Raw genomic sequence first — 223,909 nt, forward strand, 5'->3', positions numbered from 1 at the left:
GTCGCGGCCGCGATCGCGCTGGGCACGGGCGAAGCATCGGCATGGCGCGTCGCGCTGATCGTGCCGGGCATCGCCATGCCGGTGATGGCGTACTTCTACTGGCGCTATACGCAGGACTGCCCGCAAGGCGACTTCGCGACGCTGCGCCGCGCGGGCATTGCCATCGACGGCGGCAAGAAGGGCGGCTGGCAGAGCTTCGTGACCGCATGCTCGAACTATCGCGTGTGGATGCTCTTCGTGACCTACGGCGCGTGCTTCGGCGTGGAAGTGTTCATCCACAACATGGCGGCGGTGTACTACGTCGATCACTTCAATCTCACGCTCGGCCAGGCGGGCATGGCGGCGGGCAGCTTCGGTCTGCTCGCGCTCTTCGCACGCGCGCTCGGCGGCTGGCTCTCCGATAAAGCCGCGGCGAAGAAAGGCCTCGATATCCGCGCGACGCTGCTCTTCGTGCTGATCGCGGGCGAAGGCATCGGCCTCTATGCGTTTGCCCATGCGGGAAGCGTCGTGCTCGCCATCGTCGCGATGCTCGTATTCGGTCTCTTCACCCACATGGCATGCGGCGCGACCTACGCGCTCGTACCGTTCATCGATCGCCGCGCGCTCGGCGGCGTGGCGGGCGTGATCGGGGCGGGCGGCAACGTCGGCGCGGTCACGGCGGGCTTCCTGATGAAGGGCCTCGGCAACGCGCAGGCGACGCTCTCGATGCTCGGCGTGATCGTCGCAGGCACGGCGCTGTGCGCGCTCGCGGTGCGCTTCTCCCCCGAACACAAGGCACGCGAAGCCGCACTGCGCGAAAGCGCGCTTGCCGCCAATAACGTCATTGCAAACTGAGAAGGTCCCGACATGAAAATCGTCGTCATCGGCCACGGCATGGTCGGCCACAAGTTCCTCGAATGTCTCGCCGAGAGCGGCAACGAAGCGCTGCACGTGACGGTGCTGTGCGAAGAACCGCGCGCCGCGTATGACCGCGTGCATCTGACCGAATTCTTCACGGGCAAGAGCGCGGACGATCTTTCGCTCGTCGAAGAAGGCTTCTTCGAGCGTTCGGGCTATGCGCTGAAGCTGAATGCGCGCGCGGTCGCGATCGATCGCGCGGCGCGCACCGTCACGGCTTCGAACGGCGAAGTGCTCGCATACGACAAGCTCGTGCTCGCGACGGGTTCCTATCCGTTCGTGCCGCCGGTCGAGGGCAAGGACCGCGACGGCTGCTTCGTGTATCGCACCATCGAAGATCTCGAAGCGATGCAGGCGTGCGGCGCGCGCTCGAAGACGGGCACGGTGGTCGGCGGCGGCCTGCTCGGTCTCGAAGCGGCGAAGGCGCTGCGCGACCTGGGCCTCGAAACGCATGTGGTCGAGTTCGCGCCGCGCCTGATGGCCGTGCAGGTCGATGACGGCGGCGGCCGCGTGTTGCGCGGCAAGATCGAGGAACTCGGCGTGACGGTGCACACGGGCAAGAACACGCTCGCGATCGTCGACGGCGAGGGCGCCGTCAACCGCATGAACTTCGCCGACGACACGCATCTCGACACCGACATGATCGTGTTCTCCGCGGGCATCCGTCCGCGCGACGACATCGCGCGCGCCGCGGGTCTCACTATCGGCCCGCGTGGCGGCATCGTGATCGACGACGCCTGCCGCACGAGCGATGAAGCCATCTATGCGATCGGCGAATGCGCGTTGTGGCAGGGCCAGTTGTTCGGCCTCGTCGCGCCGGGTTACGACATGGCGCGCATCGTCGCGAAGCAGATCATCGGCGAGGAAGCCGCGTTCGCGGGCGCGGACATGAGCACGAAGCTCAAGCTGATGGGCGTGGATGTCGCGAGCATCGGCGATGCGCACGCGAAGACGCCCGGCAGCCGCACGTATCAGTACAGCGACGAGCGCAAGCAGGTCTACAAGAAGATCGTCGTGTCCGATTGCGGCAAGTTCCTGCTCGGCGGCGTGATGGTTGGCGATGCGACCGAGTACGGCACGCTCCTGCAGATGATGCTGAACAAGATCGAGCTGCCCGAAGCGCCGGAATTCCTGATCCTTCCGCAAAGCGACGGCAAAGCCAAGCCCGCGCTCGGCGTCGAAGCCTTGCCCGATGGCGCGCAGATCTGCTCGTGCAACAACGTGAGCAAGGCGGAAATCTGCGCGGCGGTGTGCGCGGGCGCGACGAGCATCGGCGCGATCAAGTCGTCGTGCAAGGCGGGCGCCTCGTGCGGCGGCTGCGTGCCGCTCGTCACGCAGGTGATGAAGTCGGAGATGAAGCGGCAAGGTCTCGCGGTGAACAATCATCTCTGCGAGCACTTCCCGTATTCGCGTCAGGAGTTGTATCACATCGCGCGCGTGGAAGGGCATCGCACGTTCGGCTCGCTGCTCGCGAAGCACGGCAAGGGACGCGGCTGCGACATCTGCAAGCCTGCTGTCGCCAGCATTCTCGCATCGTGCTGGAACGAGTTCGTGCTGAAGAAGGAACACGCGAGCCTGCAGGACTCGAACGATTACTACCTCGCCAACATTCAACGCGATGGCACCTATAGCGTCGTGCCGCGCATGCCCGGCGGCGAAGTGACGCCCGATGGTTTGATCGCCGTCGGCCAGGTCGCGAAGAAGTACGGCCTCTATACGAAGATCACGGGCGGCCAGCGCGTCGACATGTTCGGCGCGCGCGTCGAGCAATTGCCGTTCATCTGGGAAGAGCTGATCGAAGCGGGCTTCGAATCGGGTCATGCCTACGGCAAGGCGCTGCGCACGGTGAAGTCGTGCGTCGGCTCGACATGGTGCCGCTATGGCGTCGGCGATTCGGTCGGTCTCGCGATCGAACTGGAGAACCGCTACAAGGGCCTGCGCACGCCGCACAAGATCAAGTTCGGGGTGTCGGGCTGCACGCGCGAATGCGCCGAAGCGCAAGGCAAGGATGTCGGCGTGATCGCGACGGAAAAGGGCTGGAATCTCTACGTCTGCGGCAACGGCGGCATGAAGCCGCGCCATGCGGAACTCATCGCGTCCGATCTCGATCACGACACGCTCGTGCGCTATATCGACCGCTTCCTGATGTTCTACGTGCGCACGGCGGACCGCCTGCAACGCACGAGCGTATGGCGCGACAACCTGGAAGGCGGGCTCGACTATCTGATCGACGTGGTCATCAACGACAAGCTCGATATCGCAGCCGAACTCGAAGCCGAGATGCAGCTCGTCGTCGATACGTACGAGGACGAGTGGAAGAAGGCCGTCACCGATCCGCACACGCGCAAGCGCTTCCGTCACTTCGTCAACAGCGATGCAGGCGATGCGAACGTGGCCTTCGTGGAAGAGCGCGGCCAGATCCGCCCCGCGACGCTCGAAGAGCGCAAGTCGAAGCTGAACGATATCCCCGTTGTCGTCGAAACCGTCTGACTCATCGCACACTCAAGGAGCACATCATGAACGACCGCATCGAACAGGACTGGACCGCCGTTTGTGAACTCGACGACATCGTGCCGGACACGGGCGTATGCGCGCTCGTGAAGGGGGCGCAGGTCGCGGTGTTTCATCTCGCGGGCGAAGACGCGGCCGTGTACGCGATCGACAACTACGATCCGCATTCGCAGGCGGCGGTGCTGTCGCGCGGCATCGTCGGGAGTCTCGGTGAGCGCGTCGTCGTCGCGTCGCCAATCTACAAGCAGCACTTCGATCTGCGCACCGGCGAATGCCTCGAAACGCCCGAGCTTTCGGTGAGCGCGTATCGCGTGAAGGTCGCGGGCGGCAAGGTCTGGGTCGCGGCATGAAGACCGAATATGCGGTTGCGGGCATGGCGTCGCTTCAGGACGCCGCGCCGCGCCAGCGACTCGTCGTGATCGGAAACGGCATGGCCGGCATGCGCACGGTCGAAGAGCTGCTCAAGATCGCGCCCGGGCTCTACGACATCACCGTGTTCGGCGCGGAGCCGTACGGCAACTACAACCGCATTTTGCTGTCGCCGGTGCTCGCGGGCGAGAAGAGCGTCGACGACATCATCCTCAATACGCGCGAGTGGTACGACGCGAACGGCATCACGCTGCATGCGGGCGATGCCGTGGCAGAGATCGATCGCGCGCGGCGCATCGTGCGTTCGGAGAAGGGCGTCGAGGCGCGTTACGACCGCCTGCTGATCGCGACCGGTTCGAAGCCTTTCATCATTCCCGTGCCCGGTTGCGATCTTCCCGGCGTGATCGCGTTTCGCGACATTCAGGATGTCGAGGCGATGCTCGAAGCGGCGCGCGATCATCGGCATGCGGTGATCATCGGCGGCGGCCTGCTCGGGCTCGAAGCGGCGAATGGATTGCAGCGGCAAGGCATGTCGGTGACGGTCGTGCATGCGACCGACAGCCTGATGGACCGTCAACTCGATGCGAGCGCGGCCGCATTGCTCAAGCGCTCGCTCGAAGCGAAAGGCCTGCGCTTCGCGATGGCCGCGCAGACGACGGAGATCATCGGCGAGGACCGCGTGCGCGCCGTGCGTTTCGCGGACGGCACGCAGATCGACGCGGACCTCGTCGTGATGACGGCGGGCGTGCGGCCGAACATCGCGCTGGCGCAGGCGTCGGGCTTGCATTGCGAGCGCGCGATCGTCGTCGACGATACGTTGCAGACCTTCGATCCGCGCGTCTACGCGGTGGGCGAATGCGTGCAGCATCGCTCGGCGACGTTCGGCCTCGTCGCGCCTATCTGGGATCAGGCGCGCGTGGCAGGGGCGCATCTCGCGGGCGCGGGGCATCGGCGCTATGTGCAGAGTGCGACCGCGACCAAGCTGAAGGTGACGGGCGTCGATCTGTATTCGGCGGGCGATTTCATCGGCGGCGACGGCAGCGAGGATCTCGTGCTGCGCGATCCGCGCCGCGGCGTGTACAAGCGGCTCGTGCTGCAGGCCGGACGCCTGATCGGCGCCGTGCTGTATGGTGACGTGAAAGACGGCGGCTGGTACTTCGATCTGATTCAGAGCCGCACGGATGTTTCGCATCTGCGCGGCAAGCTTCTGTTCGGCAAGACGCTTTGCGAAGCCTGAAGCAAGGCAAGGAAATTCAAACGTGAGCATCCCCATCATTCCGGTTCATACGCCTTCCGTCAAAACCACGTGCCCGTACTGCGGTGTCGGCTGCGGCGTCGAGGCGACGCCCAAGAGCGCGACCGAAGTCACGATCGCGGGCGATGAAGCGCATCCATCGAACTTCGGGCGTCTGTGCGTGAAGGGCTCGGCGCTCGGCGATACGGTCGGACTCGAAGGCCGCCTGCTCGAACCGAAACTGCGCGACCCGCGCACGGGCGCGCTCACCGATGCATCATGGGACGACGCGCTCGGCACGGTCGCGAGCGGCTTCTCGCGCATCATCGCCGAGCATGGTCCGGATGCGGTCGCGCTGTACGTGTCGGGCCAGTTGCTCACCGAAGACTATTACGTCGCCAACAAGCTGATGAAGGGCTATATCGGCAGCGCGAACATCGATACGAACTCGCGGCTTTGCATGTCGTCGTCGGTGGCGGGGCACAAGCGCGCGTTCGGCGAAGACCTCGTGCCAATGAGTTATGAGGATCTCGAGCTCGCGGACCTCATCGTGCTGGTCGGATCGAACACGGCGTGGTGTCATCCGATTCTCTTTCAGCGCATCGTGAAGATGAAGGAGCAGCGGCCGGAAGTGAAGATCGTCGTGATCGACCCGCGGCATACCGCGACGTGCGAAATGGCGGACCTGCATCTGCCGCTCAAGTCCGGCAGCGACGTGCGCCTCTTCAATGGCCTGCTCGCATTCCTCGCGGAACACGGCGCAACGGATGCTTCGTTCGTCGATTCCCACACCAATGGATTCGATGCGGCGCTCGCCGCTGCCGGGCCTTCGGACCTCGCGCAAACCGCGAAAGACTGCAAGCTCGATCAACACGACCTGATGGCGTTCTATCGGCTGTTCGCGCGCACCGAGCGCGTCGTGACCGTGTATTCGCAAGGCGTGAACCAGTCGAGCGCGGGCACGGACAAGGTCAACAGCATCATCAACTGTCATCTGTCGACGGGACGCATCGGCAAGCCGGGCATGGGGCCGTTCTCGTTCACCGGCCAGCCGAACGCGATGGGCGGCCGCGAAGTCGGCGGTCTCTCGAACACGCTTGCCGCGCATCTGGAATTCGGCGATCCGCTGCACGGCGAGATCGTGCAGACATTCTGGAACTCGCCGGTCGTGGCTCAGCGCGCGGGCCTGAAGGCCGTCGAACTGTTCGATGCGATCGAAGCGGGCCGCGTGAAGGCCGTGTGGATCATGGGCACGAATCCGGTGGTGAGCCTGCCCGACGGCGATCGCGTGAAGCGCGCGCTCGCGAAGTGCGAGCTCGTGGTGGCATCGGACATCATCGAGAAGACGGATACCAACGCATTTGCCGATGTGCTCCTGCCCGCGCTCGGCTGGGGCGAAAAGGACGGCACGGTGACGAACTCGGAGCGGCGCATCTCGCGTCAGCGCGCGTTCATTCCGGCGCCGGGCAACGCGCGCGCGGACTGGCGCATCATCTGCGATGTCGCGCAACGCATGGGCTTCGACGGCTTCGATTTCGCGGGCCCGCACGAGATCTTCGACGAGCACGCGCGCCTGAGCGCCTGGCGTAACGATGGCAACGATGTGTCGGGCGGCGTGCATCGCGCGTTCGACATCGGTGGCCTGAGCGGTCTCGATCGCGCCGCGTACGATGCGTTGCAGCCGACGCAATGGCCGCTGCGCAACGCTGAGGAAGGCAGCACCGCGAGGCTCTTCGAAGCGCGCCGCTTCAGTCATGCGGATGGCCGCGCACGCTTTGTCGCGACACCGCCGCGCGCGCCCGTCAACGCGCCGGACGAAGACTATCCGCTCGTGCTCAACACGGGCCGCGTGCGCGATCAATGGCACACGATGACGCGCACGGGGCGTTCCGCGAAGCTCGCGGGGCACATCGGCGAATCGTTCATCGACATGCATCCGCAAGACGCGCTCGCATGCGGCGTGCGTGAAGGCGAGCTGGCGCGCGTATCGAGCCGCTGGGGCTCGATGATCGCGCGCGTGCAGCATGGCGGCGGCATGCCGCGCGGCAGCGTGTTCGTGCCGATTCACTGGAACGATCAGGTGGCCTCCGATGCGCGCGTCGGCGCAGTGGTGAACCCCGTCGTCGATCCCGTGTCGGGTGAGCCGGAGTTCAAGCACACGCCTGTCGCCGTGGAGAAATTCCACGTCACGTGGCATGGATTTTCGCTCTCGCGCGCCGTGCCCGATCTCGACATGGTCACGCACTGGACACGGGTGCATGGCGCGCGCTTCGTGCGCTACGAGATGGCCGGGCGTAATCGCTTCGATGCATCGCATGACGATCACCACGACTGGGCGCGAGCGCTCTTTCGCATTGACGATCATCATGCGGACTGGATCGAATACGAGGACAAGAGCGCGGGCGTGTATCGCGCGGCGCATGTAGTCGACGATCGCATCGAGAGTTGCGTGTTCATCTCGGAGCGTCCTGATCTGCCCGCGCGCGCCTGGCTCGCGACGCTCTTCGAGAAAGACCGTCTCGACGACGAAGACCGCGCGAGCCTCCTGCTCGGTCAGCCTGCCGCGAAGGGCGAGGACACCGGGCCGACGGTGTGCTCGTGCTTCGGTGTCGGGCGCAACACGATATGCAACGCGATCCTCGACAAGGGGCTGAAGACGGCCGCGGAAATCACGTCTTGCCTGAAGGCGGGCGGCAATTGCGGATCGTGCGTGCCGGAGCTGAAGAAGCTCATCGTCGAAACGGAGATGGCGCGTCTCAGCACGGTCTGACGTCAGCGTGGCCTATTGCACGAACGCGGGCGCAATGTCGCCCGCGTTTTTGTTTTGATGCGCTCGCGCCATGCGCGCGTGTCCGTGAAAACCCGCGAAAACAGAGGCCTTCGGCCCTCCCGTCCTGGGATATGAGCGCTTCCCAACCAAATTTCTTACGATTTGTTATCACGTGAAGTCTAGTGTGGGTTCTCCCACGCTTCGCCCCGCTCATCTTCCGTAAAGTCACTTCAAAACAACAGGCATTAAGTAAAGACCACATGCCTGAAAACATCATAAGAAGTGATACGGGGATTGCAATGAAGAACAACGCAAAGCAAATCGACAGAGCGGAAGGCCAGCGCGCCGTGATCCGCTCGACGGACACAGACCTTCCGTCACAACCCAGTCTCGACCTCATGCACGAACGGCGACTTCGCCTGATCGAAGTCCGCGGCGTTCGCGCTTCTTACCGCCTCTGATCTCGTTGGCCCGCGCCTGACGCGCATCCTGTTTCGCACGCCCGCTGATTTTCGCTCAGGTTCACCAAAGCGAATTTCGATCAGGCAGTTGAAATAGGATTGCTAACGAAAACGGTTTCTTGCTGTGCCTGCTACGTCCCGGCGCGATGTAGCTGGAATCGACTGTGCGCCTACTTTTGGAGACTTCACCATGCAACGCAAACTGATCGCAGCCGCCGCCGCTCTCTCGCTCGTTTCCGCCGCTGCTTTCGCAACGGGAACGAACTCCAGCTCGAGCTCGTCCTCGGGCGGCACGACTGCAGCGGCCGTGTACGGCTTCGGCTCGTTCACCGCGACCGACGCCGGCATCGCCAACGGCCACGCATCGGCGACGGCTGGCAAGGGCTACAACGTGACGGGCAACACGACCAACGCCACGACCAGCCATATCAACACGTCGTCGGTTGGCGGCAAGGGCTTCGGCGGTTCGACGGCAACGGGCGTCTCGGGCGCCGACGCTGCGGCGAACGCCTGGAGCAAGCTCGGCGGCGGCTGGCGCTAAGCAGCCGGCGACGGACGGCGGACTTCGCCCGCAACGGGGTTCGCTCTCCGAAATCGGTATAGCCGTGGTTCGAAGAGAAAACAACGAAATCCAATCTTACTGATTCGATAAGGAATGCAAATCATGAAACGCACTCTGATCGCTGCTGCACTGCTCTCGTTCGTCTCCGTCGGCGCAATGGCCACGACCACGAACTCCAGCTCGAGCTCGACCTCGGGCGGCACGACCTCCGCTTCGGTCTCGGGCTTCGGGCATTTCACCGCCACCAACTACGGCACGGCCAACGGCAACGCGCAATCGGTCGCCGGCAACCTGTTCGGCGCGACGGGCAACGCCACCAACGCCACGACGAGCCACAGCAACACGTCGAACGTGAGCGGCTTCGGTCACGGCAACGCGCAAGCGGGCGGTGTCTCGGGCGCGGATGCAGCGGCCAATGCATGGAGCAAGCTCGGCGGCGGCTGGCGTTAAGCCGGCCCGCGAGCCACGGCGGAGGCGGCGTCATGATGAGGCATGTGCTTCTCGGACACCGCCTTTGCCGAAACCCATAAAAAAACTCTAAGTCGTCCGGGACCGTCATGCGCTGTGGCGTTCCCCTTTCTTTCCGGAGAACCATAATGAAGAAGACCACTTTGCAACTGGCATGCGCGGTCCTGTTTTGCGCCGCGCAACTTGCCCACGCTGACACAACGTCCAATTCCACGTCGGGTTCGATCTCGGGCTCGACTTCGACGGGCATCGGCCAGGGCGGCGGCTCCAGCCTGAACAATATCGGCACGTCGGCGAACTCGACGGCCAACACCAGTTCCAATTCTTCTTCGGTGGGCGGCCTCGGTGTCGCGAACGCGAACGGCGGCCGTTCGTCGGCGCAGGGCGGCTCGTCGAACGTCAACATCTCGCTGACGATGCCGGCCCTCGCGAACTCGAGCACGGGCGCGAGCGGCACCGGCGCAAGCAGCGGCACGGATGCGACCGGCAAGGCGGCCACCAGCGGCCCCGGCACGAGCGCGTTCGATACGCGCACCACGGTCGATTACAACCAGAGCTCGTACTCGGTGCGCACGACGCCGGCGATCGCCGCCCCCGCATTGACGACGACGCTTTCCGATACCTGCATGGGCTCGGCGAGCTTCGGCCTGTCGATCACGGGCTTCGGCGCGACCGGCGGCACGACGCTCGTCGATCAGGCTTGCGTGCGCCGCCTCGATGCACGCGAATTCCGCGCGATGGGCCTGACGGATGTCGCGCTCGCGCTGCTGTGCCAGAGCGAAGCGAACCGCCGCGCGGTCGAATCCACGGGCCATCTGTGCCCGGGCACGACCGCGCCGCTCGCGAAGTCGGGCGCGGACGCGGTGCTGTCGGATGACGAGAAGTTTCGCGATCCGCTGATCCGCGCGCGCCTCGGCCTGCCGGTGACGGCCGCGAACAATCCGGAGGTCAACCTGAAGAGCCAGGACGCGCCCAAGCAGGCACAACCGGCACCCGCGAAGCAGGTGGCGCAACCCACGCCGGTCGCGGCCCGGATGTACGATCAGGCTGCGGACACGGCTGGCGTCGAAGTGGCGAGCGCGCCCATCGGCGAAAAGATCGAAGTCTCGCTGGTGCAGTGAGGAAGCTGCACGTCCACTGGCAGAGTGGCGCGGTGGAGCAGAAGAGACGCGTCTGAGCAATCAGGGCGTCTCTCCCTTTGAAGGGTTGGCTCTGAAAGACTGGTCCCGGAGAGTCAACCCTCGTTTTCCCGCTGAGGCATGCGATGAAGAGTCAGATGAAAACGGCGGCCATCGCGCTCGCGGCGAGTGCGATGGTCTCGATGATGCCGATGAGCGCGCGCGCCGATGTGAGCGCCGGCGTGATCTGGGCCGCGAACCCGGTCGGCGTGCAGTCGATGCCTGATGCGCAGGCGCTCGCGCTCTTGCCGTCAAGCGGCTATGTACCGCTGCAGACATCGGGCGGCAAGTGCCTGCTCGTGGCGCGGCGCGGCACGCAGATCGTCGCGGTGGAACTGTCGCCGCTCGCGATCGGCCCGAAGGTGATCGGCTGGAAGCCGCAGGTAATCGACATGAGCACGCTCACGTCGAAGTGGGGTTATGAGCCGCCGAAATCGTCGATCGATACGAAGGGCTTCGGCAATCCCGTGACGAACGCGATCTCGACGGAAAGCAAGACCGATACGTCGAAGGGCGGATCATTCGCGCGCGCGAGCAGCTGGAGCAACGGCAATGTGCAGGCGCACAGCAGTGCGATCGCATCGAGCTCGGGCGAGACGGAAGCGGCGGAGTCCGTGACGGTGAACGGCAAGACGTACCGCAAATACAGTCATTTCAAGCCGGCGACGGCAGAGGCGCCGGTCGCGGCATCGGACGAATATTTCTGTCAGTGACGAACGCCTTCACGTCGCGGCGGACTTCGTCTCGACGACCGGCGGCACCGGCAACGCCACGTCCTCCGCGCGCCGCGGCTCGTTGCCGAAACGCGCGACCGAGAACGAGAACGTGTTGATGCCGTTCTCGCTCGTCGCCGACACCGTGCCGCGATGCATCTCCGCCACCGCCTTCACGATGGCGAGGCCGAGGCCGTGATTCTCGCGGCTGTTCGTGCGCGAGCTTTCCGCGCGATAGAAGCGGTCGAAGAGATGCGCCATCACATGCGGCTGAATGGGCTCGCCGGGATTCGCCACCGCGATGCGGATGCGCCCGTGCTCGCGCGTGATCGATACGGAGATGGTCGCATTCGGCGGGCAGTGCTGGATCGCGTTCATCACGAGATTGGACAGCGCGCGCCCGAACAGCGACGTGTTGACGAAGGCGCGCGCATCGCCGCTCGCCACTGCGCTGACCCGCGCTTCTTCCAGCGGAATCTCCAGAAACTCCAGCGTGCGGCTGACCTCCGCCGCGAGCGATACTTCGACGAGCCCCGTCGCGCGCTCACCCTGATCGGCACGCGCGAGGAACAGCATGTCGTTGATGATCGCGCGCACGCGCTCGAACTCTTCGAGATTCGATTGCAACGTATGACGCAATTCTTCGATGGAACGATCGCGCGTCAACGCCACTTCCGTCTGGCCGATAAGTATCGTGACCGGCGTGCGCAGTTCGTGCGCGACATCGGCATTGAAGGATTCGAGCCTTCCGTAGGCGTGATCGAGCCGTTCGAGCGCGCCGTTGAAGGACTTCGCGAGATCTTCCAGCTCCATCGGCAGCGCGCGCGTGTTGAGGCGCTGCGAGCGGTTGTTCGGGCTCAGCTTCGATGCATCGCGCGTGAGCCGCGTGAGCGGCGCGAGACCGAGGCGCGCGACCGAATAGCTCAGCACCAGCACGGCGACGGTTGCGAGCGCCATCAACGCCGCGAGCGCGAGGCCGAACGCGCGCATCGTGTGGACATTCGGCGAACAGTCGATCGCGACGAACAGCTGCAAGGGCGGACGGTCCGCATTCGGCGGGATCGTCAGCGTGGTCATGAGCATGTCGTACGCGTGGTCCGCGGGGCGGAAGCGCGCATAGCCGCCCATCACGCGCTTGACGACGCGGCCTGCGGGCGGCGCGCCGTATTCATAGCGCGGATCGTTGCTCGATACGGCGAAGAGCGTGGAGCCGTCGCGCGGCGTGATGTCCGCGAGCTTCTCTTTCGCGATCTTCCATTTGTCCGGATTCGATACGTGGGTGACGATGAGCCGTGCGATCTCCGCGCGATTGTCGAGCGAATCGCGCAAGTGCTGCTCGAGTTGCACGCGCAGCACGAGAAACAAGCCCGAGCCGACGAGCGAAAACACGAACAGCGCGACGAGCGCGAACATCACGGCAAGGCGCCGTGAAATGGAGCGCTGCGTGCGCGGCTCGCGCGCCTCATGCTGCGGCAACGACGCCCACTTCGTGTTCATGATGGTCTCGCGTCTTCCCTTGCTTCGCGCGTATCGCGGGCTTCGCGCACTTCGAGCACATAGCCCATGCCGCGCACGGTATGCAGCAGTTTCGTGCGGAACGGTCCGTCGAGTTTCGCGCGCAGGCGCTTGATCGCCGTTTCGACGACATTCGTATGGCTTTCGAAATCGACTTCCCAGACGAGCTCGGTGATCGCGGTCTTCGAGAGAATGTCGCCGTGACGGCGCGCGAGCACCGAAAGCAGCTGGAACTCCTTCGCGGTGAGATCGAGCCGCACGCCGTCGCGCGTTGCGCGGCGTCCGATCAGATCGACATACAGATCGCCGACGGAAATGAGCGTCGATTCCTGCGCGCGCGTGCGGCGCGCGAGCGCATGCAATCGCTCGACGAGCTCGAGGAAGGAGAACGGCTTGGTCAGATAGTCGTCCGCGCCTTCGCGCAAGCCGCGCACGCGATCATTGATGTGATCGCGCGCGGTGAGCATGATGACCGGCGTCGACTTCTGCATGCGCAACGCCTTCAGCACCGCGAAGCCGTCGCGTCTTGGCAGCATCACGTCGAGCACGATCACGTCGTAGTCGTATTCAATGGCGAGATGCGTGCCTTCCTCGCCGTCCATCGCGACATCGACGACCCAGCCCTGCTCGGTCAGGCCCGAGCGCAGGTAGTCCACCACTTTGTGTTCGTCTTCGACTATCAGGACTTTCATGCCTGGCACCTGTGCGCGTTCAGTGTGTGTTTACCGTGTTGTTCAACTGCTTACTATACGAGCCTCGCAGCCTTCCTGCTTGATTTCGTTCCGTGTCAGCGCGGCGTCGGCCTATCGGTTGCATTCGCAACTTCTTCGCCATCGTGCGTCGCGTCATGCACGTCCCAGCCGCCGCCCAATGCTTTCACGAGCGCGACCGACACCGTGCGCTGCTGCCCGCGAATCTGCACGTCCTGACGCTCGCTCGTGAGCAATTGCTGCTGCGCGGTGATGACGTCGAGATAGGCGACGAGGCCGCCCGAATAACGATCGTTCGCGAGCGACAGCAGGCGTTGCGCATCTTCGACCGCCGCGTGTGATTGCTTCGCCGCGCCATCGAGCACCGACAGTCCGACGATGCCGTCCTGCATTTGCTGAAACGCGCCGAGCACCGTTTGCCGATAGTTCGCGACCGCCGCGACATAGCCTTCGTTCGCGAAATCGACGGCGGCGGCGCGCCGTCCGCCATCGAACACGACCTGGCTCGCCATCGTGCCGATGGTCCATAACAGGCTCGGCGCCGAAATGAGGCTGGAAAGCGCGGTGCTTTCCCAACCGATGGTGCCGTTCAGCGTGAGGCTCGGAAAGAACGCCGCTTTCGCAACGCCGATCTGCGCATTGGCCGCGGCCATCGCGCGTTCGGCCGATGCGACATCGGGCCTGCGCTGCAGCACATCGCTCGGCACGCCGAGCGGTATCGGCGGAAGCGGGCGCTCGTTCAGTTCGCGCGCGATGGAGAATTGCGGCGCGGGCGTGCCCACGAGCGCGGCGATCGCATGTTCGAATTGCGCGCGCTGATTCAAAAGCAATTGCGCCTGCACGCGTGTCTGGTCGAGCAGCGCCTGTTGCTGCAGCACATCGAGACCGGACACCGCGCCCAGATCATGCTGCGCCTTCACGTAGTCGAGCGCTTTCATCTGCAGATCGACAGAGCGGTTCAGCACGTCGATTTCGGCATCGAACTCGCGCATCGAAAAGTAATCGCTGGCGAGATCGGTCGTGAGCACGAGCCGCGCGTTCGCCAGATCGTCGCGCGATTGATCCGCCGATGCGCGCGCGCCTTCCACTTCGCGCCGGATGCGGCCGAAGAGATCGATGTCGTAATTGACGGTCGGCGCGAGCTTCAGATCGTTCTGCACGGTCGAGCTGTTCGGCGTCGCGTAGTTGTTGACCGGGCGATTCCTCGAAATGCGCGAACGCGATGCGTTCGCGCCGAGATCGACTTCGGGCAGCGCGAGCGCGGAAGTCTGCGCGAGGGTCGCGCGCGCCTGCGCGTAATGCGCGCTCGCAGCGGCGAGCGTCTGGTTTTGCGCGAGCGCCTGCGTTTCGAGCGTATTCAGCGTGGCGTCGTCGAAGCCTTGCCACCAATCGAGCGCGAGCGGCGCATGCGAAGGCTCGCCGACGCGCCAGTATGAATCGGTCTTCCATGTCGGCGGTGTCTCCGCGACGGGCCGACGATAGTCGGGCCCGACGGTGCAGGCCGCGAGCATCGGCACGAGCATGATGCAAAGCGCGGCTTTCATGATGCGGCCTTGTTGCCCGGCGCGGGCTGTTGCGGCCCGTGCGGCGCGATGACGACATGATCGCCGTCCGCGATCGAATCGCTCGGGTTGATGATGATTTTGTCGCTCGCCTCGATGCCGCTCTCGATTTCGAGCGATTGACCGAGATCCTGCGCGATCACGATCTTGTGGAGATGCACGTGTCCACTCGTATCGACGACGGCGAGACGCGGTCCTTCCGAGCGAAACAGCAGCGCATTGCCCGGCACGAGCAGGCGCGCATGCGCCGTTGCGGACAGCGCGACTTGCACATACGCGCCGGGGCGCAGTCGGCCATCGGGATTGGGCAGCGTCACTTCGATCTGCAGCGAGCGCGTGGGCACGTCGATCGCGCCGGAGATATGCGTGATCTTGCCGTGAAACTGCTCGCCCGGCAGTTCGGCTTGCGAGACGGCGACATCCTGTCCGACCGCCACGTTCTGCGCATACGCCTGCGGCATCTGCACGAACACGCGCAACGGATCCGACTGGGCGAGCGCGAAGAGCGCGCGGCTCGTGCCGCTGCCCGCATCGATGAGATCGCCCACATCGACATTGCGCTGCGTGACGACGCCAGCGAACGGCGCGACGATGCGCTTGAACGATTCGAGCTGACGCAGACGCTTCACGTTGGCATCGGCGGCGGCGAGGTTCGCGACGTCCTGGTTGAATGTGCTTTGACGTTCGTCGAGTTCCTGCTGAGACACGGCATCGCGTTGACGCAGTTGTTGCCAGCGTTCCAGCGAACTCTTCGCAAGGCCGAGGCTCGACGCGGTCTGGTCGCGCTGCGCGACCGCTTGTGCGAGTTCCTGATCGATCTCGGGCGTATCGAGATCGGCGAGCAATTGGCCTTGCTTCACGCGCGTGCCGATATCGACATACCAGTGCAGTAGATAACCCGTTGCGCGCGCATAGATCGGCGATTCGACGAAGCCGCGCAGCGTGCCGGGCAGCGTCGTTTCGCCGCCGCCGTCCGTTTGCGCCGGCTGCACGACATTCACATATTGCTGCGCGTTCTGCTGCGTGCGCGCCGCCATCGAGCGGTTATGCAGCGCGTCGGTGACGACAGTGCGCGCCGCGCCGATAGCAAGCAGCGCGAGCACGATGACGAGCGCGATCTTCGCGCGCTTCCATTCGGCATTGCGCGGCGGCAGCGCGGGCCCTTCGTTCGGGTCGCGTGCGGGAATCGCAAGCGATGCGTGGTTCTTTTCGGTCATGTTCGTCGAAATGCTGTGAAGTCAGTGTTGGCCGCTGTCGTGTTCATGCGCCGCGCACGTTCTTGCGCGCGGCGCGCCGCGCGAGACGCGCGTGAATGCCCGCGAAGACGAGCGGCACGAAAAAGAGCGTGGAAACCGTCGCGAACAGAAGGCCGCCGATGACCGCGCGGCCGAGCGGCGCATTCTGCTCGGCGCCTTCGCCGAGACCGAGCGCCATCGGCACCATGCCGATGATCATCGCGAACGCGGTCATCAGCACGGGACGGATGCGGCTCGCGCCGGCTTCGAGCGCGGCGGTGAGCGGCGGCATGCCCGCGTTCAGCCGTTGCCGCGCGAACGACACCATCAGGATGCTGTTCGCCGTGGCGACGCCCATTGTCATGATGGCGCCGGTGAGCGCGGGCACGCTCAAATGCGTGCCGGTGAGAAAGAGCATCCAGATGATGCCCGCGAGCGCCGCGGGCAATGCGCTCACGATGATGAGCGGATCGATCCACGACTGGAAGTTCACGACGATCAGCAGATACACGAGCACGATCGCCATCGCGACGCCTAAGCCAAGGCCGAGGAAGGACGTGCGCATCGTTTCGACCTGTCCGCGCACGACGATCTGGGTGCCGCGGGGAAGCGTCTTGCGCGCTTCATCGACGAGATGATTCACCTGCCGCGCGACGCCGCCGAGATCGCGCCCTTCCACACTCACGAAGAGATCGATCACGGGCCGGATGTTGTAGTGCGTGACCACCGCGAACTGCGTCTGCGGCGAGAGGCGCACGAGATTGCCGAGCAGTTGCGTGGGCCCGTTGAGCGATGCGGACACGGGCGTGCGCAGCAGCTCGTCGATCGACGAGACCTGATACTGCGGCGTCTGCACAGCGAGGTTGTACTCGACGCCGTTGCGCGGATTGAACCAGAATCCCGGCGCGGTTTGCGAGCTGCCCGACAGCGAGACGAGCACGTTCTGCGCGACATTGCTCGCGGAGAGATTGAGTTGCTGCAGGCGCGTGCGGTCCATTTGCAGGTCGATCGCGGGCTCGTCGAGCTTCTGCTGGATGTGGGTGTCGACATTGCCGGGAATCATGCGAATCTGCTTCATCAGCCTGCTCGCGACCTCGAAGTTCGCTTGCCCGTTCTGCCCTTGAATCTGCACGTCGATGGCGGCGGGCAGACCGAAGTTCAAAATCTGCGTGACGATATCGGCGGGCTGAAAGAAGAACTCGACGCCGGGAAAGCGGCGCGGGAGAAGCGCGCGCAATTCGTCGATGTAGTTTTGAGTCGGCGCGTGATCGGGTTTCAACGCGACCTGAATCTCGCCGTCGAGCGTGCCGATCGTGCCTGCGTTGCTGTACGACAGATTGATGCCGCTATAAGGCAGGCCGAGGTTATCGAGTATCGTCGCGAGCTCGTCTTGCGGCACGACCTGGCGCACGACCTTTTCGACTTCATCGGCGAGGCGCGCGGTTTCCTCGATGCGCGTGCCAGTCGGGGCGCGCATGTGCATGCGGATATCGCCCGCGTCGACGCTCGGAAAGAAGTCCTCGCCAAGCACGAACACGAGGCCGGCCGATAACACGCAGAAGCCCAGAAAGAGCGCAGCGAAAAGACGCCTGCGCACGAGCAGGCTCGACAGAATCACGATATACGCGCCGCGCATGCGCTCGAAGCCGCGATCGAAACGGCGGTGCAGCCGCATGAAAGGATTCGGCTTCGCCTTCGCATCGGGCGCGTGCGCGTGCGCGTGGCCCATCAGGAGCATCGCGAGCGTCGGCACGAGCGTGCGCGACAGAATGTACGACGCGAGCATCGCGAAGACGACCGCTTCGGCAAGCGGCACGAAGAGATAGCGCGCGACGCCTGTGAGAAAGAACATCGGCACGAACACGATGCAAATGCATAACGTCGACACGAGCGCAGGCACCGCGATTTCTCCTGCGCCTTCGAGAATCGCATCGTGCAGATTGGTGCCCATGTGCAGATGCCGCTCGATGTTCTCGATCGTCACGGTCGCATCGTCGACGAGAATGCCGACCGCGAGCGCGAGGCCGCCGAGCGTCATGATGTTGATGGTCTGACCGAGCGCGTGCAGCACGATCAGCGACGAGAGAATCGAGAGCGGTATCGAGATCGCGATGATGCAGGTGCTGCGCCAGTTGCCGAGAAAGAGCAGGATCATTGCGGCGGTGAGCGCCGCGGCGATCAGCGCCTCGCGCACCACGCCCTGCACGGCGGCCTTCACGAACACCGATTGATCGAAGAGCGCGCTGATCTTGAGATCGGGCGGCAGCGAGGCGCGCGCTTGCGGCAGGAGATCCTTCAGCGTGTTGACGATGGACAGCGTCGACGCATTGCCGTTCTTCAGCACCGAGATCAGTACGCCGCGATGCCCGTCCTGCCGCACGATGTTGGTCTGCGGCGAGAAGCCGTCGCGCACGTGAGCGACCTCGCGCAGGTAAGTCGTCGCGCCGTTGATCGTGCGCACGGGAATATCGTTCAGGCCCGCGACCGTCGTGGGCGAGCCGTTCATGTTGATCGTGTATTCCTTCGGGCCGATTTTCGCGGTGCCAGTCGGCAGGATCAGGTTCTGCGCGTTGACGGCCTGCACGACGTCCGTCGGCGTGAGTCCTTTGGCGAGCAGCGCGCGCGTGTCGAGATCGACGGAGATGAGCCGCGTCTTGCCGCCATAAGGGTAGGGCACGGCCGCGCCGGGAATCGTCACGAGTTGCGGGCGCAGGAAGTTGAGCGCGGTGTCGTTGAGGTCCTGCTCCGACTGCCTTGGACTAGAAAGTCCGAGCTGGATCACGGGAATGCTCGACGCCGAATAGCTGATGACGAGCGGCGGCGTCGCGCCCGGCGGCATCTGCTTGAGTTGCGCCTGCTCGACGGCGACCGTCTGCGCGATCGCGGTTTGAATATTGGCCGTCGGTTGCAGAAAGAGCTTGATGATCGCAATGCCTTGCAGCGATTGCGACTCGATATGCTCGATGTTGTTCACCGTGGTCGTGAGGCTGCGCTCGTTGACCGACGTGATGCGATTGGCCATGTCCTGCGCGGAAAGGCCCGTGTAATTCCAGATGATGCTGACGACGGGAATATCGATTTCGGGAAGCACGTCCACTGGCGTCGTCACGAGGACGAAGGGTGTTGCCAGCAGAATCATGATGGCCATCACGATGAACGTGTAAGGCCGCTTGAGCGCAACGTTGACTATCCACATTGAGTCGTTCGGAAGATGCTGGGGAAGGGCGCTGCGAGTGAGACGAATGCGGCGCGCGGGACGCAATGACGGAGCGAGGCGTGCGGTTCGCCATCAGTGTCGCTATGGTAGTGGCCGGGCACCAACGACAATATGGCGTGAATATGGCGCTTTCGTCAGATTAGGCGTTTTGAAAGCAAGCATACGAAAGCGCGCGGTCAGGGCCGCGCGCATCTTTCGAACATGACGGGAATAGTTACGCTTCAGCGCAGATAACTTTCAGCATTGGGAGCGAGGTTCGGATAACCCGGCTGCATGCGATAGACGCTCGCGCCTGTGTAGATGCCTTCCTTGATGTCGAGGAAGGTGCCGGGATATCGGCCGTCGTTTTCTCCGGGACGGTAGCCGGCCTTCTCGGCCTGCACCAGATCTTCGCGGACTTGCTGGCGCGTGGGTCCGCCCGATTGAGCGAGCGCGGCGAGAGGCGCGGCGGAGAGAGGGAAGAGAGCGAAGAGAGCAATGCGCGTGACAAGCTTCATGGCGGACTCCTCATGCGAATGATGGGATGAACGCGGCTCTACGCGGGCGTGCTGTGCGAGCAGCCGCTTCGCGATTGTAGGTTGTCGGTATGAGCGCGCTTCGCCTGGAGCAGGGATGAATGGAACGATCGCGCGAAACGGAACGAAGAGAGAGGGCAATGGAGACGGCGCGGGATCGTTCGCGGGCGGCGGGAGCCGCGCGTGTCTCATTGGCAGGACCGATGAAGCGCTATTGCGAGTTCTGCTGCATCGCGGGTTGCCCTGACGCGGACGAACCATCGGATGATGAACCGTAGGCCGTTGAGGATTGCACCTTTTGTTCCGCGGCCTGGATGTTGTCCGGATAGAACGCGTCGCGCTCGGACGGGTTGTAGCCGGCTTGCTCGACGCGCTGCAGGTCCTGCTTGACTTGGGCGCGGGTGAGGCCCTCGCTTTGCGCGAGCGCGGCGAGCGGCGCGGCGGCGAGCGCGATAACGGCGATGCGTGTGACCAGTTTCATGGCGTACTCCTCATGCGAGTGAAGGATGAACGCGGCGTGCGGTTGCGCGATTTGCAGCGTCGGCACGGCCACCACAGCCACCCCTCGATTCTATTTGTCGTACGGTGACGACATGCTGGCGATCAGATGACCCTTTGGTCAGATTGGTGCGTGCGCCGAACGTGCTGCGAAGCCGTCGCGGGGGCGTCTGTGATCGCGCACGGCCGGTGATAGACTCGCCCGCGTGAGGTGTTTTGTAAGTTGCCTGGAAGAACATTGCGCAAGGTTCGTTGCGCGCGTCATGGGCTGTCCCGATACCGCATCAGGAACCGATAAATTGCCGTTCAATCTGCCGACCACGGCCACCGCGCCGTTCTGCCCATCCGAAGTCAAAGGCTCCGTCGCTGTTGCGCAGGGCGCGCCGCTCTGGAAGAAGCTATTGCAGTTCGCGGGGCCGGGCCTGCTCATTTCCATCGGCTATATGGACCCCGGCAACTGGGCGACGGATATCGAAGCCGGATCGCGCTATGGCTATAGCCTGCTCTTCGTCGTCCTGCTGTCGAGTCTCGCGGCGATGGTGCTGCAATGTCTCTCGATGCGTCTTGGCATCGTCACGGGGAAAGACCTCGCGCAGCTATCGCGCGAGCGCTATGCGAAGCCGGTCGCGAATGTGCAATGGATGCTCGCGGAGTTGTCGATCATCGCGTGCGATCTGGCGGAAGTGCTCGGCGGCGCGCTCGCGTTTCACTTGCTGTTCGGCGTCTCGCTGATGTGGGGCGTCGTGCTCACCGCGTTCGACACGCTCATCGTGCTGGGCCTGAAGGGCAAGAACTTTCGCGATCTCGAAGCGATCATGCTCGGGCTCATCGCGACGATCGGCGTGGGCTATGTCGTCGAGCTCGCGCTCGTGAAGCCGCATTGGCCTTCGGTCGCGGCGGGGCTCGTGCCGTCGATCCATGCGTTGAGCGATCGCGAGCCGCTTTATCTCGCGATCGGGATTCTCGGCGCGACCGTGATGCCGCATAACCTGTATCTGCATTCGTCGATCGTGCAGACGCGGGTGGTCGATCGCGATGCGAAGAGCCTCGCGTCGGCGATCAATCTTTCGCGGCTCGATACCATCGTGTCGCTCGCGCTTGCGTTGCTGATCAATGCGGCTATCCTGATTCTTGCCGCGTCGGCGTTTCATGCGACGGGGCATACGCAAGTCACCGAAATCGAGGACGCTTATAAGCTGCTTGCGCCTATCGTCGGGACGGGGCTCGCGGCGATTCTCTTCGCGGTGACGCTGTTCGCTTCAGGGCAGAGTTCGACCTTTACCGGAACGATCGCGGGGCAGGTCATCATGGAAGGGTTCCTGCGGCTGAAGATTCCGTGTTATCAGCGGCGCTTCATCACGCGGGCGCTCGCGCTCGTGCCGGCGTTGATCGGCGTGTATGTGATGGGCAATGGCGCGGTCGGGAAGCTGCTCGTGGCGAGCCAGGTCGTGTTGAGTCTGCAGTTGCCGTTCGCGCTATATCCGCTGATCCGGATGACGAGCGATCGCGCTCTGATGGGCGCGTTCGCGAACAGGCCGCACATGAAGCTCGTCGCGTGGGCGCTGTTTGCGGTGATCAGCGCGGCGAATGTCTGGCTCGTGGTGCAGACGGTTGGAGAGTGGGTGCGGTGAGAGGGTCATGACGGCGCGCGCGCCGGTGAAGCGACAGTTCACGTGAGGTCGAGCCATGCAACTTCAAACGGGTAACCTGTTCAGCTTCGAAGCGAAGGGCGGCGGCGAAGAGCGGATCGACATGATCGTCACGGGGCAGCGCCTGAACGTGGAGCGTATCGTGTCGATGGGGCACGCGAGCCCCGAAGGCTTCTGGTACGACGACTCACGCGCCGAATGGGTCGTGCTGCTTTCGGGTGCGGCCGCGATCGAGTTCGAAGAGGACTCGACGCTGCACGACATGCGTCCGGGCGACTACGTGCTGATCGAGCCGCATTGCCGGCATCGGGTCGCGTGGACGCATGGCGAAGAGCCGACCGTCTGGCTTGCGATCTATTACGCGCGTTGAATGGCGGCTCGCCTCCCGCGTTTCAACCCCGCAGTTCGCCGGGCCCCTTGCCCGTCCAGCGCTTCAGCGCGCGCCGGAAATTGGCCGTATCGCTGAAGCCGAGAAGCATCGCGACATCGTCCGTGCTCATCTTGGTCGTCTTCAGATACTCGAGCGCGAGCGAGCGCCGCACGTCGTCGACAATGGCGAGAAACGAAGTGCTTTCGGCTTCGAGCCGCCGCCGCAACGTGCGCGTCGTCATGTGCATGGTCTCCGCGACCGCCTCCATGCCGGGAAAGACGCCTGGCGTGCTCATCAGAATCTGGTAGACCTCGCCCGATACCCCACTGGATGTCTTCGCCTGTCCGATCAGCCGGTCGCATGTTTCCTGCAGCAATGTGGAAGTGAGCTGATGCGCGAGTTGCGGCTTGCGGTCGAGTATCGCGCTGTCGTAGATGAGCTCGCATTGCTCCTGATCGAAGTAGCACGGACAGCCCAGATAGTCCGGATAGATATTCGCATGCGCGGGCGCCGGATACGAGAAGCACGCCTTGAGCGGCGGACACACGCCGCCCGCGACATCCTGAAGATGCGTGACATGCTGCGTGTACTGCTGCTCGATGACGAATTCGCGCAACTCGCGCGACGGGCTCGACATGAAAGCATCGGGAAACGTCCAGACCATCCGGTCCGGATATTCGGTCCATTCGATCGCGACCATCGGCGTGGCCAGCCGATGGTACTTGACGCCCAGTTTGAAGTAATCGCGCAGGGAAAGACACGACATCAGCGCGTATCCGTACATGCCGTAAGCCGACAAGTGCAGCTTTCCGCCGACCTTGAACGGCGTGGCCGGATCGCGCGACAGCGACACGGCGTTCTTGCACACGGTCGCGTATTGGCCGATGGACGTGAGCACCGACGCGTCCTGCAACGCCTCCACGCTGACGCCGCTGCCGCGCAGGCTGTCCTCCGGCGCGATGCCCTGCGCGGCCAGCACCTCCACCAGCGCGGCGATCTTGTACGGCGCATACATGCGCTCGTTGAGCGGTGGCCGGTTGACCGACATGACTGTCCTCCCAAGACTCACAATGTCCTCGCGGGACTCCCGCGTGTCCGAAAATGACCTTACGAAAGGGATGCTAGCTCAATAATATGACCGTCACAAGCCGCCGTCCGTCATCGGGACGGTCCAGTGCAGGCATGGAGACGAGGACAGCAAAGATGAGCAAGGCAGACCGCAAGGTCATCATTTCATGCGCCGTGACCGGCGCGACGCACGTTCCCACGATGTCGGAGCATTTGCCGATCACGCCGGCGCAAATCCGCGATCAGGCGATCGAAGCGGCCGAGGCGGGCGCGGCGATCATCCATCTGCATGCGCGCGATCCCGCCGATGGCCGTCCGACGCCGAGCCCCGATGTATTCCGGCAGTTCGTGCCCGCCATCGCCGAAGCGACGGATGCGGTCATCAACATCACGACGGGCGGCAGCACGCGCATGACGCTCGAAGAGCGGCTCGCCTATCCGCTCCACGCGGCGCCTGAGATGTGCTCGCTCAACATGGGCTCGATGAACTTCTCGATTCATCCGCTCGCGTCGAAGGTTTCGTCGTGGCGGCATGGCTGGGAGAAGGACTACGTGGAAGGCATGGAAGACATGATCTTCCGCAACACCTTCAAGGACATCAGGCACATCCTGCTCGAACTCGGCGGCAAAGGCACGCGCTTCGAGTTCGAATGCTACGACCTCGGCCATCTCTACAATCTCGCGCATTTCGTCGATCAGGGGCTCGTGAAGCCGCCGTTCTTCATCCAGTCGGTGTTCGGGATTCTCGGCGGCATGGGCGCGGACCCGGAGAACATGACCGTCATGCGCGCGACGGCGGATCGCCTGTTCGGGCGCGACAACTACCACTTCTCGGTGCTGGGCGCCGGGCGTCATCAGATGCCGCTCGTCACCATGAGCGCCATCCTCGGCGGCAACGTGCGCGTCGGTCTCGAGGACAGCGTGTATATCGCCAGGGGCGTGAAGGCGGAATCGAACGCGCAACAGGTGCGCAAGATCCGCCGCATTCTCGAAGCGCTTTCGTTCGACATCGCAACGCCCGACGATGCGCGCGCGATGCTCGGTCTCAAGGGGCGCGACAAGGTCACGCTCTGACGCTTTCTCAATCAATCGACCCACGCTGCCATCGCACGACAAGAGCAGCCGATCCAAACGGAGACAACATGGATACCGTCAAATCAAGTATCGACGCATTGCATCGCGCCGCGACGCGCACGGCAATGCTGCGGCTCATCCCGCTCATGTGCGCGATCTACTTCATGTCCTTCCTCGACCGCACCAATGTGGCGCTGGCGAAGATGCAGCTCGCCGCCGATGTGGGCATCAGCGCGGCGGCATACGGCCTCGGCTCGGGCATCTTCTTCATCGGCTACGCGCTGCTCGAAGTGCCGAGCAATCTCGCGGCGCATCGCGTGGGACCGAGGCGCTGGATCGCGCGCATCGCGGTGAGCTGGGGCATCCTCTCCACCGCCATGATGTTCGTGCAGGGCGAGTGGTCGTTCTATGCGCTGCGCGTACTGCTCGGCATCGCCGAAGCGGGGCTCTTTCCCGCGCTCATGTACATGGTGACGCTGTGGTTCGCGCCGGAGGACCGGCCGATCGCGGTGGGCTGGATCTATACCGCGCCGGCGCTCGCGCTCGTGCTCGGCAATCCGATCGGCGGCGCGCTGATGCAGCTCGGCGGCATCGGCGGACTGCATGGCTGGCAATGGATGTTCATGATCGAAGGGATTCCGAGCGTGCTCGCCGGCGTGCTGCTGTACTTCAAGCTGCCGGAGCGTCCGCGCGATGCGCGCTGGCTCACGCCCGAAGAAGCGCAGGCGCTCGAAGCGCGCGCCGTGATCGATACGCACGGGCACCCGGAACTCACGTCGGCGGACTGGCTGGCCGCGCTGAAGCGGCCGACGACCGTGCTCATCGGCCTGATTTATTTCCTGAATCAGGTGGCCTTCGTCGGTCTGTACTTCTTCACGCCCGCGATCATCCAGCAGATGCATATCCAGACGCCGTTCATCGTGGGGCTCTTGTCGGCGAGCGTCGGCGTCGGTTTTCTGCTGGGCGTGCTGATTCTGCCGCGCCTGCATCGCCGTCATGGCAACGACTGCGTGTATCTCGGCATCCTGACTGCGGGGCTCGTCGCGGGCGCTTGCGCGTTCATCGCGACGGCGAACCCGGCGGGGCGCATGGTGCTGCTGGCCGTCACGGCATTCTTCGGCGGCGGCGTGCTGCCCTCGTACTGGGCCATCGCGATGAAGCGCCTTCAGGGCATTCAGGCGGCGGCGGGGCTTGCGTTCATCAATACGATCGGCCTGATCGGGGGCTTCGTCGGGCCGTATCTCTTCGGCATGACCGAAACCTTCACGGGCCGCAGCGATTCGGGCTTTCTGGTGATCGTCGCGGCATCGGTGCTCGGCCTTGCGCTCGTGCCGGTGTTCGCGAAAGCGATTCGGCGCGAAGCGGGCGCATCGACTCCGATGGACAACGGCAATGCGGCGGGCATGCGCTCGTGACTGACACAATCAACGAGAACGGAACCATGAGACTGGGAAACAAGGTGGCGGTCGTCACCGGAGCGGGGCAAGGTATCGGTGCGGCGACTGCACTGAAGTTCGCGCAAGAAGGCGCAACGGTCGTGGCATGCGACATGAACCAGGCATCGGTGAGCGATGTCGTCGCGCAATGCCGCGAGACGGGCGGCGAGGCGAGCGCCTTTTGCATCGACATGTCCGACCGCCGCAGTGTCGACGAGATGGTCACGGCGGTGCGCGAACGGCACGGACGCATCGACGTGCTGGTGAACAACGCGGGCATCACGCGCGATGCACGGCTGCAAAAGATGACGCTCGATCAGTTCGATGCCGTGATCGACGTGAATCTTCGCGCTGTCTTTCATGCGAGCCAGGCGGTCGTCGACAGCATGATCGCGCAGGGCTCGGGCGTGATTCTCAACGCGAGCTCGGTCGTCGGCATTTACGGCAACTACGGGCAGACCAACTACGCGGCGGCGAAGTTCGGCGTGATCGGCTTCACGAAGACATGGAGCCGCGAGCTCGGCCCGAAAGGCATACGCGTGAACGCGGTCGCGCCGGGCTTCGTCGATACGCCGATCCTGTCCACCGTCCCCGGCGATGTGCTCGACAAAATGCGTGCGCAAGTGCCGCTCGCGCGCCTCGGCAAGCCGGAAGAGATCGCCAACGTCTACGCGTTCCTCGCGAGCGACGAAGCCAGCTATATCAACGGCGCGGTGATCGAAGTATCGGGCGGCATGACGCTCTGACAGGCATCGGACACGACGAACATGAATGCAATCGAGCTTTTGAAACCTCGACCCGGATTGCGCGTGCTGATCACCGGCGCGGCTTCGGGCATCGGCGCGGGCATTGCGGAAGCCTTTCTGCAAGCAGACGCGCAGGTCTTCGTCTGCGATGTCGATAGTGCCGCCATCGACGATTTCACCGGCAAGCACGTCTCCCTCCACGGCTGCGTCGCGGATGTCGGTGATCCGCATCAGGTCGATGTCGTCATCGAGCGAACCCGGCAAGCAATGGGCGGGCTCGATGTGCTCGTGAACAATGCGGGCATCTCCGGCCCCACGGGGCCGGTCGAAGCACTCGATCCCGTGCAATGGGAGCGCACCGTCACCACCAATCTGAACAGTCATTTCTATTTTCTGCGCAGAGCCGTGCCCTTGCTCAAGGACACGTCCGAGCGTGCGAGCATCATCACGATGTCGTCGGTCGCGGGGCGGCTCGGCTATGCGTTTCGCACGCCGTATGCGGCCACGAAGTGGGCGCTCGTCGGGCTGGCCAAGTCGCTTGCGATCGAGCTTGGCCCGAGCAATATTCGCGTGAATGCGATCCTGCCCGGCGTGGTCCAGGGCGAGCGCATGGATCGCGTGATCGCCGCGCGCGCAGAGGCGCTGGGCATCACATTCGAAGCCATGCGCGACGAATATCTCAAGAAGATATCGCTGCGGCGCATGGTCACCATCGACGACATTGCCGCGATGACGCTCTTCCTGACCTCGCCCGCGGCCGGCAACATCACCGGACAGGCGATCAGCGTCGACGGCAACGTCGAGTATCTTTGAACGCGCGGCGGTCGTAAAAAAAGCGCCATGCCCTCTCGAGCATGGCGCTTGCATCCCACGTGGGCAGGGCGCGCTTACTTCACCACCGCCACCGGCGCATTCGACTTGACCGCCACCGCTGCCGGAATCGCCGCATCGACGGTCTGCGTCTGATCCACCGTCGTGCGCCCGCCATCGCGGAAGAACGCCTGCTCGGCCGCCTTGTTCAGCACGAGAATACTGATGCGCCGATTGGTAGGCTCATCGACGACGTCCTTGTTGAGCGGCAGGACATCGGCGAGACCTCGCACCTGCAGCACCTTGCTCTCCTTCATCCCGCCCGCGACGAGCGCGCGCCGTGCCGCATTGGCGCGTTCGCTCGACAGTTCCCAGTTCGAATAGCCCGTCTGACTGCCGGAATAGGGCACGGCATCCGTATGCCCCGCGATCGACACGCGGTTATCGACATCGTTCAGCGATGCGCCGATGTTCGTCAGAATCGTCGTCACATAAGCTTCGAGCTTGAAACTGCCGGAAGCGAACATCGGCCGATTGAGCGAATCGACGATCTCGATGCGCAGTCCTTCACTCGTGATCGCGATCCGGATCTGATCCTTGAACGCGCGCAACGCAGGCATCTGCTCGATGAGCGCCATGAGCTTCTGCTTGAGTTGCTGCAACTTCTGCAGGTCATCCGTTGCGACGGCCGCGCGCGCGATCGATTGCGGCACCGGCTGCGTCTGGCTCTTGTTGCCTTCACCGGGACGCGAGCTCGACAAATCCTTGCCGCCGCCCGTGATGACGCTCGTATGCGCCGAAGCGCCGCCGTCATTGCCGAACAATGCGGAAAGCGGCGTATTGAAGTATTGCTCGATGCCTTCCTTGTCGTACTTCGATGTCGATCCGAGCAGCCACATCAACAGAAAGAACGCCATCATCGCGGTGACGAAGTCGGCGTACGCGATCTTCCATGCGCCGCCGTGATGGCCGTGACCGTGCGCCTTCTTCTTGCGTTTCACGACGACGGTAGGCGCGAGCACCGACTGCAGCGGATCGCGTGATGGTTTCTCAGCCATGAGCGGAACTCCCTTGCGTGCGCTTATCGGTTAGGACGCCGACTTCGGCATCTTGGTGGCGCGCACGGCGTCGTCCAGCTCCTTGAAGCTCGGACGGTCGGCGGTGAAGAGCACCTTGCGGCCGAACTCGACGGCGACCGTCGGCGCGTAGCCGTTCATCGACGCGAGCAGCACGGACTTCACGCACTGGAACGGCTTCGCCTCGGCGGCGCCCTTCGCGTTGAGCAGATCCGCGAGCGGGCCGATGAAGCCATACGCCAGCAGAATGCCGAGGAAGGTGCCGACGAGCGCGCCCGCGATCATCTCGCCGAGCACGGCGGGCGCCGCGCCGACCGAGCCCATCGTGTGCACGACGCCCATCACCGCCGCGACGATACCGAACGCGGGCAAGCCGTCCGCCATCTTCTGAATCGCGTTCGCGGCCACCGAGCTTTCGGCGTGATGCGTTTCGAGCTCTTCGTCCATCAGGTCCTGCATTTCGAGCGCGTTGACATTGCCCGCCGACATCATGCGCAGATAATCGACGATGAAATCCAGCAGATGATGATCGGCCATCACGTGCTCGTACTTCTGGAAGAGCGGGCTGGATTCGGGCGCGTCGACATCGGCTTCGAGCGCCATCATCCCTTCCTTGCGCGCCTTTTGCAGCAGTTCATACAGCAGCGCGATCAGCGCGAGGTATTTCTCTTTCGTGTAGCCGCCGCCCTTGAATACCTTCGGAATGGCCTGCAAGGTTTTCTTGAGCGTGGGCGTCGGATTCGACACGACGAACGCGCCGATCGCCGCACCGAAAATACACAGCAGCTCGAAGGGTTGCACGAGCGCGGCGAGGTGGCCGCCGACGCCGATGAAGCTTCCGATCACCGAGCCGATGACCACCACCCATCCGATGATGACAAACATGTTTTCTCCGCAAATATCCGCGCGCCGCGGGCCGTGCGTGCTCGGGCTTGAGACGCGCACGGCTCGCGACGCATTGTTCGCTTGTTGTGGGGCTTATCGGCTCGAAACGACCGGACATTTAGGGTGACGCGCGCAAGTTTTTCTGCGCAAAGGTTTGCGCTGTAAATCTTACGTTCGTTCGATCTGCTGCCGAATGCCGTGCGCGCCGCCGCTTACGTCGCAGGTAATGGATCGCGCCCTTAGGCTTCGTCTAACATCGCTCGCATGAACTCGACCCTCGCACTCCCCGTTGCGCATTCCACCGTCGGTGCGCTGCTGCGCGAATGGCGCCAGCGGCGTCGCATGAGCCAGCTCGATCTCGCTGGCGAGGCGGACGTGTCCACGCGCCATCTGAGCTTCGTCGAATCGGGCCGCTCGCTGCCGAGCCGCGAGATGCTGATGCGCCTCGCGGAGCGGCTGGACGTGCCGCTGCGCGAGCGCAACACGCTGCTCGTCGCGGCAGGTTACGCGCCGCTGTATCGCGAGCGCGCGCTCGCCGATCCGCAACTCGCGGCAGCGCGGCGCGCGGTCGATCTCGTGCTGAAAGGGCACGAGCCGTATCCGGCGCTCGCGGTCGATCGTCACTGGACGATGATCGCGGCCAACGCGGCTATCGCGCCGCTCGTCGCTTCGGCGCATGCGGAGCTGCTCGCGCCGCCGGCGAACGTGCTGCGCCTGTCGATGCACCCGCAAGGTCTCGCCGATGCCATCGATAACTGGCACGAATGGCGCGCGCATCTGCTCGCGCGGCTGCGCCGGCAGATCGAGGTCTCGGGCGATGCGACGCTCGTCGCGCTGCTCGCCGAGCTCGAGGCGTACCCCGCGCCCGCGCATGCCGGGCATGCATCGCGCGGCGAGACCGATCCGGTCGTCGTGCCTTTGCGCATGCGCACGCCGCACGGCATCTTGTCGTTCTTCAGCACGACGACGGTTTTCGGCACGCCGGTCGATATCACCTTGTCGGAGCTCGCGATCGAAGCGTTCTTTCCCGCCGACGACACGACTGCCGATATCCTTCGCAATCTCGCCGACGCACGACGATGAACTTGCATCGCTGCCCGCGTGCTTACAAAATTGAACCTGGCGCACGTGCGCGAATCAATCGATAAGCAGGCTGCGCGGCGAACGGCGCGCAGCCTTTGTCAGCTTTTGTCCAACCAACGCGGAAGGCAGCGATGATTCAAACATTCGAGCAAGTGATCGGCGGGCAAAAGATGCAGTTCTGCGCGAGCATCGCGGAAGGCGGCGGCCCGGTGCGCGTCATCATCAGCCGCGCGGATTCGGCGGAATCGCTCGTGATCGTCGAAGCCGACGGCATTATCGGCACGATCAAGGCGGAGGTCGAAGCGCCCGATACCCTCGTCGCCGATGCCGTGCGCAAGGCGCAGCAGGAAGCGCTGATCGAGCGCGCGCTGGAAACCGGCGCCGTGCAGACGACCAGCCTGTAGTCTTTCTCGTGGCACACTACGCAAAAATGCCCGCGCGGTTGGAAGGCCGCGCGGGCATTTTTGCGTGACGGAGCACAGCCTTTACATGCGCGGCTCGCCGTTCTTCGGATCGGCGGGAACGATCGGCGTGGCGGAATCCGGACCGTCCGGCATGTCGGGATCTTCGGGATTCGGCGGGGCGTCCGGGTCGAGCAGCTTGTCCGGGTCCGGCTCGCGCGGCTCCTCGGGGGAGCGGGGCATCGTCGACATGGTTTTCTCCTCATAGAGTCGATGGCGTGCGCGCCGGCTCGGTTTTCAGCGCGCTTCGCCTGAGCGATGCAACGGCCGTTCCCGCTGCATCTCGTTCGCCGGATTGCGCACATGACGGGCGATCAGCGCGGCGCACAACAGCAGCGCGACGGAGATGCCCGCCGACCACCGCACCGCATCGACGATATGGCTCGCGCCCGCGGCGGCTTCGCCATGACCCGCGAGCGCGCCGAACATCGCAACGCCGATCGCGCCCGCCGCCTGCCGCGCGGTGTTGAGCACCGCCGAGGCCGTGCCCGCGCGCTGCTGGCCGACGGTGCCGAGCAGCGCGGTCGTCATCGCGGGCACCGCGAGCCCCATGCCCGAAGGAATCAGCAGGAAGGGCACGAGCAGCGCGGCGGTGGGAGTCGTCGCATCGACGAAGGCGAGCGCGGCGAAACCGGCGGCATCGATGAGCGCGCCGGCGATCATCGGGCCGCGCGAGCCGAAGCGCGCCACGACGGGACCGCTCGCCAGGTTCGAGATGAGAAAGCCGCCCGTCAGCGGCAGGAACGCAAGGCCGGTCTGCAAGGGCGTGTGTCCGAGCACGCGCTGCAGATACAGGCTCAGGACGAACACCATTCCATAGTAGGTGAGATTCACGCCGACGCCGAAGACCACGGCCGCGCTGAACGTGCGCTCGCCGAAGAGCGAAAGGGGCAGCATCGGCGCGCGGCTTCGGCGCTCGATCGCGATGAACGCGCCGCCCGCCGCGAGCGCCAGCGCGAGGCCGCCCGCGACGAGCGGGTGCGCCGGCCCGAGCGGACGCAGTTCGATCACCGCGCCGACGAGCGCAGCCAGCGCGACGATCGCGAGCGTCTGGCCGGGCAAGTCGATGCCGCGCGCGCGATGCGCGTCCTGCGCGCGCATCTTCCCGACCCACGCGAGCGTCGCGAGCACGCCCGCCGCGCAGATCGGCAGGTTGACCCAGAAGATGCTGCGCCAGCCGAACGCCGCGATCAGCACGCCGCCGACGATCGGCCCCGCCGCGATCGACACCGCGCCCGCCGCCGTCCACAGGCCGACCGCACGCGCGCGCAGGCGCCGGTCGTGGCCGCACGCGGCGTTGAGCAGCGCGAGCGAGTTCGGCAGCATCGCGGCGGCGCCGACGCCTTGCAGGGCGCGCGCGGCGATCAGTTGCGGCGCATCGCGCGAAAAGGCGCACGCGAGCGATGCCAGCGCGAAGAGCGCGAGCCCGCCGAGAAACAGGCGCCGCGCGCCGAAGCGGTCGCCGAGCGCGCCCGCGGAGAGCATGAGCGACGCGAAGGCGAGCGCGTAGCTGTCGACGGTCCATTGCAGGCTCGCGACGCCCGCGCCCAGATCGTGCCCGATGCTCGCGAGCGCGACATTCACGATCGACACATCGAGCTGGGAGACGACGAAGCCGACGCTGGTCGCGGCGACGACGAGCATCTGCCGCGCGGACAGATGCGTTTCTGAGGAGGAAAGGTTCGGGTTCATGCCGCCCATCGTAGGCGCGTCGCGCGTGCGACGTTTCGGCGTGACCTGAAACGTGAAAGCGGGGCGAAAAAAAAAGCGCGCCGAGCAAACGGCGCGCCATTTTCAGGAAAGCGCTAAAAATGGATCAGCGCGCTTCCTTGATGAACAGCGTCGTCAGCGCGCCGACCACGCAGAGCGCGCCGACGTACATCGCGGGCGCCATCGGGCTGGATTTCATCATCAGCGAGACGACGATCGGCGTGAGCCCGCCGAACACCGCATACGCGACGTTGTACGAAAACGAGATGCCCGAGAAGCGCACGGCGGGCGGGAAGGCTTTCACCATCACGAACGGAATCGCGCCGATCACACCGACGGTGAAGCCCGCGAACGCGTACCACGGCAACAGCACGGAGGCATCGAGCGCGACTTGCTGGAACATCAGCCAGTACGACACGGCGAGCGCAATCCCGCCGATGAAGATCGTCTTGCCCGCGCCGATCCGGCCCGCGATCGCGCCCGCGAGCACGCAGCCGATCGTGAGACACAACGTGGCCGCGCAATTCGCGACGAGCACCGTCGCCGGCGCGATGTGGAACTGCTTCTGCAGGAGCGTCGGCGTCATGAGGATCACGACGACGATCGCCGCCGACAGCATCCACGTGAGCAGCATCGAAATGACGACGGCGCGGCCGTGGTCGCGCAGCACGGCCTTGAGCGGAATCTCCGCCGCGAGCGACTTGCGCTTCTGCAACTCGGCGAACACCGGCGTTTCGTGCAGCCAGCGGCGCAGATACACCGAGCACAGGCCGAACAGGCCGCCGAGCAGGAAGGGCAGGCGCCACGCGAAATCGGCGACTTCGGCGGGCGCGAACGCCTTGTTGATCGCCGTGGCGATCAGCGAGCCGAGCAGGATGCCCGCCGTCAGGCCGGCCGTCAGCGTGCCGCACGCATAGCCGATATGGCGGCCCGGCACATGTTCCGAGACGAACACCCACGCGCCCGGCACCTCGCCGCCCACCGCCGCGCCCTGCATCACGCGGAACAGAAGCAGCAGCACGGGCGCCATCAGGCCGATCGACGCGTACGTGGGAAGCATGCCCATCAGCAGCGTCGGGATGGACATCAGCAGCACGGAGAGTGTGAACATGCGCTTGCGGCCGAGCAGGTCGCCGAAGTGCGCCATGATGATCCCGCCGAGCGGACGCGCGAGATAGCCCGCCGCGAAGATGCCGAAGGTCTGCAATTGACGCAGCCAGTCAGGAATCGACGGCGGGAAAAACAGTTGGCCGATGACCGGCGCGAAGAACACGAAGATGATGAAGTCGTAGAACTCGAGCGCGCCGCCGAGCGCGGCGAGCGTGAGCGTCTTGTAATCGCCGCGCGTGAGCGCACGGCCCGCCGCGCGCGGAGCGTCGGACAGAGGTGTTGCCTGCATCGAAAAAAGAACCCGTGAGTGGAAAAGCCACGCGTGGCGCGCGGTGGAACGAGGCTTTGCCCTGCGGGAGTGACTAGACGCGCCGGGTGGACGCGAAGCGAAGGACCGGGCGAGGCGCGCCAGGCGCCAGGCAAGGACCCAGCGGGCGCGGATTCGGAAGCCGCCGCCCGTCGTCCGCGCTGCGGGATGCGACGGACAGTCGCGGCGCAGCTTGCTACACGACGTCTCGGTAAAACGGCGGAAGCGGGAGTTTTTGAGCCAAACGCGGCATGTTACAGGATGAAAGGGGCGCCAAAAGAGAAAAGTCGTTCTATTTTCGAGATGGTTGCGCGCATGAGACGCCGCGCCGTGGCGCGCCTGCGCCGTCACATGCGTTGACAATTCGGATGAGTCCGATGGGAAAGGTTCAAGCCGCTGGCCAGAATGCGCAGCTTGAATCCCGTCTCATCCCGCGACGAGACGCCCGGCGGCCGCCTGAAGCACGGCGCCGCCCCATGTCCCTTGGACTCATCAGGTAAGACACCATGCGCGTCGCCGTTTTGCAAACCGACCCAAGCTATCGAAATCTCATCAGCGATGTCGTCAAACGACTCGGCCACACATGCGTCACGTTCGGCGACGGCCTCGTGCTGTCGAAAGCGCTGTCCCGCTCGACGGTCGATCTGCTGATTCTCGACTGGAATTCCACGGGCCTGTGCGGCCTGGACCTGCTGAAATCCGTGCGCTCGAGCTTTGGCGAGCGCGTGCCGGTCATGTTCGCGACGCCGGACGGCGCCGAGCACAACGTGGTCTGCGCACTCACCGCCGGCGCGGACGATTACGTCGTCTATCCGATTCGTCCGGGCGAATTCGGCGCGCGCATCGAAGCGCTCCTGCGCCGCGCGTACCCCGCGACGTCGAGCGCGTGCCTCGAAGTCGGCCCGTACCGTTTCGACGCCCGCCAGCAGACCGTGACCGTGCGCGGCAAGCCGGTGCAGCTGAGCGGCACGCAATTCCGCCTCGCGCAGCTTTTCTTCTCGAATATCGGCCGCGTTCTGTCGCGCGATCACATATTCGCGATGGTGTGGGGCCGCGAGTTCCGCGAAACCACACGCACCATCGACAGCCACGTGTCGCGTCTGCGGCTTGCGCTCGAGATCGAGCCGGTCAACAACTTCCGCCTGCAGCCGGTGTACAAGAGCGGTTATCGCCTGCTGCACCTCTACGATGAAGGCGAAGGACTCGATGGCGGCCTCGCCGAACCTGCGCCTGCGCAGATCGCAGCCTGAATCAGTTAGCTGACAACGAAAAAAATGCCGTCGCGATGACGGCATTTTCATTTGCGCCGGACCTCAGACCGCCGGCAGTTCCGGACGCGTCTCGATACTTCGGCGGATCAGCGCTTCGACCTCCTTGCGCTCCTCACCCGCGAGCGGCAGGCGCGGCGGGCGCACCGGCTCCGTGCCGAGACCCACGATCGCCTCGGCGAGCTTGATGTTCTGCACGAGCTTGTGCGACACATCGAGCGCGAGCAGCGGGGCGAACCAGCGGTAGATCGTGCGCGCTTCCTCCACGCGCCCCGCGCGGATCAGCTTGTAGATCGCTACCGTTTCGCGCGGGAACGCGCAGACGAGGCCGGCCACCCAGCCGTTCGCGCCCATCAGAATGGCTTCCATCGCGAGGTTGTCGACGCCGCAGAAGAGCGCGTAGCGGTCACCCGTTTCGTTGATGAGATCGGTGATGCGGCGCACGTCGCCGCTCGATTCCTTGATCGCCGCGAACTTCCTGTCTTCGGCCAGTTCCGCGAACATCTTCGGCGTTACATCGACGCCATACGCGAGCGGATTGTTGTAGACCATCAGCGGCAGCGGGCTCGCGTCCGCGACCATGCGGAAATGGTTGAGCGTCTCGCGCCGGTCCGACAGATAGCGCAGGCCCGGCAGCACCATGTAACCCGCCGCGCCGTGCCGCGCGCCGCGCTCGGCCTGGCGGCAGCCGTCGAGCGTGCTGTTCTCCGCGATCGTCAGCAGCACCGGCACGCGGCCGCGCGATGCGTCCACGGCGATGTCGAGCACTTCGAGCTTTTCGTCGAGCGAGAGCGTCGATGCTTCGCCGAGCGACCCACACACGATAATGCCGTCGACGCCGGCTTCGATCTGCGCGTCGATGTTCTTCGCGGTCCACGCGCGGTCTATGCTGAAATCGGCGTTGAACTTGGTGGTCACGGCGGGCATCACGCCTTCCCAGATATGCGTCACGGCGGGTCTCCGAAATTGATTGGACGGATTGCAGTGTAAGCACCGAAAAATCGGGCGTCTTGCGCGTTTCGCGCGCGCCGCGTGCCGATTTCGGCATAGCCGTTTCGCGGTGAACGCACGGCCCGCGGCACGTGTCGGGAACATGCCGCGTTATGCCGATTTCGTCATCAAAACGATCCAGCCGCGTCAAGACGGCCACCGCGTGCATTTCTACGATAGGCGGCATGAAAACCATCGACATCATCGACTCGCACACGGGCGGCGAACCGACGCGCCTCGTGATCGCGGGCGGCCCGGATCTGGGCAACGGCACGCTCGCGCAGCGTCTCGACACCTTCCGCGCGCGCTTCGACGACTGGCGCCGCGCGATCGTCACCGAGCCGCGCGGCTCCGACGTGATGGTGGGCGCGCTGCTGTGCGAGCCAGACGATCCGGCCGCGGCGGCGGGCGTCATCTTCTTCAACAACGTCGGCTATCTCGGCATGTGCGGGCACGGCACGATCGGGCTCGTCGCGTCGCTTGCCTACGCGGGCAGGATTGCGCCGGGGCGGCATCGCATCGACACACCCGTCGGTCCCGTCGACGCCACGCTCAACGCCAATGGCAGCGTCAGCGTGCGCAACGTGCCGGCGTACCGGCATCGGCGTGCGGTAACGGTCGATGTTCCAGGTCACGGTCCGCTCACGGGCGATGTCGCGTGGGGCGGCAACTGGTTCTTCCTCGTCGCGGACCACGGCCACGAACTCGGGCCCGCGCGCATTCCGGCGCTGACCGCGTTCACCGACGCGATCCGCGATGCGTTGCACGCGCAAGGCATCACCGGCGCCGATGGCGCTTTCATCGACCATATCGAGCTCTTCGCGGATTCACCCGTCGCGGGCGTCGACAGCCGCAATTTCGTGCTGTGTCCCGGCAGCGCGTACGACCGCTCGCCGTGCGGCACCGGCACCAGCGCGAAGCTCGCCTGCCTCGCGGCGGACGGCGTGCTCGCGCCGGGCGGCGTGTGGCGTCAGGAGAGCATCATCGGCAGCGTGTTCGAGGGCAGCTACGCGACCGACGGCGACGCGCTCGTCCCGACGATCACAGGCTACGCGCACGTCATGGGCGAAGGGCGGCTCGTGTTCGACGAGCGCGATCCGTTCATGCGAGGCATCGAGCCCGGCGCGCGGGCATGAAGGCCGATGTGATCGTCGTCGGCGCGGGCATCGTCGGCGCGGCGTGCGCGGCGGAGCTTGCCGCGCGCGGCCTGACGGTCGATGTGCTCGACGCGCGCGGCATCGGCGGCGGCGCGACGGCGGCGGGCATGGGCCATATCGTCGTGATGAACGATTCGCCCGCCGAATTTGCGCTGGCGCGTGCGTCGCGCGAACTGTGGCTCGCGCTCGCGCCGCGACTGCGCGAGCGCGATGCGTTCTCGCGCTGCGGCACGCTCTGGATCGCCGAAGACGAAGAGGAACTCGACGCCGCCCGCATCATGCGCGACGGTTTCGCGACAGCCGGCGTGCGCGCGCACATGCTCGACGCGGCCGCGCTGCGTGAGGCGGAGCCGGCGGTCAGTCACGCGATGCAAGGCGGCCTGCTGATCGACGGCGACGCCATCGTGTACGCGCCCGCCGCGGCGCAGTGGCTTGTGACGAGTTCGGCGCGCATACGCGTATCGACGGGCTGCGCGGTCCGCGCCGTCGACGCGGATGGCACGCACGCGAGCGTCACGCTTGCGAACGGCGAGCGGCGCACGGCTTCGCATATCGTCGTCGCCAACGGGCTCGCGGTGCCGGATCTGATCGCGGGCGTGCCGGTCGAAGCGAAGAAGGGACATCTGCTCATCACCGACCGGTATCCCGGCACGATCCGCCATCAGGTGCTGGAGCTCGGCTACATCAAGAGCGCGCATCACGCGCGCGGCACATCGGTGGCGTTCAATGCGCAGCCGCGTCCGACGGGGCAGGTTTTGATCGGCTCGTCGCGGCAGTTCGGCACGCTCGATCCCGCTGTCGAGACCAACGTCCTCGCCGCGATGCTCGCCCGCGCGGCGCGCTATCTGCCGGGCATCGGCGCGCTCAACGCGATCCGCGCGTGGACGGGCTTTCGCGCGGCCACGCCCGACGGCCTGCCGCTGATCGGCCCCGCGCGTCACGCGGGCGACCGGCTGTGGCTCGCGGCGGGTCACGAAGGGCTCGGCGTGACGACCTCGCTCGGCACCGCGAAGGTCATCGCCGCGCAGATGCTCGGCGAGCCGATGCCATTCGACATGCCCGATCCGAACGCCTTCTCCCCGCAACGTTTCGCCACGGAGCACGCCGATGGATGAGCCAGTACGCGTATTCATCGACGGTGAAGCGTTCACCGTGCCGCCGTTCACGACGGTCGCGGCGGCGCTCGCGCTGCGCGGCGTCGGCGCGACGCGGCGCTCCGTCACGAGCGAGCCGCGCGCCGCGCTGTGCGGCATGGGCGTGTGCCAAGAGTGCCGCGTGACCGTCGATGGCCGCGCGCATGTGCTCGGCTGTCAGACGCTTTGCCGCGACGGCCTTTCGATCAGGACGACGCGATGAAGATCGAGCACGCGGATATCGCGATCGTCGGCGCGGGACCGGCGGGGCTGCGGGCGGCGCACGTCGCCGCGCGTGCCGGCGCGCGGGTCGCGCTCGTCGACGACAATCCGCGCCCGGGCGGGCAAATCTGGCGGCAAGGCCCGGCGCTCGCGCCCGTCGCGCCCTTGAGCCGATGGCTCGACGACACGCGCGCATACGCGAACCTCGTCGTCATGAACGTGACGAAAGTCGCCGCCGCGGCGGGCGCGAAACGGCTCCTGCTCGAACGCGACGGCGCGCCCGTCGCGCTCGAATATTCGAAGCTGATTCTGGCAACCGGCGCCCGCGAGCGGCTCTTGCCGTTCGAAGGCTGGACCCTGCCCGGCGTGACGGGCGCGGGCGGCCTGCAGGCGCTCGTCAAGGGCGGGATGCCGGTGCGTGGCGAGCGCATCGTCGTCGCGGGGAGCGGGCCGCTGCTGCTCGCCGCCGCCGATACCGCGCGCCGTCACGGAGCGCATGTCGTCGCGGTCGTCGAACAGGCGCCGCTCGCGCGCGTCGCGCGGTTCGTCGCGTCGCTTGCGCTCACGCCGGGCAAGCTCGCGCAGGCCATCGGGCTCGGCGTCGCGGGTTATCGGATGGGCAGCGTCATCGTGAAGGCGCATGGCGGCGCACGCGTGGAGGCGGTCACGATTCGCGCGCGTGAGCGAGAGACAGCGATCGATGTGGACCGCATCGCGTGCGGCTACGGGCTCGTGCCGAACGCGACGCTGGCGCTCGCGCTCGGCTGTTCGATCGACGAGCGCGATGGCGCGATTCGCGCCGATGATGCGCAGCGCACGTCGCTCGAAGACGTCTACGCGGCGGGCGAATGCACCGGCATCGGCGGCATGGAACTGGCGAGCGTCGAGGGCGCGCTCGCGGCGCATGCGGCGCTCGGCCTGCCCGCCGACGCCCGATTCGCGCGTCTCGTGCGCGAGCGCGATCGCTGGCGCGCATTCGCCCGGCGCGTCGCGCGCGCATTCGAACTCGGCGCCGATGCGCGCGCAATGCCGGCATCGGACACCTTGCTGTGCCGCTGCGAGGACGTGTCGATCGGCGAAGTCGCAGCGCATGCGGACTGGCGCGACGCCAAGCTGCAGACGCGGTGCGGCATGGGACCGTGCCAGGGGCGCATCTGCGGCGAGGCGGCGTCGGTCTACTTCGGCTGGCCGCGCGCGGTGGCGCGTCCGCCGTTCGTGCCGGTGCGTATCGACACGCTGATCGCCGCGCGCGATGACGCCGGATCGCCCGTTTCATAGTGGGGCCAGCGCCAATTTTGTCCGCGCGGGCGCGCTCCTATAATCGGTCGCCTGATTTCTTCCAGCGCAACCGACACCATCACGCATGACGAGCACGACAGGCCTCACGACGAACCCGGCGCCGATCGCGCACCCTCCGGCATCGACGCTTTCCGACATGCTCGCGCATTTCGCGCTGCTCGCGCCGGTGTTCGACGCGATGCCCGACATCGTCTTCTTCGTGAAAGACCGCGACGCGCGCTACGCGATGGTCAACCGCACGCTCGCGCGACGCTGCGGTCACAAGGACGACAAATCGGCGCTCCTCGGCAAGACCGCGGAGGACGTGTTCCCCCGGCGCTTCGGGCGCGTCTACACGGCGCAGGACCAGGCGATCATCGCGCAGGGACATCAGCTGATCGATCAGCTCGAACTGCATCTCTATCCGGGGCGCGAGCCGGGCTGGTGCATGACCTGCAAGCAGCCGCTGCACGATGATCACGGAAATATCGTGGGGCTCGCGGGCATATCGCGCGACTTGCAGGCGGCCGAAGGCACGCATCCGGCATACAGCCGGCTTGCGGCGGTCGTGCAGCATATCCAGGAAAACTACGTGCAGCCGCTCAACATGCGGCAGCTCGCGCAGATGGCGAACATGTCGATCGCGCAACTGGAGCGCTACTTTCACAAGGTCTTTCATCTTACGCCGCGTCAGGTTCTGCTGAAGACGAGGCTCGACGCCGCCACCGCGCTGCTCATGTCGGATGAGAAAGTCACCGATGTCGCCGCGCTCTGCGGCTACACCGATCACAGCGCCTTCACGCGCCAGTTCAAGGCCACGGTGGGCATCACGCCGAGCGAGTATCGGTTGCTCCTGCAGACGGGAACATCGGGCGCATCGCGCGCCGATTCTGCTCGTGAGGCAAACGTCTGACGGGAAATCGGGGTACGGCTCGTCCCGGAATTACACGGCCGTGCGCACGTGGGGCGGGTTTTCGCGGGATGCGCTGGCCGCAATGTCCGCGCGACGTGGCGTTCATGGCCATGCGTTCGAGCTCGGTCCGATTTTTGCTCCAACACGCACACTGCGACCGGGCAGACTTTGCGCGCCGGCGCTGCCAAAACCGCGAGGCGTTCCGCACCGGCGCACACGCGGCATAAATAACGGTGCGTTCGGAATTCCCGCCGCGTTTTCGTGTCAATCAATGCGCGCATCAGCGCGCGCGGCGGCGAGAGGTGGAGACCGCCGCGAGAATTCCGTTTTTGGCAGTAGAAAAGAACATCATGAACGAAGTGGCAAGACTGGGGCATATGCGGATCGTGCTGATCGAAGACGATCCGGAGAGCAGGGCATCACTGCAGATGTTGCTGGAAGAAGAAGGTGCGGAAGTCATCGCCGTGGCCGATGCCGAAGACGGCGCGCAAGCGGCGATCGAACACCTTCCCGATGCGGTGATCTGCGATCTCGACCTACCCGAGATGGACGGTTTTTATCTCATCCAACGTTTGCGCGATCACGAAATACGTGGAAACCTGCCGCCTTCCGTGGCGATCGCGCTGACGGGACACGACGGCGACGAGTACCGATTACGCAGCATCGGCGAGGGTTTCCAGCATTTCATGACGAAGCCGGTTCATCCCGACGAACTCGTCACGCTGATCAAGGATGCGGCCGGCGCACGTGTGGTGACCTGAAGCGGCGCGAGGGTTTCGGGGCCGCCGCTGAAGGCGGCCCGCGGCTTACGACCTACGACCGGTCGCGGTTGCGCGCCCGCGTGGCCCCCGTGATGACGGCGATCCCCAGCAGGATCACGGCGACGATGAGGATCGTATGCTGCGCGACGTGCAGCGCGACGAGCGCCCACGACACGCCCCCGATAAGAATCAGCCAGCCGACGAGATAAATGATCAGCGTCATCGATTTCTCCTTTTACGTTGTGTGCTGGTAATGGTTGTGCGGCCTTCGTGAAAGGGGCGGATCCTTTCGGCGTCGGGGCGCGCACACATTCGCCATGCAAGCGGCATACCGCGGGCAGCATCGGCCTTGTGCCGTGCTGCCTGCTAATGAGAAATCAGTCGGAGATCGACTTTCCGGCAACCTTACGGGTCAAAACGATGCTGATGGCATGCCGGAAAGAGGCTGTCATTGCGAATGCAGCGACGTTCCCTGTGATTGTGGATCTGAAGCGCTAGCCGGGCCTTCGATGTGAGTTACGAAGAGGGTAGCGTTGCGCTGCTTTACGGTCACATGGACGACGTCCGCCGACGAGCATTTCGGGTCGGTGTAATAAAGGAATTGACGTGCGTAGGTGTCGCCAAAGTCGACGAGCCAGAACGCGCGTCCAGCCTCCAGAAATGTCCAGAACGAAGCCGGACCAGGATTCGCCGTCGGAGTATCAGGGGCGAAGCAAAACGTGGTGTCCCTTGATATGCGGACGTCTCGAATCGCAGCTTGCATTTCCCTGATTCCTGACCCGAACGGCGACGACATGAAGCTATTGCGTTGTGTCGTGCCATTCTCCAGCGAGTAGAACACGAAGCAAAAGGACAGTGCCAGCAGGGCCCAGGATCGTCTTTCGCGCGGTCGGAAAGTGCTCGCCGAAAAGTTGCTGAATAAGAGCAGCGCGAACAGGATGTACGGAACGGCCATATAGCCAAGCACCCGCTTGTCGCTCAGGAAAAAAAGCATTCCGAAAGCCGACGCAAAGGCGCCGGCCAGTGGCAGAACCAGCAAATAATTACGCCTCAGGTTGATGATGGTCAGGCCGATCATCGCGGCGAACAGCAAGCGATACGACCAACCCAGCATTCCCTCTCTGAGAAAGCCGTCGTAGTATTTCGCTCCCAGAAGAGCATGCTCGGCTGATAGGTCCACTCTGTATTTGACGGGAGCGCTATGCGAGATCGCGAGCGACCACGCCACGGTGACAACGGCAAGCACAGCAAGAAATGCAATCAACGGGAAGAAGCGCTTCACCGGCGCTTCACGATGGCGGAGACTCAGATATATGCCAACAAACACTACGGCGAAAAGCGAGAGAACATTCGAGAAAACGGCCAGCAGATAAATGATCGTTGGACCGATCATCGCTGATTTTCCCGCATTGATTTTTCTCACCATCGATAGAATGAACCAGAACGCGAACAGGTGAGCAAACGTGTGTTGCGAATTAGAAATCCATGCCGCGTGCGGAACGGTTGGCGTCATGTAGAAGTAGACGGCGGCAGCAGCGCCAGCGATGTACGGGCCGACTCCAAATTCTCGGAGCAACCAGTAAATGACTGCGCAAACTCCCGCGATGACCGCCAGATTAACGTAAAAGAAATTGCTGCTATCCGCTCCCAAGACGTGCGAAATCACGTAGAAGTAAAGGTCGCGCGTAACCGGGCGCCCGAAGTTGGTTGCGGGATCAAAAAGCGCTGAAAAATCGAGCGACGAATACTGCGGCCAGAACAGGAAATCGTCCTGAAAGAAGTACGAGCGGCTGATGATCGTCACGTACGCGGCAAGCACCAATGCGGAGATTGCCGCGCTCACATAAAAGAGCACTTTTTCAACAGGTTCGGTCTTGCAAACACTACCCAACTTCTTCTCCTTTCGTTCCGCTCAGGACGGTGCGGCCTATTATTGCTGCTCCGGTACGTCTCAGGAACCAATTTCCGAGACCGCTCGTTTTTGTGTATTCCGATTGCGATTCGGTGTTCGCAATGACCATTCGACGTAGCGATAGGACATGGTGCGAGACGCTCGTCATGATCGGAGTCGATATGGACAGCGCGCGGGCTTTTCTAAGTCGACCTCTGAGAGATAGGATTTGAGGGCGACAGCAGACGGATTGCAGGCCTCTCTATGAACCTATAGCTAAGGTCCGCCGCGATTATCGTCAATGCAACGTAGCAGACCGATGCAATGACGAAGAGTTGCGATGACGATGGATTCGTGAAGCCTGTTTCTACAAGCAATGCTTTGCGCAGCGCATAGATTACTGAAAGATGGCATAGATAGATCGAATAGGATCGCGCGCCGATCCATTGGAGCGCCATGGATAAAAATGATGGATATGTAGCTCCGTATCCCAATGCCGACAATAGTGAGACGGCGGCGCCAACGCTCACTAAGGGGATAACGAACGGCTCACGCGCTGCCACTGGCGCAACAACGACAATAGTTACTCCGGCTGCAAGAGTGATACGCTTCATCGAGGTGACACTCATTAAGCCAACCAACCTGCCGCCTCGATGACTTCTTAATGCGATGTGTATCAGGCTTCCAAGAACAAATGCCTGTGGCCGCAGGGACCAAACCCAAGAACCGTTTGGAGCAGGAAAGCATGATGCAACAACAGCACAAACCGACATTAGGCAAATCGCTATTCTTATATTGAAGAGCGTAACGGAAGCGGCAAGTAGCCCATATAGCTGCCACTCGAGGGCTAGGGACCAGAAGTGACTGTTGTAATCGTGGTGCACACATGTGAAGCCGTGCTGTGCGCACAATGTCCAATAGATGTTGGCGATTCCAATCAGACCAACGATTGCTCCTTTCAATGAATCGATCAGTCCTTGTATCGGAACATCGGAGATAACTGATGCCACGCATATAGAGACGGCCGCCCAGAACACAAACGCGGGCAACAAACGGGCTGCGCGACGCCTCCAGAAATTCGGCAATGCGATGGCGATCGGTTCACGCTTCAAATGTTCGAGAAGTGTCTTACAGACGAGATAGCCGGAGATTGCAAGAAAAAGATCGACGCCTGTCCATGGCTGGATATGGTCGAACATCCGGTAGTAGAAGAGTGGCGTCGGCAGCCGATTCCGATAGTGTTGCATCATGACCAGGATGATCGCGATCGCGCGCAAGCACTCTATGTCGGTGTTCTTGCTTTTTTCATTCGCTTTCATGTCAATCCTCGTCGGCCGTCTTTGATGCTAGCAGTAAAATTTCGTGCGATTTTACCAGCAGCCTTTGGGCGGTTTTTATTGCCCGTAGTTTGAACGGCAAGGGAAAAACTCTCGCCCTACTCCGGTGGTAGCGGCGCGAACATGCTCTCGTGGGCGGACCATGCAGCCCTCTTAGCACTCAAGGGCGGCTTCAGCGCGGGCGTCGCGCAATCGCCATAAGTTTATGGAAACGGCCTATTTGCAGATGAGAGCGGCCTTTTTCACGGAGGCGTCAACCCGGACGCGTAAGGGCTCCGCGCCACAAACGCGAAACGCGCCATGCTGACCGTCCATCAGAATTGTTGACCGTGCTGCAACGGTTGATGGATAAGGACGACAGAAAGTCGATTCCTAACTAATTGCTCAATAAACGCGCAGCACAGCACAAGGCTTTGCGAGAAGCGGTCACCGATTTAATAGGAGTGGCTTAGGCTGACTTCGGCATTTTCAGGTGAACGTGGCTCACCGGAATCTCGCGCTGTTTGACGTAGATGTGCGTCGTCTGCTCTCGGGTGTGAGCGGCGGCGACCATCAGGTCCTTGATGTCGTAGCCGGCGCGTTTCGCGTCGGTCAGCGCCTTCGCACGGATGTCCTTGATCGTGTACGGCATGTCTCCCATGCCGATGCGCTTCATTGCGCGATCCCATGCGGGGAGAAATGCCGTTGGGCTGTACGGCTCGAACTTGCGGTTGTGAATGACGTTCGCGTCGCCGATGCGCGGGCGTCCGTCGATCTCGCGGATGCGCACGAGCACGGCATCGATTTCGGGCGTGATGGCGAAATCGACGGCCGCGCCGCTGCTGTCTTCTGTCTTGCTGGGTAGGAAGTGGATGACGCCGGCAGCGCGGTCGATCTGCGACCACTTGAGCGTGCGGATCTCGGTCGAGCGCTGCGCCGTGAGGTAGCAGAGGTCGACGAAGCACTGCATCATCGCGCCCGCCGAGTTGCGCCCGACGACCGTCTTCCCATCTGCGCGCTCGTAGGTGAAGCTCGCGAGCGCCGCACGGATGGCGACGAAGTGCGCGTCCGTGATATAGACCTTCCGCCGCTTCGGCGACTTGATCTTGACGTCACGCACTGGGTTCGCCTTCGTGAAGCGCTTCTTGACGCACCAGTAGAAGAAGCCGGACAGGAACGACCGGATGTGGTGTTGCATCGTCGGCTTTCCGTCCCACAGGTCGAGAACATCGCTGATGTCGCCTGGCTCGACGTCGGCGACGTTGGCGTCACGCAGAACGTTGCGGGCGTATCGCCCGGTCTTCGACCAACTCTTCTCCGACTTGAGCTCGGGGCCCTTCTCCGCGATGTAGCGATCGATGAGCGGGCCAGCGTCGCCCACGCCGGCCGGCGCTTCATACTTCCTCCGCTCCACGACGAGTCGCTCGAGCATGGCCGATACGCACGAGCTCGCGGCATACACGCTGCGCTTTCTCGGCGACCGGGCAAAGGTCAATGACGCGCGCACGGCGACGATGCTCAAGCAGACGCGCGCGGCCGCCGCGGCAGCGGTAGAAGCAGCGAAGAAAACCGAAGTGGTAGAGCAGAAGGTAGCCGTCGCCACTGCAAGCGCTGCGGAAGCGGCGAACACGGCGAAGGCCACCGAGAAGAAACTCGACACCGCAACGCACCCGACGGCTGTCGTGCCATCGGCTCCATGGGCCGGCAGCAGACGATGACCCGATCGTTATCGACATATCGATAACGGAAACAGTTTCCCGACACGACCCGGCCGCGCGCCGGGTTTTTCTTTTCAGAGGCGCTATGAACCTCAAGCTTCGCCTGGTCGATGACGCGGCCAAGGTGCACACGTACTCGTCGACCATCATCGCGGCCGCGCTTGGCGCTATTTGCGCCGCCTCTCCTTTCATTGAAGCAAGCGGCATGGACCGGTATGCCCGACGAAGTGAAGTCGCTTCTGCCTGATAGCTGGCGACTCGCGATCGCGATTGCCGTCGGCTGTCTTGCCATCATCGCCGCGCGCTACACGACGACGGCACCGAAAACGACAACGACTGAGGCGGCCGATGGCAACGCAAGCGCAGCTGCCGAGTAAGCGGCCCGGGAAGAAGACACTCGCGGCAACGGTGGGAGCAGCTGCGGCCGCCGCGCTCGTCGCGCTCACCGCGTCGCAGGAGGGCGTCTCGCTCAAGCCATATAACGATCGCCTGGCAAACAACATCCAGACGGTCTGCTTCGGCGAGACGAACGTCGAAATGCGCGCGTACACGTTGCCCGAGTGCAAATCGATGCTCGGAGGCAGTCTCGCGGGCTATGCATCGGCCGTGCGTGACATCACACCCGGCTTCGACTCTCTGACGGACGGGCAGAAGGTCGCCGTCGTGGATCTCGCTGACAACATCGGCGTGCCGAACTACAAGGGCTCGACGCTGAGTCGACGCTACATTGCGCGGGACTTTCCCGGCGCGTGTTCGGAGTTCATCAAGTGGCGGTTCGTCGCCGGTAAGGACTGTGCGGTAGCGGCGAATCGGTGCGCTGGCATTGTGACGCGTCGCCGCCTCGAGATGAATGCCTGCATCGGAAACTGAAATGTCTCCATATCTCATCACTGGAATCATCGCGGGTGCAATCGGCATCGCGATCGGCGGCGCTGCTCTGCACACCGTCGACAGCACGAAGCTCGAGACCGAGCAGGCCGCCCACGCTCGCGACAACGAAACCAATGCTTTGAAGCTGAAGGCGGTTTCGGATGCTGCGGCGAGCGCCGCACGCGCGGCGATCTCGAAGCAAAACGAGGCGGCCGAGCAGCTTGCCGCGCTCGACACTCAGATCAATCAGGAGAGGGCCTCCCATGAAGCCGACAATGCGAAGAATTGCGCTGCTATCGCTGACGGTGCTCGCCGGCTGCGCGTCGCAGTTACCGCCTACACCCCCGCAAGCGGTGGCAACGCCACAGGTTCAAGCGCAAGCGCCAGCAGCGTGGGCGATGGTGCCGGTGGCTACGCCGAGCTATCACCAGCGTTTGGATCAGCTCTTTTCGGGATCCTCGACGATGCCGACGGCGACGCCCGCGCAAAAGCCGACTACCTCCAGCACTACGTCTGCATCCTCCAGCAGCAGGGAGTGATCGCGGGCGCCTGTAGCCTCACGACCACCGCGAAGGAGTAACAAAGACGCATTACATGCGGGCTGCTCCGAAATTGGGAAGCCAGAGCCGCTGGGCCGGGACGAGTCCAACTAAACATAGCTACGGCGAAGCCGCCTCCAAAATATATGCTCGACATTTTGCTATGCGGCAGACACCATCGTCTTACGAAGCCGCTATTTCCTTTTCTTTCAAGCTGTTACAATCATGTTCACTTATGATGGCAGCCGTGTTGTGCGGCGTTTGCGGCGATGAAAGAACCGAATAATAATTGGATTGATGGACTCGACGGGCTTCGCGCGCTTTCTGTTCTGGCTGTGTTCATAGGTCACACAGGCCTGACTGACATCAATGGCGGGTTTGTCGGTGTCGATTTGTTTTTCGTACTGAGCGGATTTCTGATCACTCGTCTTCTTACCGCAGAATACGCTCGAAACGGGAAAATCTGCTTTCGAAAGTTTTATTGGCGTCGCGCACGTCGCTTGTATCCAGCTCTGTTCGGGTTGCTCGCAGCGGTTGCTATATATACATCGTCGTTTGAGCCAGCGCTGCGCGGCTCGCTTGAGGTGTTGCCGGCGCTTTTATATGTGATGAATTGGGTGAGGGCGTTCAACACATATGACGCCGTCCTTACAGGCCACACATGGTCCCTCGCCATCGAGGAGCAGTTTTATCTGGTGTGGCCATGCCTGCTCGTCTTTCTGCTCGGCTTTGGGTATCGTCGATCCGTCATCGTCATGGGTATGCTCGCCGCGTCTATATTCGCATGGCGAGAATGGCTCACGCTTCACCATATTCCATTTGCGCGAATCTATTGTGGCTTTGACACGCACGCTGACGGCATGATGTACGGCGCAATACTCGCGTCTCTGAACCGCGAGCATGTCCGACGCATTGGCTATCTGTGGCCGATCGGTGCGGCGTATCTCGGAATTACGCTTGTCGACAAGGGCTTTATGAAATTAGCGGCAAGCCCGATTGGATTTGTTGCTACCTCAATCGCCGCCGGTGTCGTTATAGCCCGTGTCGTTTCTGCGCAGAAATCCGTACTGGCGCGCATGCTTGATGCGTGGCCGCTTGCGAAACTCGGCCGGGTCTCATACGGCTTCTATCTCTGGCACTACCCAGTCATTCACGTAATGTTGTATGGCAGCCATGATCCGATTCTCGGATTCTTCGGCGGCCTCGCATACCCGAAGCTGGCGATGATCTCTGGAACCTTCATCATTTCACTTGCATTCACGCTAGCGTCATGGTTCTTAATCGAGAGGCCCATAATGCGTCTGCGCCTTCCTTCACGGCCCCGTTCCGTGACGAAAGAGGTGACAAGCTAACGAAGCTCGTGGAGTCGTGGCTGTTGCTGTCGCGGTGACGGGGTCGACGCCGTAGCCGCTGTCAGGCGCTGAATCTAGAACGATGAGGCGTTCGCCAATAACTAGCGGCGCCGCCTATCGTGCTTGGTGCGCCGTTTGCGGCCGGCGCTAATGCATACTTAGGCCTCGCTGAAGCCGCCGCATTCGCTGATTAGCGCGACGATCGCACCGTCGCCTGCCACGGGCCGCCCGGCGCGCCCTGAATCAAATACGAGTTGTCCGGCCCAGCGGTAATCTGTGAAGGCATCGTCGGGGCATGAAACCTCGTCGCACCATTGGTTATCAAAAGTGCTAGAAGACCCAGACAGACGTACCGCGCTGCTGAGAACGGGCTTTTTACGGAAGCGATTGTCAGCGCCCACATGCACAGAATGATCGGCATGAATGTGTAGCGGGCCACGCCGTCCAGATACCAGACGACGTCCACGCTGGGCGCGTCCGTTCTCACCACGCCCAGCATCCACAGGCCAACGGCTACTGCCAGAAAAACCATGTTGGCTGCTCGCCACCGCCCAGGTACCGATAGCACGCAAAGCAACGTAACCACCGTGATGGCCAGCGCCGCATACATGAAATGGCCCATCGCAACCATGATCTGCCCGCTTATGAGCGATTCCATCACGAAATTTTTGAGGAAAGCGCTGATCCACGGATAGTGCATATATTCGCTAATCGAATGCTGAGCGTGCCGATCGTTGGCAAATTTGTACATAGCCAACTGTAGTAGCCCAGCGATGACAACGATGGCGAATGGCACAATACGTCGGAAATGATCAGCACGCGCGCGAACGAGAAACAAACCAATAAACGCTATCGGCAGGAACAGCGCGCTGAATGGGCCAGTAAGCGCCAGAAGCGCGACGACAAGGCAGCGGCCGGCAAGCTGATCGCTGTCTTCGCGGGCTACGTTGTCCAAAAGCATCGCCAAGAGCAGAGGCCCAAGCGTCCATTGAAGGTTCGTGAGGTTGAGCCAGCTTTCTCCCGTGTGAGGCAGCAGCACGGGGGCAAGCGCGATTGCGAAGGAAGCCGCCCGAGGCAAGTATCGAACTGCGACTAGATACAAATAGGAACAGGCGACCCCGGTCAGAAATGCGCAAGACCAAGCGAACGCGACCGGGATATTTGGAACGTCGCCTAGCAACCCGCGGTACACAAAGACGACTAGCCTTGGAATAACGTGAAGGTATCCGGCATATGGCAGGAAGATCGCGTGGGCGCCGATTTGGTATCCCTGTCTGATAAAGACGGTCACGTCTTCCGCCCAGAGGTAGCCTCCCAGTAACCTTTCCGGCATTCGAAAGAGCAATACAAGAACTGCAACGAAGAACGCTAGACCGGCGTCACGACGCACCGAAAGATCCGCAGGTTTATGTTCCTCGACCGCGTTGCATCGGGTTGCACTTAAGTTTTTGTCCATTACAGCGAAAAAGTCGAAGTTCGGGGTTACGAGAAGCGGAGCAGTGTATACGAACAACGCGAGAAGTTGCGGCGTAAGCCATCGCGTATTGCGAAAAACCAGCGCCTTGCGGTCAGACCACTTCTAACGCGGGCTCCATGCACAGCCTCCGCTGCAGTAACGGTTCGACGCATTTGGCCGTTAGCAACATGCGGTACTTTGTTGCGGTGGCGCGTTCTGATCCGCGCCGCTCACGCGTACATAGAACGCGCACCGTCCGTCGGCATCGGCGTTGACTTACTTTCTCTCTGCCGCCGGATGAAGCTTCTGATCCGTCGTGGCGTGTGCCGGGCGACAGCTGCCGCGGCGCGTCGTCTATCGTGCCGACGCGCCGGATCTCGGCGAGCACGAGTGCGTCGGCCTTCCAAAAGGCGGAGTGTCGATCGCGAGGTTATCGAAGCGTAACCCGCGCAACTTCCAATCGTGCTCTTCCATCAGGGCGGCGATCTGCAAAAGATGCAGGCGGACGTGCTGAATTTTATGAATCAATCGTCGCACCGTCGCGAGCTCGCGCGGCCGCTGCACCCAAAACGCACGCAACTCGCCGAAGGACGGCGGTCGGGCGTGAGCGGTTTCACGATGGCTCGGCCGCATCGGCCCAGTCGGGCCGCCCATACTTGTCGTCATACTCGTTGACGATGCAATCGCAATCGCAATCGCAATCGCAATCGCAATCGCCGACGTCCATCGTCCGGCGTGTCGCCGACAGCCGGCTGAAACTCATCTCGCTCAAGTCGGCGCGCGCAGACCGGGCACCACATTCGCCGTCATTGTAATTTTCTCTTCGCTTGCGACTCCGCATCGTCGGCGCCGATCGCTCGCACCCACAACACACATCCGTTCCCAGGCATCTCGCCACGCCGCTCACGAGGGACTTGCCCAGAAAAAGCCCGCCGTGCGGACGGGCGACGTAACAGCAGGGGCGGTCGCCATGCATCACGACCGGAAATCAGTATGGAAAACGCTTGCGAAATTGCAAGTTGAGATTAGCCCGTCAAGTGGGCGTCCGAACCGTGACCTTCGAATTCATGCGCGCCGATCGCGCGTACCCAGAACGCGCATCCATTCTCCGGCATGGCCGTCACTTGCTGATGGCCGCCGCGCACGCATAGCGCGAGATTCCCATTCGCCACATCGCCGCCCCAGTGCTCGCACCGGCGGCAGTTGTGCGCTCCTTCCTCGATCTGGAACAAGTCCCATCGTTGCATCCGTGATACTGTATGTTTGGACAGTATATGCAGAGATGCGCATCGCGGCGCGGAAAATATTAGGAGTCGGCCTCTCGGGATATTAGGAGCGGCCTTTTTCCGTTCGTCCGCACCCTTGCTGCATAAGGCATCCGAGCCAAAAACATGAGAGTCGCCATGCTGACCGTCCATCACCTCAACAACTCCCGCTCCCAGCGCGTGCTGTGGATGCTCGAGGAACTCGGCATCGACTACGAGCTGAAGCACTATCAGCGCGACCCACGCACGATGCTCGCTCCGCCCGAGTTGCGCGCGGTGCATCCGCTCGGCAAGTCGCCGGTCATCACCGATGGCGCGCTGACCCTCGCGGAGTCGGGCGCGATCATCGAATATCTCGTCGACCGCTACGGCGAAGGGCGCTTCGCGCCGCCGCCGGGCGCTTCGCCGGCGCGCGTGCGCTACAACTACTGGATGCATTACGCGGAAGGATCCGCAATGCCGCCGCTCTTGCTGAAGCTCGTCGCGCGGCGCCTGGAAAGCGCGAAGATGCCGTTCTTCGCAAAGCCGATCGCGCGGCGCATCGCGCAGACGATGCAAAGCAGCTTCATCGATCCGCAACTGCGGCTGCACTTCGGCTATATCGATGCCGAGCTCGCGAAGTCGCCGTGGTTCGCGGGCGACACGTTCAGCGCCGCCGACGTGCAGATGAGCTTTCCGCTCGAAACCGGCAGCCATCGCGCGGGCGCGAAATCCTTGCCGCATATCCGCGCGTTTCTCGAGCGCATCCATGCGCGGCCCGCTTACCAGCGCGCGCTGGAGCGCGGCGGACGGTACGACTACGCCACCTAGCCGTTCGGCCGACTGCGGGCAAGCCGGGCGCGTTGCGTACAATGAGTCGCACGCAACCACTGGCGAAAGGCGACGCATGGCCCGAATCGTTCCCGACGACTGGAAGAACCTCGAAGCGACCGGCGCCGCGGCGCGCGAACTCGAGACGCTCGCGCTCCTCGAAAAGCTGCCCGACGACTACACGGTCTATCACGGCGTGCACTGGACGCGCATCAACGAAGGCTTCTCCGTGTTCGGCGAAGCGGACTTCGTCGTGGTCGCGCCGTCGGGCCGCGTGCTGATGATCGAGATGAAGGCCGGGTTTCTGCGCGAAACGGGCGCGGGGCTCGTGAAGGTGTATCTGCAAAAGGAGCGCAACGTCGCCATCCAGCTCGCGCACACGCTGGAGAATCTGCATCGGCGCTTCACGGCGGCGTTCGGCGCGGGCACGTACCGGATCGAGGAACTGCTGTATTGCCCCGACTACACGGTGAAGAATGCCGCGATCGCCGGCGTCTCGCCCGCGCGCATCGTCGACGCGAGCCGCAAGTCGCAGCTCGCGCGCGTCGTGCTCGACATCCTGCCGCCCGATGAGCCGCGCTTCGAATCGGCGGCGCGCATCCATCACTTTCTTGCGGATGAACTCTCGCTCACGCCCGATACCAACGCGCTCGTCGGCGCGGCGAACACGCTCGTCACGCGTCTGTCGGGCGGACTCGCGGCCTGGGCGCGCCGGCTCGAATTCGCGCCGTTCCGCCTGCGCGTGATCGCGACCGCCGGCGCGGGCAAGACGCAACTCGCCGTGCGCGTGATGCGCGACGCACTGGCTCAAGGCAAGAGCGTGCTCTACGTGTGCTTCAACCGGCCGCTCGCCGATCATATCCGCGCGATTGCGCCGAAAGAGGCGAAGATCGCGAACTATCATCAACTGAGCGCGGCCGTCGCGCGCGATGCGGGCAGCCCGCCCGATTTCAGCCAGCCCAACGTCTTCACGACGCTCGAAGAGCGCTTCGCCGCGGTGCCCGTGCCCGAGCACTGGAAGACCGATGTGCTGATCGTCGACGAAGGCCAGGATTTTCAGGCCGCGTGGGTCGACGCGCTCGAACGCCTGCTGAACCCCGGTGGCGCGTGGTGGTGGCTCGAAGACCCGATGCAGAACCTCTATCTGCGCGAGCCGGTGCCGCTGCCGGGATGGACCATCCTGCGCGAAACGACGAACTATCGCAGCCCGCGCGATCTGCTCGGCTTCATTCGCAAGATCGTCGGGCCCGAGGTGCGGCTCGACGCGGGCAGCCCGTTCGACGGCTCCGACGTCAGCATCTCGACCTACGACGACGGGCATCCCGACGAAATCATCGAGGCGACCAAGCGCGCGATCACGCACGCGCTGTCGCTCGGCTTTCGCAAGCAGGACATCGCGTTGCTGTCGTTCCGGGGCCGCGAGGGCTCGGCGCTCACCGCGGTCGATCAGCTTGGACCGCACCGGCTGCGCGCCTTCACCGGCACCTACGATCTCTTCGGCAACCCCGAGTATCGCGAGGGCGATGTGCTGCTCGAATCGATCTATCGCTTCAAGGGGCAGTCGGCGCCGTGCGTCGTCCTCACGGAAGTCGATTTCGACGCGCTCGACGAGCAGGCCGCCCGCAAGATCTTCGTAGGCGCGACACGGGCGACGATGAAGCTGATCGTGGTCGCATCCGGACGCGCGGCCCGGGCCATCGAGGCGCGGCAGTAGCGGATGGCTGTCACGAGTACCGAACCGTCGCTGCGCGCGCACGCCGCGCGCCCCCTGCGCCGCCTCTGGTATGCGGCGCTGATCGCGCTCGCGGTGGCGCCGCCGATCGGCGCGGTCGGCTACATGCTGTATTCGGGGCTGCTGGCGCGCGAGACGCACAGGCTCGTCGTGCCCTATGACGTCTACTGGGATGCCGCCCAGCTTCAGATAGCCTACGAGCGTTTTCAGAATCAGGTGCTGCTCTACCGCAACGGCATCGACGAGGACGCCGATGCCGTGCGTGCGAGCTACCGCCTGCTGCGCGCCCGGCTCACGCAGGTGTCGGAATCTTCAGGGCTTTCGCACGGCAACGAAGCGCTCCTGAACCGGCAGCGCGAAATCATGCGGCAACTGCAGACCGCGCTCGATTCCCTCCAGTTCCACGTCGAGCAGCTACAGGGCGAGCGCCAGCACACACTGCGCGTGATCGGCGTGCTGCGCCAGAACGCGCCGGCCGTAGCCGAACTGGCGAGCGGGCGGCGGCTCATGGATGTCGCCGAGCGCGAGGCGATCGTGCGGGACTTCGAGGCAAAGCGCCGCTATCTGATCTACGGCGGTATTCTGCTCGGGCTGCTCTCCGCGGCGGCGACCGCCTTGCTGCTGTTGAACGGCTACCGGCGCACGCGGCTCATCGAGCAGCAGCGGGCCGCGCTCGCGGCCGAGCATCAGGCGACGCGCGTGGCGCGCGAGGCGGGCGTCGCGAAAGACACCTTCCTCGGCATGATCAGCCATGAATTGCGCACGCCGCTGCACGCGATCGTCTCTTCGGTCGAGCTGCTCGGCCTGAACACACGGGGCGAAGCGGACCGCCGGATCATGCAGCGTCTCGAAACCGGCGCGCGTCATCTGGAAGCGCAGATGCGCGATCTGACCGACTACGCGCGTCTCGGCGCGGGCAAGCTCGAACTGCGCATGGCCGTGTTCGATCCGCGGGAGCTGCTGGAATCCATCGTCGATGCGAACGCGCCCGCCGCGTGCGGAAAGGGGCTGGAATTGCGCGGCGACTACGCGGGCGAGCCCGGTCCGATCGAGTCCGATCCGCATCGCGTGCGGCAGATCGTGACGAATCTCGTGACCAACGCGATCAAGTACACCGAAGCCGGTTCCATCGACGTGCATTTCGCCCGCACCGAAAAGCGCCTCGACATTTCGGTGATCGACACCGGCCCGGGCATTTCGCGCGAGCAATTGCCGCTCATCTTTCAGGAATTCACCCAGCTCGATTCGTCGAGCACGCGGCGTTTCGATGGTGCGGGCATGGGTCTCGCGGTCGTGCGCGGGCTCGTCGATCTGCTCGGAGGGAGGATCGAGGTGTCGAGCGAAGTGGGACAGGGCGCGGCGTTTCGCGTGAGCCTGCCGGCGGTTGCAGCGGCGCGGGTGCCCGAGCGCGGCGAGCAGGAAGCCAGCGCACCGGACCTGCGCAAATCGCGGGTGCTCGTGATCGACGACCACGAGTCGATCCGCGATTCGCTGAGCGAGATGCTCACGCACCTGGGCTATTCCGCCGTCGCCTTGCCAGATGTCGATAGCGCGCTCGCGTGGCTGCGCGCCAACGACGCCGACGTGATCCTCGCCGACCTGCACATGCCCGGCAAGGACGGCTACTCGTTCGCGAACGAGTACCGCGCGCGCAGTGCGCCGGGGGCGAGCGTGCCGATCATCGCGGTGAGCGCGTATGCGCCCGAGCTGGTTGATCCGAGCGCGGTGGTTTTGTTCTTCGACTACCTGCTGAAGCCGGTGCGCTACGAGGTGCTGAAAGGCGCCGTGCACCGCGCGGTGACGGCGCGCCGGCGTGTGACATGACGAACGGCCCAGCGCCGGCGGCTAGCTGCGCATCAGCCGTTTCGAAAGATCCGCGACGAGTATGCCGAGCCGCGCCGGCTTCTCGAAACACGCCACGTTGTAGTCGCGGATGACCTGGCTGATCTCCGATTCGCTCGCCTTGCCCGTGGTGAGTTCGCCCGTGAGAACGAAGACCGGCGCGTCCGGATTGTCCGACTCGCGCACCGCGCGGATCGCGTCCGCCGAGGTATGCATGCCGAACAGCCAGTCGATCACGACGGCATCGAAAACCTGCGTCTGCAGCGCTTCGCGAAACGCGTCGAGACCGTAGAAGGCCATCGCCGCAAAACCGGTGGCTTCGAGATAGTCGTGCAGGTTGTCGGCGGAGGCGTGATCGTCGTCGACCACGGCGATGATCGGCTTGTCGGTGTCGGGGCGGCGCGGCTGGATCTCGATCTTGTGGACGTCGCTGGCTTCCTGCAGCAGCACGCCCTCATGCTTGGTGACGATCCAGCGGTTGTTGAGCTTCTGCGCGATGAAATCCGGCCGGCTGCCCGCCTCGAGCGCGTTGCCCACCCACGCCATGCAAGGAATCTCCACCGAGCCGAGCTTGAGCACGGCGTCGTGCGCGGTGCCTTCGGTTTCGTCGGGGCGCGTGTTGATCGAATCGAAGAGCTGGAGCGCGGGCTCGTCGAAGGCATCGGCCACGCGGCGGATCTGTGCGAGCGTCCACGGACTGTTGCCGCGCAGCTTGCGATGGCCCTGCGAAAAACTCAGGTCGAGAATGCGGCACAGCTCGGCGGTCTGCTGCCGCTTGCCGATGCCGTGTCGGCTCATGAGTTCGCGCACGCGTTCCGCGACGGCGAGTGATTCCGAAGATGACGTTTCAGTGACCATTCAGCCAGTGGGATGCGTAAGAGTGGAACTGCGGAAGGCGCGGCCCGGCGCGGGCCGGGCGGCCCATGCGCAGTGGTTTCGATATTGTAAATGGCGCAGCCCGGCGCACTCAAAATGCACCGCTGATATCAGCGCAAAGCCTTGATGTCATTGTCGAAATGCGCCGGGCGGCCGTTCGCCGGCGCGCGCGGAGCTCACATGTTGTCGATCACGGCGTCGACCAGATCGCGCGGCGTGCGGAAGGTGCCCGGCGCGGCGGCGAGCGCGTTGAGCCGGTTGTCGATCAGCAGCGACGCGAGCCCGTGCACGTGCGCCCAGGCCGATGCCATCGCGATGGTCTGCTCCTGCGTCATCGTGCCGAATGCGCTCTTGCTGCCCGGCGCGATGTCGGGCACGGAATCGAACACGTCGGCGAGTCCGGCCGCCGACATGCGCCGCGCTTCGACGAGCGAAGGCCGATCCGTGTCGAGCAGCTCGTTGCGCGACATCAGCCGGAAGAGGTCGGGATTCGCGGTTGCGAAGTCGATGTAGCCGTGCGCGATCGCCCGGCCGCGTTCGGCGCCGGGCTTCACGCCGGCGGCGCGCTTTTTCATCGATTGCGCGAGCCGCCGGTGTCCGCTTGCCGCGAGCTCGGCCAGCACGCCCGCCGTGTCGCCGAAATGGTGTTGGGGAGCCGTGTGCGACACGCCCGCCTCACGCGCGATGGCGCGCAGCGTGAGTCCGCGCAGCCCGTCGCGGCGCAGCACGGCTTCGGCAGCATGTAACAGCGCCTCCGGAAGCGAGCCGTGATGATAGGGATGAGGCGCGGCCTCCGCCGCTTTCGCGGGGCGGCCGCGTTTTTTTGCTGCCGTGTCGTTCTGCATAGGAATGGAGACTCGCTGGTCGATCAATCTTTACAATGGAAAATTATGTTGACGCAAAAGCGCTTGAAAGTCAAAATCTTTCCATCGTAAAGATTAACGGCGCGAAGCGCCTCATCGATCACAGGAGAACGTCATGTCCTTCCAAGATATCTTGCTGGGTACGCCCACGTGGGTTTGGATCCTGCTCGCCGTGCTGGTCTCGCGCGGCATGAAGGCGATGAAGAGCGGCACCGCGCCGCTTTCGAAGCTCGGCGTCGTGCCGGCCATCTTCGCGGGCTGGGGCCTTCTGCATGTGCTGTCCGATCCGGCGACCGGCTGGGACACGGCGCTGATGTGGGTCGCGGGCGGCGCGCTGGGCATCGGAGTCGGCGCAACGATCGCGAAGAAGAGCGGCCTGACGGTGGATCGCATTGCCCGAACGGTCACGCTGCCGGGCTCGGCGGTGCCGCTCGCGCTGATTCTTTTGACCTTCGCGATGAAATTCTGGATCGGCTTCGAACTCGCGACGGCGACGCATATCGGCGTGGATTCGACCTTCATCGTGCTGAATGGCCTTGTCTCCGGCATTGTGGCGGGGATCTTCGCCGGGCGCTTCCTGATCTACTGGCTGGCGCTGCGGCCGACGGTGGCACCCGTTCTGGAGCGCGTGTAACCGTGGAAGTGGCCGTGAAGCCGTTGCCAGGTTTCACGGCCACGGAAGTTACTGCGGCTGAATGTCGGCAGCTTGGAAGCCCTTCGGTCCCTGTCGCACTTCGAACGACACGCGCTGGTTTTCCTGCAAGGACTTGAAGCCGTCGGCGCGGATCTCCGAAAAATGCGCGAACAGGTCCGGCGCGCCGTCATCGGGTTTGATGAAGCCAAAGCCCTTTGGATCGTTGAACCATTTCACAGTGCCAGTTGCCATCGTTTCCTTTTCTTCTGCAGCGTTGGGCGAGGATTGTCTTCGCGTAGGTGGATCGGTTAGACAATGCGGGCGCGTCAAGCCAGCGCTGAAACGCGTTCGCGCGCGGGCGGCTGCGCGGCGGGAATTTCGTCGAGCAGCATCGAAAGCTCGTCTTGCGATTCGCGTCGGCCAAACTCGCGCAATGTCGCGAGGAGCGTCCGCCACGGCGCCGGCCAGCGGGTTTCTCGCACGCAGCGGCCATTGGCGTCGGTGATGCGCAGCAGGGTGGTGTCGGGATGGTAAGTCAGGGTGACGGGCATTCCGTCGAGTACGCAGGTCGCCGTGCAGGCTTTCGGAGTGAACATGCTTTGATTGGTCGAGTGATCGTCTGATTAAATGGCCGAAGCTTTAAGCAACCACTGTGCCTGATGGCTGATCCGTTCCGCGTTCCGCGCCCTCGTGGACGTTGGCACGAAGGAAAGTTCGCGATTGTTGAACGGAGTATTGTCTTTTTTCGCGACAATTGGCGTCTTTATGCGCGATACACTGCGATGCATCATTGATGGAGGTCGCCGTGCTGGTCGCTGTTCTTCTACTTTGCCCGATTGGGGTCGCCGCGCTTTTTGGCTTCGCGCTTGTCGCAGACAGGCATTTCAAAGACTCGCTTTCCGTTCCCGATGGCCGTTTCACAAGGGCGAAAGCGCCGCACATGACACGCAGGAACACGTTCGACGAGCCATCGTCGTGAGCGCGCGCCGGATCGAAATTTCTTAACGTTTATCGAGAAATTTTAATTTTTCGCGCGATTTTCGCGCTTACCTCGAAAAAACCTAATTTCCTGATGCCGCCGCGTGGTTCGTGAACGCGTCGCGCACGACTTCCTCGATGCGATCGAGCACCGGACGAGGAATGTGCTGATACTGCTTTCGGCGATGCACCGACAGCACGCCCTTGTTAGACTGCACCATGCGGATGAGGGCCGACAAGTCCTTGCGCGGCAGATCGAATTCGTCGTTCAGGCGCGCGAACGCGGCGTCGTAGCCCTGCAGCCAGGCGATCTCGCGAGGAATTTCCTCGCGCACGGCCTCCTTGATCATCGCGTGGAGAAACGCCACCTCCCGGTCGGCGTTGAAGAAGCGATACGCGCGGCTCGAAGGCGCGCTCAGCACGAGCGGCTCGGTATCGACGCGCCGGTAGTTCCACAGCCGCGTCACCGGACGGGAAAAGGCCGTCAGCACGGCGTGATACGCCGGAATATTGCGCTCCATCACCGCCGAGACCGGGATCACGGTATCCGCCGCGAGCAGCCCCGAGCGCGCGAGCACATGCTGGATGAGAAAGCGATGCAGGCGGCCGTTGCCGTCGAAGAACGGATGCAGATAGACGAAGCCGAAAGCGGCGCACGCGGCCTTCACGAGCACGTCCGGGCAACGTTTCGGATCGTTCATGAAGTGTTCCCAGTCGGTCATCACGCGCCGCAGTTCACCAATCGGCACGGGAAAGAAGTCGACGCGTCCTGCCGCGTCTTCCAGCCAGTTCTGCTTGGTCCGGTACGACGCTTCCTGGCTGTAGACATCGCGCACGATCACGTTCTGCAGCTGCACGAGCCATTCTTCGTCGACGATCGCCTGCTCGCCCGCGCGCCGCAGAAGCTGAACGAAGCGCTCCTGCTTGTCCGAGCTGGGCGTCTCCGATTCGATCGCGTAGCTGCCCCGCGTTTCCGACAGATACAGGAACGCGAGCGCACGCCGATACAACTCCGGGTCCTGCATCGCATCGAGCGTGTTTTGCGCTTCGAGAAGCAGGTCGGCCAGGGGCGGATCGTCGGGGATGGCCGAGCGATGCACGGTCGGACAGAACCCCGGTGTGCCGAGCGCGTTGTTGCGCACGCGATAACGCGGCGCGCGCGCCGGCTGCGGCGCCGTGTAGTAGACGTCGGCCGGAAAGAGGTCGACATAGCCGCCCCTGACGCTCACGCCCGCATCCAGCTCCTTGCCCGTCAGCCATTCCCAGAGAAAGCATGCGCGGCGAATCTGCTCGCCGGTCGGCGTCTCGCGCAAACGGGCGATGAGTTCGCCGGGTTCCATGTGCTCGAACGCGGCATCGATGACTTCGAGATTCACGCCTTCGTGACGCAGCGCGAACTCCAGATGCCCGACGGGCGTATCGTCGAAGGCGACGCTGTTCGGAAAGAGAATCTGGCTCTCGCCGTCGATGCGCCGGTTCACCGACGAACTGGCGTACGCGAGCCGCTGCGGCGGCGTCACGCGCAGTTCGCCGATGGCAATGAGACGGGCATAACCGATCGGCGTCATCGAGATTTCTTAACGGTTATCGAGAAATCGTAACTTTACGCCGATTTCTGGCGGAGTTATCGAGAAATCTTAACCGTCGTCCATTTGGTCCGGCAAGCCGATCCGGTTTTGCTATCGAACGATCGCCCTTTCGAATTGTTGCGCTATTGGCGTGGGACTATAGTGCCTCTCACGGCATGACAACCCAAAGCAACCAAAACGAAAAGGAGACGAACCCATGAACCGTATCGACCTGGCGAACCGCGTGGTGATCATCACGGGCGGCGCGCGCGGCATCGGGCTGGCGGTGGCCGAGCGCGCGCTGGAATCGGGCGCCGATGTATCGCTGTGGGATGTCGACGGCGAGCGCCTCGCGCGCACGAGCGCCGAGCTCTCGGCGAAGTTCAGGGAGCGCAAGATCAGCGACGCGGTCGTCGAGCTCACCGACGAAGCGTCCGTCGACGCCGCGACGAAGAAGGCGCTCGCGGCGCACGGCCGGATCGACGTGCTCGTCAACAATGCGGGCATCACCGGCGGCAACGGCACGACCTGGGAGCTCGCACCCGACGTGTGGCGCCGCGTGATCGACGTCAACCTGATCGGCCCGTATCTGACCTGCCGCGCCGTGGTGCCGCACATGCTGAAGGCGGGCTATGGGCGCATCGTCAATATCGCGTCGATCGCGGGCAAGGAAGGCAATCCGAACGCGTCGCACTACAGCGCGTCGAAGGCCGGGCTGATCGGGCTCACGAAATCGCTCGGCAAGGAGCTGGCGGGCAAGAACATTCTCGTGAACGCCGTCACGCCCGCCGCCGCGAAAACCGAAATCTTCGATTCGATGTCGCAGCAGCACATCGACTACATGCTCTCCAAGATTCCCATGAACCGGTTCCTGATGCCGCAGGAAGCCGCTTCGCTGATTCTCTGGCTGTCGTCCGAGGACTGCGCGTTCAGCACCGGCGCGGTGTTCGATCTGTCGGGCGGGCGCGCGACCTACTGAGCCGCGTCATCGGGAGACTCACATGAACGATTCCGCACAGTCGGAAGGCGCTGTCACGTCCCGCGTGATGCGCCGTCTTCTGCCGTTCCTCCTGCTCATGTACGTGCTCGCGTTTCTGGACCGCGCGAATATCGGCTTTGCGCAGAAGGCGCTGCAGCAGGACACCGGCCTGACGAATGCCGCGTTCGCGTTCGGCGCGGGCGTGTTTTTCGTCGGCTATGCAATCTTCGAAGTGCCGAGCAATCTGTTGCTGCATCGCGTCGGCGCGAGGCTGTGGATGTGCCGCATCATGGTGACGTGGGGTTTCGTCTCGGCGGCCATGGCCTTCGCGCATAGCGCCACGACGTTCTATGCGCTGCGCTTTCTGCTCGGTGTGGCCGAGGCGGGCTTCTTTCCCGGCATCGTCTATTACCTGACGCGCTGGTTTCCGCAATCGTCGCGGGCGCGCGCGCTCGGCGTGTTTTACTTCGGCGCGCCGCTCGCGTTCATCTTCGGCGCGCCGCTCTCCGGCTTGCTGCTGGATCTGCACGGCGCGCTCGGCCTGAAGGGCTGGCAATGGCTCTTTCTCGTCGAAGGCCTGCTTGCGTCGATCGTCGGCGTGTGGGCTTTCTGGTATCTCGACGACGAACCGGCGAAAGCCCGCTGGCTCACGCACGAACAGCGCACGCTGCTCGTCCGGCGGCTGGACGACGATGCGCGCTTCGCGTCGTCGCACGGGCCGCGCAGCGTGCTCGCGTCGCTCGTGGATGCGCGCGTGCTCGTGTTGTGCTGCGTCTACTTCCTGATCCAGGCGGCGGTGTACGGCGTCGTGTTCTATCTGCCGCAACAGGTCGCGGCGCTGCTCGGCACGAAAGTGGGCTTTCGCGTCGGGCTCGTCACGGCGCTGCCGTGGATCGCGGCCGTGATCGTCACGTGGATCGTGCCGCGCCACGCCGATCGCACGGGCACGCATCGCTTATGCGCGGTGGCGCTGCTCTTGATGTCGGGCATCGCGATCGCGGTATCGGGGCTCGCGGGATCGCCGGCCGTCTCGCTCATCGCGCTGTGCTGCGCGGCGAGCGGCTTCATCGCCGCACAGCCGCTCTTCTGGACCTTCCCGACGCGTTATCTGACGGGCGCGGCCGCCGCGGCCGGGATCGCGCTCATCAACTCGCTCGGCGGGCTCGGCGGCTTCTTCGCGCCAATGGCCCGCACCGCCGCCGAAGCCGCGTTCCACTCGACGGGCGCCGGGCTCATGGTGCTCGGCGGCGCGAGCGTGCTCGCGGCGATCGTCATCGTCGCGCTGGTGCGCACGCGTGAAGGCAGCACGATCACCGATACGCGCGGCAAGCCCGCGAAAGCGTCCTAAATAACCAGGAGACTGACCCATGTCCATGCCCACGATTCGCCAGGTGCGCGCCTTCACGGTCCGCGGCGGCGGCGCCGACTATCACGACCAGGGCGCCGATCACTGGATCGACGATCACATCGCCACGCCGATGGCGCGCTATCCCGAGTACCGCAAGAGCCGCCAGTCGTTCGGGCTGAACGTGCTTGGCTCGCTCGTCGTCGAGATCGAGGCGAGCGACGGCACCGTCGGCTTCGCGGTGACGACGGGCGGCGAGATCGGCGCGTTCATCGTCGAGAAGCATCTCGCGCGTTTTCTCGAAGGGCAGCGCGTGACCGACATCGAAAAGATGTGGGACCAGATGTACAACGCGACGCTTTACTATGGACGCAAGGGCATTGTGCTCAACGCGATTTCGGGCGTCGATCTGGCGTTGTGGGATCTGCTCGCGAAGGTGCGCAAGGAGCCGGTGTTTCATCTGCTCGGCGGACCCGTGCGCGATGAACTGCAGTTCTATGCGACGGGCGCGCGCCCGGACCTCGCGAAGCAGATGGGTTTCATCGGCGGCAAGATGCCCTTGCAGCATGGCCCGGCGGAAGGCGAGGAAGGGCTCGCGAAGAACATCGCGAAGCTTGCGGACATGCGCGCGAAAGTCGGCGACGATTTCTGGCTCATGTTCGATTGCTGGATGAGCCTCGACCTCAACTACGCGAAACGTCTCGCCAACGCGGCGCGCGAATACGGGCTGAAGTGGATCGAGGAAGCACTGCCGCCCGACGACTACTGGGGCTACGCCGAACTGCGCCGCTCGGTGCCGGGCGGCATGATGGTGACGACCGGCGAGCACGAAGCGACGCGCTGGGGCTTTCGCATGCTGTTCGAGATGGGCTGCGCGGATCTCGTGCAGCCTGACGTGGGCTGGTGCGGCGGCATCACGGAGCTCATCAAGATATCGGCGCTCGCCGACGCGCATAACGTGCTGGTCGTGCCGCACGGCTCGTCGGTGTACAGCTATCACTTCGTCGTGACGCGTCACAACTCGCCGTTCGCGGAGTTCCTGATGATGGCGCCCAAGGCCGATCAGGTCGTGCCGATGTTCACGCCCTTGCTGCTCGACGAGCCCGTGCCGGTGAACGGTCGCATGAAGGTGCCGGAGACGCCGGGCTTCGGCGTGCGGCTGAATCCCGAGTGCGCGTTGACGCGGCCTTATACGCATTGACCAATGCCGGGCGGCGACACGTTTGAACAACAATCTCGATCAGATGCGGCAGGCGCGCAGCACCGGCGATCAGCGTTTCGACAACCGGTTCGGCGGTAGTTTCCACGGAGGAGAATTCCGTCGCCAGGCGCACCGGCGCGCAACCAGGCGCGGGTGACGGTGCGAGCCGCCATCCGCCCGACACGGAGGAGACAGACATGCTGTTGCAAGACAAGGTCGTCGTGGTGACGGGCGGCTCGCGCGGCATCGGCCGGGCGATCGCGCTCGCGAGCGCGCGCGAGGGCGCGGATGTCGCCATCAACTACTGGGGCGACAACGACAAGTCGTATGGCAAGGCCTCGGCGGTCGAATCGATCGTCGGCGAGATCGAAGCGCTCGGGCGGCGCGTGATCGCCGTCGAGGGCAATGTGGCCGAACGCGAGACGGGCATCGAGCTGATCCGGCGTACGGTCGATGCGTTCGGCCGCGTCGATGTGCTGTCGAGCAACGCGGGCATCTGTCCGTTCCACGCGTTTCTCGACATGCCGGCGGCCGTCTACGAATCCACGGTCGCGGTGAATCTCAATGGCGCGTTCTACGTGACGCAGGCCGCCGCGAATCAGATGAAGGCGCAGGGCACGGGCGGTGCGATCGTGGCGACGAGCTCGATCAGCGCGCTCGTTGGCGGCGGCATGCAGACGCACTACACGCCGACCAAGGCGGGCGTGCATTCGCTGATGCAATCCTGCGCCATCGCGCTCGGGCCTTACGGCATCCGCTGCAACTCGGTGATGCCGGGCACCATCGCCACCGATCTGAACGCCGAAGATCTTTCCGACAAGGACAAGCGCGCGTATATGGAAAAGCGCATTCCTCTGGGGCGCTTGGGCGATCCGGACGACGTCGCGCAATGCGTCGTGTTCCTCGCCTCGGACCGCGCGCGCTATGTGACGGGCGCGTCGCTGCTGGTGGACGGCGGGCTCTTCGTGAATCTTCAGTAACGCCGGATCAAGGTGAAACCGCCGAGTACTTGCGCAGCAGCGCGATGAAGTACTCGGCAGGCTCGCTCAAGGTCTCGAACTTGCGCCGCAACAGCCCGAAACCCGACAGGCTCTTGCCGATCTCGATCGGCAATTCGATCAGCAACTGCGCGCGCAGATAATCCCGCACGACCGACTCCGGCAGCATCGCCACGGCTTCGCTGTTCTGCAGCAATTGCAGCGTCGCGAAGATCGACGCGCATTCGACGATATCCGCGGGCGTCGTCAGACCGGCGCGCGCAAGCTCGTCTTCGAAAAGGCCGCGCGCGGGGCTCGCGATCGGCTGCAGAATCCACGGCCATCCCACGAGCATGTCCAGCGTGATTTCCGTTTTCCCGGCGAGCGGATGCCCCGCGCGCACGACGAGGCGCATGGCTTCGCGCGCGAGCGGCTCGAAGTCGAAATCGTTGTGCTGCAAGGGTGTCGTCAGACGTCCGAGCGCGAGATCGACCTCGCGGCGATGCAGCAATTGCACGACCTGATCGCTCGTCTCGCCGAGAATGCGCACGTTCAGGAGCGGCCGCTCGGATTTCAGCTCCGCAACGGCCATCGCGAGCACGTCGGGCGCGGCGCCCATGATCGCGCCGACCGTCAGTTGCCCGTGGCCGCCGCGGCGCTTCGCATCGAGATCGTCGGCGAAACGCGTGAGATCGGCGAGCGAGCGGCGCGCGTAGGCGAGGGCGGCGGTGCCGAGCGGCGTCGGCCGCATGCCACGCGCGTTGCGCTCGAAGAGCTGAAAGCCGAACGCTTCCTCGATATCCGCGAGCATGCGGCTTGCGCTCGGCTGCGCGACGTTGATCGTCTCGGCGGCCTGATGCAGATTGCGCGCATCATCGAGCGCGACCAAGAGCGCCAGATGCTTGAACTTCAGCCGATTGACCAGCGCATTCGGCGACACACTTTGGGACACGTTCTGGTTCATTCGACAGTCCGCGTTGAACCGCGCGATCATACGGCGCAGCGATACGTTTTTGCGATCGGCCAATCCTGCTTTCGGATTGTCGTGTTATCGGCCGGCGAATTATAGTCGCAGCACAACGAGTCCCGAGCACAGGGATTCACCAATCAAAACAAGGCGGGCCGCCATGGAGACAGTGGCATTTCGCATGACCCTGAAGCCAGGCATGCGCGAGGAATACGAAAAGCGCCATCGCGAGATCTGGCCGGTACTGGTCGATGCACTGCGCGCCGCGGGCATCCGCGACTACCGGATCTTTCTCGACGAACCCACAGGGCATCTCTTCGCCATCTATCAGCGCACGGACACGCATACGACGGATGCGCTGCCCGCGCTGCCGATCATGCGCAAGTGGTGGGACTACATGGCCGAGCTGATGGAGACGCACGCGGACAATGCGCCCGTGACCGTGCCGCTCGTGCCCGTCTTTCATCTTCCCTGAAACGTTCGCCTCTTTCGCGAGGAACGCCCCATGCAGGTCGTCGATCCGCATATCCATCTGTGGGATCTGTCCACGCATCATTACCCTTGGCTCGCGAATCCGCGCACGTCGTTCGTCGGGGATGCGCGTGACTTGCAGCACGACTATCTGCTCGCGGATCTGCTGCGCGATGCACAAGACATCGAGGTGCTGAAGCTCGTGCATGTCGATGCGAATCATGATCCCGCCGATCCCGTCGAGGAAACGCGCTGGCTGCAAGGCATCGCTGATGGAGACGGGCGCGGCATGCCGAACGGCATCGTCGCGGGCGCGGATTTATCGGCGGATAACGCACAAGCCGTGCTCGAAGCGCACGCGGCGTTCGCCAATACGCGCGGCATCCGCCAGATTCTCAACGTGCATGACAGCGAGCTCTACGACTACGTCGGACGCCATTACATGCGCGAGACGCAATGGCGCAGGCACTTCGCGTTGCTGAAGCGCTTCGGCCTGTCGTTCGATCTGCAGCTTTATCCGTCGCAGATGGAAGAGGCCGCGCAACTTGCGCGCGAACATGCGGATACGCAGTTCATCGTCAATCACGCGGGCATGTTCGTGGACCGCAACGCGACGCGGGGCTATCGCGCGTGGCGCGAAGGCATGCGCGCGCTTGCCGCATGCCCGAATGTGGCCGTGAAGATCAGCGGTCTTGCGATGTTCGATCACGCGTGGACCATCGAAAGCCTGCGTCCATACGTGCACGAAGTGATCGACACGTTCGGCTGCGACCGCGCGATGTTCGCGTCGAACTTTCCGGTGGACCGGCTGTTCGGCACGTATACGGCCTTGTGGAACGCGTATGCGCGGATCGTGAGCGATGCGAGCGACAGCGAGAAACAGGCGTTCTTCGTGCGCAACGCGGAACGCATCTATCGCATTTGAGAGGTGAAGACATGACGATGCCCCGTCTTGAACTCAGACACGCGAGCAAATCGTTCGGCCGCGTGCGCGCGCTCGGCGACGGCAGCCTCCAGCTCTTTCCCGGGGAAGTCCACGCATTGCTCGGCGAGAACGGCGCGGGCAAGTCGACGCTCGTGAAGCTGCTCGCCGGCGTGTATCGGCCCGATGCGGGCGAGTTGCTCGTCGAAGGCATCGCGCGCCGCTTCGCGAATCCCGCCGAAGCGCGCGATGCGGGCATCGCCGTGATCTATCAGGAGCCGACGCTCTTCGCGGATCTTTCGATCGCCGAGAACATCTATATGGGCCGGCAGCCGCGCGATCGCTTCGGGCGCATTCGTTATGACGAGATGCATCGCGAGGTGGATGCGCTGTTGTCGTCGCTCGGCGTGAACTTGCGGGCGCAGCGGCTCGTGCGCGGATTGTCGATCGCGGATCAGCAGGTGGTCGAGATCGCGAAGGCTTTGTCGCTCGATGCGAACGTGCTCATCATGGACGAGCCGACCGCCGCGCTTTCGCTGCCCGAAGTGGAGCGTCTGTTCGCCATCGTGCGCGGGTTGAAAGAGCGCGACGTCGCGATTCTTTTCATCACGCATCGTCTCGACGAAGTGTTCGCGCTGACACAGCGCATGACGATCATGCGCGACGGCATGAAGGTCTGCGACGCCCTCACGCAGGACATGAATATCGATGCGATCGTGAGCAGGATGGTGGGCCGCGATCTCGACACGTTCTATCCGAAAGCCGATGTGACGCCCGGCGACGTGCGTCTCTCGGTGCGCAATCTCACGCGCGAAGGCGTGTTCAGGAACGTGTCCTTCGATGTGCGCGCGGGCGAGATCGTCGCGCTTGCCGGTTTGGTTGGGGCGGGACGCAGCGAAGTCGCGCGCGCGATCTTCGGCATCGATCCTGTCGATGGCGGCGAAGTGAAGATCGCAGGCAGAACGCTCGCATTGGGCCGTCCTGCCGCCGCGGTGCGCGCGGGACTCGCGCTCGTGCCGGAAGATCGCCGCGCGCAAGGCCTCGCGCTCGAGTTGAGCATCGCGCGCAATGCGTCGCTGACCGTGCTCGGCCGATTGATGCGACACGGGCTCATCACGTCGCGAAGCGAATCGACGCTCGCGGCCGACTGGGGCAAGCGGCTTCGTCTCAAAGCCAGCGATCTCGATGCGCCCGTCGGCACGCTATCGGGCGGCAACCAGCAGAAGGTCGTGCTCGGCAAATGGCTCGCGACGAACCCGAAGGTGCTCATCATCGACGAACCGACGCGCGGCATCGATGTGGGCGCGAAAGCGGAGGTGTATCGCACGCTCGCCGAACTCGTGAAGGACGGCATGGCCGTGCTGATGATATCGAGCGAGCTGCCGGAAGTGCTCGGCATGGCCGACCGCGTGCTCGTGATGCACGAAGGCCGCATCAGCGCGGATATCGCCCGCGCCGATGCGAATGAAGAACGGGTGATGAGCGCCGCTTTGGGCGCTTCAACGCAAGCTCTAGGACGCGCGGCATGATGACACGACACTCTCCAACGCTACCCGCGATGCCGCCGGCCGAAACCAGACGCGAGAGCCTCGCGGTCTCGATCGCGAAGAGCCGCGAGCTGACGCTTTTCATCGTGCTGCTCGTGCTGATCGGCGCGACGGCCGCGGTCAAGCCCGACTTCCTCAATCTGCAAAACCTGCGCGACGTGCTGCTCAATGTATCGATCATCGGCCTGCTGACGGCGGGCATGACGATCGTGATGCTGATGCGGCATATTGATCTGTCGGTGGCGTCGATCGTCGGCGTGAGCGCGTATGCGCTCGGGAGCCTCTTCGTCATGTTCCCGCACATGCCCGTGATCGTCGCGATGATCGCGGGCATGGGCATCGGCCTTGTCATAGGCGCGGTGAACGGCGCGCTCGTCACGTTCGGGCGCGTGCCTTCGCTCGTCGCCACGTTGTCGACGCTGTATATCGTGCGCGGCGCCGATTACGCGTGGGTGCACGGCGGACAGATCAACGCGACGAGCCTGCCCGATGCGTTCGCGTCCATCGCCACGGGCTCGCTTCTCGGCGTGCCGAATCTCGTGCTGATCGCGCTGGTCGTGCTGATCGCGTTGTCGGTGTATCTGAAGCAGTATCGCGGCGGGCGCGAGCATTATGCGATCGGCTCGAATCCCGAAGCCGCGCGTCTCGCGGGCATACGCGTGGACCGGCGCGTGATGATCGGCTTTCTCTTGTCGGGCGCGATCGCGGGTCTCGCGGGCGTGCTGTGGCTCGCGCGCTTCGGCACCGTCGATGCCAGCACCGCGAAGGGCATCGAGTTGCAGGTGGTCGCGGCGGCGGTGGTCGGCAGCGTCGCGATCACGGGCGGCGTGGGCACGATCGCGGGCGCGACGCTCGGCGCGCTCGTGCTCGGCGTCATCAACATCGCACTGGTGGTGCTGCGCGTGTCGCCGTTCTGGCAGCAGGCGATTCAAGGCGCGCTGATCGTTGCGGCGATCGCGCTCGATACCTTGCTCGCGCGTTCCGTCGCGCGCCGCATGATGAGGAAACGCGATCATGGCTAAGGCCGATTCCGCTCTCGCAACGACCAGACGCCGCCACCTCCAATGGGAAGCGATGCTCGCGATCGTGCTCGCCGTCGCGCTCGTCGCGGGGCGCGTGCTGTCGCCGCTGTTTCTATCGGCGGCGAATATCTCGAACATGCTCGCGGACTTCACCGAGATCGCGCTGATCGCGCTGCCGATGACGCTCATTATCGTCGCGGCGGAGATCGATCTGTCGGTGGCGTCGGTGCTCGGCGCATCGAGCGCGCTGATGGGCGTGCTCTGGCACATGGGCCTGCCGATGCCGCTCGTGATCGTCCTCGTGCTGCTCTTCGGGACGCTTGCGGGCCTGTTGAACGGCCTCGTGATCGTGCGCTTCGAACTGCCGTCGCTGGCCGTGACTATCGGCACGCTGGCGCTGTTTCGCGGTCTCGCGTATGTGCTGCTCGGCGATCAGGCTATCGCGGATTTTCCCGCGTCGTACACGGCCTTCGGCATCGACACCATCGGCAACAGCTTCCTGCCGATGCCGTTCATTCTCGTGATTGCGGGCGCCATCGTCTTCACGGTGCTGCTGCAGGCGACGCCCTTCGGCCGCAGTCTCTTTGCAATCGGCGCGAACCCGACGGCCGCGCGCTTCTCCGGCATCGACGTCGCGAAGACGAAGCTTACGCTCTTCATGATGTCGGGCGCGATGGCGGCGCTCGCGGGCGTCGTCTATACGCTGCGCTTCACGAGCGCGCGCGGCGATAACGGCGAAGGCTTCGAGCTGTCCGTGATCGCGGCGGTGCTGTTCGGCGGCGTGAGCATCTTTGGCGGCCGCGGCTCGATGATCGGCGTGCTGCTGTCGCTCGTCATCATCGGCGTGTTGCGCAATGCGTTGACGCTCGCGGATGTATCGAGCGAAACGCTCACGATCGTGACGGGCGCGCTGCTGCTCTCGTCGGTGCTGATCCCGAACCTCGTCGCGCGCTGGCGGGCGGCGCGCGAAAAGCGTCTCATGGCGCAGGCGCTTTGACGCAGTGAGATGTCCGTTGCGGGTATTCGTTGCAAACCAGCGCAATCATGCGCAATGACAGGAGACTTGACGACATGAAGAAGCCCATTCGATTCCCGCGCGGCCCGGCGCTGGCGGCGGCCTTTCTCGCTGCGACCGTCGCGCTGAGCGCGAGCGCCGCCGACATCAAGAGCGGCCTGAAGATCGCCTTTCTGCCGAAGCAGATCAACAACCCGTACGAGGTCATCGCCGACGATGGCGGCATGGCCGCGATCAAGGAGATGAAGGGCGACGGCAAGGTGGTGGGGCCGTCGGATGCGGGCGCGTCGTCGCAGGTGAGCTATATCAACACGCTCATCACGCAGCGTCAGAACGCGATTGTGATCGCGGCGAACGATGCCAACGCGGTCGTGCCGTATCTGAAGAAGGCGATGTCGCAGGGTATCAAGGTCGTGACCTTCGATTCGGATACCGCGCCTGAAGGCCGGCAGATCTTCGTCAATCAGGCCGATTCGGAGGCGATCGGGCGCGGGCAGATTCAGTTGCTGTCGAAGCTGATCGGCGGCGAGGGCGAGTTCGCGATTCTCTCCGCGACGCCCAACGCGACGAATCAGAACACCTGGATCAAGTGGATGCAGGAGGAGCTGAAGAAGCCTGAATATTCGAAGATGAAGCTCGTGAAGATCGCCTACGGCAACGACGACGATCAGAAGTCTTTCGTCGAGACGCAGGGCTTGTTGCAGGCGTATCCGAATCTGAAGGGGATCGTCGCGCCGACGTCCGTCGGGATCGCGGCGGCGGCGCGCTATATCTCGAGCTCGCCGGCAAAGGGCAAGGTCGTGGTGACGGGCCTCGGCACGCCGAACCAGATGCGCGCGTTCGTGAAGAACGGCACGGTCAAGGCGTTCCAGTTGTGGGACCCGGGCCAGTTGGGATATCTCGCGGCCTTTGCGGCGGCCAATCTCGCGTCGGGGACGATCACCGGCAAGGAAGGCGATTCGTTCGATGCGGGCAAGCTGGGCAAACGGACGGTGGGCAAGAGCGGGGAAGTGATTCTCGGGCCGCCGACCACCTTCGATGCGGCGAATATCGATAACTTCAATTTTTGAAGCGAAGGGGCGTTGCTAGCCTGAGAGACGACGAAACGCCCTTCGGGGCGTTTCGTTTTTTTCAGCGGTTGCCGCGTTGGCGATGCGGGTTGGAAAAGCCTTTTTCGATCAATGAGTTGAGGTGGTGCTCCTACTGCTATCCACAAGGCTCTCCACAGAAACTGTGGAAATCTTTTGGGTTGCGGCGCATCACCTTCCTACCTTCAGGTAGAACGCTTAAGTTGTTGAAGTAAAGGGGTTTTAGATAGATTGCTGTTCGCCTACGGGCAGGCCGTGACGGATTGCCCCTTATCGGGGGCAGTTCGATTCGTCGTTTGGTAGCCGAGACTCCTAAGCCCGTCATTTGGGCACCCGCCCGCCTCTATCCGAGAGACAGAAGGTGAGATAGACGAACAGGAAATCGGTATGTTGTAAGAACTCGAACAGCAAGCCTCAGGGGTCGCTCGGCCCCCCCCGACACAGCGCACCGGGCAATATAGCCAGATGCGTGCTGGAATCCAGCGCGTCGCCAACGGAATGTCAACGACACTGCGCCAGTACCGGGGTATGGTTCGACACCTGCTTGCACCCTTTGCAGGATGCCCTGGTGAAGGCAACGAAGGGTTACGAAAAAAAGCGCCCCTTCTGCACGTCCAATTTAATATGGATTGCATACAACGCTTACCGGCGATTCCCGACGTCGCTCGCGCAGCAAGTTAATATATCGAACATCAGCAACCCCTTTGCCCCGCTTCACGCGGGTTTTTTCGGGATAACGAAATCATGAGAGATGCTCAAGGGCTCTATGTAGCAGTCCTGAATAGAAAGACCGATCACGGTGGAACCATTATCGAAGCCGCCGAAACGTTCACAGTGAAAGGCGCGCGCGTCGCGCTCGATGGGCATTTGACAGAGTGCCCAAAATGCAGCGGCACATTCCCGATCCTCGCGAGCGGCAGCATGACTCATCGGGGCAGGCGTGTCGCCCACCTGGGAGACAAGACCGCGTGTGGTGCAACGCTGATCGCGGGGTAATGCATGGCAGAAGAGGTACAGATGCACGTACTTGGATTGCGCTGCGACGCGCTGCCCGAACCTGATTATTTCGGCACGCCGTTCCTCACGCCAACGCGCATTCGCGGCACCGAAGGGCTGAGTGAACTCTTCGAATATGTCGTCACCGCACGTATATCGGACGGGCGCCACAACTTGCGCACGACCGACCAGCACTTCGACATTGCGGCGATTGTCGGGGCCGAAGCCACGGTATCGATCGAAGTCACCGGCAACCTCGGCGCACACACGCGCGAGATCACCGGCCTTGTCAGTGCGGCGCGCATCGTCGGCCCCGATGGAAGCTCGATGATCTACGAGTTGACCCTGCGCCCGTGGCTGCACCTTGCCACGCTGAACCAGACGAGCCGGGTGTTCCTCGGCATGAACGTCGTCGAGGTCACACGCGAGGTGCTGAACAACTACGCGTACCGGGTCGATTACCGCATCAGCGCGTGGGAATTCTCGAATGGCATGTTTCCCAAACGGGACTACCAGCGCCAAGCCTTCGAAAGTGATTACCACTTCCTGTGCCGCTTATGGGAAGAATGGGGTATCTGGTTCTGGTTTGAGCACACCGAGGGCTTTCATCGTCTGGTGCTGTCGGATTCGATGGACGCTCATCGGCGTCATGACCTTGCCTACGAGACACTGCGCTTTCACGCTGCGTCGGACAGGCACGCAACCGCTCGTCTGCGATGCGGAGTTCGAACTGCAACCGATGTCGGTCTACTTCCGCGCGCCGCAGAAGACCCCCAAACCGCGCATCAGCGGCCCTGAACATGCCGTCGTCGTCACCGCGGACGACCAGTATGAACACTGGCTCGACGCGATGAACCGGGTACGCGTGCAGTTCGCATGGGACCGCACCGGTCAGTTCGACGGTAATGGTTCGGCGTGGCTGCGCGTGTCGATGCCGTGGCAGGGGGCGACACGGGGGATGGCATTGCCATACCGCGTTGGCGATGAGGTCATCGTGGACCACTTCAATGGCGACCCCGATCTGCCCATCGTGGTTGGCAGTGTGACTAACAAATGGAATCCGCCCGCGTGGGATCTGCCGCATAACCAGAGCCTGTCAGGCATTCGCAGCAAGAGCCTGGGTGCAAGCTCCGCCTCGAATCACCTCGCGCTCGATGACACCAAGGACGGGTTACAGGCCCAGCTCGCGAGCGATCACCAGACATCGATTCTGAGCCTCGGACGGATCAGGCGCATCGTCGGGCGCAAGGGACTAAAGGAGGCGGCAGGCGACGGATTCGAGCTGCGTTCGGACGGCCACGGCGTGCTGCGGGCTGGGAATGGCATGCTGATTACCACCGAAGCCCGAGCCGACGCGTGCGGCCATGCCAAGGACATGAGTGAGACCGTTGCACGGCTCACGCAGGCGCGCGACATTCACGAAAATCTGGCCGAGTCCGCGAAGCACCACGGTGCGCAGACCGCCCTGCACAATCAAGCTGAAGTCGCCCAATCGATCAAGGCCGCAAACCATGATCTGCGCGGAACCGGCAAGGCAGACGCGGCCACGGGCGAGTTTCCCGAGATCGATGCCCCCCACCTGACACTGGCCAGTCCGGCAGGCATTCAGACGACCACGGCAGGCAGCACGCATCAAGCGAGCGAGAAGGACCACGCCATCACGGCCGGGCGCCATATGAGCTTTGCGGCGGCGCGCTCGATATTCGCGAGCGCCGTGAACTCGTTCGCGGTGTTCGTGCAGAAAGCCGGTGTCAAACTCGTCGCAGCGGCGGGCAAAGTTCACCTCGAAGCACAGACCGATACCGTAGAGGTGATCGGCAAGAAGGGCGTGCAAGTCGTCAGCGCGGACGGCTGGATCAACCTCACCTCGATCAAGGGCATCCGCCTGAACGGCGGCGGCACGGTGCTGGAGATCAGCCCCAAAGGGCTGGTCGGCCTGACCAATGGTGCATTCCTCGTCCACGCCGCGAGTCATGCAACCGATGACCCGCAGGCCAAGCCGGTACAAATGCCGCTGGCCGACATCGAGGATGCGAAGGTAGCCGAGCCGTTCGTGCTGGTTGACCCCCTCTCGGGGTTCGGTCTGCCCGAACAACCCTACCGCATCACGCTCGATGACGGGCGCGTGGTCACGGGCACGACCAACAGCAAGGGCGAGACGGCGCTCGTGCTGGCCGACGCCATCCAGCCCGCCACGGTCGAGATCCTGCACAACGATGGCACGGATAACCCGTCCTCCATTCTCTCGGCGCTGCTCATACAGTCCACGAATGCGCACATGCCGGAGGTCGTCTCGCAGAAGAAGCCGGTCAAGACCAGGCTCAACAATCGCGAGCTGGAGTCGTATGAGAATGCGACATCGAGTTCGGGTCACAGTATCTACTTCGCGGTGTGCCAGTCGTATAACTGGGGCATGCGCTACAGCGTGAAGGACAAGCAAAACTCGCAGCGGCTCTCTTCAATCTTCAGCACTTCCTAGCCATTAAGTGGTATCCCACCTACGCCAACGACCAACAATCACTTCAAGACGAATTCGCACGTGCAAAAAGGCAAGCAACGTTGCTACTCGGTCACGCCGGTGCCGGGGGCTCGGCTATCGACATCGATGACATGCTTCATGGGACAAGTACCGAAGGCTATTCGTCGCGGCCTTGGGAAGACGACGCGTTCTATTGTGGGGAGATCGCGGGTTCGTACTGGAGCCATCGCGCGCCTGATGATGTGGCTGACAATCAGTGCAGCCGTCAGTACGCCGCTGCCTACAACAGCCGCCAGCGCCGCGCCGCCGCAGGCGCTGGAACCGCAACCGTTTCAGCTACCAACAACAAGTACGGAGGGTGAACGAATGCGAGTTGCACCAAAGCGAGACCCACAAACCCCCGTCACGCCGGCACAGATCGCGGACATTCTCAGAGTGTCCGAGATTGGCGCACGATGGGTGGCCGGTGCAATTACGATTGAAGATGTGCAAACGAACCTCCACAAACTTAAACCTTCTATCAATAGCGGCGAGGTGATCTCCTACTACTACGATGGCAACGAATTCGCTGCTCGCTTTCGATTGAACCTCGAGACGGAAGCTGAAAAGGATTCAATGGGGAGAAAATTCTCGATTAATCTAGCGGAATCGAAGTCCGCCAGCATCCCCCGTGAAACTTTTGAACAGCGACTCGGGCTGCATCGAGATGTCCCCGGTGAGGTCATCGATGGCATTCGCACCAACTATCCACGATACTTTGCAACCCCTCGTTTTGATTTTGATTCGGTAGCCCCCGACGAAGTGGGCCTCAACCTGCACGTGCCCGTACCCGAGAATTCAATCTTCGAGGTCAGTGCGGAATTCGAATACCGAATCGTCCCCGAGAACCCCGCCGAAGCCACGTTCGAAACCACCACGAGCTTCCGTTCACTTGAGATCACCCGCTGGTATCTCACCCCTGAACAACTGGAAGAACGGAACCATACCAAGCGCCTGAAATACGGCGCGATGAACCTGCGCTCGGGCATGCTGTGTCCCGAGACAGGATGGTGGCAGGTGTGGCTCGACAAGGACGCGGGCGAGGATGCCACCTTTTGGAATGCCACAGGATATGAGTGGTCGGGTGCCGTAGACCTTCGCTTTGCGGGAGACCCATTTCCAATCAAGCGTCTGCTAAATGGCGGGCAGTCCAATGCGAGCTACACGTGGGTTAAACCTTACCCGCAGAGATAAGTAGAGGGACACCCCGCCGCAGGGCGGGGCCAAAGTCACCCAATGACTTCTGCACGCTCGACATTCACGAAGTCCATACGCGTTCATTCGGGCTAAAAGCCCTGCCGCCATGGCGGGGCAACATGTCCTCCAAGATAGAGTCCAAAATGAACTATGTCCGGCCGTTCATAACGACTGGATTCACGGGAAAATCTCGCGGAACCGCAAACAAACTGCGGCGCGCGTGATCGAGCCTACCGTGAAGTTACTGAATAAACTGGCGGCTACGGGCGGCATACGCAAAAGTGAGTGCACAGAAACTGTGGACAACCACGCACTCACTTCACCGTCTGCCCGGCCCTCAACACCTGCACCGCCGTCGCGGATTCGAATTGCGCGTGCACCGAATCCCCAGCCTTCAATCCGGCCAGCGAGACATCCGGCGCAGCCTGGAGCGTCACCGTGCGGTTCGGTCCGCGCAAGGTCACGAGCCGCTTTTTCGCATCGATGCGCTCGATCGTCCCGATCACCTCGACGATGCGCGACTGCGCCATCACGCCGCCCGACGCCGGAATTGCGGCCTCGGTGTCGATGCGCTGACGGATGCCATCCGACTTCACTTTCGTCGCGCGCACGAGCAGCGCGGCGCGATAGTCGATGTTCACGATATCGCCGAGTTGCAGCTTCTTGACATCGCCGATTTCGGGATTGACCGCCACTTCGACCACGCCTCCGCGCGGCCCTTGCAACGACACGCTGTTGGTCACCGGATCGATGCCGACCACGCGCGCCTGCACTTGCGCGACGGCCGCCGCGCCGCGCGCCGTCGTGGCGGACGCCGCGTCCTGCGCCGACGCATTGCCGATCGCGGCGAGCGCGAGCGCCACGCCTGCCACGAGTGCCTTGAATGGGCGATCCGACCGTTGAGATGTCCAGCGAATCATGCGTTATCTCCTTGTCTTGATGAATGGCGTTTCGATCAGTGTGACCGCCGTGCCCTCAGCGGCGCGACTTCGACAGCAAATGGCCGAGTCCGAGATTGGTGGCGATCTGCCAGATATAGACGCGCGAGTAACGCACGCCGTAGCGCCGCTCGATCAACTCGCGCAGGCGCCCATTGGTCCATGTGTCGCTCTCGAAGCCGTGTTCGCGCGCCGATCCCCGCAATGCGGCTGCGATCCAGTCGAGCGCCTCGCGATCGAGCACCGACGCCCGCCCGCCGACGCCCATCTTCGCGAGCGCATCGAGGCCGCCCTCGGAGACGATCGCCTTGTAGCGCCGCACGGTCTGCGTCGACAGATGCAACTGCTCGGCCACCGTCTCGACCGACGCGCCTTCGAGCAGCATGCGGCCGGCTGTCATGCGCCGCACGACGCTCGGCAGTGTGTCGGGACGGGAGAGCATGGCGCGCGCCGCTCGATGGTTCGGATTACGTGCTATTGCCTGCGAAGTCAGGCGCCGCTCCGCGGACTGGCGTCGGCATCCGGCGCTCGTCCCTGTGCGGGGCGATGTGCGCGGGAGGCGGGTGCAACGTTGCGGCGTCCGTATGCGTTCATGCGTGCCTCCTCGTCGAGTGGAGACGGCGGGACTTGATCGGGCGTGCTTGACGTCTGGTCAATGCGCGGCTTTCTGTGCGAGCCGACTTACAGAGAGCTACCAATAAACGTTTTCAGGCTCGATGGGCAACCATCTGCGAAAATTTTTTGGGCTTGATAATTCTCGGCGAATTGCCTATGAGCAGCAAACATGGCAGCCGAGAACACGGCGCGCGCAACGCGACGCGCGTTTGTATCAACGCGTATTCGATGCGATGCACGAACTCATACCGCACGCCGATGCCCCGCGAATGACGCCATGTCGAATGACGCCATGTCTTTCGTATGCGCCGCGCGTGCGCAAGATACCGCGCGCCGTTTGCCGGCTGGCCGGGCGAACGGCCGCGACGCGTCACACGCGATAGAACTCGATGTCCTGTCCCGCGTGCACCGCGCGCTTGAGCCACTCGGGCATGTCGCCGAGTCCGTCCCACGTGTCGCCATTTGCGTTGCGGAATATCGGCCCCGCGCCACTCGCCGAGTGCGGCAGCGTCGGCAGTTGCGGCATCGGCCGCCTTGCCTTGGGCGCGCCATGAGCCCCGTTGGTCTTGGTGAAGGAGGGCGGTGGGGTCACCACCGGCGCTTCGGCCAATGCTTCGGCCAACGCTCTTTCCGTAATGCCGAACTCAGCCATTCGGCTGCGCAAATACGCAATGATGCTGTCTCGCTTTCTTTCGTCCACGGCTTTCCTGATTCAGCTTTTTGATTTTCAAAGGACGAACCGATACCCCGCGCGGACCGGGGCGGTTCGATGACTTGAATATATGTGTTTTATGAAGCGTGGCGCAGCGCTCGCCTCACGTCAATTAGTGTATTTACCGCACGTCTATTAATTCGCTCGGCGACTTTGCCTTTAATGCGGACATTGCCCCGAATGCGAACGTTCGCCCGCCCGAACATCGTCGTGACGGACGCGCGCAAGGGATGCACGCGGAAAGTCACGCCGGGAGCCACGAACCGGAGGCGAAGCCCAGCGCCGCCGATACGGCTGGCGGCCGGAAACCTCGCTAACTCTATTGTATGCTGCTTATCGCAACTGTTAAATCGTTTTAACGACTGTGTTGTTCTCCCGGTAATTCGGCACCATGCGCGCGAATGGCGGCAATCAGTTCCGCCGGGGTAATTTCATAACGCACTTGGCGGTGAATGCCGGGTTTGCGCTCGTCGATTTCAATCAGCAGTACGGCTTTGCCGTCCGCCGCGGGCTCGAGGCGCAGCGAACGCACTTCCTGTCCGCTGGCTTCGTCGTATTCCGTCAGGAGCGTCATGGCGCCGGTGACGGCGCTTCTCGGCATCGACATTCTTCCTCCCGTCTTGCGACGTCGTTGTTGTTGTGTCGCCGCGCTGGCCACCGGCGTGCACGAAATTCGGGCGCGCTGCGTGGGATTTCGGCTTGGCGAATGAGGCGGACGCGAAGGACGCCGCGGCCCGCGCCGCCCTCCGGTTGTCCCATTATTGCCTGTCGAAAGCGCGCGCGTCCAGCGTGGGGATAGTCGGGGTCTTGCGACCCCGTTATTTTCCGCGGATTGCCTGCCGTCAGGTGTTCCGGCCGATCGCGTCCCGAGCCTGGCTCGCGATTTCGAAGGACCGCAAACGCGCGGCGTGATCGAAGATCTGCGCCGTGATGATCAGCTCGTCGGCCTGGGTCTGGGCGATGACCGAGCGCAGGCCGGCTTCGACATCGGCCTGATCGCCGACGACTGAGCACGCGAGCGAGTGCTCGACACCCGCGCGCTCGGCATCGGTCCACGCGATCGATGCGCTCGGCGGCGGCAACTGGCCGGGCGTGCCGCGGCGCAGATTGATGAACTGCTGCTGCAGCGACGTGAAGAGAAATTGCGCCTCGTCGGCGGTGTCGGCGGCGAAGACGTTGACGCCGACCATCGCGTAGGGCTTTTTCAGCGCCGCGGACGGGCGAAACTGCGTGCGATAAACCTCCAGCGCCGTCAGCAGGTAGTCCGGCGCGAAATGCGACGCGAACGCGAACGGCAGCCCGAGCGCGGCGGCGAGCTGCGCGGAAAAGAGCGACGAGCCGAGCAGCCAGATCGGCACGTGCAGACCGGCGCCCGGCACCGCGCGCACGCGCTGGCCTTCGACCGGATCGGCGAAATAGCGTTGCAACTCGACGACGTCGTCGGGGAACGATTCGGCGCTGCCCTGAAGATCGCGGCGCAGCGCCCGCGCGGTGGTCTGATCCGTGCCGGGCGCGCGTCCGAGCCCGAGATCGATGCGCCCCGGAAACAGCGAGGCAAGCGTGCCGAACTGCTCGGCGATCACGAGCGGCGCGTGATTCGGCAGCATGATGCCGCCCGAGCCGACGCGGATCGTCTTCGTGCCGGCCGCGATATGGCCGATCACGACAGCCGTCGCCGCGCTGGCGATGCCCGTCATGTTGTGATGCTCGGCGAGCCAGTAGCGCAGATAACCCCAACGCTCGGCGTGCTGGGCGAGATCGAGCGAATGGGCGAAGGCATCGGCGGGCGTCGAGCCGACCGGAACCGGAGAAAGGTCGAGTAGCGAGAAGGGGATCATTGCGGCTTTCCGAAAGCGTGGAAGCGCGTGGTGCGTGCGCGCCGCGGGCCACGCGCTGAAAAAACCGATTGTGCCGAAACTCCGGGAAATCTGCCGGAACGGACCGGCGCGCCTTGCCGGGATTCGCTCAGGAAAGGCGCGGATAGCCTCGCGCGACGGCTTCGCGCTCGTAGCCGAGAATCGGTTCGTAGTCCGTCGGCGTGCGTCGCACGAAGCCCTTGAGCCGGAGGCGCCGGGCAAGTGCGGCATCCTGGGCGAGCGTATCCGCGAGCGCCTGAAAGAGCGTGTCGACGGCGTCGTGCGGCACCCGCGTCGACGCGATGAATGGCAGCGCGCTCGCATAGGCCGTCGTGCCGATCACGCGCACGGCGTCGGCCAGTTCCGGCAGATGCGCCTGCGCATAGGCGAACGTGACGCAATCGATCGCCGCGATATCGGCGCTCGAGTCGGCGAGCGCGCGTAGCGACGCGAGGTGCGCGCCGGTTTTCGTCACCGACGCGAAGAACCGTCCGTCATGCGCGAACGGCGCCACGGCGTGCCGGAAGAGGTTCATGCCGCTGTTGGAATCGTCGTCGTTGTAGACGGCGCGCAGTCCCCGGCAGGCCTCGATCGATGGTGCCGCGACGTGCGCCCCCGCCACGATCACGCTGCGATACGTGCCGCTTTCGCAGCCGGGCACATCGAAGGCGGGCGCCGCGACGAGCCGCACGCGGTTGGCGAGCGCGTGCACGAGCGGATAGCCGCAGGTCTGCGAAAGCAGCACGTCGTCGCGCAGCCAGAATGCGGCGAGATCCGGGCCCGCATCGACGATGTCGAGCGTATCGCCGCGCGCGCCCAGCCAGTCCGCGAGATGCTCACGGACGCGCTCGAGCAGCGTGCGCCAGTCCGCGGCGAGCGCGGGCGCGACGTTGTACATCGGCAGGGCGGCGATCCAGTGCATCGTGAAAACGCGGCGAGCGAGCGGGAAGTCGATGCCGAATCGTACAGGGCCGCGCGTCAGCCCGCGAGACGGGCGGCATCGGCGCTGCGCGCGTTTCGGGCTGGAACGGCCGGCGCGCGCGATTCGCCCGGAGCGGCGAACGGATGCACCGGCTCCGCAGCTTGTGCGAAGGCATGGCGGCTCGCCCATTCGCCGTATCCGCGCACGACGAAGCCGCCGTTATTCGCGCGATAAGCGTCGCGACGTCGCGCATAAATTTCGCCGAGCGCGAACCACGGCACGCCGGGCAGGTCGTGATGCACCGCATGGTAGTTGTTGTTGAGAAAGAGCAGCCGCCACGGCCACGCGGCTTCGTTGATGACCGTGCGTTCGCTTTCGCGCTCCGCCGCGCGATGCTCCTGAAACGAGCGCACCGATGCCAGCGCGAGCGACGCATACCCGACGCCGAACACGAATGCGCGCCACGGAATGCCGCAGCGCGTGTCGAGCCAGCCCGCGAGCAGCGCCAGCGAGGCGAGATGCACGGCCCAGCTCGCGACGATCCGCCATTTCCGCTCGACGACGGCCTGCGCCGCCTCACGCCACGACGCCGCGATCGAGAACCACGGTCCGATGAGCACGCGCCCGACGAACGTATTGCGCGCGGCGAGCGCGGCCCGCAGCACGACGCCCGCATTCGCCCACTGGGCGGGCGTCACGTAATAGCTTTCGGGATCGCGGCCGGGCTCGGTGAGATGCGCGTCGTCGTGATGACGCAGATGCGAGTCGCGATAGACCTCGTACGGAAACCACACCGCGAGCGGGGCCAGCCCGAGCAGCATGTTGACGGCTGGAAAGCGCGTCGGATGCCCGTGCATCAGTTCGTGCTGCAGCGACATATACCAGCACGACAGCACCGCCAGCAGCGCGATGGCCGGCGCCAGGCCGAGCGTGCGCGCGTTGAGCGCGACGCCGAACCAGCCGCCGTAGATCGCGACGATGACCGCCCAGGTCGGCCATTCGCTGCGCCAGCGCCGGGTTTCGCGCTGATAGTGGAGTTCCTGGCGTTGAGCGTCGTCGAGATAGCGGGGCATGGCGGACTTCGCGCTGTTCCGTTGATGGGCGAAGCGCCATCGTAGCGGCGCGTCCGGCGCGTCCCAACCAAGGAATCCGGCTAAGGTTTCCGCGATCGGCGCAATAAGCATTCGCCGGGCGGCCGATTATTGGCGGCCACGTTCCGCACGGTATTCTTGGTTTCTCCATCCTCGCCGCGCGCTTACATGACCGAACCGATCCAGCCCGCTTCCGCGCCGCATCCGGCGCATCGCGCACTGCCGCGCAAATCGGCGCGGCTCGTTGCCGGGCTGATCGCGTTCAACATGCTGGCGTGGCTCTGGGCGCTCGTCGCGTTCCGTCACTATCCGCTCTTGCTCGGCACGTCGCTGCTCGCGTATTCGCTCGGGCTGCGCCACGCGGTCGACGCCGACCACATCGCCGCCATCGACAACGTCACGCGCAAGCTGATGCAGGAAGGCAAGCGCCCGCTCTTCGCTGGCTTCTTCTTTTCGCTCGGCCATTCGACGATCGTCGTCGCGGCCAGCGCGCTGATCGCCGCGACCGCGATGGCCGTGCAGGGGCGCTTTGCGGAGTTTCGCGAGATAGGCGGGATCATCGGCACGTCGGTGTCGTCGCTCTTCCTGTTCGCCATCGCGGCGATGAACCTCTTCGTGCTGCGCGGCGTCTGGCGCGCGTTCAGGCGCGTGCGCCGCGGCGAGGCGTGCCGCGACGAGGACATCGACATGCTCGCCGTCGGCGGCGGCCCGCTCGCGCGCATCGCGCGGCCGCTCTTCCGGCTGATCGGCAAGAGCTGGCACATGTATCCGCTCGGCTTTCTCTTCGGGCTCGGCTTCGATACGGCGACCGAAATCGGCCTGTTGGGCATCGCGGCGGCCGAAGCCGCGCGCGGCGTGCCGGTGTGGTCGATCCTCGTGTTTCCGGCGCTCTTCACGGCGGGCATGTCGCTCATCGACACAGCCGACAGTCTGCTGATGACGGGCGCCTACGGCTGGGCGTTCATGAAGCCGGTCCGCAAGCTCTATTACAACCTCACGGTCACGCTGGTGTCGGTGCTGATCGCCGTGCTGGTCGGCGGCATCGAGGCGCTCGGGCTCGTCGCGGACCGGATGCAGCTGAAAGGCGGGTTGTGGGATGCGGCGTCGTCGCTGTCGGAGCACTTCGGAATGCTCGGCTACGGGATCGTCGCGCTGTTCGCCGCGTGCTGGCTCGTCTCCGCGCTGATTTACAAATGGCGCGGCTACGACGGCCTCGATGGCCGTGCCGTGCGCTAGACGCGCGGGCATTCTTCCTGCTTCGTGGATGCGCCAGCCGCTCATCCCTTTTTCGTATCGAGCGGCGTTCAGGGAGACCGATCATGAACGATCCGCAAGCTGGAGCGGATTCTCCACACCTCGACAGCGCCGAGCAGGAGCAGGCGGCCGAGCACTCCGCGCCGCATCCGCTCGTCATTCATGAGATCGTGCGGGAAGAGGGCGAAGTCGCGATGGAGCGCACCTTCTTCGCGCTGATGTGGTCGGCGCTCGCCGCCGGCCTTTCGATGGGCTTCTCGTTTCTGGTCCAGTCGATTCTGGAAAGCGCATTGCCGAAGGCGCACTGGAGCGGATTGATATCGAGCTTCGGCTACACGATCGGCTTCGTGTTCGTCATCCTCGGGCGTCAGCAGCTCTTCACCGAGAGCACGCTGACGGCGGTGCTGCCCGTGCTCACGCGGCGCGACTCGGCGACCCTGTTCAAGGCGCTGCGTCTCTGGGCGATCGTGCTGTTCTTCAACCTGGTCGGCACCGCGATCTTCGCGGGCATCCTGCAGATTCGCGGCGTGTTCTCGCCCGAAGTGACCGAAGCGCTCGCCAAGGTCGCGATGACGCCGCTCTCCGCCGAATTCGGCGTGACTGTCGTGCGCGGCGTGTTCTCGGGATGGCTCATCGCGCTGATGGTATGGCTGCTGCCGAGCGCGCGTTCGGGCCGTCTGCTGACGATCCTGCTCGTGACCTACACGGTCGCCGTGAGCAAGCTCACGCATGCGATCGCCGGATCGGTGGAAGCGGCGTATGCGGTGATGATCGGCGCGGCCAGCCTCTCCGATTATTTCCTCGTGTTCCTCGTGCCGACGTTCATCGGCAACGTGATCGGCGGCGTGTCGCTCGTCGCGATCATCAATCACGCCGCCATCGCGCCGGAAATCACGAGCGTGCCCAAGCGGCGCCCGGACTGAGCGTGCGCCGCATCACTTGTTGTTGCCCGCGCCCGTGCCATACAGGCCATTGCTGAAGCCGGTATTGCCCTCCGACTTCTGGTTCTTGTCGGCCGTCGCCTTGCGTCCCTGGGCCGCGTCCTTCGATTGCGGTTTCTGCGATTCGTGCATCGGGCTGCCGGATGGATCGGCGCGCTGGCTCGAATCGGACTGGCGGCCCTCCTGGCGCTCGGACCCGCCGCCGCTCGTGATCTGCGCGACGCCGTAGCTGCTGAACGCCGCGATGACGCTGGCGAGGATCGCGCCGACGAGCACGGAGGGGCGTCGGCGCGGGCCGTGCGTGGGTTCGTGTCGATGGACGGACATGGCGGCTCCCTGCGAAATCGAAAGACTTGCTTTCGAGCAGGAACGGTGCCTGACGGGCCCGGCGCACACGTTCGGAACGCGCGTGGGGCGGAGCGTGAATCGTCGTCGGTTCGAATGGCCGTCGCGCCCGGCTCGATGCGAGACGCGGGCGCGAACGCGGGAATCGCGCCGAGGCGCGAGTGGCGAAAGCGGTTTTTCAGGCCGCTTTCGCCCAAAGCCTGTTGGTCGACCTCCTGCGGCCGCCGGAGCCGTCGCGCGGGCCGCTGTCGACGGCATCGAGCGCGATGCGCAACGCCTCGATGCGCTGCTTTTGCGCCGGGACGAGCGCATAGCCCTTCGTCACGGCCGTGAGACGCTCGCGCCAGTACTCGACGTTGAGCGTGCCGGAAGACTGTTTGTTCATCGTGCGAAGCTGCGCGACCGCGCGCTCGATGTGTTGAAGCTCGATATCGGCCAATGCCGAGGGCAAAAGGCTGCCCTTGGCCTCACTTTTTTTCTTTTTCATCTGTGGTCTTCCTCTCGGCCGTGCGGCGCGTGATCCCGACATCGGACACGCACGCCGTCCAGGCACCCCGTTCACCCGCGCAATATTTTTGAACCGTCGCGGGCGGCCCTTGCTCTTTTCTTCGGATGACCGATCGTTGCCCGTCTCGGCGGACTCGATCGTTAGCAAAAATGTACGCAAGGGGGGCCTCGCGGCACCGTCTGTCATCGCACATTCATGTGGGGGAGGATCCGGCTTTCGATGTTGCGCTGCGAATCGAGGGGCAGCGCTTGCGCGCGGCTGCCGATGCCGCGCTTACGCTTCGCCCTCGGGCGCTTTCGCGGTGCGCTTGCCGCTGCGGCCGATCTGCTCTTCCATCGCGAGATCGAGCTTGCTGACCTTGCGCGGCTTGCCCGGCTCGCGCGCGTTGACGAAGGCGACGAAGTCGTCCATCGGCATCGGCTCGGAGAGTTTTTTCGTGCCTTCGGCCGAGCGCTCGGCGAGATAGAAGTAGCCGCCCGGCATTGAGACTGCGGCGTAGCTGGTGTTGCCGCTGCGTGTCTTGAGCCGTTCGACGGCGCTGATGGCTTTGGTCGAGCGCATGATTCGCGTGATTATTTCTGGGGTGAGTCGTGGCTGGTCGGGTCCGCCGGCGCGCATTTCTTGCCCGCGCCCTCGATCCACAGGTTCGACGGATGACGCTGGCCCGGATAGTAGCGATACGTGGTCTCGCCATTGTCGTAGCGGACCTTGATCACGTTGGAATCGCCGAATTCGAGCATCACGCCTTGCGGAATCGCCGTCTGCTGATACTTGGCGTCGTGCTTCTTCGCTTCGTCGGTGATGCATTGCACGATGCTGTTCACCCTGTTCTCGGTCGCCGATTTTTCGACTTCGGGTTGTCCCGCATCTTCGTTGTGGAACTGGCCGCAGGCGGCCAGGAGCACAGGCAGCGCGAGCGCCGCGGCGAGTCTGTTCATGGTCTTTCCCGTTGGATCTCTTGGTGCCGGACACGACATTAGAGCACAAGCCCTTTACAGTCCCGTCGGGCCCGCGCTTCAGACGTTCCGGTCGATGCAGCAAGGCCCGCGCCCGCGCCCGCGGCGCTTCACGCGTCGGGCGGCACGCCGAGCAGCGGCAGCGTCGCGCCGACGATGCCCGAGAACACCGGCCCCGCCACCGTGCCGCCGTAGTAGGTGCCGCCGGTGGGCTCGTCGATCATCACGGCGACGATCACGCGCGGATCGCTCATCGGCGCGATGCCGACAAACGACGCACGATACTTGTTCGCCGCGTAGGAGCGCCCGATCTGCTTGCGCGCGGTGCCGGTCTTGCCGCCGACGCGATAGCCCTCGACCGCCGCCGCGCGCCCGGTGCCGTGATCGCCGATCGCCATTTCGAGCATCTCGCGCACGGCCTTCGCGGTGGCGGGCTTCGTGACCTGCAGCGGCTCGCGGCGCGTCTCGCGGTGAATCAGCGTGGCCGCGTGGAAGCGCCCGTCGCCGGCATAGGCGGTGTAGATCTGCGCGATCTGCACGAGCGACAGCGACAGCCCGTAGCCATAGGCCATCGTCGCCTGCTCGATCGGCTTCCAGCGCTCGGGCGCGCGCAGGCGTCCCGTCGCCGCGCCCGGAAAGGTCAGTTCGGGCGCGCGGCCGATGCCGTATTCGCGATACTTGTCCCAGATCGTCTGCGCGGGCAGTTGCAACGCGAGCTTCGTGAGCGCGATGTTGCTCGACATCTGCACCGCCTGCGCCACGGTGATGACGCCGTGGTTCGACGTATCGTGAATGACGTTGGGCCCGAGCTTGAAGCTTCCCGGCCCCGTGTCGATGCGTGTGTCCGGCCGAACCTTGCCGAGATCGATCGCGAGCGCCGCGACGAGCGGCTTGATCGTGGAGCCGGGTTCGAAGGTGTCGGTGAGCGCGCGGTTGCGCAGCTGCTCGCCGGTGAGACGCGCGCGATCGTTCGGATCGAAGCTCGGATAGTTGGCGAGCGCGAGCACTTCGCCGTTTTTCGCATCGAGCACGACGACACTGCCCGCGCGCGCCTTGTGCTTCGCGATCGCCGCTTTCAGTTGCGCGTGCGCGAGCTGCTGGATGCGCCGGTCGATCGTCAGTTGAATGGTTTCGCCGTTTTGCGGCAGGTCCGTCTCGCCGATCTGCGACACGATGCGCCCCAGCCGGTCGCGGATCACCTCGCGCTGGCCCGCCGCGCCGGTGAGACGCGCATCGGCGGCGAGTTCTACGCCTTCCTGACCGTGATCCTCGTTGTTCGTGAAGCCGACCACGTGCGCCGCCGATTCGCCCTCGGGATAGAAGCGCTTCGTGTCCGGCACGAGCGTGATGCCCGCGCGCCCGATCGTCGCGATGCGCTCGGCCGTTTCCGCTTCCACCTGACGTTTCAGCAGCACAAACCCGCGGTTCGCGTCGATGCGCCGCTGCAGGTCCTTCGGCGGCATGTCGAGCAGACGCGCGATCTCGTTGCCGTGGTCGCCGTCGAAGAGCTTCGGCGTCGCCCACACTTCGTAGGTCGCGAGGCTCACGGCGAGCATCGCGCCGTTGCGATCGACGATGCGCCCGCGCGTCGCCGAGAGCGCCAGCGTGCGCTGATAGCGCTTCTGGCCTTCGCCGATATAGAACTTGTGGTCGATGACCTGCACCCAGAGCGCGCGCGCGGCGAGCGCCATGAAGGCCGCCGTCACGCCGATGATGACGAGGCGCGAGCGCCACGCGGGCAACTGGGTCGCGAGCACCGTGCTGCGATGATGCGTATGGAAATCGCTGCCGCCGCGCGTCTTCTTCTTGAACATCGTGGTCTTGTGATTAAGCTTGGTTGTGCCGGTGGGCGCGCCGGGGGGCGCGTCGAGGTGGGCGTTTACGGCAGGCGTGCGAGCGCGGCGTCGAGATCGGCGCCATCCGGCAGACGAATGCCGAGCTCGTTTTCGAGCACGCGGCGCAGGTCGGACACGTCCGCGAGTTCGCGGTGGACCGTGCCTTCGTGTTCGTCGTGCGCCGAGAAACGCCGGTTGAAAAGGCCATAGCGCTTGCCCGGCGCGAGGCGCGCGGCAAGCAGGTTGTGCACGAATATCGACTGCGGGTACGTGGACACGAAATGGTTGGCCATCTCGTAGTCGGCGTCATACTGCGGGTCGAGGTCGAAGCGGTAGACGCTCGTCCATGCGCCGTTCACGAGCGCCTGCAGGATGGTGCTGCGCGGCTCGCCGCCGGCATCCTCGAGACGGAACGCGCCGTGGGGCGTGATCTGCTCGAGGCCCGTTTCGAACGTGAGCGGCGCGGAAAGCGTCATGCCGCCGAAGCCGACATCGGCGAGGAAGGGACCCTCGTCGAGATCGACGACGAGCAGCATGTGCGTGCGCCCCGGCATGCTCGAGGCGTCGCGGCCCCACAGGACGCGGGCCGCGTAGCTGCGCACGCGAAAGCCCAGCGTCTGCAGTACGCTGCGAAACAGCAGGTTGTGTTCGTAGCAGTAGCCGCCGCGCCGTTCGGCCACGAGCTTGCGCTGGATGGATTCGGGATCGAGCAGGACGGGACGGCCGAGCAGCGCGTCGAGATTTTCGAAGGGAATGGTCTGGGGATGCAGCAGATGCAGCGCGCGCAGCGTATCGAGCGTGGGCTCGGGGCGCGAGCGGCCCCCGAAGCCGATGCGCTCGAAGTACGCGTTGAGGTCGATGAAAGTGTCGTGTGCGTTCATGTGGAATCCCGGCCGTAGTCGTTCGATGTCGCAAGGTCCGCGAGCACTGTCGCAAGCGCGCATATTTTACGACACGAAAGGTTAAAAATTACAAAAAGCATACGTTTTTATCGCGCGGGCTTGCGGCGCGGTGTCCGAATGAACTGTGCCGCATCGAAGAAGGTCTTTCCAGGTTCAGCGCAACTGACGAGAGGCGACACGCCATGCCGAAAGAATCGAACGAAGCGAATCAATCGAATGAAGCGGATCAGGCGAAACCGGCAAGCGCGACATGCGCCGGCAAGCATCCCGCGCCGCCTTGCACGCTCGTGATCTTCGGGGCGGGCGGCGATCTGACCAAGCGGCTTCTGATGCCCTCGCTCTACAACCTTTCCGCCGACAAGCTGCTCGACGGCGACATGGAAATCATCGGCGTGAATCACGGCGAGCGCGAGACGTCCGACTGGCGCGAGGAACTCACGCAGTCGCTGCGCAAGTTCGCCGCGGACAAGGCCGCGACCTTCCATACGTCGCAACTGAACGAGGAGACGTGGAACTGGGTCGCCGGGCGGCTCGAATATTTTCCGGGCGAGTTCGAGGAAGACGAGACCTTCGCGCGGCTCAAGGCGCGGCTCGAGAAGGCGAAGTCCGGCAACGCCGTGTTCTATCTCGCGGTGGGCGCGCGCTTTTTCACGCCGATCGTCGAGCATCTCGGCGCCGCGGGCCTGCTCGAGGAGAAGGACGGCCACTTCAGGCGGCTCGTCATCGAAAAGCCGTTCGGCAGCGATCTGGCGTCGGCGCAGGCGCTCAACGCGTGCATCCTCAGGTATGCGGACGAATCGCAGGTGTATCGCATCGATCACTTTCTCGGCAAGGACACGGTGCAGAGCATTCTTGCCGTGCGCTTCGCCAACGCGATGTTCGAGCCCGTGTGGCGGCGCGAGTACATCGACAATGTGCAGATCACGGCCGCCGAGACGATCGGCGTGGAAGGGCGCGGCCCGTTCTACGAGCAGACGGGCGCGTTCCGCGACATGCTGCCGAACCATCTGTTCCAGCTGCTCGGCATGGTGGCGATGGAGCCCCCCAATTCGTTCGACGCCGAATCCGTGCGCGACAGGAAAGCCGAAGTCTTCGATGCATTCCGTCCGCTCACGCCGAGCGATGTCGTGCTCGGCCAGTACGAGGCCGGACCTGCCGGGGCGGGTTACAAGGATGAGCCCGGCGTCGATAAGGACAGCCGCACCGAGACCTATGCGGCGGCGCGCGTGTATGTCGAGAACTGGCGCTGGGCGGGCGTGCCGTTCTATCTGCGCACGGGCAAGCGGCTGACCGAGCGGCGCACGGAAATTTCGGTGCAACTGAAAGCCGTGCCGTTTCTGCTGTTCCGCGACACACCCGTCGATGCGCTCACGCCGAACGTGTTCACCTTGCGCATCGATCCGGCGCACGGCACGGGCTTCGACTTCAACGTGAAGGTGCCCGGCCCGCTGATGCAGATCGGCAAGGTGCGCTCGGCCTTCAACTATGCGGATTTTTTCGCCGAGCGCGCCAACGTCGGCTATGAAACGCTGCTCTACGACTGCATGCTGGGCGACGCGACGCTCTTCCAGCGCGCGGACAGCATCGAGACGGCGTGGGCCGCGGTCGATCGCGTGCTGCATCCGGACAGCCCGCTTCCCGTGCACGGCTACGCGGCGGGCAGCGCGGGACCGGCCGAAGCGGACCGCTTGCTGGCGCAGGACGGCCGCGCGTGGCGCTCGCTGACCGATACGCGCAAGAAGGACTGAAGGCATTCAAAGACAAGCAAAATCAGAGGACAACGAGCGTGAGCACAGAATCGAGAACCAGACAGAAGACCCACGTCACGGCGGACAAACTCGCGATCAAGGCCGAGCGCATTCTCGCGATCGATATCGGCGGAACGGGGCTGAAGGCGGCCATCATTTCGGAGGACGGCGAGATGAAGAGCGACCGCGTGCGCGTAGCGACGCCACATCCGGCGAAGCCCGACGTGGTCGTCGAGACGCTCATCGGGCTCGTCGCGCCGATCGTCGCCGAGCCGCCGACGCATATCTCCATCGGCTTTCCGGGCGTCGTGCGCGAGAACGTCGTGCTGACCGCGCCGAATCTCGGCACGCCGGCCTGGCGCGGCGTGCCGCTCGCGCAACTGATCTCCGACCGCCTCGGCGGCATGCCCGCGCGCATGATCAACGACGCCGAGATGCAGGGGCTCGCGGCGATCGAAGGGCGCGGCATCGAGATGGTGCTGACGCTCGGCACCGGCGCGGGCACCGCGCTCTTTCGCGACGGCGAGCTGATGCCGCATCTGGAGCTCGCGCATCATCCGGTCGCGAAGGACAAGACCTACGACGAATACATCGGCAACGCGGCGCGCGAGAAGGCGGGCAAGAAGCGCTGGAGCCGGCGCGTGGAGAAGATCATCGGCATCCTTGCGACGCTCGTGAACTACGACCGGCTCTGGATCGGCGGCGGCAACGCGGCGCACGTCAAGTTCAAGCTGCCGGACAACGTGGCGATCGTGTCGAACGCGGCGGGCATCGAAGGCGGCGCGCGGCTGTGGCATCCGCGCTCGGTGCGCGAGACGCGGCAGTTGCCGCATTTCACTCGGCATGAAGGGGCGCTCCGATGAACGCCATCGGCAAATACGGCCTGCACAGCGCAACCGGCGACGGCGCCGCGGCCTTCGAAGCGCTCGCGAAAGCGGAACTCGTCGTCACCGATTGCGACGGCACGCTGCTCTACACCGACAAGGCGCTGGGCGATCCCGCGAAGGACGCCGTGCGCCGCCTGCGAGCGGCGGGCGTGCGCTTCACGGTCGCGAGCAGCCGGCCGGGCAAGGGCATGCGGCACATCGTCGAGGCGCTTTCGGTCGACATGCCGTACGCGTCGTACAACGGCGGCAGCCTCGTCAGGCCGCGCACGTGGGAAGTGCTGTCGTCGCACAAGCTGCCGCGCGAGGTCGTGCAGACTTCGCTCGAAGGGCTCGCCGCCGCGAACGTCGACGCGTGGGTGTTCATCGACGATGCCTGGTATCTGACGAATCCCGAAGGCACCTACGTGCCGCTCGAGACGCGCACGGTCGGCTATGAAGGCGTGCTCGTCACGCGCTTCGACGACGTCGATCTCGATGCGGTCGATAAAATCGTCGGCTCCACGGCCGATACGGCGCTGCTCGCGCGCGTCGAAAGCGGCTTGCAGAAGCAGCTCGAAGGGCGCGGCCATGCGGCGCGATCGCAGACTTATTACCTCGATATCACGAGTCTCGAAGCGAACAAGGGCACCGCCGTGCGCGAACTCGCGCAGATCGCGAACGTGCCGCTCGAGCGCGTGGCCGTGCTCGGCGACATGGGCAACGATGTGGCGATGTTCGAGATCGCGGGCGTGTCGATCGCGATGGGGCAGGCGTCGGACAGCGTGCAGCGTCGCGCGAGCCTGGTCTCGAAGCGCAACGACGAAGATGGCTTCGCGATCGGCATCGACGCGCTGCTCGCGGCGCGCGCTGAAGGCTGAAGCAGGAAGGAGGGCATCGACGCGTGGCGCAGCCGGTGCGGCGATGCGCGAGGCATGCGGCCGCGTCGAAGTTGGGGTGATCCGCGAGGTGGTTCAGAGGCGTGCGCTGCGGATCGGGCTCACGCTCATGACGGATACGACGTGGAGAAACGCGGCGTTCAGCGACGGCGCATCGGTGCACGCGGGGCGCCGCCGCCTGCGCGCTCGTCCTTGTGACGGAAGTTGATCCGGCCCTTGGTCAGGTCGTACACCGACAGCTCCAGCGTCACGCGGTCGCCGGCCAGAATACGGATGTGGTTCTTGCGCATGCGGCCCGAGGCGTACGCGCCCACGACGACGCCGTTGTCCAGCGTCACGCGATAGCGGCTGTCGGGAAGCACTTCGTCAACGATACCGTCGAGTTCGATGAGTTCTTCTTTCGCCATATGGGGCTCCTGTGTTGAGTAGTAGTGGGTGCTGCCGCGCATCGTGCAGAGTATGCAGAATGCGCGTTTAACGCCAATGAACGATCCTGCAACGCTGCCTGGAAGCAACGTCGCGCCAGTTCGTGAAAGGCGATGCAAAAGCGTGGCCAGGCACGTCCGGCACGTTGAAAACGTGCGATCGGAGCGCGCCGCGTCTCTATTCAGGCTCGTCGTGAGCTTGACGGCATAGGCCGGACGACAGGGCGAACCGCGCATGCGGCACGCCGTGGCCGGCATGACCGGGACGGCGACATCGGCGAACAGCAAGGCCGACGTGCGGTTTGAATCGGAAAAGCGACGTGTGCTGCGATGAAGCTGCGGAAGTGAGCGCGTCTGCCGTGCGCTTACGTCATATAAGGTCGATGGCCGATTTTACAAGCCAAACCGGTATTCTCGCGCAAATCGGTTGATTAGACAACGAATTTCGCCTGAAGGTTCCCGAAAGGGACTTTTACGCTACAGCCAGCCGGCCTTCTTGAAGCGCCAGTAGAGCACGACGTCTACGACCAGCATGACGGCGAGACAGGTCGGATAGCCGTACACCCAGTCGAGCTCCGGAATCGACTTGAAGTTCATGCCGTAGATGCCGGCGATCATCGTCGGCACGGCGAAGAGGGCGGCGAACGAGCCGAGACGCTTGGTCACCTCGCTTTCCGCCAGCGCGATGAGACCGAGATTCACCTGGATCGCCGTGACGATCATTTCGCGCCGACCCTCGATTGTCTTCACGATGCGCAGCAAATGGTCGTACACGTCGCGGAAGTATTCCTGCATGCCCGAACAGACGCCCGGCGAACGCCCGCCATACAGTTTGCTGACGGCTTCGAGCAGCGGCGCCGTGTGATGCTGCAGGATCGTCATGCGGCGCTTCAGCGAATACAGATCCTCGATGATCTCGCGCGATTCCACCGAGCCCTTCTGCTCGAAGATGCGCTCCTCCACTTCGTCGACTTCCGCGCCGAGCGTTTCGAGCACGGGAAAGTATCGATCGACGACGGCATCGAGCAGCGCGTACATCACGAAGGCCGGCCCGTGCTTGAGCAGATGCGGCTCGCGCTCGCAGCGCTTCCTCACTTCCTGAAAGCCCTGCGTCGTGCGGTTGCGCACCGAGAGCACGTAGTTCCTGCCAACGAACACGTTCATCTCGCCGACGAGCACTTCGCCTTCTTCATCGAACTCGACCGTATGAAAGACCGCGAACAGCGAATCGCCGTACTCCTCGATCTTCGGCCGCTGATGACCGTGCTGCGCATCCTCGACCGCCAGTTCGTGGAGGCCGAACTGCTGCGTCATGTGCGCGAGCTCGCCCGGACCGGGCTCCTTCAATGCAACCCAAATGAAAGAGTCGGGCAGATCGCGATATGAGTTGATATCGTCGATATGCACGTCCGCGAGCTTTCGGCCGTTCTGATAAGCCGCGCAATTGACCAGCATGGGGCGCCCTTTTTATTTATTTCGATGTCACCGGCCACGCGTCGATGGGCGCTCGAAATCGCGTGATTCGCGGGGCGCGAGCGCGTGGCCTCCATCCTTCGAATCTTAGCTGGACATAAGCAGTGTTGCCAACGAGCGCCGGTCGAGCGGCACTCGTTGCCAGAAGTCAGCTCGTGGCGAAATCGACGCCGTATTCCGACGGCGCCGGCAGCGAGGGAGCATGCGCGGACTGCGAATCGATCTTGGTGAGCTTGCCCTCGACCGTCGCGCCAATATCCATGCGCAGTTGCTGATAGTAGATGTTGCCCATCACGCGCGCGTTGGACTGAAGCTCGACGAAATGCGCGACGGTGACATCGCCGGTGACGCAGCCATTGATGATGACGTCGTAGGCGCTCACGTTGCCGCGAATCGCGCCCTGGTCGCTCACGACGAGGAGGGTCTCTTCGCCGGGGCGGCCTGTCACGTTGCCTGTTACCTGGCCGTCCATGCGCAGGCCTTCGCTGAACTCGAGATCGCCCGAGATGTGAACGTTATGCGCGACGAGCGTTGCGAGCTTGGCGAGCTTGACGCTATTGGGGTCTTTCTTCGATGAGAACATGTCGGGTCCTTGCGATGCGGTGAAGGGTTGCGCGAAGCGAGAGCGTGAAGCACACGCTGCTCATTCGGGTTTGTGCTGTTTTTTTAGAAAGGCGAGATCGGTTTGCAGACGCTGTATTTCGGCGGCGCTGTCGGTGACGCGCTGCGTGAGCGCCGCGCGGCTGGCCGCTTCCTGTTCGAGCGCGAGCTGCGCGTGAGCGAGCTGCTCGCGCAGCTTCTGCTCGGAGACGGGCGGCGCGCAGAGCGTGTCGAGCTTGCGCACGTCTTCATGCGAGCGCTTGAGCGCGAAGCCCGCGGCGCCGAGCGCGGCGATGGCGCACACGGCCGCGATCGAGCCGAGCCAGATGCTCGCGCCGCGCTTGGGCGTGAGCGAATAGGACTGGCGAGTGAGTTGCAGCGACCGCCGCTTCGAATCAGCTTTGCGCATTCGGCTTGCGCTTGAAGAGCGCGAGATAAGGAGTGGGATTGAGCTGCGCGCCGTCGACGATCACTTCGAAGTGCAGATGCGGGCCGGTGGAGCGTCCGGTCGAGCCGACCTCCGCGATCTCCTGCCCGGGCATCACGTAGTCGCCGGTCTGCACGAGAATGCGCGACGCATGTCCGTAGCGCGTCACCATGCCGTTGCTGTGGCGGATGTCGACCGCATTGCCGTAGCCGTTGCGCTCCCCTGCCTGCACGACGCGTCCGCCCGCGCTGGCGAGGATCGGCGTGCCGGTGGGCGCCACGAGATCGAGCCCGGGATGAAAGCTCAGATGACCGGTGAACGGATCGTAACGGTTGCCGTAAGGCGAGCCGCTGCGCGCGTCGGGCGCCGGATTGCGGCCGGGGAACGCCATGTACGACGCGTAGTGGGCGAGCGTCCGTGTCTGTAATTGCGACACCTGCTCGTTCAGGCAATCGATGATGCGCTGCGTGCTTTTCAGGCGCTGGCGCGGCGAGCCGCTGTTGGCGCGCTCGATATCGCACAAGCGGGGCGGCAGCGCCGGGCCGCCGGCGCCGTCGAGCGGCGCGGCGGGCTCTTCGCTGTCGGGCAGCGGCGGCACTTCGTGCACGCCGGAGGGCCCGTTGGTGCCGTGCGCGGCCTTCAGATGCTCGTCGAAGTCGTGCAGCTCGTTGACTTTCGCGGACAGCCCCTCGACGCGCGGTGTGAGCTCGATCAGCGAGGCGTTGATACGGCCGAGTTCTTCGATTTCGTAGGAGCGGCGCGACATCAGCGCCTGCTCCTCGCCGAGATGGCTGCGCGCGAACACGGTGCCGATCGCGATGCCGAGCGCGAGCGCGGCGATCAGCAGCGCGATCGCGCCGACGATAGCGATCGTGCGCGCCGTGCGCGCCTCGACGAAGCGGATGCGCTGGCGGGACATGGTCCGCCGTGACCAGATGACGAAAGCCATTAGCGCGACGGAGCGGCCCGATAGGCCGACGAGGAAAAAACTAAGAAAAATCACGGGGATGGAGTGCGCCGCGCTCTCCACGGCAATGCAAGGAAACTGGCCGGCGATTATGCCGTACCCTTTGCGCGCCGTTCGTGTTTTCAGCAGGATATCGAAGCAAAATTACATGATTTCATCGAGTCAAATTTTGTCGTGGGGTGCGGGCGGGATTCGCTACCACGTTTGCCGCGTCTTCACTGTCAAATTCTATCGATCGATCAGGATTGCTTGACGTCGACCCATGTCATGTGGGTGCCGTCTCCCATCAGAAAGGCGCGGTTCGCCTCGGCCGCCGCGCGCAGATAGTCCCACACGGCCGTGATGCGCTTCAGCTTGCGCAGATCCTCGCGGCAGGACAGATAGAAGGCGCGCGTCACGACGATATCGTCGGGCAGCACCGGCACGAAGCGCGGATCGGGCGAGGTCATGAAGCACGGCAGGATCGCGAGCGCGCGGCCCTGCAGCGCCGCGAAGTATTGCGCGATCGCGCTCGTGCTGCGCCAGCGCGATTCGGCGCCCGGCACCGCGCGTTCGAGATACAGCAGCTCGTAGCTGAACGCGAGGTCGTCGATATAGCTCGCGAAGCGATGACGACGCAGGTCGTCGGTCGTGCGGATCGGCTCGTGCGTTGCCAGATAGTCGGCGGTCGCGTAGAGCTTCAGCCGGTAATCGCAGAGCTTCGTGTAGACGTACTGGCCCTGTTCGGGCCGCTCGAGCGTCACCGCGATATCCGCCTCGCGCTTCGAGAGGCTCACGAAGTGCGGCACCGGCAGCAAGTCGATGGAGATGTTCGGATGCGCGTCCTGAAAGCGCGCGAGCTGCGGCGCGAGAAAGAAGCAGCCGAAGCCTTCCGTCGAGCCGACGCGCACGTGCCCCGAGAGCGCGTGTCCCGTGTTGGCGATCTGCTCGGTCGCGGACTGCACCGTCGTCTCGATCGAATCGACATAACCGAGCAGGCGCTGGCCCTCGGCGGTCAGAATGAATCCGCCGCTGCGCGACTTGTCGAACAGCAGGGTGCCGAGCGCGTCCTCGAGCGCGCGCACGCGCCGCGCGACCGTCGTGTAATCGACGCCGAGACGCTTGGCCGCGCCGCTCGCGCGCTGCGTCCGGGCGACTTCGAGGAAGAAGCGCAGATCGTCCCAGTTGAGCCGGGCGAGGTCGAGCTTGCCGGTGTTTTGCATGGCCTGTTTTTGCATATCGATCGGGTATTTTTATAGTGCCATGATGGACTTTTGCATAACTATACTCAAGGAAACGAGCCTGCCAAGCCACAGGCCGATTTCTTATAAACGGAGACGACATGCCTTTCCCTTCGGCGCCGCATCGGGCGCTCGCCAGCGCGTCTTCGCTTCCCAGCCCTTTCGCACGTTGCAATTTCCAATCAAGGAGTGACTCGTGAATATCGCTGCTGAACATCCGGCGCAGAGTGCGTCCGTCCGTACGGCCAAGCTGCTGATCGACGGCCAGTTCGTCGACTCGAAGACGACGGAGTGGCGCGACATCGTCAATCCGGCGACGCAGGAAGTGGTCGGCCGCGTGCCCTTCGCGACGACGGATGAAGTCAACGCCGCCGTTGCCGCGGCGCACAAGGCGTTTCAGACCTGGCGCACGACGCCGCTCGGCACGCGCATGCGCCTGATGCTCAAGTTTCAGGATCTCGTGCGCCAGAATCAGAAGCGCATCGCGCAGACCTTGACCGCCGAGCAGGGCAAGACGCTCGCCGATGCCGAGGGCGATATCTTCCGCGGCCTCGAAGTGGTCGAGCACGCGTGCTCGATCAGCACCCTGCAGCAAGGCGAATTCTCCGAGAACGTCGCGGGCGGTGTGGATACGTACACGCTGCGTCAGCCGATCGGCGTCTGCGCGGGCATCACGCCGTTCAACTTCCCCGCGATGATCCCGCTGTGGATGTTCCCGATGGCGATCGTCTGCGGCAATACGTTTGTGCTCAAGCCATCGGAACAGGATCCGCTTTCGACGATGGAGCTCGTCGAGCTCGCGCTCGAAGCGGGCATACCGGCGGGCGTGCTGAATGTCGTGCACGGCGGCAAGGAAGTCGTCGATGCGATCTGCACGCATCCCGATATCAAGGCGATTTCGTTCGTCGGCTCGACGGCCGTCGGCACGCACGTCTACAACCTCGCGAGCCAGCACGGCAAGCGCGTGCAATCGATGATGGGCGCGAAGAATCACGCCGTCGTGCTCCCCGACGCCAACAAGGAGCAGACGCTCAATGCGCTCGCGGGCGCGGGCTTCGGCGCGGCGGGCCAGCGCTGCATGGCGACGTCGGTGGCGGTGTTCGTCGGGGCGTCGAAGGACTGGGTGCCTGAACTGGTCGAGAAGGCCAGGACGCTCAAGGTCAACGGCGGCACGGAGCCGAATACGGATGTGGGGCCGGTCGTGTCGAAGGCGGCGAAGGAACGCATCCTCGGGCTGATCGGCAAGGGCGTGGAAGAGGGCGCGACACTCGCGCTCGACGGCCGCGATATCGACGTGAAGGGCTACGAAAGCGGCAACTTCATCGGCCCGACGATCTTCACGAACGTCGATACCGACATGTCGATCTACAAGACCGAGATCTTCGGCCCGGTGCTGTGCGTGGTCGAGGCGGACACGCTCGACGATGCCATCGCGCTCGTCAACCGCAATCCGATGGGCAACGGCGTCGGCCTCTTCACGCAAAGCGGCGCTGCGGCGCGCAAGTTCCAGAGCGAGATCGATATCGGCCAGGTGGGCATCAACATTCCGATTCCGGTGCCGGTGCCCGCGTTCAGCTTCACGGGCTCGCGCGGCTCGAAGCTCGGCGATCTCGGGCCGTACGGCAAGCAGGTCGTGCAGTTCTACACGCAGACGAAGACCGTCACAGCGCGCTGGTTCGACGACGCCACCGTGAACGACGGCGTCAACACGACCATCGCGCTGCGCTGAAAAGGAGAACGAGATGCGTATCGGCTTTATTGGTCTCGGCCACATGGGCGGTCCGATGGCCGCGAACCTGCTCAAAGCGGGGCACGCGGTCACCGCGTTCGATCTCGTGCCCGCCGCGCTCGAAGCCGCGAAAGCGGCGGGCGCGTCGCTCGCCGCCTCGCCGCGCGCGGCGGCTGAAGGCGCGGAAGTCGTCATCACGATGCTTCCCGCGGCGCAGCATGTGAAGGCGGTCTATTTGAACGATGACGGCGTGCTCGCCGGTGTGGCGAAAGGCGTGCCGCTCGTCGACAGCAGCACGATCGATCCGGCGACGGCGAAACTCATCGGCGAAGCGGCGGCGAAGCAGGGCAATCCGTTCGCGGATGCGCCGGTGTCGGGCGGTGTCGTCGGTGCGCAGGCGGGCACACTGACCTTCATGGTCGGCGCCGACGAAGCGCTCTTCGAGACGCTGCGCCCGGTGTTGTCCGGCATGGGCAAGAACATGGTGCGCTGCGGCGAAACCGGCACGGGCCAGATCGCGAAGATCTGCAATAACCTGCTGCTCGGGATTTCCATGATCGGCGTCGCGGAGGCGATGAAGTTGGGAGAAACCCTCGGCATCGATCCGACGAAACTCGCGAGCATCGTCAATACATCGACGGGACGTTGCTGGAGCTCGGATACGTGTAATCCCTATCCGGGCATCGTCGAAACCGCGCCTGCTTCGCGCGGGTATTCGGGCGGCTTTGGTGCGGATCTGATGCTGAAAGATCTCGGCCTCGCCGTCGATGCGGCGCGCGGCGCGAAGCAGCCGGTTTTCATGGGCGCGCTGGCACAACAGTTGTATCAGTCGATGAGCCAGCAGGGATTCGGCGGACTCGATTTCTCAGGCATCATCAAGCTGTACGCGAAGAACTGAAGCTCGCAAAATAAATCAAATAAGAGATTAATTCGGCACGCGCGCGCGTGCCGAATTCAAGGGTCGGATATAACTGCTTTATTCAGTTGCGCTGCACAATGCCGTGCGTGTACTCCATCGCTGATAAAGACTATCGGGAATACGATGATTCGCTTTCCCGAAAATTGTCCTATTCTGAAAGCACGACGCCCGTCTGCCGTTCATACAGAACGCTCCGGTTGCGCCACGGTGCAGGTAGAACGCCCGTCGTTTTCGGGCAATCAGATGAGGAGTACGCGATGCAAGTAACACGTCACTTAAATATGGAATTGCGGCACGCCACGGTGCCGACTTATGTAGCCAGCTATTTCTTCCCGTTGCTCCTTTTGGCATACGAAGCTTGGCGAGTGGGTTCCTGGGTCGCGGTGAACGGCTTCAACTTCCTGAACTTCAACTCGATGGGTTATGAGTTCGCGTTGATGATTGCCGTGTTTTGCATGCAGATCATCGTGGAAGTCGCGTTCCTCGCGGGTGCCGTTCTGACGAGGCATAAGGACGTCGGCCATCGGCTGGCCAATCTTTTGCTCGGGCTTTTCTGCTCGATGGTGGTGCTGGGCTTCGACCTCGCGCTGCAATATGGCTTGAGCGGGAGCTGATTCGTAGCGTTTTTTAATTGATTCGGAAGACGAAACGCCGGTTGCCTGCAACCGGCGTTTTGTTTTGGCAGCTTTAACAGCCCGCCGCGCTCGGCAGCGCGGGCGGCGTTTCGGACCGTTCCTCGTAGCACTTTCTATCCGCATCCTTCAGCGCGCTTCGCAAGCCTTCTTCCACCACCGGATGATAGAAGGGCAGCTTGAGCGCTTCGTCCAGCGTGAGCTCGAGTTGCAATGCCCAGGCGAGCAGATGCCCGATGTGCTCCATCGCCGGGCCGCAGCCTTGCGCGCCGCGCAGCTTGCCGGTTTTCGCATCGGCGTAGACATGCAGCAGGCCGCGATTCTGCCGCATCACGCGGCTTCGGCCCTGGTTCTCGAAACACACTTCGCCGGTCACCGTCATCTGCTTGTCGAGATCGTCGTACGATGCGCCGACGCTCACCACCTGCGGTTCGCTGAACACGATGGAAAAGGGCACCTTGCGCCTGATCGTCTGCACGTTGGGGAAGCGCGCGGCGTTGTCGCCGGCGAGCTTGCCTTCGTCGGCCGCGTCGTGAAGCCACGGGCGCGTGCCGTCGCAATCGCCCGCGATGAAAATCGCGCTTTTGCCGCACTGCATCGTGGTTTCGTCGAATAGCGGAACGCCCTTTTTGTTCAGCTCGATCCCCGCCTTATCGAGCGCGAGCGGCTTCAGATTCGGCGCGCGGCCCGTCGCGGCGAGCACGAGATCGAAGCGCTCGACATGCGCGCACCCGTCCGGCGAGGTGAAACGCAGCGTGGGTTGGCCATCCTCCAGCGCCATCGCTTCGAACTTCGCGTCGGGATCGAAGTAGAACTCGTCGGCGAGCGCGGCGGTGAGCGTGTCGCGCACGGGTGTGTCGGTGAGCGCCGCGACGCGGCCGCCCTTGCCGAACATGAAGATGTCGACACCGAGCCGCGCGAGCGCCTGTCCGAGTTCCAGCGCGATCGGCCCCGCGCCGAACACCGCGACGCGCTTCGGCAGCGTGCGCAGTTCGAACAGATCGTCGCTCGTGATGAGCTTGTCGCCGAACACCTTCAGCTCGCCGGGCACGACGGGCGCCGCGCCCGCCGCGATCACGATGCTTTTCGCCTCGACGCGCGTATCGTCGCCGACGACGAGCCGCGTCGGCGCTTCGAAGCGCGCTTGTCCGCAGAGCAGCATGCCGCCGGGAAGCGCTCCCACTTCGTCGAGCACGCCCTTGACGAAGTAGTCGCGTTCGCGCCGCACATAGTCGAGCACGCGCGCGTAGTCCGCTTCGAGCGCATGCGTACCTTCGATGCCGCGTGGTGCGAGCGCCTGGGCATCGTGCAAGCCATTGGCCGCCGCGAGCAGCAGCTTCGAGGGCATGCAGCCGACGCGCGCGCAGGTCGTGCCGAGCTCGCCGCTTTCGATCAGCACCGCGCTCACGCCCGCGACCCGCGCCGCGCGAAACGCGGCCATGCCCGCGGTGCCCGCGCCGATCACGGCGACGTCCACCTTGATTTCGTTCATCCCGTTCACCGTTCGATTCGTGTTGCGCGCGAGATCAGCCGTTGTCCGCGAATCCCGGATAGAGCGTCATGCCGCCGTCGACGAAAAGCGTCGTGCCGACGACGTAATCGCTATCGTCCGACGCGAGCCACACCGCCGCGCGGCCAATGTCCTCGACCTCGCCGACGCGCCCGTAGGGAACCAGCGTCAACAACTTGTCGAGCTTCTCCTGCGTGTCCCACGTTTCCCTGTTGATCGGCGTGCGGATCGCGCCGGGCGCGATGCCGTTCACGCGGATGCGCAGCGGCGCGACTTCCTGCGCAATGGTCTTCATCATCATCTGAATGCCGCCCTTCGACGCCGCGTAGTTCACGTGTCCCGCCCACGGAATGACTTCGTGGACCGAACTCATGCAGATGATCTTGCCGAGCGCCTTCGACACGTCGCGCATGCCGCGCCGCTCGAACTCGCGCACCGCGCGCTGCGCCGTGAGAAATTGCCCGGTGAGATTCGTTTCGATGACGGTCTTCCAGTCCGCGAGCGTGAGCGCGGTGAGCTTCGCGTCCTTCTGCAAGCCCGAGTTCGCGACGACAATATCGACGGTCCCGTAGCGCTTCACGACGGCATCGAACATCGCGTCGACCTGCGTTTCATCGGACACGTCCGCGCCGACGGCGAACGCGTCGCCGCCTTTCGCGGTGATCGCGGCGGCGAGCTTTTCGGCGGGTTCCGCGTGCGAGTGATAGTTGATGGCGACGTGCGCGCCCGCATCGGCCAGCGCGCTCGCGACGCCCGTGCCGATGCCCGAGCTCGCGCCCGTCACGAGCGCGATCTGCCCTGCGAGGGGGTTGTGCATGTCCGTTCTCGTGTGAGGGTTCCCGTGCGCGCCGCAAGATGCGCGCCCGGCGGAGCTCACGCGCCGGGCAGCCCCTGATACACCTCCGCGTACTTGAGCGCCGCCGCTTCCCAGCCGAAGTTCTGGCCCATCGCGCGCTTGACGACGGTCTTCCATTCCGTGCGCCGCGCCTTGAGCGCGAAGGCCCGACGGATCGCGCCGACAATGCCCGCGCGATCGAAGGTATCGAAGACGAAGCCGGTCGCGAGGTCGTCGGCGAGATTTTCGAGCGACGAGTCGACGACGGTGTCGGCCAGACCGCCCACGCGATGCACGAGCGGCGGCGAGCCGTATGCGAGCGCGTAGAGCTGCGTCAGGCCGCACGGCTCGAAGCGCGACGGCACCATCACGACATCGCTGCCCGCGATGATCGAATGCGACAGCGCCTCGTCGAAACCGAGCTCGACCGCGACCGCGCCCGGATGCGCCGCCGCTGCGTTCTTCATGCCGGTTTCGAGCGCCGGGTCGCCGGTGCCGAGCACGACGAGCTGCCCGCCGCGCTGCACGATATCCGGCACGGCCGAGAGCAGCAGATCGAGCCCCTTCTGCTCGGTCAGCCGGCTGACTACGCCGAAGAGCAGCGCGTCGTCCTCGCGCGCGAGGCCCATGCGCTCCTGCAGCGCCGCCTTGCATTTGGACTTGCCCGACACTTTCGAGGCGGTGTATTTCGCCGCGATGGTTTCATCGGCCGAAGGACTCCAGATCGAGTAATCGACGCCGTTCAGAATGCCCGTGATGTCGTACGTGCGCGTCTGCAGGAGGCCGTGCAAGCCGGCGCCGTGCGCCTGCGTCTGGATTTCGCGCGCGTAGGTCGGGCTCACCGTCGTGATGCGGTCGGCGTAATAGAGGCCCGCCTTCAGGAACGAGACGTGACCGTAGAACTCCACGCCTTCCACCGCGTAGAAATCGGCGGGCAGCTGCAGCGCGCCGAACTCCGACGCGGCAAACGTGCCCTGATACGCGAGGTTGTGCACGGTCATCACGCTGCCGACCTTCGCCGCGCCACCGCGCTGGAACGCGCGCAAGTACGCCGGCGCGAGCCCCGCGTGCCAGTCGTGCGCGTGCACGATATTCGGCTTCCACGATGGATCCGCGCCCGTCGCGATGCGCGCCGCGGCCCAGCCGAGCAGCGCGAAGCGGCGGTCGTTGTCGGCGTAAGGGCGATGCCCGCTATCGAGATATGGATTGCCCGGACGGTCGTAGAACCGGTCCGCGCGCACCACATACACGACGACGCCGTGCGGTTGCAAGACGCCGCGCTCGAGCTTCACGTTGCCCGCGCCGAACGCGCCGCCGAGATCGGCGACGGGCTCGAGGTCCGCGAGGCCCGCGAGCACGGCGGGAAAGCCCGGCAGCACGACGCGCGCGTCCGTGCCCAGTTGCGATTGCGCGGGCGGCAGCGCGCCGACCACATCGGCGAGGCCGCCGGTTTTCAACAGCGGAAACATTTCTGCTGCGGCATGCAGCACGCATACGGTCATCGGCGCTCCCGTCGATTGATTTTGGTGTCGATGTCTACCGCTGCGACAGACGCGCCAGCGCGTCGCGCGTAATGAGCGTCACGCCGGATTCCGTGCGGAAGAAACGCTCGGCGTCGTCGTCCGGATCCTCGCCGACCACGAGCCCCTCGGGCACCGTGCACCCGCGGTCGATCACGACGCGCTGCAGCCTGCAACTCGGCCCGATGGTCACCTGCGGCAGCACGACCGCCTCATTGATGTTGCAGAACGAATGCACCCGCACCGCCGACGAAAACACGGACTTCGACACCTGCGACCCCGAAATCACGCAGCCGCCGCACACGAGCAGATTCGTGATCGCGCCTTGCTGGCCGTTCAGGTCGCGCACGAACTTGCCGGGCGGCAGTTGTTCCTGGTTGGTCCAGATCGGCCATTTGCGGTCATACAAATCGAGCTCCGGAATCGTCGATGCGAGATCGAGATTCGCGGCCCAGTACGCATCCACGGTGCCGACGTCGCGCCAGTACGCGGGCGCGTCGGGATCGCTGCTCGACGTCACGCACGACATGCCGAACGGATGCGCGATGGCTTTGCCCGTCGTCACGACGCGCGGAATGATGTCTTTGCCGAAGTCGTGGTCCGTGTTCGATGTCTCGATGTTCTCCTGCAGCATGTCGTAGAGATACTTCGCGCTGAACACGTAAATGCCCATGCTCGCGAGCGCGATGTCGGGCTTGCCGGGCATCGCGGGCGGATCGGCGGGCTTTTCGAGGAAGTCGGTGACGCGGCGGTTTTCATCGACGTGCATCACGCCGAACGCGACCGCATCCATGCGCGGCACCTCGATGCAGCCGACTGTGCAGTCCGCGCCGCTCTCCACATGGTCGAGCACCATGCGGGTGTAATCCATCTTGTAGATGTGATCGCCCGCCAGCACGATGACGAACTCCGGCCCGATCGAGCGGACGATGTCCAGGTTCTGGTAGACGGCGTCGGCGGTGCCGCGATACCAGCTCGAATCCACTCGCTGCTGCGCCGGCCAGATATCGATGAACTCGTTGAACTCGCCGCGCAGGAAACCCCAGCCGCGCTGCAGATGGCGGATGAGCGAGTGCGCCTTGTATTGCGTGACGACGGCGATGCGGCGGATGCCGGAATTGAGGCAGTTGGACAGCGCGAAGTCGACGATGCGGTACTTGCCGCCGAAGTGGACGGCCGGCTTCACGCGCTTGTCGGTGAGCGGGCCGAGGCGGGTGCCGCGCCCGCCGGCGAGGACGATTGCGAGGGTCGACTTCTGCAAATCGGTGCGATTCTTGGACAGCGTCTCCATGCCAGCCTCCTGATTTGACCTGCGACTATTGATGTCTTGCCGTGTGTTCGTCCTCGTATGCCTGTTTCGTACGATGCGTGCGGCGCGTGTGGCCAGGTTGGCGCCGCGCGTTTTCGTCGTTGAAGCATTATCCGGCGCGCGTTCAAATTCGTGTACTGAAGTCGCTCGTTTTTTTCGCCGGATGCTGCATGGGGATCGGCCGGTGCGGATGGCGCAAGCCGCGTGCCGAACGCGAACGGCCGTGCCGTGCATGATGCGGGAAAGCGCCGCGGTGTTGCAGCCGCGCGACCTTTTGGGCTTCTATCGATCGCATCGCTCGACAAAATGCGTCCGCGCAATTTATAACGAGCACGCCATGCCGCAGTGCGTCGAGGCGCGGCACAATACGAAGGTTGTCATGCGCGTGAAGGGGCGCCTGCGGGCGTTCTTCCACGAACGCGGCGGGCGCGCTGCGCTGCACGACTCACTGCTAGCCAAACGTTTTACCTGACCGGACACGATCAATCGGGAATCAGAACATGAACAACGTCCTGAGCATTCAATCGCATGTGGTGTTCGGCCATGCGGGCAACAGCGCGGCAGTCTTCCCGATGCGGCGTCTCGGCGTCAACGTCTGGCCGCTCAACACGGTGCAGTTCTCGAATCACACGCAATACGGCCGCTGGACCGGCAGCGCGTTCGACGCCGAGGAGCTTCAGAACGTGATCGAGGGCATCGGCGCGATCGGCGTGCTCGCGCGCTGCAACGCGGTGCTGTCCGGCTATCTCGGCGCACCGGAGCAGGGCCGCGCGGTCGTCGAGATCGTGAAGATGGTGAAGGCGGTGAATCCGCGCGCGCTCTATTTCTGCGATCCGGTGATGGGCCAGACAGGCGGCTGCACGGTCGCGGCCGGCATCGAGGATTTCCTCGTCACGACGATGCCCGAAATCGCCGATGCGATCATGCCCAACCACGTCGAGCTGGAGAAGTTCGTCGGGCGCACCATCGAAACCGTAGAGGAAGCCGTCGATGCGTGCCGGGAAGTGATCGCGCGCGGCCCGCGCATCGTGCTCGTGAAGCATCTGCTCGATCGCAACAGCCGCGCCGACACCTTCAACATGCTCGCCGTGACGCCGACCGAAGCGTGGTTCGCGCAGCGCCCGCTCTATCCGTTCGCGCGCCAGCCGGTGGGCGTCGGCGATCTGACGAGCGCGGTGTTCGTCGCGCGCACCTTGCAGGGCGATTCGTTGCGCAACGCGCTCGAGCACACGCTCGCGGCGGTCAATGCCGTCGTCAGGGCGACTTACGATGCGGGGCGCTACGAGCTGGAGATCGTCGCGTCGCAGGACGAAATCGCGAAGCCGACCGACCGGTTCCCCGCCATCCGCGTGACCGGCACGGAACTCGTCAGGGGCGGTTAATCCGTTTCCATTAGCCCGAAGCGCCAGGACAAGCGGCGCGTCGCCGCGAGCAGCGCACGCGCGAGGGGGCCGTCCGCGGCGCTGTCGAAGCCGCCCGCCGAGCCGATCAGCGCGATCACGAGGCACACGCTGCCGGTGTGATCGAACACGGGCGCGGCCAGCGTATGGATGCCGGGCACCGGCGCGCCGAGCGCCGTGTCAAGGCCGCGTTGCCTGATTTCATCGAGCCGTGCGCGAAACGCGGCATCCAGTTCCGCAACCGGCTGCGCGCCCGCGAGCCGGATGCCGTCCTGGGCCATCAGGCTCGCGAGCATGTCGGCGGGCAGATAGGCGGCGTACACCCGTCCGATCGCCGTATTCACGAGCGACATCGCTGTGCCGACGCGCAAGCTCACGTGCTGAGGCCGCGCCGATTCCTCCAGCCGGATCACGGTCGGGCCGAGCGGCCCGAGCGCAGCGGCGGCGACCGTCATCGACGTGCTCGCCGCCAGCGCGACGATCTCGGCTTCGGCGTCGCGGATCGGCGAAAGCCGCTGCAGCGCGATGAGCCCGAGCTCGCGGCTCAACTGACCCGCGTGGAAAAGGCCCGCGTCGTCGCGCGCGAGCAGCCCGACCTTGACGAGACTCACCAGATGCGCGAACGCCTTCGCGGGCGGCATGCCGGCGGCGGCGGCGAGGTCGCGCAGCGTGAGCGGCTTGCCCGCCGCGACCAGCGCGCGCAAGAGTTCGCCCGTCGCGTCGAGCGCGTTGATGCCGCGCTGCGGCCTCGTGTCTTCTTCGAACGTCGTCATGGAAGCAGTCCGGTTATGTCGCGTGCGGCGTCCCCGAGTGCCCGGGCGAGCGGGCCGTCCCAGCCGACGTCGCACAGCCCGGTCGGGCCGATGGCCGTCAGCGCGAGCTGCATCCGATGCGCGCCGTCGAACACCGGCACGCTCATGCTGCTGACACCCGGACTCGGCGCATCGACGCTGCGTTCGATGCCGCGCGCACGGATAGCCTCGATGCGCGCGGCCATATCGGGCTCGTCGGCTTCCTGCTGATGCGCGAGCATGGCGGCGACGCGGGCTTCGTCGTCGAAAGCGCGAAACACGCGGCCCGTCGACGTCGCCGAGAGCGACATCACCGTGCCGACGTGCAGATTCACATGCAACGGATAACCGCCGCGCTCGTATCGCACGATGGTGGGCCCTTGCGGCCCGGCGACGCTCACCGCGACGCTCATGCCCGTCGCGAGCGCAAGCGCCGAAACGCACGGCGCGGCCGCGCGATACGCCGGCTGATGTTCCAGATTCAACAGGCCGAGCCTGAGCGAAAGCGGGCCCGGCTCGTAGTTGCCGGTGAGCGCGTCGCGCTTGACGAGCCCGAGCCGCGTGAGGCTCACGAGATACGTGTGCGCCTGCGCGGTCGACAGTCCGGCGGCGTCCGCGAGTGCGCTCAATGCGAGCGGCTCGCGGCGCGCGGCAAGCGCCGCGAGCAGGCGCGCGCCGACTTCCACGCTCTGGACGCCGCGCTGCTTTTTTTCTTCGCCGGATTCAGAATGAACCAAGAGCACTCCGCGATTGATAAAAAGTAAACGAGTGGCAGATGTTAGCCGAGCCGGAACCCTCCGACGAAGCGATTCGGTATTTACCCGTAATTTGCAAATAGCAAGCTCGCTTGCTGTTGACAAAAATCGGCGTCGCGCCGATCATCCACCCATCCCCACGAGAATGGAAGCGAGACACGACCATGGCAAAGGCATTCGCATCGCAGGCCGATCTGGAAGAGAAGAAGATCACCTTCACGCAGCTCTCCGAAAACGCGTACGCGTACACGGCGGAGGGCGACCCGAACTCCGGCGTGATCATCGGCGATGACGGCGTATTGATCGTCGATACGACCGCCACGCCGGCGATGGCGCAGGACCTCATCGCAAAGATCCGCAGCGTCACCGACAAGCCGATCAAGTACGTCGTGCTGTCGCATTACCACGCGGTGCGCGTGCTGGGCGCGTCGGCGTATTTCGAGGAAGGCGCGCAGCAGGTCATCGCGAGCCGCGGCACGTATGAAATGATCGTCGAGCGCGGCGAGCAGGACATGAAATCGGAGATCGAGCGCTTTCCGCGTCTGTTCGCCGGTGTCGAGACGGTGCCCGGACTCACGTGGCCGACGCTCGTCTTCGAGAAGGAAATCACGTTGTGGCTCGGCAAGCTCGAAGTGAAGATCGCGCATCTCGGCTCGGGCCATACGAAGGGCGACACGGTCGTCTGGCTGCCGTCGCAGAAAGTGCTGTTCTCGGGCGATCTCGTCGAATACGACGCCGCCTGCTATTGCGGCGATGCGCAACTCGAAGAATGGCCCGCGACGCTCGAAGCGCTGCGCGCGCTGAAGGCGGAGAAGCTCGTGCCGGGGCGTGGCCCCGCGCTGCTGTCGCCGGCCGAGGTGGACAAGGGCCTCGACTACACGAAGGACTTCGTCACGACGCTGCTGCAGGCGGGCCGCGAAGCCGTCGCGGACAAGCTCGACCTGAAAGGCTCGATGGCGCACACGCGCAAGTCGATGGATCCGAAGTTCGGCCACGTCTTCATCTACGAGCACTGCCTGCCGTTCGACGTCTCGCGCGCCTACGACGAAGCGAGCGGCATCAAGCATCCGCGCATCTGGACGGCTCAGCGCGACAAGGACATGTGGGCCGCCTTGCAGGACTGACGTTCGTCTCTCGCGGCACGTACTGAAACGCGCCGCGCTTTCTTCTCTGTTCTCTTCAGGCAAAAGGCGCGATCAAGACGCCGGCCTTCTCACGCCCATCTGGAGCGAGACATGTCGAAGTCGATCGGTACGGCGGCGCTCAGCCCGAGCGCCTCCGCGGAGCAGCACGCCCTGTCGGACGATGCGCTGTTCCACAAAGTCGCGTGGCGCATCATTCCGTTTCTGTTCCTGTGCTACGTGGTGTCGTTTCTGGACCGCATCAATATTGGCTTCGCGCAGTTGCAGATGAAGCACGATCTCGGCTTCTCCGATGCGATGTACGGCCTCGGCGCCGCCGTGTTTTACGTGGGCTATGTGCTCTTCGAGGTGCCGAGCAATCTGCTGCTTGCGAAGTTCGGCGCGCGCCGCACGTTCACGCGCATCATGCTGCTGTGGGGCGCGGCCTCCGTCGGCATGATGTTCGTGTCGACGCCCGGCCACTTCTATCTGCTGCGCTTTCTGCTGGGCGTGTTCGAGGCGGGCTTTTTTCCTGGCATCGTGCTCTATCTGACGTACTGGTTTCCGGCGAAACGGCGCGCGGGCGTGATGTCGGTGTTCTTCGCGGGCGTTGCGGTGGCCGGCGTGTTCGGCGGCCTCGTGTCCGGCTGGATCATGCGCGACATGGCGGGCGTCATGGGCCTGCACGGCTGGCAGTGGATGTTCGCGATCGAAGGCGCGCCCGCGGTGCTGCTCGGCGTCATCGCGTTGCGCCTGCTGGTGGATTCGCCGCGCGAGGCGCGCTGGCTTACGCAGGCTGAGCAGGATCGCGTAGTCGAACTGTGCTCGGAATCGAAGGACAGCGCGAAAGACAGCGCGAAAGACAGCGCCGATGCGCACGATCGCCGCGGCCTGCTGGACGCGCTGCGCAATCCGCGCATCTATCTCTTCGCGTTCATCTACTTTTCGCTGACTTGCGCGTCGCTGACGCTGAGTTTCTGGATGCCGCTGATGATTCGCGATTTCGGCATCACCGATGTGATGTCCGTCAGTCTCTACACGGTCGTGCCGAACGCGATCGGCGCGGTGGGGCTGATTTTCATCGCGCGCCATTCGGATCGCGTCGGCGAGCGGCGCAAGCATTTCGCGTGCTGCACGATCGGCGGGGGCATCGCGCTCGCCGCGCTCACGCTGCATTTTCCGAGCTTTCCGGTGATGCTCGCGATCCTCTCGGTCGCGGCCACGCTGATCTTCGCCGCGCTGCCGATTTTCTGGGCCGTGCCCGCGAGCCATCTGCCGGGCAAGAGCGCGGCGGCGGGCATCGCGTTCATCAGCAGCATCGGGATCACGAGCGGGATCGTGAGCCCGTGGGTGATCGGCCAGATCCGCACCGCGACGGGCAGCATGGATCTCGCCGTGCATCTGCTTTCCCTGCTGCTTTTCGCGAGTGGCGCCGCGTTGATGTTCGGGCTGCGCTCCGGCCGTTGAGCGTCAGGCCGCGGCGGACGCCGCGGCCATCGCCTTGAAGTTTTCCGGTGTCGCGAAGGCGAGGTATTCGGCCTGCATGTCGGGCGTGAGGAATTCGAGCATCGTCGAGTTTTCGATCCAGAGCTCGATCACATGGAAGAAGTCGTTGCCGCGCACGCAGCGCACCGCGCGCCAGCCTTCGCGCTCGCCTATCGCGATGACTTCGTCCGCGCTCAGCTTCGTCGCGATGGCCATGTGGAACGCGCTGTACTGCGGGCGCTTCGATGTCTGCGCGCCGTAGCTCACGCTTTCCTCGTGGCCGCCGCCCGGCGTGATGACCTGATCGCTCGGATACACCTCGATGATGCTGCCGCGATCGTCGCCCGCGACCGCCATCCATGCATCGGGAAACGGCGAGAAGGGCGCGGCGAAGCCTTGCCACAGTTCCGCGAGCACCTGCGCGACGTGCTTCGGATCATTGGCGGGAATGGATGCGTGGAAGATCATCGCGGTGGACTCCGATGGAGAGAGGGATGACTGCGCGGCGATGCTTTCATGTACGGCGCATCGATGTCAATTCGCAGTGCTACCGTGTGCCCGGATTCTTGCAGAGTCTATTGATCTGAGTGTTTCGCCATGCGTCAGGACTCAGGGCTTATCCGACAGAAGCAGGCGAAAATCCCGCACGATATTTAAGCCCCCGCCACATACCGCGTTTCATCACACCGACGCAAACGCCGCCAGATCCGCCGCCAGCCGCGCGGCATCGCTCAGGAAGACGCCGTGCGGCGCGCCTTCATAGACGACGAGCCGCGCATCCGGAATCAGGCGCGCCGTGCGTTGCGAAGTCAGTTCGAGCGGATTGGACACGTCGCGGTCGCCCTGCACGATGAGCGTCGGCACGTCGATGTCGCGCAACTCGTTGCGGAAATCGCCGCGGTTCACCGTTTCGTTGCACGCGAAGAGCGCCTGATGCGAAGTGCGCAAGGCCATTTCGCGAATCCAGTCGATCAACGCCTGCGAAGCTTCCGGCCCGGCGAACGGCCGCGCATTTTCAGCGAGCCATTGCGGATAGTCGGTCAGCAGGTCGTGCTGGAAGGCATCGACATAAGCGCGATCGATGCCGTCCGGATTGTCCGGCGTCTTCGCGAGCACCGGCAAGGTCGCTGCGATCAGCGCGAGGCGCGCGACGCGCGCGCTGCCGTGGCGCGTCAGATAGCGCACGGCTTCCGCGCCGCCCATCGAATAGCCGACGAGCGTGATATCGGACAGATCGAGCGCGCCGATCACGGCGGCGAGATCGTCCGCGAGGGTGTCGTAGTCGTAGCCGCTGCCGGGATCGCTCGAACGGCCGTGGCCGCGCCGGTCGAATGCGACGCAGCGAAAGCCCTGTCGCGCGAGCGGCAACATCTGATAGGCCCACATGTCGCCGGGCAGCGAATAGCTGGCGACGAAAACGATCGTCTTGCCGTTGCCGGGCGCGCCTTCGCAATGCCAGTCGCGATAGAAAAGCTCGACGCCGTCAGCCGTGCCGATGAAACCCGGGCGGGCGATTTCTGCGTGATCCCGATGCCGATGCTGATTCGCGGCTATGTCCGTCTCCTTGTCGATGAACAGTGCGAGTGCATCGTCGCAGGACGAAGCGGGCCGGACAATTACGTCGAAGGTAATAGGCCGCGCGCACAAAAAAAAGCCGCCCGGAAAGAGGCGGCGAGAGCGCGTCCGCTTGTGGGCTCGTGAATCGAGAGCGGACGCTAGAGGAGACAGGAGACTGAATTCAGTATGGCAAAACCGCGCGCGGCGCACAATCTAGGATTCGAAGCACTGCGTTTCATCATCGAATGTTGCTCGCGCAGGGCAGTCAGCAGGCGTCGGCGCTTGCCAGTCGCGGATAGCCGGGCTGACCGGAATCGATCGTCGTCACGCAGGCGCCGTCGCTGAGATCGAGCGTGCTGTCGATGTCGCGCCTCGAGCCGTCCTTCATCTGCACGCTGTAGCGGTAGACCTTCGCCGTCTGCTCCGGGCTCTTCTGGAACAGGCTCGTCAGATCGAAGCCCAGCCCGATGCCTGCGCCCCCGCCGCTCCAGCCATTGCCGCCAATGCCGCCGCCGCCCACGCCGACCGTCGGGCCGGAAGAGGGCGCCGCGCCCGTCGAGACCGTCGTCAGATATTGCTTGCCGACGATGCGGCCAATCGCGAGCGTGCTGTCCGCGGGCAGCGGCGCCGATGCGCCCGGTCCGCTCGCGCACGCGGCGAGCATCGCGAATGTGACGACCGCGACGCCCGCTCGCGCCGCGCGTTGAATCAAGCGTTGTTCCAGTTTCATTCCAGCCTCTTGCGTGCGAGTGCACGCGTTTCATTGGCCCTCGATGCGTGCGCGCGACATGAAAGCCTCGCGCGCTCACGCCGGCGTGCCCGGAAACGTCGCCGCAAAAAAACGCCGCCCTGAAGAGGGCGGCGCTCGTCAGCGATTCGCTTCGGACCGGAATGCCGGCGCGCTTCGCGAGGGACGCGAATGCGCGGCCGGAATCTTGAACGAATGCGCGCCGCGATTGAACCAGATTGCTCCGATTCAGCCTGCGGCAAATCGATCCGCGTCGTCAGTCCTTCAGCAGATACGCGACGATCGCATCGCATACGCGGGCGAACATCTGCGTGCCGGTGACGGTCGCGCAGCCGCGCGCGCGGGCCGCCTCGATGAAGGGCGTGAGCGGCGGCTTGGTCACGACATCGCCGACGAAGGTCGCCGGGGAAAGACGCGATACGTCGATCGGCAAAGGATCGCCGGGACGCATGCCCGCCGGCGACGCGTTCACGATGAGGTCGTAGTTTTCCGCCGGCGCGTCGTCGGCGACGCTCACCGCGCCGCGGCCCAGGGCGCCGAGGCGCGAGGCGAGGGCGCCCGTGCGCGCGGCATCGAAATCGCGGATGGCGAGCGACGCGACGCCCGCATCGACGAGCGCGTGACCGATCGCCGAGCCCGCGCCGCCCGCGCCGATCAGGAGCGCGCGTTTGCCTTCCGGCTCGCAGCCCGCGTCGCGCAATGCCGCGACCATGCCGATGCCGTCCGATGCGCCGCCGTGCCAGGTGCCGTCCGCGTTGCGCTTGAGCATGTTGACCGCGCCCAGAAACGCGCCTTCGTCCGTCAGCGATGCGCAGTAGTCCGTTGCGCTGAACTTGTGCGGCACCGTGATGATCACGCCGTCACAATTCTGCAGACGTGCGATGCCCGCGAAGAACGCGCCGAGATCGTCGGGCGCGACGTGCGCCGGAATCACGATCGCGTCGCGGCCCGCCGCGCGCAGCGCCGCCGTCACGCCGGACGGCGAGCGCACCTGCGCGATCGGATCGCCGACGATGAAATACACGCGGGTCGCGCCGCTCAAGCCCGCATCGAGCGATGCGGAAAAAGAAATGTCCTGCGCCATTGCCTCGATTGCCTCCTGAAAAAATTTGTGAAGTCCAGTTCGTGAATGCTAGTTGAAAATGGAATAGTGTTCAACAAAATTGAGATTGTCTGATTGGCAACTAACGGTCATTCATCACGACCACCCGAAAAGCTGGAAGCGCAGGCGTATCTGCAAAAAGCGTTTCGCAGCAGGGCCGGGCTTGCGCGCGGGTATCAAAGCACGTCCGGTTCGTGCATCGCCGGACTCGCGCCGGCCGCCGCGAGCGCCTCGTGCAGCGTCTCGAATACGTTCGACGCCCCCAGCACCGGCGTGAGGCCGTGCCGGTCCATGTCGCTACGCAGAAAAGGGTTTACGCGCCCGAACGTCACGGCGACGCCGCGCCTTCGCAGCGTCTCGATCAGCTCGCCGATCGTGCGGGCGGCGGAATAGTCGAGATCGGTGATCGCGCCCGCATCGACGACGAGATGGCGCAGGCCGTCCGAGGCCGCATCGACGAGCTGCGTCACTTCCGCCGCGAAGAAGTGATCGTTCGCGTAGAACAGGTCCGCGCCGAAGCGGTAGACGATCAGGTCCTGCGCGGTCATCGCGCCGGGTTTCGTCGGCGTGAACTGCCAGGGTTTGCCGGGCTCCACGGGCGTGAGCACCATCGTGTGCGGATGGTAGCTGTGGCGCACGTGCCGCATGAGCGACAGCGCGACCGCGAGCAGAATGCCGTGCTCGACGCCCACCAGCACGACAGCGCCGGCCGTGACGAGCGCGAGCAGGAATTCGCCCGGGCTCTCGGCGCGAATGTCCGCGAGGCTTTGCACGTTGATGAGACCGAGCGCGATCGTGAAGACGATGGCCGCCAGCACGCAATGCGGCAGATAGCGGAGGTAAGCGCTCAGAAACAGCAGCACGATCGCGACCACCGCCGCGAAAACGAGCTGTCCGAACTGGCTGCGCGTGCCGGCGCGCTCGGCCATCGCGGTCTGCGTCGGGCTGCCGTTGACGACGAAGGTGCCGCTCACCGCCGCCGCCGCGTTGGCCGCCGCGAGGCCGAGGATGTCGCTGTTCGTGTCGACGTCCTCGCGATACTGCTGCGCGAACACGCGCGACGCCGCCGCGCTCTGCGCGATGATCATCACGAAGCACGAGGCCGCGACGGGCACGAGATCGAGAAACTGCTGCCAGCTGACATCGGGAAAGCGTATCGGGGGCAGGCCGCCGTCGATCGCGCCGAGCACCGCTATGCCTTGCTCGGCGAAGTCGAACATGCTGCTCGCGGCGATGCTGCCGATCACCGCGATGAGCGGCATCGGAAAACGCGGCGCGAAGCGCTTGCAGCCAAGGATCGCGACGATCACGCCGAGCGCGAGCATGAGCGTCGGCCCGTGCGCGTGCATCACGTGTCCGATCACGTACATGAGCTGCGCGAGGCTGCGTGACGACGGATACGGCACCGTCATGCCGAACAGGTCGCCGAGCATCGCAATCGACACCTGCACGCCCACGCCCGCGAGAAAACCGACGAGCACCGTGCGCGACAGAAAATCGGCCAGAAAGCCAAGCTTGAAGAGCCGCGCGAGCAGCAGGAGCGCGGCGGTCTGCAGCGCGACCATGCCCGCGAGCGCGACGTATTCGGGGCTGCCCATCGCGGACATCGACGAAACCTTGCTCGCGAAGATCGTCGCCGTGGCGGAGTCAGCCGCGACGACGAGATGCCGCGACGCGCCGAAGAGCGCGAACGCGAGGAGCGGCAGGAACGCGGTGTAAAGCCCCGTCACCGCGGGCATGCCGGCGATGCGCGCATAGCCGAGCACCTGCGGGATATCCATCGACGCGAGCGAGACGCCGGCGAGCGCATCGCGCAACGCCGCGGCCCGGTTGATCGGAAGGATGCCTTTGAGAAGCCGCGTGCGTGCCGCCGGCGTTGGAGTCGAATCTTGCATGCGTGACACCGTGTTCTGAAGAAGCGAATCGTGCCCCAAGGAACAGGCGCTGCCAAGACTCGATTCGCCCTAGCCCTGGCGATCGAAGTCTAAAAAAAGAGCTTGGCTTCGAGCGCTGTTTTGGAATAGGATTCCAATATCAAAGCGAGTTCTACAGGAAACACGGATTCGAATCGTCAGAGAAACGGCGGTGCGAACGAGACGGAGCGGACGGATGGCGGAGACACTGGACAAACTGGGGCAGAACGAAACATTCGATGTGGTGGTGATCGGCGCGGGCGGCGCGGGCATGTCGGCGGCGCTCGTCGCGGCGATAGAAGGCGCGCGCGTGCTGCTCGTCGAAAGCACGGAATACGTGGGCGGCACGACGGCCTTCTCGGCCGGCACGACGTGGATTCCGGGGTCGATGCACGCGGCGAGCGTCAATCGCGACGATACTTCCGCGAACGCCGAAGGCTTTCTGAACCGCGCGGTGGGCGCTCACAGCAGCGCGGCGATGCGAAAAGCGTTTCTGGAAGCGGGGCCGAAGGCGGTCGCGCATATCGAAGCGAATTCCGAGGTGAAATATCGCGCGCGCCCGTTTCATCCGGACTATCTGTCGGAACTCGAAGGCTCGACGCTGCGCGGCCGCGCGCTGGAGCCGCTGCCCTTCGACGGCCGCAAGCTCGGCCGCGCGTTTTCGCTGATTCGTCCGCCGATTCCCGAATTCACCGTGCTCGGCGGCATGATGGTGGACCGCGACGACGTCGGCCATCTGCTCAACATGACGAAGTCGCTCGCATCGTTCGGACACGCGGCGAAGCTGCTCGCGCGCCATGCGCGCGACCGCATGAGTTGGCCGCGAGGCACGCGGCTCGTGATGGGCAATGCACTGATCGGACGCCTGCTGTATTCGCTGCTGCAGCGCGGCGTCACGGTGCTGACGGGCACGAAGGCCGAAGCCTTGCACACGGGCGCGAACGGCATCGAAGCCGTGACGCTGAGCGGTGTCAACGAGCGGCGGCGCGTCGGTGTGAAGGGCGGCGTGATTCTCTCGAGCGGCGGATTCAACCGTCATCCGACGCGTCGCGGCGAGATGCTGCCGGGCGCCGCCCCCGCGTGGTGCCCCGGCGCGCCCGGCCACGCGGGAAGCGCGCAGGATCTCGCGCTCGCGGCGGGCGCGCGCTTCGGCGAAGGCGCGCTGTCGAACGCGTTCTGGGCGCCGGTCTCCGTGCGCAAGCGCGCCGACGGCACGACCGCCGTGTTTCCGCACTTCATCATGGATCGCGGCAAGCCGGGCATGATCACCGTCGACAAATCAGGCAGGCGCTTCCTGAACGAGAACACGTCGTATCACCTGTTCGGCATCGCGATGCAGCGAGCGAACAAGTCGACACGCTCCGTGCCCGCGTACCTCGTCACGGACTCCGAAGGATTGCGCAAATACGGGCTTGGCATGGTGCGCCCGGGCGGCAAGGGCCTCGCGCCGTTTCTTGCCGATGGCTATCTCGTCGAAGGCAGGACGCTCGATGAGCTCGCGGGCAAACTCGGCATCGACGGCTCCGGGCTCGCCGACAGCGTCGCGCGCAACAATCGCTATGCGCAGACGGGCGTCGACGCGGATTTTCAGCGCGGCACGACGGACTATCAGAACGCCAACGGCGACGCCAACTGGACCGGCCCGAACAAGTGTCTCGGCCCGATCGGCCAGGCGCCGTTCTATGCGGTACGGCTGTATCCGGGCGATATCGGCGCGGCGACCGGCCTCGTCACGGATACCGACGCCCGCGTGCTGAATCGCGACGATAAGCCGATCGGCGGCCTCTACGCTTGCGGAAACGACATGCAATCGGTGATGGGCGGTGTCTATCCCGGCCCCGGCATCACGCTCGGGCCCGGTCTCGCGTTCGGCTATCTGGCGGCGCGGCATGCGTCGGCGCGCGCAAGACAGCCGTCGGGCGCGGCGCTCATCGACGCGCGCGACGAAGCGCTCACCTTGCCGATCGACCTTCCATCCCACGCGCACGTCAAATGAAGCACGAACCGATTCTCGAATGCGACGTCCTCGTGCTGGGCTCCGGCGCGGGTGGTTTGTCGACGGCCGTCACGGCGGCGACACAAGGCTTGTCCGTGCTCGTCTGCGAGAAGGAGGACGTGTTCGGCGGCACGACCGCGTGGTCGGGCGGCTGGATGTGGATTCCGCGCAATCCACTCGCGACGCGCGCGGGCATCGTCGAGGATGACGGCGCGCCGCGTACTTATCTGAAGAGCGAACTCGGCGGGCACTTCGACGGCGCCAAAGCCGATGCACTCATCGAGCACGGCCCGCGCATGGTCGAATTCTTCGAGCGCAATACGTCGATGCGCTTCATCGACGGCAATCGCATTCCCGATTTCCACACGACGCAAGGCGCGGCCACCGGCGGCCGCTCCGTCTGCGCGATGCCATTCGATGGACGCGAGCTCGGTCCGCTCATCGGCAAACTGCGTCCGCCGCTGAAGGAAGTGACGATCAAGGGCATGGCGATCGCGTCCGGACAGGACCTCGCGCATTTTTTGAACGCGACGCGCAACGCGAAGTCCGCATGGCATGTGACGAAGCGCTTCGCCGCGTTCGCGTGGCACACGCTGCGTTATCGGCGCTCGATGCATCTCGTGAACGGCAACGCGCTCGTCGCGCGGCTGCTGAAGTCGGCGGCGGATCGTGGCGTCGATCTGCGCACGCGGGCGAAGGCCGTGTCGCTCACGCGCGAGGCGCATCGCGTGACGGGCGCGCGCGTCGAGATCGAAGGCGTGATGCATGAAGTGCGCGCGCGACGCGGCGTCGTGCTTGCGTGCGGCGGTTATCCGCACGACGCGCAGCGTCAGGCCGCGACCTTTCCCTACGCGCCGCACTGGTCCGCCGCGCCGAAAAGCAATACCGGCGACGGCATTCGCCTGGGCGAGGCGGCGGGCGCGCATTTCGATGCGTCGCTCGAAGCGCCCGCCGCGTGGGCACCGGTGTCGCTGGTGCCGAAGCGCCGCGGCGAAGCGGTCGCGTTTCCGCATCTCATCGAGCGCGCGAAGCCCGGTGTCATCGCCGTGACGCGCGCGGGCAGGCGCTTCACGAACGAGGCGTCGTCGTATTACGACTTCATCTCCGCGCTCATCGGCACGACGCGGCCGGGCGAGGAAGTGTGCGCGTGGCTCGTCTGCGATCACCGGTTTCAGCGGCGTTATGGGCTCGGTTTCGCGAAGCCGTTTCCGTTTCCGCTCGGGCCATATGAACGCTCGGGCTATCTGAAATCCGCGCCGACGCTCGACGCACTGGCGCAACAATGCGGCATCGACGCGCGCGGGCTCGCCGATACCGTCGCCACCTACAACGCGCATGCCAAAGACGGCTTCGATCCGCAATTCCACAAAGGTTCGACGCCCTATAACCGCGTGCAGGGCGATGCATCGCACGGGCCGAATCCGTGTCTCGCGCCGATCGTCGAAGGCCCGTTCCATGCGGTGAAGATCCTGCCGGGCAGCCTCGGCACCTTCGCCGGTCTTTCGACGGATGCGCGCTCGCGCGTGCTCGACGAATCGCACGCGCCGATTCCCGGCCTCTACGCGGTCGGCAACGACGCCGCGAGCATGATGGGCGGGCATTACCCCGCTGGCGGCATCACGCTCGGACCCGCGATGACCTTCGGCTATCTCACGGGCCTCGAACTGGCTCAAGCGGCCCAGTCCGCGCAATCGGCGCGCGAAGAAAACATCACACACCTCTCGGACATCAAACAGGCAAGGACACTGCTATGACTCTGTACGACACAGTCACATTGACGGTGAAGATCGGCGCGAACGCGCAGGTCTTCGAGAACATCAAGGCGAGCGGCGACGCGCCCGGCTCGAAGCTCCTCGGCTGCTGGTATTCGGATATCGGCGCGTTGGGCAAAGTAATGGTGCTGCGTGGCTTCGAATCGGAAGCGGCGCTGATAAAAGAGCGCCAGCGCCTGCTGCTCGAAGGCAATCCGTTCGGCTGCGGCGAACTCATCACCGATGTCGAAGTGAACAGCTACGCGCTCTTCCCGTTCCTGCCGCCGATCGAACCGGCGCAGCACGGCGGCATCTACGAGATGCGCGTCTACGGCACGAAGCTCGCGAGCCTGCAACACACGATCGACGCGTGGAAAAACGCCGTGCCGGAGCGCACGAAGCGCTCGCCGCTCATCGGCGCGATGTACGCGCTCGACGGCACCGTGCCGCGCTTTCTGAACATCTGGCCGTACAAGAGCGTCGACGAGCGTTCGCGCATTCGCGCCGAAGCGGTGAAGGACGGCATCTGGCCGCCGAAGGGCGGTCCCGCCCATCTGACGACGATGGAATCGACCATCTACGTGCCCGCGCCTTTCTCGCCGCTGCGCTAACCGGAGACCCAGCGATGTCACAACGCAAGCTGTCTTTATCCGCGCTGACGGTGCTCGAACTGACGCCGCCGCAGATGGTCGAGTGCGCGGCGCAGGCGGGCTACGATTTCGTCGGCCTGCGGCTTCTGCCCGCGACCGACACGGAAGTGCGCCATGAGATCATCGGCGCGACGGTGTTGAAGCGTGAAACGCTCGCGGCGCTGAAAGACACCGGCATCGGCGTGCTCGATGCGGAAATCCTGCGCCTCAAGCCCGATACGAACGTCGCCGATTACGAACCGATGCTCGCAACCGCCGCTGAGCTAGGCGCGCGTTATGTGCTCGTCGCGGGCAACGATCCCGACGAGGCGCGCACGGCGGAACGGCTCGCGGCGCTCTGCGATCTGGCGAAGCCGTACGGATTGTCGCCGTCGCTCGAACCGATGCCCTGGACCGATGCGAAGGACATCGTGCAGGGCGCGCGCATCGTGAGGGCGGCGGGGCGCGCGAACACGGGGCTCATCATCGATCCGATTCATTTCGACCGCGCCGGTTCGTCGACGGACACGCTGCGCGAGCTACCGCGCGAATGGTTCGGCTACGTGCAGTTCTGCGACGCGCCCGCCGAGCGCCCGGCCGATCTGGACACGCTGCTCTATCAGGCGCGCGCCGAGCGCATGATTCCGGGCGAGGGCGGGCTGGATCTCGCGGGTATCCTGCACGCGCTGCCGGACGGCTTGCCGCTCTCGATCGAAGTGCCGATGAATGCGTGGGCAAAAACCGCCGATGCGCTCACGCGCGCGAAGCGCTTGCGCGACGCCACGCTCGCGGTGCTGGAGGAGGCGTACGCGCAGCATTGAGCCGAAGGCAGTTGAATTCCGGGCTGGAATCGTGTTCTCATTTCGGAATCGGAACTTCGAGAGACTGAAAGATGGCGGGAAATCTGGAGCGGGCGTTGTCGATCATCGAGCTGCTGGCGAAAAACGGCGGGCGCATGCAGCTCGCCGCTATCGCCGATACGCTCAACATTCCGCGCAGCGGCACGCACCGCCTGCTCGCGATGCTGATCGACGAAGGCTATGTCCGGCAGGACGAGGATCACGGCGAGTACATGCTCGCGCTGAAGCTCGTATCGCTCGCGCTCATCTATCTGTCGACGGGCGGCGTGCTCGACGTGTCGCAGCCGGTGCTCGACCGGCTCGCGGCGCAGTCGGGCGAACTGGCGCGTCTGGGCGTCGTCGAGGACGATCACATCACGTTCGTCGGCAAGGCGCAGGGTGCGAAGTCGGGCTTGCGCTACGACCCCGACATGGGCAGCCAGCCGCCCTTGCATTGCACGGCGAGCGGGCAGGCATGGCTGTCCTCGCTGACGGATGAAGAAGCGCTCGCGCTCGTGTCGAAGCAGGGCGGGCTCGGCAAGCCGGGCCAGGGCGGGCCGAAGGCGCCGAAAACCATTCAGCAGTTTCTCGCGGATCTTCACGCCGCCCGTAAGCGCGGCTATGGCATCGCGAGCGAGACCTACGAGGCCGGCATGACATCGATGGCCGCGCCGATTCATCACCCGGTGACGGATGTGGTCGTCGGCGTGGTGAGTCTCGCCGGGCCGACGAGCCGCTTGCCCGAGGCGCGGCTGAAGGGGCTCGCGCCGGCGCTGCTCGAAGCGGCGTCGGACATGGGCGCGGCCACGTTGAGTTCGCCCTATTTCAAGCGAACGATGGTGAAGCCCGACGACGGCGCGGCGGCTTCGGCGCCTGCCGAAAAGGCCGTGAGGAAGGCGAAAGCGAAGAGCGTGAACACGGTCTGATGGCGGGCCGACAGCCGGCGCGGATTGGCCGAATGGCCGAGGTGACGCAGCGGAAATAGCTGCGTTATCATGGTTTTCATCATGAAACGAGAACTCGACATGCCCACCCCGCTCGATCCCATCGTGTCCGAATTCGCCACTGTCGAAGAAGCGGAAGCTTATGACCAGTGGTTTCGGGAGAAAGTACGGCGTTCGATGGCCGATACACGGCCACGGATTCCGCACGACGAAGCAATGGCACGCATTCGCACGAAGCTTGAAGCGAAGATCAAAGAGAAGGAACGAACAGGATCCTGATGCTGCCAATACGTTGGACCGTTGAAGCACTCGATGATCTCGACCAACTCACTGACTACATAGCCGAACATAGTCCCTCGGCAGCCATGACGATGTTTGAGATCATCGAGAAATCGGTGATTCCTGCTTCGCTTACTCCCTTTATGTTTCGCTCCGGTCGTGAACCCGGCACACGCGAAGTCGTTGCGCATCCGAATTACCTCGTGGTCTATCGCGTCATGGATGGCTGGATTGAAGTAATCAATGTGATCCACGCGCGACAACGCTATCCGGTGCATTAACGTATCCCGTGATTTCGTCGGGACGCACTTAAAGATCGATCTGAAACACCGAAAACCCGCATTTCGCGTGAAAGGACCGCGCGATCCGCCGAATCCGAAGCGCCGCGCCATGCGGCGCTTCGCGCTTTGTACCCTCAATCCCGCTTCCGCACCATTCTGCACGGATCGAATTCGCTCCTCCCGCGATAGAACCCCTCACTGCGCGTCCACCGCGTCGGGCGCGGACGCGGGCGCCGGCACGCCGCCCGTCGCCATCCACAGCACTTCGGCGTCTTCGTCGCTCGTCGAAATGGCGGCGTGGCCGGTGCGGCTGTCGAAGTAGATGCTGTCGCCGGCGTTCAGATGCGTCGGCGCGTAGAGTTCGGAATAGAGACACACGCTCCCGCTGATCACGTAGAGAAACTCCTCGCCTTCGTGGCGGCCCCAATCGTCGAAAGCGTCGAGCGTATGCGCCGAGATGCGGATGCGAAACGGCAGCATCGCCTTGTGCGCGAGCTCGGTGGCGAGCAGTTCCATCTGATAGCCGCGATACGCGTGGCGCTGGCCTTCGTCCTTGCGCGTAAGGGCGCGCCGCCCGCTCGCGCTCGGCGCGGGCGCCGTGCCGAACAGCTCGGCGAGATCGATCTGCAGGCCGCGCACGATTTTCTGCAGCACGTCGAAAGTCGGCGACATCAAGCCGTTCTCGATCTTCGACAGCGCCGAGCGCGACACGCCGCACATCCGGCTCGCCGTTTCGAGCGTCAGGTCGTGCGCGAGCCGCGCGCGTTTCACCCGGCGTCCGAGATCGGCCGCCGATTGTTCGGGCGAGCTTTTGGTGCTGAGGCTGGGCATAGGGTGAGCGTTTTTGTTTCCGATAATAACATCGCGCGAATCGGGCGAAAGCATCGGCGCAAAGTTTCGAAACAAGCCGAATCTACCGCCGCAAAAGGCCGCGCGCATTAGTGACAACCCCAATATTGTCCGCTGTTGTGAGCGGCGACGGCAGCGCGTATAGTTGCCTGACTCACGAAAGTTTCTTATCAGAAACTTTCGCTCAGACGAACGAACCTGCATCGAAAGGACTTCATCGTGAACGCACAATCGATTCTTTCCGACCTCGGCATCGCGAGCCTCGTCACCGACGGCGACATGGTCGCCACTTCGCCGGTCACGGGCGAAGTCATCGGCCGGGTGAAGCAGAACACCACCGCCGATGTCGACGCCGCCCTCGGCGCCGCGCAGAGCGCCTTCACCGCGTGGCGCAACGTGCCCGCGCCGCGCCGCGGCGAGCTCGTCCGCCTGCTCGGCAACCGGCTGCGCGAGAAGAAAGAGGCGCTCGGCCGCCTCGTGTCGCTCGAAGCGGGCAAGATTCTTCAGGAAGGCCTGGGCGAAGTGCAGGAAATGATCGACATCTGCGATTTCGCCGTCGGTCTTTCGCGCCAGCTGTACGGCCTGACGATCGCCTCCGAGCGCCCCGGGCACCGCATGGCGGAGACGTGGCATCCGTTCGGCGTGTGCACGATCATCTCGGCGTTCAACTTCCCGGTCGCGGTGTGGTCGTGGAACGCGGCGCTCGCGCTCGTGTGCGGCAACGCCGTGGTGTGGAAGCCGTCCGAAAAGACGCCGCTCACCGCGCTCGCGGTCGACCGCATTCTGCGCGATGCCATCGACGAATTCGGCTCCGCGCCGGCGGGCCTCGCCTCGGTGATCATCGGCGGGCGCGATGTCGGCGCGGCGCTCGTCGCGGACAAGCGCTCGGACATCGTCAGCGCGACGGGGAGCACGGAAATGGGCCGCAAGGTCGGCGTCGCGGTGGCAGAGCGCTTCGGCCGCTCGATTCTGGAGCTGGGCGGCAACAACGCGGGCATCGTGTCGCAGACGGCCAATCGCGATCTCGCGCTGCGCGGCATCCTGTTCTCGGCGGTCGGCACGGCGGGGCAGCGCTGCACGTCGCTGCGGCGTCTTTTCGTGCATGAAAGCATCTACGACGAAACCGTCGCGCGCTTGAAGGATCTCTACGCGAAAGTGCCCGTCGGCAATCCGCTCGAGCAAGGCGTGCTGATGGGCCCGCTCATCGATGCGCAGGCATTCGCGCGCATGCAGGACGCGCTCGAGCAGGCGAAGGGCGAGGGCGGCAAGGTGTTCGGCGGCGAGCGCGTCAGCGTGAAGGGCAGCGAAAACGGCTACTACGTGCGCCCGGCGCTCGTCGAAATGCCGTCGCAAACGGATGTCGTGCTGAAGGAAACCTTCGCGCCGATTCTCTACGTGATGCGCTATTCCGATTTCGACGAAGCCATCGCCGCGAACAACGCCGCCGCGCATGGCTTGTCGTCGTGCGCGTTCACGACCGATCTGCGTGAAGCGGAGCGCTTCCTGTCGGCGTCGGGCAGCGATTGCGGCATCGCGAACGTGAACATCGGGCCGAGCGGCGCGGAAATCGGCGGTGCGTTCGGCGGCGAAAAGGAAACCGGCGGCGGACGCGAATCGGGTTCGGATGCGTGGAAGGCCTATATGCGCCGCGCGACCAACACGATCAACTACTCGTCGGAATTGCCGCTCGCGCAGGGCATCGACTTCAATCTCGGCTGAAGCACAACAGTCCGGAGGCGGCGTGGCTTCTCAAGTGGTGATCGTGGGTGGCGGTGTGATCGGCAGCTCGGTCGCGTATTTTCTGCGTCTGTCGGACCCGACAGTGCAGGTGACCGTGATCGAGCGCGATCCGACTTACGCGCGTTCGTCGTCGGCGCTGTCGGCCGCGTCGATCCGGCAGCAGTTCTCGACGCCGCTTTCGGTGCGCATGTCGCTCTTCGGCATCGAGTTCCTGCGCTCGATCGGCGAGCGGCTCGAAGTGAACGGCGAACGCCCGTCGATCGATCTGCATGAAGGCGGCTATCTCTTCCTCGCGACCGCACCCGGCGCCGCGACGCTGCGCGAGAATCACGCGCTGCAACGCGAGCTCGGCGCGGATATCAGCCTGCTCGATCGCGCGCAGTTGCAGGCGCGCTTCCCGTGGCTCAACACGGAAGATCTGGCGGCGGGCACGTTCGGCGAAAGCGGCGAAGGCTGGTTCGACGGCTACGGGCTCGTGCAGGCTTTGCGTCGCAAGGCGCAATCGCTCGGCGCGCGTTATGTGGCGACGGAAGTGGTCGGCATCGAGCGCGAAGGGCGTCGCGCAACGGCCGTGCGCGCGGCCAACGGCGAGACCTATGCGTGCGATGTCATCGTGAACGCGGCGGGCGCGTGGTCGCGGTCGGTCGCGGCGATGCTCGGCATCGACATTCCCGTGTACGCGCGCCGCCGCAGCATCTTCAACGTGTCGTCGCCGGCGAAGCTCGAACGCTGCCCTTTGCTGATCGATCCGAGCGGCGTTTACTTCCGCCCCGAAGGGCGCACGTATATTTGCGGCACGTCGCCCGCGGCGGACAACGATCCCGACGACCTGCCGCTCGACGAAGTCGACCACGCGCTCTTCGACGACGTGATCTGGCCGACGCTCGCGCATCGCGTGCCGGCATTCGAGGCGCTGCGCGTGGAGCGCTGCTGGTCCGGCTATTACGAGTACAACGTGCTCGACCAGAACGCGATCATCGGCTATCACCCGGACAGCGATAACTGCATCTTTGCGAATGGATTCAGCGGACACGGCCTGCAGCAAGGCCCGGCGACGGGGCGCGGCGTAAGCGAACTGATTCTGCGCGGAGGTTACGAAACGCTCGATTTATCGCCGCTCGACTGGACGCGCGTATTGGAAGGCAGGCCGATCGTGGAAAAGAATGTCGTATAACTGTTAGAAGACTTACGAATACCGCTTTCCCTAATCGATGATTTAAGTCAGCCCGGCCGCAGACCGGGCATTTTTTTCGCTGAGAACAGAGATAAGCGGATTGACACCGGTCCGGTTTGCGTTTCGAACGGGCATTCTTATCATCATCGCCATGCGTTCGCGCTGCGTCCATTAATGAAATCCACTAGGGCCAGCGGCTTTCGATAAGCGCAAGCTGGAACCATCAGACGCTTTTCGCGCTTCAACCTAAAGGAGACAAAACATGGAAGCCAATACGAGCGCACATTTCTATGCCTGGATCGACGACGGCGAAATGCCTCACGACACGAGCGTGCCCGTGTCGCACCGTTCCAGCCAGCCGTCCGCGGCACCCGAATATGTCGCCGAGATTTGCGGGCGTTTCGGAAAAACCGAGGAGGAAAAAAACTCCTGCGTGATTCGCGGATATAACTGATTGTCGTAATGCAGTGTGTTGCGCGCGTGACACGGTCTGTCACGTTGCGCTAAACGCGCACATAAAGACGCGTATCGCGCGATTCATGACCGCACTTCATGAAACGCGTCATGCCGGTGAAATTCGGCCGGTATTGCGAGACTTGTGTGCGCTGTCAAACAGAAAACGGCTCGGCTATCTCGTGGACGGCCTTGACGCAAATGAACCCGCCGTGTGCGGGTTTTTTCATGCGCCGTGCATTTTCGCGCATTCCCGATCCGCCCGGCAGCCCGCGGCCGGCGATGGCACAATCGCTCGCAATGCAGGCTTATCAGGAGCAAAGGTGGCGAATCTGGATCTGGACAATCCGTTTCTCGAGGCGCTCGGCGCGGTGTTCACGGAATGGCGCGCGGGCTACGCCGAGTTCGCGATGCCGATACACGCGGGGCATCTGAACCGGCAGCGCATCCTGCAGGGCGGCGCGATCGCCACGCTGCTCGACGCGGCCTGCGGCTACGCGGGCCTGTTCACGACGGGCGCGGCGCCCGTGCACGGCTTCACGCTTTCGCTCACCGTGAACTATCTCGATCGCGGCATCGGCGACAAGGTCGTCGCGAAGGGCTTTCTCGAACGGCAGGGGCGCTCCGTCTACTTCGCGCGCGGCGAGGCATGGGTCGACGACCGCGTGATGATCGCGAGCGCGCAAGGCACGTTCAAGTACGCGCGCTGAACGCGCCAAGTCCGACGATGGCCACAAGAAATCTACTCAGACGTCTCGATCTCACGACGCTGCAACTCTTTCTCGCCGTGTTCGAGGAAGGCACGCTCACGCGCGCGGCGGAGCGCGAGGCGATCGCGGTCTCCGCGGCGAGCAAGCGGCTGCTCGAACTGGAACAGGCCGTGGGCGCCGTGCTTTTCGAGCGCAAGGCGCGCGGCATGGACCTCACGCCGGCGGGCGAAACGCTGCTGCATCACGCGCGGCGCGTGTTGCGCGATGTCGAGAACATCGGCATCGAGCTGGCGGAACACGCGAGCGGCGTGCGCGGCTACGTGCGGATGATGGCGAACCTCTCCGCGATCGTCGAATTCCTGCCGGAGGACTTGCGCGCGTTCATCTCCGTGCACGAACAGATCAAGATCGATCTCGAAGAGCGGCCGAGCGGCGGCATCGTCGATGGCGTGGCGGACAGTCTCGTCGATCTGGGCATCTGTTCCGGCGACGCCGACACGCGCGGCCTCGAATCCGTGCACTACCGGCACGACCGGCTTTGCCTCGTGGCGCCGGGCGATCATCCGCTCGCGCACCGGGAGAGCGTCGCGTTCGCGGACACGCTCGACTTCGATCACATCGGCCTGCATTCGGCGAGCTCGATCAACATGCGCACGCATCTCGCCGCGCGTCAGGCGGGCCGCGCGCTGCGGCTGCGCATTCACGTGCCCGGCTTCGATGCCGTGTGCCGCATGGTGCAGGCGGGCATGGGCGTCGGCGTGCTGCCGCAGCAGGTTTTCGAGGCGATGGGCCGTCAGCTCGGGCTCGCCGCCGTGCCGCTCGACGAGGAATGGGCCGCGCGCAGCCTCGTGATCGTCGTGCGCGATTCGGAGGCGCTTTCGCCCGTGAGCCGCCTGCTGTTCGATCATCTGCGGACCGTCGAAGCGCGCGGCTAGCTTTCGAAAACCCGGTGAGCGTTCGCGTTTGGCGAACGATGCTTGCCGAAATGCGGTTGGACGCACCCGAGCGTTCGCCAATAAGCTTGTCTCCACAGTACAAATTTCAGGAGACGAGCAGCATGAGCGGACCCCTTCAAGGCATCCGGGTCATCGAGATCGGCACCCTCATCGCCGCGCCTTTTGCCGCGCGCATGTTGGCCGAGTTCGGCGCGGAAGTCATCAAGATCGAGACGCCCAACGGCGGCGACCCGCTGCGCAAATGGCGCAAACTGCACGAGGGCACCTCGCTCTGGTGGTATCTGCAATCGCGCAACAAGAAGTCGGTGTGCGTGAATCTCAAGTCGGCGGAAGGCGCGGACGTCATCAAGCGGCTCGCCGCCGATGCCGACATCGTCATCGAAAACATGCGTCCCGGCGCACTCGAAAAGCTCGGTCTCGGCTGGGACGTGCTGCACGCGATCAACCCGAAGCTCACGATGGTCCGTATCTCCGGCTACGGCCAGACCGGCCCGTATCGCGACCGGCCGGGCTTCGGCGCGATCGGCGAGGCAATGGGCGGCATCCGCTACACGACCGGCGACGCCGAAGGTCTGCCCGCGCGCGTCGGCGTGAGTCTCGGCGATTCGCTGGCGTCGCTGCATGGCGTGATCGGCGCGCTGATGTCGGTGCTGCGCGTGAAGACCGGTCAGGGCGATGGCCAGGTGGTCGACGTGTCGCTCGTCGAAAGCGTCTTCAATCTGATGGAAAGCCTCGTTCCCGAATACGACCTGCTGGGCCATGTGCGCGAGCGCAGCGGCGGGGCGCTGCCGGGCATCGCGCCTTCGAATACGTATCGCACGGAGGATGGCGGCTTCGTGGTGATCGCGGGCAATAGCGACCCGATCTACCGGCGCCTGATGACCGTGATCGGCCGCGCCGATCTCGCGGACGATCCCGCGCTCGCCCACAACGACGGCCGCGTGAAGCAGAGCGCGATGCTCGATGAAGCGATCACCGCATGGACCTCGCATCATTCGATGGACGACGTGCTCGCGACGCTCGAGCGCGAGGAAGTGCCCGCGGGCCGCATTTATTCGGTCGCGGACATCGTCGACGACGCGCACTACCAAGCGCGCGACATGCTGCTGCAGGCGGATCTGCCGGGCGGCGCCTCGGTGAAGATGCCGGGCATCGTGCCGAAACTCTCCGACACACCGGGCGAAGTGCGCTGGCAAGGTCCGGCGCTCGGCGAGCACACGCAAGCGGTGCTGGAATCGCTCGGCTTCGCAGCCGACGAAGTGCAGCGGCTGCGCGCCGAAGGAGCGGTGCAATGAATGATGAATACAAAGAACCGCTGATCGTCCAGGAAGTCGCGCCCCGCGACGGCTTGCAGATCGAGAAGCAGTGGGTCGCGACCGAAGACAAGATCGCGCTGATCGATGGCCTTTCTGCATGCGGCTTCACGCGCATCGAGGCGGGCTCGTTCGTGTCGCCGAAAGCGATTCCCGCGTTGCGCGACGGCGAGGCGGTATTCAACGGCATCCGGCGCGGCAACGGCGTGATCTTCGTCGCGCTCGTGCCCAACGTGAAGGGCGCGGAACGCGCGCTCGCCGCCGGCGCCGACGAGTTGAACCTCGTGATGTCCGCGAGCCAGACGCACAACCGCGCGAACATGCGCATGAGCTGCGAGTCGTCGCTGGTGGGTTTCGGCGATGTCGTGCGGCTCGTTCGTGGCGCATCGCAGGCGACGACGCTGAACGCCACGGTCGCGACCGCGTTCGGCTGTCCGTTCGAAGGGCACATCGATGAAGAGCGTGTCGTGTCGATCGCTCGGACGTATCGCGAGATGGGCATCGCCGGCGTCACGCTCGCCGATACGACCGGCATGGCGAATCCGCGTCAGGTCGCGCGGCTCGTCGCTCGCGTGCTCGAACACGTGCCTGCCGCCGATCTCACGCTGCATTTTCACAACACGCGCGGCCTCGGGCTGGCCAATGTCCTCGCCGCCTACGGCGCAGGCGCGCGCCGCTTCGATGCTGCGTTGGGCGGGCTCGGCGGCTGCCCGTTCGCGCCGGGCGCATCAGGAAACATCTGCACCGAAGACCTCGTGAACATGTGCGACGAGATGGGCATTCCGACGGGCGTCGATCTGCAGAAGCTGATCGCGCTGTCGCGCACGCTGCCCGCGCTCGTCGGACATGAGGTGTCGGGACAAGTCGCGAAGGCGGGACGCAATTGCGATCTGCATGCGGCGCCCGATTACGTGAAAACCATCTGAGTCAAAACACCAAAACTATATTGGAGACAAACATGAGCGATCTAAGTGTGAACGCGGCCGATGAGCCGCAAATCGTCGGGAACACCTCGGACATCATCCGAAAGGTGGCGCTGCGGCTCATGCCGCTCATCATGCTGTGCTACTTCTTCGCGTTCTTCGACCGCATCAACATCAGCTTCGCGAAGTTTCAGATGCAGAGCTCGCTCGGTCTGTCCGACACCGCCTACGGTCTCGGCGCGAGTCTCTTCGTGATCGGCTATGTGCTCTTCGAAGTGCCGAGCAACATGCTGCTCTACAAGGTCGGCGCGCGGCGCTGGATCGCGCGCATCATGATTTCATGGGGCATCGCGACCGCGCTGATGGTCTTCGTGCAAACGGAGTGGCAGTTCTATGGGCTGCGCTTCATCATCGGCGCGATGGAAGCGGGCTTCGCGCCGGGCGTGCTCTATTACCTCACGCTGTGGTTTCCGGCGAGCTATCGCGGCCGCATCACGTCGATGCTGTTTCTCGCGTCGGCGTTCTCGGGCCTCTTCGGCGCGCCGCTGTCGGGTCTCGTGCTCGGGCATCTGAACGGCGTGGCGGGCATCGCGGGATGGCACTGGTTGTTCCTGCTCGGCGGTCTTCCGTGCGTGCTGCTCGGCATTCTCGTGCTTAACGTGCTCAAGGATCGCGTCGATGACGCCGCGTGGCTCACCGACGCCGAAAAGACCTGTCTCAAGAGCCAGATTTCGACGCAAAGCCAGCACACAGACACCGGCCATTCGCTCTTCGGCGCGATCAAGACGCCCGGCTTCCTGATGCTCGGCCTGATTTACTTCCTGATCCAGATCGCATCGTACGGCCTCAACTTCTGGGCGCCGCACCTGATCCGCGCGGCGGGCACGCAGAATCCGACGATCATCGGTCTGTTGACGGCGGTGCCGTACATCTGCGGCGCGATCTGCATGGTCGTGGTCGGCCGCATGTCGGACCGTTCGGGCGAGCGCCGCAAATTCGTCGCGGCCCTGCTCGTGATGGCGGCGGCAGGCTTCTTCGCGGCGGGCATCTTCGATAAGCAGACGACGCTTCTCATCGCCGCGCTCGGCGTGATGGGCGCGGGCGTGATCGCATCGATTCCGGCGTTCTGGGCGCTGCCGCCGAAGCTGCTGACCGGTGCGGGCGCGGCGGGCGGCATCGCGCTGATCAACACGCTGGGGCAACTGGGCGGCATCGTGAGCCCGGTGATGGTGGGCCGCATCCGCGACACGATGGGCAGCACGACGCCCGCGCTGTACGCGATCGGCGCGATGAGCGTGTTGTGCGCGCTGCTGCTGCTGTTCGGCTTGCCGCAATCGCTCAAGCAGCGGGATCATGCGGAGCACCAGGGCTGAGCGTCCCGCGGTTCCGAATGCGAGAGCGCCCGGCGGACTGCATGTCCCCGGGCGCTTTTTGCTTTTTGCGTTTTGCATCTGGCGTTTTGCATTCATTCGACCAGATGGGATATTGCATGCCGCATGCAGTCGGGCGTCAGCCCTTCCACGTCCACTCGCGAATCTCATCGCGGTCGATGCCTTCCTCGTGCGCATACCGCACGCTCTCGATGATCTGATTCTTGAGCCATTCCTTCGTGTGCGCGCTGCTGCCCGCGATGCGCTGCACGCGGTCGATCACGTCGATCGCGAGCGTGTAGCGATCCACGCCGTTGATGATCGCGAGCTCGAACGGCGTGTTGATGTTGCCGCGCTCGCGGTATCCATGCACGTGCATGTTCGCGTGATTCGTGCGGTTGTAAGTGAGCTTGTGCACGAGCGACGCATACGAATGGAAATTGAAGATGACGGGCTTGTCGCGCGTGAAGATCGAGTCGAAATCGCGATGCGACAGCCCGTGCGGATGCTCCGTGTCCGGCATGAGCCTGAACAGATCGACGACGTTGACGAAGCGGATCTTCAGACCGGCGCAATTCGCCTTCAGGATCTCGACGGCGGCGAGCGCTTCCATGGTCGCGATATCGCCCGCGCAGGCGATCACGACATCCGGCTCCGCGCCCTGATCCGTCGACGCCCAATCCCAGATGCCGATGCCTTTCGCGCAATGCACGATGGCGTCCCGCATGCTCAGATATTGCAGATGCGGCTGCTTGTCCGCGACGATCACGTTCACGTAATCGTGCGAGCGCAGACAGTGATCCGCGACGCTCAACAGGCAGTTCGCATCGGGCGGCAGATAGATGCGCACGACGCCCGGGCTCTTGTTGGTGACGACATCGAGAAAGCCCGGGTCCTGATGCGTGAAGCCGTTGTGATCCTGCCGCCACACGAGCGACGTGATGAGAAGATTGATGGACGGCACCGGCCTGCGCCAGTCGAGCTCGTTCTTTGCCTTTTCGAGCCACTTCGCGTGCTGGTTGAACATCGAGTCGATCACGTGCACGAAGGCTTCGTAGGTGGCGAAGAGACCGTGGCGGCCCGTGAGCACGTAGCCTTCGAACCAGCCTTCGAGCGTGTGCTCGGACAGCATCTCCATCACGCGGCCATCGATGGAGAGCGCGCCGCCGTCGGCGTCTTCGGGAAGCGTCTCTGCGAGCCAGCGCTTGCCCGACGCTTCGTACACGCCGTCGAGCTTGTTGCTCGCGGTTTCGTCGGGGCCGAAAAGACGGAAGCTCGTCATGTTGCGGCGGATCACGTCGCGCAGGAAGGTGGCGAGCACGGCCGTCGGCGACTGATAGACGCTCGCCGCGCGCTTGAATTCGAACGCGTAGTCGCGGATATCGGGCAGATCGAGCGATTGCCGCAGTACGCCCCCGTTCGCATGCGGATTCGCGCTGATGCGCCGCGTGCCTTTCGGCGCGAGCGCGCGCAGGGATTCGATCAGGCACCCGTCTTCATCGAACAGCGCTTCGGGCCGGTAGCTGCGCAGCCACGCGTCCAGCGCGGCCAGATGGCGATGGTTGCCCGCCGGATCGGCGATCGGCACCTGATGCGAGCGCCAGAAATTCTCGACCTTGTGGCCGTCGAGCTCCTTCGGGCCGGTCCAGCCTTTGGGCGTGCGCAACACGATCATCGGCCAGCGCGGGCGCGTCGCGTTCTCAGGGTTCGCGCGCGCGTTCGTCTGGATCGAGCGGATATCGGCGATGCAGCGCTCCAGCGTCGCCGCCATGCGCTGATGCATGGCTTCGGGTTCGTCGCCTTCGACGAAATGCGGCGCGTAGCCATAACCCTTGAAAAGATCTTCGAGCTCGTCGTGCGGAATGCGCGCGAGGATCGTCGGGTTGGCGATCTTGTAGCCGTTCAGATGAAGAATCGGCAGCACGGCGCCATCCGTCGCCGGATTGAGGAACTTGTTCGAATGCCACGACGTGGCGAGCGGCCCGGTTTCCGCTTCGCCGTCGCCGACGACCGCCGCGACGATCAGATCCGGATTGTCGAACGCCGCGCCGAACGCATGCGACAGGCTGTAGCCGAGCTCGCCGCCTTCGTGGATGGAGCCGGGCGTCTCCGGCGTGCAATGCGAGCCGATGCCGCCCGGCGACGAAAACGCGCGAAAGAGCTTGAGCATGCCGCGTTCGTCCGCGCTGCGGTCGGGATAGATTTCCGAATAGTGCCCTTCGAGCCAGGAATTGGCGAGCGTCGCGGGTGCGCCGTGACCGGGGCCCGACACGAACAGCACGTTCAGGTCGTCGCGCGCGATCAGGCGGTTCAGGTGAACCCACACGAATGACTGCCCGGGGTCCGAGCCCCAGTGGCCGAGCAGCCGCCGCTTGATGTGCTCGGCCTTGAGCGGCTCGCGCAGCAGCGGATTCGCGCGAAGGTAGATCATGCCGGCCGAGAGATAGTTGCAGGCGCGCCAGTACGCGTCGATTTTCGCGAGGAGGTCGGCGTCGAGGGGCGTCTCGGTCGCGGTCATGCCAGTGACGTCGTCGTTCAATTGCTTCTCCTTGGCAGGTGAGGTGATTGGTCGAGCGTCGTGCGCACGGCTTCGCGCGAGATCGGGTCTCACGCGTTCCGTCCATGATCCGGCGGGTTTGTGGCGTTGTGTTGGCAGGAGGAAAACGGCGCCCGACGAGCGCCGTGAAACATCATAAAGGGGTTCGGCAGACGCGGTACGGGGGCGCGTCATTCCATCGCGGCGTGTTTCAGGTCGTAATGCATCAGGAGCGCGCGGTTGTCTTCCCACATGCCGAAATAGTGGACCATGAAGCTGTCCGCGCGCCGGTAGATCCACGGCGTGTTGATGTCGATGAAATCGTGGATCTGCGTGGCGTCGAACTCGGGCAGCGCCTCGAAGACGCGGATGAAGTAATGCTGATCGCCCCGGCTGGCATACACGTGCGACTTGTCTTCGAGGCTCGCGCAAGCCTCCATGATGCGCGAGAACGCGTCATGGTTCCGCTGGTTGCGCTGAAAGCCCATGATGCCGGAGTTGAAGGTCCACGTTCCCACGTCGCGCGCGAGCACGGTCTCGCGTCCGAGCGTGAAGGGTTCGAGCCGCCGGTTCATGTCATTGACGAGCACGTCGGCGTCGAGCCAGAACACCCATTGATGATTCGGCAGGTACTCGCGCAACAGCGCGGCCTTGTACCAGTTCCCCGCGCTCTTGCCGTCGTTCAGATGGGCGGGAATATCGCGATGGACGTAGAGCGTGTAACCCTGTCGCTCGCAATAGCGCCTGAAATTGGCCTCCGCGATGCGCCCGTAGCGCGCGACGTTCGGCGTATAAAGCATGACGATCGCAATCGGCCGGTTCGGCTGAAAGACGCTGTGCGCGGACGTATCGCGCTCGCCGGAATCCGTGAGCGTCAGATAAGGCAAGCCGAGCGAACCACATTCATTGACATGCTCGATGAGCGCCGCGCGAAATCGCCGATGCTGCATTTCGTCGCGAATGCTGACCGAGAACGCCTTCCAGGTCGCCCAGACGCTTTCCAGCGAGACCGCAGCCGGAACAACGACGCAGACGTCGCCGATGCGGAATTGAGGCGGGCATGCACTGAACGCGTGCAGCACCTCGGCTTCCTCTTGCGGGAGCACCACGCCGAAGCGGCATCGGCTGACGAGATCGGCGATTTTCTCGCGGACCGCCTGCGTATTGCGGAACAGGAGCACGTCCGTCTGCGGCAGTTCGGATTCGGTGCAGGCGATGAGCCAGTCCCGGCCCGCCATCAGTTCCGGCAGGGGCACCGGGCGCAGGATCGCGGCGTTCTCGCTCAACAGGAGCACGATTTCGTTGTGTTCGGCCTGACGGAGATGGCGCAGGAGCGTTTCGTATTTATAGAGCCAGCGAGTAGCGCTGGCGCTGCCGGACAGGTCGGCGAAGTCGAGCTCGACATGCCGGTAGCCGTGCTCGCGTGCATAGTGGCGATGGTTGGCGAGCGCGGCGGGCGCGTGGTCGAACAGGAGACTGATGACGATCATGAAAGCGGCGAACGGACAATGGAGCGAACCGGCTAGCATCGCCGGAACCAGGATTCGTTCGGATGGGAACTGTCCGAAACTTGCGTGGAACACGCCGATTCCGAAGCGCTCATAGAATGTCCGGATGATCCGAAAATCCTCTCCCACGGACGACGCCCTGCGGGGTTTCCATCCGGCCGTCGCGAGCTGGTTCCGCTCGCGCTTTCCCGCGCCGACCGCTGCGCAGGCGCGCGCCTGGCCGCTCGTGCATGCGCGCCGCTCGACGCTGGTGGCCGCGCCGACGGGCTCGGGCAAGACGCTCACCGCGTTTCTCGCCGCCATCGACGAACTGGTGCGCGACGGCGTGGCGCTCGGCGGTGCGTTGCCGGACGAAACGCGCGTCGTGTACGTGTCGCCGCTCAAGGCGCTGTCGAACGACATCCACGTGAATCTCGAAGCGCCGCTCGCGGGCATCGCACGGACTTTGCAGGAATCCGGCGTGGCCGCGCCCGAGATTCGCGCGGCCGTGCGCACCGGCGACACCACGCAGCAGGAACGCAACGCAGTGAAAAAGCGTCCGCCGCACATTCTCGTGACGACGCCCGAATCGCTCTACGTGCTGCTTTCGTCGGACTCCGGCCGCGCGATGCTCGCGACCACGCGCACCGTGATCGTCGACGAAATTCATGCGGTCGCGGGCAGCAAGCGCGGCTCGCATCTGAGCCTGTCGCTCGCGCGGCTCGACGCGCTGTGCGAGGAAGCGGGCGGACAGCGTCCGGTGCGCGTCGGGCTATCGGCCACGCAGAAGCCCATCGAGCTCGTCGCGAAGTTCCTCGTCGGCGAACAGGAATCGTGCGAAATCGTCGATGTCGGCCACGTCCGCGCGCGCGATCTCGCGCTCGACATTCCGCCGATGCCGCTCGAAGCCATCATGTCCAACGACATGTGGGAGCGCGTCTACGACCGCCTCGCCGAACTGTCCGCGCAACATCGCACGACGCTCGTCTTTGTCAACACGCGCCGCATGGCCGAGCGCGCGGCGCGGCATCTGACCGAGCGCCTCGGCAAGGAAGCGGTCGCGGCGCATCACGGCAGCCTCGCGCGCGAGCATCGGCTGGAGGCGGAGCAGCGCCTGAAACGCGGCGAGTTGCGCGTGCTGATCGCCACGGCATCGCTGGAGCTGGGCATCGATATCGGCGATGTCGATCTCGTCTGCCAGATCGGCTCGCCCGGCTCGATCGGCGCGTTCCTGCAGCGCGTCGGGCGCTCGGGGCATCACGTCGGCGGCGTTCCGAAGGGGCGGCTCTTTCCGACTTCGCGCGACGATCTGATCGAGTGCGCGGCGCTGCTCGACTGCGTGCGGCGCGGCGAGCTCGATGCGCTGACGATCCCGCGCGCGCCGCTCGACGTGCTGGCGCAACAGATCACCGCCGAAGTCGCGTGCCGCGAATGGAACGAGGATGCGCTCTTTCAGCGCATCACGCGCGCGTATCCTTACGCGACGCTCGATCGCGCGCATTACGAGGCCGTGCTGCGCACGCTCGCGGAGGGCTATACCGGGCGGCAGGGCGTGCGCGCGGCCTACGTGCATCGCGATGCGGTGAGCCGCACGCTGCGCGGCCGGCGCGGCGGCAAGCTGACGGCGGTGACCTCGGGCGGTGCGATTCCCGACAACGCGGATTTCGCCGTGATCCTCGAACCGCAAGGCTTGCAGATCGGCACGGTAAACGAGGACTTCGCCGTCGAGAGTCTTGCGGGCGATATCTTTCAGCTCGGCAATACGTCGTACCGGATCGTGCGCGTGGAAGGCGGTCGCGTGCGCGTCGAGAACGCGAACGGCCAGCCGCCGAATATTCCGTTCTGGCTAGGCGAGGCGCCCGGGCGCAGCGACGAGCTTTCGCACGCGATTGCGCGTCTGCGCGGCGAGATCGACGCCCGCCTCGCGCAAGGCGGCATCGAAGCAGCCGCGGCGTGGCTTGCCGAGGAGACGGGCATCGGCATGGAGCCCGCGCGGCAGATCGTCGATTATCTGGCGCGCTCGCGCGCCGCGCTCACCGTGCTGCCGACTCAGGACACGCTCGTCATGGAGCGCTTCTTCGACGAGTCGGGCGGCACGCAGCTCGTCATCCACGCGCCGTTCGGCAGCCGCGTGAACCGCGCGTGGGGGCTCGCGCTGCGCAAGCGCTTTTGCCGCACGTTCAACTTCGAACTGCAGGCGGCGGCGACGGAAGACGCGATCGTGCTGTCCCTGACGGGCAGCCACAGCTTCGCGCTCGACGACGTCTGGCGCTATCTCAAGTCGGCGACGGCGGAGCATGTGCTGATCCAGGCGCTGCTCGACGCGCCGCTGTTCGGCGTGCGCTGGCGCTGGAACGCGACCAATGCGCTCGCGCTGCCGCGCTACACCGGCGGACGCAAGGTCGCGCCGCAACTGCAGCGCATGAAAAGCGAGGATCTGCTCGCGGCCGTGTTTCCGGATCAGGTCGCGTGCGCGGAGAACATCGCCGGGGAGCGCGAGGTGCCGGCGCATCCGCTCGTCGAGCAGACTATCGACGATTGCCTGCACGACGCGATGGACAGCGAAGCGTGGCTCGCGCTCCTGCGTCGCATCGAAACGGGCGATGTGCGTCTCGTCACGCGCGAATTGCCCGCGCCGTCGCCGCTCGCGGCCGAGATTCTATCGGCGCGGCCGTATGCGTTCCTCGACGACGCGCCGCTCGAAGAGCGCCGCACGCAGGCCGTGCTCGCGCGCCGCTGGACCGATCCGCAATCCGCCGACGATCTCGGCGCGCTCGATCCCGATGCGATCGCGAGCGTGCGCGAGGAAGCGTGGCCCGATGTCACAAGCGCCGACGAAATGCACGAGGCGCTGACGACGCTCGCGTGCATCACGGAAAGCGAGGCGCAATCCAGCGCGCAATGGCCCGCGTGGCTCGATGCCCTCGCGCTCTCCGGCCGCGCGACGCGCCTGCGGATCGCCGAGCACGACGCGCTGTGGACGCCCGTCGAGCGACTCGCGTGCGTGCGCGCCGTCTACGAGCACGCGCCGATGCATCCGGTACTGCAACCGCCGCCCGGCTTCGACGACGCCTGGACTCCCGACGACGCGCTGGTCGAGATCGTGCGTGCGCGGCTGTCCGGCTTCGGTCCGCTGACGGTGCCGGAGATCGCGCGTCCGCTCGCGCTGCCCGCATCGGCGATCGCGCTCGCGCTCACACGGCTCGAAGCGCAGGGCTACGTGATGCGCGGCCGCTTCACGCCGGGCGCGCAGGCCGAGCAATGGTGCGAGCGGCATCTGCTCGCGCGGATTCATCGCTACACGGTGCGGCGGCTGCGGCGCGAAATCGAGCCGGTCGAGCGGCAGGATTTCATGCGCTTTCTGCTCGAATGGCAGCGCGTCGCACCCGATTCGCACGGCGAGGGCCGCGACGCGCTCGGCGCGGTGCTCGAGCAGCTCGAAGGTTTCGAGGCGCCCGCCGTCGCGTGGGAGGATGAGATCCTGCCGGCGCGCATCGCCGATTATTCCGGGATGTGGCTCGACGATCTCTGCCGCGCGGGCAAGCTCGTGTGGACGCGCCCCGCAGGACGTTCGCGCGCATCGGGCGGCCCGGTGCGCGGCACGCCGATCGTGCTCCTGCCGCGCCGTCATCTCGATGCATGGAACGCGCTCATGCGTCCGGACGAAGCGCCGCAGCTCTCGTCGCGCGCCGAACGCGTATTCGACGCCCTGAAGACCCACGGCGCGATGTTCTTCGACGAGCTTCTCGCCGACGTGCGTCTCTTGCGCACCGAGCTCGAAGACGCGCTCGGCGAACTGGTCGCGCTCGGGCTCGTCAACGCTGACAGCTTCGCGGGGCTGCGCGCGCTGCTCGCGCCGGCGGCGAAGCGCAACGCGTTCGCGCGCCGTCCGCGGCGCGGCGGTCTGTTCATCGGCGGGATGGACGATGCCGGGCGCTGGGCGCTCCTGCGCCGCGCGAAGCAGGAGGACGCGCGCGAGGAAGGCGATATCGAGCACGTCGCGATGACGCTCTTGCGGCGCTATGGCGTCGTGTTCTGGCGTCTGCTGGAGCGTGAGGCGCAATGGCTGCCGCCGTGGCGCGATCTGCTGCGCGTGTATCACCGGCTGGAGGCGCGCGGCGAGATTCGCGGCGGGCGCTTCGTCGCGGGTCTGGCGGGCGAGCAGTTCGCGCTGCCCGAAGCGGTGCCGCTCCTGCGCGACATGCGCAAGCGGCCGAAGGACGGCGCGCTCGTCGCGCTGTCGGCGGTCGATCCGCTCAATCTCGTCGGCACGCTGTTGCCCGGCGAGAAGGTGCCGGCGCTCGCTGGCAACCGCGTGCTATATCTCGACGGCGTGCCCGCCGGCGCGGTGATCGCGGGCAAGACGCGCTATTTCGGCGATTTCGACGGCCCCGGCCGCGAGCGTCTGCGCCTCGCGCTCGTCAAGCGCTCGGCGCGTTCGCTCGGAACTTCGGCAGGAATCGGCATGACGGGCACCGGCGTACCGGTGCGCCATTGAGGACGCGAGGGACGGAATCCCTCGCGCGTATCGACGTATCGACGTTTATTTCTTCGTGAGGATTCGGGTTGTGAACGGCCCGGCCTGCGCGACCGGCACGTCCTTCACGGGCACGCCCGGGTAATCGACCACACGGTTCACGTTCGATCCCAGCCGGATGCGGAACGACGGCCGGAATCCGTCGCGCGCGCCGCCGACGATCGTGTTCATCGCCTGCCGGTCGAGCTCGACGCTGTCGGCGAGATCCCTGATTTTGAGTACGGCCATGAGTGCTTCCTCCAGAGTGGGGAGTCGCAATCGAGTATAGACAATTCGCTTCGTCGCGCCGCCCGGACTCCGCGATCCGGCGCGCCATCTTTCTGTCCGCCAACGCCGATGGCGGCAAAAGGCCAAAGCTTCTGCCGCGAGGACGTTCGGGCTGATTCATGCGAAAGCCGTGCCAGATATGTGAGCGCGGACGAAAGACCCTGCAATGCCTTGATTTCCCGGTATATTCGCCGGAACCGCCCGCGCTCGCATGGATGTGATCTGCCGTAACCGCGCCAACACTCATGAGCGACATGTCGCTCTCCGAACGACATGTGCGCGATGCCGCGCATGATCGAAAACGCCATTTGCACAAGCGCCATGCGAAGGCTAGTATCGAACGAGCACCGGGTTTTATTACGACAAGTAGTGTCGATCGATTGGAGCCGCGTCGCGTCGCACAGATGACAAGTTTTGCGCAAGCGATTCGTACATATCGGGGCGACGGCGGGTCGCGCGACGAGTTCTTTGCCGGGGTCGACGGCGCATTGGCGACCGAGCAGACGCCGGCGAAGCGGCTCATGGAGATCCTCGACGAGGAGCACGCGGCGCGGCCGTTGCCGCCAGACATCTATGCGGCCATCCGGCGCCGCATCGAGCACGCGGCGCGCATGCGTCCCGATCCGCAGTCCGCCACCGGCCCTGCTGGCCCCGTTGGCCGCGACGAGACGCGTCTGCAGACCACGCCCGGCTTTCCGCCGCCGCCTTCGCGCGATTCCAACAGCAACACCGGCAGCAGCACGGGCGGCACCTTCGGGCAGGCGACGCAGGTGATCGTCGACCACGATCAGCAGATGAAAGGCGTCGGCGATACGCTCAACAGCCGCTTCGTGCTGGAAGAGTGTCTCGGCATCGGCGGCATGGGCACCGTGTACAAGGCGCTCGATCTGCGCAAGCTCGAAGCGTCGGATCGCCGTCCGTATGTCGCGATCAAGGTGCTCAATCTCCAGTTCCGCGGCAATCCGAAATCGCTGATCGCCTTGCAGCGCGAGGCGCGCAAGGCGCAGCAGCTCGCGCACCGGAACATCGTCACCGTCTATGACTTCGACCGCGACGGCCAGGTCGTCTATCTGACGATGGAATATCTGTCCGGCCAGCCGCTGTCTCGATTGCTTCGGAACCCGAATTTCAAGGGCATGCCGTTCACGGAAGTGTTTCCGATCTTCAAGGGCATGGCCAACGCGCTCGCGTACGCGCACGAGCGCGGCTTCGTGCACTGCGATTTCAAGCCCGCCAACGTGTTTCTGACCGACACGTCCGAAGTGAAGGTGATCGATTTCGGCATTTCGCGCGTGATCCAGCGGCCCGAGGAAGAAATGGAGGCCACGGTCTTCGATCCCGGCAGCCTCGGCGCGCTGACGCCCGCCTATGCGAGCCCGGAGATGCTCGAGCATCGCGAGCCCGACCCGCGCGACGATATCTACGCGCTCGGCTGCATCGCGTATGAACTGCTGACGGGCAAGCACCCGTTCGACCGCGTGCCCGCAATGCAGGCGAAGAGCGCGGGCATGAAGCCGCAGCGCCCGGAGAACCTCGGCAACAAGCAGTGGAAAGCGGTGAAGGCCGCGCTCGCGTTCGAGCGCGAAGACAGGACGCCGAGCGTCGCGCAGTTCCTCGACGAAATCAGCGAGGAGAACGGCGCGACGCCCGCGGGCCGCAAGGCGAAGAAAAGCGGCGCGCCGAAGCTCGCTATCGGCGCGGCGGCGGCCGTGGCGGTGCTCATCGCCGCCGGTGGCTGGTACTACTTCGAGCAGTACGGAAGCGGCGAGGAAACCGCGCGCGAAGCGCAGCCGCGTTCATCCGAAGGGAGCGCCTCGGGCACGGTGACGACACACGCGCCGGAGACGGCCGCGCCGGCGTCCGCCGTTGCGGTCACGCCCGCGGTGCCCGCGACGCCCGTTCCCGCGCTCACGATGGCCGCTGTCACGCCCGTGCTCGCGAGCGTGCCGTGCTCGGCGCTCGTCGCGTCGGTGCACGATCAGACCGTCGACGTGCAGGGCTTCGTGTCGCAGAAATACGGGCTCGCGCGGCTGAAGGAAGCGCTCGGCCGCGTGCCCGGCGTGAAGACAACGAACTTCGGCGTGCAGCAGGTCGCCGACGACAAATGCGATCTGCTCAAGGTCTTCGGTCCGTACTGGACGGCGAACCGGCAGTCGGGCGGGCCGGCTTCCGTACACACGCGCTCGCGCGCGACGCGCCTCACCGAAGGCGAACCGCTGATCGTCGATCTGATGACGCCCGCGTTCGATTCCTACGTCAACGTCGATTACTACATGCTCGACGGCAGCGTCGTGCATCTGCTGCCGAACTCGCGCTCCCGCGACAACCAGGCGCCGCCGAGCTACACGGCGACCATCGGCACGATGGGCGATTGGGTCGTTGGCAAGCCCTTCGGCTCGGAGATGATCGTGCTCATGGTCACGCCCGCGCCGCTCTTCGATGCCCCGCGCCCCGACAGCGAGGCGAAGCCCGAATATCTGCGCGCGGTCGAGAAGCGCCTCTCCGCGCTCGCGGGCAAGTACGGGCGCGACCGCGTGGCCGTCGATCTCTTTCAGATCACGACGCAGGCCAAAAAGTAAGGGCGGATCTCAAGGCTTGGTGGCTGAGGCGAGCACGCAAGGCATTGGCACGAGCAGCTCGCCGTGCTGTGAATAGGGCTTCACGCGCGCCCTCACTTCCTGCTCGATCTGCGCGAGCGCGCTCTTCGATTGCGCGCGCAGCAGCGCCGCCATGCGCACGCCGCCGTGCATCAGACCGTCGAGCGGCGTTTCCGGCAGCACGAGATGCCAGGTCTGCTCGACTTCGTCGGCGCGCGCGGCGGTGAAACCCGCTTCCGTGAGCACGCGCACGCATTCGTCGGGATCGCTGAAACGGAAGAAGGGCGGCGAGGGCGGCAAACCGACATCGAGCTTGCCGTGCAGTTGAATCGCGTCGAGCACCATGCCGAAGCCCACCGCGCGCTCGGGTGGCGCCCAGGCCGTGAACGCCACGCGGCCGCCCTGGCGCAGCACCCGCGCCGCTTCCTTGAGCGCGCGTTCCGGCTCGGGAAAGTGCAGCATGCCGAAGCTGATCCCGACCGCGTCGAAACTCTCGGCGTCGAAAGGCAGGTGCTCGGCGCCCGCGATCTGAAACTCGACCTCGGGATGAAGCTGGCGCGCATGGGCGATCATCGATGCGGAGAAATCGATGGCCGCCGCGGTCGCGCCGCGCTCGATGGCCGCCGCGGCGAGATAGCCGGGCCCGGCGGCGACATCGAGCATGCGCGTGCCCGGACCGACCTCGAGCGCATCCAGCAGCGCGGGATGCGACTGGACAGTCAGCCTTCCGAAATAATCCTCGTACGGCTGGACGACGTGCTCCCAGCCGTTCTTTTCGAACGCCGCGAATTCGTCGAATTGCATGACGCACCTCCGCTCGCCGCTCGCGCGGCTCAGGCATTGCCGGAGGCCGGGCCTCGCAGACGCGCGAGACTAGGTCTTGGGCTTCTCGATGGAAGCTTTCAGTTCCTTCAGGGCGTCTTCCATGCGCTTGCTGACGAGCGCATAGGCTTCGGCCTGAGTTTGCTGGGTCGTGCGCGCGATGTCCTGCATGTCTGCGAGAGCGTTGTGCAGCGCGCGTTGCACGACTTCGTTGGCGTTGAACGGAGGCTGGATCGATGTGTTGGCGAATTGTTTGGCGATGGTTTCGAGCTCGCCCAGGGTCCGGCGCAGGATTTCGACTTGCTTGTCGCGCAGCGCTTCCATGCCTCCGAACGCGACGCGGTTGGTCGCCGCGAGCGCTTCGACGTCCTTGCGCCGCGATTCCATGATCGCGGTGACATCGAACCCGGGAAGCTGATACTGCTGGAACATGGCGGCGAACTGGCTGAACGGATCGCTGAAATTTTGATTCATCGTGCCTCTCCAGGTTCTTCGGTCGAATGCGAGCCACGCTTGCGGGCAACAGGCGAAAATGGCCCGGCGACGAGCGCGGTGCGCGAAATCGTGCCAACGCGCTACCGCACCCGATACTACCAATATAAGCCTTGGAGATGGGGCAAGGGAAAACACCAGAACGAGCGGTCTCCTCGCGCCGTGATGCTTGCCTGACGAATGCGGCTGCGCGGCGTCTTCCGGAGGTTGATGCAGATCAATTCGGGCCGCGCAGCCGAAGCGACCATGAAATCATGGCGGCGTAGCAGGGATGACTGCATGCCGCGACCGCGCGCGAGCGGCCGCAGCCGCCCGACGGTCGGGAGAAGATCATGATCAGGGGTGAAGGGCGTATCGTCGCGGCCTTGGGCGCCGTCTTCGTGACGCTGGGCGGCATCGATGCGGCGCTGCGCGGATTGCTCTTCGACGAGACGGCCGTCATGTACTACGGCGTGCTCGCCATTCTCATCGGGGCTGCGTCCTTTGTCGTGATGCTCACTCCATTGCCGAGCGACGAGCCCTGATGATCCTGCTTTCGCGATCCTGCTTTCGCGTCAGCTGTCCTCCTCCCCTGCGAAGACGCCGTGTTCCGCCTTGATCTGCTCGCGGTCGATGCACTGCACGTGCCAGCGACCGGTGCTCTTCATGCGCGCGCCGTCGTGATACCAAAGCACGCGTCCCGCGAGACCTTCGCACGGACCGTCCGGCGCATCGAAATCGAGGCGCTCCAGCACGCAGATGGGATCTTCGACCTGCTGGCCGCAGATCATCGTTCCGTTCGATCCCGAGCGCAGTCCGCCCCAGTCCGGGACCTCCACCGCCTGGTGGCCCTCGCGCGACCAGCGGCGTGTTTCCTTGTCGAGCCACAGGATGGCGTAAGCCGCCGATTGAGCGCCTTCGAAGCCATCCAGCTTGACCGTGATACGCATGTCATCCTCCATGAAACGATTTCGATGGACGAGACGCCCAGCACTTTCGCGCCGGCCATGAGCGTCGTCGGTTGAATGGCGGCTCGCGCCGCGCGTATTGTTAAGGCGTTACGACGCGGCCTGTGAAGACCGCGATGACAAGTTCGAACGGTGCGCGGACGATAAGTTTAATCGCGCCGCATGTAATGGGTTCCATCGCCGGAACGTTCATAAGGCATGCCTGGATCGCAGGACTTGCCGCGCCGCAACAGCGATGACGTCCAAACCAATCAAGCAAGACCGATGCCGAAAACGCGCTTCTTGCGCATGTTCGCTTCGTCACTGCATGACTGAAGTTTAGTACGACAATCTGACGCTTCAGCGACAAGGCATGGGAGGCATATCGCCGCATGCGATGATCGTCGATGCGCGATGAATGCGCCGCATCATCGCGCGAAGCCGCATCACGAAGCGCCACGCCGACGCGCGATGCGCGTGCATCGGTGCACCACGGCGGCTTCTCGCGCCCCACGACATCGCGAAGGCGCGCGTTGCGTTCGCCGGCTTGCCACGACGGGCGCTGCACCGCAATATCGATCGGCGTACGCTCGATTGCAACGATCAGGGGAGACGTATCCATGCGCGCAATGGTCTTCGACGGCACCGCACCGCACTTGCAGGCACTCGATCTGCCCGAGCCGTCGCCGCGTCCGGGCGAAGTGCTCATCGACGTGCACGCGTGCGGCGTGTGCCGCACCGATCTGCACGTGGTCGACGGCGAACTCGCGCATCCGAAGCGGCCCGTGATTCCCGGGCACGAGATCGTCGGCACGGTCGCAAGGCTCGGCGCGGGCGTGACGGACTTCGCGCCGGGCGACCGCGTGGGCGTGCCGTGGCTCGGTCATACCTGCGGGCTCTGCCGTTACTGCGCGGCGGGCCGCGAGAATCTCTGCGACGCGCCGGGCTTCACGGGCTATACGATCGACGGCGGCTACGCGGAGCAGGTCGTCGCGGATGCGCGCTACTGCCTGCATCTGCCGCAGCGCTATTCGGATGTGGAAGCCGCGCCGCTGCTGTGTGCGGGGCTCATCGGCTACCGCACGCTCGGGATGGCGGGCGATGCGGAGCGCATCGGCATCTATGGTTTCGGCGCGGCCGCGCATATCGTCGCGCAGGTGGCGCGGCATCAGGGCCGCGACGTCTATGCGTTCACGCGCCCGGGCGACAGCGCGGCGCAACGGCTCGCGCTCGATCTGAAGGCGCGTTGGGCCGGCGGCAGCGACGAGACGCCGCCCGACACGCTCGACGCGGCGCTCATCTTCGCGCCGGCCGGCGCGCTCGTGCCCGCGGCGCTCAAGGCGGTCGCGAAGGGCGGTGCCGTGGTCTGCGGCGGCATCCACATGAGCGATATCCCTTCGTTTCCCTACGACCTGCTCTGGGGCGAGCGGCGCGTCGTGTCGGTCGCGAATCTCACGCGCGAGGACGGGCGCGCGTTCATGCGCATCGCCGGGGAATTTCATCTGGATCTGCACACGACGCCTTATCCGCTCGAAGACGCGAACCGCGCGCTCGACGACCTGCGCGAAGGCAGGCTGACGGGCGCCGCCGTGCTCACGGTCCGCGCCTGAGCGCAGCGAAGAATCGACGAACGTTCGTCAGTGATGCTCGAGCATCGTGCGATCGACGATCCGCACCTGCCTTCCATTGAGCCCGATCGCGCCTTCGCGCTGCAGCTTCGAGAGCGTGCGGCTCACGGTTTCGAGCTCGAGCCCGAGATAGCTGCCGATATCCGCGCGTGTCATCGGCAGGAGCAGATCCGCCGAACGCTCGCCGGACGATGTCGTGCTCGCGTCGAGCCGCTCGGAGAAATCGAGCAGGAAGGCGGCGACGCGCTCACGCGCGGGCATCGTGCCGAGCATCAGCGCGAGACGCGACGCGCGCACGATCTCGGCGCTCATGATCGCGAGCAGTTCGTGCTGCATTGCCGCGTATTCGCGGCACAAGGGTTCGAGTATGCCCACCGGCATGATGCGCACGACACTCGGCTCGAGCGCCACGGCGTCGCTTTCGTGCCGGCTCGTGCAGACGCCGTCGAGGCCGAGCGTCTCGTTCGCTAGATGAAAGCCCGTGACCTGCGTGTGCGGGGCGCTGTCGTCGTCGGTGCTGGGATAGGTCGCGACCGACTTGAAGCAGCCGCTTTGCACCGTGTAGAGGCTACGCAGCGGCTCGCCTGCGCAATAGAGCGCGTCGCCGCGCTCGACGGTGCGCGTCGGAAACGGGATGGCGTCGGCGTCCGACAAGCGGACATGCAGCGTCGGCGCGGCGCCGTGCACGCCGTCGCGTGCTGCGCGTCCGGCTGCCGTGCCGGGATCGATGGACGGTTCCATGGCGGTTTCCTCCTACAGACCAGTATGGTTCACGGACGGAGGAAAGGAAAATTCGACTCCGCGCTAACGTGTTGCGGCCCCCGAAAGCGGCAGGACGATGCGCGCTTGTGCGCCGCCGCCTTCGCGCGGGCGCAGTTCGAGCGTGCCGCCATGCAGCCGCGCGATGCGCTCGACGATCGCGAGGCCGAGTCCCGTGCCCTTCGGCTGGCCTTCGCCGCCGCCGCGCTTGAACGGCTGCTTGAGCGCTTCGGGATCCTGGCCGCCGAGCCCCTTGCCGCGATCCGCGATCACGACGCACGCGGCGCGCGCCTCCGGGTCGGTCCACGTGCGCACTTCCAGCCCGACGACCCCGTACAGCACCGCGTTCTGCATCAGGTTCATGAGCATGCGCATCATGCTGATCGGACGGAACGCAAACGGTTCGATCTCGCCGAGATCGAGCGCGAACTCGTGTCCCAGTCCGGCGAAATCGGCAGCCAGGTTCGCGATCAGCGCATTGAGATCGCCCACGACTGGCGTCTCTTTCGCGCCGCTGCCCGCGTAATCCATGAACTGCTGAAGAATCGTGTCGATGGTGTCGAGATAGCCTTCCGCCGATGCTGCGAAGGCCGCGTCCTTCGACGGCACGGAGGACATCGCCATGGCGAGGCGCAGCTTGGTCATCGGCGTGCGGATATCGTGCGAGATGCCCGCGAGCATCAGCGCGCGCGTGGCGTCCGCTTCCTTCAGCGCTGCCGTCATCCGGTTGAACGCGCCGCTGACCTGCGCGATCTCGGTCGGGCCGTCGGTCGGCAGGACGCCCGGCTCGCCGCCCGAGGACACGAGCCGCGCGGCATCGGCGAGATGCGCGAGCGGGCGGTTCAGATGGCGCTGGATCGCATAGGCCGTCGCGAACGCGAGTGCGCCGAGTCCGAGTGACAGAAGGAGCGCCGTGGCGAGGCCGTCGTCATGCGCGGCTTCGGGCACCGGCAGCGCGAGCCAGCGCGGCTCGCCCGACAGATGCGCGCGGATCCACAGACGTTGCTGGCCGTCGTCGGCCGCGTCGCCGCCTTGCCAGCGCACGAGCATGTCCGCGGGCAGATGACGCCGCAGGCTCTCGATGAAAGTCTGGCGCTGATACGTTTGATAGAAGTGGAGCCGCGATTCCGGCGCCGTATCGCGGATGCCGGCGGGCAGTTCGGCGTGCAGGTCGAGATGCGCGGCGACGGTTTGCGCGGCATCGGGCGGCGTCGTCTTCAGGAGCGTGTCGAGCGTGACGATGTAGCTCGCGAACGTCGCCGCCGCCCGCTCGAGGCGCGGCGTCTGGATGAAGTGCAGCAGCACGGCGATCGCGCAGACCTGGCTCACCGCGACGAGCGCGACGAGCAACAGGATGTTGCGCGCGAAGAGCGAGCGCGGCACGACGCGAGCGAGCGGCGCGCGGCTCACGATTCGACTTCTGCGAGCAGCATGTAGCCGACGCCCCAGACGGTCTTGATGAAGCGCGGCTTGCCGGGATCTTCCTCGACGATCTGACGTAGCCGCAGCACTTGCACGTCGATGCTGCGATCGAGCGCGTCGTGGTCACGGCCGCGCGTGCGCGCGATGAGGTTATCGCGGCTCACCGCGCGATTCGGCGACGAGCCGAGCGCGCCGAGCAACTGCATCTGCGCGGAGTGGATCTCGAACGGCTCGCCGTTGCGATAAAGCTTCTGCTTGCCGAGATCGAGGCGAAACTCGCCGAAGCGGACGACTTGCTGCGTGTGGGTGGGATCGCCGGCGGCGATCTTCTGGCGGCGCAGCAACGCGCGCACGCGCGCGACGAGCTCTTGCGGCAGGAAAGGCTTCGCGAGGTAATCGTCGGCGCCGGTTTCGAGGCCGATCACCTTGTCGACCGGATCGCCCTTCGCCGTGAGCATCAGGATCGGCAAGGTCTGACCTTCCGCGCGCAGGCGCTTGCAGACGGAAAGGCCGTCCTCGGGCTCCATCATCCAGTCGAGCACGAGGAGGTCGTAGGGCTCGCGCTGAAGATAGCGGTCAAGGCGCTTGCCGTTCTCGACGACGCGCACTTCGAAACCCTGCGAACTCAGAAAACGCTGCAGCATGTTGCGCAGCTCGGCTTCGTCGTCGAGCACGATGATCTTCGGCAGGGTGTCCATGGAGGCTCCGGATCAACGTTGCGCGGCGTGCTCGCGCATGAAGGCTTCGATCTGCGGCAGCGTCACGTAGCCGTTCTTCTGCGTGTCGATTTCGTCGAAGTGCTTCGCGACCATCGGCATGCCGATGGTGGCCTGCTCGCGCGTGAGCTTGCCGTCGTGCGTGGTGTTGGCGCTCGAGAAGCGCGTCTGCAACTGACCGGGCGCGTGTTCGACGCGCGGGCTCGCGCCCATCGGCTGCGTGGCGGTTTGCGCGAAGGCTGCCCCCGACGTGACGCAGGCCGCGCATGCGGCAAGGATGACAAGGATCTTTCGCATGGCGCTCTCCTCGTTTCGAATGCGTTGAACGTAAGCGGTGATGCCATTCTATTGAGCCGCGCGGCGAACGCAATCTCAGGGATGCTACGAACCATGTCGCCGTATTTCATCCGCGATGCCCGGCGCTCTCGCCGACATTCGATGACACAAGTTATGCCTCACGCTTCGGGCGGCGCTTCGCTATCGTTCTCATCGCTGGCCTATGAGATCTCGACATCTAGCTCAATCGACCGCCTTCCATGCATGAGGACTTCACAATGAATATTCGTTTGCTCAGCGTTTCTGCCGTTGCCGTCATCAGCCTGACTTGCGCGAAGACCGCATCGGCTGGAACGAGCGTGCAGGTTTCCTACGTGGCACCCGCCATCGTGTACGCACCGCCGCCACGTCCCGTCTATTACTATGCGCCGCCGCCGAGGCCGCCGTACTACTACGTGCCCGTGCGTACGGTGGTGGTTGCGCCCGTCGTCGCGCCCGTGGCCGTCGCCGCGCCGCCGCCGCCTCCTCTGCCGGGTACGGCTGTGGTCGTATCCGCCTATGCGGCCGCGCCTGCTGTGAGGGTGACGTATGCGCAGCCGGTGCTCGCGGCGCCGGTCGTCGTGATGCATTGAGCGACCCCGCCTGCGTGCGCGCCGAGGCGGTGGCAAGAGGATAGTGCATGGCGGCTGCGTTTGAATGCGTCATGCAATACGCAAAATGCAATCGCACGACCACGCACGATGCGATGCGCCGTTGCGCGGGCTGCCGCCTCCTATACTGGATTAACCGCATCCGGCGCGCGTGCCGACGCGGCGGGGGCCCGGCGCATCGCGCCGTTTCATGGCGTTCCAACAGGAGGATCGAACCATGCTATTCATCGTCAACTGGACAGCGCAGCCCGATGTCGAAAGACAGGCGGCCGAGCGATTCCTGCAGACCCGCGGTACGCCGCCCGACGGCATTCATCTGCTGGGCCGCTGGCATGCGGTCGGCTCGATCTGGGGGATCGCCGTATGTGAATGCGACGACCTCGCGCCACTTGCGACGTGGGCGCACGAGTGGGCCGATCTGTTCATGTTCGACATCAGGCCCGCTATCACCGACGAGCAGGTCGGCCAGATGCTCGCCGAGCATGCGGCGCGGCAGACGTAAGCATGGCGCGATTCGTCGTACGAACGCAATGATTCAGCAGCGGACGCGAGTGCAAGAGGCTTAGGGTTTGTGTGGCTTGCAGCGGAACGGACAATGCCTCACCATTGCAAACGTACTAGTTAGTTCAAATTTGAGCGCCGTCTCCGTCCCCGCGATGTTGTACGCAAGGACGGCGCCGTCAAGGAGCGAAGCGTGACCCAATCCCCTACGAAGGAACCCTGCGTCATATCGGTTGCGATCACCGGATCGGTGCCGCGCAAGAAGGACAATCCCGCCGTGCCCATCACGATCGCCGAGCAGGTCGAGAGCACGCACGAAGCGTATGAAGCGGGCGCGACGCTCGTGCATCTGCATGTGCGCGACGAAGACGAGCGCTCGAGTTCGGACCGTCATCGCTTCGCCGAATTGCAGGAGGGCATCCGCAAGCATTGCCCGGATATCATTATCCAGTTCTCGACGGGCGGGCGAGGCCGTTCCTTCGAGCAGCGCGGCGCGATGCTCGATCTCAAGCCCGACATGGCATCGCTCGCGACGGGTTCGGTCAACTTTCCGACGATCGTCTACGAGAATCCGCCCGACTTCGTGCGCTCTCTCGCGCAGACGATGCTCGATCACAACGTGAAGCCCGAGATCGAGATCTTCGATCTGGCAATGCTCTACAGCACCGTCGATCTCGTGAGTCAGGGCTTGCTCAAGTCGCCCGTGCACGTGCAGTTCGTGCTCGGCGTGAAGAACGCGTTGCCCGCAAAGCGCGAGATCCTCGAGTTCGAAGTCGAGCAACTGAAAAGGAATCTGCCCGATGCGACTTGGACGGCTGCGGGCATCGGCCGTCACCAGCTCGAAGTGAATCACTGGACGCTGCAGTTGGGCGGACATTGCCGCACCGGGCTCGAAGACAACGTGCGCTGGGACAAGGACACGCTCGCGAAGAGCAATGCGCAACTTGTGAGCCGGGTGGCGTCGCTGTGCGCGGAGTACGGACGGCCTGTCGCGACGGCGAAGGAGGCGCGCAAGCTGTTGTCGCTTTGAGCACTGCTTGCGGATCGAGACGCGCCTACGGGAAACCGCGGCGCGTTTTTTTTTGTGTTCATCGACCATCTTCGGGAAAGGGCATAAGCTTGCGCCCGCATCACGCATTGCGCGATGAATCAAAAAAAAGCCCGGCATTCCTGCCGGGCTGAATGGGATGGTCATCGCCTGCGCCTTCGCGCCGTTGGGATGCGCGTGCGGCGTTGCCCGGTTTGACCATCCGCGTGGACGTGCGAATGAGAGCCGATTTGCAGCGACCCGCGACGAACGGCATCGCGGTCATGTTGCTCGTGTCTCATGACATCTTTTAGGCTCCAATGCTTAAACCAGTCTTAAGCACCCTGGTTCGCGAAACAGCGTTCCAAATTATGAATTCGGATGCACCATTAAACGGCGAATGGAATCAAGGAAAATATACCGAATGACAGCCGCGTGAAAACCCGGGCGCCCTTCGATGCGGAAACTTTTCTTGGTTTCCGGCTGTATGTTTGCTAGCATGTAATCGGGTTGCAGCCGTTGCGAAGAACTCTCGGTCCGAGAGTGCGGCGCTGTAGCGTGGAATTCAATATGGCCCGTCGAGGCCGATAATAAGCGAAGCGCGCAAGGTTCGCGTTTTGGCGTCGCTTCGCGCATCACAAACATGTTCCGCAAGTGCACTGCTGCTTCCGCAGCCGTGTGAGCGCGCGCGCTGTTTCAGGTTACGTCGCACAAGGCCTGATAAGTAAAGGCGTTTAGCGTATTTCGTTTTCTTGGCTATTTGCTTGTTCCTTTCAGCACAGGAAATAACAAAGCACGCCGTTTTAATAACGCGCGTCAATCCAGGGCTTAGAAGCTGGTGTGCTTTAGCGTTGCCGCTTTGTGAAGCACGCTATAGCGAAAGGCGACATGAGGCATTGACAAATGTCGCGCATAGTTCTTGACGCTGCAGGTGATTTCCAGGCAATCGTTCGCCGTCGTCAATCTTCGAATGACGGTGGGATGTCGCACGCATACGATCCGCACGACATGCGGGAGGAAACGTGGAAACGGAACTCAGTCAACGGCTCGCAAAGGCATTATGGCGTTGTGCATCGCACGGGCAGGTGCTGACCTATCAGCGCTTTCATGCGCTATGCGACAAGGGCGTGCCGCTGCCTCAGCGCTATGCGGCGCTCGAATCCGCGATCAAGACGCTCGGCGACGTGCGCGACATCGACTACGGCGTGCTCATGGCGCTCGACAGCGGCTTGCCCGGCGCGGAGTTCTTCCAGCGCTATCTGCGTCATCGTCACAGCGAGTATGTGATGCAGATGGGCGATCCGAAATATCATCGACAGACGCTCGCGCGCAAGCGCACGCTCGTTGCGCGCGAACGCGACCGCGTGTATGCGCACGCGCGCATGGCCGAAGAGGAGAGGGCGCGGCAGGCGGCTTGAGTCATGCGTCATGCTTGCGCCGCGCCCGTTTCCTCCAGTCCCGCCTTGGCCAGAACCCAGTTGCAAAAGCATTTCACTTTCTCGACATTGCGCTCATTGACGCGATAGGAAAGAAAGTGCGTCTCCCTTTCGAGCGGCGCGAACACACCCGCGCCCAGCTCGATCAGATCGCCGCGCGCAAGCTCGCGCTCGGCGAGCCGCGTCGTTTCCAGCGCGACCCCCATGCCGTCCACCGCGGCCGAGATCGCGAGCGCCGCGCGGTCGAATGAAGGACGCGGTCCGCGCGGCATATCGAGACCATTGAGCGCGAACCAGCCGGGCCACGTCACGCGGCTCAGTTGCGAGTCGATCAAGGTCATCTTGCCGATCTGCTCGGCGACCGGCGCGCCATCGCGCAACAAGGACGGCGAGCACATCGGAATGATGCGCTCGGCGCCCAATGCGCGCGTCACGACGCCCGCACGATCATGCGCGAAACCATATGAGATCGCGACATCGACTTCGCGCGCGCGTGCGAGATCGGCGGGCTCCGCGTCCGACGAAAGGCGGATAGTCACGTTCGGATGCGACTGCATGAATTCGGGCAAACGCGGCCCGAGCCACTTCACCGCGAAGCTCGGCGCACAGTGAACCGCGAGCACTTGCGCGAGCGGCTCGAGCGTCACTTCCGCGCAGGCGGCCTCGATCACATCGAACACCCGTCCAAGGCTTTCGTGCAGGCGCCGGCCTTCCGAGGTCGTCTCCACACGCCGGTTGCGCCGATGAAAAAGGGGCCTCCCGAAATACTGCTCGAGTTCCTTCACCTGATGGCTGATAGCCGATTGCGTGAGATGAAGCTCGCTTGCAGCGAGCGTGAAGCTTTCCAGACGCGCGGCCGCTTCGAATGCGCGAAGGAGTACGAAGTTTGGAATGCGCCTCATGGAAACACCTTATGCATGAGCGCCTGTCATGCTTCGATGAACAGGCATCGTTTGTATTTCGGAGTGCGTGTGACGAACATGGGAGCGATCGAAACGCATCACATAACCAGGAGACAGCATATGAGTTCCCACAGTCCGGTTGCGTATCTGGCAGGCGATGAAACGTCCACGTATGCGAAGGTGACATGGCGTCTTTTGCCATTTCTCTTCGTGTGTTATCTCTGCGCGTATCTCGATCGCATCAACGTGAGCTTTGCGAAGCTGCAGATGCTCAACGACCTGCATTTCAGCGAAGCGGTCTATGGCGCGGGCGCGGGCGTGTTCTTCATCGGTTATCTGTTGTTTGAAGTGCCGAGCAATCTTATTCTGCTGCGTGTGGGCGCGAGGCGCTGGATCGCGCGCATCATGGTGACGTGGGGTTTCATATCGGCGGCGATGATGTTCGTCACCACACCGACGAGCTTCTACATCATGCGCTTTCTGCTCGGCGTGGCGGAGGCGGGCTTCATTCCCGCGATCCTGCTTTATCTCACGTACTGGTTTCCCGCTTCGCGCAGAAGCAAGGTCACCGCGCTCTTCATGACGGGCATTCCGATGTCCGGCGTCGTCGGCGGGCCGCTGTCGGGCTGGATCATGACGCATGTGGGCGGTGCGCACGGCATCGCGGGTTGGCAATGGCTCTTCCTGCTCGAAGGTATTCCGACGGCTATCTTCGGCGTCATCGCCTACTTCTATCTCGACGACAAGGTCGCCGACGCGAAGTGGCTCAGCGACTCGCAGAAGGCCATGCTGGAAGCGAATCTGCGCGAAGAAAAGCCCGCACACGCGCTGCATTCCGTAAAAGATGGCCTGTTGCACCCGAAGGTGCTGCTGCTCTCCGTGACCTACTTCTTCTTCACGATGGGCCTTTATGGCGTGAGCTTCTGGCTCCCGACCCTCGTGAAAGCAAGTGGCGTAACCGATCCGCTCAATATAGGTTTGCTCGCGGCGATTCCGTATGGCGCCGGCGCGATCGCGATGCTCGTGGTCGGCCATAGCTCGGACAAGCGTGGCGAACGCCGCTGGCATCTGGCGGGCGCGGGCATCGTCGGTGCGGCGGGACTGTATATGAGCGTGGCCTTCGCGCACTCGACGCTCTTCGGAATGATCGGCCTCACGCTCGCGACGATGGGCGTCGTCACCACCATCTCGCAGTTCTGGGTCCTGCCCCCCGCGATTCTGAGCGGTGGCGCTGCGGCAGCGGGTCTCGCGCTCGCGAATTCCGTGGGCAGCATCTCGGGCGTCGTGAGTCCGTGGCTCATCGGCGTGATCCAGACGCATTCGGGATCGACGGGTAGCGGCGTGCTCGGGCTCGCGGTGAGCTGTGTGATCGGCAGTCTGCTGGTCTTCGCCGTTCCTGCCGCGCTCGTAAACAGCAAGCGTCGCGGCGATTGAAGCCCACGCGTCGAGAAGGGCGGCCCTGCGCAAACAGGGCCGTCGTCGTTGGCGGGTTGCGCAGGCCGGAGTTGCGCTCACGTGGCTTCGGCTTCCCGGTCGCGCTGTTCATTCAGCACGAGGCCGAGCCGTTCGACGAGATTCTTGCGCGCATTCGCGGTGTGCAAATCGGTGAGCTCGGCGGCACGCTGGCCGTCTCCTTCGGAGATTGCCGCCGCAATGGCCGCGTGCTCGTCCCAGATCGACTTGCGCTGCCCCGACGCCTGCAGCACGGCGCCCATCACGCGGCGCAGATGCACCCAGTGCGTCTGCGCGGTCTCGGCGATCAGCGGATTGCCCGATGCCGTGTAGATCGCGTTATGAAAGGCCATGTCGGCATCGATCATCGCTTTGACGTCGTCGCTTTTCGATGCGCGCCGGCCGTTGGTAATGAGCGCCTTGTCGATTTTCGCGCCGCGTCCGGCGGCCAGGCGCGCGGCGAGCGAATCCAGTGCGCCGCGGATCTCATAGAGATGGCTGATCCACGCCGGATCGAGCGGGGTGACGAGCAGGCCGCGTCCGGGCGCATCGACGACGAGGCCGTCCTTTTTCAAAAGGCGCAACGCCTGCAGCACGGGCGAGCGCGAAACCGCGAGTTGCTCGGCGATCTCTTCCTGCGTGATGCGCGTGCCGGGGGCGAGCGAACCGGAACTGATGGCGTCGAGCAGCACCTTGTAGACCTCGTCCACGTAATCGGTGCGGGCCTGAAGCTTGAGAAGTTTGGCGGGCATGGTAACGACCGTAATTTCTGGATACAGAATACGGCAAGGTTACAGCGGGTCGCGGCAGCGCGTCAACGCTCGCCGCTCGTCATGCCGGATCGCATTCAGGTTTACCCATAGAGACAAGGCGATATCGCATCGCTAATCTTTGTATACAGAGTTCGGAGTTCGGTAACCGGAATTCAGGTCTCGTGCATCGCTCAATCTCAACCCCACTCAAAACAGGATTTCCCATGACCATCAAATCGGACAAGCTGGAAGGACAGAAGAGCAGCGGCGGCGCAGCCGCGACGGTCAAGAAACTCGTACCCTATGGCGGTTACTACGTGAACAAGGTGCCGGGCCACGATCCCGAACTCACCGAAACGGGACCAGGCACGCCAATGGGCGAGTACATGCGCGCGTTCTGGCATCCGGTCTGCATGTCCATCGAGTTGACCGACACGCCGCGCTTTCTCAAGATTCTCAACGAGGAGCTAGTGGCGTTCCGCGACGGCAGCGGCCGCGTGGGCGTGCTGCATGCTCATTGCGCGCATCGCGGCGCATCGCTCGAATATGGCGCGATTCAGGAGCGCGGCATCATGTGCTGCTATCACGGCATGGTGTTCGATGTCGACGGTGCCTGCCTTCACGTGCCTTTTCCGAAGGGCGAAGAGAAAGAAGCCGAAAAGTACGCGTGCTCGATTCGTCAGGGCGCATATAAGGCGGTCGAGCGTCATGGTCTCGTGTTCGCCTACATGGGGCCGCCTGAAAACGAGCCGCCGTTCCCCGAGTGGGAAGGCGACTACACCGTGCTTCCCGGCGATGAGCTCGTGCCCTATAGCAACTTCCAGCATTGCAACTGGCTGCAGGTGCAGGACAATGCCGCCGACAACTTCCACCCGACCGCATTGCATGCCGCGAAGAACGTGGTGAACGGTCAGTTTCAAGGCACGACCTTCGATGAAGTGGGCGCGGCGTCGATGGAAGTCGCGCCCGACATGCACTTCCAGCCGGTTCAGCAAGGCCGCAGCCTTGCGTGCGCGGGAGCTCGCCGCGTCAACAAGGATCGCCTGTTCGTGCGCGTGCAACATCAGGTGTTGCCGAATCTGAGCCTGCATGCCTATACGTCGGAAGACGGCTCACAGAAGAAGCTCTTCAGCCGCTTCCATATCATTCGCTGGACGGTGCCCGTCGACGACGAGAACAGCAAGATGATCGGCTGGCGCGTGATGGGCCCCGGCATCGATACGCGCGGCATCGGCAAGAAGGAACTGGTGGGCTACGAGTCTATCGACTTTCTCGATGGCCAGGTCGCGATGCGTCGTCCCGAGCGTTTCGGCGACTACAGCATCGAGGACATCGTGCCCATTCCGCCGAATCATCGCGAGCGCGCGAATTACAAGCAGGCGCAATACGCGCCCGGCGACTATGAGGCCATCATCAGCCAGAGGCCGATCGCGGTGCATTCGCTCGAGAATCCGACCAAGTTCGATGCGGGCCTGTTCCTGTTCCGCAAGATGCTGCGCGATGCATTGCGCGGCTCCAATCCCGCGGCATCCGCGCAGAACTTCGCGGAATGGTTCCGCGAGAATGCCGGCGCACCGAATAGCTTTTGCTCGGGCAACGTGTTCGAGATTCCGGAGGGAACCTCCGTCGAGGAGGAAGTCGTGCGCCGCCGAAAAGTGACGAAGCAGATCGTCGCGATTCTCGCGGAAAGCGAGACGCTGAAGGGCGAGGCACGCGCCGCATTCGTGCGGGAGCGCTTCGAGGCGCTCGAGCAATCGATGAAGCAGTGACGCGGGCAACGCGAGGGCGCTTGGTGCGTTCCTCGCGATGTCGGATCATCGATCGAGGATAGGCGACCATGTCAACGCAATGTATTTCAACGCAAACGCAGGAGCAGACGCTGAATCTGCTCGTGCGTCAGATCCGGCTCGAAGGCCGGGGCATCAATTCATACGAGCTCGTGGACCCGGAGGGCGCGCCATTGCCGCCTTTCACGGCAGGCGCGCATATCGACATTCATCTCGCGGGAGGCGTCGTGCGGCAGTATTCGATCAGCAATGCGCCGCGTGAACGTCATCGCTATGTAATCGCCGTATTGCGCGATGAACGCGGGCGCGGCGGATCGAAAGCGCTTCACGAGCAATTGCGCGTGCAGGATATCGTGCGCGTAAGCCGGCCGCGCAATAACTTTCATATCGTCGGCGGTGCGCGCCGCGTGTTGTTGATCGCGGGCGGCATCGGCGTCACGCCGTTGAAAGCGATGGCGCATGAGCTCGACGATGCGGGCATCGACTACGAAATGCACTACTGTGCAAAGGATGCGAGCTGCGCCGCGTTCACGGAGGAATTCGAGCCGATGCGCGCGGGCGGGCGTCTGCATTTTCATTTCGACGGCGGCGATCCCGCGGCGGGCCTCGATATCCGCGATCTGCTCAACGCACCCCGCGAAGGCGAGCATGTCTATTACTGCGGCCCCGGCGGGTTCATGAAAGCATGCGCTGAAGCGGCGGAGCACTGGCCTTCGGGCGCGGTGCACTTCGAGCACTTCAAGGCGCCCGAGCGCGATTCCGGCGAACAGGCGGCCAACGATGCGCTCGACAGCTTCATCGTGCGCCTTGCGAGCACTGGGCAGGAGATCGAAGTGGCGAAGGAGGAGAGCATCGCCGATGCACTCGCGCAAGCGGGCGTCATGATGGAGACGTCGTGCTGCGCGGGCTTGTGCGGAACCTGCAAGGTGCGCTACCTGGAGGGCGAAGTCGAACACAACGACTGCATACTGAGCGACGAAGAGAAGGCGGAATATCTGACCGCATGTGTATCACGTGCGGCCAGCAAGTTGCTCGTGCTGGATCTCTGATCTACATTCAGCAACTCATCTGAAGGGCGGACAACGTATGTTGTCTGCCCTTTTGCGTTCATTCAAACGAATCGAACCTGACATTTCGACGACAATCTAGTCACAACGCTATGCTTTATGCGCCAATAGCTAGCGCGTTGGGGCATATGCGCCATGTTCGGTCTTACTACTAAGGATGCGCTTAATATAATCGCCTCGATACCTCGCGGTCCCGCCGTGAGGATGTCGAGCGGCTCGCGATGTGAAGCCCTTGTTATTTTGCTTCGTCTTTCGAGCCCCGACAGCGCGCGGGGCTTTTCTACATACGGGCACGCCGATTGCGTGTGAAAACGATCCCACTCGTGTTGTGAAACGGGCGTTGACGGTCACGCATCGCAAGAAGAGACTTAACGTCATCGCTAAGGCGCGCCACCCAAGACGAGGAAAATATTCAATGAGACCGGTTGTATTCGGGAATCGCTTCGGATGGCTGCATGCAGGGACGGGCACGCGTGGAGTTGTGCTCTGCAATACGTTTGGCCACGAATACGTATGGACCTATAGCGGCATCCGCCATCTCGCGGAAGCATTGGCCGCGCGCGGTATCTGGGTGCTGCGTTTCGATTATCGAGGCACGGGCGACTCGGCGGGCGCCGAACTCGCAGCCGATCAGTTCGCATCGTCGGTCGATGACATCGGCGCGGCCGTCGACTGGTTCAAAGCATCGGCCGGTATCCAGCACGTTACGTTATGCGGCTTTCGCCTGGGCGCTGCGTTCGCGCTCGAAGCGGCATTACGCAAGCCCGTCGACGATCTCGTTCTGCTCGCACCGGTCGCTAGTGGCCGCGTGTATATGCGTGAGTTGAGCATCGTGCGCAAGACCTGGCTCGAATTGCTTGCACCGCCTTTGCGCGAGATCCAGAAAGACGATGCCGGGCTCAACGTTCTCGGTCAGGCCTATAGCGATGAATTCAAATGCTCGCTCGAAGCCATCGATCTCGTGGCTAGCGTGAAAGGCGCGGCAATCGCGCCAGCGCGCCGCGTGTTGATCATGAATGTGAAAGCCGGCGGAAATGATCCGTTGTGCGATGCACTCGTTGAGCGTGGCGTCGAAGCGGAGGCACGGAATTTCGAAGATTTGACGGGCTTCGTTCAGGAGACCGCATTCAATGCCTTGCCGCTCGCCACTTTCGATGAGGCTGTGCGGTGGATAGCGGGCAGCGCCGCAGCGGTTGCACCGGTTTCACGCGACCCATCACGGGCGAAAGCCAATGACTGGAGCGGCCTGCGAATCGAAACGCCTGAAGCGGTCGAGCGTCCGGTACTTATCGGCGACGAACGGCTCTTTGGCATCATGTGCGAGCCGCGCACCGGCTCGGCGCGTCGCCCGGTGTTTCTGATAGCGAATACATCGGCGAGCTCACGGGTCGGCGACAGCAGGTTATCGGTGCGCATAGCGCGGGAACTCGCGCGTCGCGGCATAGCTTCACTGCGCTTCGACGCTCGCGGGCGCGGCGACAGTCCGTCCGCGCCCGGCGAGGTGCAATCGGACACTGCGTTCGGCCGCATCTATAACCCGATCGCAACGGACGACACGGCAGCCGCCGCGCGCTGGCTCGCACGTCAGGGCTACAAGTCGATCTTCGCCTTCGGCGTGTGCTCGGGCGCCTATCACGCGCTCAAGGCGGCGCTCGTCGAGGACGCCATCACGGGCGTCGTCTCGGTGAACCTGCCGACGTTCAAAAAGCCCGCGGACGTTGCCCCCGATGGACTGCGCGAGTCCACGCGCAATTCGATGGCGGGCTATGCCATGTCGATGCTCGACGGGCAAAAGTGGAAAGCGATCCTGCGCGGCGAAAAGCATTTGATGCGCGTATTGCGCTTCGTGCTCGGTTACATGCTGACGCGCGTGCGGTCGCGTGTCGTCGATGCGCTGCAACTCGACCGGCTGAGCACGACGCCGCCCGAGCAGGCGACGAAACCCGCAACGATCCTCCGTGCACTCGATGCGAAGCGCGTGAAGACCGTGCTCGTCTATGGCGCCTATGATGCGGGCATGGATCTGATTGCCGCGCATTTCGGCAAGCAGGGCGCACGCCTGTCGCGTTTTCCCTCTGTGCGAATGACGATCTTTCCGGATGTCGACCATTCGCTCTTCCTCGCGTCCGGCTCGGCGCGAGTCGTCGCGTTGTGCGAGCGCATCGCCAAGGAATCGAATAACCCGGTTGCAGACCAGGTCCTGCCCACCAGGGAGCCGGTCGTGCTGTGAGCCGAGGCTCGCTCCATGTGCGAACACGCGCGAGCGCGCTTGCCGCGTCTTGCGTATCCTTGGATGTTGGAACGCGCCCCTGCGGGGCAGTGTCCCAGCGGGAATCCACGTCAGCGGGCTGAACCGGCAGATTTCCGCCGCGAGGCCGCTCAACACAACGCACACAGGAGTCTGACGATGTCGATTGAAAACGTTCTATATCGTGCGCACGCTCATGTCACCGGCGGGCGCGATGGCCGTGCAACCGTGCCCGAAAGCAATCTCGACCTCAAGCTGACGACCCCAAAAGAACTGGGCGGAGGCGGCGGCGATGGCACGAATCCCGAGCAGCTTTTCGCGGCGGGTTATAGCGCGTGCTTTATCGGCGCGATGAAATTCGTTGCCGCGCGCGACAAGATCACATTGCCGAAAGATGTCGCGATCGATGGAAGCGTGGGCATCGGACAGATCCCGAATGGCTTCGGCATCGAAGTCGAATTGAAGATCTCGCTGCCGGGCATGGATCGCAGCGAGGCGCAGGCGCTGATCGACAAGGCTCACATCGTGTGCCCGTATTCGAATGCGACGCGCAATAACATCGATGTCAAATTGACGCTCGCCTGATAAGCCTAACGGCTCGAGTGTTCGAGCGTCCTCAGGCGGGGCGCTCGAACGCCGATCACCACGTTTCGCGCATGACCATCAAGCGTGCTTCGGTCATATCTTCGATCGCGTAGCGAATGCCTTCGCGGCCGAGTCCCGAATCCTTCACGCCGCCATACGGCATGTTGTCGACTCGGAACGAGGGCACATCGTTGATGACCACACCGCCTACTTCAAGCTCGTCCCACGCCTGATGCGCGTGTGCGAGCGAGTCCGTGAAAACGCCGGCCTGCAGGCCGAAATCGCTGTCGTTCACGGTATCGAGCGCTTCCCTGAAATCGTCGAATCTTTCGAGCATTGCAACAGGACCGAATGCTTCCTTCCGATAGAGATCCGTGTCACGTCCGACGTTTTCCAGAAGCGTCGCCTCGAACATCGCGCCTTCGACCTTGCCGCCCGCAATAATCTTCGCCCCGGTCTTCACCGCGCTCTCCATCCAGCCGGCGAGGCGCTTCGATTCGGATTCGGAGATCATTGGTCCGACGAAGGTCTTCTCGTCTTTCGGATCGCCCATTCTGAGCGACTCCGTTTTCGCGATCAGCTTGTCGCGCAACGCATCGTAAAGAGAGGCATGGATGAGAATCCGCTGAACGCCGATGCAACTTTGCCCCGACTGATAGAACGCGCCGAATGCGAGCCTGTCGACGACATAGTCGAGCTTGTCGCCCTGATCGCCATCCACGATGGCCGCTGCATTGCCGCCGAGTTCCAGAATGACTTTCTTCTTGCCTGCTTTGGCTTTCAGATCCCAGCCGACCGCGGGCGAGCCCGTAAAGGACAGGAGCTTGAACCGTTCGTCGGTCGTGAAGAGATCGGCGCCGTCGCGATGGGCGGGCAGGATCGAGAATGCGCCTTTGGGAAGATCCGTTTCCGCGAGCACTTCGCCGATGATCAATGCGCCGATCGGCGTGCGGCTCGCGGGCTTCATGACAAAGGGCGCGCCTGCGGCAATCGCGGGGGCGATCTTGTGCGCCGCCAGATTCAAGGGGAAATTGAAAGGCGAGATAAAGGAGCAGGGGCCGATCGGCACGCGTTTCACATAGCCGCGATAACCCTTTGCGCGTGGCGAGATTTCGAGGTTCAGTATTTCGCCGTCGATTCGCACCGATTCTTCAGCCGCGACCTTGAACGTGTCGATGAGGCGTGTCACTTCACCGCGTGAATCGTTGATCGGCTTGCCGGCCTCGATGCAGAGCGCCATCGCCATGTCGTCGGCCAATTCACGAAAGCGCTTCACGCAATGTTCGAGAACCGCCTGGCGTTTGAATGGAGGAAAGGCGCGCATGTCGGGCATCGCGGCCACTGCGAGGCCGATTGCCTTCTCGATGGCCTGAGCGTCGGCGAGCGCGACGCGCGTCGCCACTTCGCCGCTGAATTTGTCGGTCACCGCCAGATCGGTGTTCGCGGCGACGGGCTCATTGGCAAGGTAATACGGATAAGTCGTCTTCATGGAACGCTCTCCTGTCGGGATGCGTTGTCGATAAAGCCAGATTACCGCGTATATGAAGTACGTGCTGCTGAACGCAAAGTCCGGAATGGGATAGCATGCCAACGGAATCGAACGAAGCGTGCTAACACGCTTCTTATCCGACCATCCGGAGGAAACGATGCTGACGTGTGGAATCGATCATGTGGGCCTCACCGTGCGCGAGCTCGATGCGACGCGCGATTTCTTCGTTCAATGTCTCGGCTGGAAGATCGTCGGCGAGCGGCCCGAGTATCCGGCGGTGTTCGTATCCGACGGAAAGCTTCTGGTGACGCTATGGCAGGTGAAGGAGGAATTGGCGCCCATCGCATTCGACCGACGCAAGAATGTCGGTCTTCATCATCTCGCAATGCGCGCAACGGACGAAGCAGCGCTCGCAACGATTCTCGAGCGCGTGTCGGCGTGGCCCGGCGTGACCGTGGAATTTGCGCCGGAACTGCTAGGCGCTGGGCCAAAACGCCATATGATGATTTACGAGCCGGGCGGCATTAGGATCGAATTCGATTTCGATCCACGCGTTTAGATCAAAAAACGCGCCCAAATAAGAACGGCGGAACTGAACCTGTTCCGCCGTAGATGCACTCGCTGTCAGGCGATCAGATCAGGCAATCAAAAACGGCGTGCGGTCTTCGACAGACGCGAGCCATGTGGGTGCGCGGCCACGTCCGCTCCAGGTCGCGCCGGTTTGCGGATCGCGATAAAGCGCAGGTTGAGGACCGCGCGGCTGTCCCTTTCCTTTGCGCTTGACCGTGGCGCGCGCTTTTCCTTTGGCCTTGGTTTCTTTCACGCTCGCGCCAACGGCAAACTTGCTGCGATCCTTGGCATTGGCGATCCAGCCAGGCGCGCGGCCGCGGCCGCTCCATGTCGCACCCGTTTTCGGGTCCTGATACGCGACCGTGCCTTGCTTGGGTGCCGATTTCGCGCGGCCCGCTTTCTTGCTCGTGCCGGTGTATCGTTCGATGTCCGAGACGGTCAATCCATGGCGCGACATAAGATCATGAATCTTTTGCAGCACGCTTTCGGATTGTTTGGCGATGAGCGCATCGGCTTTCGCTTGAAGTGCTTCGATACGTGACTGAATGCTTTCGAGCGTTGGCATGACTTACCTCTATTAAATGTTTTTTGCACTATGCCATGCACATGAACAATGCGCTAGAGAAAATTCGTGCAAATGCGTGACAAAGAAGCTTAGCGCGAAGCGCTTTTTGCATTTATGCGGCACGACGCACGTTGAGAGCTTTAATTCCGGTCTTATCGAAAGAGCAAAGCGAGAAGGGTGTTCGACTTCTTCTCTAGCTTTCTTGTCCACGATTTCAATTTCAAAACTCGATAAGCGAATCGTGAGGAACGGTGCGCGGCGCCATCGCAGGCAGTGCGGGCGTCGGACTCATTTCATCGATAGTGATGATAGAGATCATCAATCATCATTTTACATGAGACCAACCTGCGCCTATCTTTTCGGAAACAGCAAGAAACTCGCATCCGGCTCCGTCCGGAATGCGCCATGACAATCCGAAGACAGGAGACATTGTGACGACATCGACTGCTGGCCAGAACATCTGGCTGACGCCCGCTTTCATACGGCTGGTCTCGCGCCGGCGCAGGTTCATCGTGCGTCTGACGCTCGGGACCCTCGTGCCGTATTACGCCTTCGTGCTGGTAGCCGGATTCGCGCCCAGGCTGCTCGCGGCGCGGATGTTCGGCGCGAGCGTCATTACGACAGGCTGGACCGTCGGCGTGCTGCTCATCGCTGGGACATGGCTTCTCACGGGGCTCTACATTCATCGCGCGAACGGCGAGTTCGACGCGCTCACGAAAGAGATTCTGAGCGGGGGCAGCCGATGAAACGTCGCGTTCCAATGAGTGTCGCGTGGCTCTCGGCATCCGCCGCGCAATCCGCGCTCGCCGCCCCCGAAGCCGTTGGCCATGTGCAAAGACAGCCGCTGAATCTCACGGCCATTTCGATGTTCCTGGTCTTCGTCGTCGCCACGCTCGCGATAACCTACTGGTCGGCTTCGAAGACGCGCTCCATGAAGGACTTCTATAACGCGGGCGGCTCGATCACCGGATTTCAAAACGGACTCGCACTCGCGGGCGATTACATGTCGGCCGCCGCGTTGCTCGGCTTGACGAGCATGATCTTCTTCAACGGCTATGACGGCATGATTTACGCCGTGAGCTTTTTCGTCGCGTGGCCGCTGTTGATGTTCCTGTTCGCCGAGCGAATAAGGAATCTCGGGCAGGTCACCATTGCCGATATCGCGTCGTTCCGGCTCGATCAGCAAAAAACGCGGACGATGATGGCGTTCGGCTCCCTCACGGTCGTCTGCTTCTATCTCGTGGTGCAGATGGTCGGAGCGGGGCAATTGATTCAGCTTCTGTTCGGCCTCAGCTATGACCAGGCGGTAGTGATCGTCGGGATATTGATGGCTGTGTACGTCACCTTTGGCGGCATGGTCGCGACGACGTGGGTGCAGATCATCAAGGCCGTGCTGATGTTATTCGGTGCGAGCTTGCTGGCATTTCTGGCGCTCCGGCAATTCGGTTTTTCGCTTGACGCGATGTTCGCGCAAGCGATCGAGACGCATAAGAACGGCCCAGCCATCATGCTGCCGAGCAAGCTCGTCGCCGATCCTTTCGCGATGCTCTCATTGTCCGTCGGACTCGTGTTCGGCACATCGGGCCTGCCGCATATCCTGATGCGCTTCTTTACGGTGCGCGATGCGAAGGAAGCGCGAAAGTCGGTGTTTGTCGCGACCGGTTTCATCGGTTATTTCTTTCTCGTGGTCGCCTTGCTCGGCGTGGCCGCGATCGGGATCGTCGGACGCAATCCGCTCTTTTACGAGGGCGGCGTCGTCGGCGGCAAGTTGATCGGCGGCTCGAACATGCCCGTGATGCATCTCGCGAAGGCGCTGGGCGGCGATCCGGCGCTGGGCTTTCTCTCCGCCGTTGCCTTCGCGACGATTCTCGCCGTCGTTGCCGGCCTCACGATGGCAGGCACATCCGCGATTTCTCACGATCTCTATGCGATGGTCTACAAAAAGAATCAGGCCACGCCCGAGAGCGAGAAGCGCGTTTCGCGCATTGCATCGATCGGCATTGCAATGATAGCCATCGTGCTCGGCATGCTGTTCAGGGATCAGAACGTCGCCTTTCTCGTCGCGCTGACATTCAGCATTGCCGCTTCGGTCAACTTTCCTGTGCTCATGCTCTCGATCTACTGGAAAGGCCTGACGACGCGCGGCGCCCTTATGGGTGGCATTGCGGGGCTCGCGAGCGCGATCTCACTCGTCGTGCTTTCGCCGGCGGTATGGGTCAAGGTGCTGGGGCACGCCGCGCCGGTATTCCCATACGACTATCCGGCGATCATCTCGATGAGCGTTGCATTCTTCTTCATGTGGCTCGGGTCGGTGACGGATCGCCGCGCTCAGGCCAATGAAGAGCGACAAAGATTTCACGATCAGTTCGTTCGCGCTCAAACCGGCATCGGTGCATCCGGCGCGGTGAGTCATTGATTCTCGAAAGGAGTCGTCATGTCCAAAGTTCAGCAAGGCTTCATGCCCGGACATCCGGTGCGTTTCAAGTTCAAAGACAGCGGCCTCGGGTTTTCGCCGATCACGATCGCGCTTCACTGGATGATCGCGTTTCTCGCACTCGCGATCATTGCATCGAAAATCGTCGCGCTCGTCGAGCCGGCGAGCGCATCGCCGCGCTTCGTCAATCTATGCGCAACGGTCCTGTTTCCGCTTTCGATCTACCGGTTCTGGGCGCGCATCACGTCGTGGCATCCGTTGCCGGTGGGCACGCCGAATCCGGTCGAAGTGATCGTGAGCCGCTCCGTCGCTGTCGGCCTTGCGCTCGCGATGGTGCTGCTGCCCGTTGCGGCGTGGTTCGCGAAGTCGAGCGCGGGCGTGCCGGTCGAATTGCCGGGCGGTGTCATCGTCCCTGCGCTCATGAGCCCGCATGCCGGCGCCGCGCATGTCTTCGAGGTGTTGTTCGACATCGGTGCGACCGCATTCGTATGCGGACTCGCCTTGCACATGTTCGGCGCTTTCAAAAATCACTTCGTGTTGAAGAACGACGCCCTCAAACGAATGCTTGGCAAGCACGTGGAGCTCTGAACCATGACTGAAATCCATCGAAAAGGACAATCGAATGCTGTTACGTCACTTTGCGGTGTCCGATATCCGATCTTTCTCGCGGGCATGGCGGCGATCTCCGGCCCGAAGCTGGTCGCGGCGGTCGCGAATGCCGGCGCAATGGCTACGCTAGGCGGTCTGAGGCTGCCGCCGCTTGCGTTGCGTCGCTGGATCGGCGAGACGCGAGCATTGACGGATCAACCCTTCGGCGTGAATCTCGTGCCGTCATTCGGCGGGCCGGATGTATTCGAGGCGCAATTTCAGGTTGTGCTGGAAGAAAAGCCGAAGATGCTTTCGCTTTTCTATGCAGAAGCCTATCCGGATATGATCAGCCGCGCGAAAGACGCCGGGATGGTGGTGATGGTTCAGGTCGGCTCGGTCGAACTGGCGCGCCGGGCGATCGATAACGGCGCCGATATCATCACCGCGCAGGGCAGCGAGAGCGGCGGGCATTTGAATCGCGGCACGATCGGGCTGCTTTCCTTGTTGCCGGGCATTCTTGCGATCGCGGGAACTACGCCCGTGCTCGCAGCAGGCGGCATCACGAACAGGAGCGATGTCGAAACGGTGATGAGCATGGGCGCTTCCGGCGTGCTCGTGGGCACGGCGTTCGTGGCCTGCGAGGAATCCAACGCGCATCCGCTTTACAAGCAGAAGATCGTGGAGGCGACTGTCGACGATACCGAATACCGCACCGGCTATTCGTTCGGCTGGAAATATGGCACGCCGCACCGGGTCATGCCGAATCATGATCGCTGGAACTTGCTGCGATTCATCGGCGGTGGCGCGCGCATCATCGACAAGCCGAAAATGGCGCAGAAGTTATCGCTTTATGCGGGGCAGGGCGTGGGCAAGATCGATCGCGTGATGCCCGCCGCGGAGCGTGTGGCTGAACTCGCCAAGGGATTGACGCTCAAGCCTGAAGAAACATTGCAGCTTCATTACGCGTGATTCGTTGCGATTCGACGTAGTGCGCCCGCATTCGCATGCGGGCGCACTCATTTTCGTCTACACGTTCGCGCTATCCGCAAGCGTCAGTTCAGAATCGGCATTCGAAGCCTCCGCTCCATTGCCGAACTGTTCGTGCGCGAGCGCCAGCAGGGCTGATAAAGCCGGCGTCACCACGGCATCCTGATTGCGGATGAATACCGTGGTCACATTGGCAAATGCCGGCGGAAGCTCGTGACATCGAACGGAACGCCGGCTGACGTGACGTTCGACCACCGCCTTCGGCAAGAGCGTGATGCCCATTCCCGCCGCGACGCACGACATGATTCCGTCCAGCGTGCCGAGTTCCATGATTTGCCCGGGGATGAGGCCGGACTGATAGAACCATTGCTCCAGTGTCGAACGATAAAAGCAGCCGGTCCTGAACAAGAGCACCGTTTGCCGCGATATCTGTTCGATCAGCTGATCCAGCGAACGAAACTGGACACTGCTCAGCAACGCGAGTTCTTCGCGAAAGACTTGTTCCTGATGCAACGCGGCATTCTGATGAAATCCGCCGACGAAAGCGCCATCGAGCCGATGGTTCTCCACTGCCTTGATAAGCTCGCTCGTCGTGCCGGTAATAAGCGAAAGCTGTACTTGCGGATACTTCTTGTGATATTTCGCGAGTACTTTCGGCAAGCGGATCGCAGCAGTGGTTTCCATGGACCCGAGCCGCAGCGGCCCTTTCGGCGTTGTGGCATCGAGCATGGCGCTACGGCTTTCATCCATCAGTTGCAGCACGCGCCGTGCATAACCCAGAAACGTATGCCCGGCGGAAGTGAGCACCACACCGCCTTTGGAGCGCACGAACAATTGCTGGCCCAGTTCGCTTTCCAGCTCCTTGATGCGCATCGTGACATTCGACTGAACGTTGTGCACTTTCTCCGCCGCCGCGGTGAAGCTGCCTGTTTCGGCCACGGCGCAGAAGATCTTCAAGTGTCGAAGTTCCATCGATATGCCCCTTTATCATCGTGAATGATGACGCGATCGCGCTTCCATTCTGATCGATGATGCAGGGCATGTAAAGCAAGGAGAACGGCGCCTCAACTCCCCCGATAAGTGCCGAAGCTCCACGGCGAGCAAAGCAGCGGTACGTGATAGTGCTGCGCCGCATCCGCGAGTGTGAAGCGCACCGGCACGACATCCGCGAATACGTCGGGCGTCTTGAAGTAGTCCGCGACCCAGAAGCGCAATTCGAAATTGCCGGCGCGCGCCTGCGCAGCGGGGAGAATCGGCGCGTCGGTGCGTCCGTCGCGATTGGTGCGCGTGCGCGCGAGCAGCGTCGGCGGTTGCGTGCCGACGTCGAACAGTTCGATCTGCATGCCGGCGGCGGGCTTGCCGAGCGCGACGTCGAGTACATGCGTGGTGATGCCTGCGGCCATGATGTGTCTCCTGATCTCGCGTTTCGTTGATGTGCCGCTCAACTGCCACGGTAATAGTTGTAGCTCCACGGCCCGAACAACACCGGCAAGTGAATGCGCTGGTTTGCGTCAGTGATGCGAAAGCGCAGCGGTATCTTCGAGAGAAAGAGCGGCTGCGGCAGATTCGCCTTGCGCGCGGCGAAGTATTCGTCCGCATGCAATAACAGTTCATACGTGCCCACGCGATACGCATCACCGATCAGAAGCGGTGGCTCGCTGCGGCCGCTCGCGGCTAGCGTGATCGTCTGCAAAAGCTTCGACTTGCCGTCCTCGATCGCGAACAGGTCCACGCGCATGCCCGCCGCGGGCGTGCCGTGCCACGTGTCGAGACCGTGCATCGTGAGGCGCGGGCTCAGGCCGTCCTGTTGCACCGGGCCCGTCGTCTGGTTGGGCGCGGGCGCCGCTGGGGCGTCGGCGGCGAGTGCGGTCTTCGCCATCAACATGCTGCCGCCCAGCGCGACCGATTGCAGGGCAAAGCGGCGGCGGCTCACATCGAAAGCCGCGGAAGTGTCTTTGTCGCGCATGTCAGGCCCCTTGTTTGTTGCCGAGCTTGCGGATGCCAATGATCACCAGCACCGCGGCGATAACTTCGATGATGGCCACGAGATACAGACCGGTTGTTACCTTGCCCGTCGCGTTCTTGATGAGGCCCATTGCGTAGGGTGCACCGAAGCCCGCGAGATTCGAAACGGAATTGATGAGCGCCACGCCGATCGCCGCCGCGCTGCCCGCGAGATAACGGTTGGGCAATTGCCAGAACACGGGGATCGCGCTCATGGTGCCGACGAGCGATGCCGTCATGGCCAGCAATGCGATGACCGGCGAGATCTTGTCGAAGCCCATCAGCACGGCGAGCACGGCCATCGATATGCCGCCCACGATCGCCGCGCCGCTGAAGTGCCAGCGCACTTCATTGCTGCGGTCCGAATGCGCGCCGTTGATGATCATGCCGGCCGCGCCACACAGATAAGCAACCGCCGCGATCCAGCCGACGGCCATCGGCGTGCTCACGCCCACGTCCTTGATGACGGTCGGAATCCAGAAGGTCAGGGTCGAGTTCGCGCACAGCAGGCAGAAGAAGATCGCGATCAGGAGCCACACCTTGCGATTGGTGAAGAGCGAGCGCCAGTCGTGACCGCGTTCGCCCATCGCGGCGTTGTCGCGTTGCAGGGCGTCGAGCACGACGCGCTTTTCATCGTCGGACAACCAGCGCGCCTGCTCCGGCTTGTCGGTCATGTAGAACCACGCGAAGATGCCGGCGAGCACGGACGGAATGCCTTCGAGAACGAAGAGCCATTGCCAGCCGTGCATGCCATGCACGCCGCCCATCGACGTCATGATCCAGCCCGCGAGCGGACCGCCGAGCACGCCCGCGATCGCCGATGCCGACATGAACGTGCCGAAGGCCCGCGCGCGCCGTTGCGACGGATACCAATACGTGAGATAGAGGATCACGCCGGGATAGAAGCCCGCTTCGAATGCGCCGAGCAGGAAGCGCAGGACATAGAACTGCGTGGGCGTGGTGACATGCGTTTGCAGCATGCAGATGATGCCCCAGCAGATCGTGATGCGCATGATCGTCTTTTTCGCGCCGATCTTTTGAAGCAGCATGTTCGACGGCACTTCGAACAGGAAGTAGCCGATAAAGAATATGCCCGCGCCGAGGCCGTAGACCGCTTCGCTGAAATGCAGCGAATCCAGCATCTGCAACTTGGCGAAGCCGATGTTCACGCGGTCCAGCCACGCGAGCACCCAGAGTACGCCGAGAAACGGCAGCAAACGCCATGAGACCTTGCGATAGACGCTCGCTTCGGCGCTCTCGGCCTCGCTGGCGAATACCGGCATCTCCTGTTTGATGAGCGACATGGTTTCTCCTTTCCAGTCGGTTTGCGTCGCGCGGATACGGCCGTGCGACCGGTTGGAAGCAAGTATAGAAACGGCCGAAAAATCGGGAACAGGGGGCGGGCCAATAAGCCCCATAGCAACATGTGTATGGGTTTCGAAGCCTTATACGGCGCGGCTTCGCACGATTTTTAACGGCGTCTTTTCCGACCTATGGATTACCCTAGCGCCGCCGCCACCAATGAGTTATGCCGATGCCGGCTGGCAGAATAGCGGCGCAGCCAGGCGAACAATTCAGGCACGGAACTCACCATGAATCGCACCGACGATCCATTCGATACCTATTTGCTGCGCGTGCTGTGCACGCTGATCGGCGAGCGCAGCGTGTCGCGCACGGCCATTCGTATGAACCAGTCGCAGCCGGCTATCAGCTCGGCGCTCAAGCGGCTGCGCGCCATCTTCAACGACCCGCTGCTCACGCGCGAAAAGAACGTGATGGTGCCCACCGAGCGCGCGATTCAGCTCGCGCAGAGCGCGCAGGCCGCCTTGAGCGCTCTCGATAACCTGCTCGTGTCCGACGATCATTTCGATCCCGCCACCACCGAGCAAAGCTTCACCGTGGGCATGCCCGACTATCTGGCGCCGCCCTTTTTCGCGCATGTCGTGCGCGAATTCAGGCGCGCCGCACCGCATGCGCGCATCGTCGCCGTGCCGCTCTCGGCCTCGTTCAATTACGAGCAAGGGCTCTCCGAAGGTTCGCCGGATATCGTCATCGGCAACTGGCCCAATCCGCCGGAGCACTTGCACTTGTCCGTGCTGCTGGAGGACGACGTGGTGTGTGTGGTCGCGCGCGACAGCGTGTACGCGCAATCAGGCAAGTTCGATGCCGAGGACTATCTGAGCGCGTCGCATATCGTGCCGGCGCCGTATTCGCGCGATCAGCGCGGCGTCGTCGATACGGGGCTCAGCACCATGCGCGTGCATCGCGACAATCGCGTGAGCTGCCCGTACTTCAATCTCGCCCCCAGCCTGATTCCGGGCACCGATCTCATCCTCACGACGGGACGCCATTTCGCGAACTATCACGCGCAACACCTGCCGCTCGCCGTGCTCGATCCGCCGATCGAATTTCCCTTCATGCGCTTTTATCAGCTGTGGCATCCGTCGCGGCATCGTTCGGCTTCGCATGTCTGGCTGCGCGGCATGCTGACGGCGGCCGCGCAGGAATTGCGCGCGCTGCGCGACATGCATCGTCAATGAGGCTATCGCGTTCTGTTATGTGGTCAATAGGATCGGCTGTCTCGCCGCTGCCGCGCGCGCTTCCTATACTCGGCACGAATCGCCAATCGACGCCAGGCGAATGCGGCGTGCCTTATAGGAGAAAGCAGTTCATGTCACAGTCGATCAATCTCGAACCGGTCAACGCGCTGGATCACTCGGCCTTCGTCGGCGCGTTCGCCAGCGTGTTCGAGCATTTTCCGCAGGCGGCGGAAGGCGCGTGGAGCGCGCGTCCGTTCGTATCCGAAGCGGCGCTGCATGACGCGATGATGGACGTCATCCGCAAGCTCGACGCCACGGGCCAGCGCGCCTTCCTCAATCAGCATCCGCTCTTGTCCGGTGCGAACATCCGTTCGGGAACGATGACGGCGGATTCGGATGCCGAGCAAAAAAGCGCCGGGCTGGACGCGATGCCGATCGAACAGGAAGCCGCGCTCGACCAGCTCAATGCGGCCTATCTCGAGCGGCACGGCTTTCCGTTCATCATTTGCGTGCGGCATTACACGCGAGAGGGCATATTCAGCGCGCTGGAGCGGCGCATCGGCCGCAGCACGCAGCAGGAGCTGGACGAGGCATTGGCGCAGATCGCGGCGATCACGCGCGCGCGCCTGAACGCGCGTCTTTCCGCGCTGAACTGATCCGGCAATTCGCGGGCCTGAAGCCGGTTCAGGCCCGCAAGCGCACTGCTGTCATGGCGCCGCGTTCCAGGTCTGCGCGGTCGTTCGCCACTTGCCGTCCGCGCCCTTCGCAAGCACCTTGAGCACGACGCCTTTATAAGGCGTCTTCTTGCCGTCCTTTTCCGCCACGACGGTCCAGTTCGCCGTCTGATAGATCAGATTGCCGACGCGATTCGCACTGACGACATCGATCGTGTGATCGCGAAAGCCCGCGTCGAACAAGCCCTTATAGAACTTCTCGACATCGGCGCGTCCGGTAATGGTGGTTCCGTTCCCCGGCGACACCACCACCTTTTCGTCGTACAAGGCGCCGAGCGCCCGCGCATCTCCCTGGTTGAATGCCGCATTCCACGCGGCGTTTGCTTCGTCGATCACCTTGTCGTGCTGTGCGAAAACAGGTTGAGCCGCGACCAGCGCGAACAGCCCGCATGCACCCAATAGCCTGAAGGACTTGTTCATCACGTATCTCCAAGTGGCGGATATGCAGACCTGGGCGACGCGTGATGACGTGCGGATGATGAAAAACCCGAGCACCGTGTAACGGTGCGAATATTCGATTTCCCTTTCACTCGCCTGTCTGCGCGTGGAGTATAGGTAGCGCTCTTCCTGTAATCAATTAACGCAGAGAGGGCGATGACACGTCACTGCGCCGCACAAACGCGCGGCACGCGATGAAAGTTGCGATCGAAATAAATCAGGCTGTCGCCGTCGTCGCGTACGCGAATCGCGTGAGTTTCGACGAACATCACCGAATGCGATCCTACTTCCTTCGCCTCGACGATGGTGCCTTGCAGGCTCGCCAGCGCGTCGCGCAAGACGGGCACGCCGTTCTCGCCTTCGTCCCAGACGGGCAACGAGAAGCGCTCTTCCATCGACAATTGCGTGAGGCCGGCGAAGTGCCGCGCGATCTGTTCGAGATGTCCCGGCAATACGTTCACGCATACATTGCGATTTCCGGCGAACGCGGCGTGCATCGCGCTCGACCGGTTGATGCAGACGAGCAGCGTGGGCGGCGCATCGGTGACCGAGCATACGGCGCTCGCAGTGATGCCACAGCGGCCGTGCGTTCCGGTCGTCGTGATGACGTTTACCGCGGCGCCGAGATGGGACATGGCCTGGCGAAACTGCTTGCGCGCCTGATCGATATCGACGAGCGCGGGACGGGGCAGCGCGGACATAACGGCGTCTCCTGTTCGATTCATTCTTCGGTTGTCCATCAAGGTGTGTATATCAAATCGTGATTCAAGCGTACGCGCTGAACCGCACAAAAAGAATCGGCACGATCCGCCGGCTTTCTCCGCGTCGTTACCGAACGCACTAAAGGTTTTACCTATCCCGCGCGATCGAGGTAAAGATTGGGCTTTCGGAGTGGATATCGGCTGGTTATCATTGCTTCTCCATAAGAACGAGACCTTGCGATGAGACAGCCGGTTATCTCGGCACGCACGGTCCCTGAAGCGAGCATGACAAGAGCATTGGCCATGAATTCATCCGCTCCCGTGGTGTATATCGTCGACGACGACAACGGCATGCGCACGTCGCTCGCGTGGCTGCTCGATTCGGTCGGCGTGAAGTCGGAAGGATTCGCCAATGCCACCGATTTCCTCAATGCCTTCGACGTGAGCCGTCCCGCGTGCCTCGTGCTCGATGTGCGCATGCCCGAGATCAGCGGCTTCGACGTGCAGGCCGAGCTCAACCGCCGTGGCGCGACCTTGCCTGTCATCTTCGTGAGCGGTCACGGCGATATTCCAATGTCCGTGCGTGCGCTTCAGCATGGCGCGATCGACTTCGTCGAGAAGCCGTATAACTCGCAGCAAATGCTCGATCGCGTGCAACGGGCAATGAAGCTCGCCACGCAGCGGCACGCGAAAGACCAGCGGCAGCGCGAATTGCGCGAGCGCGTCGAATCGCTGACGGCGCGCGAGAAGGAAGTCTTGCGCGGCGTGATCGAAGGCAAAGCGAGCAAGCGCATCGCCGCCGATCTCTCGATCAGCGTGAAGACCGTCGACGTGCATCGCGCGAGCATCAAGGACAAGCTCGGCGCGGCGTCCATCGCTACGCTCGTTCGCGACGTGCTCGAAGTATGGAGCCCGCCTGACGACGAGCGCGCGTGACGGCCCATCAGGCACGCGCTAACGCATGTAAAGTCCGCCATTGACGTCCCAGCAGGCGCCGTTCGCGAAGTACGCATCGGGTGATGCGAGCAGAACGGCAATATCGGCGACGTAATCGGCCGAGCCCAGACGTCCTGCCGGAATGCCAGCGATAACTTTGTCGAGCTTGTCGGCGGGCACGCTCTCATGCACGATGGCCAGGTCGAGCGGCCCGGGCGAGATCGCATTCACGGTCACCCCATGCGCCGCGAGATCGCGCGCGAACACCTTGGTCAGCGTGATCGCGCCGCCTTTCGCGGCCGCATAGTGCGCGCCCGTCGCCGAGCCGCCGTTCTGTCCCGCGAGCGATGCGATATTGACGATGCGGCCCGCGCCGCGATCCGCGAAGTATTGCCCGAGCACCTGACAGCCGAAGAGCACGCTGCGCAGATTGACATCGATGACCTGATCGAACTGCTCGGCGGTGATTTCCATCACGGGCACGACCTTCGATGCGCCCGCGTTGTTGACGAGCACATCGATACGGCCCCAGCGTTCATGTACGGCATCGCGCGCGTGCTCGAAATCCGCTTTCGATGTGACGTCGAGCTTCAGCGCGAACGCGCTGTCTTCATCCACGCTCAGTTCGCGTGCGAGCGCCTGGGTTGCTTCGATCGCGATATCGGCCAATGCGACCTTGTAGCCCGCTGCGTGAAAGCGGCGCGCGATTGCAGCGCCGAGTCCGCGCGCGGCGCCCGTGACGAGCGCGATTCTGTTGGACATATCTTGGTTCCTTTATTGAACGAGCGCCGCTTCGACATGCGCGGCCACAGCGCAGAGCCTCTCGTCCGCGCCTTTACGCGCGACGATCTGCAAGCCCGCCTTGAGCGATGAACCTTCGACCGGAAGAGGAAGACTCAACGCGGGATGGCCGCTCAAGTTGAACGGTCTGATCAGAGACGACATCGCGATCACCGACGTGCCCGCGTGCGCGGCTTCGAGCGTGATCGGAAACGCGGGCAGAGTGGGGAGCACGAGCACATCGAAATCTTCGAGCGCGCGATCCACCGCGGCGGTGAAGATGCGCCTCACGTTTTCCGCGGCTTCGAGATCGGCGGGCGTGGTATTCGATGCTGCGCGCAGACGTGCATCGAGATCCGCGCCGAGCTTGCCGGAATCGATGAGATGCCCGAACGCATGCCACGTCTCTGCGTTGATGACTGCAAGACCGGCGCGGAAGGCATCATCCATCGATTCGAGTTCGATGCCGCGAGACGCGAATCCCGCGCCACGCATGGCATGCTCGACTGCCTTGCGAATGCCCGCATCCGCATCGACGGCGACGATGCCGACACGCGCTTTCGATACGTCGCGTCGCGCGCTGCCTGCATCGAACGAGGGATCGATCGCGGACATCGCATGGATCAGCACACGCATCTCCCGCGCGAACGGACCGACGCAATCGAGCGTCGTTTCGACGGGCGCCACACCGCGACGCGACACGCGCCCGAATGTCGGCTTCAATCCGGCCACGCCGCAGCACGCGGCGGGCCCGCGCACGGAGCCGCCGGTGTCGGTGCCGAGCGCGGCATCGACGAGCCCCAGGCCAACAGCCGAAGCCGAGCCGCTCGACGATCCGCCTGGAATACGCGTGGCGTCCTGCGGATTGCGCGGCGTGCCGGTGAAGTCATTGATGCCGGTCATGCCGAACGCGAGCTCGTGCATGTTCGTTTTGCCCTTGATGTGCCAGCCTGCATCGATGAGACGCTGGACGACTTCGGCGTGTTCTACCGCAGCGGCCGAACTCGCGAGCGCGCGGCTCGCGGCCGTGGTCGGATGCCCTGCGATATCGATGCTGTCCTTGACCGCGATGGTCGGCGCATCGGCGCAATCGTGCGTGCACAGATCGAACTCGCTGATGAATGCGCTCATGCCTTCGTCTCCTTCCGAGGGTTCACATGCCAGGGCGCGTCGAAGAGACGCTCGGTGCGGAAGTGTCGAATCAGCCACGCGCGACTTGAATCGTGCGCGGAAGGCATGAAGTCGATATCGAGCCGCGCGGCGATGAGTTCCGCCTTCTCATCGACATAGCCCGATGCCTGCAGCATGATCCATCGGCCCCTGGCGCTATCGCCATTAACTTCGATATGCTCCGACGTCAGAAAATGCACGTTGGTGGCGAAGTGCGGCGCGGGCGGCAGATAACGTTGCAGCATCCCGATGATCTCCGCTCGTCCTTGCAGGCACCCGAACTTATGCGCGTATTGCGGGCCGATACCTTCCCACACGGCGTCATCCGTGAAGAGCGCGGCGAGCGATTCGCCATCCAGCGCCATGCAAGGGACGTCGCACAACGCCATATAGCGCGCGATGGTCTTGCGCACTTCGTTCTGCGCTTCGAGTGCGGCGATGCGCGTCATCAACGCATCGATCGTGGTTTGCGTCATGTCGTCATGCATTATTGGCTGCGGCGGGCGGAACCGTGAGTGCGCGTCCCACACGCGCCTCGATCTTTCCATAGCGCCACAAGTTATATTCGCCGACGGGCGTCGTGCGATAGAGATTGCACACGGCAACGGCCGTATCGAAATCCGCGACATCGGCCATGATGTAGAAGGTCCACGGCGCGCCATCGGACTGGCCGACGACTAGGCGATCGTCATCCATCACGCCCAGCACGCGCACGTTGTCCATGGCTTCGATGGCGGAGAGCATCTTGCCGTAGGCTTGCCATACTTCGCCGATCTGTTCGCGCGGCAAGTCGAAGAAATTCTGCGTGACGCCGCAGCAGAACAGCACGCGCAACGGCAGGTTTCGGTTATCGGTCATGAAGCGTTACTCCTTTTGTTATGCGATGAAAATGGATCAGAGATAACCGGGAATCGGCGGCACGCCGACGAACACCGCGCCGGCGCCGTCGTAATTGCCTTCGCCGAGGAAGGCGTGTTGTGTGACGACCATCGCGTCGCGCATCAGGCGTTGCAGCGGATGCGTGCGATAGATCGCCATCGTTCCGCCCAGCCGGTATGCGCGGTTCACGACATCTGCGCCTTCACGCGCTATCTGCGTCGCGGAAAGACGCAGCAGGCTGATCTGATCGGGCGTGACTTCATTGCCCGCGAGGATCGACTGCCACACGCTGTCGGTCGATTCATAGAAGAACGCGCGTGCCGAGCGCAATTGCGCTTCCGCCTTGGCCAACTCGATGCGGTAATACGCGCGATCCGCGAGTTGCGGCGCGCCGGTGGTGGTCTTGCGGCCACCCGCCATCTGATTTGCCACGTCGAGCGCGGCGCGCGCGAGACCGAGGTTCACGACAGCGAGCACTTGCGCGGCATAGGCGATGGTCGGATAGCGATAGAGCGGTTCATCGACGGTCGGTTCGCCGCCGCGAACGAAGGTCCAGTCCTCCGCGACGAACTCGTCCGTCACGCGCAAATCGTGACTGCCCGTGCCTTGCATGCCCACGACGCTCCAGTTCTCCACGATCTCCACTTGCGCGGGACGAAACACCGCTGTGCGCGGTTTGCCCGGCGCTTCGCCCGGCTTGCCCGTGCCGATGCCGACACCGAGCCAGTCCGCGCCCTTGCAGCCACTCGCGAACTTCCACGTGCCGTTCACGCGATAGCCGCCCGGCGCGGGCTGCGCGTTCTGCACGGGAAAGAGTCCGCCCGCGAAGACCTGATCGGGACCCTCTGCATAGATCGCGGCTTGCGTCGCGAGCGGCAAGGCGGCGAGATAAAGATTCGCGGAGCCGAAGCTCGCGACCCACGCGGCCGATCCGTCCGCGACCGCAATGCGCTCGATCATGTGAAGGAACTCGCCGGGCGAGCAAGCATCGCCGCCGAAGCGCTTCGGTGTCGCCGCGCGATAGATGCCGACACGCTTCAACTTGGCGATGACATCGCGCGGCACATGCGATAGCCGGTCGAATTCGTCGCGGCGTTCTGCGATCTCGGCGATCACGTCGTCGAGTGTCAGGGTATCGATTTGATCCGACAGATCATCGCGGATAGCGACGGCGATCGCGGAAGATGACATGGGGACGTCTCCTTTTCGTTCGTATGACTCACATGGATGAATGAGGGCGCTTTCGAGTCGCACGCTTTGATGCCAGTCTAGAAACGCAAAAAGACGGAAACAATTGGGAAGGCATGCGTGTTATCTGGTGAAGCACCCCGGTTCTCTAAAGAAATCTTTAGAGGCGTCCGGCGCGCGCCGATGCTATGGTTATCGTTGCAATCATGTTTTTCTCGCGCCTCGCCATGAACTTTCCCGCCGAAGACGATTTCCGCCGCCTGCTCGATGCATTGACGCAATGCGTGCTTCTGCATGACGCTGACACAAAGGCCATCGTCTGGGCGAATCGGGCGGCTTGTGTCGCGCTCGGCTTTTCTGTGGAGGAACTGCTTCCGCTCAAGGCGCACGACATGACGCGTGATGACATCAAATACCGGCGCGAAATTGCGGTGAATGCGATGGACCGTTCGGTCACGGAAGGTCCGCAAAGTTACGAGTGGTGTTATCGCTCGCGTGCGGGTGTCGACATGTTGTCCGAGGCGATAGCGACCTTTGTGCCTCTGTCGGCGCGCGCCGTGGTGATGGTGCAGTTCCGCGATATCAGCGCGGAAGACGCGATGCGCCAGAAGCTGCGCCGCTACGAGGCGCGCTTGCGCGAATACATGCAGGATCTCGGCGAGGGCGTCGCGGTGCTCACGCCGCGCGGCAAGGTCGGTTTCATCAGCGAGTCCGGACGGCGCGTGCTGGGCGTTGCAAGCGATGCGCCGCTCGGCGTCGCGCTCGACTATTGCACGAAAGAGGATCGCGAGCGGCTGATCGTGCAGTTGCGCAGTGCGACGCGCCAGCATTCGACGCCCGCGCAGCGTTATGCGATCACGCGCCGCGACGGAGCGAAGCGATGGCTGCGCATCACGTGCCGGCGCATCGACATCGAGGATGGCATCCTGGTGCACTTTCGCGATATCAGCGATGAGGTCGCGATAGAAGAAGCACGCCGTAACGAAGCGCGCATGCTCGAATACGCGGGCCGCTACAACGCGATGGGCGAGATGTCGACTGCGATCGCGCACGAGCTGAGCCAGCCGCTCGCCGCCGTGCGCAATTTCATCGAGGGCGCGATTCAGCGGCTCTCGCAGCCGGATTCCATCGAAAGCGCGATCTGGGGCCTGCGCGCGGCAGACCGGCAAGCGGAGCATGCGGCGCATATCATCAAGAGCGTGCGCGAGTTCATCGTGAAGCGGGAACCCGTCGAATCCGAGGCGGATCTTCGCGACGTGCTCGCGGACGTCGCGTACTTCATTCAGTTGCGCGCGCGGGACGAAGGCGTGACGGTCAAGATCGAACAATGGCGCGAGCCGCTGCCGATACGCTGCGAGCGCGTGTTGATCGGTCAGGTGATCCTCAATCTGGCGTTCAACGCGGTCGAGGCGCTTGCGGGCGCGCAACCGTCGGCGGGCATCGTCACGCTGGCCACTGTATTGAACGGAGCAGCCGCCGAACTGCATGTGATCGACAACGGACCGGGCGTGCCCGACGATGCGCTCGAACGCCTTTTCGACGGTTTCTCTTCGTCGAAGGCGGGCGGCAACGGCATCGGCTTGTCGCTGTGCAAGAACATCGTGTCGCGCCATGAAGGACGCATCTGGGCGCAACGCGCAGCAGGCGGTGGTCTCGAATGCTGCTTCGCGTTGCCCTCGTCCCATTGTCCGGATTGACACGACATTCAGCGATCAGAGCAGGAATCCGACCGCGCTCAATGCCTCGGTCGAATCGATCAGGCGGATAACCTTCTCCACGAGCTTCGGTTCGCCGCTCGCCATGCTGATCTTGTGCGTGAGATCGGCGGCGAAGATCGTCGACACGCCGCGCTTGTACGCGACGATTACTTGCGACGATTTCACCTCGACCACATCGGCGCTATCGCTCGACAACGTGAAGCGCGAAACGGTGCGCACCGTGCGCGCCGCATCCGACGCGGACGCCGAATAGCCGGACGTCATCCGCTGCACGCGCTTCTCACGCATGTCCTGATCGTCGTAGGCATAGTTGAGCGTCGCGGCGTAGTCGGTCGTGTCCGGATCGATCGGCACCACATAGAAGCCCGATGGATCCCACAGATCGAGCCATGCACGATAGTCGCGCCGGTCCAGCAGTTCGGCTTCGCGCCAGATGAATTCGATCGCGCGCGCGAAGATCTGTTGAGAGAAGAGTGCGTTGCGATCGTCCATCATGCCTGCTCCATCATTGCGCGCCATTGCTTGTAGGCTTCACGCATGCCGGTTTCATCCGTGGCGTGCGCGGTCTTTTCTCCATTCGGTGATGTCGTCTCGCGATTCAGCCCGCGATTCACGAGAATCGGCACATCGGGGCCCGCATGCGAGCCGCGCTGCACGCGCTCCCATGCCTCGGCGTCGTCGGGGCTGCCAAAGCCGAACGGGCCCTGAAAATGTTCGTGAATGCGCAGGCGCACGCGATTCGCTTCTTCCGGTCCGCCATCCATTGCCAGCGCGACGTGGCGAATCTCCGTCTCTGCCGCGGAAATGGGCCGCAGCACGCGGAAGAACGCCATCGAAAGAGCGAGATTCGGAAAGAGATTCAGGTTGAAGCCCACGCCCATCAGCGAGCGCACGATACGGCGCACTTCCTCGGGCGTATGTTTCTCGGCGAGCTTCGCGGCGAGATCATTGAAGCGCTCGGGCAAGGGCGCGCCGTCGTCCTTGTCGAGATCGACGATCTCGGGCACCAGCACCGCGAGGCTATGCCCGTTGCCGAGCGAGCGGCAAAACGCTTCGTCGCTCGTCATGAAGCTCGTGATGGCCGCGGCGGTTTCGTCGTCGATGGATTTCATCCACGATTTATGCACGACAGGGAAGTGATAAAGATCGGTCGTGTTCTCGAGCTGGATCTTCCAGTTGCCCTTGAACTTGAACTTGTGCTCGCCGTTGGCCTTGATCGGATAACCCGCGCCTTGCTTCATGAAAAGATCGATCCAGGGCTTGGCGCCGCCGAGAAAATCCTCGAGCGGTTCGATTGCTTCGTTGAAGCTCGCGAAGATCAAGCCCTGATAGATTCCGACGCGCAGTTTCTTGAGCGGCAGATCGCCTTTCTCGCATACGCCTTCGTAGCCGTCGCCATAGGGCAACGCGCGCAGCGTGCCGTCGAGTGCATACGACCAACTGTGATAGGGGCACGTGAAGCCCTTCGCATTGCCCTTGTGCTCTTCGCACACGGTGGCGCCGCGATGGCGGCAACGGTTCTGCAGCACGTGCACCGCGCCGCTCTTGTCACGCACGACGATCACCGGCTGGCGGCCGATGGTGGTCGTGACGAAATCGCCGGGCTTCGGCAATTCGCTTTCATGCGCGACCCAGATCCAGGTTTTATAGAAGATGCGCTCGAGCTCCGCTTCGAAGAGCTCGGGATCGTAATAGAGCGACGGCGCGATGCGGTCCGCTTGCGCGCGGCTGCCGAGCGCGCTCGTGTCGATGATTTGGGTGGTCGGCGTACTCATCGGTTCGATGTGGGGTTGGGTTGATCGGCTAACACGAGGATGTCGGTGAAGATCGGCGCATCCTCTCGTTGACATCAGTCTCGCTTTGCGAGGATCATGCGTCAAATCGATTAAAAAACGGTTGTCCGATAAATCCCGTCGATATCTTGAGAGTTTCCCGATGACGTCCCTCGATCATGTCGATCTCAATCTGCTGCGCGTTTTTCAGGCGATCGTGGAGGAGCGCAGCCTCACGAAAGCCGGAGAACGGCTGGCGCTCTCGCAACCCGCCGTGAGTTATTCGCTCGGCCGCTTGCGCACGCTTTTCGACGACACGCTCTTCATCCGCACGCGCGCGGGCATGCAGCCGACCCCCGTCGCGCTCGAACTCGCCGAGATCGTCGGTCGCGCGCTCGATACCGTGCGCGAAGCATTGCGCTTCGCAGAGCGCTTCGACGCCGCGACGAGCAATCGCACGTTTCGTCTTTCGCTTTCCGATGCAGGGGAAATGGCCTTTTTGCCCGCGATCTGCCAGGCGTTGCAGGAGGCCGCGCCGCGCGTGAAGCTGCTGGTGGAGCCCTTGCCCGTGGAGGAAATCGAGGAGGCGTTGCGTTCGAGCCGGCTCGACTTCGCCATCGGCAATCTGCCTGCGCTATTGCCGCGCACGCGTCACGCGCTGCTCTTCGAGGAACCGTATGTGTGCATGACGAGAAAGCGCAAGGGCTTGCCCGCAGGTGAGACATTGAATCTCGATCAGTTTCTTTCGGCGTCGCATGTGCAGGTGCGTTCGCTCGAACATAGCCACCATGCGCTCGACGACGCATTGCGCGCGCAAGGAGTGGGACGCAATATCGCGCTCGCGTTGCCGCACTTCGTCGCCGTGCCCAGCGTGCTCGCGGTGACGGATCTCTTCGCGACGCTGCCCGAGCGGCTCGCGCATATCCTCAATCGCGACGATGCATTCCGTATCTATGCGTTGCCGGTGCAATTGCCGAAAGCCGCGGTGACGATGCACTGGCATGAGCACTTTCACGAGGACGAAGGCATCGCGTGGATGCGCGGCCTGATGACCGACATCCTCGCGGGCTTCGAGAAACTGTGATTTCAGAGATCGAGCACGAGCACCGGCGATCGCGAGCGGGACACGCAACAGCAAATCACGCTATTGCTTGCGCGTTCCGCCTTGCTCAGACAATGGTCGCGATGCTCCGGCTCGCCGCTCACGACATCGACCATGCAGGTGCCGCACACGCCTTCGCCGCATGACGTATCCACTTCGATGCCTATCGACGCAAGCGCGTCGACGATCGAGGTCGAGGCATCGACGCGCACCGTTTGCCCCGTGCTCGCGAGCTGCACGTCGAATGTATCGAGCGCGCTATCCGCTTGCGCTGGCGGCTCGGCCTTGAAGCGTTCGAGATGAATGGCAGCGGCGGGCAGGCGCTTTTGTGCGGTCCCCACCACGACATCCATGAACGGCGCGGGCCCGCAGGTATAGACGTGCGCGCCCTTGTCCGCATCGCGCAATGAGGCGTCGAGTTCATCGGACAAGCCCTCACGTTCGACGCCGAAATGCAGCTTCACATGCTTGTCGAACGGCGCGCGTGCAAGCAGCGGCAGAAAGGCCGCATGCGTCTCGCTGCGGGCGAAATAGTGCAGCGTAAAGGGCGCGCCGATCGCGACGAGACGATAAGCCATCGAAAGCAGGGGCGTGATGCCGATGCCCGCGCCGATCAGGATATGCTCGCTCGCGCTTTCTTCGAGCCTGAAGAGATTGCGCGGCGCACCGATGGACAGCTCGCTGCCCACGTGCACTTCGTCATGCAGCGAGCGCGAGCCGCCGCGCGATTGCGCTTCCTTCTTCACGGCGAAGAGGTGCGATTCACGGCGTGCCGGATCGCCACACAGCGAGTATTGGCGCGTCATGCCCGAGGGACTCGTCACGTCGATATGCGCGCCGGGCTCGTAGGCGTCGAAGGGCAGGCCATCGAGACGCGAGACGCTGAATGAGCGGACGCCGTGCGCTTCCTCGCACAACGCGTCGACGCGAACTTTGAAGGTTTGAGCTTGCATGATGCCTTTCCAGTGTGTTCGAGGGACGATGCGTCGAGCGTAGCGTCCCGCGTCGGATAAGCAAAATAGATTAAAAAGCGCGGTTGGCATCAATTCCGTGGATATCATCGGGCACGTTCTCACGTGTGTCCACGACATCGAGCGTGACGCGCGCTTCACGCGCTTCTCGATCCAGGCTCGATCGATACTGCCTGCACCCGATGAAGAGCAGCAGCACGGCAAGCACGATCGCCACGGCGTTGATGACGGCCATCGAATGGCCGACCGCGAGCGGCGAGCCGAACACCTTGTCGGTGATGAGCGCGACGAGCGTCGTGCCGAGCCCCAGCCCGATCAGGTTCGACACGAGCAGGAACATCGCTGAGATCTGCGCGCGCATCTGGTTGGGCGCGAGCGCTTGCATCGCGGCGGCGGATGTCGGAAGCGGGAACGAAGCGAAGAACATCGCCGCGACGAGCCATGCGAGCGATGCATTGAGGCTCGAGGTCTGCGTGAAGGCGATAGCCGGAACGAGCATGCACGCTGCGCCGATCCATGCGGCGCGCATCGGTGCATCGGCGCGGCCGCGTCGCAGCATCCAGTCATTGAGCCAGCCGCCGCAGAACACGCCCGTGGTGTTGGCGACGAGCATCACGATGCCGAGCATATAGCCCGTCTCCACCGGCGTGAGGCCGAAGCGGCGCATATAGAACGCGGGCGTCCAGCCCATCAGGCAATAAAGCGCCATCGCATAGAAAGAGAAGCCGATGTAATGGCAGAAAAAGGTCTTGCGATGACTCGCGATGAAACGCAGCGCATCGCCCATCGCGACACGCCTGATCTTGCCCGTGCCGTCCTGCGCGAGCCCTTTGCGCGCGGGATCGCGCACCGTCAGCATGAAGACGAACGCGACCAGCAGACCTGGCAAGCCGACGATAAAGAACGTGAGCTGCCACGCGCGTATTTCACCGATGACGGGCAGCGTGAATACGCTTGCGTGCTTGAGCAGCGCGATCACATAACCTCCGACGAGAAACGCGATGCCGCCGCCGATGAACGAGCCGAGCGAGTAGATGCCGACCGCGCGGCCCATCTTTTCCTTGGGAAAGTAATCGGCGAGCATCGAATAGGTTCCGGGCGAAAGGGCGGCTTCCCCCACGCCGACGCTCATGCGCGAGACGAACATATGCACGAAGCTCTGGCTCAGGCCGCACGCCGCCGTTGCGATGCTCCACAACGCGATGCCTGTCGCGATGATGCGCGGGCGCGCGAAACGGTCCGCGAGATAGGCGATAGGCATGCCCATCACCGCGTAGAAGAGCGAGAACGCGAAGCCGTGCAGCAGGCTGAATTGCGTATCGGTGAGATGCAGGTCGCGCTTGATCGGCTCGATCATGAGCGCGAGCACCTGGCGGTCGATGAATGAAAATACATAGGCCAGCATGCAGATCACGACGACATACCATTCGTACGTATAGCGTTTGCCGTTTGGCTTCATGGTGCTTGGGGAATGCATCGTGTGTCTCCGATGAATGCTGGTCTTTGGACGTGCGCGGGCATTCGCGCGGGCCAGCGCCGCGCGAATGCGAGTCGGATGTGGATTCCTTGCCGATGCTTTCGAAAGCTTTCGCCTGGCGGGCAGTGTCGATGCGACGGATATCGGCGTCAAATTCGCCGAAAAGGTGTCGGGTTATCAGCGCGGCAAATGTAAAACCAGCATCAGCGGGTTTTATCGACGAATGCGTTTTTGGCTGATTTGCCCCGATGGACAGTTGAATGCAGACTTAAAGTAATGTCTGAAGTGCGTGCGATCATGCCGGCGCCTACGCACGCTCGCGATTGTTTTTCAATCGTGCATTCCTAGAATTGCGCAGCGCGCGACATTCGAGAACAATCACAAAGCTTGACGCCAAAAAAATCGAGAATCTATAAGCAGTCGCATCGATGGCGACGCAAGTTGTAGGAGGAGGGCATGTACGCCAATTATGAAACCTTCGAGGATGCCGACCGCCACGCGCACGCGCTGACGGGTTGGGAGCAGCGCTATGACCAGGTTGGCGGGGGCGCATTTCGCAGCACGGTGAAGCAGGTTTCGGTCGCTGGCGTGCAGGTTTTTCAGGAATCCGCGAACGTTCGTATCGTTCAGCGTGGACAATTGCCGGCGGGTTTCGTCACCTTCGGTCTCGTGCTCGGCGGCGGTGCGCCGTTTTCGTTTCAGGGCGTAAGGGTCGATGAGAACGCACTGGTCGTCGCGCCGGGCTCGAGAGAATTCCTCCTGCACTCGCCGCCCGATATGTCGATGCTCGGCATCGCGATCGATACGAAACTGCTCGCCGCGGCGGCCGACGCGGCCGGCATCGATGTCCAGGACGAAATCCTCAACCGGCACGTCCTGAGCATTCCCGGCGTTGCTGGGGCACGCGCGGGCAAGCGCATCATCGCGGCGGTGGAGACCGTGCTCGCGGACCCCGATCCCTTTTCTTCCGGCGATGGCGCGCATCGCTTCACGCAGACCGTGACGGACAGCATTCTGGATCTGCTGACCTTTCACGTTCCGAGTCACGAAGATCGCCTCACTTATGCATGCCGCGCCGATGTGGTGCGGCGCGCGCATGATCTCGTGCTTGCGCGTCCCGAGCAGCCGATTTCGGTTCTGGATCTGTGCGAGAAGCTGCGCGTGAGCCGCAGGACCGTACAAAACAGCTTTCAGTCCGTCACGCAGATGAATCCGGTAAGTTATCTGCGCGCCGTGCGTCTCGCGCAGGTGCGACGCCTGCTGACGACGACATCGCAAAGCGAAGTGCCGGTGCGCGAAGCCGCGATGCGCTGGGGATTCTCGAACCTCGGCCATTTCGCGAGCGATTACAAAAGCCTGTTCGGCGAGCTTCCTTCTCAAACGCTGCGCGCCCGCTGAAGCGAAGCGCATTCCCTTTCTGACGATTGCAAGCCGCATCGGCGCGGCTCGAATCGGCATTTCCCTTTCAAAAATGGAGCTCGATGAGCCGCGTGAGCGCGCGTCTCTGTCGGCTCCCTTTCGAATGCTCCATTTCGGCACGCACGCGCTGCCGGTTCCGAAGTGCTCTTTTTTATTGTCATCTTTAGAGTCAGTTCGACGATAAACAAGGAGGAGCACAGATGGAGCTGAGACGGCTGGCCGCCGCGATGGGGGCCTTATTGTATGGACTGCTTGCGTGTCAGGCACACGCGGGCGCGGCCGAAAAGCCGGAAGAACTGACGGTGGCGAAGGTGCCGCCGTTCAGCCCGCATCGCGTGTTCGTGGCGGACGTGTCGTTCGCGAGCATGACCGATGCACGCGTTCACGTCTTCGATGGCGACACGAAGCGCTTCATCGGCGAGATCGATGGCGGCTTTGCACCGGGCTTCGCGATTTCGCCCGATCACAAGACGAGCTATGTCGCGACGACGTACTTCGCGCGCGGCAGCCATGGCGCACGCACGGACGTGGTCGAGATCATCGACAACACGACGCTCGAAGTGACCGGTGAAATCGAAATCCCGGCCAAGCACGGTCAGGCAGTGCCGACGCCTTACAACACGATCCTGTCGCAAGACGGCAGCCGTTTGTATGTGTCGAACATCACGCCGTCGACGTCCGTCACTGTGATCGATACGGCCGCGAAGAAGGTCGTCGGCGAGATCGACACCGACGGCTGCGTGCTCGCGTACCCGAGCGGCAACGACCGCTTCTCCGCGCTGTGCGAGAGCGGCAAGGCGCTCACGATCAAGCTCGATGCGGCAGGCAAGGAAGCGAGCCGCAAGCTCTCCGAGGCGTTCATCGACGTGGACAAGGACCCCGCGTTCGTCAACGCGGTGCGCGACGGCAACCAGTACGTGTTCACGACTTTCAACGGCAACGTGCGCACGGCCGACTTTTCCGGCGATGCGCCGGTGTTCGGCGCGTGGTGGTCCATGCTGAGCGCTCAGGAGCGCAAGGCAGGCTGGCGTCCCGGCGGCTTGCAGCAGACTGCGCTGCATGTCGCGAACCATCGCCTGTACGTGGCGATGCACAAGGGCCCGGACGGCTCGCACAAGGAGCCGGGCACGGAGATCTGGGTCTACGACACAGAGAGCAAGAAGCGCGTGGCGCGCTGGGATCTCGCGAAGCAGAAGATCGATCCGCTGCTCGCGATTCAGGTGAGCACCGACGAAAAGCCCTTGTTTTACGGCCTCACGCCGACGTCCGACCTCGTCGTGCTGGATGCGACGACAGGCAAGCGCCAGCACGTCGAGAAGCAGCTCGGCACGACGTCGACGCTGCTGCTCAATCCTTGAGGTGACACGATGATCGATCCAGTCATTCTCATGGTGTGCATCGCGTCCGCGACGATCATCGCGCTCGCGAGCGCTGTGCCCAAGTGGCGCGAGCCGTCGCGTTTTCGCGCATCGCTCGAAGGGTTCGCGCTGCTGCCGTCGTTTGCGGTGACGCCCTTGTCGTTCGTGTTTCCGCTGCTCGAAACCGCGGGCGCGATCGGCTTGCTGTTCGCCGATACGCGCATGCCCGGCGCAATCGTGCTGATCGCGCTCTTCACGCTCTTCGGCGCGGCGCTCGCGATCAACGTGCTGCGCGGCCATACCGATATCGATTGCGGCTGCTCCGGCTTCATCGCCGCGCGCGCATCGGAACGCACGCCGAAGTCGATCGGCTGGTGGCATGTCGCGCGCGCGCTCATGCTGGCCGCGCTCGCCGCCGCCGCGCTCGTTCCTGCAACCGGCCGCGCGCTCATGTGGTTCGACTATCTGAGCGCAGGCGCCTGCACGCTTTTCGCCGTCGCCGCGTGGTTCACGCTCGACGTGCTGCTCGTCAATCTTCCCAAGCTCGATTCTCTGAGGAATTCATGATGCAAACCGCCCTGATGATTTCGGCCGCACTGTCGTGGGCCGCACTGCTCGCGCTCGGCGCGATCTGTCTCGCACTCGTTCGCCAAGTCGGCATTCTCTATGAACGCATGATGCCCGCGGGCGCACTGATGATCGACAAGGGCCCGGCAGTCGGCGCCATTGCACCGGTGTTCGAGCTCGGCGATATCGCCGGCCGCGCGGTGAAGGTGGGCGGTCTGTCGAATTCGAAGCGCAACACGCTCGTCTTCTTCCTTTCGCCGACATGCCCGGTCTGCAAGAAGCTGCTGCCCTTGCTGCCGTCGATCCAGGCGCGCGAAGGCTCGGTCGACATCGTGCTCGCAAGCGATGGCGAATTCGAAGAACACTCCGCGTTCTATCGCAAGTCCGGTCTTTCGCAATACCCGTATGTGCTGTCGCAAGAGCTCGGCCTTTCTTATCAGATCGGCAAGCTGCCTTATGCGGTTCTGCTCGACGAAGAAGGCAAGGTCCGCGCCAAGGGCCTCGTGAATACGCGTGAACATCTGGAAAGCCTGTTCGAAGCAAAGGAGCGTGGTGTCGCGTCGCTGCAGGAGTTCGTCCATGGCAAGCACGACGATCACGAGCATCACGAACATCAGGGCCAGGTCGGGCAGCACGCCTGAAGACGCCAATAAATCATTCATTCATACAGGTGAGCGTCCATGAAATGGCTGGATTCATTCTTCGAACATAAGGCGCGCGGCGTCGCGCAGCGCAGTTCGCGGCGCAGCGCGATGGCGAAGCTCGGCAAGGTATTGGTCGGATCGGCGATGGTGCCGCTCCTGCCGGTGGATCGCACCGCATACGCGACGGAGCCGAAGAAGCCGGGTTCATCGGCAAGCGATGACCCGACGAGCTGCGACTACTGGAAGTATTGCGCAATCGACGGCTGGCTCTGCAGCTGCTGCGGCGGCACGTCGAGCAGTTGCCCGCCGGGCACGACGCCTTCGCCGATCACGTGGATCGGCACCTGCCGCAATCCGCATGACGGGTCTGACTACATCGTCTCGTACAACGACTGCTGCGGCAAGACGAGTTGCGGACGCTGCTTCTGCAATCGCAACGAACGCGAAAAGCCGCTCTACAAGCTCTCGCTCAATAACGACATCAACTGGTGCATGGCGAACGGCAATTCGAACTACCACTGCTCGGTATCGGTCCTGTTGGGAGCGGCAACGCAATGAAGACTGCAAGTGTATGGATGGCGGCGTTCGCCGCCGGCGCGATGAGCCTCGCTTCCGGCTCGTTCGCGCAAACGGTGCATTACCCCGGCGGCAAGTCCACGTTCGATGGCAAGTGCGCCGTTTGTCATCAGGCGGGCGGCAAGGGCATGGACGGTCTCGCGCCGCCGCTCGTCGAGTATCCCGGCAAATATGCGGGTTCGCCCGATGGCCGTGCGCAACTCGGACATACCGTGATCTACGGCATGTTCGGGCCGATCAAGGTCAAGGAGAAGAGCTACAACTTCAAGATGCCGAGCTTCGCATCGCTCTCCGATGAAGAGATCGCCGACGTGCTGAATTACGTCGTCTTCGATCTGAACGCGCAGCACGGTTCGGCCAAGCCCTTCGACGCCGTCGAGGTCAAGGCCTGGCGCGCGGCTCCGCTCGATCAGACCGCCGTGCATCAGCGGCGCGATGCGGTCGTGAAGGGCCTCGGGCTATGAAGCCGCGCGCGGCCCTCGTCGCCGCGATGCTCGCCGCGCTGTCGATGGCGGCCGCATCGCAGGCGCAAGCGTACGACGCGGCACGGGCGCGTCAGGACTGGGTGCTCAACTGCATGGGATGCCACACGGCCGATGGCTCGGGCATTCCGGGCAAGGTGCCCGCGTTGCGCGAGTCGCTCGGGCATTTCGTTTCGCTTCCCGAAGGCCGCCAGTTCGTGATGCGCGTGCCCGGCGCGGCCAATTCGGCATTGAGCGACGCGGAGCTCGCCAATGTCCTGAACTGGCTGCTCGTGACGATGAACGAGCAGTCGCGGCCCGCATCGTTCAAGCCTTATACGGCGGAGGAGATCGCGGCGCATCGGCGTCCCGCGCTCACCGATGTTGCGCGCACGCGCACGAAGCTCGTGAAGGAATTGCAGGAGAACGGCGTGAACGCCGTCCCGGAACATTACTAGGAGACAGCACAATGAATGACAGCCAGCATCTCGCGATGCTCGATTCGACGCGCGCGTTTCTCGCGTCGGCGAAGAAGATGTTGATCGACGGCGCATGGGTTCAAAGCGCAAGCGGCGCGACGCTCGACGTGATCAATCCCGCCGATGGCGAATTGCTCGCACGCGTGCCGAGCGCGGATGAAGCCGATGTGGATCGCGCGGTGCTCGCCGCACGCCGCGCATTCGACGATTCCGCATGGTCGCGCATGAAGCCGACCGATCGCGAGCGTCTGCTTCTGCGCGTCGCGGATCTGATCGAAGCGAATGCGCGCGAGCTCGCGGAAATCGAATCGCTCGACAACGGCAAGCCCGTGACGGTCGCGCAGGGCCTCGATGTATCGATGGCTGCGCAATGCTTCCGCTATATGGCGGGCTGGGCGACAAAGATAGAAGGCAGCACGCTGGAGGCATCGATTCCCTATAGCCCGTCGAATGATTTCTTCGGCTATACGCGCAAGGAAGCGGTGGGTGTCGTCGGCGCGATCATTCCGTGGAATTTTCCGCTGCTGATGGCTTCGTGGAAGCTCGCGCCCGCGCTCGCCACGGGCTGCACCGTCGTGCTCAAGCCCGCCGAAGATACGCCGCTCTCCGCATTGCGTCTCGCGATGCTGATCGAGGAGGCGGGCATCGAGAAGGGCGTCGTCAATGTCGTCACGGGCCTCGGCCGCACGGCGGGCGCGGCGCTCGCGCGTCATCCCGGCATCGACAAGATTGCCTTCACGGGCTCGACGCCGACCGGCAAGGCGATCGGTCATGCGGCGCTCGACAACATGACGCGCATGTCGCTGGAGCTGGGCGGCAAGTCGCCGGTGATCGTGCTGCCCGATGTCGATATCGACAAGGCGGCGGAAGGCGTCGCGAATGCGATCTTCTTCAACTCGGGGCAGGTTTGCACGGCGGGCTCGCGCGTCTATGTGCACGATAAAGTCTTCGACCGCGTGATGGAGCGCGTCGCCGCGATCGCGCAATCCTTGCCGATGGGGCCGGGCCTCGATGCATCGACGCAGATCGGGCCGCTCGTCTCCGCGAGGCAGATGGATCGCGTGCTCGGCTATATCGAAGCGGGCCGCGACGAAGGCGCACGTGCAATCGCGGGCGGTGCGCGCAAGGAAGGCGCGGGCTTCTTCGTGAAGCCGACCGTGCTCGTCGATACCGATCATTCGATGAAGGTCGTGCGCGAGGAGATCTTCGGGCCCGTGCTCGTCGCGATGCCGTTCAGCGATATCGACAGCGTGGTTGCGAAGGCGAACGACACACCGTATGGACTCGGCGCGAGCATCTGGTCGAACAATCTCTCTGCGATCCATAAGCTCGTGCCGCGCATCAAGGCGGGCACGGTTTGGGTGAACTGCCACTCGCTGCTCGACAACGCGATGCCCTTCGGCGGATTCAAGCAATCGGGCTTCGGGCGCGAACTGGGACGCGCGGTGATCGACATGTACACCGAAACCAAGTCGGTGCTGATCAACTACGCATGAGGACGCTCGCATGATAACTAGAACGATCGCGCGTCAGCTGATGTCGACGGCGGCGCTCGCGGTATGCGCGAGCGCGTCGGCGCAAAGCACGGTGACGCTGTACGGCACCGTCGATGCCGGGCTGACCTACACGAGCAATCAGCAAATCACCAACGCGGACGGCAGCGTTGGTTCGGGGCATAACTTCGCGTTCTCGGGTGGCAATCTCGTACCTTCACGCTTCGGCCTGCTCGGCGTGGAAGATCTGGGCGGCGGCCTGCAAGCGAAATTCAATGTGGAGAACAGCTTCTATACGGGCAGCGGAGGCTTTGTTCAGGGCGGAGCGCTGTTCAATCGTCAGGCCTGGGTCGGCCTCGCGCAAGAGCAATTCGGCACGCTGTCGTTCGGGCGCCAATACGATTCGTATTCGGATTTCCTTGGCGTCTACGTGTCGAGCAATTCGTGGGCGACGCTCTACGGCTCGCACATCGGCGACGTGGACAATCTGAACGAGGCGTTCAACTTCAACAACGCGATCAAGTACACGAGCCCGGACTGGAACGGTTTCTCGCTCGGCGGCACGTATAGTCTCGGCGGTGTGGCGGGCGATTTCGCGCAAAGGCGCGGCTATTCGATTGCCGCGGCTTATACGCGCTTGCCGGTCTCCATCAGCGCGGGCTATCTGAACCTGCGCAATCCGCTCGATGCGGCTTTGGGCGGCGCCAACGGCTATATCGGCGATTTCGCCTGCTCCAATCCGTCGGCGCTCTTTTGCCAGTTGCAGAATGCCGAAGCGTTGAAGGCGTATGGCGCGGGCGCATCGTATGCGATAGGGCCGGCGACCATCGCGCTTACTTATACGCATAGCCGTCTGGAGCTTAGCCAGTACTTCGCCGATAGCGCCAATCCGCAGGGCCGCAACATCGCGTTCGATATCGGTGAAGTGAACCTGACGTATGCGGCCACGCCTTTCCTGCAACTGGGGCTCGCCTACATCTATAACAATGCGAAGCCGGATGGCGGTTCATCGACTCGCTTTCATCAGGTGAACCTCGGCGCGAACTACGCGCTGTCCAAGCGCACCGCGCTGTATGGTGTCGCGATCATGCAGAAGGCGGTGGGCACGGGACTCGGCATCGATCCCGCGACGGGCGGCCCGGCCAATTACGCGCAGATTCCCAATCTGCCCAATTCGAACAGCGATCGCCAATTGTCCGTGACGCTCGGCATACGGCATAACTTCTAAGTATTTCCGAGGGCGTGCTTGAACCCGGCCGGGATGATTCCCCGCCGGGCTTTTTCGCTTGGGCAGCCGTTTCTTCAAATCGATCTGATGGATGCGCAACGCCATATATGATTGATTTGACCGATATAAGTGCGTCGTTTAATTTCGTTGCAGAACCAACGAACCGGAGACGCATTCGTGTCATTCCCTCTCATCGGCATCGAAAAGATCGAAACGATGCTCGTCGATGTGCCGACGATTCGCCCGCACCGCCTGTCGGTCGCCACCATGAACTGCCAGACGCTCGTGATCGTGCGCGTGATGTGCGCCGACGGCATCGTGGGATGCGGCGAAGGCACGACCATCGGCGGACTCGCTTATGGCGAGGAAAGTCCTGAAAGCATCAAGGCCAACATCGATACGTATTTCGCGCCCTTGTTGAAGGGCGTGGACGCAAGCCGCCCGGGCGCGGCGATGGCGAAGGTTCGCGACCTCTTTCAAGGCAATCGCTTCGCGAAGTGCGCGCTCGAGACCGCGCTCTTCGATGCACAAGCGCAGCGCCTGAGCGTGCCGCTGTCGGAGCTTTTCGGCGGACGGGTGACCGATCGCCTCGATGTTGCGTGGACGCTCGCGAGCGGCGAGACGGGACGCGATATCGACGAAGCCGAAGAGATGCTCGAAAGACGCAGGCATCGCGTGTTCAAGCTGAAGATCGGCACGCGCGCCCTCGCCGATGACGTGAAGCATGTGATCGCCATCAAGCAGGCGCTCGGCGATCGCGGCGACGTGCGCGTCGATGTGAACCAGGCATGGAGCGAGAGCGAGACCGTATGGGCCGCGAAGCGTTTCGCGGACGCGGGCGTCGGCTTGATCGAGCAGCCCATCGCCGCGAACGATCATGCGGGGCTCAAGCGTCTCACGGATCTCGCGCACGTGCCCGTCATGGCCGACGAAGCGCTTCACGGCCCCGCCGATGCCTTCGCGCTCGCGAGCACGCGCGCGGCCCATGTCTTCGCGGTGAAGATCGCGCAATCGGGCGGATTGACGGGCGCGGCGAGCGTCGCATCGATCGCGCGGGCCGCGAACATCGATCTCTATGGCGGCACGATGCTCGAAGGCGCGATCGGCACGATCGCATCGGCGCAACTGTTCAGCACGTTCGGCGCATTGCGCTGGGGCACGGAGCTATTCGGGCCGCTCCTGCTCACCGAGGATATTCTCACCGAACCCTTGCGTTACGAGAACTTCGCGCTTCATTTGCCGCAAGGGCCGGGGCTCGGCATCACGCTCGACTGGGAACGCATCGAGCGCCTGCGCCGGGATTCGAAACGCGGCGCAAGCATCGCAATGAACTGATACACGCAACCCCCACACATACCGACTCACGGAGACATTGCAATGAACCGAGAAACCATCGACGCGCTGCTGCAAAAGATCAACGAGAGCGCCACGAACGAAAGCAATGCGCGCACGAAGACGATCGTGAACCGCATCGTGCGCGATCTTTTCTACACGATCGAAGACCTCGACGTGACCCCGGGCGAATTCTGGGCCGCGCTGAACTATCTCGGCGAAACGGGCCAGAACGGCGAGTTCGGTTTGATCGCGGCGGGCCTCGGTTTCGAGCACTTCCTCGATGCGCGTCTCGACGAAAAGGAAGCGAAGGCCGGTCTCGAAGGCGGCACGCCGCGCACGATCGAAGGGCCGCTCTATGTGGCGGGCGCGCCGGAATCCGTGGGGCACGCGCGCCTCGACGACGGCACGAGCCCCGGCGAAACGCTCGTGATGCGCGGCCGCGTGCTGACGGAGGACGGCACGCCGCTCGCGAATGCGCTCGTCGAAGTGTGGCACGCGAATCATCTCGGCAACTACTCGTACTTCGACAAGTCACAGTCCGCATTCAATCTGCGCCGCTCGATCCGCACCGATAGCCAAGGGAACTACGCGTTCACGAGCGTCGTGCCTGTGGGGTATAGCGTGCCGCCCGGCGGCAAGACGCAGCAATTGCTCGATCAGCTCGGACGTCATGGACATCGTCCCGCGCATATTCATTTCTTCGTGTCGGCGCCGGGTTATCGCAAGCTGACGACGCAGATCAATATCGACGGCGATCCGTATCTGTGGGACGACTTCGCTTTCGCCACGCGCGATGGACTCGTGCCCGAAGTGAAGAAAGCGGAAGGCGCGGAAGGCAAGCCGTATGGCGTGGAAGGGCGCTTCGCGCTGATCGATTTCGACTTCACGCTTTGCAGCGAACGCGATGATGTGCCGGGCACGGAAGTGGAGCGCGTGCGCGCTGCGGTCTGATCGGTCATTTGTCATGGCTTCGCCGGCGACGGCGGAGCGTCGAACAACTTCTGGAGCGAACATGCTGTTTCACGTCGAAATGACGGTCCATTTGCCGCACGATATGGCAAGCGCGCGCGCCGACGAACTCAAGGCGCAAGAGAAGGCAATGGCGCAGCAGCTACAGCGCGAAGGCGTATGGCGGCATCTTTGGCGCGTCGCGGGACGCTATGCGAACGTCAGCATCTTCGATGTCGAAAGCCCCGCACATTTGCATGATGTGCTGAGCCGTCTGCCCTTGTTTCCCTATATGTCGATGGAAGTCACGGCGCTCTGCCGGCATGCCTCTTCAGTGAGGGAAGGGGACGCGTGATCCCGCGATCGTTGATACGATCGCGACATGAACGATGAACTCACTGCACACGCCGATCTGCTGGGCGTCGATGGCTGCAAGGGCGGCTGGTTTGCCGTGAGGCAGTGCGCGCGCACGGGAGACATCACGACGAGCGTCGTCAGCCGCTTCGAAGAACTGCTCGAAAGGGAACGCGCCAATGCCATTGTGGCCGTCGATATCCCGATCGGTCTCGCGGCAAACGGCGCGCGCGCCTGCGATGCGCTTGCACGCAAACTGCTCGGGCGTCCGCGCGCAAGCTCCGTCTTTTCGCCGCCGGTTCGCGCGGCGCTCGCGGCACTAACGTACAGCGAGGCTTGCGAGATCAATCGAGCCGAATCAGGAAAACGGATTTCGATTCAGGCCTTTCACATCCGCAACAAGATCGCGCAAGTCGATGACATATTGCGCACGCGCACGGATGCATCAGCACGCGTATTCGAAGTGCATCCCGAGCTGGCTTTCATGCGTTTGCGGATGGAACAGGGCGGACCGCCGCACGGCCTGCGGGAAAGCAAGGCGCATGCGCCGGGATTTGCATTGCGTCACGCGTTGCTCGTGCAATGTTTCGGCAGCGCGATCGACACGGCGCTGTCCGCGCGCAAACCCGCGCAAGCTTCACGCGACGACGTGCTCGACGCCTTCGCCGTGCTATGGACCGCGCGCCGCATCGCGGCAGGACAAGCGTGCCGTCTTCCCGATGCGATCGAGACCGATGCCGCCGGCCTTCCCATGTCAATTTGCTATTGAGCGCTCGTCTTGCGATAGTGCGCCACGTGCAGCGCTTTCACGCGTTCGGCGAATGCCTCGACAGGGCCATCGACGACCGTATCGTCGATCACGTCCCGTATCGCCAACGGACGCACGCGCCCCGGCTTCGCGCCGAGTTCCGCCCGCCAGCGCGTGAACTGCTCCGTCGACGCCGCATACACGATGCGTCCCAGGCCGACCCATGCATGCGCGGCCGAGCACATCGGGCAATGCTCGCCGGACGTATACACGACCGCGTCCTTGCGCTCGGCCTCGGGCACGTTCTCCGCGGCCCATTTCGCAATCGCGAACTCAGGATGCCGCGTATGATCGCCGCCGCTCACGCGATTGCGGTCTTCGAACAGCACGCGCCCGTCCTTCGCGACGAGCATCGAGCCGAAGGGCTCGTCGCCGTCGTCGAGCGCTTCCTGCGCCAGTTCGATGCAGCGGATGAGGTGCTTCTTGTCGGTATCGTCGATCATGCCTTGTCCTCCTTGTTTGTGTGCCGACACGATGTTAGCGGACTAGCGAAACGCCCGCATCTGCGCAGTCATCAGTTGCAGCATCTTGTTCGATGCCACCGACAGCCGGCGTCCCGCGCGCGTGACGAGATGCGCTTCGGCATCGGCGAGAATCGGGTGACCGATTTCGATCGCGAAGAGATCGCCCGCTTCGATCTCGCTCGTCACCGCGAACGCGGGCAGCACCGTGATGCCGAGCCCCGACTTCACGAACTGCTTGAGTATGGCGATGGAGTTCGTCGTCACGACGGGATCGAGCCGCAGCTTCTCCGCATATTCGACCGCCTGCAGCATCTGCCGCGTGCCGTATGAAGCGTGCGTCACCGCGAGCGGATATTGCGCGAGTTCCTGCACCGTCATCGACTTGCGCTCCTTGCGCGGAAAGTTCGCGCCGACAATCGCCATCATCGGCTGACGCTTGATCGCGCGCGACACGAGCTTCGGCTCCTGCGGCGGGTTGTAGACGAGACCGATCTCGCCTTCGTCTTCTGAAATCTTGCGGATCACGTCATTGGTGCCGCCGAGATCGAGATTGACCTTGATGCCGGTGTACTGCTTGCAGAACTGCTGCATCGGCCCTGAGAGCAGATCGGACACGAAGCCCTCGCCGAGGACGATGTTCACCTGGCCCGTGCGCAAGCCGCGCAATTCTTGCAGGCGCGAAAGCAAGTCGTCGCGATGCGCGAGCTGCTCGCGAAAGTATTCGATCACGCATTGCCCGGCCTCGGTCGGCTTCACACCGCGCGCGTGCCGTTCGACGAGCGCCGCATCCAGCTCCTTCTCCAGCAGGCCGATCTGCCGGCTCACCGCCGATGGCGCGACGTTGAGGTAATCGGCCGCCGCGCGAATGGTGCCGCAGCGCACGGCCTCGAAGAAATAGACGATGCGGCTGTCGGTGAGCTTGTCCGTCATGGCGGTATCGAGTGTTCTGAAAATTAGAACACATCCAATATTGGCGTTGATTGATTGTACGGCTTCACCGGCCGAATATGACAGCAATGCAAAAACGCGCGGCGCGCACGACAAGGAGAGTTCGCTGATGAAGACGGTGGGTGTGATCGGTCTTGGAAACATGGGGCGGGGCATGGCGCTTTGCGCGAAACGCGGCGGATATCGCGTGCTCGGCTTCGATGCGGCGCCGGGCGTCGCCGAGGCGCTGCGGGCGGACGGCATCGAGGCGCGGGCGTCGGTCGCGGCGATCGCGGGCGAAGTCGACGTGCTGATCCTGTCGCTGCCGACTTCCGCGATCGTCGAGGAAGTGGTGTTGGGCCAAGGCGGCGTGGCGTCGAGCGGCAGGCGCGGGCTGATAGTTGTCGATACAACGACCGCCGACCCCAATAGCACGAAGAAAGTCGCCGCCGCGCTCGCCGAATGCGGCATCGGCTTCGTCGACGGTCCCGTGAGCGGCGGCCCGAAAGGCGCGGCGACCGCCACGATGACGATGGTCCTCGGCGGCTCGGACGCCGATGTCGCCGCCGTCGAGCCGATTCTCGCCGCGATCAGCGCGAAGCGCGTGCACGTCGGGCCGGTCGGCGCGGGGCACGTGACGAAGATCATCAACAATATGCTGACGGGCGTGCATCTGCTCGCGGCAAGCGAGGCGGTGCGTGCGGCGAAGGCATCGGGCGTCGATCCCGAGAAGCTCGTCGAGGCGCTCAACGGCGGCTCGGGACGCAACAGCGCGACGCTCACCAACTATCCGACGTGGATCTTCAACGGCAAGTTCGACTCCGGCTTCACGATGAAGCTCATGCGCAAGGACGTGCGTCTCGCGATGGCATTGCTCGACAGCGTCCACGAGAACGCGCCGATCGCAAAGGAAGCGGGGCGCCTGTGGGCGGCGAGCGAGGCGAGCATCGGCGATGCGGAGGATTTCAATCGCATCGTGCAGTTCACTGAATCGAAGTAAGGGGAACATCCGGACATGGAATACAACGCAGCAGAACAGCTTCTCGCCGCCTTCGCGCACTTCTTTCCGAATGCGAAGACCATCGGCTCGTATGTCGGCGGCGAACTGATCGAAGGCGCGGGCGACACCATCCAGCTCTACGATGCCGCCACCGGCAAACCGAGCCTCGCGTACAAGGACGGCGGTGCGGCGGTCGTGGAGCAGGCGGCGGCAGCGGCCACGCGCGCGCAAAAGCAATGGTGGGCGCTCACGCATGCGGCGCGCGGCCGCGTGATGTTCGAGATCGCGCGCGAGATTCGCAAGGAAGCGGAACAGATCGCGCGGCTGGAATCGCTCGGCTCGGGCAAGCCGATCCGCGATTGCCGTGGCGAAGTGGCGAAGGTCGCCGAGATGTTCGAGTATTACGGCGGCTGGGCCGACAAGTTTTATGGCGATGTCATTCCCGTGCCGACCTCGCATTTGAACTACACGCGCCGCGAGCCCGCCGGCACCGTGCTGCAGATCACGCCGTGGAATGCGCCGGTGTTCACGTGCGGCTGGCAGGTCGCGCCCGCCATCTCCATGGGCAACGCCGTGCTGCTGAAGCCTTCGGAGCTGACGCCGTTCACGTCGCTCGCGGTCGGCTTGCTGGCCGAGCGCGGCGGTGCGCCGAAGGGCCTCATCAACGTGCTCGCGGGGCTCGGGCAGACGGTCGCGCAATCGGCCATCGCGCACAAGGCGGTGAAGAAGGTGGTGTTCGTGGGCTCGCCGGCGACGGGCGCGCGCATCGCCGAAAGCGCCGCGAAGCGCGTGCTGCCGTGCGTGCTGGAGCTGGGCGGCAAATCGGCCAACATCATCTTCGCCGATGCGGATCTGAAGCGCGCCGCGTTGACCGCGCAAGCCGCGATTTTCGCGGGCGCGGGGCAAAGCTGCGTCGCGGGCTCGCGTCTGCTGGTGCAGCGCTCCATCTACGATGAATTCGTCGCGATGGTCGCGGCGGGCGCGAAGAAGATCAAGGTCGGCGCGCCGCTCGACGATGCCACCGAAGTCGGCCCGATCAACAATCGCAGGCAGTACGACCACGTGATGTCGATGATCGGGAAGGGCGTCGCGGCCGGCGCGACGCTCGCGGCGGGCACGGCGGAGCGCTCGGACGCGGGCTACTTCGTCCCGCCGACGGTGCTCGCGAACGTCACCAACGAAATGGATGTGGCGCGCACGGAAATCTTCGGCCCGGTGGTCGCGGCGATTCCGTTCGATACTGAAGAAGAAGCCATCGCGATCGCCAACGACACCGAGTTCGGCCTCGCGGGCGCCGTGTGGACCAACGACGTCGCGCGCTCGCATCGCGTCGCGAGCCAGGTCGACGCGGGCACGTTCTGGGTCAATGGCTACAAGACGATCAACGTCGCGTCGCCGTTCGGTGGCTATGGCCTGTCCGGCTACGGACGATCCAGCGGCGTCGAGGCGCTTTACGAATACACGCAGACCAAGAGCGTGTGGGTCGAAACGGCGAAGGAGCCGGCGACGACGTTCGGCTATCTATGACCACAGCGCTCGCGCGCCGCCATGACGGCATCGCGCGGGCAATCAGGGGAGAAGAGAATGGAAAGCACGTTGAGCGCGGATCGCGCGGAAGGAAGTGGCTTGAGAACCGCGAAGCTCTTTTTCTATGCGGCGGTCATTTTGTTGATCGCGGAGTTCATCGGGTCGTTCACGTTCAAGATCGGCCCGGGCAAGGTCATCCTGCTGCCGATGATCTGGGCGCTCCTGCTCGGCGCCGCGCTCGGGCTCGTCTCCGAGCGCTGGAAAAGCCCGGCGCGGCTCGACGTGCGCAGCCAGTTCTATGCGGCCGCGATTCTTCAACCCGCGCTGCTGCTGTTCGTCTCGAAGCTCGGGCTGATGGTCGGCAGCGCGTTGCCGAAACTCGCCGCGGCGGGCTGGGCGCTTGCGTTCCAGGAGCTCGGCCACTTCGTCGGCACGATCCTGCTCGGACTGCCGCTCGCGCTGCTGCTCGGGATCAAGCGCGAGGCGATCGGCGCGACGTTTTCGGTCGGGCGCGAGCCGAGCCTTGCGATCATCGGCGAGAAATACGGCATGGATTCGGCGGAAGGACGCGGCGTGCTCGCCGAATATCTGACGGGCACGGTGTTCGGCGCGGTGTTCATCGCGATCTTCGCGGGTTTCGTCGCGAGCTTGCATATCTTTCATCCGCTCGCGCTCGCGATGGGATCGGGCGTTGGCTCCGGCAGCATGATGGCGGCGGCATCGGGCGCGATCGCGGCGCAGCAGGACCCGGAGACGGCGAAATCCGTGCTGACGTTCGCGGCGGCGAGCAACCTGATCACGACGACCATAGGCACGTACTTCACGCTCTTCATTTCGCTGCCGATGGCCGTGTGGGGCTATCGTCTGCTGGAGCCGCTGATCGGGCGCACGACGAAGGCATCGAGCGCGCGCGAGGCGGTTTCATCCGCGCCGAAACTGGGCGATGTGAAAACCGAGGCGCCTCATCTCGGCTATGGCGGCAAGATGCTCGCCTGGGGCGTGACGGCGGTGATGGCGCTCGTCGCCGACTGGATCACGCACGGCACGACACCGCTGCAAGGACTGCCCGGCATGGCGATCATGGTGCTGGCGACGATCGTCGGCGACGCGATCGCGCAGGCGACCGGCCGCAAGATTCCGGCCGTGTGCTGGGTGTCGATCGTCGCGATGTTTTTGACATCGCCGTGGTGTCCGTGGGGCGCGCAGATCGCGACGCTCAGTGCGCAGAACGACTTCCTGGGCGTGACGACGCCAATGCTGACCTTCGCCGGACTCTCGATCGCCAAGGACATTCCGGCGTTCAGAAGGCTTGGCTGGCGTATCGTGCTGGTGTCGTTCGTGGCAAACGCGGGGACGTTTCTGGGCGCGGCGCTGGTGGCGCAACTCTTTCATATCTGAGCGCGCTTCCGGGACGGTGCATGCAGCGCGCGCAGTAGTACGGCGGCGGGCCTGGGGTATAAAATCGAAGCGTACCTGTCTCGCGCTCGAATGCGCCCGCCGCCATGGAAACTCCTTCGGGCAAAGAAACCTCTCGCAAGCGGATGTCGCCTCGCACGCTCAACGTGCTGACGGCGCTCATCGGCATCGCCACGCTGGCGCTCGGCGTCGCGTGGCTGATCTACACGTGGATCGTCCACATGGAAGTGCCGTACTTCGCGATTCCGCTCGTGCTGACCGTGCCGGTGATCGTCGCGGTGGCGTTCCGGAATTGCTGGGACTGACGCTCATCCGATCCGAATACTGCGCACGAATGAAAACGCACCGAGGCGATGAAAATCGCGACGGTGCGTTTGAAGAAATGCGTTGGTAGGCTCGATTGGACTCGAACCAACGACCCCCACCATGTCAAGGTGGTGCTCTAACCAGCTGAGCTACGAGCCTACGGAAGCCGCGAATTATAGGGGAAAGTTTCGCGTTGTGCGAGCTTTCGGGCGAAAATTTTTTGAAGAGGCGTTTTGGGGTTGGGCAGGGTGTTTGGACTTGTGGTGGCGATATGGCTGGGGGAGCGTTAGGCCGAACCGGTATCGGCGCCGGATTCATTCGTAGTCCGGTGTTTTATGCTTTCGATGCGAACGCGAGGGAGCGAGGAAACGCCGAAGCGTTGCACCATGGTTAAATGGATGCCCTTCAGCGAATTCGAAGCGGCGGCGTCGCTTTCGTCTGGCCGCTGGGCATGCGGCCAGTCCTTGAAGTGCTTCCAGTGGCCGCCCACGTTCATGCCGGGCTTCTCCGTTGCGTCGGCGAGGATCTGATGCCCGTTCACGCCGGGACGCAGCTTCGTCGGTGATCAGCAGTCGGGAACACACGAGTATCGCAGTTGACATAACATAAATTAGCGAACATTTTTATGTTGCGGCAAAGTTGTAGTGACGTACTTGGGCCAAGTACAGATGTCGCACCTGAGGCGTTTCGAGGTCAAGCTGATCTGGTTTTCGCAACCCGCGGGGGCCGGCCATGAGCGAGATCGAGACGATCACCATGAGCATGCGTGAAGTCGATCGGTTGAAGCTCATCGAAGCCGTGGTGCAGCCGCCGTCTGACGACTGACGGTTGCTCGGGGGCCACGCGACCCCGGCAACCGCCTAAAACCCCCGCTCACGCCACCGTCCTTTTTTCCTCCCCGATGAACAGCTGACGCGGGCGACCAATCTTCTGCTCCGGATCCGCAATCATCTCGTTCCACTGCGCGATCCAGCCGACCGTACGCGCCATCGCGAAGATGCACGTGAACATCGAGGTCGGGATGCCCAGCGCGCGCTGCACGATGCCCGAATAGAAGTCGACGTTCGGGTACAGCTTGCGCGACACGAAGTATTCGTCTTCCAGCGCGATCTTTTCCAGCTCCATCGCGAGCTTGAAGAGCGGATCGTCGTGCAGGCCGAGTTCGTTCAGCACTTCGTGGCACGTCTCGCGCATCAGCTTCGCGCGCGGATCGTAGTTCTTGTACACGCGGTGACCGAAGCCCATCAGCTTCACGCCCGAGTTCTTGTCCTTCACCTGCTTGATGAACTCAGGGATGTTGTCCACCGAGCCGATCTCTTCCAGCATGTTCAGCGCGGCTTCATTCGCGCCGCCGTGCGCCGGGCCCCACAGACACGCGATGCCGGCCGCGATACACGCGAACGGATTCGCACCCGACGAACCGGCCAGACGCACCGTGGAGGTCGACGCGTTCTGCTCGTGATCGGCGTGCAGGATCAGGATGCGGTCGAGTGCGCGCACGAGCACGTCGTTGACCTTGTACTCTTCGCACGGGTTCGAGAACATCATGCGCATGAAGTTCGCGCTGTAGGACAGCTCGTTCTTCGGATACACGAACGGCTGGCCGATGCTGTACTTGTATGCCATTGCAACGAGCGTCGGCAGCTTCGCGATCATGCGGATCGCGGAGACTTCGCGATGCTGCGGATCGTTGATATCGAGTGAGTCGTGATAGAACGCCGACAGCGCGCCGACAGCAGCCGTCAACACGGCCATCGGGTGCGCGTCGCGACGAAAGCCGCGGAAGAAGAAGTGCATCTGCTCGTGCACCATCGTGTGACGCGTGACCGTGTCCACGAATTCCTTGTTCTGCGCGGTGTTCGGAAGATCGCCCTTCAACAGCAGATAGCAGGTCTGGAGAAAGTCGGCGTTCACGGCCAGTTGCTCGATCGGATAGCCGCGATACAGCAGCTCGCCCTTGTCGCCGTCGATATAGGTGATCGCCGAATTGCAAGCCGCCGTCGACATGAAGCCAGGGTCATACGTGAACTTGCCGGTCTGACCGTACAACTTGCGGATGTCGATCACGTCCGGGCCCATCGTGCCCGTGTAAATCGGCATTTCGACGCTCGGCGTGTTGTCGCTGAAAGTGAGTGTCGCCTTGATAGTGGACTGCTTCATGTTCGTGATGATTTCCATGAGTCTCGATGATGCCCTGCGGCGTTCACATGCGGAGCTCGGCCCGCGTAATGACGATCGGCCCGACTGTCATATGCCTGGCCCTCCGGGCCACGACTTCGCGGATCGCGGGCTGCCCGAAGGCAAATGCTTCGCGCCGGGAAATGATGTGATCGACACCGGCGGCCGCGGCCAGCGCATGCTCCGTCAGGACGCAGTTGACCGCGACGCCGTCGACGATCGCATCGAAATAGATGGGGCCTTCGCCCACATAAATGCTGTCAATGTGTGGAAACAGAATGTTCATCTCGACCTCGATTCAAGGAGCGGCGCCGAAAGGCGCCCTTCCCTCACGCAGCGAACCGCTCGCGCAGCCGCTTCTTGTTCAGCTTGCCGACGCTCGTCTTCTCCAGCTCGTCGACGAACTTCACGACCTGAGGCACCGCATACTTCGAGATCCGCCCGGTTTCGCTGAAGTCGAGGACGTGCTTTCTGATGTCATCGCCTGAAACGGGCAACTCGTAGCCGGGCTTGAGGACGACCAGCGCCACGGGCCGCTCGCCCCACTTCTCGTCCTTGACGCCGATCACCGCCACCTCCGAAACGCCGGGGTGCTGCGAAATCAGGCTCTCGATTTCGAGCGACGACACCCACTCGCCGCCCGACTTGATCACGTCCTTGATGCGGTCCGTGATCTGCAGATAGCCTTGCGTATCGATGCTCGCGATGTCCTGCGTGTGCAGATAGCCGCCCTGCCACAGTTCGGCGGACGCATCGGGGTTCTTCAGATAGCCTTGCGTGAGCCACGGCGTGCGCACGACGATCTCGCCGCTCGCTCGGCCATCGCTCGGCTGGTCGCGCATCTCTTCATCCACGATGCGCAGATCGACGAGCGGCAGAGGCCGCCCGGTCTTGCAGCGCAGGCGCACTTCGTCGTCGAGATCCTTCGGCGGTTCCGTCGGGCTCAGTTGCGCGAGACTCAGAAGCGGACACGTCTCCGACATGCCATAGCCCGCGAACACGTCGATGCCGCGCTCGAGCGCCGCGCGCGCCAGTCCTTGCGGCAGCGCGCCGCCGCCGATCACGACCTTCCACTTCGACAGGTCGACGCTCGCCGCGTCGGGGCACACGAGCAGCATGTGCAGAATGGTGCCCACGCAGTGCGAGAAGGTGACGCCTTCATCGCGGATCAGCTTCACGAGGCGCTCGGGCAGATAACGGCCCGGATAGACCTGCTTCACGCCGAGCACCGTGGCAATGAAGGGAATGCCCCACGCGTGCACATGGAACATGGGCGTGATGGGCATGTACACATCGCCGCGATGAAAGCGCTGGCCCGAGACCGGGCTCGCGAACGCGGCCATGCCGGTGATGGTATGCAGCACGAGCTGCCGATGCGAGAAGTACACGCCCTTCGGCAAGCCGGTCGTGCCGGTGGTGTAGAAGGTCGTCGCGCGCGTGTTCTCGTCGAAATCGGGGAACTCATAATGCGTGGCGCTCGCGGCGAGCATCTGCTCGTATTCGGTGGCGAACGGGATCGTGTGCGCGGGCGCGACGCTGCCCTTCTCGTCGATCCAGATGAAGGTGCGCACGGTTTCGAGCTGATCCTTCATCGCCTCGACCACCGGCAGGAAGTCGGTATGCACGACGAGAACCTCGGCGCCGGCGTGGTTGAGCGTGTACAGAATCTCGGCCTGCGAGAGCCGCACGTTCACGGTTTGCAGCACGGCGCCCATCATCGGCACGGCGAAATAGGATTCGAGGTAGCGGTGGCTGTCCCAGTCCATCATCGCGACGGTCGTGCCGTGACGCACGCCGAGCTTCGAGAGGCCATCGGCGAGGCGCGCGATGCGCTCGCGCAGGTCACGATACGTCATGCGCAAATCGTCGCGGTACACGATCTCCTGATCGAGCGCCTGCGTGAACGGCGTATGCAGCAGATGCTTCACCAGAAGCGGATAGGCATATGCCGACTGCGTTGATTCGGATACTGCGTGCTGCATCTCAATCTCCTTGGCCCGGCCCATTGGTCGCCGGATGATGACGCGGTTCGTGCGCGTCGCTCGTATGGCCGCGCGTGTGCGCTTACTGGCTGAAGGCTCGCTTCACGGTCAGCTTGTTCTGCACCGACACGACGCCGGGCACGCCCTTCGCGAGCGTTGCCGCCTTTTCGATCTGCGAGGCTTCGTCGACGGTGCCGGTCAGCGTCACGGCGCCGTTCTTCGCGCTCACCCCGATGCTGCCCGCATCGATCGACTTGTCCTTCCCGAACGAGGCATACACGGCCCTGCGCAGCGCGCGGTTCGACTGCTTCGGCGCACCCGCCCCGCCCGAGGCGGGCGACGCTGAAGCTGCCTGGGCGCCGCTTGCCGAGCCCGGCTGGGACCATGCGTAGCCCGATGCCAGGACGATCAGCACCCCGGCGAGTTTGAATATCTTTGCTGCGTTCATTCGTTGCTCCGTTCGTTGTTGTCTACGCCCACGGCGTGATGTGCGCGATATGCGCAATGTGCGCGATATGCGCCCGCATCGTCAGAAGTTATGCCGCACGCCGACCATCGCCGCGGTCGTCGACTTGCCCGGCGCGACGGGCTGTCCATATACGATCGTCTGGTTCATCGTGCCGTCGTTGTCGACGTAACCAACCTGCGCATACGCCGTCGTCCGCTTGGACAGGCCGTATTCCGCTCCCACTGCGAACTCGCTCGAATGGTTGTTCGAGTTGTTGTTGTCCTTCAGGTAATAAAAGCCGGACGTCACCTTCAGAGCGGGGGTGAATCGATAGCCGAGACCAGCTGAATACATATCGATATCGGCACGGCTGCTGTTTGCCGGGTTCTTGCCATGGCCGTATGAGCCGGACACCGAGAAACCGTAAAACGTGTACTGCGCTCCGGCGTAGAAAAATCGGTTGTTGTTCTGCCCTGTCGCGGGAATGGCCGGGGACGCGGGATACGTCGGCGGAAACGGATTGGCGTCATGGCCGTTGTAATACGCCACCGCGAGGTTCAGGCCGTAGTTCGAATACTTGACGACAGCCGATTCGCGCGTGCCGCCCTGGAAGTGTCCCGGCACGCCGCCCGGCGCGTATTCCAGCGCGAAGGACGCGCCGTAGAACTTCGGCGATTCGTAGACGAGCGCGTTGCTGTCATACAGCGCGCCGATCGCGCCGTTCGTGCTCGTGCCGGGCCAGCCCGCGGCCTGGTTCATGCCGAGCCATGCGGTCAGGATACTGCCGAAGTATTGCGCGCCGCGCACGTCCGTGTCGTACATCGCCCAGATCATCGGCACGATCTGGCGGCCCGCATCGAACTTGCCGAACGGACCCGAGACGCCGAGCGTCGCGTACTGGTTGAATTGCGCGGTGACCCCGGCGGTGTCGCTCAGGCCGAACCGGCCCGTGCCGCTGTCGAACGAGCTTTGCAGCTTGAAGTTGATCTTGTAGCCGCCGCCGATATCCTCGCTGCCCTTGATGCCCCAGCCGCTCGAATAGATGCCGCCGTCCTTGAAGCGATACACCTTGCCGAGATTGGGCGCATTGGGCGCGAACGACGCCGCCGCCGTGCTTTGATAGAGCAGCCCCGAATCGACGACGCCATAAAGCGTCACCGCCGATTGAGCGTGCGCGGCCGCGGACGTAAAGCCGATCAGAGCCGCAACGCCAGTCATTCTTGCTTTCATTAGATATCCCTATTGTCTAAAAATCATTCACGCGTGCCGTCCAGGAATTCGTTTGCAATCTGGCAAGCGCACGCTTACAGTTCACGGCCCTCTTTGCTCGTCCGGCGTCTCTTTCGGACACCGCATGCCGGGAGCACACGGCTGGCACTCATGCAAGACTATCCAAAGCTTGCGGGCCGAACCCCTCTCGCGGCGGGAGGGAATAGGGAAAACGAGGAGTCTGGCTGCCCGAAGTGTGGGCGGCGGCGCGCCCTTGGCGGCTGCTCTGAAGGTTCAGGCCTCACGCAGATGCGCGCAAACGGTTCGCGAGGGGTGCGTCAGCGTGACGCGCAAGCATCCGCCATTGCCGGGAACGCTTCATTCATTGAGGCGTTTGCTGCCTGCGGTATTCGTTGTGTTTCATCTTCATATACTCGCTCCTGTCGACTTCGTGCAACTGGCGCGGATACTGCTCGGTCGCGTCGAACCAGTTCGAGAGACGCTTGTCGAGGCGCTTGTCGGCCGGGCTCGATAACGCCTGCAGATAAGCGTCGATCGCGAGGTAGTAGCGCATGGTGTTGCGCTCGACGAGTCCCCGGACGCCGCCGATATACTCCGGCTGGCCGGACGACGAATCCGGCGCGGTGGTGAAGCCGACCTTGTCGCTGCCTATCGTGGCGAGATAGCTTTTCATCGCGAGGCGCCCCGCCATGCCATATCCATACGAATAGGTCAGGTGCAGAAACGTCCGGCCGGCCGCGACCGGCGCGGCCTCCAGCACGATGTGGTAATCGCGGGTGCTCATCGGCCCGGTGTCGGCATCGAGGTCGACCTGAAAGTATGTCGCGCTCGTCGCGACCGACCGGTAGTCGAACTGCACGCGGTAGGTCGACGAGAGTTTTTCCTCGATCTTCCTGCCCAGGTTCACGATGAGCTGGGTGCCGCCGCCGCTGCTGCTCGGCGATGGGCGGCAATACTTCACGTTCAGATGCAGGATCAGCACGTCGCACCAGTTGGCGGGGCCTTGCGACGGATCGTTGAGCGCCCCGTTGACCGTGGCGAACGGATAGTCCACCACGGCATAAATGTCGCCCTTGAGAGACGAGCCGGTTTCCGCCGACTCCAGGTACAACTCGCGATGAAACGGGTTATGGCTGAGTTGCTGCGTCAGGCTTTCGTACTTGGCGCGCAGGCGCGCTGCGTTGCTTCCGCCCGCATTGCCGGCTTCTTCGCCGAACAGGTCCGGGCACGCTCCGGCCAGCGCGAACACAGTCAAGATCAGCGCCAGCGTGCGTGCGGCTCCGGCGGCAATCATCCTTCTGGCAAGCCCGTTCATCTGATCGCTCCTTTCCCGCCCGGCGCGCGCCGCGACTGGCGTTCGCAACCTCAAACCGTCTGAGGGAATCGCGGGCCGCCCTCCCTTCCCCCTCTCACCGCGAGAGGGGCGCGCGCGGCCCTCAAGCAATAGGATACGTATCAAGCAAGGGCAAGCGACAGATTATCGAAAGCGCCCTTTGACGACCGCGACGCGCGTCCCCGCCGCGAGCGGATCGGAGCCCATTCCCTACCGGAGCCACTCATGCAATTCCTCGATGATTCGCTGCACCCCGAGAACCAGGACAAAGTCGTCATCACGGTCGCGCCGTACGGCCCCGAATGGATGCCGGAAGATTTTCCCGAAGACATTCCGGTGACGATGGAACAACAGATTCAGAAAGCCGTCGACTGCTATGAGGCGGGCGCCACGGTGCTGCATCTGCACGTGCGCGAACTGGACGGCAAGGGTTCCAAGCGCCTGTCGAAGTTCAACGAGCTGATCGCCGGCGTGCGCGCGGCGGTGCCGGACATGATCATACAGGTGGGCGGCTCGATCTCGTTCGCGCCGGAAGACGACGGTCAGGCCGCGAAGTGGCTGTCAGACGATACGCGTCACATGCTCGCCGAACTCGATCCGAAGCCCGACCAAGTGACCGTGGCGATCAACACCACGCAGATGAACATCATGGAGTTGCTGTATCCGGAGTATCTGGAAGGCACGTCGCTCTCCAACCCGGCATTCATGGCCGCCTACAGCGAAATGACGGTGCCGGCCGGCCCCGCATGGGTCGAGGAGCATCTGCGCCGTCTGCAGGCCTCGGGCATCCAGCCGCACTTCCAGCTGACCGGCATCCATGCGCTCGAGACGCTCGATCGCCTCGTGCGCAAGGGCGTGTACAAGGGGCCGCTCAACCTTACGTGGATCGGCATCGGCGGCGGCTTCGACGGCCCGAACCCGTTCAACTTCTTCAACTTCGTACACCGTGCGCCGGATGGCTGCACGCTCACGGCCGAGTCGCTGCTGAAGAACGTGCTTCCGTTCAACATGATGGCGATGTCGATGGGCCTGCATCCGCGCTGCGGCATCGAGGACACGATCATCGACCAGAACGGCAACCGGTTCACGTCGGTGCAGCAGATCCAGCAGTGCGTGCGCGTGGCGCGCGAACTGGGCCGCGAGGTCGCGAACGGCAAGGAAGCGCGTGAGATCTACCGCATCGGCGTGCAGTACGAAACCGTCGACGAGACACTCGCCGCGAACGGCATGTCGCCCAACCGCAAGGCGGGCGTCCGGAATCTTCCCTTGCGCGCCGCGTGACCGGCATCCATAAACCGGAGCGGTTCGCATCGCGGGAATCACAACCATCGTAAAGCGGCCCTGCGCCTGAGCGCGCAGGGAAAGCCGCTGACGAGACACATGAAGGAGACAGTTCATGCTTATGCAGCACGCGGAGCCCGCGACGGGCGAAATTTCCAAAGCACGCGGTGACGTGCGCGCCTACGCCTGGGTGGTGTTCGCGCTGACGGTCGGATTGCTGCTTTCCGACTATATGTCGCGGCAGGTGTTGAATGCCGTGTTTCCGATGCTCAAGGCGACATGGGGCCTGTCCGACACGCAACTCGGATCGCTCAGCAGCGTGGTCGCGCTGATGGTCGGCGTGCTCACGTTTCCGCTGTCGGTGCTGGCAGACCGCTGGGGCCGCGTGAAGAGCATCATCCTCATGGCCGCCATGTGGAGTATCGCGACGCTCGGCTGCGCCATTTCGACCAACTTCGGCGAGATGCTGATTGCGCGGGCATTCGTCGGCATTGGCGAAGCGGCTTATGGGAGTGTCGGCATCGCGGTGGTGCTCAGCATCTTCCCGGCACGGTTGCGCGCGACGCTGACCGCCGCCTTCATGGCGGGCGGCGCGTTCGGCTCGGTGATGGGCATGGCGATCGGCGGCGCTGTTGCGGCGAATCTCGGCTGGCGCTCGGCGTTCGGCGTGATGGCGGGTCTCGGGCTCTTGCTGGTCGTGGCCTACCGGATGATCGTCACCGAAAAGCGGCTCGCGCCGCTGCAAACCGCCGGCGAAGGCGCGGCGAAGCCGGGCCTCGGCATGCGCATGAGCTTCCGTGCGCTGATGAAGGGACTCTTCTCGACGAAATCCATCGTGTGCGCGTATGTGGGCAGCGGCTTTCATCTGCTGGTGCCGGCCGCGCTGTGGGCATGGATGCCGAGCTTCCTGAACCGCTACTACGGCATGGCGCCGGGCAAGGCCGCGATGGGCGCGGCAGTGCTGGTGATGGCGACGGGCCTCGGCATGGTCGTCTGCGGCAGCCTGACCGACCGCATCAGCCGGAACGCGCGCGACAGGAAGTGGCTCACCGCCATCGCGTTCTGCCTTGCCTGCTTCACGCTGCTCGCGATCGGCTTCCGGATGGAGGCGGGCCCCCTGCAGCTCGCGTTGATCGGCGCCGGCATGTTCTTCAGCGCGGGTGCAACCGGCCCGTCTGGCGCGATGGTCGCGAATCTCACGCCGCCCTCGATCCACGCTTCCGCGTTCGCCACGCTCACGCTCGCCAACAACCTGCTCGGTCTCGCACCCGCCGCGATCCTCACGGGCATCGTCGCCGACAAGATCGGGCTGCTGGGCGCGCTGCAACTGGTTCCTTTCGCGCCGCTTCTCGCCGCGATCGTGTTCGCCATCGGCAAGCGCAACTACTCACGCGATCTTGACCGGGTCGCCACGCTGCGCGAAGAGGCTTCGCACTGACGAGGCACGCTGTTGGCCCGCGACGCGACGCATCGTTCCGACACAATGAAGGCACATTAATGACTCTCGATACGACACCTACCGTTCTCATCGTGCCGGGTTTGCGCGACCACGTCGCCGAGCATTGGCAGACGCTGTTGCAGCAGAAACTTCCCAACGCCGTCTCGGTGCCGCCGCTCGAGCACGACAAGCTCAGTTGCGCGGCGCGCGTGGCGGCGCTCGATGCGGCGCTCGCGAAAATCGATGGCCCGGTGATCCTGGTCGCGCACAGCGCGGGCGTGATGATCACCGTGCATTGGGCCCGGCAGCACGACCGCAGGATCCACGGCGCGCTGCTGGCCGCGCCCGTCGATCTCGAAACGCCGCTGCCGGAAGGCTATCCGACCTTCGATGCCCTCGCAGAGAACGGCTGGCATCCGATCCCGCGCACGCCGCTGCCGTTTCCGAGCATCGTCGGCGCGAGCCGCAACGATCCGCTCGCGCGCTTCGAGCGCGTCGAGCAGATGGCCCGGGACTGGGGCAGCCGCCTCGTCGATCTCGGCGAGGTGGGCCATCTGAACCCCGCCGCGGGCTTTGGCGAATGGCCGATGGCGGAGAAGCTGATCCATGAACTTGTCTGAGTTGCGCGGTGCGGTCGCGGCCGGTCATCGTCGCACGATGACGGTCGAGGTCTTCGTCGATTTCATCTGTCCGTGGTGCCTGATCGGCAAGCGCAATCTGGAGGCGGCCGTCAGCCGCTTCGCCGTCTTGCGCCCGGACGTGCTGCTGAAGGTGCTGTGGCGCTCGCATCAGCTCCTGCCCTACACGCCGCTCGACGGCATGCCTTACCAGGCGTTCTATCTGGACCGTCTGGGAAGTCACGAGGCGGTGGCGGCGAGGCGTGCGCAGGTTCGGCGCGCCGGAAGCGAGGCCGGTGTCGAGTTCGCATTCGAGCGGATCGAAGTGCTGCCCAACACGGCTGCTGCGCATGACCTCGTGGCCTACGCGGCCGGACGAGGCAACGAAGCGCTGCGCGCCCGGCTGATCGAGCGCCTGTTCGTCGCTTATTTCGTCGAAGGTAAGAACATCGGCGATGGGGAGGTTCTGGAGCGGCTCGGCGTCGAATGCGGCCTCGAACAGGAGGCCCTCGCGAATCATCTGGCGGAATCGAGGCGCCTGCCCGACGCGACCGGACGCACGATGTCGCACGGCAACGATGACGTCAGCGGCGTTCCGCACTTCGTGTTCGACGCCCGATACACGCTGTCCGGCGCGCATTCGCCCGGCGCGCTCGTCGAAGCGATGATGCTGGCGGCGCGATGAAGCAGCGAGCCAGCCCGCCGAAGCGGGCTGGCGTTCACTCCATTACCCCTTCACGAACGCGAGCAGATCGGCGTTGAGGACATCCGCGTTGATCGTCAGCATGCCGTGCGAGAAGCCCGGGTAGGTCTTCAATGTCCCGTTCTTCAGCAGCTTGATCGACTTCAGCGCTGCATCGGCGATCGGCACGATCTGGTCATCTTCGCCATGCAGAACGAGCGTCGGCACCGTGATCGACCGCAGATCTCCGGTCTGATCCGTTTCCGAGAACGCCTTGATTCCCTCGTAATGCGCCTTGGCGCTGCCCATCATCCCCTGACGCCACCAGTTCTGAATGACGCCCTGATGGACCGTCGCACCGGCACGATTGAAGCCGTAGAACGGGCCGGCCGGAACGTCGACGAAGAACTGCGCGCGGTTGTCGGCGAGCGCCTTTCTGAAGCCGTCGAAGACCTCGAGCGGCAAACCCTCGGGATTCGCCTCCGTCTTGAGCATCAGCGGCGGCACCGCGCTGACCAGCACCGCCTTGGCGACGCGTCCGGCCGGCTCGCCATGCTTCGCCACGTAACGCGCCACCTCCCCGCCGCCCGTCGAATGGCCGATATGCACGGCATTGCGCAGGTCGAGCGCTTCCGCGACCGCGAAGGCATCGGCGGCGTAGTGGTCCATGTCGTGCCCGTCGGAGACCTGCGACGAACGGCCATGGCCGCGGCGGTCGTGGGCGATCACCCGATACCCTTTCTGCACGAAGAAGAGCATCTGCGCATCCCAGTCATCGGAAGACAGCGGCCAGCCGTGATGGAAAACGATGGGTTGCGCGTCTTTCGGGCCCCAGTCCTTGTAGAAGATTTCAACGTTGTCTTTGGTCGTGACGTACGGCATGGACTTTCTCCTGTTCGAGATTGTTCAGTCTGGAGCGATAGCCGGCCACCATCTTCCGGCGCCTGTATGACAACCGCCATCGTGCGGCGGCGGATGCTTCGAACCGCGGAAGCGATGCGAGAAGAATACGGATACTCGGAGCCGGAAAGAATTAGTTTCTCCGGCAATGCTTTGTTGCACCGGGGGCAATGATGCGATTTTGCGCGCTCAGGCTATCACGACCGTGACGGCTGCGACCATGCGGGCTCGGAGAGGTGTTCGGCGAAGAAATCCGCCAGCGCCTTGACCCTGGCCGGACGCGAGCGCGCCGACGGCGTGACGAAGTACAGCCCGCCTCGCGTCAGATGCCAGTCAGTGAGGATCGCCTCGAGCCGCCCATCGGCCAGATACTCGCCGGCGATGAACTCAGGCAGCTCCGCGACCGCGAGCCCTGCGAGCAGCGCCGGCAGCAGCGCGTCGGCGTTCGTCACGCGCAAAGGGCCGGCCGGCGTGACCGCCTCCTCCTCGCCGGCATCGTTGACGAACCGCCAGACGTCGCTGCGCGCACGGTAAGCATAGGAGAGACAGGCTCTGCCGGCCAGTTCTCGCGGATGCATCGGACGGCCGCAGCGCTTCAGATACTCCGGCGATGCCACGACGAGCTGCGACACCGGGCACAGCCGTTTGGCGACCAGCGACGAATCCGGCAAGGCGGCGATACGCAATGCGGCGTCGAAACCCTCGGCGACGATATCGACGGTGGCATCGGACAGATGCAGATCGACCGACACTTCCGGATACCTCTGCAAGAAGCGCGGCAGCAGCGGCGCCACCCAGCGCAGGCCGAACGACATCGGCACGGCAAGACGAATCAGGCCGCGCGGCTCAACCGACATCTCGCGCGCGGCGTTCTCGGCCGCTTCTGCCTGCCGGTAGATATCGCAGGCCTTTTCGGCGATCGTGCGGCCGAACTCAGTCAGGGCGAGCTGGCGCGACGTGCGGTTGAAGAGCCGCGCCCCGAGCCGCTCCTCCAGGCGCGCGACGCCTCTCGACACTGTGGGCACCGAAACGCCCATCGCGCGCGCGGCCGCCGCGAACGATCCTTCCTCGGACACCTTGGCGAACATCGCGAGCCCCTCGAAATCGGGCAGCTTGGTCATTTCATTTTTGCAATGATGGTTTGCAGCCGATTCTATTTCGAAAAGATGGGGCCGTCGATATTCTCCTCACATCGCTTCATCACTCAACGAACGCACGGCCACCCGAACGAAGGAGAAACATCATGGCTCGCAAGCTCGAAGGCAAGATCGCACTCGTCACAGGCGCAACCAGCGGCATCGGCCTCGCCACCGCCAAACGCTTCGCGGCGGAAGGCGCGCATGTGTATGTCACTGGCCGCCGTCAGGCCGAACTCGACGCGGCGGTTGCCGCGGTGGGCAACGCGACGGGCGTGCGTGTCGACTCGTCGAAGACCGAACAGCTCGATGCGCTGTATGAACAGATTCGCGGCGAAAAAGGCCGGCTCGATGTGCTGTTCGCCAACGCGGGCGGCGGAACGATGCTGCCGCTCGGCGAGATCACCGAAGCGCACTATCACGACACGTTCGATCGCAACGTGAAGGGCACGCTTTTCACGGTGCAAAAGGCGCTGCCGCTGCTGTCCAAAGGCGCATCGGTGATTCTCGCGGGCTCGACCACGACCATCGAAGGCACGGCGGCGTTCAGCGTCTATTCGGCCTCGAAAGCTGCGATCCGGGCCTTCGCCCGCAGCTGGATCCTCGATCTGAAAGACCGCGGCATTCGCGTCAACACGATCAGTCCGGGTGCGACGAGAACCCCCGGTCTGGTCGATCTCGCCGGACCGGATAAAGCGCAACAGCAGGGACTGCTCGACTATCTGGCGTCGCGTATCCCGATGGGCCGCGTCGGCGAGCCGGAGGAGATCGCCGGGGCCGCCCTCTTCCTCGCGTCGGACGATGCGAGCTTCGTGAACGGCGCGGAGTTGTTCGTCGACGGAGGACAGGCGCAGATCTGACCGTCTCGGGGATCGGTTCACCGGGCGCGGTCTGTGCGCCCGCCGGCTGTCGGCATCGGTGCGCGACGATTAAACTGGACGCGTGCCGCGCCGACGCTGCCGCCGGCGTTCCCCCATCCGCCCGCGAACCGGGCTTCGATCCCAGCGCATGGTCAACGATCTCTGGTACAAGAACGCGATCATCTACTGCTTGTCCGTCGGCGCGTTCATGGACGCGAACGGCGACGGCATCGGCGACTTTCAGGGGCTGCTGCGGCGGCTCGACTATCTCCAGGGACTCGGCATCACCACCATCTGGCTAATGCCGTTTCAGCCGTCGCCGGGCCGCGACAATGGCTACGACATCTCCGACTACTACAACGTGGACCCGCGCTACGGCACGCTCGGCGACTTCACGGAGTTCACTCATGCGTGCCGTCAGCGCGGCCTGCGCGTGATGATCGATCTCGTCGTGAATCACACGTCGGACGAGCATCCGTGGTTCAGGCAAGCGCGGCGCGATCCGCAGTCGAAGTATCGCGACTGGTATGTGTGGTCGAAGAAGCGCCCGGCCAATGCGGACGACGGCGTGGTGTTCCCCGGCGTGCAGAAGTCCACATGGACCTACGACAAGCAGGCGGCCATGTGGTACTTCCACCGCTTCTACGACTTCCAGCCCGACCTCAACACCGCCAACCCCTTCGTGCAGGCCGAACTGCTCAAGATCATGGGCTTCTGGATCCAGCTCGGCGTGTCGGGGTTTCGCATGGACGCGGTGCCGTTCGTCATCGCCACGAAGGGTCCGCAGGTGAAGAAGCCGGTCGAGCAGTACAACATGCTGCGCATGTTCCGGGAGTTCCTGCAGTGGCGCGAAGGCGACGCGATCATCCTCGCCGAGGCGAACGTGCTGCCCGACACCGACATGCAGTACTTCGGCGACGCGGGCGAGCGCCTGCAGATGTTGTTCAATTTTCAGGTCAATCAAAACACGTTCTATGCGCTCGCGAGCGCGGACACGAAACCGCTGAAGAAAGCCCTCAAGGCGACGGAGCCACGCGCGGCGACCGCGCAATGGGGCGTGTTCCTGCGAAATCACGACGAGCTCGACCTCGGCCGCCTGTCGCCGCAACAGCGCGACACCGTGTTCGCGGCCTTCGGTCCCGAGCCCGAGATGCAGCTGTACGGCCGCGGCATCCGGCGGCGCCTCGCCCCGATGCTCGACGGCGACCGTCGCCGGCTCGAGCTCGCCTACAGCCTGATGCTGACGCTGCCGGGAACGCCGGTCGTGCGTTATGGCGATGAAATCGGCATGGGCGACGATCTGCGCCTGCCCGAGCGCGAAAGCGTGCGCACGCCGATGCAATGGTCCACCGAGCCGCATGCCGGTTTCACCAAGCATGAGCGCCCGGTGCGGCCGGTGATCTCGGGCGGGCCGTACGGTTACGAACGGGTGAATGTCGCGAGCCAGCGCCGCGATCCGAATTCGCTGCTGAACTGGATCGAGCGCATGATTCGCATGCGCAAGGAAGTGCCGGAAATCAGCTGGGGCGACTTTGCGATCCTGCGGACTTCGCGCGACGATGTGCTCGCGCTGCGCTACGACTGGCGCAACAACTCGGTCGTCTGCCTGCATAACTTCGGCGCGGCGGCATGCACGGTGAAGTTCCGCGTCGGCATTGAAGGCGGCGAGCACGGCATGCTCGTCAACCTGCT

Annotated in this window: 221 protein-coding genes, 1 tRNA gene and 1 pseudogene (2 of these 223 cut by a window edge); 123 read left to right on the plus strand and 100 right to left on the minus strand. The window is 63.8% G+C overall.

Annotation, left to right across the window (positions count from 1 at the left end; translation table 11 throughout):
- The 10 genes from AC1Z32_RS28650 to AC1Z32_RS28695 all read left to right on the plus strand — a co-directional run.
- Positions 1-834, plus strand: the 3' portion of a protein-coding gene (locus AC1Z32_RS28650) for an MFS transporter (protein WP_483482211.1). It extends 492 nt beyond the left edge of the window; only the last 834 of its 1,326 coding nucleotides appear in the window; the start codon falls outside the window, past its left edge; the stop codon is at positions 832-834.
- 12 nt (positions 835-846) lie between these two features.
- Positions 847-3,387 carry a nitrite reductase large subunit NirB gene (gene nirB / locus AC1Z32_RS28655; RefSeq protein WP_483482212.1) on the plus strand — a complete coding sequence of 847 codons (2,541 nt, stop codon included), beginning with the start codon at positions 847-849 and terminating at the stop codon, positions 3,385-3,387.
- A gap of 26 nt (positions 3,388-3,413) precedes the next feature.
- Positions 3,414-3,758 (plus strand): nitrite reductase small subunit NirD, encoded by a 345-nt coding sequence (gene nirD, locus AC1Z32_RS28660; RefSeq protein ID WP_483482213.1) that lies wholly within the window; start codon positions 3,414-3,416, stop codon positions 3,756-3,758.
- Complete coding sequence (locus tag AC1Z32_RS28665; protein ID WP_483482214.1) at positions 3,755-5,014, plus strand: NAD(P)/FAD-dependent oxidoreductase; 1,260 nt, start codon at positions 3,755-3,757, stop codon at positions 5,012-5,014. The genes nirD and AC1Z32_RS28665 overlap by 4 nt, the downstream gene beginning before the upstream one ends.
- Before the next feature lie 22 nt (positions 5,015-5,036).
- Positions 5,037-7,781: a molybdopterin-dependent oxidoreductase gene (locus AC1Z32_RS28670; protein WP_483482215.1), complete on the plus strand. Its 2,745-nt coding sequence runs from the start codon at positions 5,037-5,039 to the stop codon at positions 7,779-7,781.
- 299 nt (positions 7,782-8,080) lie between these two features.
- Entirely contained in the window at positions 8,081-8,242 is a 162-nt protein-coding gene (locus tag AC1Z32_RS28675) for a hypothetical protein (RefSeq protein WP_483482216.1), read from the plus strand.
- Between the two features lie 190 nt (positions 8,243-8,432).
- Positions 8,433-8,783, plus strand: coding sequence for a hypothetical protein (locus AC1Z32_RS28680; RefSeq protein WP_483482217.1), 351 nt, complete (start codon positions 8,433-8,435; stop codon positions 8,781-8,783).
- A gap of 123 nt (positions 8,784-8,906) precedes the next feature.
- Positions 8,907-9,254 carry a hypothetical protein gene (locus tag AC1Z32_RS28685; protein ID WP_483482218.1) on the plus strand — a complete coding sequence of 116 codons (348 nt, stop codon included), beginning with the start codon at positions 8,907-8,909 and terminating at the stop codon, positions 9,252-9,254.
- Between the two features lie 146 nt (positions 9,255-9,400).
- Entirely contained in the window at positions 9,401-10,393 is a 993-nt protein-coding gene (locus AC1Z32_RS28690; protein ID WP_483482219.1) for a hypothetical protein, read from the plus strand.
- A 155-nt stretch (positions 10,394-10,548) separates the two neighbouring features.
- Entirely contained in the window at positions 10,549-11,163 is a 615-nt protein-coding gene (locus tag AC1Z32_RS28695) for a hypothetical protein (RefSeq protein ID WP_483482220.1), read from the plus strand.
- 9 nt (positions 11,164-11,172) lie between these two features.
- Here AC1Z32_RS28695 and AC1Z32_RS28700 read toward each other — a convergent pair whose 3' ends face one another.
- The 7 genes from AC1Z32_RS28700 to AC1Z32_RS28730 form a co-directional block, all read right to left on the minus strand.
- A complete protein-coding gene (locus AC1Z32_RS28700) occupies positions 11,173-12,660 on the minus strand; it encodes a heavy metal sensor histidine kinase (protein WP_483482221.1) in 1,488 nt (495 codons plus the stop codon).
- The gene (locus AC1Z32_RS28705; RefSeq protein ID WP_483482222.1) at positions 12,657-13,370 is read right to left on the minus strand and encodes a heavy metal response regulator transcription factor; all 714 of its coding nucleotides are present in this window, start codon (positions 13,368-13,370) and stop codon (positions 12,657-12,659) included. The genes AC1Z32_RS28700 and AC1Z32_RS28705 overlap by 4 nt, the downstream gene beginning before the upstream one ends.
- 95 nt (positions 13,371-13,465) lie before the next feature.
- The gene (locus AC1Z32_RS28710) at positions 13,466-14,932 is read right to left on the minus strand and encodes an efflux transporter outer membrane subunit (protein WP_483482223.1); all 1,467 of its coding nucleotides are present in this window, start codon (positions 14,930-14,932) and stop codon (positions 13,466-13,468) included.
- Positions 14,929-16,167 carry an efflux RND transporter periplasmic adaptor subunit gene (locus AC1Z32_RS28715; protein ID WP_483482224.1) on the minus strand — a complete coding sequence of 413 codons (1,239 nt, stop codon included), beginning with the start codon at positions 16,165-16,167 and terminating at the stop codon, positions 14,929-14,931. The genes AC1Z32_RS28710 and AC1Z32_RS28715 overlap by 4 nt, the downstream gene beginning before the upstream one ends.
- A 43-nt stretch (positions 16,168-16,210) precedes the next feature.
- Entirely contained in the window at positions 16,211-19,381 is a 3,171-nt protein-coding gene (locus AC1Z32_RS28720; protein WP_483482225.1) for an efflux RND transporter permease subunit, read from the minus strand.
- Between the two features lie 242 nt (positions 19,382-19,623).
- The gene (locus AC1Z32_RS28725) at positions 19,624-19,899 is read right to left on the minus strand and encodes a DUF4148 domain-containing protein (protein WP_483482226.1); all 276 of its coding nucleotides are present in this window, start codon (positions 19,897-19,899) and stop codon (positions 19,624-19,626) included.
- Positions 19,900-20,128: 229 nt separating this feature from the next.
- Complete coding sequence (locus tag AC1Z32_RS28730) at positions 20,129-20,398, minus strand: DUF4148 domain-containing protein (RefSeq protein ID WP_483482227.1); 270 nt, start codon at positions 20,396-20,398, stop codon at positions 20,129-20,131.
- A gap of 316 nt (positions 20,399-20,714) precedes the next feature.
- Here AC1Z32_RS28730 and AC1Z32_RS28735 point away from each other — a divergent pair, with 316 nt between their 5' ends.
- Together AC1Z32_RS28735 and AC1Z32_RS28740 are read left to right on the plus strand one after the other, a co-directional pair.
- A complete protein-coding gene (locus tag AC1Z32_RS28735; RefSeq protein ID WP_483482228.1) occupies positions 20,715-22,046 on the plus strand; it encodes an Nramp family divalent metal transporter in 1,332 nt (443 codons plus the stop codon).
- 55 nt (positions 22,047-22,101) lie between these two features.
- On the plus strand, positions 22,102-22,434 hold the full coding sequence (locus AC1Z32_RS28740) for a cupin domain-containing protein (RefSeq protein WP_483482229.1): 333 nt from the start codon (positions 22,102-22,104) through the stop codon (positions 22,432-22,434).
- 22 nt (positions 22,435-22,456) lie between these two features.
- Here AC1Z32_RS28740 and AC1Z32_RS28745 read toward each other — a convergent pair whose 3' ends face one another.
- Positions 22,457-23,482 carry an AraC family transcriptional regulator gene (locus tag AC1Z32_RS28745; protein WP_483482230.1) on the minus strand — a complete coding sequence of 342 codons (1,026 nt, stop codon included), beginning with the start codon at positions 23,480-23,482 and terminating at the stop codon, positions 22,457-22,459.
- A 155-nt stretch (positions 23,483-23,637) separates the two neighbouring features.
- Here AC1Z32_RS28745 and kce point away from each other — a divergent pair, with 155 nt between their 5' ends.
- The 4 genes from kce to AC1Z32_RS28765 all read left to right on the plus strand — a co-directional run bounded on the left by kce (position 23,638) and on the right by AC1Z32_RS28765 (position 27,571).
- Positions 23,638-24,576, plus strand: coding sequence for a 3,5-dioxohexanoate:acetyl-CoA acetone transferase (gene kce / locus AC1Z32_RS28750; RefSeq protein ID WP_483482231.1), 939 nt, complete (start codon positions 23,638-23,640; stop codon positions 24,574-24,576).
- A gap of 68 nt (positions 24,577-24,644) precedes the next feature.
- Positions 24,645-25,991, plus strand: coding sequence for an MFS transporter (locus tag AC1Z32_RS28755; RefSeq protein ID WP_483482232.1), 1,347 nt, complete (start codon positions 24,645-24,647; stop codon positions 25,989-25,991).
- A 26-nt stretch (positions 25,992-26,017) separates the two neighbouring features.
- Entirely contained in the window at positions 26,018-26,758 is a 741-nt protein-coding gene (gene fabG, locus AC1Z32_RS28760; RefSeq protein WP_483482233.1) for a 3-oxoacyl-[acyl-carrier-protein] reductase, read from the plus strand.
- Positions 26,759-26,779: 21 nt separating this feature from the next.
- Positions 26,780-27,571: an SDR family oxidoreductase gene (locus AC1Z32_RS28765; protein WP_483482234.1), complete on the plus strand. Its 792-nt coding sequence runs from the start codon at positions 26,780-26,782 to the stop codon at positions 27,569-27,571.
- A gap of 74 nt (positions 27,572-27,645) precedes the next feature.
- On the opposite strand, the gene motB is transcribed toward AC1Z32_RS28765, so the two are convergent.
- Together motB and motA are read right to left on the minus strand one after the other, a co-directional pair.
- Positions 27,646-28,626: a flagellar motor protein MotB gene (gene motB, locus AC1Z32_RS28770; RefSeq protein WP_483482235.1), complete on the minus strand. Its 981-nt coding sequence runs from the start codon at positions 28,624-28,626 to the stop codon at positions 27,646-27,648.
- 30 nt (positions 28,627-28,656) lie between these two features.
- Complete coding sequence (gene motA / locus AC1Z32_RS28775) at positions 28,657-29,529, minus strand: flagellar motor stator protein MotA (protein WP_062604146.1); 873 nt, start codon at positions 29,527-29,529, stop codon at positions 28,657-28,659.
- 264 nt (positions 29,530-29,793) lie between these two features.
- Here motA and AC1Z32_RS28780 point away from each other — a divergent pair, with 264 nt between their 5' ends.
- Together AC1Z32_RS28780 and AC1Z32_RS28785 are read left to right on the plus strand one after the other, a co-directional pair.
- On the plus strand, positions 29,794-30,612 hold the full coding sequence (locus AC1Z32_RS28780) for a helix-turn-helix domain-containing protein (protein ID WP_483482236.1): 819 nt from the start codon (positions 29,794-29,796) through the stop codon (positions 30,610-30,612).
- A gap of 131 nt (positions 30,613-30,743) precedes the next feature.
- Positions 30,744-31,016: a hypothetical protein gene (locus AC1Z32_RS28785; RefSeq protein ID WP_483482237.1), complete on the plus strand. Its 273-nt coding sequence runs from the start codon at positions 30,744-30,746 to the stop codon at positions 31,014-31,016.
- An 81-nt stretch (positions 31,017-31,097) separates the two neighbouring features.
- Here the strand turns inward: AC1Z32_RS28785 and AC1Z32_RS28790 are convergent, their stop codons facing one another.
- From AC1Z32_RS28790 to AC1Z32_RS28800, 3 genes are all read right to left on the minus strand, one after another.
- Positions 31,098-31,265, minus strand: a complete 168-nt coding sequence (locus AC1Z32_RS28790; RefSeq protein WP_157697440.1) for a hypothetical protein — start codon at positions 31,263-31,265, stop codon at positions 31,098-31,100.
- 45 nt (positions 31,266-31,310) lie between these two features.
- Positions 31,311-32,774, minus strand: a complete 1,464-nt coding sequence (locus AC1Z32_RS28795) for an MFS transporter (RefSeq protein ID WP_483482238.1) — start codon at positions 32,772-32,774, stop codon at positions 31,311-31,313.
- Between the two features lie 115 nt (positions 32,775-32,889).
- The gene (locus AC1Z32_RS28800; RefSeq protein WP_483482239.1) at positions 32,890-34,182 is read right to left on the minus strand and encodes an MFS transporter; all 1,293 of its coding nucleotides are present in this window, start codon (positions 34,180-34,182) and stop codon (positions 32,890-32,892) included.
- A gap of 524 nt (positions 34,183-34,706) precedes the next feature.
- Here AC1Z32_RS28800 and AC1Z32_RS28805 point away from each other — a divergent pair.
- On the plus strand, positions 34,707-35,450 hold the full coding sequence (locus tag AC1Z32_RS28805) for a response regulator transcription factor (protein ID WP_483482240.1): 744 nt from the start codon (positions 34,707-34,709) through the stop codon (positions 35,448-35,450).
- 63 nt (positions 35,451-35,513) lie between these two features.
- Here the strand turns inward: AC1Z32_RS28805 and AC1Z32_RS28810 are convergent, their stop codons facing one another.
- On the minus strand, positions 35,514-36,419 hold the full coding sequence (locus tag AC1Z32_RS28810) for a dihydrodipicolinate synthase family protein (RefSeq protein WP_483482241.1): 906 nt from the start codon (positions 36,417-36,419) through the stop codon (positions 35,514-35,516).
- A 215-nt stretch (positions 36,420-36,634) separates the two neighbouring features.
- Here AC1Z32_RS28810 and AC1Z32_RS28815 point away from each other — a divergent pair, with 215 nt between their 5' ends.
- The 6 genes from AC1Z32_RS28815 to AC1Z32_RS28840 all read left to right on the plus strand — a co-directional run bounded on the left by AC1Z32_RS28815 (position 36,635) and on the right by AC1Z32_RS28840 (position 41,922).
- Positions 36,635-37,594, plus strand: coding sequence for a 4-hydroxyproline epimerase (locus tag AC1Z32_RS28815; RefSeq protein WP_483483337.1), 960 nt, complete (start codon positions 36,635-36,637; stop codon positions 37,592-37,594).
- Complete coding sequence (locus tag AC1Z32_RS28820; RefSeq protein ID WP_483482242.1) at positions 37,591-38,730, plus strand: NAD(P)/FAD-dependent oxidoreductase; 1,140 nt, start codon at positions 37,591-37,593, stop codon at positions 38,728-38,730. Before AC1Z32_RS28815 ends, AC1Z32_RS28820 begins: the two co-directional genes overlap by 4 nt.
- Entirely contained in the window at positions 38,723-38,971 is a 249-nt protein-coding gene (locus AC1Z32_RS28825) for a (2Fe-2S)-binding protein (protein ID WP_483482243.1), read from the plus strand. The genes AC1Z32_RS28820 and AC1Z32_RS28825 overlap by 8 nt, the downstream gene beginning before the upstream one ends.
- The gene (locus tag AC1Z32_RS28830) at positions 38,968-40,248 is read left to right on the plus strand and encodes an FAD-dependent oxidoreductase (RefSeq protein ID WP_483482244.1); all 1,281 of its coding nucleotides are present in this window, start codon (positions 38,968-38,970) and stop codon (positions 40,246-40,248) included. Before AC1Z32_RS28825 ends, AC1Z32_RS28830 begins: the two co-directional genes overlap by 4 nt.
- A gap of 157 nt (positions 40,249-40,405) precedes the next feature.
- A complete protein-coding gene (locus AC1Z32_RS28835) occupies positions 40,406-41,161 on the plus strand; it encodes a helix-turn-helix domain-containing protein (protein WP_483483338.1) in 756 nt (251 codons plus the stop codon).
- A 350-nt stretch (positions 41,162-41,511) separates the two neighbouring features.
- The gene (locus AC1Z32_RS28840) at positions 41,512-41,922 is read left to right on the plus strand and encodes a response regulator (RefSeq protein ID WP_483482245.1); all 411 of its coding nucleotides are present in this window, start codon (positions 41,512-41,514) and stop codon (positions 41,920-41,922) included.
- A gap of 52 nt (positions 41,923-41,974) precedes the next feature.
- Here AC1Z32_RS28840 and AC1Z32_RS28845 read toward each other — a convergent pair whose 3' ends face one another.
- The 4 genes from AC1Z32_RS28845 to AC1Z32_RS28860 all read right to left on the minus strand — a co-directional run bounded on the left by AC1Z32_RS28845 (position 41,975) and on the right by AC1Z32_RS28860 (position 46,561).
- Entirely contained in the window at positions 41,975-42,145 is a 171-nt protein-coding gene (locus AC1Z32_RS28845) for a hypothetical protein (protein ID WP_483482246.1), read from the minus strand.
- A 225-nt stretch (positions 42,146-42,370) separates the two neighbouring features.
- Positions 42,371-43,813: a hypothetical protein gene (locus AC1Z32_RS28850; RefSeq protein ID WP_483482247.1), complete on the minus strand. Its 1,443-nt coding sequence runs from the start codon at positions 43,811-43,813 to the stop codon at positions 42,371-42,373.
- Between the two features lie 203 nt (positions 43,814-44,016).
- Positions 44,017-45,132: an acyltransferase family protein gene (locus tag AC1Z32_RS28855; protein WP_483482248.1), complete on the minus strand. Its 1,116-nt coding sequence runs from the start codon at positions 45,130-45,132 to the stop codon at positions 44,017-44,019.
- Positions 45,133-45,598: 466 nt separating this feature from the next.
- Complete coding sequence (locus AC1Z32_RS28860) at positions 45,599-46,561, minus strand: tyrosine-type recombinase/integrase (RefSeq protein WP_483482249.1); 963 nt, start codon at positions 46,559-46,561, stop codon at positions 45,599-45,601.
- On the opposite strand from AC1Z32_RS28860, the gene AC1Z32_RS28865 reads away from it, so the two are divergent.
- The 5 genes from AC1Z32_RS28865 to AC1Z32_RS28885 all read left to right on the plus strand — a co-directional run bounded on the left by AC1Z32_RS28865 (position 46,560) and on the right by AC1Z32_RS28885 (position 49,608).
- Positions 46,560-46,847, plus strand: coding sequence for a hypothetical protein (locus AC1Z32_RS28865; RefSeq protein WP_483482250.1), 288 nt, complete (start codon positions 46,560-46,562; stop codon positions 46,845-46,847). The genes AC1Z32_RS28860 and AC1Z32_RS28865 overlap by 2 nt on opposite strands.
- A gap of 85 nt (positions 46,848-46,932) precedes the next feature.
- Positions 46,933-47,094 carry a hypothetical protein gene (locus tag AC1Z32_RS28870; RefSeq protein ID WP_483482251.1) on the plus strand — a complete coding sequence of 54 codons (162 nt, stop codon included), beginning with the start codon at positions 46,933-46,935 and terminating at the stop codon, positions 47,092-47,094.
- A 101-nt stretch (positions 47,095-47,195) separates the two neighbouring features.
- The gene (locus tag AC1Z32_RS28875; RefSeq protein WP_483482252.1) at positions 47,196-47,717 is read left to right on the plus strand and encodes a glycoside hydrolase family protein; all 522 of its coding nucleotides are present in this window, start codon (positions 47,196-47,198) and stop codon (positions 47,715-47,717) included.
- A gap of 1 nt (position 47,718) precedes the next feature.
- Positions 47,719-48,297 (plus strand): lysis system i-spanin subunit Rz, encoded by a 579-nt coding sequence (locus AC1Z32_RS28880; protein ID WP_483482253.1) that lies wholly within the window; start codon positions 47,719-47,721, stop codon positions 48,295-48,297.
- A 228-nt stretch (positions 48,298-48,525) separates the two neighbouring features.
- Positions 48,526-49,608 (plus strand): acyltransferase family protein, encoded by a 1,083-nt coding sequence (locus AC1Z32_RS28885; RefSeq protein WP_483482254.1) that lies wholly within the window; start codon positions 48,526-48,528, stop codon positions 49,606-49,608.
- 190 nt (positions 49,609-49,798) lie between these two features.
- On the opposite strand, the gene AC1Z32_RS28890 is transcribed toward AC1Z32_RS28885, so the two are convergent.
- The 3 genes from AC1Z32_RS28890 to AC1Z32_RS28900 form a co-directional block, all read right to left on the minus strand.
- Positions 49,799-51,064, minus strand: a complete 1,266-nt coding sequence (locus AC1Z32_RS28890; RefSeq protein WP_483482255.1) for a hypothetical protein — start codon at positions 51,062-51,064, stop codon at positions 49,799-49,801.
- 613 nt (positions 51,065-51,677) lie between these two features.
- Positions 51,678-51,827 carry a hypothetical protein gene (locus AC1Z32_RS28895; RefSeq protein WP_483482256.1) on the minus strand — a complete coding sequence of 50 codons (150 nt, stop codon included), beginning with the start codon at positions 51,825-51,827 and terminating at the stop codon, positions 51,678-51,680.
- A 262-nt stretch (positions 51,828-52,089) separates the two neighbouring features.
- Positions 52,090-52,311 (minus strand): hypothetical protein, encoded by a 222-nt coding sequence (locus AC1Z32_RS28900; RefSeq protein ID WP_483482257.1) that lies wholly within the window; start codon positions 52,309-52,311, stop codon positions 52,090-52,092.
- A gap of 156 nt (positions 52,312-52,467) precedes the next feature.
- Here AC1Z32_RS28900 and AC1Z32_RS28905 point away from each other — a divergent pair, with 156 nt between their 5' ends.
- The 3 genes from AC1Z32_RS28905 (at position 52,468) to AC1Z32_RS28915 (ending at position 56,695) form a co-directional block, all read left to right on the plus strand.
- Positions 52,468-53,139, plus strand: a complete 672-nt coding sequence (locus AC1Z32_RS28905) for a glutathione S-transferase family protein (RefSeq protein WP_483483339.1) — start codon at positions 52,468-52,470, stop codon at positions 53,137-53,139.
- Between the two features lie 76 nt (positions 53,140-53,215).
- Positions 53,216-54,853 carry an ATP-binding domain-containing protein gene (locus AC1Z32_RS28910; RefSeq protein ID WP_483482258.1) on the plus strand — a complete coding sequence of 546 codons (1,638 nt, stop codon included), beginning with the start codon at positions 53,216-53,218 and terminating at the stop codon, positions 54,851-54,853.
- A 3-nt stretch (positions 54,854-54,856) separates the two neighbouring features.
- Positions 54,857-56,695, plus strand: a complete 1,839-nt coding sequence (locus AC1Z32_RS28915; RefSeq protein ID WP_483482259.1) for an ATP-binding response regulator — start codon at positions 54,857-54,859, stop codon at positions 56,693-56,695.
- A gap of 21 nt (positions 56,696-56,716) precedes the next feature.
- Here AC1Z32_RS28915 and AC1Z32_RS28920 read toward each other — a convergent pair whose 3' ends face one another.
- Positions 56,717-57,571 carry a helix-turn-helix domain-containing protein gene (locus AC1Z32_RS28920; protein ID WP_483482260.1) on the minus strand — a complete coding sequence of 285 codons (855 nt, stop codon included), beginning with the start codon at positions 57,569-57,571 and terminating at the stop codon, positions 56,717-56,719.
- Between the two features lie 194 nt (positions 57,572-57,765).
- Entirely contained in the window at positions 57,766-58,434 is a 669-nt protein-coding gene (locus AC1Z32_RS28925; RefSeq protein WP_483482261.1) for a TetR/AcrR family transcriptional regulator, read from the minus strand.
- A gap of 133 nt (positions 58,435-58,567) precedes the next feature.
- Here AC1Z32_RS28925 and AC1Z32_RS28930 point away from each other — a divergent pair, with 133 nt between their 5' ends.
- The gene (locus AC1Z32_RS28930; protein WP_483482262.1) at positions 58,568-59,086 is read left to right on the plus strand and encodes a DUF6622 family protein; all 519 of its coding nucleotides are present in this window, start codon (positions 58,568-58,570) and stop codon (positions 59,084-59,086) included.
- Between the two features lie 48 nt (positions 59,087-59,134).
- Here AC1Z32_RS28930 and AC1Z32_RS28935 read toward each other — a convergent pair whose 3' ends face one another.
- The 3 genes from AC1Z32_RS28935 to AC1Z32_RS28945 all read right to left on the minus strand — a co-directional run bounded on the left by AC1Z32_RS28935 (position 59,135) and on the right by AC1Z32_RS28945 (position 61,632).
- Positions 59,135-59,338, minus strand: coding sequence for a cold-shock protein (locus tag AC1Z32_RS28935; protein ID WP_483482263.1), 204 nt, complete (start codon positions 59,336-59,338; stop codon positions 59,135-59,137).
- Between the two features lie 74 nt (positions 59,339-59,412).
- Complete coding sequence (locus tag AC1Z32_RS28940) at positions 59,413-59,682, minus strand: hypothetical protein (RefSeq protein WP_483482264.1); 270 nt, start codon at positions 59,680-59,682, stop codon at positions 59,413-59,415.
- A 465-nt stretch (positions 59,683-60,147) separates the two neighbouring features.
- Entirely contained in the window at positions 60,148-61,632 is a 1,485-nt protein-coding gene (locus AC1Z32_RS28945; RefSeq protein ID WP_483482265.1) for a Fic family protein, read from the minus strand.
- 217 nt (positions 61,633-61,849) lie between these two features.
- Here AC1Z32_RS28945 and AC1Z32_RS28950 point away from each other — a divergent pair, with 217 nt between their 5' ends.
- From AC1Z32_RS28950 to lra1, 5 genes are read left to right on the plus strand one after another with little or no spacing between them, the layout of a single operon-like run.
- Positions 61,850-62,611: an SDR family oxidoreductase gene (locus AC1Z32_RS28950; RefSeq protein WP_483482266.1), complete on the plus strand. Its 762-nt coding sequence runs from the start codon at positions 61,850-61,852 to the stop codon at positions 62,609-62,611.
- A gap of 22 nt (positions 62,612-62,633) precedes the next feature.
- On the plus strand, positions 62,634-63,959 hold the full coding sequence (locus AC1Z32_RS28955) for an MFS transporter (protein WP_483482267.1): 1,326 nt from the start codon (positions 62,634-62,636) through the stop codon (positions 63,957-63,959).
- A 19-nt stretch (positions 63,960-63,978) separates the two neighbouring features.
- Positions 63,979-65,157, plus strand: a complete 1,179-nt coding sequence (rhmD, locus tag AC1Z32_RS28960; RefSeq protein ID WP_483482268.1) for an L-rhamnonate dehydratase — start codon at positions 63,979-63,981, stop codon at positions 65,155-65,157.
- A gap of 22 nt (positions 65,158-65,179) precedes the next feature.
- Entirely contained in the window at positions 65,180-65,314 is a 135-nt protein-coding gene (locus AC1Z32_RS28965) for a hypothetical protein (protein WP_483482269.1), read from the plus strand.
- 40 nt (positions 65,315-65,354) lie between these two features.
- On the plus strand, positions 65,355-66,137 hold the full coding sequence (gene lra1 / locus AC1Z32_RS28970; protein WP_483482270.1) for an L-rhamnose 1-dehydrogenase Lra1: 783 nt from the start codon (positions 65,355-65,357) through the stop codon (positions 66,135-66,137).
- A gap of 7 nt (positions 66,138-66,144) precedes the next feature.
- On the opposite strand, the gene AC1Z32_RS28975 is transcribed toward lra1, so the two are convergent.
- Positions 66,145-67,098 carry a LysR family transcriptional regulator gene (locus tag AC1Z32_RS28975; RefSeq protein ID WP_483482271.1) on the minus strand — a complete coding sequence of 318 codons (954 nt, stop codon included), beginning with the start codon at positions 67,096-67,098 and terminating at the stop codon, positions 66,145-66,147.
- Between the two features lie 163 nt (positions 67,099-67,261).
- On the opposite strand from AC1Z32_RS28975, the gene AC1Z32_RS28980 reads away from it, so the two are divergent.
- The 10 genes from AC1Z32_RS28980 to AC1Z32_RS29025 all read left to right on the plus strand — a co-directional run bounded on the left by AC1Z32_RS28980 (position 67,262) and on the right by AC1Z32_RS29025 (position 77,874).
- Positions 67,262-67,576 carry an L-rhamnose mutarotase gene (locus tag AC1Z32_RS28980; protein ID WP_483482272.1) on the plus strand — a complete coding sequence of 105 codons (315 nt, stop codon included), beginning with the start codon at positions 67,262-67,264 and terminating at the stop codon, positions 67,574-67,576.
- A gap of 30 nt (positions 67,577-67,606) precedes the next feature.
- The gene (locus AC1Z32_RS28985; protein ID WP_483482273.1) at positions 67,607-68,497 is read left to right on the plus strand and encodes an amidohydrolase family protein; all 891 of its coding nucleotides are present in this window, start codon (positions 67,607-67,609) and stop codon (positions 68,495-68,497) included.
- Positions 68,498-68,514: 17 nt separating this feature from the next.
- On the plus strand, positions 68,515-70,023 hold the full coding sequence (locus tag AC1Z32_RS28990; RefSeq protein WP_483483340.1) for a sugar ABC transporter ATP-binding protein: 1,509 nt from the start codon (positions 68,515-68,517) through the stop codon (positions 70,021-70,023).
- The gene (locus AC1Z32_RS28995; protein WP_483483341.1) at positions 70,023-71,063 is read left to right on the plus strand and encodes an ABC transporter permease; all 1,041 of its coding nucleotides are present in this window, start codon (positions 70,023-70,025) and stop codon (positions 71,061-71,063) included. Before AC1Z32_RS28990 ends, AC1Z32_RS28995 begins: the two co-directional genes overlap by 1 nt.
- Positions 71,056-72,060, plus strand: coding sequence for an ABC transporter permease (locus AC1Z32_RS29000; protein ID WP_483482274.1), 1,005 nt, complete (start codon positions 71,056-71,058; stop codon positions 72,058-72,060). The genes AC1Z32_RS28995 and AC1Z32_RS29000 overlap by 8 nt, the downstream gene beginning before the upstream one ends.
- Positions 72,061-72,134: 74 nt before the next feature.
- Positions 72,135-73,148 carry a rhamnose ABC transporter substrate-binding protein gene (rhaS, locus tag AC1Z32_RS29005; protein ID WP_062604122.1) on the plus strand — a complete coding sequence of 338 codons (1,014 nt, stop codon included), beginning with the start codon at positions 72,135-72,137 and terminating at the stop codon, positions 73,146-73,148.
- Between the two features lie 762 nt (positions 73,149-73,910).
- Positions 73,911-74,162 (plus strand): PAAR domain-containing protein, encoded by a 252-nt coding sequence (locus AC1Z32_RS29010; RefSeq protein ID WP_483482275.1) that lies wholly within the window; start codon positions 73,911-73,913, stop codon positions 74,160-74,162.
- Between the two features lie 3 nt (positions 74,163-74,165).
- Complete coding sequence (locus AC1Z32_RS29015) at positions 74,166-74,960, plus strand: contractile injection system protein, VgrG/Pvc8 family (protein WP_483482276.1); 795 nt, start codon at positions 74,166-74,168, stop codon at positions 74,958-74,960.
- Positions 74,902-76,641 (plus strand): DUF2345 domain-containing protein, encoded by a 1,740-nt coding sequence (locus AC1Z32_RS29020; protein WP_483482277.1) that lies wholly within the window; start codon positions 74,902-74,904, stop codon positions 76,639-76,641. The genes AC1Z32_RS29015 and AC1Z32_RS29020 overlap by 59 nt, the downstream gene beginning before the upstream one ends.
- A 60-nt stretch (positions 76,642-76,701) precedes the next feature.
- The gene (locus tag AC1Z32_RS29025) at positions 76,702-77,874 is read left to right on the plus strand and encodes a hypothetical protein (protein WP_483482278.1); all 1,173 of its coding nucleotides are present in this window, start codon (positions 76,702-76,704) and stop codon (positions 77,872-77,874) included.
- Positions 77,875-78,191: 317 nt separating this feature from the next.
- Here the strand turns inward: AC1Z32_RS29025 and AC1Z32_RS29030 are convergent, their stop codons facing one another.
- The 7 genes from AC1Z32_RS29030 to AC1Z32_RS29060 all read right to left on the minus strand — a co-directional run bounded on the left by AC1Z32_RS29030 (position 78,192) and on the right by AC1Z32_RS29060 (position 83,993).
- A complete protein-coding gene (locus AC1Z32_RS29030) occupies positions 78,192-78,797 on the minus strand; it encodes a hypothetical protein (protein ID WP_483482279.1) in 606 nt (201 codons plus the stop codon).
- Between the two features lie 55 nt (positions 78,798-78,852).
- Entirely contained in the window at positions 78,853-79,257 is a 405-nt protein-coding gene (locus AC1Z32_RS29035) for a helix-turn-helix domain-containing protein (RefSeq protein WP_483482280.1), read from the minus strand.
- A 543-nt stretch (positions 79,258-79,800) separates the two neighbouring features.
- The gene (locus AC1Z32_RS29040) at positions 79,801-80,052 is read right to left on the minus strand and encodes a hypothetical protein (protein WP_483482281.1); all 252 of its coding nucleotides are present in this window, start codon (positions 80,050-80,052) and stop codon (positions 79,801-79,803) included.
- Positions 80,053-80,497: 445 nt separating this feature from the next.
- Positions 80,498-80,743 carry a hypothetical protein gene (locus AC1Z32_RS29045; RefSeq protein WP_062604236.1) on the minus strand — a complete coding sequence of 82 codons (246 nt, stop codon included), beginning with the start codon at positions 80,741-80,743 and terminating at the stop codon, positions 80,498-80,500.
- Between the two features lie 241 nt (positions 80,744-80,984).
- Positions 80,985-81,980, minus strand: coding sequence for an LLM class flavin-dependent oxidoreductase (locus tag AC1Z32_RS29050; protein WP_483482282.1), 996 nt, complete (start codon positions 81,978-81,980; stop codon positions 80,985-80,987).
- Positions 81,981-82,107: 127 nt separating this feature from the next.
- Positions 82,108-82,920: a phosphate/phosphite/phosphonate ABC transporter substrate-binding protein gene (locus AC1Z32_RS29055; protein WP_483482283.1), complete on the minus strand. Its 813-nt coding sequence runs from the start codon at positions 82,918-82,920 to the stop codon at positions 82,108-82,110.
- Between the two features lie 56 nt (positions 82,921-82,976).
- The gene (locus AC1Z32_RS29060; RefSeq protein ID WP_483482284.1) at positions 82,977-83,993 is read right to left on the minus strand and encodes a fatty acid desaturase; all 1,017 of its coding nucleotides are present in this window, start codon (positions 83,991-83,993) and stop codon (positions 82,977-82,979) included.
- A 186-nt stretch (positions 83,994-84,179) separates the two neighbouring features.
- Here AC1Z32_RS29060 and AC1Z32_RS29065 point away from each other — a divergent pair, with 186 nt between their 5' ends.
- Positions 84,180-85,247: a HoxN/HupN/NixA family nickel/cobalt transporter gene (locus AC1Z32_RS29065; protein ID WP_483482285.1), complete on the plus strand. Its 1,068-nt coding sequence runs from the start codon at positions 84,180-84,182 to the stop codon at positions 85,245-85,247.
- A gap of 83 nt (positions 85,248-85,330) precedes the next feature.
- Complete coding sequence (locus AC1Z32_RS29070) at positions 85,331-86,188, plus strand: formate/nitrite transporter family protein (protein ID WP_483482286.1); 858 nt, start codon at positions 85,331-85,333, stop codon at positions 86,186-86,188.
- 12 nt (positions 86,189-86,200) lie between these two features.
- On the opposite strand, the gene AC1Z32_RS29075 is transcribed toward AC1Z32_RS29070, so the two are convergent.
- The 6 genes from AC1Z32_RS29075 to AC1Z32_RS29100 all read right to left on the minus strand — a co-directional run bounded on the left by AC1Z32_RS29075 (position 86,201) and on the right by AC1Z32_RS29100 (position 90,731).
- Positions 86,201-86,533, minus strand: coding sequence for a beta-xylosidase (locus AC1Z32_RS29075; RefSeq protein WP_483482287.1), 333 nt, complete (start codon positions 86,531-86,533; stop codon positions 86,201-86,203).
- 196 nt (positions 86,534-86,729) lie between these two features.
- Complete coding sequence (locus AC1Z32_RS29080) at positions 86,730-87,038, minus strand: hypothetical protein (RefSeq protein ID WP_483482288.1); 309 nt, start codon at positions 87,036-87,038, stop codon at positions 86,730-86,732.
- A 294-nt stretch (positions 87,039-87,332) separates the two neighbouring features.
- Positions 87,333-87,620, minus strand: coding sequence for a hypothetical protein (locus tag AC1Z32_RS29085; protein ID WP_483482289.1), 288 nt, complete (start codon positions 87,618-87,620; stop codon positions 87,333-87,335).
- A gap of 11 nt (positions 87,621-87,631) precedes the next feature.
- The gene (locus tag AC1Z32_RS29090; RefSeq protein ID WP_483482290.1) at positions 87,632-87,997 is read right to left on the minus strand and encodes a hypothetical protein; all 366 of its coding nucleotides are present in this window, start codon (positions 87,995-87,997) and stop codon (positions 87,632-87,634) included.
- Between the two features lie 128 nt (positions 87,998-88,125).
- Positions 88,126-89,829, minus strand: a complete 1,704-nt coding sequence (locus tag AC1Z32_RS29095) for a peptidoglycan D,D-transpeptidase FtsI family protein (RefSeq protein WP_483482291.1) — start codon at positions 89,827-89,829, stop codon at positions 88,126-88,128.
- Positions 89,830-89,894: 65 nt separating this feature from the next.
- Positions 89,895-90,731 (minus strand): arylamine N-acetyltransferase family protein, encoded by an 837-nt coding sequence (locus tag AC1Z32_RS29100; protein ID WP_483482292.1) that lies wholly within the window; start codon positions 90,729-90,731, stop codon positions 89,895-89,897.
- A gap of 203 nt (positions 90,732-90,934) precedes the next feature.
- On the opposite strand from AC1Z32_RS29100, the gene zwf reads away from it, so the two are divergent.
- From zwf to AC1Z32_RS29115, 3 genes are read left to right on the plus strand one after another with little or no spacing between them, the layout of a single operon-like run.
- Positions 90,935-92,500 (plus strand): glucose-6-phosphate dehydrogenase, encoded by a 1,566-nt coding sequence (zwf, locus tag AC1Z32_RS29105; protein WP_483482293.1) that lies wholly within the window; start codon positions 90,935-90,937, stop codon positions 92,498-92,500.
- Positions 92,501-92,538: 38 nt separating this feature from the next.
- Positions 92,539-93,363 (plus strand): ROK family protein, encoded by an 825-nt coding sequence (locus AC1Z32_RS29110; protein WP_483482294.1) that lies wholly within the window; start codon positions 92,539-92,541, stop codon positions 93,361-93,363.
- Positions 93,360-94,244 (plus strand): HAD family hydrolase, encoded by an 885-nt coding sequence (locus AC1Z32_RS29115; RefSeq protein ID WP_483482295.1) that lies wholly within the window; start codon positions 93,360-93,362, stop codon positions 94,242-94,244. The genes AC1Z32_RS29110 and AC1Z32_RS29115 overlap by 4 nt, the downstream gene beginning before the upstream one ends.
- Before the next feature lie 158 nt (positions 94,245-94,402).
- On the opposite strand, the gene infA is transcribed toward AC1Z32_RS29115, so the two are convergent.
- The 6 genes from infA to AC1Z32_RS29145 all read right to left on the minus strand — a co-directional run bounded on the left by infA (position 94,403) and on the right by AC1Z32_RS29145 (position 99,356).
- On the minus strand, positions 94,403-94,669 hold the full coding sequence (infA, locus tag AC1Z32_RS29120) for a translation initiation factor IF-1 (RefSeq protein ID WP_006999277.1): 267 nt from the start codon (positions 94,667-94,669) through the stop codon (positions 94,403-94,405).
- A 495-nt stretch (positions 94,670-95,164) separates the two neighbouring features.
- Positions 95,165-96,142: a magnesium/cobalt transporter CorA gene (gene corA / locus AC1Z32_RS29125; protein WP_483482296.1), complete on the minus strand. Its 978-nt coding sequence runs from the start codon at positions 96,140-96,142 to the stop codon at positions 95,165-95,167.
- Positions 96,143-96,308: 166 nt separating this feature from the next.
- Entirely contained in the window at positions 96,309-96,743 is a 435-nt protein-coding gene (locus AC1Z32_RS29130; protein ID WP_483482297.1) for a bactofilin family protein, read from the minus strand.
- Positions 96,744-96,803: 60 nt separating this feature from the next.
- Positions 96,804-97,169 (minus strand): hypothetical protein, encoded by a 366-nt coding sequence (locus tag AC1Z32_RS29135; RefSeq protein WP_483482298.1) that lies wholly within the window; start codon positions 97,167-97,169, stop codon positions 96,804-96,806.
- The gene (locus AC1Z32_RS29140; protein WP_483482299.1) at positions 97,156-98,106 is read right to left on the minus strand and encodes a M23 family metallopeptidase; all 951 of its coding nucleotides are present in this window, start codon (positions 98,104-98,106) and stop codon (positions 97,156-97,158) included. Before AC1Z32_RS29140 ends, AC1Z32_RS29135 begins: the two co-directional genes overlap by 14 nt.
- Before the next feature lie 287 nt (positions 98,107-98,393).
- Positions 98,394-99,356: a LysR family transcriptional regulator gene (locus AC1Z32_RS29145; RefSeq protein WP_483482300.1), complete on the minus strand. Its 963-nt coding sequence runs from the start codon at positions 99,354-99,356 to the stop codon at positions 98,394-98,396.
- 214 nt (positions 99,357-99,570) lie between these two features.
- On the opposite strand from AC1Z32_RS29145, the gene AC1Z32_RS29150 reads away from it, so the two are divergent.
- From AC1Z32_RS29150 to AC1Z32_RS29160, 3 genes are all read left to right on the plus strand, one after another.
- A complete protein-coding gene (locus AC1Z32_RS29150; protein ID WP_483482301.1) occupies positions 99,571-101,103 on the plus strand; it encodes a CoA-acylating methylmalonate-semialdehyde dehydrogenase in 1,533 nt (510 codons plus the stop codon).
- 13 nt (positions 101,104-101,116) lie between these two features.
- The gene (gene mmsB / locus AC1Z32_RS29155; protein ID WP_483482302.1) at positions 101,117-102,001 is read left to right on the plus strand and encodes a 3-hydroxyisobutyrate dehydrogenase; all 885 of its coding nucleotides are present in this window, start codon (positions 101,117-101,119) and stop codon (positions 101,999-102,001) included.
- Between the two features lie 107 nt (positions 102,002-102,108).
- A complete protein-coding gene (locus AC1Z32_RS29160; RefSeq protein WP_483482303.1) occupies positions 102,109-102,636 on the plus strand; it encodes a hypothetical protein in 528 nt (175 codons plus the stop codon).
- A gap of 73 nt (positions 102,637-102,709) precedes the next feature.
- Here the strand turns inward: AC1Z32_RS29160 and AC1Z32_RS29165 are convergent, their stop codons facing one another.
- Genes AC1Z32_RS29165 through glgC form a run of 4 tightly spaced genes read right to left on the minus strand, consistent with a single transcriptional unit; the run spans position 102,710 to position 107,810 of the window.
- Positions 102,710-104,146: a dihydrolipoyl dehydrogenase gene (locus AC1Z32_RS29165; protein WP_483482304.1), complete on the minus strand. Its 1,437-nt coding sequence runs from the start codon at positions 104,144-104,146 to the stop codon at positions 102,710-102,712.
- Between the two features lie 34 nt (positions 104,147-104,180).
- The gene (locus AC1Z32_RS29170) at positions 104,181-104,981 is read right to left on the minus strand and encodes an SDR family oxidoreductase (protein WP_483482305.1); all 801 of its coding nucleotides are present in this window, start codon (positions 104,979-104,981) and stop codon (positions 104,181-104,183) included.
- A 56-nt stretch (positions 104,982-105,037) separates the two neighbouring features.
- Positions 105,038-106,501, minus strand: coding sequence for a glycogen synthase GlgA (gene glgA, locus AC1Z32_RS29175; protein WP_483482306.1), 1,464 nt, complete (start codon positions 106,499-106,501; stop codon positions 105,038-105,040).
- A gap of 34 nt (positions 106,502-106,535) precedes the next feature.
- Entirely contained in the window at positions 106,536-107,810 is a 1,275-nt protein-coding gene (glgC, locus tag AC1Z32_RS29180) for a glucose-1-phosphate adenylyltransferase (RefSeq protein WP_483482307.1), read from the minus strand.
- 250 nt (positions 107,811-108,060) lie between these two features.
- Here glgC and AC1Z32_RS29185 point away from each other — a divergent pair, with 250 nt between their 5' ends.
- Both AC1Z32_RS29185 and pdxY read left to right on the plus strand, forming a co-directional pair.
- The gene (locus tag AC1Z32_RS29185) at positions 108,061-108,300 is read left to right on the plus strand and encodes a hypothetical protein (protein ID WP_483482308.1); all 240 of its coding nucleotides are present in this window, start codon (positions 108,061-108,063) and stop codon (positions 108,298-108,300) included.
- Between the two features lie 28 nt (positions 108,301-108,328).
- Positions 108,329-109,210: a pyridoxal kinase PdxY gene (pdxY, locus tag AC1Z32_RS29190; protein ID WP_483482309.1), complete on the plus strand. Its 882-nt coding sequence runs from the start codon at positions 108,329-108,331 to the stop codon at positions 109,208-109,210.
- Here pdxY and AC1Z32_RS29195 read toward each other — a convergent pair.
- Positions 109,207-110,762, minus strand: a pseudogene (locus AC1Z32_RS29195) (IclR family transcriptional regulator). The gene pdxY and the pseudogene AC1Z32_RS29195 sit on opposite strands and share 4 nt — an antisense overlap.
- Before the next feature lie 176 nt (positions 110,763-110,938).
- On the opposite strand from AC1Z32_RS29195, the gene AC1Z32_RS29200 reads away from it, so the two are divergent.
- Positions 110,939-111,898, plus strand: coding sequence for an MBL fold metallo-hydrolase (locus AC1Z32_RS29200; RefSeq protein WP_062604091.1), 960 nt, complete (start codon positions 110,939-110,941; stop codon positions 111,896-111,898).
- A 111-nt stretch (positions 111,899-112,009) separates the two neighbouring features.
- Positions 112,010-113,362 carry an MFS transporter gene (locus AC1Z32_RS29205; protein WP_483482310.1) on the plus strand — a complete coding sequence of 451 codons (1,353 nt, stop codon included), beginning with the start codon at positions 112,010-112,012 and terminating at the stop codon, positions 113,360-113,362.
- A gap of 3 nt (positions 113,363-113,365) precedes the next feature.
- Here the strand turns inward: AC1Z32_RS29205 and AC1Z32_RS29210 are convergent, their stop codons facing one another.
- From AC1Z32_RS29210 to AC1Z32_RS29230, 5 genes are all read right to left on the minus strand, one after another.
- Positions 113,366-113,848 carry a hypothetical protein gene (locus AC1Z32_RS29210; RefSeq protein WP_483482311.1) on the minus strand — a complete coding sequence of 161 codons (483 nt, stop codon included), beginning with the start codon at positions 113,846-113,848 and terminating at the stop codon, positions 113,366-113,368.
- A gap of 213 nt (positions 113,849-114,061) precedes the next feature.
- The gene (locus AC1Z32_RS29215; protein ID WP_483482312.1) at positions 114,062-115,027 is read right to left on the minus strand and encodes an alpha/beta fold hydrolase; all 966 of its coding nucleotides are present in this window, start codon (positions 115,025-115,027) and stop codon (positions 114,062-114,064) included.
- A 175-nt stretch (positions 115,028-115,202) separates the two neighbouring features.
- Positions 115,203-115,667 (minus strand): hypothetical protein, encoded by a 465-nt coding sequence (locus tag AC1Z32_RS29220; RefSeq protein ID WP_483482313.1) that lies wholly within the window; start codon positions 115,665-115,667, stop codon positions 115,203-115,205.
- 274 nt (positions 115,668-115,941) lie between these two features.
- Complete coding sequence (locus AC1Z32_RS29225; protein WP_483482314.1) at positions 115,942-116,769, minus strand: shikimate dehydrogenase family protein; 828 nt, start codon at positions 116,767-116,769, stop codon at positions 115,942-115,944.
- Positions 116,770-116,963: 194 nt separating this feature from the next.
- Entirely contained in the window at positions 116,964-118,682 is a 1,719-nt protein-coding gene (locus AC1Z32_RS29230) for a SulP family inorganic anion transporter (protein ID WP_483482315.1), read from the minus strand.
- A 214-nt stretch (positions 118,683-118,896) separates the two neighbouring features.
- On the opposite strand from AC1Z32_RS29230, the gene AC1Z32_RS29235 reads away from it, so the two are divergent.
- The 7 genes from AC1Z32_RS29235 (at position 118,897) to AC1Z32_RS29265 (ending at position 125,419) form a co-directional block, all read left to right on the plus strand.
- Positions 118,897-120,696 carry an FAD-dependent oxidoreductase gene (locus AC1Z32_RS29235; protein WP_483482316.1) on the plus strand — a complete coding sequence of 600 codons (1,800 nt, stop codon included), beginning with the start codon at positions 118,897-118,899 and terminating at the stop codon, positions 120,694-120,696.
- Entirely contained in the window at positions 120,693-122,450 is a 1,758-nt protein-coding gene (locus tag AC1Z32_RS29240) for an FAD-dependent oxidoreductase (protein WP_483482317.1), read from the plus strand. The genes AC1Z32_RS29235 and AC1Z32_RS29240 overlap by 4 nt, the downstream gene beginning before the upstream one ends.
- On the plus strand, positions 122,447-123,058 hold the full coding sequence (locus AC1Z32_RS29245) for an NIPSNAP family protein (protein WP_483482318.1): 612 nt from the start codon (positions 122,447-122,449) through the stop codon (positions 123,056-123,058). The genes AC1Z32_RS29240 and AC1Z32_RS29245 overlap by 4 nt, the downstream gene beginning before the upstream one ends.
- A 14-nt stretch (positions 123,059-123,072) precedes the next feature.
- Complete coding sequence (locus tag AC1Z32_RS29250; protein WP_483482319.1) at positions 123,073-123,897, plus strand: sugar phosphate isomerase/epimerase family protein; 825 nt, start codon at positions 123,073-123,075, stop codon at positions 123,895-123,897.
- 71 nt (positions 123,898-123,968) lie between these two features.
- Positions 123,969-124,841 carry an IclR family transcriptional regulator gene (locus tag AC1Z32_RS29255; RefSeq protein WP_483482320.1) on the plus strand — a complete coding sequence of 291 codons (873 nt, stop codon included), beginning with the start codon at positions 123,969-123,971 and terminating at the stop codon, positions 124,839-124,841.
- Between the two features lie 81 nt (positions 124,842-124,922).
- Positions 124,923-125,138, plus strand: a complete 216-nt coding sequence (relB, locus tag AC1Z32_RS29260; RefSeq protein WP_483482321.1) for a type II toxin-antitoxin system RelB family antitoxin — start codon at positions 124,923-124,925, stop codon at positions 125,136-125,138.
- The gene (locus AC1Z32_RS29265; protein ID WP_483482322.1) at positions 125,138-125,419 is read left to right on the plus strand and encodes a type II toxin-antitoxin system RelE/ParE family toxin; all 282 of its coding nucleotides are present in this window, start codon (positions 125,138-125,140) and stop codon (positions 125,417-125,419) included. Before relB ends, AC1Z32_RS29265 begins: the two co-directional genes overlap by 1 nt.
- A gap of 195 nt (positions 125,420-125,614) precedes the next feature.
- On the opposite strand, the gene AC1Z32_RS29270 is transcribed toward AC1Z32_RS29265, so the two are convergent.
- Positions 125,615-126,250, minus strand: a complete 636-nt coding sequence (locus tag AC1Z32_RS29270; protein ID WP_483482323.1) for a helix-turn-helix domain-containing protein — start codon at positions 126,248-126,250, stop codon at positions 125,615-125,617.
- A gap of 237 nt (positions 126,251-126,487) precedes the next feature.
- Here AC1Z32_RS29270 and amaB point away from each other — a divergent pair, with 237 nt between their 5' ends.
- The 8 genes from amaB to AC1Z32_RS29310 all read left to right on the plus strand — a co-directional run bounded on the left by amaB (position 126,488) and on the right by AC1Z32_RS29310 (position 134,910).
- A complete protein-coding gene (gene amaB, locus AC1Z32_RS29275) occupies positions 126,488-127,987 on the plus strand; it encodes an L-piperidine-6-carboxylate dehydrogenase (RefSeq protein WP_483482324.1) in 1,500 nt (499 codons plus the stop codon).
- A gap of 22 nt (positions 127,988-128,009) precedes the next feature.
- The gene (locus tag AC1Z32_RS29280) at positions 128,010-129,182 is read left to right on the plus strand and encodes an NAD(P)/FAD-dependent oxidoreductase (protein WP_483482325.1); all 1,173 of its coding nucleotides are present in this window, start codon (positions 128,010-128,012) and stop codon (positions 129,180-129,182) included.
- A 262-nt stretch (positions 129,183-129,444) separates the two neighbouring features.
- Positions 129,445-129,636, plus strand: a complete 192-nt coding sequence (locus AC1Z32_RS29285) for a hypothetical protein (protein WP_483482326.1) — start codon at positions 129,445-129,447, stop codon at positions 129,634-129,636.
- Between the two features lie 322 nt (positions 129,637-129,958).
- Positions 129,959-130,345: a PaaI family thioesterase gene (locus AC1Z32_RS29290; protein ID WP_483482327.1), complete on the plus strand. Its 387-nt coding sequence runs from the start codon at positions 129,959-129,961 to the stop codon at positions 130,343-130,345.
- Between the two features lie 17 nt (positions 130,346-130,362).
- Positions 130,363-131,280 (plus strand): LysR family transcriptional regulator, encoded by a 918-nt coding sequence (locus tag AC1Z32_RS29295; RefSeq protein WP_483482328.1) that lies wholly within the window; start codon positions 130,363-130,365, stop codon positions 131,278-131,280.
- A gap of 122 nt (positions 131,281-131,402) precedes the next feature.
- The gene (locus AC1Z32_RS29300; protein WP_483482329.1) at positions 131,403-132,596 is read left to right on the plus strand and encodes a CaiB/BaiF CoA transferase family protein; all 1,194 of its coding nucleotides are present in this window, start codon (positions 131,403-131,405) and stop codon (positions 132,594-132,596) included.
- On the plus strand, positions 132,593-133,540 hold the full coding sequence (locus tag AC1Z32_RS29305) for a hydroxymethylglutaryl-CoA lyase (protein ID WP_483482330.1): 948 nt from the start codon (positions 132,593-132,595) through the stop codon (positions 133,538-133,540). Before AC1Z32_RS29300 ends, AC1Z32_RS29305 begins: the two co-directional genes overlap by 4 nt.
- A 32-nt stretch (positions 133,541-133,572) precedes the next feature.
- Positions 133,573-134,910 carry an MFS transporter gene (locus AC1Z32_RS29310; RefSeq protein ID WP_483482331.1) on the plus strand — a complete coding sequence of 446 codons (1,338 nt, stop codon included), beginning with the start codon at positions 133,573-133,575 and terminating at the stop codon, positions 134,908-134,910.
- Positions 134,911-135,046: 136 nt separating this feature from the next.
- On the opposite strand, the gene AC1Z32_RS29315 is transcribed toward AC1Z32_RS29310, so the two are convergent.
- Both AC1Z32_RS29315 and AC1Z32_RS29320 read right to left on the minus strand, forming a co-directional pair.
- On the minus strand, positions 135,047-137,425 hold the full coding sequence (locus AC1Z32_RS29315; protein ID WP_483483342.1) for a phosphoketolase family protein: 2,379 nt from the start codon (positions 137,423-137,425) through the stop codon (positions 135,047-135,049).
- A gap of 209 nt (positions 137,426-137,634) precedes the next feature.
- Positions 137,635-138,933, minus strand: a complete 1,299-nt coding sequence (locus AC1Z32_RS29320; RefSeq protein ID WP_483482332.1) for a hypothetical protein — start codon at positions 138,931-138,933, stop codon at positions 137,635-137,637.
- A gap of 124 nt (positions 138,934-139,057) precedes the next feature.
- On the opposite strand from AC1Z32_RS29320, the gene AC1Z32_RS29325 reads away from it, so the two are divergent.
- A complete protein-coding gene (locus AC1Z32_RS29325; protein WP_483482333.1) occupies positions 139,058-143,428 on the plus strand; it encodes an Lhr family helicase in 4,371 nt (1,456 codons plus the stop codon).
- A 45-nt stretch (positions 143,429-143,473) separates the two neighbouring features.
- On the opposite strand, the gene AC1Z32_RS29330 is transcribed toward AC1Z32_RS29325, so the two are convergent.
- Positions 143,474-143,695 (minus strand): hypothetical protein, encoded by a 222-nt coding sequence (locus AC1Z32_RS29330; protein ID WP_483482334.1) that lies wholly within the window; start codon positions 143,693-143,695, stop codon positions 143,474-143,476.
- 443 nt (positions 143,696-144,138) lie between these two features.
- Here AC1Z32_RS29330 and AC1Z32_RS29335 point away from each other — a divergent pair, with 443 nt between their 5' ends.
- The gene (locus tag AC1Z32_RS29335; RefSeq protein ID WP_483482335.1) at positions 144,139-146,313 is read left to right on the plus strand and encodes a serine/threonine-protein kinase; all 2,175 of its coding nucleotides are present in this window, start codon (positions 144,139-144,141) and stop codon (positions 146,311-146,313) included.
- A 9-nt stretch (positions 146,314-146,322) separates the two neighbouring features.
- Here the strand turns inward: AC1Z32_RS29335 and AC1Z32_RS29340 are convergent, their stop codons facing one another.
- On the minus strand, positions 146,323-147,135 hold the full coding sequence (locus AC1Z32_RS29340) for a class I SAM-dependent methyltransferase (protein WP_483482336.1): 813 nt from the start codon (positions 147,133-147,135) through the stop codon (positions 146,323-146,325).
- A 69-nt stretch (positions 147,136-147,204) separates the two neighbouring features.
- A complete protein-coding gene (locus AC1Z32_RS29345; protein WP_483482337.1) occupies positions 147,205-147,627 on the minus strand; it encodes a phasin family protein in 423 nt (140 codons plus the stop codon).
- 350 nt (positions 147,628-147,977) lie between these two features.
- Between AC1Z32_RS29345 and AC1Z32_RS29350 the strand changes: the two genes are divergently transcribed.
- Positions 147,978-148,169, plus strand: a complete 192-nt coding sequence (locus AC1Z32_RS29350) for a DUF2964 family protein (RefSeq protein WP_061162441.1) — start codon at positions 147,978-147,980, stop codon at positions 148,167-148,169.
- 30 nt (positions 148,170-148,199) lie between these two features.
- Here AC1Z32_RS29350 and AC1Z32_RS29355 read toward each other — a convergent pair whose 3' ends face one another.
- A complete protein-coding gene (locus tag AC1Z32_RS29355) occupies positions 148,200-148,574 on the minus strand; it encodes a DUF3564 family protein (protein ID WP_483482338.1) in 375 nt (124 codons plus the stop codon).
- Positions 148,575-148,674: 100 nt separating this feature from the next.
- Positions 148,675-149,217, minus strand: coding sequence for a hypothetical protein (locus AC1Z32_RS29360; protein ID WP_483482339.1), 543 nt, complete (start codon positions 149,215-149,217; stop codon positions 148,675-148,677).
- Here AC1Z32_RS29360 and AC1Z32_RS29365 point away from each other — a divergent pair.
- A complete protein-coding gene (locus tag AC1Z32_RS29365) occupies positions 149,192-150,181 on the plus strand; it encodes a zinc-dependent alcohol dehydrogenase family protein (protein WP_483482340.1) in 990 nt (329 codons plus the stop codon). The two genes, AC1Z32_RS29360 and AC1Z32_RS29365, sit on opposite strands and share 26 nt — an antisense overlap.
- 27 nt (positions 150,182-150,208) lie before the next feature.
- On the opposite strand, the gene AC1Z32_RS29370 is transcribed toward AC1Z32_RS29365, so the two are convergent.
- The 4 genes from AC1Z32_RS29370 to AC1Z32_RS29385 all read right to left on the minus strand — a co-directional run bounded on the left by AC1Z32_RS29370 (position 150,209) and on the right by AC1Z32_RS29385 (position 153,393).
- Positions 150,209-150,940: a helix-turn-helix domain-containing protein gene (locus tag AC1Z32_RS29370; RefSeq protein WP_483482341.1), complete on the minus strand. Its 732-nt coding sequence runs from the start codon at positions 150,938-150,940 to the stop codon at positions 150,209-150,211.
- 63 nt (positions 150,941-151,003) lie between these two features.
- Entirely contained in the window at positions 151,004-152,368 is a 1,365-nt protein-coding gene (locus tag AC1Z32_RS29375; RefSeq protein WP_483482342.1) for an ATP-binding protein, read from the minus strand.
- On the minus strand, positions 152,365-153,078 hold the full coding sequence (locus tag AC1Z32_RS29380; RefSeq protein ID WP_483482343.1) for a response regulator: 714 nt from the start codon (positions 153,076-153,078) through the stop codon (positions 152,365-152,367). The genes AC1Z32_RS29375 and AC1Z32_RS29380 overlap by 4 nt, the downstream gene beginning before the upstream one ends.
- Positions 153,079-153,090: 12 nt before the next feature.
- A complete protein-coding gene (locus AC1Z32_RS29385; protein WP_483482344.1) occupies positions 153,091-153,393 on the minus strand; it encodes an EF-hand domain-containing protein in 303 nt (100 codons plus the stop codon).
- A gap of 257 nt (positions 153,394-153,650) precedes the next feature.
- Here AC1Z32_RS29385 and AC1Z32_RS29390 point away from each other — a divergent pair, with 257 nt between their 5' ends.
- The 3 genes from AC1Z32_RS29390 to AC1Z32_RS29400 all read left to right on the plus strand — a co-directional run bounded on the left by AC1Z32_RS29390 (position 153,651) and on the right by AC1Z32_RS29400 (position 155,553).
- The gene (locus tag AC1Z32_RS29390; RefSeq protein WP_483482345.1) at positions 153,651-154,004 is read left to right on the plus strand and encodes a hypothetical protein; all 354 of its coding nucleotides are present in this window, start codon (positions 153,651-153,653) and stop codon (positions 154,002-154,004) included.
- 235 nt (positions 154,005-154,239) lie between these two features.
- Positions 154,240-154,524: a DUF3303 domain-containing protein gene (locus tag AC1Z32_RS29395; protein WP_483482346.1), complete on the plus strand. Its 285-nt coding sequence runs from the start codon at positions 154,240-154,242 to the stop codon at positions 154,522-154,524.
- A 192-nt stretch (positions 154,525-154,716) separates the two neighbouring features.
- Entirely contained in the window at positions 154,717-155,553 is an 837-nt protein-coding gene (locus AC1Z32_RS29400) for a 3-oxoadipate:acetyl-CoA acetyltransferase (protein ID WP_483482347.1), read from the plus strand.
- 100 nt (positions 155,554-155,653) lie between these two features.
- Here AC1Z32_RS29400 and AC1Z32_RS29405 read toward each other — a convergent pair whose 3' ends face one another.
- A complete protein-coding gene (locus AC1Z32_RS29405; RefSeq protein WP_483482348.1) occupies positions 155,654-155,836 on the minus strand; it encodes a hypothetical protein in 183 nt (60 codons plus the stop codon).
- A gap of 736 nt (positions 155,837-156,572) precedes the next feature.
- Between AC1Z32_RS29405 and AC1Z32_RS29410 the strand changes: the two genes are divergently transcribed.
- Positions 156,573-156,968: a hypothetical protein gene (locus AC1Z32_RS29410; protein ID WP_483482349.1), complete on the plus strand. Its 396-nt coding sequence runs from the start codon at positions 156,573-156,575 to the stop codon at positions 156,966-156,968.
- An 8-nt stretch (positions 156,969-156,976) separates the two neighbouring features.
- Here AC1Z32_RS29410 and AC1Z32_RS29415 read toward each other — a convergent pair whose 3' ends face one another.
- Positions 156,977-157,888, minus strand: a complete 912-nt coding sequence (locus AC1Z32_RS29415) for a LysR substrate-binding domain-containing protein (RefSeq protein ID WP_483482350.1) — start codon at positions 157,886-157,888, stop codon at positions 156,977-156,979.
- Between the two features lie 120 nt (positions 157,889-158,008).
- Between AC1Z32_RS29415 and AC1Z32_RS29420 the strand changes: the two genes are divergently transcribed.
- Positions 158,009-159,322 carry an MFS transporter gene (locus AC1Z32_RS29420; RefSeq protein ID WP_483482351.1) on the plus strand — a complete coding sequence of 438 codons (1,314 nt, stop codon included), beginning with the start codon at positions 158,009-158,011 and terminating at the stop codon, positions 159,320-159,322.
- Positions 159,323-159,399: 77 nt separating this feature from the next.
- On the opposite strand, the gene AC1Z32_RS29425 is transcribed toward AC1Z32_RS29420, so the two are convergent.
- Positions 159,400-160,092 carry a GntR family transcriptional regulator gene (locus AC1Z32_RS29425; RefSeq protein WP_483482352.1) on the minus strand — a complete coding sequence of 231 codons (693 nt, stop codon included), beginning with the start codon at positions 160,090-160,092 and terminating at the stop codon, positions 159,400-159,402.
- Between the two features lie 224 nt (positions 160,093-160,316).
- Here AC1Z32_RS29425 and AC1Z32_RS29430 point away from each other — a divergent pair, with 224 nt between their 5' ends.
- From AC1Z32_RS29430 to AC1Z32_RS29445, 4 genes are all read left to right on the plus strand, one after another.
- Positions 160,317-161,861, plus strand: coding sequence for a Rieske 2Fe-2S domain-containing protein (locus tag AC1Z32_RS29430; protein ID WP_483482353.1), 1,545 nt, complete (start codon positions 160,317-160,319; stop codon positions 161,859-161,861).
- Between the two features lie 68 nt (positions 161,862-161,929).
- The gene (locus AC1Z32_RS29435) at positions 161,930-162,928 is read left to right on the plus strand and encodes a PDR/VanB family oxidoreductase (RefSeq protein ID WP_483482354.1); all 999 of its coding nucleotides are present in this window, start codon (positions 161,930-161,932) and stop codon (positions 162,926-162,928) included.
- Between the two features lie 433 nt (positions 162,929-163,361).
- Complete coding sequence (locus AC1Z32_RS29440; RefSeq protein WP_483482355.1) at positions 163,362-165,176, plus strand: alpha/beta fold hydrolase; 1,815 nt, start codon at positions 163,362-163,364, stop codon at positions 165,174-165,176.
- 177 nt (positions 165,177-165,353) lie between these two features.
- Positions 165,354-165,779 carry an organic hydroperoxide resistance protein gene (locus tag AC1Z32_RS29445; RefSeq protein WP_483482356.1) on the plus strand — a complete coding sequence of 142 codons (426 nt, stop codon included), beginning with the start codon at positions 165,354-165,356 and terminating at the stop codon, positions 165,777-165,779.
- Positions 165,780-165,834: 55 nt separating this feature from the next.
- Here AC1Z32_RS29445 and AC1Z32_RS29450 read toward each other — a convergent pair whose 3' ends face one another.
- Complete coding sequence (locus tag AC1Z32_RS29450; RefSeq protein WP_483482357.1) at positions 165,835-167,268, minus strand: aldehyde dehydrogenase family protein; 1,434 nt, start codon at positions 167,266-167,268, stop codon at positions 165,835-165,837.
- Positions 167,269-167,425: 157 nt separating this feature from the next.
- Here AC1Z32_RS29450 and AC1Z32_RS29455 point away from each other — a divergent pair, with 157 nt between their 5' ends.
- Positions 167,426-167,827, plus strand: coding sequence for a VOC family protein (locus AC1Z32_RS29455; protein WP_483482358.1), 402 nt, complete (start codon positions 167,426-167,428; stop codon positions 167,825-167,827).
- A gap of 78 nt (positions 167,828-167,905) precedes the next feature.
- Here AC1Z32_RS29455 and AC1Z32_RS29460 read toward each other — a convergent pair whose 3' ends face one another.
- Entirely contained in the window at positions 167,906-168,403 is a 498-nt protein-coding gene (locus tag AC1Z32_RS29460; protein WP_483482359.1) for an H-NS family nucleoid-associated regulatory protein, read from the minus strand.
- Positions 168,404-168,834: 431 nt separating this feature from the next.
- Here AC1Z32_RS29460 and AC1Z32_RS29465 point away from each other — a divergent pair, with 431 nt between their 5' ends.
- The 4 genes from AC1Z32_RS29465 to AC1Z32_RS29480 are packed head-to-tail and all read left to right on the plus strand — an operon-like array spanning position 168,835 to position 172,394.
- Positions 168,835-169,149, plus strand: a complete 315-nt coding sequence (locus AC1Z32_RS29465) for a DUF485 domain-containing protein (protein ID WP_483482360.1) — start codon at positions 168,835-168,837, stop codon at positions 169,147-169,149.
- Positions 169,146-170,819: a cation acetate symporter gene (locus AC1Z32_RS29470; protein WP_483482361.1), complete on the plus strand. Its 1,674-nt coding sequence runs from the start codon at positions 169,146-169,148 to the stop codon at positions 170,817-170,819. Before AC1Z32_RS29465 ends, AC1Z32_RS29470 begins: the two co-directional genes overlap by 4 nt.
- An 18-nt stretch (positions 170,820-170,837) precedes the next feature.
- Complete coding sequence (locus AC1Z32_RS29475; RefSeq protein WP_483482362.1) at positions 170,838-171,425, plus strand: cytochrome b; 588 nt, start codon at positions 170,838-170,840, stop codon at positions 171,423-171,425.
- A gap of 3 nt (positions 171,426-171,428) precedes the next feature.
- Positions 171,429-172,394 carry an NAD(P)H-dependent flavin oxidoreductase gene (locus AC1Z32_RS29480; RefSeq protein ID WP_483482363.1) on the plus strand — a complete coding sequence of 322 codons (966 nt, stop codon included), beginning with the start codon at positions 171,429-171,431 and terminating at the stop codon, positions 172,392-172,394.
- Positions 172,395-172,451: 57 nt separating this feature from the next.
- On the opposite strand, the gene AC1Z32_RS29485 is transcribed toward AC1Z32_RS29480, so the two are convergent.
- The 4 genes from AC1Z32_RS29485 to AC1Z32_RS29500 all read right to left on the minus strand — a co-directional run bounded on the left by AC1Z32_RS29485 (position 172,452) and on the right by AC1Z32_RS29500 (position 175,720).
- Positions 172,452-173,384 (minus strand): LysR family transcriptional regulator, encoded by a 933-nt coding sequence (locus AC1Z32_RS29485; RefSeq protein ID WP_483482364.1) that lies wholly within the window; start codon positions 173,382-173,384, stop codon positions 172,452-172,454.
- Between the two features lie 92 nt (positions 173,385-173,476).
- Positions 173,477-173,815 (minus strand): hydroxyisourate hydrolase, encoded by a 339-nt coding sequence (gene uraH, locus AC1Z32_RS29490; RefSeq protein WP_062611336.1) that lies wholly within the window; start codon positions 173,813-173,815, stop codon positions 173,477-173,479.
- 38 nt (positions 173,816-173,853) lie between these two features.
- Entirely contained in the window at positions 173,854-174,378 is a 525-nt protein-coding gene (locus tag AC1Z32_RS29495; RefSeq protein WP_483482365.1) for a hydroxyisourate hydrolase, read from the minus strand.
- 1 nt (position 174,379) lies between these two features.
- Positions 174,380-175,720, minus strand: coding sequence for an MFS transporter (locus tag AC1Z32_RS29500; RefSeq protein ID WP_483482366.1), 1,341 nt, complete (start codon positions 175,718-175,720; stop codon positions 174,380-174,382).
- Between the two features lie 288 nt (positions 175,721-176,008).
- On the opposite strand from AC1Z32_RS29500, the gene AC1Z32_RS29505 reads away from it, so the two are divergent.
- Positions 176,009-176,956 (plus strand): LysR family transcriptional regulator, encoded by a 948-nt coding sequence (locus tag AC1Z32_RS29505; RefSeq protein ID WP_062611333.1) that lies wholly within the window; start codon positions 176,009-176,011, stop codon positions 176,954-176,956.
- 131 nt (positions 176,957-177,087) lie between these two features.
- Entirely contained in the window at positions 177,088-177,612 is a 525-nt protein-coding gene (gene uraD / locus AC1Z32_RS29510; RefSeq protein WP_483482367.1) for a 2-oxo-4-hydroxy-4-carboxy-5-ureidoimidazoline decarboxylase, read from the plus strand.
- Between the two features lie 51 nt (positions 177,613-177,663).
- On the opposite strand, the gene AC1Z32_RS29515 is transcribed toward uraD, so the two are convergent.
- Positions 177,664-178,110 carry a YybH family protein gene (locus tag AC1Z32_RS29515; protein ID WP_483482368.1) on the minus strand — a complete coding sequence of 149 codons (447 nt, stop codon included), beginning with the start codon at positions 178,108-178,110 and terminating at the stop codon, positions 177,664-177,666.
- Between the two features lie 182 nt (positions 178,111-178,292).
- Positions 178,293-178,829: a 4-hydroxyphenylacetate 3-monooxygenase, reductase component gene (hpaC, locus tag AC1Z32_RS29520; protein ID WP_483482369.1), complete on the minus strand. Its 537-nt coding sequence runs from the start codon at positions 178,827-178,829 to the stop codon at positions 178,293-178,295.
- Positions 178,830-179,132: 303 nt separating this feature from the next.
- Between hpaC and AC1Z32_RS29525 the strand changes: the two genes are divergently transcribed.
- Positions 179,133-179,765, plus strand: coding sequence for a response regulator transcription factor (locus AC1Z32_RS29525; protein ID WP_483482370.1), 633 nt, complete (start codon positions 179,133-179,135; stop codon positions 179,763-179,765).
- An 18-nt stretch (positions 179,766-179,783) separates the two neighbouring features.
- Here AC1Z32_RS29525 and AC1Z32_RS29530 read toward each other — a convergent pair whose 3' ends face one another.
- Genes AC1Z32_RS29530 through AC1Z32_RS29550 form a run of 5 tightly spaced genes read right to left on the minus strand, consistent with a single transcriptional unit; the run spans position 179,784 to position 183,785 of the window.
- A complete protein-coding gene (locus AC1Z32_RS29530; RefSeq protein WP_483482371.1) occupies positions 179,784-180,527 on the minus strand; it encodes an SDR family NAD(P)-dependent oxidoreductase in 744 nt (247 codons plus the stop codon).
- A gap of 12 nt (positions 180,528-180,539) precedes the next feature.
- A complete protein-coding gene (locus tag AC1Z32_RS29535; RefSeq protein WP_483482372.1) occupies positions 180,540-181,676 on the minus strand; it encodes an amidase in 1,137 nt (378 codons plus the stop codon).
- The gene (locus AC1Z32_RS29540; protein WP_483482373.1) at positions 181,673-182,191 is read right to left on the minus strand and encodes a nuclear transport factor 2 family protein; all 519 of its coding nucleotides are present in this window, start codon (positions 182,189-182,191) and stop codon (positions 181,673-181,675) included. Before AC1Z32_RS29540 ends, AC1Z32_RS29535 begins: the two co-directional genes overlap by 4 nt.
- Positions 182,192-182,195: 4 nt before the next feature.
- Positions 182,196-182,573, minus strand: a complete 378-nt coding sequence (locus AC1Z32_RS29545) for a hypothetical protein (protein WP_483482374.1) — start codon at positions 182,571-182,573, stop codon at positions 182,196-182,198.
- Between the two features lie 36 nt (positions 182,574-182,609).
- Positions 182,610-183,785: an acyl-CoA dehydrogenase family protein gene (locus AC1Z32_RS29550; RefSeq protein WP_483482375.1), complete on the minus strand. Its 1,176-nt coding sequence runs from the start codon at positions 183,783-183,785 to the stop codon at positions 182,610-182,612.
- A gap of 224 nt (positions 183,786-184,009) precedes the next feature.
- Between AC1Z32_RS29550 and AC1Z32_RS29555 the strand changes: the two genes are divergently transcribed.
- Positions 184,010-185,479: a sensor histidine kinase gene (locus AC1Z32_RS29555; protein WP_483482376.1), complete on the plus strand. Its 1,470-nt coding sequence runs from the start codon at positions 184,010-184,012 to the stop codon at positions 185,477-185,479.
- A gap of 15 nt (positions 185,480-185,494) precedes the next feature.
- On the opposite strand, the gene AC1Z32_RS29560 is transcribed toward AC1Z32_RS29555, so the two are convergent.
- Positions 185,495-185,995, minus strand: coding sequence for an aromatic-ring-hydroxylating dioxygenase subunit beta (locus tag AC1Z32_RS29560; RefSeq protein WP_483482377.1), 501 nt, complete (start codon positions 185,993-185,995; stop codon positions 185,495-185,497).
- Entirely contained in the window at positions 185,992-187,275 is a 1,284-nt protein-coding gene (locus tag AC1Z32_RS29565; protein ID WP_483482378.1) for an aromatic ring-hydroxylating oxygenase subunit alpha, read from the minus strand. Before AC1Z32_RS29565 ends, AC1Z32_RS29560 begins: the two co-directional genes overlap by 4 nt.
- 160 nt (positions 187,276-187,435) lie before the next feature.
- Between AC1Z32_RS29565 and AC1Z32_RS29570 the strand changes: the two genes are divergently transcribed.
- Positions 187,436-188,356: a LysR family transcriptional regulator gene (locus AC1Z32_RS29570; RefSeq protein WP_483482379.1), complete on the plus strand. Its 921-nt coding sequence runs from the start codon at positions 187,436-187,438 to the stop codon at positions 188,354-188,356.
- Positions 188,357-188,358: 2 nt separating this feature from the next.
- On the opposite strand, the gene AC1Z32_RS29575 is transcribed toward AC1Z32_RS29570, so the two are convergent.
- Positions 188,359-189,327: a PDR/VanB family oxidoreductase gene (locus AC1Z32_RS29575; protein WP_483482380.1), complete on the minus strand. Its 969-nt coding sequence runs from the start codon at positions 189,325-189,327 to the stop codon at positions 188,359-188,361.
- Positions 189,328-189,397: 70 nt separating this feature from the next.
- Positions 189,398-190,822 carry a spinster family MFS transporter gene (locus AC1Z32_RS29580; protein ID WP_483482381.1) on the minus strand — a complete coding sequence of 475 codons (1,425 nt, stop codon included), beginning with the start codon at positions 190,820-190,822 and terminating at the stop codon, positions 189,398-189,400.
- A gap of 16 nt (positions 190,823-190,838) precedes the next feature.
- Here AC1Z32_RS29580 and AC1Z32_RS29585 point away from each other — a divergent pair, with 16 nt between their 5' ends.
- The 14 genes from AC1Z32_RS29585 (at position 190,839) to AC1Z32_RS29650 (ending at position 202,453) form a co-directional block, all read left to right on the plus strand.
- A complete protein-coding gene (locus AC1Z32_RS29585; protein ID WP_483482383.1) occupies positions 190,839-191,099 on the plus strand; it encodes a hypothetical protein in 261 nt (86 codons plus the stop codon).
- Between the two features lie 179 nt (positions 191,100-191,278).
- Positions 191,279-192,220, plus strand: a complete 942-nt coding sequence (locus AC1Z32_RS29590) for a helix-turn-helix domain-containing protein (RefSeq protein WP_483482384.1) — start codon at positions 191,279-191,281, stop codon at positions 192,218-192,220.
- 221 nt (positions 192,221-192,441) lie between these two features.
- Complete coding sequence (locus tag AC1Z32_RS29595) at positions 192,442-193,599, plus strand: amine dehydrogenase large subunit (RefSeq protein WP_483482385.1); 1,158 nt, start codon at positions 192,442-192,444, stop codon at positions 193,597-193,599.
- Positions 193,600-193,608: 9 nt separating this feature from the next.
- Positions 193,609-194,166: a MauE/DoxX family redox-associated membrane protein gene (locus AC1Z32_RS29600; protein WP_483482386.1), complete on the plus strand. Its 558-nt coding sequence runs from the start codon at positions 193,609-193,611 to the stop codon at positions 194,164-194,166.
- Positions 194,163-194,807: a methylamine dehydrogenase accessory protein MauD gene (mauD, locus tag AC1Z32_RS29605; protein ID WP_483482387.1), complete on the plus strand. Its 645-nt coding sequence runs from the start codon at positions 194,163-194,165 to the stop codon at positions 194,805-194,807. The genes AC1Z32_RS29600 and mauD overlap by 4 nt, the downstream gene beginning before the upstream one ends.
- A 39-nt stretch (positions 194,808-194,846) precedes the next feature.
- A complete protein-coding gene (locus tag AC1Z32_RS29610; RefSeq protein WP_008353338.1) occupies positions 194,847-195,368 on the plus strand; it encodes a methylamine dehydrogenase light chain in 522 nt (173 codons plus the stop codon).
- Positions 195,365-195,850, plus strand: a complete 486-nt coding sequence (locus tag AC1Z32_RS29615) for a c-type cytochrome (RefSeq protein ID WP_483482388.1) — start codon at positions 195,365-195,367, stop codon at positions 195,848-195,850. The genes AC1Z32_RS29610 and AC1Z32_RS29615 overlap by 4 nt, the downstream gene beginning before the upstream one ends.
- Complete coding sequence (locus AC1Z32_RS29620; RefSeq protein WP_483482389.1) at positions 195,847-196,305, plus strand: c-type cytochrome; 459 nt, start codon at positions 195,847-195,849, stop codon at positions 196,303-196,305. The genes AC1Z32_RS29615 and AC1Z32_RS29620 overlap by 4 nt, the downstream gene beginning before the upstream one ends.
- Positions 196,306-196,316: 11 nt before the next feature.
- Entirely contained in the window at positions 196,317-197,822 is a 1,506-nt protein-coding gene (locus AC1Z32_RS29625; RefSeq protein ID WP_483482390.1) for an aldehyde dehydrogenase family protein, read from the plus strand.
- A 10-nt stretch (positions 197,823-197,832) separates the two neighbouring features.
- The gene (locus tag AC1Z32_RS29630; protein WP_483482391.1) at positions 197,833-199,047 is read left to right on the plus strand and encodes a porin; all 1,215 of its coding nucleotides are present in this window, start codon (positions 197,833-197,835) and stop codon (positions 199,045-199,047) included.
- 177 nt (positions 199,048-199,224) lie between these two features.
- A complete protein-coding gene (locus AC1Z32_RS29635; protein WP_483482392.1) occupies positions 199,225-200,382 on the plus strand; it encodes a muconate/chloromuconate family cycloisomerase in 1,158 nt (385 codons plus the stop codon).
- Positions 200,383-200,424: 42 nt separating this feature from the next.
- Positions 200,425-201,333, plus strand: a complete 909-nt coding sequence (catA, locus tag AC1Z32_RS29640) for a catechol 1,2-dioxygenase (RefSeq protein WP_483482393.1) — start codon at positions 200,425-200,427, stop codon at positions 201,331-201,333.
- Between the two features lie 61 nt (positions 201,334-201,394).
- Positions 201,395-201,685: a muconolactone Delta-isomerase gene (catC, locus tag AC1Z32_RS29645; RefSeq protein ID WP_483482394.1), complete on the plus strand. Its 291-nt coding sequence runs from the start codon at positions 201,395-201,397 to the stop codon at positions 201,683-201,685.
- A gap of 27 nt (positions 201,686-201,712) precedes the next feature.
- Positions 201,713-202,453: a DUF429 domain-containing protein gene (locus AC1Z32_RS29650; RefSeq protein WP_483482395.1), complete on the plus strand. Its 741-nt coding sequence runs from the start codon at positions 201,713-201,715 to the stop codon at positions 202,451-202,453.
- Here AC1Z32_RS29650 and AC1Z32_RS29655 read toward each other — a convergent pair.
- Together AC1Z32_RS29655 and AC1Z32_RS29660 are read right to left on the minus strand one after the other, a co-directional pair.
- Positions 202,447-202,935, minus strand: a complete 489-nt coding sequence (locus AC1Z32_RS29655; protein ID WP_483482396.1) for a nucleoside deaminase — start codon at positions 202,933-202,935, stop codon at positions 202,447-202,449. The genes AC1Z32_RS29650 and AC1Z32_RS29655 overlap by 7 nt on opposite strands.
- A gap of 42 nt (positions 202,936-202,977) precedes the next feature.
- Positions 202,978-203,886, minus strand: coding sequence for a LysR family transcriptional regulator (locus tag AC1Z32_RS29660; RefSeq protein WP_483482397.1), 909 nt, complete (start codon positions 203,884-203,886; stop codon positions 202,978-202,980).
- 127 nt (positions 203,887-204,013) lie between these two features.
- Here AC1Z32_RS29660 and AC1Z32_RS29665 point away from each other — a divergent pair, with 127 nt between their 5' ends.
- The 4 genes from AC1Z32_RS29665 to AC1Z32_RS29680 all read left to right on the plus strand — a co-directional run bounded on the left by AC1Z32_RS29665 (position 204,014) and on the right by AC1Z32_RS29680 (position 208,131).
- Positions 204,014-204,883: an NAD(P)-dependent oxidoreductase gene (locus tag AC1Z32_RS29665; RefSeq protein WP_483482398.1), complete on the plus strand. Its 870-nt coding sequence runs from the start codon at positions 204,014-204,016 to the stop codon at positions 204,881-204,883.
- A gap of 15 nt (positions 204,884-204,898) precedes the next feature.
- Positions 204,899-206,410 carry an aldehyde dehydrogenase family protein gene (locus AC1Z32_RS29670; protein WP_483482399.1) on the plus strand — a complete coding sequence of 504 codons (1,512 nt, stop codon included), beginning with the start codon at positions 204,899-204,901 and terminating at the stop codon, positions 206,408-206,410.
- Between the two features lie 57 nt (positions 206,411-206,467).
- Positions 206,468-207,808 carry a DUF3100 domain-containing protein gene (locus tag AC1Z32_RS29675; RefSeq protein WP_483482400.1) on the plus strand — a complete coding sequence of 447 codons (1,341 nt, stop codon included), beginning with the start codon at positions 206,468-206,470 and terminating at the stop codon, positions 207,806-207,808.
- A 104-nt stretch (positions 207,809-207,912) separates the two neighbouring features.
- Positions 207,913-208,131, plus strand: a complete 219-nt coding sequence (locus AC1Z32_RS29680) for a hypothetical protein (RefSeq protein WP_483482401.1) — start codon at positions 207,913-207,915, stop codon at positions 208,129-208,131.
- A gap of 83 nt (positions 208,132-208,214) precedes the next feature.
- On the opposite strand, the gene AC1Z32_RS29685 is transcribed toward AC1Z32_RS29680, so the two are convergent.
- The 8 genes from AC1Z32_RS29685 to AC1Z32_RS29720 all read right to left on the minus strand — a co-directional run bounded on the left by AC1Z32_RS29685 (position 208,215) and on the right by AC1Z32_RS29720 (position 215,285).
- Positions 208,215-208,291, minus strand: a tRNA-Val gene (locus AC1Z32_RS29685).
- A gap of 127 nt (positions 208,292-208,418) precedes the next feature.
- Entirely contained in the window at positions 208,419-208,673 is a 255-nt protein-coding gene (locus tag AC1Z32_RS29690; RefSeq protein WP_483482402.1) for a hypothetical protein, read from the minus strand.
- Between the two features lie 332 nt (positions 208,674-209,005).
- On the minus strand, positions 209,006-210,292 hold the full coding sequence (gltA, locus tag AC1Z32_RS29695; protein ID WP_483483343.1) for a citrate synthase: 1,287 nt from the start codon (positions 210,290-210,292) through the stop codon (positions 209,006-209,008).
- Positions 210,293-210,335: 43 nt separating this feature from the next.
- Positions 210,336-210,596, minus strand: a complete 261-nt coding sequence (locus AC1Z32_RS29700) for a DUF1488 family protein (protein WP_483482403.1) — start codon at positions 210,594-210,596, stop codon at positions 210,336-210,338.
- 43 nt (positions 210,597-210,639) lie between these two features.
- The gene (locus tag AC1Z32_RS29705) at positions 210,640-212,292 is read right to left on the minus strand and encodes a fatty acid--CoA ligase (protein ID WP_483482404.1); all 1,653 of its coding nucleotides are present in this window, start codon (positions 212,290-212,292) and stop codon (positions 210,640-210,642) included.
- 82 nt (positions 212,293-212,374) lie between these two features.
- Positions 212,375-212,740: a BON domain-containing protein gene (locus AC1Z32_RS29710; RefSeq protein WP_483482405.1), complete on the minus strand. Its 366-nt coding sequence runs from the start codon at positions 212,738-212,740 to the stop codon at positions 212,375-212,377.
- 81 nt (positions 212,741-212,821) lie between these two features.
- Entirely contained in the window at positions 212,822-213,958 is a 1,137-nt protein-coding gene (locus AC1Z32_RS29715; protein WP_483482406.1) for a porin, read from the minus strand.
- A gap of 373 nt (positions 213,959-214,331) precedes the next feature.
- Entirely contained in the window at positions 214,332-215,285 is a 954-nt protein-coding gene (locus AC1Z32_RS29720) for a hypothetical protein (RefSeq protein ID WP_483482407.1), read from the minus strand.
- Between the two features lie 243 nt (positions 215,286-215,528).
- On the opposite strand from AC1Z32_RS29720, the gene AC1Z32_RS29725 reads away from it, so the two are divergent.
- The 4 genes from AC1Z32_RS29725 to AC1Z32_RS29740 all read left to right on the plus strand — a co-directional run bounded on the left by AC1Z32_RS29725 (position 215,529) and on the right by AC1Z32_RS29740 (position 219,324).
- Positions 215,529-216,584, plus strand: a complete 1,056-nt coding sequence (locus AC1Z32_RS29725) for a beta-keto acid cleavage family enzyme (protein WP_483482408.1) — start codon at positions 215,529-215,531, stop codon at positions 216,582-216,584.
- Between the two features lie 115 nt (positions 216,585-216,699).
- Positions 216,700-218,022, plus strand: coding sequence for an MFS transporter (locus AC1Z32_RS29730; RefSeq protein WP_483482410.1), 1,323 nt, complete (start codon positions 216,700-216,702; stop codon positions 218,020-218,022).
- Between the two features lie 59 nt (positions 218,023-218,081).
- Positions 218,082-218,642: an RBBP9/YdeN family alpha/beta hydrolase gene (locus AC1Z32_RS29735; protein ID WP_483482411.1), complete on the plus strand. Its 561-nt coding sequence runs from the start codon at positions 218,082-218,084 to the stop codon at positions 218,640-218,642.
- Complete coding sequence (locus tag AC1Z32_RS29740; RefSeq protein WP_483482412.1) at positions 218,629-219,324, plus strand: DsbA family oxidoreductase; 696 nt, start codon at positions 218,629-218,631, stop codon at positions 219,322-219,324. Before AC1Z32_RS29735 ends, AC1Z32_RS29740 begins: the two co-directional genes overlap by 14 nt.
- Before the next feature lie 42 nt (positions 219,325-219,366).
- Here the strand turns inward: AC1Z32_RS29740 and AC1Z32_RS29745 are convergent, their stop codons facing one another.
- The gene (locus AC1Z32_RS29745) at positions 219,367-220,203 is read right to left on the minus strand and encodes an alpha/beta fold hydrolase (protein WP_483482413.1); all 837 of its coding nucleotides are present in this window, start codon (positions 220,201-220,203) and stop codon (positions 219,367-219,369) included.
- A gap of 215 nt (positions 220,204-220,418) precedes the next feature.
- Positions 220,419-221,342, minus strand: coding sequence for a LysR family transcriptional regulator (locus AC1Z32_RS29750; RefSeq protein WP_483482414.1), 924 nt, complete (start codon positions 221,340-221,342; stop codon positions 220,419-220,421).
- A gap of 122 nt (positions 221,343-221,464) precedes the next feature.
- Here AC1Z32_RS29750 and AC1Z32_RS29755 point away from each other — a divergent pair, with 122 nt between their 5' ends.
- Together AC1Z32_RS29755 and AC1Z32_RS29760 are read left to right on the plus strand one after the other, a co-directional pair.
- Positions 221,465-222,217 carry an SDR family NAD(P)-dependent oxidoreductase gene (locus AC1Z32_RS29755; protein WP_483482415.1) on the plus strand — a complete coding sequence of 251 codons (753 nt, stop codon included), beginning with the start codon at positions 221,465-221,467 and terminating at the stop codon, positions 222,215-222,217.
- Between the two features lie 148 nt (positions 222,218-222,365).
- Positions 222,366-223,909, plus strand: partial view of an alpha-amylase family protein gene (locus AC1Z32_RS29760; RefSeq protein ID WP_483482416.1) — the 5' portion only. Its footprint extends 121 nt past the window's final position; 1,544 of the gene's 1,665 nt are visible here — the first part of the coding sequence; it begins with the start codon at positions 222,366-222,368; its stop codon lies off the right edge, out of view.

It is taken from the genome of Caballeronia sp. 11_S32, from assembly GCF_056930355.1.

Excerpts from the sequence above, each read along its gene's own strand:
- AC1Z32_RS29010 (WP_483482275.1), top strand. The coding sequence starts at position 73,911 with ATGAGAGATGCTCAAGGGCTCTATGTAGCAGTCCTGAATAGAAAGACC.
- AC1Z32_RS29505 (WP_062611333.1), top strand. The coding sequence starts at position 176,009 with ATGAATCGCACCGACGATCCATTCGATACCTATTTGCTGCGCGTGCTG.
- AC1Z32_RS29750 (WP_483482414.1), bottom strand. The coding sequence starts at position 221,342 with ATGACCAAGCTGCCCGATTTCGAGGGGCTCGCGATGTTCGCCAAGGTG.
- AC1Z32_RS29480 (WP_483482363.1), top strand. The coding sequence starts at position 171,429 with ATGACTGAAATCCATCGAAAAGGACAATCGAATGCTGTTACGTCACTT.
- AC1Z32_RS28990 (WP_483483340.1), top strand. The coding sequence starts at position 68,515 with ATGCCCCGTCTTGAACTCAGACACGCGAGCAAATCGTTCGGCCGCGTG.
- AC1Z32_RS29285 (WP_483482326.1), top strand. The coding sequence starts at position 129,445 with ATGGAAGCCAATACGAGCGCACATTTCTATGCCTGGATCGACGACGGC.
- AC1Z32_RS29220 (WP_483482313.1), bottom strand. The coding sequence starts at position 115,667 with ATGAAACTGGAACAACGCTTGATTCAACGCGCGGCGCGAGCGGGCGTC.
- pdxY (WP_483482309.1), top strand. The coding sequence starts at position 108,329 with ATGAACAACGTCCTGAGCATTCAATCGCATGTGGTGTTCGGCCATGCG.
- AC1Z32_RS28795 (WP_483482238.1), bottom strand. The coding sequence starts at position 32,774 with ATGGGCGGCATGAACCCGAACCTTTCCTCCTCAGAAACGCATCTGTCC.
- AC1Z32_RS29405 (WP_483482348.1), bottom strand. The coding sequence starts at position 155,836 with ATGACCGCGATGCCGTTCGTCGCGGGTCGCTGCAAATCGGCTCTCATT.
- AC1Z32_RS28915 (WP_483482259.1), top strand. The coding sequence starts at position 54,857 with ATGGCTGTCACGAGTACCGAACCGTCGCTGCGCGCGCACGCCGCGCGC.
- AC1Z32_RS28925 (WP_483482261.1), bottom strand. The coding sequence starts at position 58,434 with ATGCAGAACGACACGGCAGCAAAAAAACGCGGCCGCCCCGCGAAAGCG.
- AC1Z32_RS28910 (WP_483482258.1), top strand. The coding sequence starts at position 53,216 with ATGGCCCGAATCGTTCCCGACGACTGGAAGAACCTCGAAGCGACCGGC.
- AC1Z32_RS28860 (WP_483482249.1), bottom strand. The coding sequence starts at position 46,561 with ATGCTCGAGCGACTCGTCGTGGAGCGGAGGAAGTATGAAGCGCCGGCC.
- AC1Z32_RS29395 (WP_483482346.1), top strand. The coding sequence starts at position 154,240 with ATGCTATTCATCGTCAACTGGACAGCGCAGCCCGATGTCGAAAGACAG.
- AC1Z32_RS28720 (WP_483482225.1), bottom strand. The coding sequence starts at position 19,381 with ATGTGGATAGTCAACGTTGCGCTCAAGCGGCCTTACACGTTCATCGTG.
- AC1Z32_RS28675 (WP_483482216.1), top strand. The coding sequence starts at position 8,081 with ATGAAGAACAACGCAAAGCAAATCGACAGAGCGGAAGGCCAGCGCGCC.
- AC1Z32_RS29595 (WP_483482385.1), top strand. The coding sequence starts at position 192,442 with ATGGAGCTGAGACGGCTGGCCGCCGCGATGGGGGCCTTATTGTATGGA.
- AC1Z32_RS29390 (WP_483482345.1), top strand. The coding sequence starts at position 153,651 with ATGAATATTCGTTTGCTCAGCGTTTCTGCCGTTGCCGTCATCAGCCTG.
- AC1Z32_RS29335 (WP_483482335.1), top strand. The coding sequence starts at position 144,139 with ATGACAAGTTTTGCGCAAGCGATTCGTACATATCGGGGCGACGGCGGG.
- AC1Z32_RS29735 (WP_483482411.1), top strand. The coding sequence starts at position 218,082 with ATGACTCTCGATACGACACCTACCGTTCTCATCGTGCCGGGTTTGCGC.
- AC1Z32_RS29655 (WP_483482396.1), bottom strand. The coding sequence starts at position 202,935 with ATGATCGACGATACCGACAAGAAGCACCTCATCCGCTGCATCGAACTG.
- AC1Z32_RS29485 (WP_483482364.1), bottom strand. The coding sequence starts at position 173,384 with ATGGAACTTCGACACTTGAAGATCTTCTGCGCCGTGGCCGAAACAGGC.
- AC1Z32_RS28835 (WP_483483338.1), top strand. The coding sequence starts at position 40,406 with ATGCTCGCGCATTTCGCGCTGCTCGCGCCGGTGTTCGACGCGATGCCC.
- AC1Z32_RS29730 (WP_483482410.1), top strand. The coding sequence starts at position 216,700 with ATGCTTATGCAGCACGCGGAGCCCGCGACGGGCGAAATTTCCAAAGCA.
- AC1Z32_RS29295 (WP_483482328.1), top strand. The coding sequence starts at position 130,363 with ATGGCCACAAGAAATCTACTCAGACGTCTCGATCTCACGACGCTGCAA.
- AC1Z32_RS29525 (WP_483482370.1), top strand. The coding sequence starts at position 179,133 with ATGAATTCATCCGCTCCCGTGGTGTATATCGTCGACGACGACAACGGC.
- AC1Z32_RS29660 (WP_483482397.1), bottom strand. The coding sequence starts at position 203,886 with ATGACGGACAAGCTCACCGACAGCCGCATCGTCTATTTCTTCGAGGCC.
- AC1Z32_RS29345 (WP_483482337.1), bottom strand. The coding sequence starts at position 147,627 with ATGAATCAAAATTTCAGCGATCCGTTCAGCCAGTTCGCCGCCATGTTC.
- nirB (WP_483482212.1), top strand. The coding sequence starts at position 847 with ATGAAAATCGTCGTCATCGGCCACGGCATGGTCGGCCACAAGTTCCTC.
- AC1Z32_RS29170 (WP_483482305.1), bottom strand. The coding sequence starts at position 104,981 with ATGCACAACCCCCTCGCAGGGCAGATCGCGCTCGTGACGGGCGCGAGC.
- AC1Z32_RS29050 (WP_483482282.1), bottom strand. The coding sequence starts at position 81,980 with ATGATCCCCTTCTCGCTACTCGACCTTTCTCCGGTTCCGGTCGGCTCG.
- AC1Z32_RS29185 (WP_483482308.1), top strand. The coding sequence starts at position 108,061 with ATGATGCGGGAAAGCGCCGCGGTGTTGCAGCCGCGCGACCTTTTGGGC.
- AC1Z32_RS28690 (WP_483482219.1), top strand. The coding sequence starts at position 9,401 with ATGAAGAAGACCACTTTGCAACTGGCATGCGCGGTCCTGTTTTGCGCC.
- AC1Z32_RS28855 (WP_483482248.1), bottom strand. The coding sequence starts at position 45,132 with ATGAAAGCGAATGAAAAAAGCAAGAACACCGACATAGAGTGCTTGCGC.
- AC1Z32_RS29140 (WP_483482299.1), bottom strand. The coding sequence starts at position 98,106 with ATGTCCCGCCAGCGCATCCGCTTCGTCGAGGCGCGCACGGCGCGCACG.
- AC1Z32_RS29385 (WP_483482344.1), bottom strand. The coding sequence starts at position 153,393 with ATGCGAAAGATCCTTGTCATCCTTGCCGCATGCGCGGCCTGCGTCACG.
- AC1Z32_RS29325 (WP_483482333.1), top strand. The coding sequence starts at position 139,058 with ATGATCCGAAAATCCTCTCCCACGGACGACGCCCTGCGGGGTTTCCAT.
- AC1Z32_RS29115 (WP_483482295.1), top strand. The coding sequence starts at position 93,360 with ATGAACGCCATCGGCAAATACGGCCTGCACAGCGCAACCGGCGACGGC.
- AC1Z32_RS29680 (WP_483482401.1), top strand. The coding sequence starts at position 207,913 with ATGGAAACTCCTTCGGGCAAAGAAACCTCTCGCAAGCGGATGTCGCCT.
- AC1Z32_RS29705 (WP_483482404.1), bottom strand. The coding sequence starts at position 212,292 with ATGCAGCACGCAGTATCCGAATCAACGCAGTCGGCATATGCCTATCCG.
- AC1Z32_RS28885 (WP_483482254.1), top strand. The coding sequence starts at position 48,526 with ATGAAAGAACCGAATAATAATTGGATTGATGGACTCGACGGGCTTCGC.
- AC1Z32_RS28725 (WP_483482226.1), bottom strand. The coding sequence starts at position 19,899 with ATGAAGCTTGTCACGCGCATTGCTCTCTTCGCTCTCTTCCCTCTCTCC.
- AC1Z32_RS28730 (WP_483482227.1), bottom strand. The coding sequence starts at position 20,398 with ATGAAACTGGTCACACGCATCGCCGTTATCGCGCTCGCCGCCGCGCCG.
- AC1Z32_RS29020 (WP_483482277.1), top strand. The coding sequence starts at position 74,902 with ATGTCGGTCTACTTCCGCGCGCCGCAGAAGACCCCCAAACCGCGCATC.
- zwf (WP_483482293.1), top strand. The coding sequence starts at position 90,935 with ATGCCGAAAGAATCGAACGAAGCGAATCAATCGAATGAAGCGGATCAG.
- AC1Z32_RS29230 (WP_483482315.1), bottom strand. The coding sequence starts at position 118,682 with ATGCAAGATTCGACTCCAACGCCGGCGGCACGCACGCGGCTTCTCAAA.
- AC1Z32_RS29580 (WP_483482381.1), bottom strand. The coding sequence starts at position 190,822 with ATGCATTCCCCAAGCACCATGAAGCCAAACGGCAAACGCTATACGTAC.
- mauD (WP_483482387.1), top strand. The coding sequence starts at position 194,163 with ATGATGCAAACCGCCCTGATGATTTCGGCCGCACTGTCGTGGGCCGCA.
- AC1Z32_RS29565 (WP_483482378.1), bottom strand. The coding sequence starts at position 187,275 with ATGAGTACGCCGACCACCCAAATCATCGACACGAGCGCGCTCGGCAGC.
- AC1Z32_RS29430 (WP_483482353.1), top strand. The coding sequence starts at position 160,317 with ATGACCATCAAATCGGACAAGCTGGAAGGACAGAAGAGCAGCGGCGGC.
- AC1Z32_RS28945 (WP_483482265.1), bottom strand. The coding sequence starts at position 61,632 with ATGACGCCGATCGGTTATGCCCGTCTCATTGCCATCGGCGAACTGCGC.
- AC1Z32_RS29060 (WP_483482284.1), bottom strand. The coding sequence starts at position 83,993 with ATGCCCCGCTATCTCGACGACGCTCAACGCCAGGAACTCCACTATCAG.
- AC1Z32_RS28700 (WP_483482221.1), bottom strand. The coding sequence starts at position 12,660 with ATGAACACGAAGTGGGCGTCGTTGCCGCAGCATGAGGCGCGCGAGCCG.
- AC1Z32_RS28845 (WP_483482246.1), bottom strand. The coding sequence starts at position 42,145 with ATGACGCTGATCATTTATCTCGTCGGCTGGCTGATTCTTATCGGGGGC.
- AC1Z32_RS28920 (WP_483482260.1), bottom strand. The coding sequence starts at position 57,571 with ATGGTCACTGAAACGTCATCTTCGGAATCACTCGCCGTCGCGGAACGC.
- AC1Z32_RS29620 (WP_483482389.1), top strand. The coding sequence starts at position 195,847 with ATGAAGCCGCGCGCGGCCCTCGTCGCCGCGATGCTCGCCGCGCTGTCG.
- AC1Z32_RS29700 (WP_483482403.1), bottom strand. The coding sequence starts at position 210,596 with ATGAACATTCTGTTTCCACACATTGACAGCATTTATGTGGGCGAAGGC.
- AC1Z32_RS28765 (WP_483482234.1), top strand. The coding sequence starts at position 26,780 with ATGAATGCAATCGAGCTTTTGAAACCTCGACCCGGATTGCGCGTGCTG.
- AC1Z32_RS29045 (WP_062604236.1), bottom strand. The coding sequence starts at position 80,743 with ATGCCGAGAAGCGCCGTCACCGGCGCCATGACGCTCCTGACGGAATAC.
- corA (WP_483482296.1), bottom strand. The coding sequence starts at position 96,142 with ATGCTGGTCAATTGCGCGGCTTATCAGAACGGCCGAAAGCTCGCGGAC.
- AC1Z32_RS28865 (WP_483482250.1), top strand. The coding sequence starts at position 46,560 with ATGGCCGATACGCACGAGCTCGCGGCATACACGCTGCGCTTTCTCGGC.
- AC1Z32_RS29365 (WP_483482340.1), top strand. The coding sequence starts at position 149,192 with ATGCGCGCAATGGTCTTCGACGGCACCGCACCGCACTTGCAGGCACTC.
- AC1Z32_RS29135 (WP_483482298.1), bottom strand. The coding sequence starts at position 97,169 with ATGCGCAAAGCTGATTCGAAGCGGCGGTCGCTGCAACTCACTCGCCAG.
- AC1Z32_RS29305 (WP_483482330.1), top strand. The coding sequence starts at position 132,593 with ATGAATGATGAATACAAAGAACCGCTGATCGTCCAGGAAGTCGCGCCC.
- catA (WP_483482393.1), top strand. The coding sequence starts at position 200,425 with ATGAACCGAGAAACCATCGACGCGCTGCTGCAAAAGATCAACGAGAGC.
- AC1Z32_RS28950 (WP_483482266.1), top strand. The coding sequence starts at position 61,850 with ATGAACCGTATCGACCTGGCGAACCGCGTGGTGATCATCACGGGCGGC.
- AC1Z32_RS29000 (WP_483482274.1), top strand. The coding sequence starts at position 71,056 with ATGGCTAAGGCCGATTCCGCTCTCGCAACGACCAGACGCCGCCACCTC.
- rhaS (WP_062604122.1), top strand. The coding sequence starts at position 72,135 with ATGAAGAAGCCCATTCGATTCCCGCGCGGCCCGGCGCTGGCGGCGGCC.
- hpaC (WP_483482369.1), bottom strand. The coding sequence starts at position 178,829 with ATGTCCGCGCTGCCCCGTCCCGCGCTCGTCGATATCGATCAGGCGCGC.
- AC1Z32_RS28685 (WP_483482218.1), top strand. The coding sequence starts at position 8,907 with ATGAAACGCACTCTGATCGCTGCTGCACTGCTCTCGTTCGTCTCCGTC.
- AC1Z32_RS29240 (WP_483482317.1), top strand. The coding sequence starts at position 120,693 with ATGAAGCACGAACCGATTCTCGAATGCGACGTCCTCGTGCTGGGCTCC.
- AC1Z32_RS28805 (WP_483482240.1), top strand. The coding sequence starts at position 34,707 with ATGCGCGTCGCCGTTTTGCAAACCGACCCAAGCTATCGAAATCTCATC.
- AC1Z32_RS29030 (WP_483482279.1), bottom strand. The coding sequence starts at position 78,797 with ATGATTCGCTGGACATCTCAACGGTCGGATCGCCCATTCAAGGCACTC.
- AC1Z32_RS29560 (WP_483482377.1), bottom strand. The coding sequence starts at position 185,995 with ATGATGGACGATCGCAACGCACTCTTCTCTCAACAGATCTTCGCGCGC.
- AC1Z32_RS29300 (WP_483482329.1), top strand. The coding sequence starts at position 131,403 with ATGAGCGGACCCCTTCAAGGCATCCGGGTCATCGAGATCGGCACCCTC.
- lra1 (WP_483482270.1), top strand. The coding sequence starts at position 65,355 with ATGCTGTTGCAAGACAAGGTCGTCGTGGTGACGGGCGGCTCGCGCGGC.
- motA (WP_062604146.1), bottom strand. The coding sequence starts at position 29,529 with ATGTTTGTCATCATCGGATGGGTGGTGGTCATCGGCTCGGTGATCGGA.
- AC1Z32_RS29530 (WP_483482371.1), bottom strand. The coding sequence starts at position 180,527 with ATGTCCAACAGAATCGCGCTCGTCACGGGCGCCGCGCGCGGACTCGGC.
- AC1Z32_RS29725 (WP_483482408.1), top strand. The coding sequence starts at position 215,529 with ATGCAATTCCTCGATGATTCGCTGCACCCCGAGAACCAGGACAAAGTC.
- AC1Z32_RS29445 (WP_483482356.1), top strand. The coding sequence starts at position 165,354 with ATGTCGATTGAAAACGTTCTATATCGTGCGCACGCTCATGTCACCGGC.
- AC1Z32_RS29585 (WP_483482383.1), top strand. The coding sequence starts at position 190,839 with ATGCTGGTCTTTGGACGTGCGCGGGCATTCGCGCGGGCCAGCGCCGCG.
- AC1Z32_RS28790 (WP_157697440.1), bottom strand. The coding sequence starts at position 31,265 with ATGTCGACGATGCCCCGCTCCCCCGAGGAGCCGCGCGAGCCGGACCCG.
- AC1Z32_RS29225 (WP_483482314.1), bottom strand. The coding sequence starts at position 116,769 with ATGGCGCAGGACATTTCTTTTTCCGCATCGCTCGATGCGGGCTTGAGC.
- AC1Z32_RS29495 (WP_483482365.1), bottom strand. The coding sequence starts at position 174,378 with ATGCGCGACAAAGACACTTCCGCGGCTTTCGATGTGAGCCGCCGCCGC.
- AC1Z32_RS29415 (WP_483482350.1), bottom strand. The coding sequence starts at position 157,888 with ATGAGGCGCATTCCAAACTTCGTACTCCTTCGCGCATTCGAAGCGGCC.
- AC1Z32_RS28895 (WP_483482256.1), bottom strand. The coding sequence starts at position 51,827 with ATGAGTTTCAGCCGGCTGTCGGCGACACGCCGGACGATGGACGTCGGC.
- AC1Z32_RS28930 (WP_483482262.1), top strand. The coding sequence starts at position 58,568 with ATGTCCTTCCAAGATATCTTGCTGGGTACGCCCACGTGGGTTTGGATC.
- AC1Z32_RS29650 (WP_483482395.1), top strand. The coding sequence starts at position 201,713 with ATGAACGATGAACTCACTGCACACGCCGATCTGCTGGGCGTCGATGGC.
- AC1Z32_RS29670 (WP_483482399.1), top strand. The coding sequence starts at position 204,899 with ATGGAATACAACGCAGCAGAACAGCTTCTCGCCGCCTTCGCGCACTTC.
- AC1Z32_RS28955 (WP_483482267.1), top strand. The coding sequence starts at position 62,634 with ATGAACGATTCCGCACAGTCGGAAGGCGCTGTCACGTCCCGCGTGATG.
- AC1Z32_RS28820 (WP_483482242.1), top strand. The coding sequence starts at position 37,591 with ATGAAGGCCGATGTGATCGTCGTCGGCGCGGGCATCGTCGGCGCGGCG.
- AC1Z32_RS28695 (WP_483482220.1), top strand. The coding sequence starts at position 10,549 with ATGAAAACGGCGGCCATCGCGCTCGCGGCGAGTGCGATGGTCTCGATG.
- AC1Z32_RS29740 (WP_483482412.1), top strand. The coding sequence starts at position 218,629 with ATGAACTTGTCTGAGTTGCGCGGTGCGGTCGCGGCCGGTCATCGTCGC.
- AC1Z32_RS29590 (WP_483482384.1), top strand. The coding sequence starts at position 191,279 with ATGTACGCCAATTATGAAACCTTCGAGGATGCCGACCGCCACGCGCAC.
- AC1Z32_RS29470 (WP_483482361.1), top strand. The coding sequence starts at position 169,146 with ATGAAACGTCGCGTTCCAATGAGTGTCGCGTGGCTCTCGGCATCCGCC.
- AC1Z32_RS29200 (WP_062604091.1), top strand. The coding sequence starts at position 110,939 with ATGGCAAAGGCATTCGCATCGCAGGCCGATCTGGAAGAGAAGAAGATC.
- AC1Z32_RS29065 (WP_483482285.1), top strand. The coding sequence starts at position 84,180 with ATGACCGAACCGATCCAGCCCGCTTCCGCGCCGCATCCGGCGCATCGC.
- AC1Z32_RS29355 (WP_483482338.1), bottom strand. The coding sequence starts at position 148,574 with ATGCGTATCACGGTCAAGCTGGATGGCTTCGAAGGCGCTCAATCGGCG.
- AC1Z32_RS28980 (WP_483482272.1), top strand. The coding sequence starts at position 67,262 with ATGGAGACAGTGGCATTTCGCATGACCCTGAAGCCAGGCATGCGCGAG.
- AC1Z32_RS28680 (WP_483482217.1), top strand. The coding sequence starts at position 8,433 with ATGCAACGCAAACTGATCGCAGCCGCCGCCGCTCTCTCGCTCGTTTCC.
- AC1Z32_RS29070 (WP_483482286.1), top strand. The coding sequence starts at position 85,331 with ATGAACGATCCGCAAGCTGGAGCGGATTCTCCACACCTCGACAGCGCC.
- AC1Z32_RS28900 (WP_483482257.1), bottom strand. The coding sequence starts at position 52,311 with ATGCAACGATGGGACTTGTTCCAGATCGAGGAAGGAGCGCACAACTGC.
- AC1Z32_RS29665 (WP_483482398.1), top strand. The coding sequence starts at position 204,014 with ATGAAGACGGTGGGTGTGATCGGTCTTGGAAACATGGGGCGGGGCATG.
- AC1Z32_RS28935 (WP_483482263.1), bottom strand. The coding sequence starts at position 59,338 with ATGGCAACTGGCACTGTGAAATGGTTCAACGATCCAAAGGGCTTTGGC.
- AC1Z32_RS29675 (WP_483482400.1), top strand. The coding sequence starts at position 206,468 with ATGGAAAGCACGTTGAGCGCGGATCGCGCGGAAGGAAGTGGCTTGAGA.
- uraD (WP_483482367.1), top strand. The coding sequence starts at position 177,088 with ATGTCACAGTCGATCAATCTCGAACCGGTCAACGCGCTGGATCACTCG.
- AC1Z32_RS29265 (WP_483482322.1), top strand. The coding sequence starts at position 125,138 with ATGCTGCCAATACGTTGGACCGTTGAAGCACTCGATGATCTCGACCAA.
- AC1Z32_RS29475 (WP_483482362.1), top strand. The coding sequence starts at position 170,838 with ATGTCCAAAGTTCAGCAAGGCTTCATGCCCGGACATCCGGTGCGTTTC.
- AC1Z32_RS28890 (WP_483482255.1), bottom strand. The coding sequence starts at position 51,064 with ATGGACAAAAACTTAAGTGCAACCCGATGCAACGCGGTCGAGGAACAT.
- AC1Z32_RS28875 (WP_483482252.1), top strand. The coding sequence starts at position 47,196 with ATGGCAACGCAAGCGCAGCTGCCGAGTAAGCGGCCCGGGAAGAAGACA.
- AC1Z32_RS29555 (WP_483482376.1), top strand. The coding sequence starts at position 184,010 with ATGAACTTTCCCGCCGAAGACGATTTCCGCCGCCTGCTCGATGCATTG.
- AC1Z32_RS29080 (WP_483482288.1), bottom strand. The coding sequence starts at position 87,038 with ATGAAAAAGAAAAAAAGTGAGGCCAAGGGCAGCCTTTTGCCCTCGGCA.
- AC1Z32_RS28710 (WP_483482223.1), bottom strand. The coding sequence starts at position 14,932 with ATGAAAGCCGCGCTTTGCATCATGCTCGTGCCGATGCTCGCGGCCTGC.
- AC1Z32_RS29425 (WP_483482352.1), bottom strand. The coding sequence starts at position 160,092 with ATGCCCGCCAAACTTCTCAAGCTTCAGGCCCGCACCGATTACGTGGAC.
- infA (WP_006999277.1), bottom strand. The coding sequence starts at position 94,669 with ATGGCGAAAGAAGAACTCATCGAACTCGACGGTATCGTTGACGAAGTG.
- nirD (WP_483482213.1), top strand. The coding sequence starts at position 3,414 with ATGAACGACCGCATCGAACAGGACTGGACCGCCGTTTGTGAACTCGAC.
- AC1Z32_RS29095 (WP_483482291.1), bottom strand. The coding sequence starts at position 89,829 with ATGTTCAAGAAGAAGACGCGCGGCGGCAGCGATTTCCATACGCATCAT.
- AC1Z32_RS29210 (WP_483482311.1), bottom strand. The coding sequence starts at position 113,848 with ATGATCTTCCACGCATCCATTCCCGCCAATGATCCGAAGCACGTCGCG.
- motB (WP_483482235.1), bottom strand. The coding sequence starts at position 28,626 with ATGGCTGAGAAACCATCACGCGATCCGCTGCAGTCGGTGCTCGCGCCT.
- AC1Z32_RS29130 (WP_483482297.1), bottom strand. The coding sequence starts at position 96,743 with ATGTTCTCATCGAAGAAAGACCCCAATAGCGTCAAGCTCGCCAAGCTC.
- AC1Z32_RS29205 (WP_483482310.1), top strand. The coding sequence starts at position 112,010 with ATGTCGAAGTCGATCGGTACGGCGGCGCTCAGCCCGAGCGCCTCCGCG.
- AC1Z32_RS29270 (WP_483482323.1), bottom strand. The coding sequence starts at position 126,250 with ATGCCCAGCCTCAGCACCAAAAGCTCGCCCGAACAATCGGCGGCCGAT.
- AC1Z32_RS28985 (WP_483482273.1), top strand. The coding sequence starts at position 67,607 with ATGCAGGTCGTCGATCCGCATATCCATCTGTGGGATCTGTCCACGCAT.
- glgC (WP_483482307.1), bottom strand. The coding sequence starts at position 107,810 with ATGGAGACGCTGTCCAAGAATCGCACCGATTTGCAGAAGTCGACCCTC.
- AC1Z32_RS29235 (WP_483482316.1), top strand. The coding sequence starts at position 118,897 with ATGGCGGAGACACTGGACAAACTGGGGCAGAACGAAACATTCGATGTG.
- AC1Z32_RS29540 (WP_483482373.1), bottom strand. The coding sequence starts at position 182,191 with ATGACGCAAACCACGATCGATGCGTTGATGACGCGCATCGCCGCACTC.
- AC1Z32_RS29165 (WP_483482304.1), bottom strand. The coding sequence starts at position 104,146 with ATGAACGAAATCAAGGTGGACGTCGCCGTGATCGGCGCGGGCACCGCG.
- AC1Z32_RS29330 (WP_483482334.1), bottom strand. The coding sequence starts at position 143,695 with ATGGCCGTACTCAAAATCAGGGATCTCGCCGACAGCGTCGAGCTCGAC.
- AC1Z32_RS28785 (WP_483482237.1), top strand. The coding sequence starts at position 30,744 with ATGATTCAAACATTCGAGCAAGTGATCGGCGGGCAAAAGATGCAGTTC.
- AC1Z32_RS28705 (WP_483482222.1), bottom strand. The coding sequence starts at position 13,370 with ATGAAAGTCCTGATAGTCGAAGACGAACACAAAGTGGTGGACTACCTG.
- AC1Z32_RS28975 (WP_483482271.1), bottom strand. The coding sequence starts at position 67,098 with ATGAACCAGAACGTGTCCCAAAGTGTGTCGCCGAATGCGCTGGTCAAT.
- AC1Z32_RS29035 (WP_483482280.1), bottom strand. The coding sequence starts at position 79,257 with ATGCTCTCCCGTCCCGACACACTGCCGAGCGTCGTGCGGCGCATGACA.
- AC1Z32_RS28825 (WP_483482243.1), top strand. The coding sequence starts at position 38,723 with ATGGATGAGCCAGTACGCGTATTCATCGACGGTGAAGCGTTCACCGTG.
- AC1Z32_RS29575 (WP_483482380.1), bottom strand. The coding sequence starts at position 189,327 with ATGCAAGCTCAAACCTTCAAAGTTCGCGTCGACGCGTTGTGCGAGGAA.
- glgA (WP_483482306.1), bottom strand. The coding sequence starts at position 106,501 with ATGACCGTATGCGTGCTGCATGCCGCAGCAGAAATGTTTCCGCTGTTG.
- AC1Z32_RS28940 (WP_483482264.1), bottom strand. The coding sequence starts at position 59,682 with ATGTTCACTCCGAAAGCCTGCACGGCGACCTGCGTACTCGACGGAATG.
- AC1Z32_RS28905 (WP_483483339.1), top strand. The coding sequence starts at position 52,468 with ATGCTGACCGTCCATCACCTCAACAACTCCCGCTCCCAGCGCGTGCTG.
- AC1Z32_RS28755 (WP_483482232.1), top strand. The coding sequence starts at position 24,645 with ATGGATACCGTCAAATCAAGTATCGACGCATTGCATCGCGCCGCGACG.
- AC1Z32_RS29720 (WP_483482407.1), bottom strand. The coding sequence starts at position 215,285 with ATGAACGGGCTTGCCAGAAGGATGATTGCCGCCGGAGCCGCACGCACG.
- AC1Z32_RS28740 (WP_483482229.1), top strand. The coding sequence starts at position 22,102 with ATGCAACTTCAAACGGGTAACCTGTTCAGCTTCGAAGCGAAGGGCGGC.
- AC1Z32_RS28995 (WP_483483341.1), top strand. The coding sequence starts at position 70,023 with ATGACACGACACTCTCCAACGCTACCCGCGATGCCGCCGGCCGAAACC.
- AC1Z32_RS29420 (WP_483482351.1), top strand. The coding sequence starts at position 158,009 with ATGAGTTCCCACAGTCCGGTTGCGTATCTGGCAGGCGATGAAACGTCC.
- AC1Z32_RS29015 (WP_483482276.1), top strand. The coding sequence starts at position 74,166 with ATGGCAGAAGAGGTACAGATGCACGTACTTGGATTGCGCTGCGACGCG.
- AC1Z32_RS29545 (WP_483482374.1), bottom strand. The coding sequence starts at position 182,573 with ATGACCGATAACCGAAACCTGCCGTTGCGCGTGCTGTTCTGCTGCGGC.
- AC1Z32_RS29745 (WP_483482413.1), bottom strand. The coding sequence starts at position 220,203 with ATGCCGTACGTCACGACCAAAGACAACGTTGAAATCTTCTACAAGGAC.
- rhmD (WP_483482268.1), top strand. The coding sequence starts at position 63,979 with ATGTCCATGCCCACGATTCGCCAGGTGCGCGCCTTCACGGTCCGCGGC.
- AC1Z32_RS28830 (WP_483482244.1), top strand. The coding sequence starts at position 38,968 with ATGAAGATCGAGCACGCGGATATCGCGATCGTCGGCGCGGGACCGGCG.
- AC1Z32_RS29090 (WP_483482290.1), bottom strand. The coding sequence starts at position 87,997 with ATGAACAGACTCGCCGCGGCGCTCGCGCTGCCTGTGCTCCTGGCCGCC.
- gltA (WP_483483343.1), bottom strand. The coding sequence starts at position 210,292 with ATGAAGCAGTCCACTATCAAGGCGACACTCACTTTCAGCGACAACACG.
- catC (WP_483482394.1), top strand. The coding sequence starts at position 201,395 with ATGCTGTTTCACGTCGAAATGACGGTCCATTTGCCGCACGATATGGCA.
- AC1Z32_RS29250 (WP_483482319.1), top strand. The coding sequence starts at position 123,073 with ATGTCACAACGCAAGCTGTCTTTATCCGCGCTGACGGTGCTCGAACTG.
- AC1Z32_RS29610 (WP_008353338.1), top strand. The coding sequence starts at position 194,847 with ATGAAATGGCTGGATTCATTCTTCGAACATAAGGCGCGCGGCGTCGCG.
- AC1Z32_RS29570 (WP_483482379.1), top strand. The coding sequence starts at position 187,436 with ATGACGTCCCTCGATCATGTCGATCTCAATCTGCTGCGCGTTTTTCAG.
- AC1Z32_RS29315 (WP_483483342.1), bottom strand. The coding sequence starts at position 137,425 with ATGACCGCGACCGAGACGCCCCTCGACGCCGACCTCCTCGCGAAAATC.
- AC1Z32_RS29370 (WP_483482341.1), bottom strand. The coding sequence starts at position 150,940 with ATGGAACCGTCCATCGATCCCGGCACGGCAGCCGGACGCGCAGCACGC.
- AC1Z32_RS29535 (WP_483482372.1), bottom strand. The coding sequence starts at position 181,676 with ATGAGCGCATTCATCAGCGAGTTCGATCTGTGCACGCACGATTGCGCC.
- AC1Z32_RS29100 (WP_483482292.1), bottom strand. The coding sequence starts at position 90,731 with ATGAACGCACACGACACTTTCATCGACCTCAACGCGTACTTCGAGCGC.
- AC1Z32_RS29600 (WP_483482386.1), top strand. The coding sequence starts at position 193,609 with ATGATCGATCCAGTCATTCTCATGGTGTGCATCGCGTCCGCGACGATC.
- AC1Z32_RS29350 (WP_061162441.1), top strand. The coding sequence starts at position 147,978 with ATGATCAGGGGTGAAGGGCGTATCGTCGCGGCCTTGGGCGCCGTCTTC.
- AC1Z32_RS29435 (WP_483482354.1), top strand. The coding sequence starts at position 161,930 with ATGTCAACGCAATGTATTTCAACGCAAACGCAGGAGCAGACGCTGAAT.
- AC1Z32_RS29310 (WP_483482331.1), top strand. The coding sequence starts at position 133,573 with ATGAGCGATCTAAGTGTGAACGCGGCCGATGAGCCGCAAATCGTCGGG.
- AC1Z32_RS29630 (WP_483482391.1), top strand. The coding sequence starts at position 197,833 with ATGATAACTAGAACGATCGCGCGTCAGCTGATGTCGACGGCGGCGCTC.
- AC1Z32_RS29715 (WP_483482406.1), bottom strand. The coding sequence starts at position 213,958 with ATGACTGGCGTTGCGGCTCTGATCGGCTTTACGTCCGCGGCCGCGCAC.
- relB (WP_483482321.1), top strand. The coding sequence starts at position 124,923 with ATGAAACGAGAACTCGACATGCCCACCCCGCTCGATCCCATCGTGTCC.
- AC1Z32_RS29500 (WP_483482366.1), bottom strand. The coding sequence starts at position 175,720 with ATGTCGCTCATCAAACAGGAGATGCCGGTATTCGCCAGCGAGGCCGAG.
- AC1Z32_RS29615 (WP_483482388.1), top strand. The coding sequence starts at position 195,365 with ATGAAGACTGCAAGTGTATGGATGGCGGCGTTCGCCGCCGGCGCGATG.
- fabG (WP_483482233.1), top strand. The coding sequence starts at position 26,018 with ATGAGACTGGGAAACAAGGTGGCGGTCGTCACCGGAGCGGGGCAAGGT.
- uraH (WP_062611336.1), bottom strand. The coding sequence starts at position 173,815 with ATGGCCGCAGGCATCACCACGCATGTACTCGACGTCGCGCTCGGCAAG.
- AC1Z32_RS29550 (WP_483482375.1), bottom strand. The coding sequence starts at position 183,785 with ATGTCATCTTCCGCGATCGCCGTCGCTATCCGCGATGATCTGTCGGAT.
- AC1Z32_RS29710 (WP_483482405.1), bottom strand. The coding sequence starts at position 212,740 with ATGAACGCAGCAAAGATATTCAAACTCGCCGGGGTGCTGATCGTCCTG.
- AC1Z32_RS29145 (WP_483482300.1), bottom strand. The coding sequence starts at position 99,356 with ATGCAAAACACCGGCAAGCTCGACCTCGCCCGGCTCAACTGGGACGAT.
- AC1Z32_RS29625 (WP_483482390.1), top strand. The coding sequence starts at position 196,317 with ATGAATGACAGCCAGCATCTCGCGATGCTCGATTCGACGCGCGCGTTT.
- AC1Z32_RS29455 (WP_483482358.1), top strand. The coding sequence starts at position 167,426 with ATGCTGACGTGTGGAATCGATCATGTGGGCCTCACCGTGCGCGAGCTC.
- AC1Z32_RS29755 (WP_483482415.1), top strand. The coding sequence starts at position 221,465 with ATGGCTCGCAAGCTCGAAGGCAAGATCGCACTCGTCACAGGCGCAACC.
- AC1Z32_RS28715 (WP_483482224.1), bottom strand. The coding sequence starts at position 16,167 with ATGACCGAAAAGAACCACGCATCGCTTGCGATTCCCGCACGCGACCCG.
- AC1Z32_RS28780 (WP_483482236.1), top strand. The coding sequence starts at position 29,794 with ATGAACTCGACCCTCGCACTCCCCGTTGCGCATTCCACCGTCGGTGCG.
- AC1Z32_RS29460 (WP_483482359.1), bottom strand. The coding sequence starts at position 168,403 with ATGCCAACGCTCGAAAGCATTCAGTCACGTATCGAAGCACTTCAAGCG.
- AC1Z32_RS29440 (WP_483482355.1), top strand. The coding sequence starts at position 163,362 with ATGAGACCGGTTGTATTCGGGAATCGCTTCGGATGGCTGCATGCAGGG.
- AC1Z32_RS29450 (WP_483482357.1), bottom strand. The coding sequence starts at position 167,268 with ATGAAGACGACTTATCCGTATTACCTTGCCAATGAGCCCGTCGCCGCG.
- mmsB (WP_483482302.1), top strand. The coding sequence starts at position 101,117 with ATGCGTATCGGCTTTATTGGTCTCGGCCACATGGGCGGTCCGATGGCC.
- AC1Z32_RS29320 (WP_483482332.1), bottom strand. The coding sequence starts at position 138,933 with ATGATCGTCATCAGTCTCCTGTTCGACCACGCGCCCGCCGCGCTCGCC.
- AC1Z32_RS28665 (WP_483482214.1), top strand. The coding sequence starts at position 3,755 with ATGAAGACCGAATATGCGGTTGCGGGCATGGCGTCGCTTCAGGACGCC.
- AC1Z32_RS28840 (WP_483482245.1), top strand. The coding sequence starts at position 41,512 with ATGAACGAAGTGGCAAGACTGGGGCATATGCGGATCGTGCTGATCGAA.
- AC1Z32_RS28880 (WP_483482253.1), top strand. The coding sequence starts at position 47,719 with ATGTCTCCATATCTCATCACTGGAATCATCGCGGGTGCAATCGGCATC.
- AC1Z32_RS29085 (WP_483482289.1), bottom strand. The coding sequence starts at position 87,620 with ATGCGCTCGACCAAAGCCATCAGCGCCGTCGAACGGCTCAAGACACGC.
- AC1Z32_RS28800 (WP_483482239.1), bottom strand. The coding sequence starts at position 34,182 with ATGCAGGCAACACCTCTGTCCGACGCTCCGCGCGCGGCGGGCCGTGCG.
- AC1Z32_RS28745 (WP_483482230.1), bottom strand. The coding sequence starts at position 23,482 with ATGTCGGTCAACCGGCCACCGCTCAACGAGCGCATGTATGCGCCGTAC.
- AC1Z32_RS28870 (WP_483482251.1), top strand. The coding sequence starts at position 46,933 with ATGAACCTCAAGCTTCGCCTGGTCGATGACGCGGCCAAGGTGCACACG.
- kce (WP_483482231.1), top strand. The coding sequence starts at position 23,638 with ATGAGCAAGGCAGACCGCAAGGTCATCATTTCATGCGCCGTGACCGGC.
- AC1Z32_RS29515 (WP_483482368.1), bottom strand. The coding sequence starts at position 178,110 with ATGAACAAGTCCTTCAGGCTATTGGGTGCATGCGGGCTGTTCGCGCTG.
- AC1Z32_RS29340 (WP_483482336.1), bottom strand. The coding sequence starts at position 147,135 with ATGCAATTCGACGAATTCGCGGCGTTCGAAAAGAACGGCTGGGAGCAC.
- AC1Z32_RS29245 (WP_483482318.1), top strand. The coding sequence starts at position 122,447 with ATGACTCTGTACGACACAGTCACATTGACGGTGAAGATCGGCGCGAAC.
- AC1Z32_RS29380 (WP_483482343.1), bottom strand. The coding sequence starts at position 153,078 with ATGGACACCCTGCCGAAGATCATCGTGCTCGACGACGAAGCCGAGCTG.
- AC1Z32_RS29075 (WP_483482287.1), bottom strand. The coding sequence starts at position 86,533 with ATGTCCGTCCATCGACACGAACCCACGCACGGCCCGCGCCGACGCCCC.
- AC1Z32_RS29255 (WP_483482320.1), top strand. The coding sequence starts at position 123,969 with ATGGCGGGAAATCTGGAGCGGGCGTTGTCGATCATCGAGCTGCTGGCG.
- AC1Z32_RS29055 (WP_483482283.1), bottom strand. The coding sequence starts at position 82,920 with ATGCACTGGATCGCCGCCCTGCCGATGTACAACGTCGCGCCCGCGCTC.